Origin of the sequence: Rhizobium oryziradicis (genome assembly GCF_001939045.1) — a bacterium.
GTDB lineage: Bacteria > Pseudomonadota > Alphaproteobacteria > Rhizobiales > Rhizobiaceae > Allorhizobium > Allorhizobium oryziradicis.
In genome coordinates, this window is sequence record NZ_MKIM01000028.1 from 171,913 (window position 1) to 401,448 (window position 229,536).

Sequence of the window (229,536 nt, forward strand, 5' to 3'; positions counted from 1 at the left end):
AGGGCACGCCGCGCATGCAGGAAATTGCGGGTTATATCCGCGAGGGCGCAAAGGCCTATCTGGCGCGTCAATATCTTAACATTGCCGCCGTTGGTGCCGTGGTGTTTGTCTTGACGTGGTGGCTGTTGTCCGGTGAAGCGGCAATCGGCTTTCTGATCGGTGCTGTTCTATCGGGTGTTGCGGGCTTTATCGGCATGCATGTTTCTGTGCGGGCCAATGTGCGCACAGCTCAAGCCTGCGCCCAAAGCCTCTCAGCCGGAATGGACATTGCGTTCAAATCGGGTGCAATCACCGGCATGCTCGTGGCAGGCCTCGCCCTTCTGGGGGTTTCGCTTTATTATTTTGTTCTCACCATTGGCCTTGGCCATACCAGCGGCTCACGCGAGGTGATTGATGCGCTGGTGGCTTTGGGCTTCGGTGCTTCGCTGATTTCGATTTTTGCCCGGCTTGGCGGCGGCATTTTCACCAAGGGTGCAGACGTTGGCGGCGATCTGGTCGGCAAGGTTGAAGCCGGTATCCCGGAGGATGATCCGCGCAACCCGGCCACCATTGCCGATAACGTCGGCGACAATGTTGGCGATTGTGCTGGCATGGCAGCCGACCTGTTTGAAACCTACGCCGTCTCGGTGGTTGCCACCATGGTGCTGGCGGCAATTTTCTTTGCAGGAAGCGCTGTGCTGGAAAGCGCCATGGTTTATCCTCTGGCCATTTGCGGCACCTGCATTCTCACATCGATTGTCGGCACATTCTTCGTCAAACTCGGCACCAATGGCTCAATTATGGGTGCACTCTACAAAGGTCTGATTGTCACCGGGCTATTGTCGATCGTCGGCCTTGCTGTCGCAACCCAGCTCACCATTGGCTGGGGAGAGATCGGCACTGTGGCCGGAATGGCAATTAAAGGTGTCAATCTGTTTATCTGCGGCATTCTCGGTCTGGTGGTCACGGCGCTGATTGTGGTGATTACCGAATATTACACCGGCACCAACAAGCGCCCGGTCAATTCTATCGCCCAGGCATCGGTTACCGGCCACGGCACCAATGTCATCCAGGGTCTGGCGGTTTCCTTAGAGTCAACCGCGCTGCCTGCGCTGGTCATCGTCGGTGGCATTATCAGCACCTATCAATTGGCGGGCCTGTTTGGCACGGCCATCGCGGTGACCACCATGATCGGCCTGGCTGGTATGATTGTAGCGCTCGACGCTTTTGGCCCCGTCACCGACAATGCCGGAGGCATTGCCGAAATGTCTCATCTGCCGCCAGAGGTGCGCAAATCCACCGATGCGCTGGACGCGGTGGGCAATACCACCAAAGCCGTCACCAAGGGCTATGCCATTGGCTCTGCCGGTCTTGGCGCGCTGGTGCTGTTTGCGGCCTATTCCAATGATCTGCAATTTTTTGCCGCCAATGGCGACAAATATCCGTATTTTGCAGGCATTGGCGATATTTCCTTCAGCCTGTCCAATCCGTATGTGGTTGCCGGATTGATTTTCGGCGGCTTGATTCCCTATCTGTTTGGCGGCATTGCCATGACGGCGGTTGGCCGCGCGGCAGGCTCGATTGTTGAAGAGGTGCGCCGCCAGTTTCGCGAGAAGCCCGGCATTATGGCGGGCACCGACAAGCCGGATTATGGTCGCGCTGTCGATATTCTCACCAAGGCCGCCATTCGCGAAATGGTCATTCCATCGCTTTTGCCGGTTCTGGCCCCGCTGGTGGTCTATTTCGGCGTGCTGCTGGTGTCTGGCTCCAAGGCATCGGCCTTTGCAGCCCTTGGCGCGTCCTTGCTGGGCGTGATCGTCAACGGCTTGTTTGTAGCCATCTCCATGACGTCCGGCGGCGGTGCGTGGGACAATGCCAAAAAGAGCTTTGAGGATGGCTTTGTTGATAAGGATGGCACGCGCCACATGAAAGGCTCGGAAGCCCATAAGGCCTCGGTCACCGGCGATACTGTTGGTGATCCTTATAAGGACACTGCCGGTCCTGCGGTTAATCCGGCCATCAAGATCACCAATATTGTCGCCTTGCTGTTGCTGGCTGTACTTGCAGGCTGAGTTGGCAGGCTGAACTGGCAGGCTGATCTCGACAATAAAAAACCCGCGGTCGATAACCGCGGGTTTCTTTTTGTTGCTTGTGAAAGCTTATTGCATACCCAGCAAGTTCTTCATGCTGTTGGCACCGCCGCCGCCGCCAGACAGAATCTGCTGCAGGAAGGTCATGTCTCTGCCGCCGGTTGGCGTGGTGCTGGACACCATGTCGAAGACCTTGCCATCCTTGAGCGTGTAATTGGCGCGCCGTGTGACAACGCCGTCCTTGCTGAAATAAATGGCCAGAACCTGCTGTGACACAATCTGCTGCTTCATGAAGGCAACAGGACGCTTGCGGGTCTGGGAGATGTAATAGAACACCTCGCCGTCAAAGGTCGCCGTGGTCGATGGCGTGCCGAGGCTGAGCAGCACCTGCTCGCGGCTGGAGCCAACCGGCACCAGCTCAAGCGCCTGCGGGTCAACAATGTAACCGTTGTGATAGATTTCGCTCGTTTGGCAGCCGGAAAGCCCAGCCGTTGCGATCAGCAGGGTTATCGCAGCCATGCCCACGGTTTTAACGTGCGGCTGGAAATACCGTCTCTTCAATGATGCGTCTCCCATCATGCTCTCTTGTGCCCGCTCTCTCTTGTGCCCGCGTGTGTGCTGAAGCCGTTGAGTGTTGCCCATATCATTGTGTCCTTTCCGGGGAAACCGCAAAGGCAACTTGCAATGATATGCTTTGTCCAAATAATATCACGTTTTACGACCGCTCGCCCGGCCTGCATTCAAGGCGGGCTCAGCAAGCGGCATTGCAATTCACCACTGCTTCGGTAAACCAGCTTGCGTCATCATGCAACATCGGCCAGGCGGTTGCGCCCCTGCCAAACCAGTAAAGTAGGCTTTGTCATGATTTTTGACTTGTTCAAGACCAGAAAGAACAACCGTCAGATTGTCGATCGGCAATATGCCCTTCTGACGCAGGCCGCGCGCTTACCCCAATTCTACCTGTCGCTGGACGTGCCCGATACGGTGATGGGACGGTTTGAGATGCTGTCTCTGGTGATGATTCTCTATCTGCGACGCACCACGAAATCGCAAACCAGTGGGCAGGAAGTCGCGCAGGAAATCATCGATGCCTTTTTTCAGGATATCGACCATTCCATTCGGGAGCTTGGCATCGGGGATCAATCTGTGCCCAAGCGCATGAAAAAACTGGCAGGAATGTTCTATGGCCGGCTGGAAGCCTATGGTCAGGCTCTGGATCAAAAAGACGACCAAGGGCTTGCAGCCGCGCTGAAACGCAATATACACCCCGAAACTGCCGATGCAGCCGATATGATCGAGCTGGCCCGTTGGGCTTTGCTGACCGAGACGGAGCTGATAAACACGCCGGAAGACGTGGTTGTTACCGGATCTGTTGTGCTGCTTTCTCCAGAAGAACAGGGTCAACAATGAAATTGCAGGGTTTGGGCGATATGGACAATCCTTTTTCCTATAGCGTCAAGGTGGGGAACATCTCCGCCAACGCGGTGCGGGTGCATTTAGAAGCCAATGAGGCCGAGCTCAAGGGGCTGGCCAAGCTGTGGAATGTGCTGAATGTGCGCTTTCTCAAGGCGGATTTGCAGATTTCACGCTGGAAAAAAGATGGCGTGCGCATCAAGGGCTCTGTTGAGGGTGAGCTCAGCCAAGCCTGCGTGGTGACGCTTGAGCCGGTTCTGTGCAAGATAAATGAACAACTTGAGCAGGTCTATGTGCCGGAAGGCTCCAAGCTGGCCCGTTTGATGCTGGATGGCCATGGCGAAATGGTGGTTGACCCTGAAGGCCCGGATCTGCCGGAGCCTTTCACAGGCGATACCATTGATGCCGGGGCCTTGGTCACCGAGTTTGCGGCGATGGCAATTGAGCCTTATCCCAGAAAGCCAGGCATTGAATTTTCCGGACATGTTGAGGATTCGGGAGCCGAAATCATTCGCCCGTCACCTTTTGCTGCTTTAAAAGACTGGAAAAAAGATTAGATCGGTGTGTGTGGGAGGCCGTTTTTCTCGTTAAAAAACGCAATAAACCAACAAACTACTCAGCTGATGCATGGATCGGGTCGCGCCCGGTCCTTCAGACTGTGAACAACACCTTCGAAGTTTAACACAAATATGTTGTGTGCCGGGTCAAAAACAGTATTTTGGCCAAAATTTCGCCAGGTGGTGAAAAGAAGGGATAAAGACGCGTGGTCAAGATTTCTCTCGATGTCATGGGGGGCGATTTCGGTCCTGAAGTTGTCATTCCAGGGGCAGCGAAGGCGCTGGAGCGCCATCCAGAGATTACGTTCGTGCTGTTTGGCCAGCGCGACAAGTGCGAAGCTTTGCTTGCAAACTATCCTAAGCTCAAGGAAAAGTCGGTTTTTCATGAGTGCGACGTTGCCATTGGTATGGATGAAAAGCCAAGCCAGGCGCTGCGCCGTGGCCGCAACGTATCCACCATGTGGCGCTCCATTGCTGCTGTGAAAACGGGGGATGCCGATGTGGCAGTGTCTGCTGGCAACACGGGCGCGCTGATGGCTATGGCCAAGTTTTGCCTGCGCATGATGCCCAATGTCGAGCGGCCTGCCATTGCCGGCATCTGGCCAACCCTGAAAGGGGAAAGCATTGTGCTCGACATTGGCGCGACCATTGGTGCCGATGCCAAGCAATTGCTGGATTTTGCCGTCATGGGCGGTGCCATGGCGCGCGCACTGTTTGAGATTGAGCGCCCGACCATTGGCTTGCTCAATGTTGGCGTTGAAGAAATCAAGGGCCAGGAAGACGTGCGTGAAGCAGGACGCCTGCTGCGCGAAGCCAATATTGACAGTTTGAACTATTACGGTTTTGTCGAGGGCGATGATCTGGGCAAGGGCACGGTGGATGTTGTGGTGACCGAAGGCTTCACCGGCAATATCGCGCTCAAAGCCGCTGAAGGCACAGCCAAGCAGATTGCCGCATATTTGCGCGCGGCGATGTCGCGCAGTTTGCTGTCGCGCATCGGTTATATTTTCGCCAAAGGTGCCTTTGATGCGCTGCGCGAGAAAATGGATCCCCGCAAGGTCAATGGCGGCGTGTTTCTCGGATTAAATGGCATTGTCATAAAAAGTCATGGCGGAACGGATGCCGAAGGGTTTGCAGCAGCCATCGAGGTTGGTTACGACATGGTGCGCAATGGCCTGACGCAGAAGATCGAAAACGACTTGAAACTTTATCACGCTCTTTTGCCGTCCAGTGCGGGACCGGAAGCAGCGTGACGAACAGGATATACAGAAAATGATTCGTTCAGTTGTTCGCGGTGTTGGGGCTTCTCTTCCCAAGCGAGTGTTAAGTAACCGCGAGATGGAAACCATCGTTGATACAACCGACGAATGGATTGTTCAGCGTACAGGTATCGAGCAGCGTTATATTGCGGGTGAAGGTGAAACCACGGCATCGCTGGGTGCGGAGGCCGCCGAGGCTGCGCTGAAGGCGGCGGGTCTGACTGCGGCCGATATTGATGTGATCATCTGTGCGACCTCGACGCCGGACAACACCTTTCCCGCAACGGCTGTGAACATCCAGAACCGCTTGGGCATGAGCCATGGCTTTGCCTTTGATGTGCAGGCGGTGTGCAGCGGCTTTGTCTATGCCGTGACCACGGCAGATGCCTATATTCGGGGCGGTCTGGCCAAACGCGTGCTGGTGATTGGCGCTGAAACATTTTCGCGCATTCTCGATTGGACAGACCGCACCACCTGCGTTTTGTTTGGCGATGGCGCAGGTGCTATGATTCTGGAAGCGGCAGAAGGCGAGGGGACAACAGCCGATCGTGGCGTGTTGACCGCGCATTTGCGCTCCGATGGTGCACATCGTGAAAAGCTCTATGTTGATGGCGGTCCTTCCACCTCGGGCACTGTTGGCCAATTGCGCATGGAAGGCCGCGAGGTTTTCAAGCATGCCGTGGGCATGATTACCGATGTGATCGAGCAATCGTTTGAAGCATCCCACATGACAGCGGCTGATATTGATTGGCTGGTGCCCCATCAGGCAAACCGCCGAATCATTGATGGTTCGGCCAAAAAACTTGGCATTCCGCTGGAAAAAGTTGTGGTGACCGTTCAAAATCACGGCAATACATCTGCGGCCTCCATTCCACTGGCGCTGTCTGTTGCTGTGGCTGATGGGCGTATCAAAAAGGGCGATGTCGTGCTTTTGGAAGCCATGGGCGGCGGCTTTACCTGGGGTGCGGTGCTGCTGCGCTGGTAGTGCCGCAAAAACAAGTTGTTAACGGCGCTTGACCGATCGAGATTGGATCAATACTCTCTCGCTTCAACGGTATTAATGGATAAACGGACGGGATGCTATGACGGGCAAAACTGTGACGCGGGCGGATTTGGCTGAGTCGGTTTTCCGCAAGGTTGGTCTTTCTCGCACTGAATCTGCGGAACTGGTCGAAACGGTTATCGACGAGATCTGCAATGCGATTGTGCGCGGCGAGATGGTCAAACTCTCATCTTTTGCCACCTTTCAGGTGCGCGCGAAAAATGAGCGTATTGGCCGCAACCCCAAGACCGGCGAGGAGGTTCCTATTTCCCCTCGCAAGGTTATGACCTTCAAGGCGTCGAATGTGTTGAAGCAGCGTATTCTTCGCTCGCATCTGGCCAGAAAATCCAAGCAGAAGCCCGCCAATCCTGCTCACTGAATTTTGCCAAAACGCATTATGGATAGTGCCTGACGTTGGTTCAAAAGCGGTTGAATTTGGTGTGTGAAGCACCCACCGCTTGATCCTCAGCAGGCAAGTCATTCCAATTCGACATGATGGAGCCACCGCATTGGATAAGAGCCCTGACGCCTTCCGCACAATCAGCGAAGTGGCGGATGATCTTGATCTGCCGCAGCATGTGCTTCGTTTTTGGGAAACACGTTTTCCGCAGATAAAGCCTTTGAAGCGCGGCGGTGGACGACGGTATTATCGGCCCGATGATGTGGAATTGCTCAAGGGCATTCGCCATCTGCTTTATGACCATGGCTACACCATCAAGGGTGTGCAGAAACTTCTGAAAACCAATGGTAACAAGTTTGTTGTCGCAGTTGCCTCGGGCGATCTGGCAACCATGGAAGCGCTGGTGGCTGCAGGCCAGACCATCAGCGATGAGCCGTCTCTGGGGCTTGACGATGACCAGATGGTGGGCCAGGTAAAGCCGCGCCCGACAAGCCGGTTTTTCGGTTTTGGCGGTGGCGACGATGGCGCTCCGGAGATTTCCCTCGGCAAAGGGTCGATCAACAAAGAAGACAGGGCCCTGTTGCAGGAAACCCTGTTTGATCTTCTCGAATGCAAACGATTGCTGGATCAGGTGCGCTAACTTCGTCAGCGCCGTGAGCCTTCCTTCTTTCCACACAGATGCCGGAGTCGATTGAGATCACACCCCGATCTCAATCTTGTCTCGACGTGCGGCAACAAGCAACGCTCGTCTGGCGTAGGCAGCTGAGCGTTTACCCTCCAGCGCATCCGCACAGGCACTGAGTGCTTTGCGAAATGACGTGCTGGAAAAATCGGGCCATCGATCCGCAAGAAACCAGGCGGCCTCCCGAATCGATCCGATAACGTGGTGGGAACCCTCGATAACGAGGGAAATGGGTCGTTCAAATTGTCTGTCTACTGGCATGTTTTTTCTCCGCCCTTCAGAACGCGGATAGCAGCCATAGGTTCCCCGGCAGATGGTTAAATTTTACGCTTATTTTTGTATTTCACGACGTGTCACCCAAATTCAAATTATCGCGCTAATATATGCCTTTACCAGCAAGGCCCGCACAATTGCCGAGGCTTTCGGAAGTGCACGAAAAGCGGGGGCGATAGGGTTGGTTCGGTGCACAGCTTACCCATCGTGTGGGCGATCATCAACCTTCTGTTCAAAGCCGTATTTTTTTGGAAGAAGGTGCAATTTTAGGCTTGCGCGCGAAGGGTAAAGACTCTAAGTCAACCTTGCTCTTAGGAGCGGGTCGGGGCGTAGCGCAGCCCGGTAGCGCACTTGACTGGGGGTCAAGGGGTCGCAGGTTCAAATCCTGCCGTTCCGACCATTTAAAAAATCCTCCAGAAATTTGGATTATAGTCCGCACCGACACTTGTGTTCGTGTTGCGCAATTTATTTTTCGTTTCAATTCCGTTTTATGTGCAGGTTAAAAATGGACGAGCGTTCTGCATCAAGCCTCGCCATGGCGCAAACAAAAGCGCGGGATGCGGTAAAAACGGCGTCTGATGTCATTTCTGCCCTGAAAGCGCTCTGCGAGATTTATCAGGTTGAGCACGCGACCTACCATGTGATGCAAAACACAGTGTCGGCGGTCGATTCCCCCTTTGTCCGAACAACCTATCCTGCGGAATGGGTGGGGCATTACCTGACGAAAAACTACGTGAACATTGATCCCGTGGTTTTGAAGGTCATGGACAGTCATCGTCCGTTTGATTGGGGCGATCTGGAATGGACAGGTGCCGGGCTCGATATGCTGCGGGATGCCAGGACATTTGGCGTTGGCGAGTTCGGCTATAGCATTCCGCTGACCGATGATGGGAAGGGAAGGGCCGTGCTGTCGTTCAATACCTGTGCAACACCATCCGCCTGGGCCGCTCTGGTCGAAGCTCACGCTGCGGCGTGGCGCGACATTGCTGTTGCCATTCATCACCTTGCAAAGGCAGAGCAAAATAGCTTTGTTGACGATATGCGCCCGCTTGCCCGTCGTGAAAGAGAGTGCCTTGCTCTGGCGGCGCAAGGCAAGAGCCACAAGGAAATATCGCTCATTTTGAGCATCTCGGATTATACGGCGCGTGGGCATTTAACGTCGGCGCGATTGAAACTGAAATGCCGCAACACCGTGCACGCGGTTGCCAAAGCAACCAAGTTGAGAATCATCGATCCTGTTTAATCACGCCTGATAATTTGAAGCTGTTGACATGTTTATTTCTCCTTCAAAAACAATCAAATATTAGGCCGCGTGTGCAAGAATGGCGTTTGCGTGGTCGAACAGTCTCGCTAATGCGGCAGGTTTGCCCTATATTCGCTGCAGTGCAGCAATATAAAATTCTGCTTGTCGATAGCGACAAACAATAGTGGCCTTGCGAATCAGGTGCACGCCGTCAGGAAGGCAATAAAAATGCGAATGAATGTCTCTGAGTCTGTGGCAGCGTTGATCCGAAAACAAAGAGATTTTCAAAAAGTGCTGGGAAATCTGGTTGATCATCTCGACGCTCCTGCGTCACCTCAAGAAGATGAAGCACCAGTTGGTGCCGTTTTGAACGAGGTGGTCGGTTTTGGCAGCAATCCCGGCTCATTGCGCATGTTGGAATATATTCCACCACGGTTGAAGCCCGGCGCGCCGCTTGTTGTGGTGTTGCATGGATGCGGTCAAAGTGCTGAGGAGTTTGATTGCGGTAGCGGCTGGAGCAGCTTGGCCCGCAAGTTTGGGTTTGCCTTGCTTTATCCGGAGCAGAACAGCTCAAACAATTCTCACGGTTGTTTCAATTGGTTCCGTCCAAGCTCGATTGCGCGTGACAGGGGGGAAGTTGGTTCTGTTCAGCAGATGATGGCCTCAATGGTTGAGCGGCATGATCTGGATGCACAGGCCATATACATCATGGGCCTTTCCGCAGGCGGCGCTTTAACGGCGGCGCTTTTGGCGGCCCATCCGGAGGATTTTCGCGCCGGTGCAATTGTTGCAGGTTTGCCTTTTGGTGCTGCGCGAGACGCTATGAATGCATTTAGCGCCATGAGCAATGGCGTGGTGAAGACAGCCGATGAATGGGCCGCGCTGGTGCAGCAGGCGGCTCCCGAGAATGATGTTTGGCCGCGCATTTCCATCTGGCATGGCAGCGATGATCAGGTTGTGAACATCAAGAACGCCGATGCTTTGCGAGTGCAATGGCTGGCGGTGCATGGCCTGTCGGAAGAGAATGCAAAGACGGAGAAATTTGGCAAAGTCACGGGTCAGGTATGGCACGATGACAAGGGCGCGATCAAAGTGGAATTTGTCGTGCTGGATGATCTCGACCACGGCGTGCCGATTTTGCCGGGGCAGGGACAGGAGATGCCATTTATGCTGGCGTCCAACATTCATTTGCCACAGGTTCTGGTGGAACGCTGGGGACTTTCTTCGGCAAAACAGAAAATTTGAGTTTTTATTGTCCGTGAGCAGATTGTTCTGCTTCCCGGATAAATGATCATTAACAGATCAAAACAAAGCCGCGCGTTTGATAAACGCGCGGCTTTGTTGTTCATGCGGATTGTATGGGCCTACAGCTTTGCCCGAAAAATGGGAACCGGTTATTTTTCCTGAACGGAAACCCCGCCCTGACCGATGCTGAGCTCAACGCCCTTTGGCTTGGTCTGTTCGTGATAGGTGTATGCGCCGAGACCGACCACCGCGACAACAAGTGCGCCGATGACGAGATAAAGACCGTTTGTGCGATTCATAGTGTGCCCCGTATGTTAAGACTTTCAACGGGCTGATAACAGCCCTCAAGAATAATCAGCTTAACAACGCGGCTGTCGCGAATTTGTTCCTTCTCCACGCAAGATAAGTTGCAGTTTTGAAAACAAATGCCGGGGATCTGTTTCAATTTTGCTGCCGATTTACAGCGCTGCGTGTTGCGGTCGGGCGAGCTTGCTTTGATAGCGCATTTCAAGGGCGCGGCATCCCCAAAGGATACCAAACAACAGATAGACATGCCGCCAATGATCCAGATCGATCACATCGCCAATTGCTGCATGTCCCACCATGACAATCCAGGTGATCATCAGATAGGGCTGCCACGGCCGCTCGCGCAACAGATATTTGAAGCCGAAGCAGAGCGTCCAGATCATCATGGTGAGGTAGCAGACGAAGCCAATCCAGCCGTAGGTGGTGAGGGTCTTTAGCCAGATATTGTGCTCGTCCTCGGGGAATATCTTGTTGAAGGCAAGGGGGCCGATGCCAAGTGGTCGTTCCATTGACATCATGAAGCCAATTCTATGCCGCTCAAACCGTCCCAAATGACCACCATCGTAATCCTGCACCAGTTCGGTGCGGGCCGAAAAAATGGTTCGGACTTTTTCCGATTGAAGGGCTATTGCCAGCGTCAGCACCATCAAAACACTTGCTGTGAGTGCCAGAAGCAAGATCTTGAGCCGAAAGGCACCGCTGCGTTTTTGAATGAGCAGAATGATGACCATGGCAACGGCTGAAAACAGAAACAGCGCCCAGGCCGCGCGTGAAAACGACAGGAATATGCCAAACGAGATGATTAAAAGGCCTATAATGCGCAAGGGTGCCGCCATTAACCGTCCGGTGAGGAGGCCATGTATCAGATACAGCGATGGCGCGATGAGGAAAGGGCCAAACACATTGGGGTCTTGAAACGCCCCCATGGCGCGGTCATAACGGGTGAATATTTCTGAGCCTGGGAAGGCGTGAAAATAGCCCAGAATGCCCAGAGTTGCCGTCGCAACCGCGGCCAAGGTCCAGGCCTTGAAAATCACCAGCAACCGTTCCGGACGATCTTCAATAATGGCGGCGTAAAACACCGAGGTGATGGCGAGAAAAGTTGATACCGCCACATACATGGGGCCGGTGTCCAGATCACGCATAACGGTCAGAGAGAGGAGCCCGCCGATGTTGAAGGTGAGCATCAGGCCCAGCAAGGGCGCAATGCGCCGGGATACGCGCAGACCCAATAAAAACCACAGCGGGATTTGCGCCGCCATGAACAGTTCATAAGGGGCGGGTTCCTGGAAAACAAAACCGAGCAGGAAAATGCCGAGGCCAATCAATCCCGTACCAATCAGCCGGGCGGTGGCTATTCCCGGTTGATATACAGGGGTGGCGTGGGTTGCCAGCGCGCTCAATAGGCATTTTCCGTATTGAGCAGGCAAAACGGGGTCATGAACAGTATTTTCAGATCGAGAAGCAGAGACCAGTTTTCGATATAGTAGAGATCGCAGGCCGTTCTGCCTTTGATTTTCTCATCACTATCAATCTCACCGCGCCAGCCATTGACCTGCGCCCAACCGGTGACGCCGGGTTTGACCCGATGGCGGGCAAAATATCCTTCCACGATATCGCCATAGGGACGATCGCGCGTTTGGGCCAAAACGGCATGGGGGCGTGGCCCAACCAGAGAAAGATCGCCTCTCAACACGTTGAAAAGCTGCGGCAATTCATCCATGGACGATTTGCGAAGCCAGCGCCCGACGGGGGTGACGCGCGGATCATTCTTCGTCACGGCAAGTTTGGCCGTCGGATCGCTCATTTCGGTGTACATCGAGCGGAATTTCATGACATTCACGATCTCGTTGTTGAAACCATGGCGTTTTTGGATAAACAGCGCCGGCCCTTTTGATGTCGTGCGTACCGCAATGGCGGCAGCCAACATGATAGGCCAGACGAGCGCCAGAGCGATCAGGCTGAAGGTGATGTCAAAGATGCGTTTGGCAACCGAATCCCAGTCGCGAATGGGCTTGTCGAGCAAGTCCAGCATCGCCACATCGCCAACATGCGAATAGGCGCGGGGGCGAAACATCAGGCTGTCGGAATGGGCGGCAAGCCGAATATCGACTGGCAAAACCCATAGCATTTTCAGCAGTTGCAGAATGCGGGCCTCAGCGCTGAGCGGCAATGAGATGATCAGCATATCAATGCGCGCTTCACGGGCGAATTGCACAAGCTCGGCCACGGTTCCCAATTTGGGGTAGCCCGCGACCATATTGGGCGAGCGCTCACCTTGGCGGTCATCGAAGATACCGCAGATGCGAATGTCGTTGTCTTCCTGGCTTTCCAGTCTGCGAATCAAGCTCTTGGCTGGATCGCCGCCACCAACAATCACGGCCCGGCGCTCAATCAGGCCGTTGCGCGTCCAGCGACGAATGCCCAGTGCCAGCAAATATCGCTCAATGACAATGAAGCCGCAGCCCACAGCCCCCCAGCAGCCAAGCCAGACATAGAGCGCATGCGGTCCTTGAAAAACAAAGCAGGCCAAAGCCATCAGGAGCAGGCACAGCGCCCAGCTGACAAGCGCGCGCTTGATGGATTGCGCTGGCGTGCGAAGAACGTGGATCTGGTAGCCGTCGGCCAAAAGCAAAAACAATGTATAGGCGATCACACCAACGGCGGAAAAACCGGCGTCGAGTGCGAAGCTGATGGTGGCATTGGCCATGGTCCGCCAATAGATTGCAAAACCGATTGCCAAAATGCAGCTGAATTCAAAAAAGCCCAACTGGCCGAGAATGATGATCGGCGAGCGACTTGCCTCTCGCAATTGTTTTGCGACGAGGCTGGCTGTTGGAGACAGTTGCGCTTCATCCTGATCCTTGGCCGACGAGAGGGTGGTGACATTACCAACCTCATCACGCAATTTTCGACGGAGCTTTGAAATGTCCAACGTGTTCGGAGTCCTCATGACAGCGTCCCATTATACGACATCATGCTCTTACAGGAAATATACTAAAGAAGGTTTAGCCCATTTTGAATATCAGTCGTTGCTCGCCATCACTTTCAGTAAAACCAGCAGGATTTACTATTCGCCGATTTCCGATGGCGTTGTATTTTCAATGTGCTGATAATAGAGCGCAAGCATTTCTCTTGCCATGGTTGATGCGGAAAATGCCGCGTAAAATTGCTCTGGCTCGGGCATGGTTTTCAATTTCCACTCCGGCTCAATCAAAGCATTGACCATAATGGCCCCCAGAGCCTCCGGGTTGTCTGGCTCGACAAGGGCAGGGCTGGTTTTGCCCAAGGCTTCCGGAATGCCGCCGACGCGGCTGGCAATGACGGATTTTCCCGCAGCCACGGCTTCCAGCACAATATAGGGCATGGATTCGGCCCGCGAGGGCACCACAATGATGTCGCTCATGGCAAATGCATCGCGCACGCGCATGGCTGGAAGAAGCTTGATGCGTTGGCCAAGACCATGGCGCACGATCATTTTCTCATACGTATCACGGTCTGGCCCATCGCCGATCATGGCGGCCCTGAGCGGTCGGCCAAGCTGCCTTTCAGCGCATTGAAAAGCATTGATAAAGACGTCTGGCCCTTTTAATTCGCGCAGCATGCCGATGAACGCGAAATCAACGGCATCATCGGCAGTGGCAATGGGTTGAAACTCCTGATCGCTGATGCCGTTATAAATCAGCCGATAAGGGCAGCGTGGCTCGCCAACCTTGGTTTGATAGCTCCATTGCTCAAAACCACAGACGAAAGCAATGGCCTCCGTCTGACGTTCCAGCAATCGTTCCAGCGTGAAGATGGCTTTGCCCATCAAGGTGTTGGCACGATAATGCAGGCTACCGCCGTGGGGAGAATAGAAGCGGGCAACGGGCAGACCTTTGGAGCGCAACACAGTGCCGATGATGCGGGCAATGGCTCCCCCCTTGGCTCCATGGCCGTGCAACACATCCGGCTTGAGAGATTTGATGTGCAGGTAGCATTGCTTCACGGCCGCAAAATCCTGCGGCCCAATGGCGCGGCGAATGGGCAGACGCACCAAACCCAGCTTCAGCTTTGGCTCCAATTCGGCAAAAAGTGCTGCTTCGTGCGCACCACCTGTGGAGCTATCGCAGACAATGCCCACCTCATGCCCGGCCCGATCATGCTGCTCGACAAGATCGCGAACATGGCGGAAGATGCCGCCAACCGGCGAGCGGAAGCAATGAATGATGCGCAAAGGCCGAGGTTCATCCATCAAAACAGCCGTTCACGCACGTAGATGGTATCACCCGCCATGATAGGATCGGTCACAGGAACTCTGCCGGTGGCAATGGTGCCGTTGACTTTGCGGGTCACATCCATATCGCGCTGATTGGCACGGCTGGTGAAGCCACCTGCGACCGCGATGGCGTTTTGCAAGGTCATGCCCGGCACGTAGGAATATTGCCCCGGCTGGCCCACTTCGCCCATCACGAAGATAGAGCGGTAGCGGTCAATTTCGATGCTGACATCGGGATCGCGCAGATAGCCCTTGCGTAATTTCTGGGCGATGGACCCTTCAAGCTGGGGCAGGCTCAGGCCACGGGCGGCAACCTGACCAATCAATGGGAAGGCGATATAACCCGCCTGATCAACCGTATAGGTGTTGGTCAAGCCAGCCTGTTCGAAAACGGTAATGCGCAGCCGGTCGCCACTGTCCAGCCGGTAGGGCTCGATGGTGGAGCGATGAAAGACCTTTGACGCTGGCTGATAGGATGAGCAGCTTGCAAGGGCTGCCATTGCCACCACAGCCAAGGCCAGCAAGATTTTTTTGGCGATAACCATACGTAATCGCACTCCCGGCGAGAAATATCACAATAGAGTTCTTATCGGCCACTATAGTTAACGGTGCGTAAACCCTCGGCCGGTTCACGGCATTTGTTACCACAGTTGGGGCGTTTATGATGTAAACTTCGCAAGAATTAAGCATGGCCGAATGTGTATAATGCTTGGGCCGTGACGTGCTTGCTCATGGCCTTCGCCATGAAGTCGATCCGATTTTGGATAATATGCTGCAAGATGATCTGTGATGTGACGAAGTTCAGCGGCAGGAGCGGTGCTTGAATTAACCATTACGTTACCATGTTCATTTACAGATTGCTGATAATTCAAGGAGTGGCGCAATGACGGGTCAGCCGGGCACATCCCCTCAGGATGTGGATATTGATCTCTTGCAGCTCTTTCGCGCCGTCTGGCAGCGGAAGGGTCGTATAGCGCTTGCCACCTGCTTGATGGCGGGTGTGGCTTTTGTAGGCGCAAGCATGATCAAGCCCACGTACCGGGCCGAAACTTCGGTGCTGATCGAGCCTCGTGCCCCCAATTATGACGCCGAAAATGCGAAATCTGCGTCATCAGAGCCGGTGCTGGATGATCTTAATATCGTCAGTCAGGTGCAGCTGTTTCGCTCGGCGGACTTGATCCGTCAGGTGGTCAAAGACCTCAAACTCTACGAATTGCCGGAGTTTGATCCTGATCTGCATCCATCGGCGCTCTCCGATTTGCTGGTGATGCTGCATTTGAAAAAGAATCCGCTGGATCTGGCCCCGGAAGATCGGGTTATCCAGACGTTCCTGAGCAAATTGCAGGTCTATCAGGTTGAGAAATCGCGGGTTATTGGCATCGAGTTTTCCTCGAAAGATCCAAAGCTTGCGGCGGCCATTCCCAATGAAATGGTCAAAGTCTATCTGGACCTGCAAAGCGGTGCCAAGCTGGATAGCAATCAGGACGCCGCCAAATGGCTGGAGCCGGAAATTGCCAATCTGCGCAAAAAAGTCTCGGAAGCTGAAAAGAAGGTGGCGGATTATCGCCGACAAGCCGATCTGTTGCCAACCGGCGAAGGCTCAACCCTTGCCTCTACTGAGCTGAACAATATCGCCACTGAGCTGTCGCGGGTGAGGGCAGAGCGGGCCAGCGCCGAAGCACGGGCGCAAAATGCGCGGGCTGCGATGCGGGCTGGCAAACCCACCGACAATCTGGATATTGTCATGGCGTCGCCCGCCGTGCAGCAATTGAAGCAGAGCGAGGCCAGTGTGCAGGCGCAGATTTCGGATCTGTCCACCAGTCTTCTCGATGGTCATCCGCGCATCAAGGCGCTCAAGGCCCAATTGGCCAGTTTGCGGGCGCAGATTGCGCAAGAAACCAGCAAAGTCGTGTCCAGCCTGGAAGCGGATGCCAATGTTGCCAAAATGCGTGAAGCGGATCTGGTGAAACAGCTGAATGCCACCAAGGCCCAGAGCGCGGAAGCCGGAGATCGGCAGGTGGGTCTCAACGCGCTTGAGCGCGAAGCTGCAGCCCAACGGCAATTGCTGGAAACCTATCTGGCCCGCTATCGGGAAGCCACCAGCCGAATGGACCGCAATGCAACGCCCGCCGATGCGCGCGTCATTTCAAAGGCATCCGAGCCGGGATCGCCAAATTTTCCCAAAGTGCTGACCATCACCATTGTTGCCGGTGTTGCAACGCTGGTGTTGAGCATCATCATCACCATGTTTGCCGAGTTGTTTAGCGGCAGAGCGTTGAAGCCTGTTGGTCCGGTTGAACCCCTTGGTGGCCATGATCCATCACCGCGTGCGCGGCGTTTGGATCGTGACGAGCCGGAATTTGCACCGGTTGATCCGCAGCCAAAGCCAAAGGCGCAGTCTGTGGCGCAAGCGCGTGCTGCCTTCAGCGCCCACGAGGTTCAAACAGAGGCTTTGGAAGAAACGCATTCGCCGCTCGATGAGAGCGTTGCAGCCACGCCGGAGCAGGTTGCTGCTGACAGCGAATTTTCCATTGCATCGGTTGCCCGCTATCTCACCCGCAACGGCATTTCCAAGGCGGTTGCCATCTCGCCCTCGGGCGATGATGGCTCTACCGCCACCGTGATGCTGGCCCGCGCCATCGCCAAGGCAGGCCGCACGGTGATCTTGATTGATATGACCGGCTCAGGTTGCCCGACCGCATTGATGGCTGAAAGCAAGGATTTGCCCGGCGTGACGGATCTGGTCTGTGGCGATGTTGCCTTTGGCGAGACAATCCATGCCGATCAAAGCTCGGACGCTCACATTATGCCTAAGGGCAATGCCGATATCCGCCAGGCCCTGCGCGGTATGGATCGCTTGTCGATGGTGATTGAGGCGCTGGCCGATGTGTATGATCTGGTGATGATTGAGTGCGGACCGGCAAGCGCTGAAAATGTATCTCACCTGTGCCGGGCGCAGGAGCATGAAATCATTCTGTCTGCTCCGCAGCCGGATCGCCAGCAATTGTCCGAGATCATGGCGACCTTTGAGGCCGTGGGATACACCGACCTTGTGCTGATGAGCGAGACGGCATCACCGCCGGATGGCGAAGACCGCGACGCTGCGTGAAGGCTCGAAAGCTCAATCATCCGTGTCATTAGATTGGCTGGGCTTGATGCCCTTTGCCCGGATTTTTTGAAGGCAGGCATAGAGCCTGGGATTGGTTTTAATCACGCTTTTGGTGCGCGTCAGCAGCCTTTGGGCATTGGCGGCAATGTGGCCAATTGGGGTGATCGGCAGCACAATATCGTGGTGAACCGTTTCAACCGGGCACCAGCCCCGCTTATAGCTCTGGTCGCCAATTCCAAAATCAAACACCCGGGCTCCTTGCGCACAGCATCGTTCAATCATCAGCCAAAACAGCAATTCACCTGAGCTGGCCTCCGGCACCAAGCTCGCATCAATCGAGCCAAACTGGCAGATCACATGATCGCCTTTGCGCGATAACCCGGCAATGGCTGAAATTTTACCGCTATAGTCACCCTTGAGACGAATGGCATGGAGCTCCAGCGCAGCATTTTGACCTTCGCGCGGGCTGTGTTGCAAATGATGGAAGAAGGCTTGTGTCTCGGTTGCGTGAAACACGTCGGGGAGGCCAAGGTCTGCAAATCGCACCGCTTTTTGCTCGAAAAACAGCGCAAGCAGGCGGGTCTTCTCGTCGGTGCTTTCGGCAACAATATGGTCAAATCCGCCGTGCTCGTTGAGCTTGCGTTGCTGGTTGCGAAATTTTTTGCGCCGCCTTTTGGCATTCAACTGCGCAATCGTGGCCTGGAAATCATCAAACAGAGGCAGTTGAAAAGCGTGGTTCTGATTTTCAACCGCGGGAAGACCAGCCAAGGGGTGGCGCTGATTGCGCCATAACAAGGGAATATTGGAGAGGTGCAGCAGATCGGCATGATGGGTCAGTGCTGATGTGATCTGCTGGCGCAATGCTCTTGTGGTTTCAGCGCCGATCGAGTGGCGAAAAGCGGTATCGAACAATCCCGTGTTGATGTTGCTGAACGGGGCCGCGATAAAGCTTGCTTTGCGCACTATAGTGCGACGGGAGATTTCCAAGGGCAGAATGCACACAGTGCGCCCGCCGCTTTGGCCGCGCAGGATAGCCAGCGGGCTGTTATGGGTTTGCACCCATGCGTGGCACCAGTCATAGCTTTGGTGCAAGGAGCAATAATCGTCGCGCTCCAATGCGCGCCATTCTTGCTCAAGCGGCTCCATGCTGGAGAAGACATCCATGGATATCGCGACCGGGGAAGGGCGCGCGCCCGCAGCTGCGGTCATGGTTTCACGATGGTCGGCATTGACGCTCAAGGGTCAAGGCCTGTTTTTCTGCACCGGTCCGGCCATCCATTTGATGATCAGCATGGCAGGCACCACCCACAGCACACCAGACAGCAGGAAATAGAGAAAATGCACCCACCAAGGCGATTGTGCCAGTGTCAGCGTGGCAATGGTGGTGGCCAGCAGCGCATACAGCATCACCAGAGCGACGATTAAAACAATCCCGATGAATTTTTTCAGTCTCACTGGCATCATAACACCTTGGAAATGCTGGCCGCGACGCCATGCCGCAAACCTGTTACTCTTGTTTTGCACCGGCTGTTGTTGCAAATCAACAGGATTGCAAGAGGATTGACAAATGACAATCGCCAGTACCCTATCACCAACATCAACACCGCTTCTAACGAGGCAGCTTCGCAATCGCCGCGCCATTCGCATCTGGCTCGGGTTTGTGGTGCTGGCGCTGTTTGCGCTTGTGCTTGTGGGCGGGGCCACGCGCCTCACCAATTCCGGCCTTTCCATTACCGAGTGGAAGCCCATTCATGGCGTGATTCCACCACTGTCGGTGGATGAATGGCAAGAAGAATTCAAACTCTACCAGCAGATTCCGCAATATGAGCGCATGAACAAAGACATGACGCTGGACGGCTTCAAGGAGATCTATTGGTGGGAGTGGGCGCATCGCTTTCTGGCCCGCAGCATTGGTATGATTTTCGCGCTGCCGCTGCTGTTTTTCTGGGTGACTGGCCGCATTGAAAAGAAATTGCGGCCAAGGCTTTTGGCAATTCTGGCTTTGGGTGGATTTCAGGGTTTTGTGGGCTGGTGGATGGTGTCATCCGGGCTGACGGCGCGCACGGAGGTCAGCCAATACCGTCTGGCGACCCATCTGGTGATAGCCTGTCTGATTTTCGCGTCCTGTGTCTGGGTCATGTGCGGACTGGGAAAGCGCGATGTGGAGGCACCGCCCAAGGCCAGTTCGAAAGGTTGGGCCACGGCTTTGCTGTGTCTTGTGCTGTTTCAGATCTATCTGGGTGCGCTGGTCGCGGGTCTGCGCGCAGGCTATACCTATAACACATGGCCGCTGATGGATGGCGCTTTGGTGCCCGGTGATTTGCTGATCCAGCATCCACTCTGGGTCAATTTCTTTGAAAACCCCAAAACCGTGCAGTTCGTGCACCGTCTTGGGGCTTATGCCGTGTTTCTGGTCGCGCTTTACCACATGGTGACGTCACTTACTGCCGCGCCGAAATCGTCTCATGCGCGGCGCAGCGTTGTGCTTTTCTGGTTGATCACAGCGCAAGCGGCGCTTGGAATCTTCACGCTGCTGCATCATGTGCCGTTGCATGCCGGGCTTGCCCATCAGGGGCTGGCGCTGATTGTGCTGGGCTTTGCGGTTGCCCACCTGCGCGGGTTTTATGGGGCTTACAGGCTACCCGAAACGGTAGCCTGAGTAGGCCTTGCCCCAAATTGTACCACTGAAAACCTGCTGGCCCCGATCGGAGCCAGCAGCGCCAGCCGCCACAAACAGGGGCACCAGATGGTCATGGTCTGGCACGTGGCATGCGAGCGCATCAGGATTTTCATGCCACTTGGCCAGTTCCGATGCTCGCGCATCGGGATCTTCCAGCGCGACCGCCGCTGTCAACCAATCATCAAAGCGCTTGGCCGCAGCTTCGTGCTGTGTGTCTCGGCTACGAAACATGCGCATGTTGTGATAGCTCATGCCAGAGGCAATGATCAGCACATCCTCATCGCGCAGTTTGGCCAAGGCTTTGCCCAGCGCGATATGGCTTTCCGTATCCAAGGTGTTTTTCAGCGACATCATCACCACCGGCACGTCTGCCTCCGGATAGGCGACCATCATGGGAATGAACACGCCGTGATCAAAACCGCGTTCCGAATCCTCAGAAGACGCAATGCCCGCTTCTGACAAAACCGCGCGCACATGCTGCGCCAAGGCCGGATCGCCTTTGGCGGGATAGGACAGCTGATAGGTGTGTTCCGGAAAGCCATAATAATCAAACAGCATGCCGGGTGCTTTTGCCGTGCTGACCGTTGGAAGCGGCTCTTTTTCCCAATGGCCGGACACCATCAAGATCGCTTTTGGCGTGCTGCCAACGTTTTTCGGAAAATGCGTCAGAAACTCCGCCAACTCATCCCATGGGCCGCGGCCCGTTTCATCCTTGGGAAACTCCATGAAGGGCCAAGGTCCGCCACCGTGGGGGACGAAGTAAACGGGAAGGCGGGCTGTTTGGGTCATGGTGTCGCTCCTGCAATCAATAGCGACACAATAGCGCGTGAATGTGTGGGAGACGAGGTGCGGATCAGTCGACGAACTGTTCAGCAAGTATGGACCTTGCCATGCGCGCAAAGCCTAATCGCTCATCGAGATTGATCTGTCCTGAAGGCGTGAGGCCGCCCTGAAGCGTCCACGCAGCGGACAGTCCGGCATGGGCCGCCGCAAAGCGCAGGATCTTGGAGGCGGTGCAGTCGAGTGCTGTTGCAAAGCGCCTTGCCAACCGTATCGCCCGTTGCGGATCAAGAATCTCGTCTGTGGCGTAAAGCGGATTGCCAAACACATTGGCAACATCATAGGCCGGATCACCCAGCAAACCTTGTGGATCGATGGCAATCCAGCCACCGCGTTCGCCACCAATGATATTATCATGATGGAGATCGCCATGCAGCGGCTTGATGACGTATTGCTCGGCCAGCATGTGTCGGGCAATGCTGGCGCTCCAGTCAATCACATCGGCGATAGAGGCTTTTGCTCCGGCTTTTTCGAGTGAAAACAGAGCGCCAAAATGGGCATGCAACGGCGTCAAGGCGGCAGGAAATGGTGTGGATGACGGCGCATGCAGGCGCTGCAACACATCGACAATAATTTCGGTGGCGATCACATCGCCAACCTGACCGTGATAGGTTCTCAGTGTCAGATGGCCTGCATCTTCAAGGAGGGCGGTATCATCCTCTTGCGCTAGCACCTTGATGGCACCAAGCCCATCGCGCCAGCGCAGAAAGTCCATACCGGGGCGCTCACCCCGACCTTCAGGCTTCAATGTTTTCACAATAACCGGCAGCTCCTGCTGCGTGGCGCGAAAAACAAAACTGCTATGGGTGTCAGCGATCAGCCGAATATTCGATAGCCCCCACGCATCGACCAGAACGCTCGATACAGAGGGGGCTTGCAAAGACTGTGTCAAACGATCACGCCGACAGCATCAGATCCATGTTCTGCACCGCAGCACCCGACGCACCCTTGCCGAGATTGTCGAGAAGCGCCACGAGATTGACGTGAGCACCACCCGTGGAGCCAAACACAAACAGCTTCATCGTGTCCTTGCCCACCAACTCCTCGGCATCGACACGGCCAAGCTTGGCGCTGTCTTCGAGAGGTACGACAGTGACGATATTCTGACCAGCATAATGGGCAACCAGTGCCGCATGGATGCTTTCCAGGCTGGCACCTTCGTTCAGGTTTTCGAGATGCAGCGGAACCTGTACGATCATGCCTTGCGGGAAACGGCCAACGGAGGGTGAAAACAGCGGCGCACGATCCAGCAACCCGTGAATTTTCATTTCGGGCATATGCTTGTGCTTGAGGTTCAGGCCGTAGAGGAAGTTATTGGCAGTCATGTGCTCAGGATGGTTCACATCTTCCATCTGGGCAATCATTTGCTTGCCGCCGCCGGTGTAGCCGGAGACTGCGTTGACCGTGACCGGATAACCATCAGGCAAAATGCCAGCAGCACGCAAAGGCCGGATTAGCGAAACAGCGCCCGTTGGATAGCAGCCCGGATTGGCAACGCAACGCGCAGAGCGGATTTTATCGGCCTGATCCTTGTCCATTTCTGCAAAGCCATAGGCCCAATCAGGAGCTATGCGAAAGGCGGTCGAGGTGTCGATAATCCGCACATTGTTGTTGCCAGCCACCATGGAGACAGCCTCTTTCGAAGCATCGTCCGGCAGGCACAAAATCGCGATATCGGCGCTGTTGAGCATGTCTTCGCGCATGGCCGCATTGCGGCGCTCGGCTTCGGGAATTGACAGCCATTCGACATCGCGGCGGTCGGCGGTGCGGCTGCGGATTTGCAGGCCGGTGGTGCCGTGTTCGCCATCAATGAAGATCTTCGCTGTCATTTTAGCCTCTCTTTTCAGGGGTTTGTCCGCTTTTGCGGATTCAATCCTGCAATCTGTTGAATCAATCTGTGAACATTACGGTTTGTGAACGTTACCGGGCAAGCCGCTCGGCGCGTAGGCCCAGCATATACATGGCTACCGTTGCCCCTGCAATGGCGGTGATATCGGCATGGTCATAGGCCGGGGCCACTTCGACAACATCCGCTCCTCTTATGTCGAGCGCATGAAGGTTTTGCAAAACGGAGAGAATTTTTGAACTGGACGGCCCTCCTGCCACCGGCGTTCCCGTGCCGGGTGCAAAGGCGGGATCAAGGCAATCGATATCAAAAGTCAAATAGGCGGGTTTGCCAGCCGTATGCTCCAGAATCAGCGCAGCAATTTCGGCTGCCCGCATCTCTTCCACTTGATGGCCGTAAACGATGCGCAGTCCGCAATCATCCGGCGCGTGGGTGCGAATGCCGATCTGGATGGAATGGTTGGGATCAATCAGACCTTCACGCACCGCGCGGCCCACAAACGAACCATGGTCAATCCGCTTGCCATCATCAAACCATGTGTCCTGATGGGCATCAAACTGCACCAGCGCCAGAGGACCATGCTTGGCGACATGAGCTTTCAGCAAAGGCCATGTGATGAAATGGTCCCCGCCCAGCGTGAGCAGAAAATTGGTCTTTGAGAGAATATGCGCCGCTTCCGTCTCGATGGTTGCGGGCGTGTCCCAATGGTTGCCGTAGTCCAGACGGCAATCGCCGTAATCAATCGCGGGCATGGCCGCAAACAGATCGCGCTCAAACGGATATTGCGGATCATTGTCAAAAATCGCCGAAGCACGCCGAATCGCCTGCGGCCCAAAGCGCGTGCCGGGCCGGTTGGAGGTGGCGGCGTCAAAGGGAATGCCCCAGACGACGGTATCGACCCCATCCAGAACCTTGGTGTAGCGCCTGCGCATGAACGACAGCACGCCCGCATAGGTGGGGTCCGTGGCCGCTGATGTCAGATCCAGGGCGGTAAAGGCGTGGTCGATGGATTTCTCTGCCATAGTCACTGTTCCGTTTTATCGAAGCTGTAGGCGCGCTCAACCTTGGCAACCCGCACTTCATAATGACGATACCACTCAGTGCGACCTTGGCTTTGGGCGGCAAGGTGGTCAACCACTTTTTTCCAATTGCGGATCGATATCTCGTCTGCCCAATAGGAGTTTGTTATGCCAAAGCCATCTGCGCCCCGCGCCGATTCCACACCTAGAAAGCCCGGTTGCCGGCTGGCGAGATCCACCATGGCCTCAGCCATGTCTCCATAGCCATTGTCACCTTCGGTGCGGATCGATGAAAAACAGACGACATAATAAGGAGGTGCGGGAAGCGTGGCAAACGGCGAGGGCATGGCAAAGCCTTTTCGATATGTTCCGTAAGTGTTCTCTCTTAGGCATCACGCGCGTGATAGACCAATTCAATTGCGTGATGATTTGAGAACAAAAAAAGCGGAGCCGAGGCCCCGCTTTTCCAATTCCAAATTCCGAAAACGCGATTAGCGCTTGGAGAACTGGAAAGAACGACGGGCTTTTGCCTTGCCGTACTTCTTACGTTCAACAACGCGGCTGTCGCGGGTCAGGAAGCCACCCTTCTTCAGAACAGAGCGAAGGCCCGGCTCGAAGTAGGTGAGTGCCTTGGAAATGCCGTGACGAACAGCGCCAGCCTGGCCGGAAAGACCGCCACCGGTAACAGTTGCAACGATGTCGAACTGGTCAACGCGTGCAGCAGCAACGATTGGCTGCTTCAGAATCATCTGAAGCACAGGGCGTGCGAAGTAAACAGGGAAATCGCGACCGTTTACGGTGATCTTGCCAGTGCCTGGCTTGACCCATACGCGAGCGATAGCGTTCTTGCGCTTGCCAGTCGCATAAGAGCGGCCTTGAGCGTCAACCTTGCGCACGTGAACTGGAGCAGAAGCTTCCTGTGCAGTGCCGAGATCCTTCAGGGAAGAGAGGTCAGCCATACTTAGGCGCTCCTTGTGTTCTTGCTGTTCAGCGATGCCACGTCGAGAGCGACAGGCTGCTGGGCTTCGTGTGGGTGGTTCGAGCCTGCATAAACGCGCAGGTTCTTCATCTGGCGACGGCCAAGCGGACCACGTGGGATCATGCGCTCAACAGCCTTTTCAAGAACGCGCTCAGGGAAGCGGCCTTCAATGATCTGGCGCGCTGTGCGCTCCTTGATGCCACCCGGATAGCCGGTGTGCCAGAAGTAAGTCTTGTCAGAATATTTCTTGCCGGTCAGAACAACCTTCTCGGCATTGATAACGATGACATTGTCACCATCGTCAACGTGCTGGGTGTAGGTTGCTTTGTGCTTGCCGCGCAGGCGGGTTGCAATGATGGTGGCGAGGCGACCAACAACGAGGCCTTCGGCGTCGATGATGATCCACTTCTTCTCCACCTCGGCGGGCTTCTGAACGAAGGTAGACATAGGGTTCACTTTCTCTTGGTCCCTTCCGGCCCGACCATTGCTGATATGCGCCATTGGGAGCGTTTTTTGTTGCTTGTTTTTGTAAGGAATGTCCGCACAAAAAAACAAACGGAGCCAATGGCCCGTGTGCTGGCTGCCTTATAGTGGTGAGCGCGAAAATGGTCAAGATATGCATCTCTCGACGCTCTTTTGAATTTCCTTTATATTACAACGATTTAGTGTTGTGGTATTATTTTACCGCACATTGAGCGCCGCTTTTAGTGGGGCGGAATAGAATAAGTGGCGGTTGCTTGTGCCACGGGTTCCTCAGAGCTGCCTTGATGGATCAGCGCATCAACCACAGCCAGGCGCTTCCCCAGCTTTAAAATCCGGCAGTCGCAATCGAGAGGGGCCTGTGTTGGAAGCCGCAGAAAATTGATGTTGAGGTTGGTGGTGACCACCATCGGAATTGGCCCGACCTGCGCCATGATGGCAATCCAGCAGCCAACATCGGCCAATGTGAACAAGGCGGGGCCTGAGACCGTGCCACCCGGCCGCAAATGGCGTGTGCCAGGATCAAGTTGCATGGTGGCGGTGCCTGTCCCGATTTTTGTCACCCTGTAGTGCTGCCCATCGTTTTGAAGCTGGGGAAAATGGGTATCAAGAAAAACGCTGATTGCGTCCATTGTCATGACGGGGTGGTTCGGCATTCGCTCATCCTTATGCGTGGCTGTGCTATTCTGACCACATCACCTTCTTTGCCGCAAAGCTAATTTTTTAAAAAGGGATCTGCACGTTTAAGGCGTGATTTTACTGTCCGGTTTTTGATCAATATCGTGTATGCGCCAAATACATCTTATGGTGGGAATGTTGCGACATTCCAATCCGCAAACGGAGCAGAATTTCGGATGTTTGGCGGCAAGACGCCACAGACTTTGGTCTCATTTTACGCCAAAATATCCTGTTCACATGCCCGTGAAGAGAGGCTGGAGCCAATTGGAATTGTTTGTCTTTCTCAATTTGTTGTTGCTAAAGTACGATTGAACAAAAAGTGAACATACGCGAACAAAAAAAGAATAAAAAATTGGCGTGTGACTTGTGTCACTTTTTTAAATCGCAGCGGGTGTTTTTTGCTCTTCGTTGGTAGCGCTATCAAGAGGGTGGGATATTTCAATCGATTTAATTTATTCGTCAACCGGCCTTAAAAATCGATGACATAATATACTAATAAACCAAATGATTGCATTTTTGGATGCACTTCTGCACGGCCGGGCAAAGGTAAATGCTGGGTTGCTGCGATAAAACGTTAGGCTTTTCTTATGTAATTGAGAGGAGTATTCTGTATGTCTCTGAACAAGAGGCGTGATCGCACAGAATGCCATCCTGAATAATTGATCACAATTGACTGGGAGGACGATACCATGGATCACAACAACTACAGCGATGCCTTCTTGCGCAAGGTTCTGCAGCAAACGCGCACTGTTGCGCTGGTGGGCATATCACCGCGTGATGACCGGCCAAGTCACTGGGTGCTCGGCTTTTTGCTCGGCAAGCGCTACAAGGTTTTCCCGGTTAATCCTCATATTGCCGGCCAAACCATTCTTGGGCGTCAGGTTTATGCCCGTCTGAGCGATATTCCAGAAGCGATAGATCTGGTTGATGTTTTTCGCCAGAGCGATGCCTTTTCCGACGTGGTTGACGAGATGCTGGCACTGCCAGTTCGGCCAAAGGCAATTTGGGGCCAATTGGGTGTCAGAGATGATGCGGCTGCCGCAAGAGCAGAAGCTGCAGGCCTTGAAGTGGTGATGAACCGCGCCTTGGTGGCTGAATATCCTTTGGTGTACGAGGCAACCCATCCCTCTCACAGTGCTGCGTGATCAGGCGGTTTGCAGCTTGAAGACCTCAGCCGCGAGGTGAATGGGTCACGAGGCTCTGCGTCATAACGAGTTGTGCGGAATGAAGTTTGGCCAGTTCCCATCAAGATTGCTGATGGGCTGGCAATTCAGCACCGGGCAGCGAAGATTATCCTTGGTCGGCACAATGGCGCGCTCGGCATATTCATCATAATCGCAAGACTGGCTGTTGCGCACGTAGCGATCATAGAGCGTCATTCCGCTGACGCGCTTGGAGGGGTGGCGAAAGATAGCGGCCCCTTGATCGCGCAGGATCTGTCTTGCGTCTTCGCAGTTTAATGTTGTCACATTATATCTGTTGATCGCCAGTGCATTGCTCGTGCTGAGCGCTATTCCAAGGCAGATCATTGTCCCCATAAGCGGCTTCATCACAATTTCTCCGTTGCGTGTGCGCCATTTGCGCACGTTGTCAGTCTCATCACCTATCTCTATATATCTTGGGCGATACCAGACCACTTTCAATGTGGCCATAGTCAATAATGTGTGACGGCCAATCGTGTTGACGGGATGGTTTGAGATCACCGGGAGTGGAGGAGGCGTTGAAAATGCAGCATGATAATTATGATAGCCAATACCTGCGGGATATTTTAACGCAAGTGAAGGTGATTGCGCTGACGGGTGCCTCGCCCAATCCGCAGCGTCCCAGCCATGATGTCATGCGTTTTCTGCTCGGGCGTGGCTACAGGGTTATTCCCGTCAACCCAGGACAGGCAGGCAAGCAGATCTTGGGGCAGGTGGTCTATGCGCGACTGGCCGATATTCCCGAACCGGTGGATATGATTGATGTGTTTCGCGCCAGCGAATATCTTGATGGTGTTGTTGACGAAGCTCTGGCGCTAGACCCAAAACCATCCGTTGTCTGGTCGCAGTTGGGCGTGCGCGATGATTCCGCAGCGCTAAAGGCGGAAGCCGCTGGCATAAAAATGGTGATGAACCGCTGCCCGGCCATTGAACATCCAAGGTTGATCGGCTGGGGTGAGTAGAATGATTTTCGCCAATTGCGAAACGGCTTGAAACAAACCCATCTTATTCCTGTGTTTGCACCTGTTTGTCGCCTTGCAATTGACGATGAAGATCAAGAAAATCCCTGTTTGAAAGCCTTTACTGCGACCTCAGCGCGTTTGATAAAATGTGCGGGGCTGGGACGGCAAATTTCTCAGATCAGAGAATGAATGCTCTGATCGCTCAATTATAATTTAGGGAGGAATATCATGTCGAACAATAGTCCGGGTTTTGCAACGCTCGCGGTTCATGCTGGTGCGCAGCCAGATCCGACCACTGGTGCGCGCACCACGCCGATTTATCAAACCACGGCCTATGTGTTTGAAGATGCGGACCACGCCGCAGCCCTGTTTGGCCTCAAGCAATTCGGCAATATTTATACCCGCATCATGAATCCCACGCAGGGTGTGCTGGAAGAGCGCGTGGCAGCCCTGGAGGGCGGCACGGCGGCTTTGGCTGTTGCCTCCGGCCATGCGGCGCAAATGCTGGTGTTTCACACCTTGATGCAGTCTGGGGATAATTTTGTTGCTGCCAAAAAGCTCTATGGCGGCTCAATCAATCAATTTGGTCATGCGTTTAGCAATTTCGGCTGGCAAGTGCGCTGGGCTGATACGGATGAGCCGGAGAGCTTTGCTGCGCAAATTGATGACCGCACACGGGCTATTTTCATTGAAAGTCTGGCAAACCCTGCTGGCAAGTTTGTGGATATCGCCGCCATTGCCGAGGTTGCGCGCCGCCATGGCCTGCCGCTGATTGTTGATAACACGATGGCAAGCCCTTATCTGGTGCGCCCTTTGGAACATGGTGCAGATATTGTTGTGCACTCTGCCACGAAATTCCTCGGCGGCCATGGCAATTCCATGGGCGGTATCATTGTTGATGGTGGCACATTTGATTGGTCGGCGTCGGGCAAGTTTACCACCCTGTCGCAGCCGCGTTCGGAATATGGCGGGGTGATCCTGCATGAGGCCTTTGGCAATATGGCCTTTGCCATTGCCTGCCGCGTGTTGGGCTTGCGCGATCTTGGACCGGCCATCGCCCCCATGAATGCCTTTTTGCTGATTACCGGCATCGAAACCCTGCCGCTGCGCATGCAGCGCCATTGTGAAAACGCCTTCAAGGTTGCCAATTGGCTGAAAAATCATGAAAAAGTGGCCTGGGTTTCTTACGCAGGCTTGCCGGATGATCCGAACCACGCCTTGCAGCAGCGCTATGCGCCCAAGGGTGCAGGTGCCGTCTTCACCTTTGGCGTCAAGGGTGGCTATGCCGCTGGCAAGGCGCTGGTGGAAGGGCTACAGCTGTTTTCGCATCTGGCCAATATTGGCGATACCCGCTCTCTGGTCATTCACCCGGCATCGACCACCCATGCGCAATTGTCGCCGGAGCAACAGGTGGCAGCCGGTGCCGGGCCGGATGTGGTGCGTCTGTCGGTTGGCATCGAAGATGCTGAAGACATTATCGCTGATCTGGAACAGGCACTCGCGAAAGCGTGACGGGAGAACACTATGTCCAAGGCACTCGGCTTTGATCTCTCAACGGTTGAGCCGGAAGAGGGCGCACCGGCACCGGAAAGAGTGTTGGAGGGCGATCCGCGTTTTCTGACCTGGAATCTTGAGGATGCCGGCAACGGCCTCTATGCCGGGGTGTGGCAATCCACCCCCGGCACATGGCGTGTATCCTATGATGAATGGGAGTATTTCTCCATTCTCGAAGGGCATTCGATTCTGACGGAGGAGGGCGGTCAACCTGTGCATCTGCGCGCTGGCGATCGCATGATCATCCGGCCCGGCTTTCAGGGCATCTGGCAAGTGGTTGAAACCACCCGCAAGGATTATGTCGTGCGGTTGTAATACCTCACCAGACCAGATCGAGCCGCTCCAATCCATGAAAGTGATAGACATCTTTCACCTTGGGGCGGCTGGCAAGCTTCAGTCCGGGCAGGCGCTTGAACAGCAATGGCAGTGCGAGGTTCAACTCCAGCCGTGCCAAGGGCGCGCCAATGCAAAAATGAATGCCTGCGCCAAACGACAGGTTTGCCCCTTCATTGCGGATTGGCTTGAAGGTGAGGGGATCGGGAAATTTTCGCGGGTCCAAATTGGCCGCAGCCAGGATCAGGCTGATCTTATCGCCACGTTTCAGGCTGACGCCATCAATCTCGCAAGGCTCAAGACAGTAGCGCTGGAAAATATGCACCGGCGCACAAATGCGCAAACATTCTTCCACCGTGCGCTCAGTGCTTGCGGCGTCGGCAAAAAGCGCTGACGGGTCCAGCCCGCTTTCGAGAATAACACGCACCGAATTGCCAATCTGATGCACGGTTGCCTCGTGGCCAGCGTTGAGCAAAACAATGGTGGTGGACACCAACTCATCATCGGTCAGAAGCTGACCTTTGTGCTCTGTATGGATCATGTGGCTGAGCAGATCTTCGCGCGGTGTGGCGCGGCGCTGGGCAATGATGCTGCGGACATAATCGGAAAACTCCTTCGATGAGCGATCCGCGGCATCCTCATCCGCACGGGTTCGGTTGAACATATACATGCCGACATAGTCATGGGACCATTTCAGCAATTGCGGCCCCATCTCATCGGGAATGCCAATCATCCGGGCGATCATGGTCACCGGGATGATGTCCGCAAAGCTTGCGAGAAGCTCTGTCTTGCGCTCGCCTTCGAAGGCATCAATCAAGCCGTTGGCAAGATCGGTGATCTCCGGCGTCATTTTTTCCACATGGCGCGAGACAAAGGCGCGATTGACAAGGGTGCGCAATCTTGTGTGTTCCGGCGGCTCAAGCTCCAGCAGCGACCACGACTCCGCTGCGTCAAAATGGCGGGTGTGGGCCGAAGGCGGCGGCATATTGAGCTCTTCGCGGCTGGCGATATGCAGGATCTGACGGCCAAACCGCTTGTCGCGCAACAGCGCATTGACCAGATCATAGCTGCTGAAAAACCACTGCTTCTGCTGTTCCCAATAGAAGGTGGGAGCTTGCTCATGTAGCGCCGCATAGACGGCATTGGGATTGTCGTAAAACCGTGGATCGCTTGAATCGAGGCTGACGGAGCGATTTGTGGTGTCCACGGATAGGAAAGAGGAGAGAGTCATGAGGTGCCTGATCATCAAATGAGGTGTAAATATGCTCTATGTATCGGAATGCAGCTGACGCTGCGTAAGGCGGCGAAGGGCAGCCACCTGCAGGTCCGCATCCTGGTCAATGGCGGCGGGACTGCCAGGCTCCAGGCCCGGACCAATGCAATAGACGCTTTCTCCGCGCGCGATGGCAGTGCGATTTCGGCCATCTGCCTTTGCTTTGTAAAGGCCGTGATCAGCCTGGCTCATCAGCGTATCAAAATCAAACTGAGCGGCGTTGATGCTGGAGATGCCAATGCTCACCGTAAGGCGCACTGTGTGAGCGTGAATGACAATCGGCGTATTGGCAACCATTGTGCGGATCTGTTCGGCAAGGCCTGCTGCTTGCCGCAGGTTCTCGACGGGTATCAAGGTGCAGAATTCCTCACCGCCAGACCGCCCAAACAGTCCCTTCGGATGCGTCCCTGCATTTGCGACAACCGAGGAGGCCATTTCGGCAAAGGATGACAAGACTGCATCGCCGACCTGATGGCCGTGCGTGTCGTTGATGGTTTTGAAATGGTCGAGGTCAAACACCAGAAGCGCCAGAAGCCGATCCTTCGTTGTGTTGTGCTTTAATGTGTGTGCGGCCTCAATCAAACCTCGGCGATTCAAGGCCCCGGTCAGCGGGTCGGTCACAGACAAGAGTTTCAGGCGCGCCTCATTCCGATCCATGATTATTTTTGACAACAGCACGAAAGTTGAGAGCATGCAGGCGATAAACAAGAGGATCATGCCTCCCAGGAATGGGATGCCTGCAAAATTTTCCGGGTGTCCGAGAATTCCATAGAGTGCAAAGCTGAGTGCCATTCCGCTCTGCACCAACCATAGGCCAGCCAGCATGTGTCTGTACCTCGGCTTGCTCAACCGGGAGCTCACCAATGTTGATGCCAGAAAGGCATAGCCAAGGGCGGAGCCGAGTGCGTACACAATCAGCCTGTTGGCAAAGCTCGAATAGATCGGTGGAAACAGATTGGCAACAAGCCAGAGTGCGGCCGGAATTGCTGGCCAAGACACCCATTTGCGCCCTTCAAACAATCGCAAGCCGTTGGCCCACAGGCACAGTGACAAAAGAACCAGGCAATTGCTGAAATAGATTGTGAGGATATCGCCAGCATACCCCCGCAGATTGAAGGAGATACCTCCAAGGCTGTTGAGGGCAAACCCGATGCAGAACAACAAATAATGGCGCTGTGAGCGGTCGTGGAGCCAGACGACAAACAAAAGAAGAGACAATGTGAGCGCTTGAGCACTCCACATAAAAAAAGCAGTCTTCGCGTCAAGCAAGTTTTTTGCCCTTAATTCTCTGAATTGCGGCCGCAATATCTGTGCTAATGGAATGCACGACCGCCGCCTGAACCAGTCCGCCGATTATATTTCAAATTCAGAAATTGCCTGGATGATTTGAAAATTCAAAACGGTTTTTCGTCTCTGATGAGGCACAGCTGCGCTTCAAATTCACAAACCCTGTAACAAATCCCATACTAATCTCTTTTTTGCCGATGTTGCAAACGCTTGATTGGTTCCGTACATGGCCTTTTGACTGCATTTATGGCGGAAATCCGATGTGGCCAACCGATTGGACTTCTTTCGCTTTTGCTAAAGAATTGCCGTGAGAATGTGGATATCAGTCGCGACAGCGCCGTGCGCCCTATATGGCGCACAAAGGTTCGCTGTAGCTCTTTATTTCTGTTGCATAATTTTATCTTTAAGCCGATTCCGGTTTAAAGAGTTATGCAATAGTCGAATGCAAGCGATTAACGATATCCTTTGCTCGCGTCTTGAAGTCTGGGGGGCTAACACTCTATGTATGTCTTGACAGCATTGGAATTGATTCCCGCATACAGCGCTGAGCGCCATATAGGCGCACAAAGGTGCGCTGTAGCATTTTATATCTGATGCATAATTTTTGCCTTAAATCGATTCCGGTTTAAGGAATTATGCATTAGGGGTTTTTTATGTTGCGCCTACGGCTTTAATGGTGAGCCTAGAGCTTTATGTTGGGAATGGGTTGAAAAGGACGGACATGAGAAATCCAGTTGATACCGCCATGGCCCTCGTGCCTATGGTCGTCGAGCAGACCAATCGCGGCGAGCGGTCCTATGACATCTATTCGCGTCTGTTGAAGGAGCGCATCATTTTCTTGACCGGTCCGGTCGAAGATCACATGGCATCGCTCGTGTGTGCCCAGCTCCTGTTTCTGGAAGCGGAAAATCCGAAAAAGGAAATCGCGATCTATATCAATTCGCCGGGCGGTGTTGTGACGGCAGGCATGGCGATTTATGACACCATGCAGTTTATTCGTCCCGCCGTATCCACGCTTTGCATTGGTCAGGCCGCATCCATGGGCTCGCTGCTTCTGGCTGCTGGCGAAAAGGGCATGCGTTTTGCAACCCCGAATGCACGGATCATGGTGCACCAGCCATCCGGCGGGTTCCAGGGTCAGGCGTCTGATATTGAGCGTCATGCACGCGACATCATCAAGATGAAGCGCCGCCTCAATGAGGTTTACGTCAAGCACACGGGCCGCACCCTTGAAGAGGTTGAGCAGACACTTGACCGTGACCACTTCATGGAATCCAGTGAAGCTAAGGATTGGGGTCTGATCGACAAGATTCTGACAACGCGCGCCGAGATCGAGGGTATAACGGCATCTTGATCCGGTTTTGGTTGCTCCTTCCATGGAAAACGTAAGCTACACTCCATGGAGGGGGTTTAATCTCAGACCGAACGCGCTAATAATAGTTATTAAGGCTATGTTGAAGTTTTATGACGTAGTCTGATAATTCTCGGAGGTTTTCGTTGCCGTCGGCTCAATGATGTGACTTTTTGAGAGCTGAATAGTACCTCCGAACCGATTTCGTCCCAGCCGCCAGGGTGACGGCTCGTCCGAGAGGCGGAAAAGGGGCGATGTGAGTAGACCGCGAACCAGCAAGTGCTGGTGCGGCGTGCTGGAAGGAAAAAGTTATGAGCAAAGTCAGCGGAAGCAACGGCGGTGACTCCAAGAATACCCTGTATTGTTCGTTCTGCGGCAAGAGCCAGCACGAGGTCCGCAAGCTGATTGCTGGCCCGACAGTGTTCATCTGCGATGAATGCGTCGAACTTTGCATGGATATCATCCGCGAAGAAAACAAAAGCTCGATGGTCAAGTCCCGCGAAGGCGTTCCCACGCCGCAGGACATCATCAAGATTCTCGACGAATATGTGATTGGTCAGCAGCAGGCGAAGAAAGTTTTGTCGGTTGCCGTGCACAATCACTACAAGCGCCTTTCGCATGCCTCCAAGGGTGGCGGCGAAGTTGAGCTTGCAAAGTCGAACATTCTGCTGTGCGGACCAACCGGTTGCGGCAAGACCTATCTTGCCCAGACCTTGGCGCGCATCATTGATGTGCCATTCACCATGGCCGACGCCACAACGCTGACGGAAGCCGGCTATGTGGGCGAGGATGTGGAAAACATCATTCTCAAGCTGCTTCAGTCTGCCGATTACAACGTTGAGCGTGCACAGCGCGGCATCGTGTACATCGATGAAGTGGACAAGATCAGCCGCAAGTCTGACAATCCATCCATCACCCGCGACGTGTCGGGCGAGGGCGTGCAGCAGGCGCTGTTGAAGATCATGGAAGGAACAGTTGCATCTGTTCCGCCTCAGGGTGGCCGCAAGCATCCTCAGCAGGAATTCCTGCAGGTGGATACTACCAACATCCTGTTCATCTGCGGCGGTGCCTTTGCCGGTCTGGACAAGATCATCTCAGCCCGTGGCGAAAAGACCTCCATTGGCTTTGGCGCTTCGGTGTCATCGCCGGAAGATCGCCGCGTTGGCGAAGTGCTGCGCGAGCTGGAGCCGGAAGATCTGGTGAAGTTCGGCCTCATCCCAGAGTTCATCGGTCGTTTGCCTGTTCTGGCTACGCTGGAAGATCTGGATGAGGATGCGCTGATTCAGATCCTGTCGGAGCCAAAGAACGCTTTGGTCAAGCAGTATCAGCGCCTGTTCGAGATGGAAGATGTCGAGTTGAACTTCCATGAAGATGCCTTGCGCGAAATCGCCCGTCGGGCCATTACGCGTAAGACCGGTGCGCGTGGTTTGCGTTCCATCATGGAAAAAATCTTGCTCGACACCATGTTCGAACTGCCTGAGCTTGAAGGTGTTCGCGAAGTGGTCATCTCGGATGAGGTTGTCCGTGGTACGGCCCGTCCGCTTTACATTTACGCAGACCGCCAGGATGAGAAGGTCAACGCTTCGGCGTGATCGTTTTCATCTGTTGATGACTGCAGTGTTTTGGAGCCCGCCTCGTGCGGGCTTCATTGATTCTGGGCTGTCATTTTTGTCATCGCTGATTCCAGGGTGTTCGACGGGCGACGCTTTCGAATTTTGGCAAAAAATGCGCAGATTTTGATCTGATTTGAACTGTTCCATCGGTTTTTTTGTCTTTGCGGTTCATTCCGTGTTTCAGTCGTTTGCAGCCGCATTTTGAATGGTTTATGACTGATGCAGATGCTTCGCGTGATTTGGCGGCGCACTGGGGTATTTTTACCGCAATGCTCGTATCCATTGACCGCGCAGAAACATGGTTTGAGGTTCGGGCGTGGTTGAATAAGGCGCATCGTCACTGCCTCCTGGGCGATCTAGGGGGCGGTTAAGGTTTTTCCGCCGGCGTTTATCGGCGGTGTGTTTCGCGTCAAGGTGTCCGATCTGGTGCCGCACTCATCGGAAAAGATCGACAGACTTGAATTTTGAGGCTCGGGTCTCCACTTCAGTGTGTGAGACAACATAACCATGTCCCCCGCGGCGAGTAAGCGCGGATTTGGGTCCCGGCAACGGGACGATGAAAGGAAATGGAATGACTAAAGTGACCTCTGTCACGGGCAATGCTGATACCTATCCGGTATTGCCGTTGCGTGACATCGTGGTGTTCCCGCACATGATCGTGCCGCTCTTTGTAGGGCGCGAGAAGTCCATTCGTGCTCTTGAAGAAGTCATGGGTACCGACAAGCAGATCATGTTGGCCACCCAGATCAATGCAAGTGAAGATGATCCGTCGACAGACGCGATTTACGAAGTTGGTACAATTGCCAATGTCTTGCAGCTGCTGAAGCTTCCTGATGGCACCGTCAAGGTGCTGATCGAAGGCAAGGCGCGCGCCAAGATCGCAGGCTATACCGAGCGCGAAGATTTCTACGAGGCTCGCGCCGACGTATTGGTCGAGCCAGAGGAAGATCCGGTCGAGAACGAGGCCTTGAGCCGCTCTGTCGTGTCTGAGTTTGAAAATTACGTCAAGCTCAACAAGAAGATTTCGCCGGAAGTTGTCGGTGCTGCAAGCCAGATCGAGGATTATTCCAAGCTGGCCGACACCGTTGCGTCGCACCTGTCCATCAAGGTCACCGAGAAGCAGGAAATGCTGGAAACGGTGAGCGTGAAGACACGTCTGGAAAAGGCGCTTGGCTTCATGGAAGGCGAAATTTCGGTTCTTCAGGTGGAAAAGCGTATCCGTTCGCGCGTCAAGCGCCAGATGGAAAAGACCCAGCGCGAATACTATCTGAATGAGCAGATGAAGGCGATCCAGAAGGAGCTTGGTGACGGCGAAGACGGCCGTGACGAAATGGCCGAACTGGAAGACCGCATCTCCAAGACCAAACTGACCAAGGAAGCCAAGGACAAGGCCGATGCCGAGCTGAAAAAGCTCAAGCATATGAGCCCTATGTCGGCGGAAGCCACAGTTGTGCGCAACTACCTTGATTGGTTGTTGAGCCTGCCATGGGGCAAGAAGTCGAAGGTCCGCATTGACCTGAATGCCGCGGAAAAGCTGCTGGATGAGGACCACTTTGGCCTTGATAAGGTCAAGGAGCGCATCATCGAGTATCTGGCGGTGCAGGCGCGCCAGACCAAGATCAAAGGTCCGATCCTGTGCCTTGTTGGCCCTCCCGGCGTTGGTAAAACATCGCTTGCCCGTTCCATCGCCAAGGCTACCGGACGCGAATATGTCCGCATGGCACTGGGTGGCGTGCGCGATGAAGCCGAAATCCGCGGTCATCGCCGTACCTACATTGGCTCTATGCCCGGCAAGGTCATTCAGTCGATGAAGAAGGCGAAGAAATCCAATCCTCTGTTCTTGCTCGATGAAATCGACAAGATGGGCCAGGATTTCCGTGGTGACCCATCGTCCGCCATGCTGGAGGTGCTTGATCCGGAACAGAATGCAACATTCATGGACCATTACCTGGAGGTCGAATATGACCTGTCCAACGTGATGTTCATCACCACGGCCAATACGCTGAATATTCCCGGCCCACTCATGGACCGTATGGAAATCATCCGTATTGCTGGCTACACGGAAGATGAAAAGCTGGAAATTGCCAAGCGGCACTTGCTGCCAAAGGCAATCAAGGAACATGCCTTGCGGCCGGAAGAATTCGTTCTGGCCGATGATGCGATTGTTGCGATCATCCAGCAATACACCCGCGAGGCCGGTGTTCGTAGTCTTGAGCGCGAGTTGATGAAGGTTGCCCGTAAGGCTGTGACTGAAATCATCAAGGGCAAGAGCACCTCGGTGTCTGTCACGGCTGCCAACATCAACGATTATCTGGGCGTTCCGCGCTATCGCCATGGCGAAGCCGAGGGCGAAGACCAGGTGGGTATCGTCACAGGTTTGGCCTGGACGGAAGTGGGCGGCGAGTTGCTGACCATTGAAGGCGTGATGATGCCCGGCAAGGGCCGCATGACGGTGACCGGCAATTTGAAGGACGTGATGAAGGAATCGATTTCGGCTGCGGCGTCCTACGTTCGCTCGCGCGCGGTTGATTTCGGCATCGAGCCTCCACGGTTTGATAAGTCGGATATCCACGTTCACGTGCCGGAAGGTGCAACACCAAAGGATGGTCCGTCGGCGGGTGTTGCCATGGCAACGGCCATCGTGTCGGTGATGACCGGTATTCCGGTCAACAAGGATGTGGCAATGACGGGTGAAATCACCCTGCGTGGCCGCGTGCTTCCGATTGGTGGGTTGAAGGAAAAGCTGCTGGCTGCCCTTCGCGGCGGTATCAAGAAGGTTCTGATCCCGGAAGAAAACGCCAAGGATCTGGCGGATATTCCAGACAATGTGAAGAATGGCCTTGAGATCGTGCCGGTGTCCCGCATGGGCGAGGTGATCAAGCACGCACTTCTGCGCGTGCCTGACCCGATTGAGTGGGATGGCACCGTGGAAACGCCTGCCGTTGGCACCGTTGAGGGTGTGGACGAATCGGGCGTAACCGTGGCGCATTAAGCCCGCGCTTGCCATGATGTTGGCGTAATCTGCTCAAAACTTGAGAAAGGCTGGTGAAAACACCAGCCTTTTTTGTGTAAACATCGCTGGAACCCTTGTTTTTCAGGCGATAGCGGTGCTTTTGGCTTGCGACGGGCATGGGCATGAGTATTGTCGCCCGACTTGCAGTTTTTGACTCGTTTCATGCCATACAGAAAGGTTGGAAACATGAATAAGACCGAACTCGTATCCGCAGTCGCTGAAAAGGCTGGCCTGACCAAGGCTGATGCCGCATCGGCCGTTGATGCCGTTTTCGACACGGTTCAGGCTGAACTGAAGAACGGTGGCGATATTCGCCTTGCAGGCTTTGGTGCCTTCACCGTATCTCACCGTGAAGCTTCGAAGGGCCGTAACCCTTCAACCGGTGCTGAAGTTGATATTCCAGCCCGCAACGTGCCAAAGTTCACGGCCGGCAAGGGTTTGAAAGACGCTGTTAACAGCTAATTCCTCTTCACCGTCTTTACGGTGCGCTGGACACGAATTTAAAAAACCCGGCGGCTAGCCGGGTTTTTTTTGGCGAAATCGCCATCGCGCGATGCTGACAGGTTTTGTTGACGCTCTGTCTTGCGAAACGCCGTGTTCCGCTTTGTCACAATATGCAATATGCTGACATTATTCTCAGGGCGGGGTGAAAGTCCCCACCGGCGGTATCGGGCAATGCCCGGAGCCCGCGAGCGCTTACCGGTTGATCTTTGGGCCGCAAGATTTTGGGCTTGATGCATCACCGGCAGGTTAGCAGATCCGGTGCGATGCCGGAGCCGACGGTATAGTCCGGATGAAAGAGAATGAGAGACGGGTGCTTTTTCGACGGATCGCCAATCGCGGGCGGCCATCGGACGGGTGCCTGTTTGCATTTGCCCTGATTTATGATGTCCTTGTAATGAAGGAAGAGGCATGAGTCAGAGTTATTTTACGATATTGCGCTCCCGCGCCGTCATGGGAGCCGCCTATATGGTGCTTGCGGGTATCTCGTTTGCATTTCTCAATGTGCTAACGCAGTGGCTGGCAATGAAACTGGCCTTTCCCTCGGCCTCGACAGCTTTTTGGCAATATGGTTTTGCACTGATCTTTTCACTGCCCTTGTTGCGCAAGCTTGGTATTGCCGCGCTGAAAACCAATTTCCCCATTCGGCATCTGGTGCGGGTGTTGCTGGCAGCGCTGGGCGTGCAGGCATGGATCAGCGGTTTGGCCAGCGTGCCCATCTGGCAGGCGATTGCGCTGGTGATGACCTCTCCGTTTTTTATTATTCTGGGTGCGCGGCTGTTTTTGCGTGAAAAAGTCGGGGCCAAACGTTGGCTGGCAACAGCGGTTGGCTTTTGTGGTGCCATGCTGATCTTGGAGCCATGGTCGGAGAGTTTTACGCTGGCCGCTCTTTTGCCAATCCTGTCGGCAATTCTTTGGGGGGCATCATCCCTGATGATGAAAAACCTGACGGCGTTTGAGCGCCCGGAAACCATCACCATCTGGCTTCTGGTGTTGCTGACACCCATCAATGCCGGGCTTGCCGGGGTGTCAGGCTTTGCCGTGCCCGATGGTCTGAGCCTGATTTTGCTCATCCTTGCCGGGCTTTTGACCGCGATCGGTCAATATTGGCTGACGCTGGCTTATGATACCGCCGACGCGACCTATGTGCAGCCCTTTGATGATCTGAAACTGCCGTTAAACGTCATCGCGGGCTGGGCCGTGTTTGGCTACGCGCCAAGCGGAATGCTGTGGTTTGGCGCGCTGCTCATTCTCTCCGCCTCCCTTTACCTCATGACCAATGAAATGCGTCAGGAGCGAAAAGAGGCCATTGCCTGACCGATTGAAGAGAGGTGGACTGAGAGCATCGAGTCGATGCTCTCAGTCCACCTCGTCCTCAAGCAGAGGCGTGGTGCTTGTGCTGGTGTAGATGCGCTGGAGATAGGAAACCAATTCCGCAAGTTCGTCCGCAGAGAAGCGATCTTTGAAACGGGCCTCATGGGTTTCGCGTAGTTTTTTGGCGGTTTTGGCCAAGGCGAGGCCCTCGGTGGTGATAAACAGTTCTTGCCGGCGACGATCACTCTCGCTTTGTCGGCGCTCAATGGCGTGGCGCGCTTCGAGCTTGTTGACCAAGGCCATCATGGAGGCCTTGTCCATACGCAGGCAATGGGCCAGATCGATCTGGCTTGCACCCGGGTTCGTCTCAATCAACTCCAGCACCGCGAACTGCTTCGGTGTGAGCGAAAGCCCCGCCATGGTGACCTGATAATCCTGAAACACCGCTACATTGGCCAGCCGCAGGTGAAAGCCAAGAATGTTTTCCAATTCACCCAATGTCACGCTGGTCGCGGCGCTTGTGGAGGGAGAAGAGGTTGGGGCGTCCTGCGATGCATCAATAGTGTTCATTGCTCTGTCCGATTCGAGATGAATTTTTGTGATTTTTCTGACTATGGCAGATTTCACTTGTGTGAAGCAAAAGAAAGGATAATATGTAATACATACTAAATGGCGGTGAAGGAGTCACTGTCAGGGAGGAAATGATGATGAACAGCATTGCCGCACGATTGCGGGGTGTTGGCACGTCTGTCGGAATGGAGTCGGAAGACCCGGTCCGTTTTCGTGCCAAGGTTGGGCCCAAGCGCCCTGCCATCCTGGAGATTAAAACAGGTCAATCGCTCAACTATTGCGAGCTTGATCTCTTGGTCGGGCGTGTTGCCAGTATGCTGGCTGAAGCGACCCTGGGCGACGATCCATCACCGCGCATTGCATTTGTCGGGCGTAATTCTATTGCCCAGCTTGCCGTTTGTTTCGCCTGCCAACGGATTGGCGCTATTTTCGTGCCCATCAACTGGCGTCTCAATCTTGTCGAGATCTCGATGATTCTGGATGATTGCCAGCCAGCATTGGTGATCTTTGAAGATGAGTTTCAAGCTCAGATCAAGGTAGGCTCGTCTACCATGCTCTTATCGGTGGATGGCGAAGACGGCCTCAATAGGCGCTGTCAATCCTACACCCCTTTTGCGCCCGATTTTGGCTCTGCCGAGCGCACATGCGTGCTGCTTTATACCTCTGGCACCACCGGCGTGCCCAAGGGCGTCATGTTGAGTGCACGCAATTTATATTATTCCGCTCTCAACTTTTCATTTCTCTGCGATGTCTCCACCGACTCGGTGGTTCTGTGCGAGTTGCCGTTTTTTCACACCATTGGTCTGGTGGCTTTGGCGCGCACGGCTCTGTTGATGGGCGGGCGGCTGGTGATTTCAGACCGATTTTTACCGGAGCGCACTTTTGGTATCATGGCTGATCCGGCGATTGGCGTCACCCATTATTGCGGTGTGCCGCAAATCGCCTCTGCCTTGCGCGCAAATCAGCATTGGGACCCTTCTGCCTTGCGGCGTTTGAAAGCTATTTTCATGGGTGGCGCGCCTTTGCCGCCGGTGTTGATTGAGCGCTTTATGGATGATGGCATTGCGCTGGTGAATGGCTATGGCATGAGTGAGGCGGGCACGACCTGCCACATGCCGCTCGATAGCGAACAAATCATGCGCCACCCCGGCAGCATTGGCTATCCCGCACCATTGATTGATTTGCGCATCGTGGACGCAGATGGCCAGGACGTTGCTGAGGGCGAGGTCGGTGAGATTTTGCTGCGTGGACCCACGGTGACATCCGGCTACTGGAACAAGCCAGATTTGACCGAGGCCGCTTTTTGGGATGGCTGGTATCGCAGTGGCGATCTGGCGCGCTCTCAAGATGGGGTGATTTACCTCGCTGACCGCCTGAAGGATATGTATATCAGCGGCGGTGAAAATGTTTATCCAGCCGAGGTGGAAGCCGCACTTGTCGAGCATCCGGGCATTGCGGAAGTGGCCATCATTGGCGTTGCGCATCCCGAATGGGGCGAAGTTGGTATTGCACTGATTGTCGCCTCGGATAAATCGCTTCAGGAGGAAGAGGTGCACGCCCATTGTGTGGCGCGGCTCTCTAGCTTCAAACGACCGAAGAAAGTTGTCTTTGTGGACAGTCTGCCGCGAACAGCATCGGGCAAAGTGCTCAAGCATGTTTTGCGCAAAAATTACGATCATTCATCCATTTGAAATCAAGGCTGCGGTCCATCGCTGCAGAATAAGGAGAAACCTATGACAGAGAAACAAACAACGGCAGCCGATCCGGTTCTGGTTGAGTTTGATAACAGCATCGCATTCGTGACCTTCAATCGCCCGGAAAAGCGCAATGCAATGAACCCGGCGCTGAACCAGCGGATGATGGAAGTTCTGGATGAGTTGGAAGGTGATGACCGTTGCGGCGTTCTGGTTCTGCGCGGCGCTGGCACTTCCTGGTCGGCCGGCATGGATTTGCAGCAGTATTTTCGCGACAATGATGACAAGCCCCGCTCTGCGACACTGAAAAGCCGTCGTCAGTCTGGTGGCTGGTGGCAGCGCCTGACCTATTTTGAGAAGCCCACGATTGCCATGGTCAATGGCTGGTGTTTTGGCGGTGCCTTCAATCCTCTGGTGGCGTGCGATCTGGCAATTGCTGCCGATGAAGCAACTTTTGGTCTCTCAGAGATCAACTGGGGCATCCTGCCGGGCGGCAATGTCACACGCGCTGTGGCCGAAGTGATGAATCACCGTGATTCGCTCTATTACATCATGACGGGCGAACCCTTTGGCGGCCAAAAGGCCCGCGACATGGGCCTGGTGAACGAATCGGTGCCCTTGGAACAGCTGGAAGAGCGTGTTCGCAAACTCTGCGCAAGCCTGCTGGAAAAGAACCCGGTGACGATGAAGGCCGCTAAGGACACCTTCAAGCGGGTTCGCAACATGCCCTGGGAATTGGCGGATGATTACATCTACGCCAAGCTGGAGCAAATGCTGCTTTTGGACAAAACCCGCGGCCGCGATGAAGGCTTGAAGCAATTCCTCGATGACAAGACCTATCGCCCCGGTCTTGGCGCTTACAAAAAGAAGTAACACGACAAAAGCCTGCGCTCTTCACAGATCGCAGGCTTTATTCTGGCCGGTGGGACGGTTTCGTACGGCACTTGCCGGTACGTGTGGGGAATGAAGATTTTTTGTGTTTCTGGGAGGAAATGACATGAATATACAACGCGAAAATTTTATGGATGCCGTGCGTTGGACCGGTCGGGCTTATTTCTCCGATTGGGCCAGCACCACCACAGGTGCTATTGATGTGCAAAACCCTGCCAATGGCGAGGTTATTGCATCGGTTGGTTTTGGCAGTGCGCAGGATATTGTTCGGGCAGCAACTGAGGCACGCGCGGCGCAAAAGGCCTGGGCGGCAAAACCAGCGGCGGAGCGGGCGCAAATCCTCAACAAGGCCGCCGATATTCTGGAGGAGAATGGCCCGGAGCTGATTGACTGGATTATGCGAGAATCAGGCTCGACCGAGCCAAAGGCCGCCATTGAGATCAACCACGGTGCCCTTTTCATTCGCCAGGCAGCAACCTTGGCGACAATGCCCACGGGCCTGCTGTTACCCTCAATGGATGATCGCAGCAACTCCGCCCGCCGCGTACCGCATGGTGTGGTCGGCGTCATATCGCCCTTCAATTTTCCGCTGGTTCTCTCTCTGCGCTCCATTGCGCCCGCTTTGGTGCTGGGCAATGCTGTTGTCCACAAGCCAGATCCCCGCACGCCGATCTCGGGCGGCTTTATCATTGCCCGCATTTTTGAAGAGGCTGGCCTGCCAAAGGGCGTATTTCATGTGGTGCCGGGCGGTGCGGAGGCCGGTGAAGCCCTGTGCCAGGACCCCAATATAGCAATGATTTCTTTCACAGGTTCTGCCCGTGGCGGCTCCAAAGTGGGCGAGGTGGCGGGACGTCATCTCAAGAAAGTGCAACTGGAACTCGGCGGCAAGAATGCGCTGGTGATTCTCGATGACGCAGATCTCGATATTGCGGCCTCCAATGCGGCATGGGGGTGCTATTTGCATCAGGGGCAGATTTGCATGGCCACAGGGCTTGTGCTGGTGGATCAAAAAATCGCCAATGATATCGCCCAGCGTTTGGCTGAAAAGGCAAATCATCTGCCAGTCGGCGATCCATCTTCGCGTCAGGTCGCCCTCGGCCCGATTATCTCCGATGGACAGATTGCCGGAATCCAGAAAATTGTGGATGACGCCGTGCAAAAGGGAGCGAAATTGCTGGCTGGCGGTACGCACGATGGTCGTTTCTACAAAGCCACGGTGCTATCCGGGGTCAAACCCGGCATGTTGGCCTTCGATGAAGAGGTGTTTGGCCCGGTCGCCTGCATTGCATCGTTTGAGACCGATGAAGAGGCGGTGGAGCTTGCAAACCGCAGCGAATACGGCCTTGCCGCAGGGGTGATTTCCAAAAATCTTGCGCGTGCGATGGCCGTCGGCAACCAATTAAATGTCGGCCAACTCCACATCAACGACCAGACGGTCAATGGTGGACCTTACGCACCCTTTGGCGGTCGTGGAAAATCGGGCAATGGCTGCCGCATGGGCGGTCCCGCCGACATTGAAGAGTTCACACAGTGGCAGTGGGTGTCGGTCAAGGATCAGGCGACAGCCTATCCATTTTAAAAGACGTATCTCTCGTTCGACCTATTTCGCATCATGTTCGCCCTAGCCCGATGGGTTTAGGGCGCTCTCCCATCTTCGGGCGGCGAAGGTGCTGCTCGCACTCTTTTTACAATGAGGAGGAATAATCATGCAGATCACTGCTGCTGTTGCCCGGCAACAGAACGCCCCACTGACGATTGAAACACTGGAACTTGAAGATCCGCTCGATACCGAAATTCTGGTCAAGCTTGTGGCGACTGGCGTGTGTCACACCGATATGGTGGTAATTGCCGGTATGATGCCCACGCCTTTTCCGGTGGTGCTTGGCCATGAAGGGGCGGGCATTGTGGAAAAAGTTGGGGCCGCCGTGCGCAAAGTCAAGCCCGGTGATCGGGTTGTGATGACCTTTAACTCCTGTGGGCAATGCCCAAGCTGCCAAGCCCATCACATCAGCTATTGCCACGAATTTTTCCCGCGCAACTTTATGGCCAGCCGTGCCGATGGCACATCCGCCCTGTCAGCGAATGGCGAAAAGGTTCATGCCAACTTTTTTGGCCAATCCTCTTTTGCCTCTCACGCCATTTGCCATGAAGCCAATGTGGTGAAAGTGCCTGAAGGGGTCGAACTGGAGTTGATGGGTCCCTTGGCCTGCGGCGTGCAAACCGGGGCAGGGGCGGTGATGAATGCGCTGAAGGTGCAAGCTGGTTCATCCTTTGCGGTTTTTGGCGCGGGATCCGTCGGTCTCTCGGCGATTATGGCTGCCAAAGTGCTGGGGGCCACGACGATCATCGCGGTCGATATGAAGCCGGAACGCTTGGACATGGCCCGTGAGTTGGGTGCTACCCATGTCATCAATCCAGCAGACGGTGATTCGACCGAAGAGATTATGCGCATCACCGGCTACGGTCTCGCATTTGCACTGGATACCACCGGATTATCTAAGGTGATCAAAGGTGCTGTGCTGGCGCTCGCGCCCATGGGAACCTGCGGTGTGCTTGGCGCATCGGCCCCTGGCACAGAAATCAACCTCGACGAGGTGCATTTCATGAGTGGCGGACGGCGGCTCATGGGCATTGTGGAGGGTGATTCGAACCCGGACACCTTTATTCCGCTATTGATCGACCTCTACAGCAAGGGATTGTTCCCGTTTGATCGGCTGGTGACATTTTATCCCTTGGATAAGATCAATGAAGCCATTCACGATTCCGAGAGCGGAAAGTCAATCAAACCGATTGTTCGTATCGGGTGAGGGGGAAAAAGCGCGGTGCGTTTATTGGATTTGCAGAGCCGCGCTTTGTCGACAAAATCCAAAACACATTGGAAGGCTGCTATTGGCTTTGAGAAAGGCCAATAGCAGCCTTTCCCGTGTTGAAGGGTCAAGGCCGGATTTCATCTCGAAACCGCGCACAGCGCCATTACCGGTGAAAAATAAACTCAAATAAAATGGGGAATGGTGGGCGATGACGGACTCGAACCGCCGACATCCTCGGTGTAAACGAGGCGCTCTACCAACTGAGCTAATCGCCCTCTCGCTAGATCGGATCATGTCCGCCGCGTTCGGTGGGTGTGATCTAACTGGTTGATTGCTAAACCGCAAGAGGCATTTTCAAAAAAATCGTCATCAAAGTGAAATAAATCGCGGCATCCGCAAACGCGCGCAAAAACGCCAAAAAGGGCCCGATTAAGACCCCAAAACAACTTAAATTAACAAGGAAAAATGGTGGGCGATGACGGACTCGAACCGCCGACATCCTCGGTGTAAACGAGGCGCTCTACCAACTGAGCTAATCGCCCTCTCGCTAGATCGGATCATGTCCGCCGCGTTCGGTGGGTGTGATCTAACTGGTTGATTGCTAAACCGCAAGAGGCATTTTCAAAAAAATCGTCATCAAAGTGAAATAAATCGCGGCATCCGCAAACGCGCGCAAAAACGCCAAAAAGGGCCCGATTAAGACCCCAAAACAACTTAAATTAACAAGGAAAAATGGTGGGCGATGACGGACTCGAACCGCCGACATCCTCGGTGTAAACGAGGCGCTCTACCAACTGAGCTAATCGCCCTCTCGCTAGATCGGATCATGTCCGCCGCGTTCGGTGGGTGTGATCTAACTGGTTGATTGCTAAACCGCAAGAGGCATTTTCAAAAAAATCGTCATCAAAGTGAAATAAATCGCGGCATCCGCAAACGCGCGCAAAAACGCCAAAAAGGGCCCGATTAAGACCCCAAAACAACTTAAATTAACAAGGAAAAATGGTGGGCGATGACGGACTCGAACCGCCGACATCCTCGGTGTAAACGAGGCGCTCTACCAACTGAGCTAATCGCCCTCTCGCTAGACCGGATCAAATCCGCCGCGTTCGGTGGCTGTGATCTAGTCGTTGATTGAAAATTCCGCAAGAGCTTTTTCCAATTTTTCTGTATTTTTTTGAACCTCACGATGCAGTTTTTGGGTAAGTCTCTGCAAATGAGCACTTTTCGTCTTTTACGATAGCGTTCAAAATAAGGAAGAGTTATCAACAGGCTGGGCGGTGATAAAAGAAAAATCAATTCGTCTCGATTTTGTTTCCAATCTCGCTTGACACCTGTGAAGGAACCCCTTAGTTAGCCGCTCATCGAACGGCAAACGCTGCTCGATGAAGAGGGGAAGTTGATCTTCCTATCAGGAAAAGCGGGTGTAGCTCAGTTGGTTAGAGTGCCGGCCTGTCACGCCGGAGGTCGCGGGTTCGAGCCCCGTCACTCGCGCCATCCTGATAACTCTGATAATTGGTTGTATCAACGTTTGTTCGTTGAAAGTGCGCGGGTGTAGCTCAGTTGGTTAGAGTGCCGGCCTGTCACGCCGGAGGTCGCGGGTTCGAGCCCCGTCACTCGCGCCAAACCAATTTTATGTGACGTGTGGGAAACCACTTAAACGCTTGATGCGTTTGCAATGCGCGGGTGTAGCTCAGTCGGTTAGAGTGCCGGCCTGTCACGCCGGAGGTCGCGGGTTCGAGCCCCGTCACTCGCGCCATTTTCTTGTTCCTCTCCTCCATTAAATTTCCGCCTAAAGCGGTCATTTTAAAAATAAATGTAGATCAATTTACACCGAGTGTTAAAGTCTTCGTGTGCATGTGCGAAAAGCCGTTATCGGTCTTGCGCAACTGCTCTGGCTGCGATAACCAACGGGTCGTTGCAACAGTCTTTTTGGCTTGTCGGTTCTGGCCGTGTACGGCTCACGGCGTGATGATAAGCAAGGATGGATATGATGACTGAACTCCTCAGTTCCTACCTCCCGATCGTGGTATTTATCGCAATTGCGATGGTTATCGGGATCGCTCTTTTGGTAACCCCTTTTGCTGTGGCATTTAAGGCCCCGGATGCGGAAAAACTTTCCTCATTCGAGTGCGGCTTCAATGCCTTTGACGACGCACGCGTTAAGTTTGACATCCGATTCTATCTGGTGTCGATTCTTTTCATTATTTTCGACCTTGAAGTCGCATTCCTGTTTCCGTGGGCTGTTTCGTTCAGCTCAATCGGCTGGTTTGGTTTCTGGTCCATGATGGTTTTTCTGGCTGTGCTGACCATCGGCTTTATTTATGAGTGGAAGAAGGGAGCCCTGGAATGGGAGTGAGCCCGAACAAGAGTGAGACCCTGGTTGCGCCGCAGCCCAAGGGAATCATTGATCCGGCGACCGGCAAGCCGGTTGGTAATGACAGTAGTTTTTTTGGCGAGATCAACAATGAACTCGCCGATAAAGGTTTTATTGTCACATCAACACAGGCGTTGATCACTTGGGCCCGTACAGGCTCGCTGATGTGGATGCAGTTTGGTTTGGCCTGCTGCGCCGTTGAAGGGCTGATGCAGGCCTCCGGTCCGCGTTACGACATGGAGCGCTTTGGTGTTGCTCCGCGCGCGTCACCGCGCCAGTCGGATGTGATGATCGTGGCTGGAACGCTGACCAATAAAATGGCTCCGGCGCTTCGCAAAGTTTACGATCAGATGCCAGAGCCGCGTTACGTTATCTCTATGGGCTCCTGTGCGAATGGTGGTGGCTATTACCATTATTCCTACTCCGTTGTCCGTGGCTGCGATCGGGTTGTGCCTGTCGACATTTATGTTCCGGGCTGTCCCCCCACGGCAGAGGCATTGCTTTACGGCGTGCTTTTGCTTCAGAAAAAAATCCGCCGCACCGGCACAATCGAACGGTAGTGGCGAGGGACTGACAAGATGAGTGAAGCTCTCCAAGCGCTTGCGTCTTACATCACTGAAAAATGCGAAAATCTCGTTGTGTCGAGCAATATCGCTTTTGGTGAGCTGACACTGGCGACGACCGCGGAAAGTCTGACAGCGCTGGTGACGTTCCTGCGTGATGACCCACGGTGCGGTTTTATAAATATCATCGACGTCTGCGGTGTGGATTATCCCAGCCGCGTTGATCGGTTTGATGTCGTTTACCATTTTCTCGCCCCACGGCAGAACCAGCGTATTCGACTGAAGCTGCAGACAAATGAAGACAAGCCTGTGCCATCGCTGTGTCCCTTGTTTCCGGGTGCAGACTGGTTTGAGCGTGAAGCCTGGGATCTCTATGGCATTATGTTCACCGGCCATCCGGACCTGCGCCGTATTCTGACCGATTACGGCTTTGAAGGGCATCCTTTGCGCAAGGACTTCCCGGTCACTGGTTTTGTTGAGGTTCGTTACGACGACACAGTCAAGCGTGTGGTTTATGAGCCGGTTGAATTGAAGCAAGAATTCCGCAGTTTTGATTTTCTGTCGCCATGGGAAGGTACTGATTATGTGCTGCCCGGCGACGAGAAGTCGGCGAAGTAAGAGGGCGGGACGTTAAGACATGGCTGAACATTCCGTTCGTAATTTTACCATCAACTTTGGTCCTGAGCATCCTTCGGCCCACGGCGTTTTGCGTCTTGTGCTGGAGCTGGACGGGGAAATTGTTGAACGTGTCGATCCTCATATCGGCCTGCTGCATCGCGGCACGGAAAAGCTGATTGAAGGCAAGACCTATTTGCAGGCTTTGCCCTATTTTGACCGGCTTGATTACGTCGCGCCGATGAATCAGGAGCATTCCTACTGTCTCGCCATCGAGAAGCTGCTGGGGATTGAGGTTCCAATCCGTGGCCAGCTTATTCGCGTGCTTTACTCCGAAATCGGCCGTATCCTGTCGCATATCATGAATGTGACCACGCAGGCCATGGACGTCGGTGCAATGACGCCGCCAGTCTGGGGTTTTGAAGAACGTGAAAAGCTGATGGTGTTCTACGAGCGCGCTTGCGGCGCTCGTCTGCATGCTGCCTACTTCCGTCCCGGTGGCGTTCATCAGGATATCCCGCCAGAACTGGTGGAAGATATCGGCAAGTGGTGCGATCCTTTCTTGACGGTGCTCGACAATATTGAAGGTCTTTTGACAGGCAACCGTATTTTCAAGCAGCGTAACGTCGATATCGGCGTTGTCAGCCTTGAAGATGCCTGGCGTTGGGGCTTCTCCGGAGTCATGGTACGTGGTTCGGGCGCTGCCTGGGACTTGCGCCGTGCACAGCCTTATGAATGCTATTCCGAGCTGGATTTCGACATTCCCGTTGGCAAGAATGGCGACTGCTACGACCGCTATCTCCTTCGCATGATGGAAATGCGCGAATCGGTCAAAATTATGAAGCAGTGCGTTCAACGCCTGTTGACGACTGAGCGTGTCGGTCCTGTTTCGTCGGTAGACGGCAAGGTTGTTCCGCCGAAGCGTGGTGAAATGAAGCGGTCGATGGAAGCGCTTATTCACCACTTCAAACTTTACACCGAAGGCTTTCACGTGCCTGCCGGCGAGGTTTATGCCGCCGTCGAGGCTCCCAAGGGCGAATTTGGCGTCTATCTTGTTTCGGATGGCACAAATAAGCCGTATCGCTGCAAGATCCGCGCACCGGGTTTTGTGCACTTGCAGGCGATGGATTTCATCTCGCGTGGACATCAGCTTGCTGACGTCACGGCGGTGTTGGGATCGTTGGATATCGTGTTTGGTGAGGTGGACCGCTGATGCAGCTTGGTGTGCCAGCACTGTCGGAAGGTTTTGGCTTTGCAGCTTTGGTTGCGAAGGCAAAAGCTTTGTGGCATGTGGCACAATCAAACGGTGACTGTCCGGGCTTGGCGTCTGTTTTTAAGGCGTCAGGTTTTGAACGTGTCACGAAGCTCATCGTGTTCCCCAATTGGGGTAATTTGGTGCAATCTGATGTGTCTGCTGTGGTGGCAGATCATTCTATTGTATCCATAAATTGAGATAAGGCGTGAGGAAGTATGTCCGTTCGTCGTTTAGCCGAAGATAAATTCCAGCCAGCATCATTTGCCTTTAACGAGGAAAATGCGGCTTGGGCTGAGGCCACCATTCGAAAATATCCTGAGGGTCGTCAGCAATCGGCTGTGATACCGCTGCTGATGCGTGCGCAAGAGCAGGACGGTTGGGTGACCAAGCCGACGATCGAATTTGTCGCGGACATGCTCGACATGCCTTACATCCGCGTTTTGGAAGTCGCGACATTTTACACCCAGTTTCAATTGAAGCCGGTTGGCACAAAGGCGCATATTCAGGTTTGCGGCACAACGCCTTGTATGTTGCGCGGCTCGGAAGAGCTTATGAAGGTTTGTAAGAAGAAGATTCATGCCGAACCTTTGGAGCGCAATGAATCCGGCACTTTGTCCTGGGAAGAAGTCGAGTGTCAGGGCGCTTGCGTCAACGCTCCGATGGTGATCATCTTCAAGGATGCCTATGAGGATTTGACGCCGGAGCGGCTCGAAGAAATCATTGATGCGTTTGAAGCTGGCAAGGGCAGCGACGTGCCGACTGGTCCGCAAATTGATCGTATCTTCAGCGCACCAGAAGGTGGGCTAACCAGTTTGACGGAAGACATTACGCCCGTACGTTGGGGCGAGGGGCAATCAGCGCAAGCCGATGACGCCGAAAAGGCCAAGGGGTGAGAGATGTTACAGGATAAGGACCGCATTTTCACCAACATCTATGGCCTCAAGGATAAGTCTTTGAAGGGTGCCATGAGCCGTGGCCACTGGGATGGTACAAAGCAGATCCTCGAAAAGGGTCGTGACTGGATCATCAACGAAATGAAGGCCTCCGGCCTGCGTGGTCGTGGTGGTGCTGGCTTCCCAACGGGCTTGAAATGGTCTTTCATGCCCAAAGAAAGCGACGGTCGCCCGCATTATCTGGTGGTGAACGCTGACGAATCCGAGCCAGGCACCTGCAAAGACCGCGAAATCATGCGCCACGATCCGTTCACGCTGCTGGAAGGTTGCGTGATTGCCGGTTTCGCTATGGGCGCACACACCGCTTACATCTATCTGCGTGGCGAATACATGCGCGAGCGTGAAGCGCTGCAGACGGCGGTTGATGAGTGCTACGAAGCCGGCCTTCTGGGCAAAAACAACAAGAACGGCTGGGATTTCGACATCTATCTGCACCACGGCGCTGGTGCTTATATTTGTGGCGAAGAAACCGCGTTGCTGGAAAGCCTTGAAGGCAAAAAAGGCCAACCGCGCCTCAAGCCGCCATTCCCAGCGAATATGGGTCTTTATGGCTGCCCGACAACGGTCAACAACGTTGAATCGATTGCGGTTGCTCCGACGATTCTTCGTCGTGGCGGCAGCTGGTTTTCGTCCTTTGGCCGTCCAAACAACGTTGGTACAAAGCTGTTCATGGTATCTGGCCATGTCAACAAGCCTTGCACCTTTGAAGAAGCGATGGGCCTTTCTTTCCGCGAGTTGATTGAGCGCCATTGCGGCGGCATCCGTGGCGGTTGGGATAATCTTTTGGCTGTCATTCCGGGCGGTGCATCTTGCCCGGTTGTCAAGGGCGAGGAAATGGCTGACGCCATTATGGATTTCGACGGCATGCGCGACGTTAAGTCGTCATTTGGTACCGGCGGCATGATTGTCATGGATAAATCCACCGACATTATCAAGGCGATCTGGCGTATTGCTGCTTTCTTCAAGCATGAAAGCTGCGGTCAGTGCACGCCTTGCCGCGAAGGCACGGGTTGGATGATGCGTGTGTTGGAGCGCATGGTGCGTGGCAACGCACAGAAGCGCGAAATTGACATGCTGTTTCAGGTCACAAAGCAGATCGAAGGCCACACGATTTGTGCGCTGGGTGATGCCGCTGCTTGGCCGGTGCAGGGTCTCATTCGCAATTTCCGTCCGGAAATTGAAGCGCGTATTGATCAATATACCCAGAATGCGACCAGCGTAGGTGCTGTGATGGAAGCCGCCGAATAAGGGGATAAGATGATGGTGGAAGCTTCGAAAGAGAAGAGCAACGGATCGTCGGCAGCGCCGGACGATTCCGGCTATCTCAGTGGGGCTTCTCATCCCTTGTCACTTCATCCGGTTATTGCCAATCAGTTTGCAGCTTTCGCGGCTGTGACATCGATTGGCTTCAGCGTCGCATCGCAGATGGCCAGTTTCATGCTTGGTGGCATGCAGGATGCCATGAGCAAAGCGGCAAAGAAGGATCAGGCATCAGAGAGTTCTTCGGTTGCCAAAGCGTCTTCGCAGGAGGTTGCTGATGAAAGTGCGGTGGCTCACAATCAAGTGATTGCGGATGTCGCGCCAAAGTCGGCTAAACCGTCAGCGCGGCGGTCTGCGACACAGAGGACCCCGGTGAAAAAAGCCGTTGCTTCGAAGGTTGCGGCACCTTCCGAAGGCGTGGTTGCGAAAAAGACGAGGACAAGAACCAAGGTCAGTGATCTCAAGCGGATCTCGGGCGTTGGACCAAAGGTAGAAGAACTGCTGCATAAGGCAGGTGTTAAGACCTTTGAGGATATTGCCGGATGGACGTCTGACGATGTCGCACGTATAGATCGCGAACTTGGGCTTGAGGGACGGATTCTTCGAGACGATTGGATTGGGCAAGCGCAGACGCTGATGAAGGTCTGAGGTTGGTTTTTGGAATAGGCCGGAGCGTTGCTTTGGCTGCGGAATAAGAAGGGTAGGGCTGTTGCGCCATAGAAAACGTCAAGACGTTTTTTGCGTAACGGACATGCTGGTCTAAACAGAGACATGCGTAGCAGAAGGTCATTTGGGTCTTCTTGCCAGCTTTTGAAAAAGCGGCGGCTATGGACGTGAGACAGGAAGGCGAATATGGCAAAGCTGAAAGTCGACGGCAAGGAGATCGAGGTTCCGGATCATTTCACGCTGCTTCAGGCGTGTGAGGAAGCTGGTGCCGAGGTTCCGCGGTTTTGTTTCCACGAAAGGCTATCGGTTGCGGGCAATTGCCGCATGTGCCTGGTGGAAGTGAAGGGCGGACCTCCGAAGCCTGCCGCATCTTGCGCTATGGGCGTGCGCGACGTTCGCGGCGGACCAAACGGCGAATTGCCAGAAGTTTTCACCAATACGCCTATGGTCAAAAAGGCCCGCGAAGGCGTGATGGAATTTTTGCTGATCAACCATCCGCTGGATTGCCCGATCTGCGATCAGGGCGGTGAGTGCGATTTGCAGGATCAGGCCATGGCCTTCGGCATCGACTCGTCGCGCTATGGCGAAGACAAGCGCTCGGTTGAAGACAAGTACATTGGCCCATTGGTCAAAACGGTGATGAACCGCTGCATTCACTGCACGCGTTGTGTTCGCTTTACCACCGAAGTGGCTGGTATTGCTGAACTCGGCCTGATTGGTCGCGGTGAAGATGCTGAAATCACAACCTATCTCGAACAGGCCATGACCTCCGAATTGCAGGGCAATGTTGTTGATCTCTGCCCGGTTGGTGCGCTGACGTCTAAGCCATTCGCGTTCACGGCTCGTCCGTGGGAATTGAACAAGACCGAATCGATTGACGTGATGGATGCGCTGGGCTCGGCCATCCGGGTTGATACCCGTGGTCGTGAAGTGATGCGCATCATGCCGCGCGTGAATGAATCCATCAACGAAGAATGGATTTCGGATAAGAGCCGTTTTATCTGGGATGGTTTGAAAACCCAGCGTCTCGACCGGCCTTATGTTCGTCGTGATGGCCGTTTGCAGCCAGCAAGCTGGACAGAAGCTTTTGCGACGATTGGTGCTGCTGTGTCGGCAACAAATGGCTCCAAAATCGGCGCCATTGCTGGTGATCTCGCTTCCGTTGAAGAAATGTTTGCTCTCAAGGAGCTTCTGGTTTCGCTGGGCTCCGCGAACTACGACTGTCGCCAGGATGGTGCTGCGCTTGATCCATCGCTGGGTCGCGCCAGCTACATCTTCAACCCGACAATTGAGGGCATCGAAGAGGCAGATGCGCTTCTGGTGGTGGGGTCCAACCCACGCTTTGAAGCCTCTGTGTTGAACGCGCGCATTCGCAAGCGTTGGCGGCGCGGTGGCTTCCCGATTGCAGTGATCGGTGAAGCGTCTGAACTGCGTTACGATTACACCTATTTGGGTGCTGGCACTGAGACGCTTGCTGATCTCTCCGCTGGCAATCACAGCTTCTTTGACATTTTGAAGAATGCCAAGAAGCCAATGATTATCATTGGCCAAGGCGCTTTGGCCCGGGCTGATGGCGCAGCTGTTCTCTCAACGGCGGCAGCCATCGCCGAGTCGGTTGGTGTAGTAACTGATGAATGGAACGGTTTTGCTGTTCTGCACACTGCCGCATCGCGCGTCGGTGGTCTCGATCTCGGGTTTGTTCCGGGGCAGGGGGGCAAGACCGCAGCTGAGATGCTCACATCGATGGACGTGTTGTTCCTGCTGGGTGCAGACGAAATCGATCTGTCGGCAAAGACCGCTCAATTGACGGTCTATATTGGCTCGCATGGTGACAACGGCGCGCAAAATGCTGATGTCATTCTTCCTGCTGCTGCCTACACAGAAAAATCCGGCATCTGGGTGAACACAGAAGGCCGCGTTCAAATGGGCAACCGTGCAGGCTTTGCGCCGGGCGAAGCCCGCGAAGACTGGGCGGTGCTGCGTGCTCTTTCCGACGTGTTGGGCAAGAAGCTTCCGTTTGATTCGTTGGCACAATTGCGCCAAAAACTTTATCAGGCTCATCCTCATTTCGCTGAGGTTGATGACATTAAGGCCGGTCATTCGGCTGATATTGCTGCGGTTGCAAAAAAAGGCGGGAACATGACGCAATCTGTATTTGCGTCTGCGGTCAAAGACTTCTATTTGACAAACCCGATAGCACGCGCCTCGGCTGTCATGGCTGAATGTTCCGCGTTAGCCCGCAACAATTTCAAGGCTGCGGCAGAGTAAGGGCAAGGGATCATGGACTCGTTCTTTTTTACTTATGTTTGGCCGGCGTTGATCATGATCGGTCAGTCCCTGCTGTTGCTGGTCTGTCTTCTTCTGTTCATCGCCTATATTCTTCTGGCCGACCGCAAGATCTGGGCGGCTGTTCAGCTGCGCCGTGGTCCTAACGTTGTTGGACCTTGGGGGCTTTTGCAGTCCTTTGCTGACCTTTTGAAATTCGTGCTGAAAGAGCCGATTATTCCGGCGGGTGCGAATAAGGGCGTGTTTTTGCTCGCACCTTTGGTGGGTGTTACACTGGCGCTGGCCACTTGGGCGGTTATTCCGCTCAATCAGGGTTGGGTGATCGCCAATATCAACGTCGGTATCCTCTATGTTTTCGCGATTTCATCGCTTGAAGTGTATGGCGTGATCATGGGCGGTTGGGCATCCAACTCGAAGTATCCCTTCCTGGGTGCGCTTCGCTCTGCCGCGCAAATGGTCTCCTATGAAGTGTCGATGGGTCTGGTTATCGTCACGGTTCTGTTGTGCGTTGGCTCGTTGAACCTGACCGACATCGTGTTGTCGCAAAAGACAGGCCTTGGCACGATGATGGGATTGCCGCCGTCGATGCTCGATTGGCATTGGTTGGCGCTGTTTCCGATGTTCGTGATCTTCTTTATCTCGGCACTCGCTGAAACCAATCGTCCTCCTTTCGATCTGCCGGAAGCTGAGTCGGAACTGGTTGCGGGCTTCATGGTCGAGTATGGCTCGACCCCTTACATGATGTTCATGCTGAGTGAATATGCGGCGATCGTCTTGATGTGCGCCATGACCACAATCCTGTTCCTTGGTGGCTGGTTGCCGCCGCTGGATATCGCAGTGTTGAATTGGGTGCCGGGTATTATCTGGTTTGTTATCAAGAGCGCGCTGGTGTTTTCGATGTTCGCGATCACCAAAGCCATCGTGCCGCGTTACCGTTATGACCAGTTGATGCGTCTTGGCTGGAAAGTGTTCCTGCCGATCTCGCTTGCCATGGTGGTTATCGTCGCATTCGTTTTGAAATTGATGGGGTGGGCATGATGCGCTCGTTCCTGACGTCTAGCAGATTTGGAGTTTGAAGATGGCAAGTCTGTCCCAAGCCGTCCGTTCGCTGTTCCTGAAAGAATTCGTTGGCGCGTTTTTCCTGTCCATGCGTTTTTTCGTCAAACAGAAGGCGACCGTAAACTACCCCTTTGAGAAGGGGCCTGTGAGCCCAAGGTTTCGCGGAGAGCATGCTCTTCGCCGTTACCCGAATGGTGAAGAGCGTTGCATTGCCTGCAAGCTGTGTGAAGCAATCTGTCCCGCTCAGGCCATCACGATTGAGGCTGGCCCACGCAGAAACGACGGAACGCGCCGCACCGTGCGTTACGATATCGATATGGTGAAGTGCATTTACTGCGGTTTTTGCCAGGAGGCTTGTCCCGTGGATGCGATTGTTGAAGGTCCGAATTTCGAGTTTTCGACAGAGACTCGTGAAGAGCTTTACTTCGACAAGGCGAAACTCCTCGCCAATGGTGATCGGTGGGAGCGGGAAATTGCCCGCAACATTGCGCTGGATGCGCCCTATCGTTAATGGATTGATCGAGCAGATCGGTGGCGTGCATGCTGTAGTGGCTTGTTACGTCCCGGTTTGAAATTGAAACGAAATGTTTGTCGAACTGAAGCTCTTTTGTCGGGCGGAAGTTCTGGCGCATTTTATGGGACACGGTTCAAATCCGCGCTCCTGGGGAAGATGAATAGGCACCATCATGGGTCTTCAGGCAATCTTTTTCTACCTTTTCGCCTTCGTGGCTCTGGCTTCGGCGTTTATGGTTATCTCGTCAAGAAATCCGGTACATTCGGTTTTGTTCCTTATCTTGACCTTCGTTAATGCGGCCGGCTTGTTCATGCTAACGGGCGCAGAATTTCTGGCGATGATCCTTCTCGTGGTCTACGTGGGTGCTGTTGCGGTTCTCTTCCTGTTCGTTGTGATGATGCTCGACATCGATTTCACCGAGCTTCGCGCTGGAACCATGAAATACGCGCCGCTTGGCGCTCTGATTGGTGCTGTTGTTGCCGCCGAACTGATTTTCGTGATTGGTGGCTCAACAATTTCACCCGAGGCCTTGAAGGCGATCACCATGCCATTGCCAGCTTTGACCGAGACGCAGAACACCGCCGTTTTGGGCAACGTGCTCTACACCACGTATGTCTATTACTTCCAGATCGCAGGTCTCGTTCTGCTGGTGGCTATGATCGGTGCGATTGTGCTGACACTGCGTCATCGTCAGAATATCAAGCGCCAAAATATCTCGCATCAGGTTGCACGGACCCCAGCCACTGCCATCAAGGTGGTCAAGGTCAAGCCGGGCCAGGGCATCTGAGCTGAACGTCAGGGATCTCAAGGAAACGAACAATGGAAATCGGACTTTCCCACTATCTCACTGTCAGCGCGATCCTGTTCATGCTGGGCGTCTTCGGCATTTTTCTCAATCGGAAGAATGTCATTGTTATCCTGATGTCGGTTGAACTCATTCTTCTCGCTGTAAACCTCAATATGGTGGCATTCTCGTCGTTCCTCAACGATGTTGTCGGCCAGGTTTTCGCGCTGTTCATCTTGACCGTCGCGGCTGCTGAAGCTGCGATTGGCCTTGCTATTCTCGTCGTCTTCTACCGCAACCGCGGATCGATCGCCGTTGAAGACGTCAACATGATGAAGGGCTGATACGGCTATGCTATTGTATAAGGCTATTGTCTTTCTTCCGCTGCTTGGTGCGATCATTGCTGGCCTGTTTGGCCGACAAATCGGTGCCAAGGCCTCGGAATTCATCACCAGCGGCTTCATGATATTGGCTGCGGTGCTTTCTTGGTATGTTTTCATCAATGTTGGCTTTGGCGAGCACTCGGAGCTGATCAAGGTTCCCGTGCTGCGTTGGGTTCAGGTTGGCGGTATCGATGTTGATTGGGCTTTGCGGGTTGATACGCTGACGGCGGTTATGCTCGTGGTGGTCAACAGCGTATCGACGCTCGTTCACATCTACTCAATCGGCTATATGCATCACGATCCGCATCGTCCACGCTTCTTCAGCTATCTGTCGCTGTTTACCTTTGCGATGTTGATGTTGGTGACCTCGGACAATCTGTTGCAGATGTTCTTTGGTTGGGAAGGCGTGGGTCTTGCTTCCTACCTGCTGATCGGTTTTTGGTTCAAAAAGCCGTCTGCCAGTGCTGCAGCCATGAAAGCCTTTATCGTCAACCGTGTTGGTGACTTTGGCTTCATTCTGGGCATCGGTACTGTGTTTGTGTTGTTTGGCTCGATTAACTTCGAAACGATCTTCGCAGCAGCAAAGACCTATTTGCCAGCCGAAGGCGCTGCAAGCGGCGATGCTGTGATCACGCTTTTCGGCATGCATCTTGATAAGGCGCATGCAATTACCGGCGCATGTCTTCTGTTGTTCATGGGAGCCATGGGTAAGTCGGCGCAGTTTTTGCTCCACACCTGGCTGCCAGACGCGATGGAAGGCCCGACACCGGTTTCGGCCCTGATCCATGCGGCAACGATGGTGACCGCAGGCGTGTTCCTTGTTGCCCGCATGTCTCCCTTGTTTGAACTGTCGCCCGACGCTCTGACGGTTGTCACAATTGTGGGTGCCATTACGGCTTTCTTTGCAGCGACGGTTGGTCTGGTTCAAAACGACATCAAGCGCGTAATTGCTTACTCCACCTGTTCGCAGCTCGGATATATGTTTGTGGCTCTCGGCGTGGGTGCCTATGGTGCGGCCGTGTTCCATCTGTTCACACACGCTTTCTTCAAGGCACTTTTGTTCCTTGGTGCCGGTTCGGTCATTCACGCCGTGGATGGTGAGCAGGACATGCGCCACATGGGCGGTCTGCGCAAGCATATCCCGGTCACCTTTTGGGCAATGACGATTGGCAATCTGGCGCTGACCGGTGTTGGCATTCCCTTCACGATGGTCGGTACAGCAGGCTTCTTCTCCAAGGATGCGATTATTGAATCGTCCTTTGCGGCTGGCGGTTCTGTTGCGATGTTTGCCTTCGTGATGCTCGTGATTGCAGCGCTGTTCACCAGCTTCTACTCGTGGCGCTTGGCATTCATGACCTTCTTCGGAAAGCCGCGCGCATCGCACGAAGTGATGCATCACGTTCATGAATCACCGCAGGTTATGCTGATCCCTCTGTATGTCCTGACGGCTGGAGCGTTGTTCGCGGGCTTCATCTTCCATGATTACTTCTTCGGCGAAGCCTATGCGGAATTCTGGAAGGGTGCACTGTTCACCGGGCCTCATAACGAAGTTCTCCATGAGGTTCACCATGTGCCGGTCTGGGTTAAGCTTAGCCCATTCATCGCGATGCTGATCGGCCTTGTGACCGCCTGGTACATGTATATCAAATCGCCAGAGACCCCTGCGAAACTGGCAAAGAGCCAATGGGTTCTCTACCAATTCCTGCTCAACAAGTGGTACTTTGATGAGCTGTACGACTTCCTGTTCGTACGTTCGGCAAAGGCCTTGGGTAAGTTCCTTTGGAAGAAGGGCGATATTGCCACCATTGACGCTTACGGGCCCAATGGTGTGGCTGCGGGCATTGCCGGGTTGACCCAGCGTGTTGTTCGCTTGCAGTCGGGTTACCTCTATCACTATGCGTTTGCGATGCTTCTTGGTATCGCGGCACTTGTTACCTGGATGATGCTCGGGAGTTCGATCTGATGACCGATTGGCCTATTCTTTCAACGGTCACCTTTTTACCCTTGGTAGGCGTCGCACTCCTGCTTTTGGTAAACGGCAATACCGAATCCGGCCGCCGCAATGTGCTGAACATTGCGCTGCTGACAACAATCGCCACCTTTGTCGTGTCGCTTTTCGTTTGGATCGGGTTTGATAACAGCAACCCCGGCTTCCAAATGGTCGAAAAGGTAAGCTGGCTCGGCACTGGGATTTCCTACCACCTGGGCGTGGATGGCATTTCCATGCTGTTCGTGGTGCTGACAGCTTTCTTGATGCCCTTCTGCGTCTTGGCAAGCTGGACGTCGGTGCAAAAACGCATCAAAGAATACATGATCGCCTTCCTTATTCTGGAAGTGATGATGATCGGCGTGTTCGTTTCGCTCGATATCGTACTTTTCTATGTGTTTTTTGAGGCTGGCCTTATCCCCATGTTCATCATCATTGGTGTTTGGGGTGGTAAGGAGCGCGTATACGCATCTTACAAATTCTTCCTCTACACCTTGCTCGGCTCGGTGCTGATGATGCTTGCCATCATGGCCATGTATTGGGATGCTGGCACCACGGATATTCCTGCACTGCTTGCGCATAAATTCCCGCAGCATTTGCAGATGGTGCTTTGGCTTGCATTCTTCGCATCCTTTGCCGTGAAGATGCCAATGTGGCCGGTTCATACCTGGCTTCCTGATGCGCACGTTCAGGCACCTACGGCTGGATCAGTCATTTTGGCTGGTATCATGCTGAAGCTGGGCGGCTATGGTTTCATTCGCTTCTCTCTGGCGATGTTCCCGCTGGCTTCCGATTACTTCGCACCTTTCGTGTTTGCTCTTTCCGTCATCGCCATCATCTACACCTCGCTGGTGGCGCTGATGCAGGATGACATGAAAAAGCTGATTGCCTATTCCTCTGTTGCACATATGGGCTATGTGACGTTGGGTATCTTTGCCGCCAACACGCAAGGTTTGCAGGGCGCACTGTTCCAGATGATCAGCCACGGCTTTGTCTCTGGCGCGTTGTTTCTTTGCGTTGGCGTTATTTATGACCGCATGCACACCCGTGAAATCGCAGCTTACGGCGGTCTCGTGAACAATATGCCGAAATATGCCTTGGCATTTATGGTGTTCACAATGGCAAACGTTGGCTTGCCCGGCACCTCCGGCTTTATCGGCGAATTCTTGACGTTGATTGGTGCTTTCCGCGCCAACACCTGGGTGGCGCTGTTTGCGGCCACCGGCGTTATCCTGTCAGCGGCCTATGCGCTTTGGCTCTATCGCCGGGTGATTTTCGGCGCACTGGATAAAGACAGCCTCAAGGGTCTTCTGGATTTGTCTTTGCGCGAGAAATTCACGCTCTACCCGCTGATCGCACTGACAATCTTCTTTGGTGTGTATCCGGCTCCGATCTTTGATGTGACCACTGCCTCGGTGGACGCGTTGCTTCATAATTACACCGCTGCTCTGCAGGCTGCGCACAATGTTGCGCTCCTCGTGAACTGACGACAGGATCGATGGACATGAATGCTGAAACCCTCCTTGCAAGCCTGCATCTCGCCACGCCGGAGCTTTTGCTCGCGGTTGGTGCGCTGGTATTGCTGATGATCGGTGTGTTCACGAACCGGGCGTCACTGGTGAATGGACTGGCGGTTGCGTTACTCATCGTCGTTGGTGCCTGGCTTTTGCTGGTGCCAACGGATGGTGTTGCTTTTGGCGGTGCTTACATTGCCGATAGCTATGGTCGTTTTATGAAAGTTCTGGCTCTGATTGGCTCCATCGTCACCATGGTGATGGCGTCGGGCCAGGCGCGCGCCAACAATCTCGACAAGTTCGAGTTCCCGGTTCTGCTGGTGTTGGCAACACTGGGTATCTTGCTGATGATCTCGGCAGGCAGCCTGATTTCGCTCTATATGTCGCTTGAACTTCAATCGCTTGCCTTGTACGTCATTGCCGCTTTGAACCGTGATAGCCTGCGTTCGACCGAGGCTGGCTTGAAGTATTTCGTTCTTGGTGCCTTGTCGTCGGGCATGCTGCTGTATGGCATGTCGTTGGTTTACGGCTTCACGGGCAACGTTGAATTCGCGAAAATTGCGGCGGTGTTGACAGCAGGACATGCCAACATCGGCTTGGTGTTCGGTCTCGTGTTTGTTCTCGCCGGTCTTGCGTTCAAGATTTCCGCGGTTCCTTTTCACATGTGGACACCAGATGTGTATGAAGGTGCACCAACGCCCGTGACTGCATTTTTGGCGGCAGCGCCCAAGGTTGGCGCGATGGCAATCCTGGTGCGCGTGGTCATGGATGCGTTCCAGCCAATCACAACCGATTGGCAGCAGGTGATTGTGTTCATCTCGATCGCCTCAATGGTTCTTGGATCGGTGGCGGCCATTGGTCAGCGCAATATCAAGCGTCTGATGGCCTATTCATCGATTGGTCATATGGGATATGCGCTGGTTGGTCTGGCTGCGGGGACGCAGCAGGGTATTGAAGGCGTGTTGCTCTACATGGCGATCTATCTGGTGATGAACCTCGGCACCTTTGCCTGCATCATGGCGATGCGGACCAAAGAAGGCGAAGCGCTCGAATCGATCGATGATCTGGCCGGTCTTTCGCAGACACGCCCGGTGATGGCCTTTGTTTTGACCGCACTGATGTTCTCGCTGGCTGGTATTCCACCTTTGGCAGGCTTCTTCGGGAAGTATTTCGTCTTCCTTGCCGCGATTGAGGCGCATCTTTACGCGCTGTCCGTCATCGGCGTTCTGGCATCGGTTATCGGCGCTTATTACTATCTGCGTCTGGTCAAGGTTATGTGGTTTGACGACGCCAAGATCGAGTTTGCTGCCACATCCGGCACATTGCGCGTGGTATTTGCGCTCTCGGGCCTGTTTGTGGTGGGTTACGTGTTGATCGGCGGCCCATTGGGCAGTGCAGCGTCGGCCGCAGCGGCTTCGCTCTTCCATTGAGCGACTATTCTTCACATCGTCGGAAGGCACTCGATGCCTTCCGACATCACGCTCTGGATGAGGTTGATTCAACCAATCAAGCCTGTCTTCAACTTGCTCGATCAGGAGATCCAGGCTTGATCTGGATAACAGCAGAGCGGCAGACCGGCGGGCGTGGACGACGGGGACGGCCTTGGTCCTCTGATCGCGGCAATCTCTATGCATCTCTCTTGTTGATAGAACCAGCACCGCTTGAACATGTGGCGTCTTTGCCGTTGGCGGTTGCCTTGGCTGTGCACGATGCGATCCGTGCTGTTCTTCCCTTGGACGCGCCCCCGCTGGAAATCAAATGGCCGAACGACGTGTTGATTGGCCGCGCCAAAACCAGTGGCATATTGCTTGAATCCGAGCGTACGCCGGATGGACGTCAGGCCATCGTCATCGGCATTGGCATAAATATCGTCGCAAAACCTTCAGATACGCCCTATGCAACAGCGTGCCTGTCGCAACATGGTGCCGCTGTTGACCCCTCGCAACTGTTTGCCCATCTCTTTGCCACCATGGCAGAGGCGCTGGCGCTTTGGGATCAGGGCCGTGGTATTTCAAAAATTATCGACCGTTGGCGTCAACACGCCTGTGGTATCGGTGAAAAGATCACTGTAAATCTCCCCGATCGTTCGATTTCAGGTATATTTTCGGGAATCGATGATAAAGGACTATTATTGCTCGATAGGGGCTCTCTCGGCACCATGCCAATCGCGGCGGGTGATGTGTTTTTCGAGCCGGATGGGCCAAGGAAAGAATGACAAAAGAAGACGAACTGGTATTTTTGCCGCTGGGCGGCGTTGGCGAAATCGGCATGAACCTGGCGCTTTACGGTTTTGGGCCGAAAAAGAACCGCGAATGGATTATGGTCGATTGCGGCGTTACCTTCCCGGGTCTGGATCTGCCGGGCGTTGATCTGGTTTTGCCTGATATTCAATATGTTCTTTCGCAAAAAAAGAACCTGAAGGCGATTTTTATCACCCACGCGCATGAAGACCACTATGGCGGTTTGAACGAGCTATGGCCTGGCCTGAACGTGCCGGTCTACGCTTCCGGTTTCACAGCCGGCATGCTTGAGGCAAAGCGAAATTATGAGGGTAGCCGGGTTGATATTCCGGTGACGCCATTCAAGCCCGGTGACAAGGTGCATGTTGGCAAGTTCGTGGTCGAAGCGGTTGGTGTCAATCACTCCATCCCTGAGCCGATGTCGCTGGTTATTCGCACGCCGCTTGGCAATGTGATCCATACGGGTGACTGGAAGATTGACCACGCACCATCGCTTGGACCCTTGACGGATGAAGTGGCATTTCGCGCGCTCGGCGATGAAGGCGTGCTTGCCGTGATGTGCGACAGCACCAATTCCATGCGCGATGGTGTTTCACCGTCGGAAGTGGAGGTGTCTGAGGGGCTTCGCAATATTATTGCCAATGCTGAGGGGCGCGTTGCAATCACGACATTCTCATCCAATGTCGGGCGTATTCGCTCTATCGCGCAGGCGGCGGATGCGGCAGGGCGCGAGGTTCTGCTGCTTGGCAGTTCACTCAAGCGCGTTGTTGCTGTGGCCGACGATCTGGGTTTGATGGAAGGTATCAAACCTTTCATTGCGGAAGATGAATATGGCTATATTCCAAGAGACAAAGTTGTCGTAATTCTCACAGGCAGCCAGGGCGAGTCGCGCGCAGCACTTGCGAAACTGTCTCGTGATGAAATGCGCAATGTGGCTCTGACAAAGGGCGACACGGTGGTGTTTTCATCGCGCGCGATCCCCGGCAATGAGAAGCCAATCAACGAGATCAAAAACGGCCTGATCGAACAGGGCGTGCATATTGTCACAGACAGCGAAGCTTTGGTGCATGTGTCGGGACATCCGCGGCGCAATGAGCTTTTGCAGATGTATGCATGGACGCGGCCAGACATTCTGGTGCCGGTGCACGGTGAAGCGGCCCATTTGATGGCACAGCAGGAACTGGCCTTGCAGGCTGGCGTGGCGCAGGTTCCGAAAGTCCGCAATGGTCAAATTTTGCGGCTGGCACCGGGGCCTGCCGAGGTGATTGGCGAAGCGCCGCACGGCCGGATCTTCAAGGACGGCAAGCTTGTCGGCGACTTTGAGGCGATGGGCATCGGCGAGCGCCGGAAGCTGTCTTTTGCGGGTCAGGTTTCCGTGAATGTCATTCTCGACGAGCGCTTCGAGTTTCGCGACGATCCCGATGTTGTGGCCATTGGCCTGCCAGAGGAAGATAGAGAAGGCGATGACATGGAGGATGTCCTCTATGATGCCGTGCTCAGTGCTGTGGAGAGTATTCCGCGCGCCCGTCGCAAGGATTTGGGCGCTCTGAAAGAGAGCATTCGCCGTGCAGTTCGCTCAACAGCCAATGAATGCTGGGGTAAGAAGCCGGTTGTGACGGTGTTTGTTACCAAGGTCTAAAATCTGCCTGCGGTCGAGATGCCGCAGAAGCTAGAATAGACCGGACAAAATGGCTCAACTGTGCTGTAGTATGGATCGCGCGTCAGGTTTGGCGCGCGATTTTTTATGGGAGAGTGACAATGATTGGGCGGGTTAATCACATTGCAATCGCTGTGCCGGATCTCGACGCCGCTGAGAAAAGCTACGGTGAAACCTTGGGAGCGCAGCTCTCCAGCCGGCAGGCACTGCCGGAGCATGGTGTTACCGTCGTTTTCGTAAAACTGCCGAATACCAAAGTGGAGCTGTTGCATCCGCTTGGCGCAGAATCGCCCATTCAGAGTTTTCTCGATAAAAACCCCAGCGGTGGCATGCATCATATTTGCTATGAGGTTGACGATATTCTGGCGGCGCGAGATAAGTTGTTGGCGGGTGGCGCGCGGGTTCTTGGCGATGGTGCGCCGAAAATCGGCGCGCATGGCAAGCCTGTGCTGTTCTTGCATCCCAAGGACTTCTTTGGGACACTGATTGAACTTGAGCAAGTGTGAACGGGGGAGGAAAGCACATGTCGTGGCTCACAAGCGGCGCAATCTATTTTATCGTCTGGTGGGTTACGCTTTTTGCGGTGCTTCCCATTGGCGTTCGCACCCAAGACGATGAGAGCCAGGTCGTGCCCGGCACGGTGGCCAGCGCGCCTGCCAAGTTTCGATTCTTTCGGGTGATGGCTGTCACCACACTTGTGTCCGCCATCATTGTTGGCGGCTGGAATTTCTGCTCAAGCTATTTCGGCGTCAGTTTTGCCGATCTGCCTCACATCATGCCGGATATTCGCTAAACCTCGCAGAAGGTTCTTTTGGCGACCGAGCGAGGCGCTGCGTAGTCCACTGCAGCGTGCTTTGTACGTTTGATAAAACGAATGCGCTGCATCACACAGATTGCAGTGCATAGGCAAAAAAAAACAAGGTCCGAAGACCTTGTTCTGCAATTTTCGCGTGACCTTTAACCAATTAAGGGGCTGCGACAAAGCGCGCCTAAGATCTGATCCTCCCAAGACTTTACCGCGAGTTCGACAGAAATTTAAGCTTTCTGCCTCTTTTGTGAGCGCAAACTAGCTCAACTCCGTAAGCTTGTCATTATTTTTTTTGCATTTTTGTTACAGGTTTGGAAAAAAAAATTGAATTGTCGGTTTTGGAGAGTTTGCCACTTTTCTGACATGTTTGATAATTGAGTGGTTGCTCAGAAATGTGATTTTTGCCCTCGCTGTTCAACAGTTTCATCTGCTGATTGGGGCTTTTGGCACTTTCTCAGGTGCGGACGTTGAGCAGGAAATGCACCGTGTTAAAACGGTGCAGGGCGGGTTTTCATCTGCCGCTGAAACCGCTAGAAGATTGGCAGATAAAGGTAAAATATGGCTGATTCCGTCGATTGAACGGAGCGCCCAATTAATGGAAGTCGGTATGCGTCTCTCCCGCTATTTCATGCCCATTCTGAAGGAAACTCCTAAGGAAGCGGAAATCGTCTCTCACAGGCTCATGTTGCGCACAGGCATGGTGCGGCAGCAGTCGCAAGGCATCTACTCCTGGTTGCCGCTGGGCAAGCGCGTGCTGGATAAGGTGAATGCCATTATCCGTGATGAACAAAACCGCGCGGGGGCTGTTGAGCTTTTGATGCCAACCTTGCAATCGGCAGAGCTCTGGCAGGAAAGCGGGCGCTATGATGATTACGGCAAGGAAATGCTGCGCATCAAAGACCGGCAGGATCGCCCCATGCTCTACGGTCCGACCAATGAAGAGATGATTACGGATATTTTTCGCTCGTCGGTGAAGTCCTACAAGAGTCTGCCGCTCAACCTCTACCATATTCAGTTGAAGTTCCGCGATGAGATCCGCCCGCGCTTTGGCACGATGCGTTCGCGCGAATTCCTGATGAAGGACGCCTATTCGTTCGACTGGACGAAGGAAGCGGCCCTTCATTCTTATAACAAGATGTTCACGGCCTACTTGCGGACATTTGATCGCCTCGGTCTGCGCGCCATTCCCATGCGCGCTGATACGGGCCCAATTGGCGGCAACCACAGCCACGAATTCATCATTCTAGCCGATACGGGCGAGTCTGAAGTTTTCTGCCATAAGAGCTTTTTGAACCGGTCTATTCCGTCGGTTGATACCGATTTTGACGATGTTGATGGTTTGCAGGCGGTGTTCAACGACTGGACGTCCGATTATGCCGCAACATCAGAAATGCATGATGAAGCCGCTTATGATGGCATGCCGGAGGCAGATCGCATTTCGGCGCGCGGCATCGAGGTTGGTCACATCTTCTATTTCGGCACCAAATATTCCGAGCCAATGGGTGCGAAAGTGCAGGGTCCTGATGGCAAAGAACATCTTGTCCACATGGGATCCTATGGAATTGGGCCTACTCGCCTTGTTCCGGCCATTATCGAAGCTTCCCATGACGAAAATGGTATCATATGGCCGGCATCTGTTGCGCCATTTGATGGCATTATCATCAATATGAAGGCTGGGGACGCTGCCTGCGATGCTGCGTGTGACAAGATTTACGCAGCACTTGGCAAGGCAGGGAAGGATGTTCTTCTCGACGATACGGATGACCGTGCTGGCGCAAAATTTGCCATGGCTGACCTGATTGGTGTGCCTTGGCAGGTGATTGCCGGACCACGCGCCGTTGCCAATGGTGAGGTCGAGTTGAAGAACAGAAAAACTGGCGAACGCGAAACCATGACCATCGACGCCGCGATCAACCGTTTGGCTGGTTGAGCGCCGATAGGAGGCTAGATTGAGCAGCGAAACCGGAAGCTCGGCAGAGGTGAACACAGATGTGTTGCCAACTGCAAAGCCCTTTTCTGCATTTGAGCGTATGGTGGCCTGGCGCTACCTGCGCGCCCGGCGCAAGGAGGCGGTGATTTCGGTCATCGCCGGCTTCTCCTTTGTCGGCATCATGTTGGGTGTTGCAACTCTCATTATCGTCATGGCGGTGATGAACGGGTTTCGCACAGAGCTTATTTCTCGTATCCTCGGCATCAATGGACATATGATTGTTCAGCCTGTGGATCGCCCTTTGACGGACTATGCCGAGCTTGCAAAAAAGTTTGCAGCCGTTCCCGGCGTAACCATGGCCTTGCCGCTGGTTGAGGGTCAGACCCTGGCGTCCGGCAAAGCCGGGGCTGGAACCGGTGCGCTGGTGCGTGGTATCCGCCCTGATGACCTGATGAAGTTGAAGGAAGTCTCCTCCAATATCAAAACGGGCGATATGGTGGCCTTTACGGCTGGCCAAGGTGTTCTGATTGGCTCGCGTATGGCCAACGATCTTGGCTTGAAAGCAGGCGATTCCATCACTCTGGTATCCCCAGAGGGGGACGTAACCCCAATGGGGGTCAATCCTCGGGTCAAGTCCTACAAGATCTCGGGCACATTCGAAATCGGCATGTCAGAATATGACTCGTCGATCATTTATATGCCTTTGGAAGAGGCTCAGCTCTACTTCAATGCGGAAGGACTGGTGCAATCCATCGAGATTTTCGTCAGCAATCCCGATGACATTGATGAACTGCGTCCGAAAATCGAAGAGGCTGCCGGGCGGCAGGTGTTCATCAGTGATTGGCGTCAACGCAATCAGACGTTCTTTTCCGCGCTTCAAGTCGAGCGCAACGTGATGTTCATGATTTTGACACTGATTGTGATCGTTGCGGCGCTGAATATCATTTCTGGTCTGATCATGCTGGTGAAGGACAAAAGCCGCGACATTGCCATTCTTAAAACAATGGGCGCAACCTCGAACTCTGTGCTGCGGATCTTTTTCATGACGGGTGCCGCAATCGGGATCGCTGGCACATTTGCGGGCGTTCTTCTCGGCGTGCTGGTCTGTGTGAATATTGAGTCCATCCGGGAGTTTTTCTCCTGGGTGTCGGGCACAATTCTGTTTGATCCGCAATTGTATTTCCTCAGCAAGCTGCCTGCAGATATGAGCTTTGGCGAGACATTCTCGGTTATTCTGATGTCGCTCACGCTGTCTTTCATCGCAACCATTTTCCCGGCATGGCGGGCGGCACGTCTCGATCCCGTCCAGGCACTGCGCTACGAATGAGGAACAGTGCATCTATGGTAAAGCGGACTGTTCTTGAATTATCCAATGTGTCTCGCGGCTACGGCGAGGGGGACGCACGTCTATCCATCCTCAAAGGGGCTGGGCTTAAGCTCTATGAAGGCGAGACGGTTGCACTGGTCGCACCATCTGGCACGGGCAAGTCGACGCTTTTGCATATTGCCGGTCTGCTGGAGCAGCCGAGCGATGGCGATGTGCTGATCGGCGGGCGCAATTGTAATGACCTGTCGGACGAGGGGCGCACAGCGGTACGGCGCAGCAGTATTGGCTTCGTCTATCAGTTCCACCATCTGTTGCCAGAGTTCTCGGCCATTGAAAATATCATGATGCCACAGATGATCGCGGGTTTGAGCATCCCTGAGGCGCGCAAGCGCTCAAAGGCGATGCTGGACTATATGCGCATCGGACACCGTGGCGATCACCGTCCGGCCGAGCTTTCCGGTGGTGAGCAGCAACGCGTCGCCATTGCCCGCGCGGTGGCCAACGCACCTCTTTTGCTTCTGGCCGATGAGCCGACGGGCAATCTGGACCCTGAAACTGCGGCCTATGTGTTTTCGGCTCTGCAAGCTCTGGTGCGCCAATCTGGTCTGGCGGCGTTGATTGCCACGCATAATCATGAGCTGGCTCATCGCATGGACCGCTGCGTTACGCTGGTTGATGGCAAAGTGGTGGACTTCGAGCTGTAAAACCTGATCTGGCACCGCCAACACACATTATCAATCATCAAATGGCGTTTGTTTTTTGAAGCAAACGCCATTTTTATTGTGTGGTTCTGTCTCCTGCATAAGTCCTTAAATCGGAGTCGATTCAAGGTGAGCATTATGCAGCAGATTAAACGTGTTACAGCGCCGTCTTCTGATGACCGTGTTGGCAGATGGGTGTTGCTATAACGCAGTGCTTGTCAGCGCTGGCACTGCGCAATTCTCGCCAACCGTTCAGCGCATCTCATTATTCACCATTATAATTTTTGATTGACATAGATACAAAAAGAGAACAAAATGAATACATAAAGAGATTAGGAGAGTGTCATGACTGATATTTTGCAAGACATCGCCGCATTCGCTTCCCTGTCCGTGTTTATCGCCAGCTTGTCTTTGCTCGCCCTGGCTTTTTGAAGGAATTAGGCCGGGAAAGAAGGGCGAGGCTCTCTCTTGTCTGCTGGACAAGATGGCCTCAACGGTTAAAATAGCTGCATCATATGCAGTGCAGTCTCTGTCTGCGTTTCTACCGAGATTGATGAGAGTAGGACTGAGCCCATGAGCGACCTCAATGCCGACCAACAGGCAAAGGAAAGGGTTGCTGGCCCGGGTTTCGTGCATCTTCGGGTGCATTCTGCCTATTCGCTGTTGGAAGGCGCTTTGCCGCTCAAGAAAATTTTGGGCAAGGCTGTTGCCGACAATCAACCGGCTATTGCCATCACTGATACCAATAACCTGTTTGTCGCACTTGAGTTTTCCCAAAAAGCGCTCGGTGATGGTCTTCAGCCAATCATAGGCTGCCAGCTTTCGATTGATATGGAAGATTCTGCCGATGAAAAGCGCGGCAACGGCGGCTTGGAAAAATACCCTGCCATTGTATTATTGGCGGCAAATTCATCGGGGTATGAGCGGCTGGTGGATCTGGTTAGTCGCGCCTATTTGCAAGGTGATAGCGCCCATGCCGTGCATATTACCGCGTCGTGGCTGGATGAAATTGGCACGGATGGCTTGATTGCCCTGACAGGTGCCTCTGGTGGACCTGTCGATCTCATGGTCAAGAGTGAGCACCAGGCTCAAGCTTTGGCACGGCTTATGACGTTGAAGCGGCTGTTTGGAGATCGGCTTTACATCGAATTGCAGCGCCATCAGGGGTACGACAGGCTGCATGAGAGCCGCATGGTGTCACTGGCTTATGAGCATGATATTCCGTTGGTTGCCACCAATGAGGCGTTTTTCCCGTCTCGGGATGATTATGATGCCCATGATGCGTTGATGGCCGTGGCGCATAACGCCATTGTCTCTGATGACAGACGTTTTCGATTGACACCAGATCATTATTTGAAGAGCCGCGCGGAGATGCAGGTACTTTTCAAGGATTTGCCTGAAGCGCTTGATAACTCCGTTGAAATCGCCAACCGCTGCTCCTTCGTGCTCGATACACGCGGACCCATTCTTCCCAGGTTTACGGGTGCGAGTGACGACCCGGAAGAGGCGGAGCGCGCCGAATCGTCAGAATTGCGCCGTCAGGCCATTGAAGGATTGGACGATCGGCTGGCAAAGCTCGGCATGGCACCGGGCTATGAGGAGAAGGAATACCGCGACCGTCTGGATTTTGAACTCGGTGTTATCGAGCGCATGAAATTTCCGGGTTACTTTCTGATCGTTGCGGACTTTATCAAATGGGCGAAACAACAGGACATTCCTGTTGGTCCGGGGCGTGGCTCCGGCGCGGGTTCGCTTGTCGCCTATGCGCTGACCATTACCGACGTTGACCCGCTTCGTTTTTCGCTGCTGTTTGAGCGCTTTCTCAATCCTGAGCGCGTGTCGATGCCAGACTTTGATATCGACTTCTGTCAGGATCGGCGCGAAGAAGTGATCCGATATGTTCAGCGTAAATATGGGCGCGAGCAGGTGGCGCAGATCATTACCTTCGGGTCGCTGCAGGCGCGCGCGGCGCTGCGCGACGTGGGCCGTGTGCTGGAAATGCCTTACGGTCAGGTTGACCGGATCTGTAAGCTGGTGCCGAACAATCCTGCCAATCCGACCCCTTTGTCGAAAGCCATCGAAGAAGAGCCGAAATTTCAGGAGGAGATAGATAAAGAGCCGGTCGTTGGCCGTTTGCTCGATATTGCCCAGAAGATTGAAGGTCTTTATCGCCACGCATCTACCCACGCCGCCGGTATTGTGATCGGCGACCGTCCCTTGTCAAAACTGGTGCCGATGTATCGCGATCCGCGGTCTGACATGCCTGTGACCCAATTCAACATGAAGTGGGTTGAACAGGCGGGCTTGGTCAAATTCGACTTTTTGGGATTGAAGACCCTCACGGTTTTGAAAACGGCGGTGGATTTTTGCCGGTTGCGCGACATTGAGATCGATTTGGCCACCATCCCGCTGGATGACGAATTGACCTATCAGATGCTCTCGCGTGGCGAGACGGTGGGCGTGTTTCAGGTGGAAAGTGCCGGGATGCGCAAGGCGCTGATTGGTATGCGCCCTGACTGTATTGAGGATATTATTGCGCTGGTGGCGCTCTATCGTCCCGGTCCGATGGAGAATATTCCGGTCTATAACGCTCGTAAGCATGGCGAGGAAGAGATTGAATCGATCCATCCGACCATCGACTATCTGCTGAAAGAAACGCAGGGCGTTATCGTTTATCAGGAGCAGGTTATGCAGGTGGCGCAGGTTTTGTCGGGCTATTCGCTCGGCGAAGCCGATCTTTTGCGCCGCGCTATGGGTAAGAAGATCAAAGAGGAGATGGACAAGCAGCGCGCCCGCTTTGTTGATGGTGCCGTTAAAAATGGTGTCGGCAAACCACAGGCCGATAATATCTTTGATCTGCTGGCCAAGTTTGCCAACTACGGCTTCAACAAGTCGCACGCAGCGGCCTACGCGATTGTGTCCTACCAGACGGCCTATATGAAGGCCCATTATCCGGTTGAGTTCTTGGCCGCCTCCATGACGCTGGATATGGCCAATACCGAGAAACTGGTGGATTTCCGCCAGGATGCGGGCCGTCTTGGCATTGAAGTGGTGCCGCCTTCTGTCCAGACATCGTTTAGGCATTTTCAGACCGGGCTAAACCGGATTTATTATTCTCTGGCTGCACTCAAAGGTGTGGGGGACGCTGCCGTTGAGCATATTGTGGCGGTGCGCGGCGATGTGCCTTTTGCTGATCTGGAGGATTTCTGCGTACGCATCGATCCAAAGCAGATCAATCGCCGTGTCTTCGAAGGGTTGATTTTTGCCGGTGCCTTCGATTGCTTTGGCCGTGACCGTGCCGAACTGGTTGCGGGCATGGATCGGATTATCGGCTTTGCCCAACGCGCCCAGGAAAATGCGGTCAGCGGCCAATCCGATATGTTTGGGGCGGGCGGGGCAACGGGACCAGAGCGTATTTCTCTTCCGACCTATACGCCCTGGCTGCCCTCAGAAAAGCTGATGCGTGAGTTTCAGGTTCTGGGTTTTTACCTCTCGGCCCATCCGCTGGATACCTATAAGCCGCTGCTTGAAAAAATGCGGGTGCAGAATTTTGCCGACTTCTCGCAAGCGGTCAAACAGGGTGCGACGGCCGGTCGTCTGGCTGGAACGGTGATCTCCAAGCAGGAGCGCAAGACCCGCACGGGCAATAAAATGGGTATCGTGACCTTCTCCGATGCTACCGGCCAGTTTGAGGCGGTTCTCTTTTCTGAAGGATTGAACCAGTACCGGGATTTGCTGGAATCGGGCAAGTCGCTGGTCATTACGGTTGCGGCGGAAGAGCGGCCGGAGGGCATTGGTCTGCGCATCCAGACAGCACAGTCGCTGGAAGAGAAGTCGTTGCAAATGCAAAAGACGCTGAGAGTGTATCTCCGCGATTCAGGACCACTCAGAGCTTTGGCAGCCCATCTCAACACCAAGGGAGACGGCTTGGTATCCTTCGTGGTGATCAAGGAAGATGGCCGTCGTGAGATCGAAGTTGAGCTTAACCAACGCTATCGAATTACACCGGAAATCGCGGCCGCCATGCGCTCTGCCCCCGGCGTGGTTGATGTGGAACTGGTGTAAGCTCTCCTGCAACATTGCTTAAATCGGAATCGATTTAAGGTGAAAATTATGCAGTAAAACTGTGACAGCACCTTCCGCGATATTTGGGGGAAAGGTGCTGTAGGTTCACCATCAAAGTCTTTTCAGAGCCTGTTCGGACTTGAGAAGCCGATGGTTTAGAATTTCGAGCGATCTTTGGGCGGAATAATGGTGATAAAATCGGTTCCGTCGCTGGTCTCCGGGCCAACGCCTTGATCGGTGATGGTCAAGGACGTGCCCGCTGTCATTGCCGTTTCAATCCGTGTTCTTGTCGTGGGCTCAATTGAAATCCGATCGAGAACAGCATTGATGCTGCTTTTTTCAATGGCGGGCTTATTGCCATCGTCGGTATCAATAGTGACGATAGATGTGTCGTCGGTTTGGCGCTCAGCATCATCCAATGCCAGTGCTTGCCATGTCGCGTGTCCAGATTTTTGATCAATGGCGGTGGCAACCAGGAAATAGGTTCCAAGCGGCTGATCGGGCTGGGCAATCTTGACCGGCGCGTCAAACAGCGGCTTGAAATCCTGCCGCACATAGAGATGGCCGCGGGGCGGGGCGGGCTTGTTGGCGCTTTGATAGAGAGCGGCCATGAATTCGGGCGTGATCAAGCGGCCCTTGGGATTGAGTGACTTCCAGCGTTTAAATCCTTTGATCGCCTCGCGGGTCAGCGTTCCGGTTTGTCCGTCAATGCCACCTGTTTCGAATCCAAGCTCCTGCAGCAGGGCTTGCGCATCGCGGATGGTTTGCGGTTCATCACGATAGGTGATGAGGATGCGCAAAGGAGATGAGTTAATGGGGGCTGCCGATGGCTTGGCAGTGGGCAGATGGATCATTGCAACTTCAATAGGATTTTTACCAGGCGCAACATCTGCACCACGCAATTTGGCATCAGAGAGCAATTGCGGCTGGTCTTGCTGATGAGCCGGCGCAAACAGAAACGGATGCTGAATAGCAAATGGTGCCACCGGCGCATCGGTAATAATCACCTGTGCACCCAGCGTGGTCATGCCATAAAGTTTACGAGCAAATTCGCCAGGAAGCCGCACACAGCCGTGAGAGGCAGGGCGATTGGGCACGCTGCTTGATTCGTGCAATGCCACGCCGGACCATGTAATGCGCTGCATCCAGGGCATGGGCGCGTTCGAGTAGAGGTTCGATTCGTGATATTTGGCTTTCTGGATGATTGAAAAAATGCCGGACGGGGTGGTGTGACCCTCCTTGCCGGTGGAAACGCGCGAGGTGGCAATGACGGTGTTGCCATCATAGACGGAAAGCGTTTGTTGTTGTTTGGAAACAATGATCTGCAGGTGACTTTCGCCCTGCGCCAGAGCTGGCATCGCCAGCATGGTTGCAGAGATGAACATCAACGGAAACATGGTGCGGACCATCATGGTGCCCTCAAACGCAAAACGAGAGCTTAAATTACACCGTTAAATTTAACGGATCGTTTCATTTTGCGACTTGAAAGGACTCAAGATTTCTTGATCGTGCTGGACGATGGGCGAGGTTGGAAGGTGAAGCCGGTTTCCACCATGCCCTTGCCAAATTTATTGCGCAACAGATCCATGGCGGCTTCGGCCTTGGCCCGGCGGGTCGCGCTTTCATCCACCAGATCCGGTGGATCTGCAATCGCGGGATCAGCAAAATCACTGACGCCAATGCCGATCAGGCGAAATTTTGTCCCGTCCGTTTCCTTTTCCAGCAGTTGCAAGCCCGTGCGGAAAATTTTATCGGCCAGCATTGTCGGATCGTCGAGCCTGCGGTTCCGGGTGCGAAGCTTGAAGTCTGCGGTTTTCAGCTTCAGCACCACGGTGTAACCTGCGGTAGCTTCCTTTTTCAGTCGCCATGCCACTTTTTCTGACAGGGCGCGCAATTGGGCAATCAACTCGTCAGGACGCGATATGTCGTTTGAAAAGGTGGTTTCGGCCGAGATGCTTTTCGTGATGTCGGAGGTGTGAACTTCCCGGTCATCGATGCCGCGCGCCAAGCGGGCCAGCCGCTGGCCCATCACGCCATAACGGCGCATCAGATCACTTTCTTCCATGGTTTGAAGTTGGCCGACCGTGCGAATGCCGTCTTGTTCCAGAGTGGAAGCCAGCGCTTTGCCAACACCCCAAATGGTGGTGACGGGGCGGGGTGCCAGAAATGCCATGGCCTCTTCCTTGCCAAGCACTGAAAAGCCGCGCGGTTTTTGCAAATCAGACGCCACTTTTGCCAGAAACTTGCAATAGGAAAGACCAACCGAAATGGTAATTCCGATTTCCGCTTCAACGCGTCTGGCAAAGCGGGCAAGCACAAGAGCAGCGGGCGCATGATGGAGTTTCTCTGTGCCGCGCAGCTCCAGAAAAGCCTCATCGATAGAGATGGGCTGCACCAAGGGCGTCAACTCTTCCATCATGGCGCGAACCTGGCGGCCAACTTTGGCGTATTTTTCCATATTGGGCGGAATGACCACCGCGTGGGGGCAGGCTTCCAGCGCCTTGAACATCGGCATGGCAGAGCGCACACCGTGGATGCGGGCAATGTAACAGGCGGTGGAAACAACACCCCGCTTGCCGCCACCAATAATCAATGGTTTGTCGATCAAATCGGGATTGTCGCGCTTTTCCACCGAGGCGTAAAATGCGTCACAATCAACATGGGCCAAGGTGAGCTGGAACAGCTCTGAGTGATAAACAAGTCGCGGGCTGCCACAGGCTGCACAGCGCTTTCTATCGGCAGGCTGAACCTTCAGACAGTCGCGACAAAATCCCGAATTTGATGGCATGGTGCTGTGCATAGTGAGCGGAACATAAGTTGAACATTTGCACAGTAATACCTGCATCCATGCCGCGCAAGCTGCATTTCAGCCTTCCTCAAAGGCTTATTCCGGCATCACGAGGTTGGTGTCTTCGCACGGTTGAAATGTGCAACAATCGTGGTGCAGGCCGCACTCCAATCCTCGGCACGAATAACCTGCGGGGCGGTTTTGGGTGCGAAGCGATGGATCTCCGATTGCGGGGCGATATGCACCAGCAGACAGTCTGGAGCGTGGTCGGCCACCGAATGGAGGTTGTGCGCCATGTCATCCATAAAGGCCAGCGGCAGGGAGCGGCCACGGTGCAATGCCTTGACCACCGGTCCCTTGGGGCTTTCTGTTGCCAGAAGCGGAAAATCAAGTCCCAGTTGGTCCAACAGACGGCGGCGCTGTTGGGTGTAGGCCGGTGGCATGGCGGTGAGAAACACAACATCGGCCATGGAGCCGAGCTGTTTTAACTGGTTGACCGAGTCGCCAAAGGGGCGTTGCCAATCTTCCTGCCGATCAAAAAAATCATGTAATATCTGCTTAACCTGATGCTCTTCCAAAGCGCGCTGATCGGCAAGCGAGACAATATTGCCCGTGAGATGGAAAGACTTTGGCAGCAGATGATGGCCCAAGCTGGCCAGATAGGCTTCAAAAGGCAGCAAGAACTCCAGCACCACATCATCAACATCGCTGACCAGCAAGGGTCGATCTGATAATTGGATGTGGTTTATATCGACAATTTCGCCCATCAATATTCTCCCGAATCCAATCCCGGTTTGGTATAGTGTCTCCAGGCAGCCATGACGTCTTCTGGTTGAGACTGGGTTGCCGCACAGAAATCGAGCAGCGTTGGCTCGTGTTGAACAATAAAGTCCAGCATTCCGGCAAGGAAATCGGGGTTTTTGATGGCTTGCCGCATTTGGCCTGGTTCCACCCCTGTCAGGGAGAGGAACCGGCCCAGCATTTCGGGCTCCCCGGCCAGCCAGCTCAAGACGGCAATGGCGGTTTGCTCGGCGTGTTCACTTGAAGTCGATTTACCTGATAACTTGTCTCGCATTGTGTCACGAATTACCTTTTTCGAAACCAAATGGCGTTAATCTGCCGCCAGCAAAAGAATGAGTCTTTTTGAATGTTAATACCCTTCTTCCACTATGGACGCTGGGAAGGCAAGGATGGAAAATGCCGAAAAAGGTCATGATAGTTGAAGACAACGAGCTGAACATGAAGCTCTTTCGCGACCTTATTGAGGCCTCAGGCTATGAGACCATTCAAACGCGCAATGGAATGGAAGCGCTCGACCTCGCCCGCAAACACCAGCCAGACCTTATTTTGATGGATATTCAATTGCCTGAGGTGTCCGGGCTTGAGGTCACAAAATGGCTGAAGCAGGATAGCGAGTTGCATGTCATTCCCGTGATTGCGGTCACGGCCTTTGCGATGAAGGGTGATGAAGAGCGCATTCGCCAAGGCGGGTGTGAGGCTTACGTCTCCAAACCTATTTCTGTTCCGAAATTTCTGGAAACAATTAAAACTTATCTGGGCGACGCCTGAGGGGGCAAGGTGCATGACAGCCAGAATACTCATCGTTGATGATATACCTGCCAATGTAAAGCTGCTGGAGGTTCGGCTTCTCGCTGAATATCTTGAGGTTTTAACGGCGGTCTCTGGCTCTGAAGCGCTGGATATCTGCGAAAATACCCAGGTTGATGTCGTGCTTCTCGACGTCATGATGCCCGGCATGGACGGGTTTGAAGTGTGCGAACGGCTGAAGACCAACCCTCGCACTGCCCATATCCCGGTGGTTATGGTGACGGCACTGGATCAGCCTTCTGATCGGGTGAAGGGTTTGAAGGCAGGCGCGGATGACTTTCTCACCAAGCCAGTCAATGATCTCCAGCTGATTTCGCGGGTCAAGAGCCTTGTGCGGCTCAAGACCTTGAGCGACGAATTGCGCTTGCGGGCAGAAGCCGGTCAACGAATGGGCATCGAAGACCTGTTCTCCATGGCTGATGGCCAATTTGAAGAGGCCGGTCAGGTCTTGTTGGTTGACAGCCGCGCAAGCTCACAGGAACGGATTATCAAAACGCTGAAGCCGATTGCTGACGTTATGGCGATCTCTGATGCGCAGGCGGCATTGTTTGAGGCCGCAGAGAAAAACTTTGATCTGGTGATCGTCAATGGTGCTCTAGATGATTATGACCCGCTGCGGCTGTTCTCGCAGCTGCGCTCATTGGAGCGCACCCGCTTTATTCCATTGTTGCTGATTGCCGAACAGGGCGAGGGAAGTATGACGGCCCGAGCGCTTGATCTGGGCGTTAACGACTATATTGTCAGGCCTGTTGATCCCAACGAGCTGGTGGCACGCACACTCACACAGATCCGCCGCAAGCGTTATAATGACCGGCTGCGTGACAGTGTTCGCCAAAGCATGGAGATGGCCGTTACAGATGCCCTGACCGGCCTGAGCAACCGTCGCTATCTGGATACGCATCTGAAAATCCTGTTTGAGCGTGCGGCTGCGCGCAAGCGGCCCTTGTCTGTCTGTCTGGTGGATATTGACCGTTTCAAACTGGTCAACGACACCTATGGCCACGAGGCGGGTGACGATGTGCTGCGTGAGTTTTCAGCCCGCGTTCGTGCCATGGTGCGCGGAGCGGATCTGGCTTGCCGCTATGGCGGTGAGGAATTCATTGTGGTGATGCCCAATACATCCCTGGATATCGCAAGCAAGGTTGCAGAGCGCCTCAGGGAAATGGTGGAGAAAACCCCATTCCAGTTGACCTCAGGTCTCAAGATCACCGTCACGGCATCGATCGGCATCGCTGAAACATCGGCGGACTGCGCAACGCCAGAGCAATTGCTACGCGAAGCAGATAGAGCGCTTTATAAAGCCAAGCAGGAAGGTCGCAACCGTGTCGTCTCTGCCGCTGCTTGATCGTGTACGTTTGCCCGCACTGAAAAAACACGCGCTCTGACAGGCTTAGGTCAGGCTCAGCCTCTTATCCTATATGGCGTATGACGGTTCGCTGCAGCAGTTTTTCCTGCGCAACGGATGTTCGGCATTCAGTGCCATATTTCATTTGTTACATTGTGTTTTGCGGGCGATATAAAGTGCGCAGCAATGTAGTGCCGACCCCTATGGTAAACTTTTCGTAAGCTATGGGCCGCAGCAAAGGTTTTTTGGCAGAGTCCACTTGCGTAAAATTGTGAGTATTTCAATTTATTAAACAATAAAATTGTAAAAACCCCCAATTTGCCGGGGTTTACTGTGTAGTTTATATTGATATTGTCCGTTTTTGAAAAGCTTATAAAAATCAGCAATCACGCGACGATGAGACGTTTGTACCGATATAGAATGTAACGCTCGCTTTGAATTTGGTGGCAGTGTCGCGTTTAGGTGAGAAACTTGTTGTTTCTTTATTTTAATGTTTTTTGAGAAAAAGAAATAATATTAACTATAATGTAATTGAGATTAATCGTACGGTTAAGAAAATGTTGATTTTTTTCTTTATATGCGCAAGATTGGGTCAAGTTATAAGGAACTGTGTTTAAAGTTCACCAATACCCCATGGTGCTCAGGTCCGCCGCATCTCCTGGGTCGTGGGGTCGGTCGGCAGGTATATGATTGTTTGCGGTTCCTCGTGCCGTTATTATGTGCCCGCCGACCCCCTTTTCAAAAAAAACGCCGCCTCCGAAAGGAGCGGCGTTTTTTGTTTTGATTGTGGATTGTGCCAGGCCCGTAAAACATGCTGCGACGCTTTAAATACGCGCCATAACCCCTGAAATTGACTCGGATTTAAAGGCTGATCGAGCCGGCTGAAAAGGCGTTTCCTGTTGTCAAACGGATTTGATAGGGCAACTAACCCCGGAGCCGGCAATCTTGCTGGGCTCTGGGTGAGGATGGTCTCCTAAATGCCTTGTTGTTGCAACGTGGGCGGGGTTGGGAGGCGTTGAGCGATTGTCTTCTCATAGTGGCACCGAAGACCCATGCTGCCCACAGGAGCGGCTGCGGCACCGCTTGCATGCACTGCGAGCATTTATCAGCCCAATACGCTCTCTTGCTCAAACACCTTGGAAGAGATGAGCAACAAAAAAGCGCGCTGTTGTGCAGCGCGCTTTTTTAAAAATAACATAGGTTGCCAAGATTACTTGATCTTGGTTTCCTTGAATTCGACGTGCTTGCGTGCGATCGGGTCGTACTTGGTCTTCGTCATCTTGTCCGTCATCGTACGGCTGTTTTTTGTCGTGACGTAGAAGAAACCCGTCTCGGCTGTCGACAGCAGCTTGATCTTGATTGTTGTAGCCTTAGCCATGGTCGTCCTGCCTTACCTAAATAAAACGCGCCGTGGAGGACCGGATGGGTCCACGGCAAATGTGGGCGGAAACTACAAATCGCCACTGAAAAGTCAAGCCCGCTTGGACTTGAAAAGCAATCGAGCGGCAGAAAGTAGTACATAAAGTGCAAAGAAGCCTGCAATTGACCACGCAAAGCCCGAGGTTCCGCCCATATCAATGGCCGCACCCACAACTTGCGGGCCTGCAACAGTGCCCACCGCATAGCAGAAAATGAAGGCTGCGTTTGCCGCGGCAAGGTCCGAACCGGTGAGTCGTGAGCCAAGATGGCTGAGACCAATGGTGTAGAGACCCGAGACGCAGCCGCCCCAAAACAAAAGAATGGTCGCCATGGCCAGCCAGTTGCCAGAGATGGCTGGCAGCAAAAGCGCACCAGCCATGCCAACGGTTGCCAGAATACCAAGCAGAGGTCTGCGGTCTTTCAGGCGATCAGACAGCAATCCCAGCGGAATTTGAAACGCCATATTGCCAACCCCCATCACCGTCAGCAGCAATGCCGATTGCGCTTCGGAAAAGCCCGACCGCGTGGCAAAGATTGGCAGAAGGGAGAGGCCGCCGACTTCGACAGCACCAAAGACGAAAACGGCGGCTGTGGCAGTAGGAACCAGAAAGATATAGCGGAAAAAATGCATTTCCGGTTTTTCATGTAGGGCTGGGCTTTCCTTGCGCGCGATATAGACCGGCACGGCGGCCAGCAAAATGGCAAATGCGCCGATGGAGAATGGCAATACGCCGTCGCTACCAACCATGGAGAATAAAAATGGACCCGCTGCAAAGCCGATGGAGAGAACCGTGGCATAAATGCCCATAACAAGCCCACGGCGCGAAGGAGGGGCGGCGGCATTGATCCAGAACTCGGAGAGGATAAACAGCGTGGTGGTCGCGCCATGGAACACCAGGCGCAAGGGAAACCACATCCAGAAGTCCGTGGCATAATAAAAGCCAAGCGAACTGGCTGCTGCCAGAAAAACGGCAACAATCATGGTTTGCGCAACACCCCATGTGTGGGCGAGCTTGGTGGTGATGGGAGCGGCAATCATGGCGGCAATGCCTGCCATGGCAGAATTGAGACCGATCATGGTGGATGAAATGCCGCGCTTTTCCATGATGATGCTCAAAAGCGGCAAGCCAAGCCCAATTGCGATGCCAACGGCCGAAATGGACGCAATGGCAGCCACCAGCGATGGCCAATGAATTTCTTCACGGTGACCGATGGCACGTTTTCGGGTCTCAGACATTCATCATCCTTCAAATGGCCCTGAAACGCAGGTCGAAGGCAGCGAACACAAAAGAGCTTGCGCGCGGGTGAGGCCATTCAATCATCATGCTTCGTCAGGCGTCCTTTTCCGGTGTGCATCCGGATTTCACAGTGTTCATTCGGGTTTGCCGCGCCGCCTGTCAAGGCGGAGCCCATCAGTTTGCAGGGCCATTTCTGGTCGAAATGTGCGCAACAGACCCAGTCGATCAGTTGAGTCCGGCATCATTGAGGCGGATAGCGCTGATCATAATCTTCTGGAGGTTCCGATGGTTGGCCAAAGCCATGCATACGCAAGGCCCATTGCAATCCGATGACGCTGCCTTTGATTGGTTGGATAATCAACAAGGAGGTGATCACGGCAATGGGCACCCAGATTGCCAGGTGCACCCATGTGGACAAAACAAACACCAGATCCGTCATCATATAGCCGCCCAGCAGCACGTGGCCGACGATCATAATGACAATATAGGGTGGAAGGTCGTCAGCACACTGGTGAGAGAGGTCTTCGCCGCAGACGGAGCAGGTGGCGACTGGCTTGAGAAACGCCTTGAACAGCTTGCCAGAGCCGCAGGCGGGGCAGGTGCAGGCCAAACCCCGCATGATCGAGCGGCCAAGGGGACGCTCGATGTTCTCGCCTCCGCCAAAACGGGTCACGTCCGTTGGTGAATTGCTGGACATCGGCTTCCTCCCTATGGCCTCAATCAAATTTAGCGCTTGCCACGATGCGGTCTCGTGCCGGGTTTTCTCGGACCCGGCCTGCCGCTGCGCGTGGCCTTGTGGAACGATCGAATACCCGTTGGCATTTTCTTGCCCTCGCTCAGAATTTCAAAGCGCAAGGCACCCGCCAAAGGCACGGCTTCCACCAGCTTAACACTGACACCATCACCAAGTTGATAACCCAAGCCGGTTTTTTCGCCCGTCAGCGCCTGGTGGGCTTCATCATAGACGAAATAATCACGCCCCAAGGTCGACACCGGGATAAAGCCATCGGCCCCGAACTGCGGCAGTGAAATAAACAGGCCGGATTTGGTGACACCAGACACCTGACCATCAAATTCATCGCCAATCCGGGTGGCCAGATGATGGGCCACCAATCGGTTGATGGTATCACGCTCCGCCGCCATGGCGCGGCGCTCAAAGGTCGAGATTTCGGCGGCCACATCGGCAAGCGTTGCCTCTTCCTCCGGCGTAATACCGCCTTCGCCCAAGCCAAGCGATCCCACCAGCCCGCGATGCACGATCAAATCGGCATAACGGCGAATCGGTGAGGTGAAATGTGCATACTTCATCAGGTTGAGGCCGAAATGGCCGATGTTTTCAGGGCTATAGACCGCCTGACTTTGCGAGCGCAGCACCATTTCGTTGACGATAGTTTGGTGCGGCGTGTCTTGCGCCTTGGCCAAAATACCATTGAACGAGTTGGAGCGCAGATTGCCGCCCTTGACCAGTGAGAAGCCGATGGTGGTCAAAAACTCGCGCAGCACTTCCTGCTTGGAAAGCGATGGCGCGTCGTGGATACGATAGACCAGCGGCTGGCGTTTCTTTTCCAGCGTTTCGGCAGCTGCCACATTAGCCTGAATCATCATTTCTTCAATCAGCTTGTGGGCATCCAACCGTTCTGGCACATGCACCCGGTCCACCGTGCCATCCTCTTTCAGGATGATCTTGCGCTCTGGCATATCCAGCTCCAGCGGCTGGCGGCGGTCGCGTCCCACTTTCATAATCTCATAGGCGGCCCACAGCGGCTTCAGGATGGGTTCCAGCAATGGTCCGCTCTTATCATCCGGTTTGCCATCAATCGCGGCCTGCGCCTGCTGATAGGACAGTTTGGCGGCACTTTTCATCATGATGCGATGGAAGGTGTGACTGGCCTTGCGGCCTTCCTTGGAAAAGACCATGCGCACGGCAAGGGCAGGGCGGTCCACGCCCTCACGCAAGGAGCATAGATCGTTGGAAATCCGCTCTGGCAGCATCGGCACCACGCGGTCTGGGAAATACACCGAATTGCCGCGCTTGAGCGCTTCGCGATCCAGCGCCGATTTTGAGCGGATGTAATAGGACACATCGGCAATCGCCACCGTGACAATCACGCCGCCCGGATTGTCCGCCGATGTATCGGGCTCGGCATAAACCGCGTCGTCATGGTCTTTGGCATCATGCGGGTCAATGGTGATCAACGGCAGGTGACGCCAATCCTCCCGGTTTTTCATCGTGGCGGGCTTGGCAGCCTCTGCCTCATCCAGCACCGATTGCGGGAAGATATAAGGAATGCCATGGGCATGGATGGCAATCATCGAGATTGCCTTTTCTGACGCCACAGAGCCAACCACATTCAGCACCTTGGCACGGGCAAGACCGAGGCGGCTGGAATTGCGGCCGACTTCGACCTCAACCAGATCGCCATCCTTGGCGTCGCCAATGTCGCTGGCATCAATCACCATTTCTTCGCCGCGCCGCTCAATCGGCATCAGGCGGCCACCGCCGGTTCCCGCCATTTGGCGGTAAACGCCGAGAAGCGCGCCCTGGCGCTTATCCAGCACCTTGATGATGCGGGCGGTGTATGCCGGGCCATCGCGGTCCTTGTTGGGGAAAATTTTTGCCAGAACCCGATCACCAAGCCCGCCCACCGGCGTCTTGCCCTTGGCGCGATCAGCACTGGATTGGCGGATAGCGATGGCCGGGGCTACGCCCGCTTCTTCCGGCCACTCGGCAGGACGGCCAATCAGATCGCCATCCTTATCGCGGGTGGTGATGTCAATGACCGTGACGGGTGGGAGCGCGCCGGGGCGGGTGAGGGCTTTGCGGCTTTTGTTGACCAATCCGTCTTCTTCCAGCGCCTTCAGCTCTGCTTTCAGCTCAATGCGGGCTTCGCCCTTCAAGCCAAAGGCCTTGGCGATCTCGCGTTTGGAGCCGCGGTCGGGATTGTCGGTGATAAATTGCAACAGAATCTCACGGGGCGGAACGGCCCCGTGAATAATCTCTGTTTGCGGTTTGTTGGCCACGCCTGCCTCCTTCCGGGTCCTCAATGGTTTGCTGCCGGAGGTGGGGATTTTGGGGCGCGGTGATTTGCTCAAGGTCAGGTCTTCTTTGCTTTCGGAGCCGCTTTTGCCTTTGTCGCGGTTGCTTTGGGCTTTGCGGCAGTTTTCTTCGGTTTGGCTTCAGTCGTGCCCGTCGCATCATCAGCGTCGGTGGCAGCGGCTTTGGCTGTCTTTTTGGTCGTGGCCTTTTTCGCAGGCGCTTTTTTCGCGGGTGCAGCCTTTGCTTTTGCCTTGCCCTTGGTGCCGCCGTCCTTGGCTGCGCGCTCGGTGATCAAAAGCAAAGCCTCTTCCACGGTGACGCTCTGCGGATCCTTGCCCTTCGGCAAGGTCGCATTCACCTTACCCCAATTTACGTAAGGACCATAGCGTCCATCGCGCACCGTCATTGCGCCGCCATCTGGATGTTCACCCAGTTCTTTCAAGGCGGCAGGCGCTGCGCGGCCACGGCCACCCTTGGTCTGTTTTTCGGCCAACACGGTGACGGCGCGATTGAGACCGATGGTGAACACGTCCTCAATGCTTTCCAGGTTGGCGTAGGTGCCATCATGCAACACGAAAGGCCCATAACGACCAAGGCCCGCCGTAATCATCTTGCCCGATTCAGGATGATTGCCCACTTCGCGTGGCAGATTGATCAAGGACATCGCCTTTTCATAATCCACCTCGGCAGGAGACCAGCCCTTGGGAAGGGAAGACCGCTTGGCTTCCTTGCCTTCGCCGCGCTGAATGTAAGGCCCGAAACGGCCAGAGCGCAGGGTGATTTCCTCGCCGGTCTTGGGATCTTGACCCAGCGCCTTGTTTTCGGTTGCCATGGCTTCGGCTTCTGCACCGCCTTCTGATGAGAGCTGGCGGGTGAAGTTGCACTCCGGATAGTTGGAGCAGCCAACGAACGCACCGTATTTGCCCAGCTTCAGCGACAGATTACCGGTGCCGCACACCTGACAGATGCGCGGATCGCTGCCATCTTCGCGTTTGGGGAATACCAGCGGTGCCAAGGCTTCGTTGAGTGCGTCCAGCACGTTGGTGACGCGCAATTCTTTTGTGCCTTCGATCTGGGCAAAGAAATTTGTCCAGAATTCGCGCAGCACATCCTTCCAGTTCAACTCGCCAGCTGAAATCTTGTCGAGCTTTTCTTCAAGATCGGCAGTGAAATCATATTCCACATAGCGGGTGAAGAAGTTTTCAAGGAAGGCCGTCACCAACCGCCCCTTGGGCACTGGTGTCAGCTTGCGATTGTCAATGGTGACATATTCGCGGTCACGCAGCGTGGCCAGCGTTGCCGCATAGGTGGAAGGACGGCCAATGCCGAGTTCTTCCATTTTCTTGATCAGGCTTGCTTCCGAATAGCGCGGTGGCGGCTCGGTGAAATGCTGGCTCGAATTGATCTTGCTTTTGGCAAGCGGTTCGCGGGCGTTGATCTCTGGCAGGCGGCCATCTTCATCATCGTCCTCGCCTTTTTCACCTTCTTCCCGTTGATCGGTGTAGGCGGCTATAAAGCCATCAAAGCGGATTACGGAACCCACGGCGCGTAGGCCCGCCTTTTCATCGCCCTTCGAGGCAATGATTTCGGCAGTGGTGCGCTCAATCTCGGCGGACGCCATCTGGCTGGCAATGCCACGCTTCCAGATCAGATCGTAAAGGCGAAGCTGATCGGCATCGACATAGCGGCGCACCTGATCGGGCGTGCGGGTAAAATCCGTGGGGCGAATGGCTTCATGCGCTTCCTGCGCATTTTTGGCCTTGGTTGAATAGAAGCGTGGCTTTTCCGGGCGATAACGCGCACCGAACTGATCGACAATCGCCGCGCGGGCGGCATCAATGGCTTCAGGAGCCATCTGCACACCGTCGGTACGCATATAGGTGATCAGACCAACGGTTTCGCCACCAATATCCACGCCTTCATACAGCTTCTGCGCCACCTGCATGGTGCGCGATGCTGAAAAGCCGAGCTTGGAGGATGCGGCCTGCTGTAACGTAGAGGTTGTAAATGGCGGCGACGGGTTGCGCTTGACGGGCTTCGCCTCAACAGATTCGACGGCGTAGCTTGCGCCTTCGAGCAAATCCTTGAGGCGGCCAGCCATCTCGCCATTGGTAATGCCGCGGGCGGCAAGCTTTTTGCCATCCGCAGACACCAGACGGGCCAGAAATTCGTCGCCACGTGGCGTTTTCAAAAGTGCAGACAGGTTCCAGTATTCTTCCGAGACAAACCGCTCGATTTCATTTTCGCGATCACACACCAGACGCAGGGCAACGGATTGCACCCGGCCAGCGGAGCGCGCACCGGGGAGCTTGCGCCACAACACCGGCGAAAGATTGAAGCCCACCAAATAGTCCATGGCGCGGCGCGCAAGGTACGCATCGACCAGATCGCCATCGATGTCGCGGGGGGCTGCCATGGCATCCAGCACGGATTTTTTGGTGATGGCGTTGAAAACCACGCGCTTGACCGGCTTGTCGCCAATTACCCGCTTTTTCTTCAACAGATCCAGCACATGCCAGGAAATGGCTTCACCCTCGCGATCCGGGTCGGTTGCGAGAAAGACGCCGTCGGAGGCTTTCACCGCATCGGTGATGTCTTTCATTCGCTTTGCGGATGCGCTGTCGACTTCCCACAGCATCTCGAAATCCTGATCGGGCAGGACCGAGCCATCCTTGGCAGGAAGGTCACGGACGTGGCCGAAGGAGGCGAGCACCTTATATCCCGAGCCGAGATACTTGTTGATCGTCTTGGCCTTGGCTGGTGATTCGACAACGACTAATTTCATTGTGTTTCTCTGAACAGTGTCCCCGACGTTTCAAAATAGTGCGATTCAGGCGAGGTTCCTGAACCGTGAGTCCGACATGGACAGGGATTGCCTTGCGGTCAAGCCCCTAATTGCATTTATCTGCCACACGTCACCACAACCAAAAGGTTGTGTAAAATTCTATTGCAATCACTAGGTAATTCTGTATCTTGTGTTGTGTCTATACTTTAATGCACACTATGGTTGTAAATTGCGACGGGAACGAGCGATGAGTGGTAACAATGGATCTGAGATGCAGAGCCGAGATAGCATCGGTTATATTCGTCAGATGTTGGGCGAAATGCGCATCGTTGCGGAGAAGGAAGGCGCACATATGTTGTGCTATCTCATCGAAATGGCATTTGAGGAGGCGGGTGATTTGCAGCGGCAACGCAGCGGCCGTTCAATCCGCAAAGCTCAGTGACACCAGACCGCCGGGATGGCGCTGCAAGCGCCCGGCAATATCCAATTCCAGCATCACAAGATAGACCGACGACGGGCTAAGTTGTGTATGCCGGATAATATCATTGACCTCAACGGGCGTCGGCCCCAACGCATCAATCACCATCGACCGCTCAACGTCGCCGGGAGGCTGGTGAAAGGTTTCACTTTCTTCATAGGCGGGTTCTTCAACCTGCGGCTGAGCAAAAAGGTCAATATTGCTCAAAGGTGAAAGAGCCTCCAGCAAATCAAGTGCTTCCGTGGTCACGATCGAGCCGTTTTTCAGCAATGTATTGGTGCCGTGGCAACGGGGATCCATCGGAGATCCCGGAACGGCAAACACCAGCCGTCCAAAGTCGGCAGCAAGACGCGCGGTGATCAGCGAACCCGAGCGGCTTGCGGCCTCAATCACCGCAACGCCCAAAGATGTGCCGGCAATCAAACGATTGCGTCTTGGAAAATCGCGGGCGCGCGGCTCCCAGCCAAACGGCATTTCGCTGATGGCAACACCTCTGCCGTCCCAGATAGCTTTCAAAAGTCCAATATTCTCTGGTGGATAAGGCTGATCCAGCCCGCCCGCCATGGCGGCCATGGTGCCGGTGGCAAGGCTGGCATTATGAGCTGCCGTATCAATGCCGCGTGCAAGGCCAGAGGTGATGGTATAGCCCGCTGCTCCGCAATCGCGTGCCAGCAGCGTTGCCATTTTGACGCCGCTAATGGAGGCGTTTCTGGAGCCAACAATGCCAATAGAGGGTCTGATGGCTGTGGCACCATTGCCTTTCATAGCCAAAATGGGCGGTGCTGCATCAATCTGTCGCAGGGCAGGTGGGTAATGGGGCTCGCCAATGCCCACAAAGACAGCGCCAAATTTGGTGCAAAACTCCAACTCGCGCTCTGCTTCATCTTTGGTTGCGATGCGAATCGCACGGGTGGCACCGCCGCGCTGCGATAGCTCCGGCAGCATTTCGAGGGCGCGCTCGGCGGTGCCGAAATTATTGATCAGGTCACGAAAAGTGGCAGGCCCGACATTATCGCTGCGAATAAGCCGCAGCCACGCGATGCGTTGTTTCTCCGTCAGCGCAATTCCTGATTTCCCTGCGCTGTGACGTGACATTGCCAGATCCTTTTGGGCTTAACCCTTTTGACCAATCTTGCCTTCCGTGCCGGAGATCAGCCGCTCGATATTCTCTTTATGCTTGGCCCAGGTGATCACCGTCATTGCTGCTGTCACCAAAGCGGCCTCAGGTTGGCCAATTAGCCACAACACAACCGGAATGACAAGGGTTGCAACCAATGCGGACAGAGACGAGTAACGACTTAATTTCGCAATCGACAACCATACGAAGGCAAATACCAGCACCATGACCGGAAACACGGCCAAAAGCACACCCAGATAGGTGGCCACACCCTTGCCGCCCTTAAAACCAAGCCAGATTGGAAAAAGATGGCCAATGAAGGCCGCGAACCCAGCCAGCAGACCGGGAAGATGGACTGTTTCTGTGCCAAACAGCTTCTGCGCAATCAGGGCGGCAGCTGTCGCCTTGAAGGCATCCAGAAACAGGGTGGCGGCTGCCAGCTTTTTATTGCCGGTGCGCAACACATTGGTGGCCCCGATATTACCGGAGCCAATTTTGCGCACATCGCCAAGGCCCGCCATGCGGGTCAGGATCAGACCAAACGGAATAGAGCCAAGAAGATAGCCGATTGCCAGAGAGGCAACCAGCGCAACAACGGTAATCTGGCTATAATCAATGCTTGGCATCACGCATGTCCTTGGACAGAGAAATATTACAGAGAAAAGACCTGACGGCCTGCAACATAGGTGGCAATTGCACGACCTGAGAAGCGCGCATCTTCAAAAGGCGTATTCTTAGAGCGTGACACAATCAACTCCTTGGATACAATCCACGGCTCTTCCAGATCAATCAGCACAATGTCTGCTTTCGCGCCCGGCTTCAATGTGCCAGCCTCAAGGCCAAAAATCTCGGCGGGGCGGGTGGACATCGCATCAATCAACCGCATCAAGGGCACATGTCCGCTGTGGTGCAGACGCAGTGCTGCGGCCAGCATGGTTTCTAGGCCAATGGCACCATCGGCGGCATCGCCAAAGGGCAGACGTTTGGTGTCCACATCCTGCGGATCATGGGCGGAGACGATAATATCAATATCGCCGTTGGCCAGAGCATCCACCATGCTCATTCGATCATCTTCCGAGCGAAGAGGTGGCGAGAGCTTGAAGAAGGTGCGGTATTCACCAATGTCATTTTCGTTCAGCGACAAATGGTTGATCGAAATACCGCAAGTCACCTTGGCTCCACGCTTGCGGGCCAGCTTGATGGCTTCCACCGATTCCGGCACCGAAATCTTGGCTGCGTGATATTTTGCCCGTGTCAGGCCAGCGATGCGCAAATCACGCTCCAGCGGAATGATCTCGGCTTCTTTTGGCACGCCGGACAGACCAAGCCAGCTGGCAAACAGGCCTTCATTCATGACGCCGTTGCCAAGATATTTATCCTTGGCCACCAGTGAGACCACGGCACCGAATTCGCGGGCATAGGTCATCACCCGGCGCAGAACCAGCGTATCATTCAACCCGTGGCGGCCATTGGTAAAGCCAACGGCACCGGCCTGTTGCAACAGGCCAATTTCGGTCATTTCCTCGCCGCGCAAACCACGGGTGAGGGCGGCAGCAGGATAGATATTGACGGGCGATTTCTCGCGGGCCGCGTTTTTGATGAATTCCACCAGCGCGATGTCATCAATCACCGGATCGGTATCTGGCATCATGATGAAGGAGGTGACACCGCCAGCGGCGGCAGCCTTGCCAGCCGAGGCCAGCGTTTCGCGATGTTCACCACCGGGCTCACCCACAAACACTTGCGCATCCACCAGACCCGGTGCCGCCACAAGCCCGCTGCAATCGCGGATCGCGGCACCGTCTGGCGCGCCCTGATTGTTGGCATCGCTGCCCGCGGCGAGAATGCGACCGTCTGCACCGACAATAATGGTGCCGACTTCATCCAGCGAGCGGGATGGGTCGATAATGCGGGCATTTTTGAAAACGAGCGGCTTGTTCATGCGCCAACTCCTTCAGAACGTGGGCCGTTGTTTTCCGAGATCAAGAGCGATTCCATCACCGCCATGCGCACGGCAACGCCCATTTCCACCTGTTGTTCAATCACGCTTTGCGGACCATCGGCCACGTCTGAGGCAATTTCCACGCCACGGTTCATCGGGCCGGGGTGCATCACCAATGCGTCTTCCTTGGCGGCTTTCAGCTTTTCGGCATCAAGACCGTAGAAGTGGAAGTATTCGCGGATCGATGGCACCAACGAGCCAGACATGCGTTCACGCTGCAAGCGCAGCATCATCACCACATCGGCGTCTTTCAAGCCTTCCTTCATGTCGTGGAACACTTCCACGCTCATGTCGGCAATGCCGGAAGGCAAAAGCGTGGCCGGAGCCACAACCCGCACCCGTGCGCCCATGGCATTGAGCAGCAAAATATTGGAGCGGGCAACGCGCGAGTGCAGCACATCGCCGCAAATGGCCACGATGATTCGCGACAATTTGCCTTTGGCGCGGCGGATGGTCAGGGCGTCCAGAAGCGCTTGGGTCGGGTGTTCATGCTGGCCATCGCCTGCATTGATCACCGAGCAGGCAACTTTTTGTGACAGCAGGGCAGCAGCACCAGCGGATGCGTGACGCACCACCAGCACATCGGGGCGCATGGCGTTGAGCGTCATGGCCGTGTCGATCAGCGTTTCGCCTTTCTTGACGGATGAATTGCCAACCGACATGTTCATCACGTCGGCACCAAGCCGCTTGCCCGCCAGCTCAAAAGACGACTGGGTGCGGGTAGAGGCTTCAAAAAACAGATTTATTTGGGTCAGTCCCCGCAAAGTCGATGTTTTTTTCTCCCGCTGGCGGCTTATTTTTACCGCTTCGTCAGCTTTATCGAGGAGATATGTAATATCGGTTTGGGTTAGGCCCTTGATGCCAATCAGATGGCGATGAGGAAAGAAGACCATGCGATGTCCTCCGAAATTGGTCTCGCGGTCTATAAAGACTGAGGGCATTGGGGGCAAGCCTGCCACCATCGTAGAATGAATTGTCCCCTGTTTTGCTCAGATCAAGCATCTCTGTCTGTCGCAAAGATGGACAAACGTGTTAAAGACCAAAAAAAGCCGTAGGTTTATAGAGCCTTGGTTCACCAAAAATACGAAATTGGATAGCGCATGAGCCGAATGGACGACAAATTGCTGGAACTCAATCAGCCTCGGCTTTGGTCTGGTGTGAACGCCTTTCGGACAGATCCGCTGCTTGTTGATCTGACAAGCGCGATGAACAGAACATTGCGTGACGATTTTGATGTGATTGGTCGCTATGTCACCTCCCACGAAGCCCAAGAGCTGGCCCGCATGGCCAATCAAAGCCCGCCCATTTTGCACACCCATGGCCCGCGCGGTGAACGCCTTGATATGGTGGAATATCATCCCGCCTGGCATGCGCTCATGCGCCGCTCCATGGCCGCAGGCTTGCATTCTTCCGTGTGGGAAAACCTGCCGGATGCGCGTGGCCAAGACCATAAAGCGCGTGCTGTGCGGTTTTATCTCACCGCACAGCTTGAGTGCGGCCATCTCTGCCCGCTCACCATGACCAGCGCCTCGGTGGCGGCCCTGATGGCATCGCCACGGGTGCAAAATGAGTGGGCACCCAAAATTCTGTCGCGCAAATATGATTCGTCCAATCGCTCCGCCATGCAGAAATCTGCCGTGACGCTGGGCATGGGCATGACCGAAAAGCAGGGCGGCACCGATGTGCGCGCCAATACCAGCACGGCAACAAGAGTAGGCGAGGGTATTTACCGGCTGTCTGGCCACAAATGGTTCATGTCTGCGCCGATGAGCGATGCGTTTGTGATGCTGGCGCAAATGCCGGAGGGCATGGGCTGTTTTCTGGTGCCGCGCCTGTTGGAAGATGGCTCGGCCAATGGTCTGCAATTCCAGCGCTTGAAGGATAAGGTTGGCAATCGCTCCAACGCGTCGTCGGAAGTTGAATTTACCGATGCCTTTGGCTTTTTGCTGGGGGATCCCGGTGCCGGAATTCGCACCGTGCTGGAAATGGTGACACTGACGCGACTGGATTGCGCGCTGGCCTCCGCCGGCATGATGCGTGCTTCCATGGCAGAGGCTGTGCACCATGTGCGTGGACGCTCGGTGTTTGGCAACAAGCTGATTGACCAGCCGGTGATGACCCGTGTTCTGGCCGACATGGCCCTTGATGTGGCCGCCGCCACGGCGCTTTCCTTCCGTCTCGCTGAAGCGTTTGACCGGGCGCGGGATAATCCGGCCGATGCGGCCTATGCCCGTGTGATGACGCCGGTGGTGAAATATTGGGTGTGCAAAATGGCACCCCCACTGATTTATGAGGCGATGGAGTGTATTGGCGGCAGCGGCTATGTGGAAGAACGCGCCATTGCGCGGCACTACCGCGAAGCCCCGGTCAACGCCATCTGGGAAGGCTCCGGCAACGTCATGGCACTGGATGTGCTGCGGGTGCTGGAACGCGGCAAAGACCTGTTTGAAATGGTCTTTGCGTCGCTGGAGCGGGATCTCGGCCCATCGGGCAAGAAAACCATTGAGGTTCTGCGCGCCGCCATGGCGCTGTGTGAGCGCGATGAAGGGGCTGCCCGCCTGCTGGTCGAGCAAATGGCGCTGGCGGCAGCCGCAGCCGAGCTTTACCGCATGGGGGCGGGCAAGATCGCCGACGCGTTCCTCGAGTCGCGCCTCACAGGCGGCTGGCGCAATACCTATGGCGTGCTGGATGCGCGCTTCGATTGTCGCTACCTGATTGATTTGCTCTATCCGGCTGTGGATTAATACCAAGAGAGATTGATAATTTCACTTGGTATTCCTCTTGTAATGTCTTCAAGGCGAGGGTGGGTCTGTCGCATCCAACCTTGCTACAAGATGAGGGATTATCAATGGCTCTACCCCGTATCGACATTGTTGAAGACAACGCGACACCGCAGCAAAAGGCATCAATTCTTGATGCCCTGCAAGAGTATAACAACAAAGCAGCCCGACCAAGTTTCAGCGCTGATTTTTCCATTTTACTGCGAGATGCGACGAGTGACGATGTTGTCGGTGGTTTGTCAGGTCAATCCTTTTATGGCTGGACCTTTGTCAAGTTTCTGGTGGTGCCAGAGATCTATCGCGGCCTAGGCCTCGGTCGGCAATTGATGCTGGAGGCTGAGACGCTTGCGCGCCGCCACGGCAGCGAAGGCATCTGGCTCGACACGTTTGATTTTCAGGCCCGGCCTTTTTACGAAAAACTCGGCTTTTCGGTGTTTGGTGAATTAGAAGCGGGTGAACAAGCACACGCCCGCTACTTTCTCAAAAAGCGGTTCTAGAGTCTGTCTGCTTTTTGTTCGTCAAATGAAGCTAGAAAACCGGCAAAACTCGGGGCTTATACATTGAAGGCCGCAACATCTGATATGATGTTCCGGCCTTGTGTTTTTTTCACTGCATAATTCGGTGTTGCAGCGCCCTGCGTCATAGGTGGCGCACGGCGCTGTTATGTTGGATTAAACCGGTATTCAGGCAACCCGGCGGGCTGGCACGTTCGTGCGGCCGGTAATTTCGAAGCGCATGACCATATCGCGCAATGTATTGGCTTCATTGCTGAGGATGGAGGACGCAGCAGAGGTTTCTTCCACCATGGCCGCATTTTGCTGGGTCATTTGATCCATCTGGTTTACGGCGAGGTTGATTTCCCGAAGGCCAGACGCCTGTTCCTGAGCGGAGCGCGAGATGTGCTGAATAAGCCCGTTGATAGACTGAACTTGTTGCGCAATCCGTTCCAGTGCGGTGCCGGTTTCACCCACGAGGGATACACCTTGCTGCACCTGCTCGCCCGAAGCGCTGATCAATTGCTTGATCTCTTTGGCGGCTTGGGCTGAACGCTGTGCCAACTCGCGCACTTCCTGTGCAACCACCGCAAAACCCTTGCCTGCTTCGCCGGCACGGGCAGCCTCAACACCGGCATTCAGCGCCAGAAGGTTGGTCTGGAAGGCAATCTCGTCGATCACGCCAATAATTTGAGAGACCTTTGTTGCAGAATCTTCAATGCCTTGCATAGCCTGAACGGCACGCTGCACAATTTGGCCGGAGCGATCAGCGTCAGCGCATGTGGTGTCCACCTTGTGGGCGGCCTCACTGGCATTTTTGGCGCTGTCATTGAGCTTTTCACCAATTTCACCCAAAGCGGCGGCCGTCTCTTCAAGGCTGGCGGCTTGTTGTTCCGTCCGCTTCGAGAGTTGGTCGGCGCTGCGACTGATTTCGCCGCTGCCGTCATTGATCGTGTGAACGGTCGTATTCAAGCGGGCAATGGTTGATTCCAGACTGTCGACGGCGGAATTGAAATTGTCACGCAACTCGGCGTAGGAGCCGGGGAAGGCATCATTGATACGATAGGTCAAATTGCCGTCAGATAGTTTTGACAAGCCACGAGCGAGCGCTTCAACCACACTGCGCTGCATTTCGGCGGCGGTAGCCCGCTCGGCTTCTGTTTGGCTGCGTGCAACTTCTGCAGCCTCGCGCTGGCTTTGGCTGGTTTTTTCGAGCAAGCGTCCATCGGCCAGCTTCAGGCGGAAGGCATCAAGGGCCGTGGCCAGTGAGCCAATTTCATCGCCACGGTTCTGGCCCGAAACAGGCTCATCATAGCGACCAGATGAAAGATTGCCCACCTCAGCTAAAAGGGCTGTCATGGGACGCTGAATGAAGACACGGGCGGCCATGAACAGAGACAGGATAACGGCTGCCAAAATAACCAGCCCGCCAACCACCAAAATAACCGTCTGCTCATTCACGATAGCCGAAACCGCTGTGACAGGAACATCTTCAATGACAAACCACCGGGTGTTGAGGCCCGGCAAATCGAAGGGGTAAACAACGCGATAGACAGATTGTTGATCGACACCCACGACATTATGGATAATGGTTGTCTTGCCATCCTTGATGGCAGCTTTGATCTGTTCAGCACCTTCAGATGTATATTCTTTCATGACAAGATCATCTTGCGGCGCGGTGAGCCACTTGCCCGTTGCCGACAGCAGGTAAACCCGCCCGGTGCCAAATGGGCGCTCGTCTTTCAGCGATGCAGCCAACGTGCCCAAACCAATGTCAACACCCAAAACACCTTTGACAGCGCCATTGACAATCACAGGCTCGCCAATGCTCATCATCAACAGATTGCCGGCAGAATCCTCAACGTAAGGTTCTGTCGCAAATGCCTTTTTGGTCTTGGCTGGCATGTCATAATAGCTTTGTGTGTAATCAATGTCGTCTGGCAAAACCAGCTTGAGGCCGTTGGCGCTTCTGGTCCAATAGGGGGTGAACTGACCAGCTTTATTGGTACCTTGCTGCGGATCTCCCGCTGGTCCTTGCTTTCCATCAAAACCGTTTTTGGCTTCGAGAAGCCATGACCCAAACACCAGATCGAATTGCTCAATCAACTGGGGTAACATTCGCGTTACCATTGATCGTTCCAAAGTCCCGGCTTCCAGTCCTTTTTGAACCGCGCCATTCATCGATTTTGTCGCACCTGACAATGCCATAATTTTTGCCGTAAAACCGGCTGCGGTGGATTTGGCATCTGTCGTCGCTTGTTGCAGCGTCATGGATGTCGCGCGTTCACGCACTTGCGTAATCACAAAAGCAAATGTGACAACGAGTACGAGAGCAATTGCGATGGTGCTTGCGAGGATGAGTTTGAAGGCAAAGGATTGCTTGAAAAACGCGTGCATCTGGAGCCGAGTTCCTATCGTTAGTCACAATTGCTTCACAGCGGCGTGACAAGGGAATACATTTGATCATAATTGCTTCAAAATCATGAAAATACTCTAAATTACCATGTTGGGATATGTTTTGGTCGCGGTGCGCTGCGGCACTTTATATGTGCGGCATTATCGCTCCTTGAATCGATCCCGATTGAAGGAGCGATGCAGGCGTATGGCGCAAAGACCTGAAAGCGATACGATGTCTATTCTGAGGATGTGAGGCTGTGTAAGCGATCCAGCGCGCCTTGAAGAATGAAGCTGGCGGCGGCCGAATCAATGCGCTCGGCCCGCTTGGCGCGGGATACATCCATTTCCAAAAGTGCGCGGGTGGCTGCCACGGTGGAGAGGCGCTCATCCCAAAACACAAAGGGAATATCGGTCTTGTCGGCCATGGCACGCACAAAGGCGCGGGTAGCCTGAACACGTGGGCCGGAAGAGCCATCCATATTGGTTGGCAAACCTATAATAAAGGCGGCGACCTTTTCTTTCTCGGCAAAGGCGAGCAAAACCTCGGCATCCTTGGTGAATTTCACGCGCTTGATCACCGGGCGAGGGCTTGCAAAACGTCGGCCCAAGTCTGACATGGAAAGGCCAATGGTCTTGGTGCCAAGGTCCAATCCGGCAATGGCTTGGCTGGGCTTCAAGGTGGTGGCCAGTTCTTCAATTGTCAGCGTTGCCATTCTGTCTCTCAATTGTGAATTCAGTGTTCATCTCTTTTCTTGCCTGCCTTATGCCATATGTTCTGCCATCGGAACCATTTTTATCAGCCTACGAGGACGCCCCCATGAAAATCACCTGGCTTGGACACTCCGCTTTCCGCTTGGAAACAGCGAAAGCGACCATTCTGATCGATCCATTTTTTAACTATAATCCCAGCTTTGCGGGGCAAGACGTTAAAGATGTCACCAAGGGACTGACCCATATTTTGCTCACCCACGGTCATGGTGACCATGTGGGCGATACGGTCGCCATTGCCAAGGATACGGGCGCAACCGTGCTGGCCAATGCCGATCTGGCCGCCTGGCTTGGCGCTAAGGGCGTAGAGAAGATCGAAATGGGCAACACCGGCGGCACTATTGATCTGGGTGGCTTCACGGCCACCTTCACCAACGCGCTGCATTCCTCGGCGCAGATCACCGAGGATGGCGTCTCGCACGCACTGGGCAATGCCAACGGCCTGATGCTGCATTTTCAGGATGAGGCATCGCTTCTGCATATGGGCGATACCGATATTTTCTCGGATATGGCGCTGATCAACGAATTGCACCAACCGGACATCGGCATTGTGCCGATTGGCGACCGCTTTACCATGGGCGGTGCCGTGGCGGCTCTGGCTTGCCAGCGCTTTTTCAACTTCAAGACCGCGATTCCCGCCCACTACGGCACGTTCCCGATTATTGACCAGACACCGGACAAATTCATCGCGGGCATGGAGGGAACCAAGACCAAGGTGCAGGCTCCAAAGCCCGGCGAAACGCTGTCGATCTAAAAATATCACCACTTACCCCCGGATTTTACGATTCGGGGGTGAATTTCTGGCTCAACAAAAGTGCTCCCCGTTGCGCCTGCGCTGTTCGGCCATTATAGCGGGTCTGATAATCGATCTGGAGAATGCCGATGTCCGTTGATCTCGCTACTGTAAAGCGCGTTGCCAAACTATCCCGTATTGCTCTTGCCGATGATGAGGCAGGAAAGGTGATGGATGAACTCAATGGTATTCTGGGCTTTGTCGAGCAACTGTCGGAAGTCAATGTGGATGGCGTCGAGCCGATGACATCGGTGATGCCGATGGCCATGCGCAAGCGCGCAGATGCCGTCACCGATGGCAACAAGGCTGACGACATTGTTGCCAATGCGCCGCAAACGGACCGCAACTTCTTTATGGTGCCGAAGGTTGTTGAATAGGCCTTTGCCTTTGCCCACCTTCATCCCACAATATTCGACGCATAAACCGTAAAGCGAACAAATTCATGAGCGAACTGACCAGCCTCACCATTGCGCAAGCCCGCGAAAAGCTTGTTACCAAGGACATCACAGCCGTTGAGCTGACCGATGCCTATCTTGGCGCTATCGAGGCTGCCAATGGGGCACTCAATACCTATGTTGCGGTAACACCAGAGATTGCCCGTGATATGGCCAAGGCATCAGATGCGCGCATCGCCCGTGGCGAAGCCGGGGTGCTGGAAGGCATTCCGCTTGGTGTGAAAGACCTGTTCGCGACCCGCGATGTCCACACCCAGGCCTGCTCGCACGTTCTTGATGGTTTTAAGCCAAAATACGAATCAACCGTGACCCAGAACCTGTGGAATGCCGGTGCTGTGATGCTGGGCAAGCTCAACATGGATGAGTTCGCCATGGGCTCGTCCAACGAAAACTCTTATTATGGTCCAGCCGTCAACCCTTGGAAGGCCAAGGGCTCCGATGAAAAGCTGGTGCCCGGTGGTTCGTCCGGTGGTTCTGCGGCAGCCGTGGCAGCAGGTTTGTGCGCAGGTGCGACCGCAACCGACACCGGTGGCTCAATTCGCCAGCCAGCTGCCTTTACCGGCACGGTTGGCATCAAGCCCACTTACGGCCGTTGCTCGCGCTGGGGCATTGTTGCCTATGCGTCTTCGCTGGATCAGGCAGGCCCAATTGCACGCGATGTGCGCGATGCCGCTATTCTGTTGAAATCCATGGCGAGCATTGATGAGAAAGACACAACATCGGTTGATCTTCTTGCGCCCAATTATGAAGATGCCATTGGCCAGTCGATCAAGGGCATGAAGATCGGTATTCCCAAGGAATACCGCGTTGATGGCATGCCGGAAGAAATTGAAGCGCTGTGGCAGCAAGGCATTCAATGGCTGAAAGACGCCGGTGCCGAGATTGTTGATATTTCTCTGCCCCATACAAAATACGCTCTGCCTGCCTATTATATCGTGGCAACGGCAGAGGCCTCTTCAAACCTTGCTCGCTACGACGGTGTGCGCTTTGGCCTTCGCGTCGATGGCAAGGACATTGCCGACATGTATGAAAAGAGCCGGGCCGCAGGCTTTGGCAAGGAAGTGCAACGCCGTATCCTGATGGGCACTTATGTGCTTTCGGCGGGCTATTACGATGCTTATTACCTGCGCGCTCAGAAGGTTCGCACCCTGATCAAGCGTGACTTTGAACAGGTGTTTGCCGCCGGTGTGGATGCGATTTTGACGCCGATCACCCCATCCTCTGCCTTCGCCATTGGTGACAAGGAATTGGCCGCCGATCCGGTTAAAATGTATCTGAATGATATTTTCACCGTGACGTTGAACATGGCGGGCCTTCCCGGCATTTCTGTGCCTGCTGGTCTGGATGCCAAGGGGCTGCCGCTTGGTCTGCAATTGATTGGCAAGCCATTTGAAGAAGAAACCCTGTTCAAAACCGCCCATGTCATCGAGCAAGCCGCCGGCACATTCACCCCCGCCAAGTGGTGGTAACACGTTTACGCTGCGTTTGATGACAGCGGCTGACCACGATATGGTTGGCCGTGTCGGCTGGGAGGCCTGGCGATCGACCGGGCCTCTGGATCGCGGCTTTGCCGATCCCAAGGTCGCCCAGAGGGTAAAAGATGCCTTCTTGCGTTTTCCCTCAACCACCAATGGTCATGTCGTCGTTGCCGACATGGACGGCCAGGTGGTTGGCTGGGGTGCCCGTGAAGATGAACCCGATTATATTTCGGACATATGGATCGCGCCTGATTTTCAGCGCCGTGGTATCGGTGCCGCTCTGGTTGAGCATTTTTGCGCTGTGATGGGCAACGAGGGACTGCGGCAGGCGCGCATAGCCACCCACCAGAAAAATTATTCGGCAATTGCCCTTTATAAGCGCTGCGGTTTTGACATTGCCTGGCAGGGCATGGAGCATGATTCCATTATGGGTCTGGAGCTGCCCAAAGTGCGGCTGAGAAGGCTGTTGTTTTAGCTTGTCATAGCCGCTCTCTCCAATTTTATCGTGTGTAACGAAGTTTGCCGCTCTGGTGTATTTATGATCCGGGTGATTTACTGCGATCAAATTGCGGTGAGGGGCGAATGGCAAGGATTCGTGGTGCCCATTCTGACGAGGCCAATATCTTGGCAGACATTGGCTTGCGTGCCTGGGAGCAGGCGATGCTGTCGGTTGGCGATACAACCGCCATGATGGATAATGCCCGCAGTGCGTTTCGAAATTTCACCCGCTCGGGTTTGAGCGCCATCACCGTGGTGGAGCACGCCGGACATGCCGTTGGCTGGGGTGCTCGCGAAAATCACGATGACAAGATTACTGATTTCTGGATTGATCCCGGGCAACAGAAGCGCGGCTATAGCAAGCTCCTGCTGGATGCCATTGAGCGCGACATTGTTCATCGCGGCTTTGAGCAAGCGCATCTGGAAACCCACGCGCGCAACAAGCAGGCGGTCAGCTTTTTTCAACACCACGGCTACAGTGTCCACTGGCTATCGGTGGTCTATAACCCCAAGCTGGACCGTGATGTGGAAATGGTGGGGATGTCGCGCCGCCTGGTCGAATTGCCAAATTTGACCTATGGCCCCGGCGGCGCGTTTGAATAATACGTTCAGGTCAGACGGTTGGTCAGGCAGCTGGCTGGCACAACATAGGCTTTGATTTTTCGGCCCGCCAGATAGCCGGTGGCAGATGTCAGGTTTGCTACAGGATCGACAATCGTGCCATGGCAACTGACATTTTCTTCCGTGACAAAGATCACGGGTTCATCGCCGCTGGCTGAGGTCAGCGGAAATTCCTGCTCATAATAGTTATTGGGAAAATCACCATTGCTGCGGGCGCGAATGGTGAAGGGCTCGTCCCGGAGCGTGTAGAACAGGTCTGCCAGAATATCGCGATTGTCGGCCACAATGGTTGCGGTTCCAGAGCGGCCAGCAGCAGCGGCAATGTTCCAGCTCAGATCCGCGCGTCCAAGATAGCGGTTGAGAACCGGCTTGCCATTGGGCAGGGTTATCTGGTGGGAGTAGACCGCGAGAAATGGAAAAATAATCGAGGTAATGCCGTTAATGACCAGAGATGTGGTCAGCAACCGTTCTTTGGCCTGCAAAAGATAAAAGACGGCAAGAATAACCCCTGCGGCATAGGCTGTTGCTGCCCAATTGGCATAGGCGTGTGAGATAAGTGCTTGAACAACAATCACCAGTACAATTGGCCAAGACAGGATGAACAGGTGCTTTTCGGTGGTGTTAGCTTTGCCGCGCACCAACCGGTAAAACACCATCACCATGGCACCAAACAACACGGGACCGATCACGCCAAACTGGCTGCCAAAGAAAGCCGCCGCATCATCGAGGTGAAAGTTCAGGCCATGCCAATCGGCATTGTCTGAGGTGTGCTTCAGCGTGGCACCGCCATTGGCCATATTCCACCAGATATTCGGGGCAATCACCACAATGGTCGCAAAAATCGCCAGCGCTGTATCGCGCAGCGCCATGCGGGCTTTGGGAATAAAAATCGCAGACAGGATGGCGGTTGCTGCAAAATACAGCATGGCATATTTGGAAAGCGTGCCAAAGCCGATGCACACGCCCATGAGCAGGGCGAGGCAAACGGAGCGGCGCTCAATCAGGTAGGAGTAGCACAGCAGTGTCAGCGCCAGAAACGGAAACAGCACCGTATCGGTTGACATGAAAATGGATGACAGTGCCACGCCCGGCAATGTTGCATAGGCAATGCCCGACCAAGCGCCCACCTGGCGAGAGCCTGTGAGGCGTGTGCCAGCCGGAATGAGAATCAAAGCTGTGATCATGTGAAGAATGGGGCTTCCCACCCGCACCCAGAAGATCTCTTGCGAGCCACCCAACCACGTAAAAAAATGAATGATCCAGGCAATCATCGGCGGTTTGGAATAATAGCCAAACGCCAGATGCTGCGACCACATCCAGTATTGCGCCTCATCCACAAACAGATTGGTGGTGTCATAGCGCAACATCACAATCCGAAAAGCCGTGATGGCGAGAATGAGGATAAGGCTGATACGGAGGTTCATGCGGATCATGGATCAGGTCACTTTTTACGATTCGGACGGCAAGTCAGTCTTGCGACCTTGATGAAGCAGCATCAGATTGCGGATATAAACGACAATGCCGAGCACTTGTCCCAGAATGATGATCGGCTCGCCACGATGAATGCCGTAAGCCAGCAGCATGATGCCGCCGATGACCGAGAACCACCAGAAAGCAGCCGGAATGACCGAGCGCTTTTCTTTCTCTGAAACCAGCCACTGGATGATAAAGCGCAGAGAAAACATCAACTGCGCCACAAGGCCCAGCGCCAGCCACATGAAGTCGGCAAAGCTGTTGATTTTGAGATAGGCAAGAATGTCATTCATGCGGATGGTCCAATGTTGTGCGGGCGCACGCGCTTGCGCCGTTTGATCAACCAGCTGACGCCAATCAGGTCATGGATACCGACAAGCCCGCGCTGAAGATTGTTATAGTTTGACGAACCGGCATGGCGATGCCGATGGCTGACATCGACATGGGCAACCTGCCAGCCATAGGCTGAAAACAGCGCCGGAAGATAGCGATGCATGTGATTGAAGAACGGCAGATCCAGAAATGCGTCGCGCCGGAAGGCTTTCAATCCGCAGCCGGTGTCACGGGTATTGTCTTTCAAGATACGCTGACGAATGCCATTGGCCAGTTTGGAGGCAATTTTTTTCGACCATGTATCCTGCCGCTTTTCGCGCTGACCTGCCACAAGGCCAAGGGTGGGCGAGGCATTTGGAGCCAGCAAAGGTGCGACCAGCCTTGGAATTTCGGCAGGCGGATTTTGTCCGTCGCCATCCATGGTGCAGATAATGGCTCCGCGCGCCGCTTGCACGCCCGAATGCACGGCAGCGGATTGGCCACCCGATGAGGCATGGTGCACAACGCGCACCCACGGCTTCACCTTTGCGGCGGCCTGAAGCCTGGCAAGCGTTGCGTCGGTTGAGCCGTCGTCAATGAAGATCGCTTCGAAATCATCGCCCTGACAGGCGGCTTCGATTTCTCCAATCAGCAGATCAATATTGTCGGCCTCATTTTTCATGGGCACGACAACAGAGAAGCGGGGCGAGGTTGTAGCTGTCATTTATATGTCCAATGACTTTGAGAATTGCCGCCCCAATAGCCTGTTTTAAGAGGCGCGTCATCCGCCTTTACGGCCTGTTCACGGGGCATTGGTGCCATTTTTAAGGCGGCATCCTATTTTGTGATGAATATTGGTAAATTCAGCACGCTTGAATGGCTTGATCTTTGAGACGCTGCACGCTCTGTCTTGCACCTTGCGCCCATTTGCTCTAACCGGAAAAGTGAAAATCCACCCGCCAGAGTATTTGCGCTTCTTTACGAATCGCAGCAACACTCTAGCCCCTGTTTTACGCAATTCTCTCACAGAGCGCCGCTCTCGCGTTTTGCTGGAATTGCTCGAAGAAGAGCCTGTCATGACCCTTGTCGATACCCGCACACCCGACCCAAAACGCCTGATCCCCGGCGCCACCGGCGACTGGGAAATCGTGATCGGCATGGAAGTGCATGCGCAAGTGACCAGCAACTCCAAGTTGTTTTCCGGCGCATCCACCACATTTGGCAATGCGCCAAACTCCAACGTGTCTTTGGTGGATGCTGCCATGCCCGGCATGTTGCCGGTGATCAATGAGGAATGCGTAGCTCAGGCTGTGCGCACCGGCCTCGGTTTGAAAGCCCAGATCAACAAGCGCTCGATTTTTGACCGCAAGAACTATTTCTATCCTGACCTGCCGCAGGGCTATCAGATTTCGCAGTTCAAAGACCCGATTGTCGGCGAAGGCAAGATCATCATCTCGCTTGGGCCAGACCGTCAGGGCAATTTCGAAGACATCGAAATCGGCATTGAGCGGCTGCATCTGGAGCAGGACGCTGGCAAGTCGATGCATGACCAGCATCCTACCATGTCTTATGTGGATTTGAATCGCTCTGGCGTGGCGCTGATGGAAATCGTTTCCAAGCCCGATATGCGTTCATCCGATGAAGCCAAGGCCTATATGACCAAGCTCCGCTCGATTGTGCGCTATCTTGGCACTTGCGATGGCAATATGGACGAAGGCTCCATGCGCGCCGACGTCAACGTTTCCGTGCGCAAGCCCGGTGGCGAATTTGGCACGCGCTGCGAAATCAAGAACGTCAACTCCATTCGCTTCATCGGTCAGGCCATTGAGTATGAAGCACGGCGTCAGATTGCCATTCTGGAAGATGGCGGCGTGATTGATCAGGAAACCCGCCTGTTTGATGCGGCCAAGGGCGAAACGCGCTCCATGCGCTCCAAGGAAGATGCGCATGACTATCGCTACTTCCCTGATCCTGATCTGCTGCCTTTGGAATTTGACGACGCCTATATCGCTGAGCTGAAAAAGGGCCTTCCCGAACTGCCAGACGATAAGAAGGCCCGCTTTGTCGCAGACCTTGGCCTGTCGGTTTACGATGCCTCGATTCTTGTGTCTGAAAAGGCCATTGCCGATTATTACGAGGCTGTGGCGGCTGGTCGCGACGGCAAGACGGCAGCCAACTGGGTGATCAACGACCTCTTGGGTGCCTTGAACAAAGCCAGCAAAGGCATTGAAGAGACTCCTGTTTCGCCTGCCCAGCTCGGCGGCATTATCGACCTGATCAAGAACGAGACCATTTCGGGCAAAATCGCCAAGGATCTGTTTGAGATTGTCTGGAATGAAGGTGGTGATCCGGCTGAGATCGTCGAGAGCCGTGGCATGAAGCAGGTGACAGACACCGGCGCGATTGAAAAAGCTGTGGATGAGATCATTGCCGCCAACCCGGATCAGGTTGCCAAGGTGCTGGCAAAGCCAAGCTTGGCTGGCTGGTTTGTGGGCCAGGTCATGAAGTCCACCGGCGGCAAGGCCAATCCGCAGGCCGTGCAGGCACTTGTGAAGGCAAAGCTTGGTATTGAGGAGTAAGCCAGATGTTTTTTGTGCGCACCGCCAGCGAGCGTGATTTGCAACAGGTGCGCACGCTTCTGGTTGAAACCTGGCATGCCACCTATGACGGCATTTATGGTGCCGCCAAGGTGCAGGAAATCACCGATAGCTGGCATTCTCCAGCCGCCCTGAAAGCCAAGTTGGCCAAAAAGGGCGGTGAATTTCTGGTGGCCGATGATGGCAAGCGCATTGGCGGCATGGGATTTGCGTTCATGGCCGAGGATATGGCCAAGACAGCACTGCTGCGCCAGCTTTACGTTCATCCCGATCTTCAGCGTCAGGGAATCGGTCGCGATCTTTTTGCCGAGCTGGAAAGCTGTTTTCCTGATGCTGAGGTCATGCGGCTGGAGGTCGAGCCGAAGAATGCGGCGGCGATTGCGTTTTATGAAGCCCATGGCTTTGTTGAGGTTGATCGCATCAAGAATTGCGGTGTGGCGGACAGTGGTCTGGAAGCCATTGTGATGGAAAAGCCACTCGTATGAGCGCAAAAGACACCTCCGCACTGGTGATCCGGGTGGCACAACGGATCGATGTTCCGGCTATCGTTGCGCTTTTTGCGGCTGACGACATTGGTGGTCATGGCGACACCACGGATGCTGCCGCTCTGCCGGATTATGTTGCGGCATTCGAGCGAATCTGCGCCTCTGCCAATCAAACGCTTTACGTTGCCGAGCAAGATGGTGCGGTGGTTGGCACGTTTCAAACCATGCTTACCACCACCATGACCGGGCGCGGCTCATCTTCGATGATCATCGAGGCGGTGCAGACGAGGGCCGATTGCCGGGGGCAGGGAATTGGTGCGCAGATGATTGCTTTTTGTCTCGCAAAGGCCAAAGAACAGGGCTGTGCGAAAGCGCAATTAACCTCCAATGCCGCCCGGTTGGATGCCCACCGATTTTACGAGCGACTTGGCTTTCAAAAGAGCCATTTCGGCTTCAAGATCAAATTGAAATGAGGGGAGGTTTGTCTTGAAACTCTGGACAAGCGCATCCCAAGGCGTCATAAGCAAGTGACAATTGAAAGCCGCCGCAGTGACGGGCGGAGCCGAGGATAAGACATGAAGCAGCTTCTGTTGCAGATTTTCACCTGGTGGAATGGCCAGACAATGGGCACCCGTTTTTTCACCTGGCGCCATGGAAAGCGCGTCGGTGAAGACGAAATGGGCAATATTTACTACGAGGGCACAATGACCAGCTTTGGTCTGCCGCGCCGTTGGGTTGTGTATAAGGGCTATGCAGAAGCCTCTGCTATTCCTCCGGGCTGGCACGGCTGGATGCATTATCGCACCGATACGCCACCCACCAAGGAAACCTATGTTGCACGCGCATGGGAAAAGCCTCATCAAGCAAACTTGACAGGCACTGCGGCTGCTTATCGCCCTCAAGGGTCGATTGCTGCCAAGGGCGAACGTCCTGCTGTGACAGGCGATTATGATGCATGGACCCCCGGTTCCTGATCACATATCATTGAGTGCGCCGCTGGTGTCGTGCCAGCGGCTTTTCTCTTCCGGCTTTTGCCACAATGTTACGGTAGGCAACATGGCCTGCCACATGGCTTATCACCTTCAAAGGTAAAGCACCGGAACATGCGACAACAGATGCATGGAACCGAAACACAGTGGCTTTTTGAATGCCGGAGACCGTTAGGAATGAAGTCTGTCATGCAGGGTAAATGGTTGCTGAGAGCGGTCTTTGTTGGAGCGGCTGTATCTTTAATGGCAACAGTGCCTGCGCGGGCTGCCCGGATTGAAAATGCCGTTGCAGTGTTTTCCGGTCTCGATAAAATCACTGGGCGCATTACCGAATTTGATGTCTACATGAATGAGACTGTGCAGTTTGGTGCGCTTCAGGTCACACCTCGGGTGTGCTACTCTCGCGACGATAGCGAAGCCCAGCACGTGGATGGCTTTGTGCAGGTTGATGAGATCACCCTTGATCGTCACATCAAACGGATTTTTTCGGGTTGGATGTTTGCTGATAGCCCGGCGCTGAATGCCATCGAGCACCCGATTTATGACGTGTGGTTGAAAGACTGCAAGCAAACGTCCACCGTGCCAAAGCCGGCGAAATAAACGTACATCATCAATTGGCGCTGCCGCAGTTTGATCTGCCCCATTGTTTCAACCTGAAATCCACCAGGATTTGGGCAATCAAGCTGGTGGCGACATCACCTCGTCTGCTGTCAGAAAAGGCAGGTGCTTTGATGCCATCGCCGCTTGCAAAACAGTCTCATAAACGTCTTTTGGCATATCAATCGCCCCAAAGGTCTTGAGGTGATCTGTGGTGAATTGCGTATCCAACAGCACAAAGCCTTGAGCTTTTAATCTCTCAACCAGATAGACCAGTGAAATTTTTGAGGCGTTGCTGCGTCGGGAAAACATGCTTTCGCCAAAAAAGGCAGCCCCCAGAGATACACCATAAAGCCCGCCAACCAATTCATCGCCCTCATAGGCTTCCACACTGTGGGCGTGGCCCATATGGAACAGGGCGGTGTAAAGATCGCGGATTGTCTGGTTGATCCAGGTGCTGGGCCGATCCGGGGCGGGTTCGGCGCATTTGTCCAGAACCTGCTCAAACGCTGTATCGAAGCGGATATCAAACGGCTTTTGCCGGATCGCTTTGGCAAGGCTTTTCGAGATGTGGAAATCGTTGAGCGGGATGATGCCGCGAACTTCCGGCTCGACCCAGAAAATCTCCGGGTCGTCTGCCGATTCGGCCATGGGAAACAGACCGATAGAATAGGCCCGCAGCAGGATCTCCGGCGTGAGACTGGGGTTCCTGCTGCGTTTTCGGCCCATTTATGTCACCTTATTTTGCGCTATCGGCCAGATAATGTTCCAGCCAATGAATGTCATAGTCGCCGCTCTTGATGCTTGGATTGTCGACCAAATCCTGAAACAAGGGAAGCGTTGTTTTGATGCCGTCGATCACGAATTCATCCAGCACGCGACGCAGACGCATCATGCATTCTTCGCGGGTGCGCCCATGCACAATCAGCTTGCCGATCAAGCTGTCGTAATAGGGCGGAATTTTATAGCCCGCATACACGCCCGAATCCACCCGAACGCCAAGCCCGCCCGGCGCATGGTAATGCGTGATGGTGCCGGGAGAGGGGGTAAACGTGCGGGGATCTTCAGCATTGATGCGGCATTCGATGGCATGGCCACGAAACACCACTTCATCCTGCGTTACAGAGAGGCCAGCGCCAGAGGCAACGCGGATCTGCTCATAGACCAGATCAATGCCGGTGATGGCTTCCGTGACCGGATGCTCCACCTGCAAACGGGTGTTCATTTCAATGAAATAGAACTCGCCGTTTTCATAGAGAAACTCAATGGTGCCAGCACCACGATATTTGAGCTTGCGCATGGCATCGGCGCAGATTTCGCCAATTTTCATGCGTTGCTCATTGTCCAAAGCCGGGGAGTTTGCTTCTTCCCAAACCTTCTGGTGACGGCGCTGCAAAGAGCAATCGCGTTCGCCAAGGTGGATGGCATTGCCTTCGCCATCGCCAAACACCTGAATTTCGATATGCCGTGGCTGACCGAGGTATTTTTCCATGTAGACGGCGTCATTGCCAAAAGATGCAGCGGCTTCCTGACGTGCGGCAGCCACAGCTTCTTCGACTTCGCTCTCGTTCATCGCCAGCTTCATGCCGCGTCCGCCACCGCCTGCGGTGGCCTTGATCAGCACGGGAAAACCGATTCCCCTAGCGATTTCCAAGGCATTCTCTGGCTTCACTTCACCGTCAGAACCCGGAACGACCGGGATACCCAGCGACTTTGCGGTTTCCTTGGCAGTGATCTTGTCGCCCATCAGGCGAATGTGATCGGCGGTCGGTCCGATAAAGGTGATGCCATGGGCTTCGAGAATATCGGCAAACTTGGAGTTTTCCGACAAAAAGCCATAGCCGGGGTGAACCGCATCCGCGCCGGTGATTTCGCAGGCCGCAACAATCTGATGAATGTTCAGATAGCTGTCACGCGAGGAAGGCGGGCCAATGCACACACTTTCGTCCGCCAGGCGCACATGCATCGCATCGGCGTCAGCGGTGGAGTGCACGGCAACAGAAGCGATGCCGAGTTCTTTACAGGCGCGTAAAACGCGAAGGGCGATTTCGCCCCGATTGGCGATGAGGATTTTTGAAATGGCTGGCATGGGCTTACTCGATAATGACCATGGCTTCGCCATATTCAACCGGGCTGGCATCGCCGATCAGAATTTCAACGACTTTACCCGCGCGTGGCGAAGGGATCTGGTTCATGGTCTTCATGGCTTCGATGATCAGCAACGTCTGGCCTTCCTTCACCATTGTGCCGACTTCGATGAATGGGCGTGCACCGGGAGCCGACGCCATGTAAACGGTGCCAACCATGGGAGCCGTGACCGCCTTGGAAAGATCGCGGGCAGGGGCAGCAGCGGGCGCTGCAACGGCTGCAGGAGCCGCCGCCATGGGGGCAGGAGCCTGCGCATAGGCCTGCATCTGCGGCATCACCATCTGCTGCGGTGCTGTGCGCGACACGCGAATCTTGACATCGTCCTGCGACACTTCGATCTCGGTCAGATCGGTCTCGTTGAGAATATTTGCCAGTTCGCGAATGAGCGCCTGATCAATGCCGTTTTTCTTGTCTGCCATGGAGGTTATCCCTGAATTTCTTGTTTTATCGTGTGAGGTTATCAAGCGCTTGCAGCGCCAGGATGTAGGAATGCGGCCCAAAGCCACAAATGACACCCTTGGCGGCGGGGGCTATCATGGATGTATGCCGGAATTCTTCCCGGGCATGGACGTTCGAAATATGCAATTCGACAACCGGAACAGAGATGGCGCGAATAGCATCATGAAGGGCGATCGACGTGTGGGTGTAGGCACCCGCGTTGAGTGCCACGCCCACGGCGCTATCACCAGCTTCGTGGAGCCAATCCACCAACACGCCTTCATGATTTGTCTGGCGAAAATCCACCACAATGTCATGGGCTGCGCCGAAGCTTAAGCAATCGGCGTGAATGTCCGCCAGTGTTTTGCCACCATATATCCCAGGCTCTCGCTTGCCGAGTGCATTGAGATTGGGGCCGTTCAGCACGAAAATGGTTCTGCTCATCACTTGTTCCGTCGTGTTTTCGACCGCTCCCTATAGACTGCCACGGCTTTGAGGAAAAGCCCCCCCGCCATATGAGGGGCAAACCTTGCCCATTTATTGGCATCTATGCGCGATTATCTGGTGTTACGAGCAGGTGGTTTTGCCGCAAGCGCGCACGTTGGCAACCTTTTGTTGCAAGGCTTCTGCACCAATTGCGCCAGAAATGACCTCATCTCCGATGATATAGGCTGGCGTGCCATTGATTGCGAGTTTCTGGGCCAAAGCATAGGTCTGCTTCAAATTTGTGTCATCCGTGTTGGCCTTCATGGTCTTGCGCAAGGCGGCTTCCGTCACGCCAAATGCTGCGGCGTCGTCAATGGCGCTTTGCTCTGTTGCGCGGCTGTTGCTGCCAAGAATGGAGCGGAAATAGGCCGGGTATTTTTCCGGAGCGAGTTGCCGGAAGGCGTCAGAAACCCGGTGGGCGGCAACAGAATCCGGCCCCAAAATCGGGAATTCTTTCAGCACAAACCGAATGTTTTTGTCCTTTTTCAGCATTGTTTCCATATCGGGCAATGCGTGGCGGCAATAGCCGCAATTATAATCAAAGAACTCGACGACGGAGACGTCGCCTTGTGGATTGCCAAGCGAGACATCGTCTTTGGAGTGGAAAATTTCCTGCTTGTTCTGTGTCACGGCGGCCGTGGTTTGGGCCGCACGCGCGGCTTCCTGCTTTTGCTCCAAAGCGGCCTGTGCATCGAGAAGCACTTCCGGATGCGCGATCAGATATTCTTTGATGAAGGCTCCGAATTCTTCTTTCTGCTTGTCATCCAGCGCATAGGCGGATGAACCAAACGCTGTCGTGGCAATCAGCAAGATTGCCAGTGCTGTGCGGGAGAGAATCGTCTTCATATCAGTCCTTTTTCAAAGCGCGACATCGTCAGCAACATGATGCCATTCTGCACCTGTTTGCCAGTCGGATTGCTGGCAATCCAGCCAATTTAAAGGCTTTTCCAAGGAAAGCTGGAAAAGAGTAGGAATTCATCGCGTCATTCTTGTGAATACCGCGCACTTGCACAATGGTTTGAACCTGAATCGGGTTAAGGCACACAAGGCGTATCCGCTATAAACTGTGATAGTGTCCTGTGTGCATTTATAGAATACAGGGCACCGCAAGACACGACATGCGCATTTATAAGTCCCTCAAGTGCAGGAAAGAGTTCTGTTTTGGTCATTCTCTCCAACCGTAGTTCCGTTGATCCCTTTCACGCCATGGATATTTTGGCTGAAGCCAACCGAATGAAGGCGGCGGGCCGCCCGATTATTTCACTTGCCGTGGGCCAGCCGAGCGCGAGCGCGCCTGAGGCTGCCATTCAGGCGGCGGAAGTTGCGTTGCGCACCGGCCAGATTGGCTACACGGATGCCCTTGGCCGCGACGATCTGCGCCGGAGCTTGGCAGATTACTATCAGAGCCGCCATGGCACTGCGGTGGATAGCGCCCAAATCATGATCACCACCGGATCATCAGCCGGGTTCAATCTGGCTTTTCTGGCGTTGTTTGATGTGGGCGATGCGGTGGCTATTGCCCGGCCCGGCTATCCCGCCTACCGCAATATTTTGAAGGCCTTGGGATTGGTGGTGATTGAGGTTCCGGTGGGTCCGGAGACGCAGTACACGCTGACCCCGGAAAGTCTGGAGCGCGAAGCGCGCGCCGCTGGCGTGCGCCTGAAAGGCGTGTTGCTGGCAAGTCCTGCGAACCCGACGGGCACTGTCACGGGGCGCGAGGCGCTCGAGCGACTTGCGAGTTGGTGCGATGACAACAAGGTCACCTTTATCTCGGATGAGATTTACCACGGGCTCTCCTATGGCGTGGATGAGGCAAGTGCTGTGGAGTTTGCGCCCAATGCCATCGTCATCAATTCCTTTTCGAAATATTATCGCATGACTGGCTGGCGCATTGGCTGGATGGTGCTGCCAAAATCCGTGGTGCGTGCCGTCGAATGCGTGGCGCAAAGCCTCTATATTTCGGCACCGGAGCTGTCGCAAATTGCCGCAACCGCAGCGCTTGGCGCGGGTGAGGCGCTGGAAGGCTATAAAGCAGATTGCAAGGCCAATCGTGACTTCTTGCAAAAGCGCCTGCCGGAGATTGGCCTTTCCCTGCTGTCGCCGATGGATGGTGCTTTTTATGCCTATGTTGATGTCAGCCGATTTACCAATGACAGCATGGCATTTGCCAAAAAAATGCTGTTGGAGACCGATGTTGCCGCCACGCCGGGCCTGGATTTTGACCCGCTGGATGGCCACCGTGCCATGCGATTTTCCTATGCCGGAACATTGGCTGAGATGACGGAGGCAACCGATCGCCTTGGTCATTGGTTGGAGAAATTATAACATATCGTCAAAAGGTTATGAGGATTTTCGGATTCAAACTCTGATCAGGTTGAATCATTGTGTGAACGACTTGAATCAGTTTCAGAAGACCATGTGTCACAACGCCAGAGGTGGATATGACGGTGATGAGTCAAAGGGACATCGTGCCTGTGCTGGAAACGCAGCGTTTGCGTTTGCGCGGCCACGAAATTGAAGATTATGCGGCATCTGCCGCCATGTGGGCGGATGACCGGGTGGTGCGGTATATCAGCGGAAAGCCCTCAACGGCTGCGCAATCGTGGTCACGCATCTTGCAATATATCGGACATTGGCACGCTCTCGGGTTTGGATATTGGGTAGTTGAAGATCGCGAAACCGGCGCGTTTCTCGGCGAGGTCGGATTGGCAAATTTCAAGCGGCAGATCACACCGTCGATTGATGGTATTCCTGAAATTGGCTGGGTGCTGGTGCCGGACGTTCACGGGCGGGGCCTAGCAACAGAAGCTGTCTCTGAGGTGCTGAAATGGGCCGATCACCATTTTGAGCAGGGGAAAACGGTGTGTATTTTTGATCCCCAGCACATTGCTTCAATCCGGGTGGCGGAAAAGAACGGTTACGTCTGGATGGCAGATGCAGATTATATGGGATCAGAGGCGGTGATCATGCAGCGGTTTCGCGCACTGTAAGGGATTACGCAGCAGAGCGCACAAACAAAAACGGCCACGCAATGCGTGGCCGTTTCTTTAAAAATAAACGCTTCTTAGAGGAAGCCGCGCTTGGTCCACCAACCGCCCTTTTTGGGCTTGGGTGCTTCATCAGAACTGGCGGTGGATGTCACAACCGGCTCAGACGCAACGACATTGGACTCGCGATTGGCGCGAACCGGCTTTTCAGCCTCATTAGGCGTAGCCGCTGCAACGTCCGAAGGGACGTCTACGGCTTCAACCACAGGTGCCACCGGCTCTGGTGCAGCTTCTACTTTTACCTCAACCGGTGTTTCCACAGGTGTCGGTTCAGCAACTTCAACATTGACAGTTTCAGAAACGGCTTCTTCCACAGGTGCGGCTTTGGCTGTTGCCTTCGGCTTGCGGGCGCGGCGTGGTTTTGCCGGAGCCTTCTCGTCAGCTGCAAGCGCTTCAACCGGGGCAACGTCAGCTGCAACAGCCTCAGCAACGGTTTCAGACGCTGGCATCGCTTCGGCTTCTGTTTCAGCTTCTTCGCTTACCGCGACATCGCCTTCTTCGCTGGCACCAGCTTCCGTCGTTGCGCCATTTTCATCGCGGCCACGACGACCACCACGTTTGCCGCGACGACGACGCTTGCGGCGCTGGCTCTCGCTGTCTTCGGTGGCTTCTACACCTTCCGCACGCTCTTCAGTGCTGTCTTCAGCATCGCCTTCGGCGTCGAACTCGCCATCTTCGTCCTGAGCAGATGCATTGGCGGTTTCATCGTGGGCGCCGTTGCCGTTTTTGCCACGGCGACGACGACGGCGCTTGCGCTTGCGATTGGCACCTTCTTCGCTGTTGGTGTCAGCAGGCTGTGCAGTTTGAGACGCGACTTCAACGACGACGTCGTCTTCGTCTTCCTCGATCTCGATGATCGGATCTTCCTCTTCCGGCTCTGCAATCAGCGGCATCAGAGTTTCAATCCGCACAGGATTGGCAACCGGCTCACCCTTGTCGACCGCGAAATGCGAATGGCCCACGCTGGCGTCAGCCTCAATAACGATGGTCACGCCAAAGCGCTTTTCATAATCAATGATGGTGCTGCGCTTATGGTTCAGCAGATACAATGCCGTTTCGGGCAGGGTACGGACTGAAATGTCATGCGTTGTGCACTTGAGCAGGAATTCTTCGATACCGCGCAAAACATGCAGCGCAACAGATGACTGCGAACGGATCAGGCCGGTGCCAGAGCAGTGTGGGCAGACCTGCGTGGTGCTTTCCAGCACGCTGGCACGAATGCGCTGACGCGACATTTCCAGAAGACCGAAATGCGAAATCCGGCCGACCTGAATGCGGGCGCGATCGTCTTTGAGGCAATCTTTCAGCTTCTTCTCGACAGCGCGATTGTTGCGCTTTTCTTCCATGTCGATGAAGTCGATGACGATCAGACCGGCAAGGTCGCGCAGACGCAGCTGACGCGCCACTTCTTCTGCCGCTTCCAGATTGGTCTGCAAGGCCGTGTCTTCGATGGAATATTCACGGGTCGAGCGACCCGAGTTCACATCAATGGCCACCAGCGCTTCTGTCTGGTTGATGATGATATAGCCACCCGACTTCAATGTGACCTGCGGCTGCAACATCCGGTCCAGCTGGGCTTCAATGCCTGAACGCGCAAAGATCGGATGAATATCGCGGTAGGGCTGAACAACTTTGGCATGGCTTGGCATCAGCATTTTCATGAAGTCTTTCGCTTCACGATAGCCTTCTTCGCCAGAGACGATGATTTCGCTGATGTCCTTGTTATAAAGGTCGCGAATAGAGCGCTTGATCAGCGAGCCTTCTTCGTAAACCAGGCACGGTGCCATGGAGCTTAGCGTCAGAGTACGCACATTTTCCCAAAGGCGCATCAAATATTCAAAGTCGCGCTTTACCTCAACCTTGGTGCGGTTGGCACCAGCGGTGCGCAAAATGACGCCCATGCCCAAAGGCACATCCAGCTCACGCGCCACTTCCTTTAGACGCTTGCGGTCTGCAGGGCTGGTGATTTTGCGCGAAATGCCGCCGCCACGAGCAGTATTCGGCATCAATACCGAATAACGGCCAGCCAGCGAGAGATAGGTTGTCAGAGCAGCGCCCTTGTTGCCGCGCTCTTCCTTTGCGACCTGCACCAGCAAAATCTGCCGACGCTTGATCACTTCCTGAATGCGATATTGCTTGCGGGGTGTCCGGCGAACGCGATCAGGCACTTCTTCCATGGCGTCTTCCGCGCCAACGGATTCGATCACTTCTTTTTCTTCGCCGTCATCATCGTCGTCATCGTCATGGTCGCGACGACCTGACTCTTCGGAAATCGAGTCGGTATCGACCATGGCGGCTATGGTGCCGCCGGTTGAGCTATTGTCTTCGCCGCCTTCATCGCTTTCAACAGCAACAGGGGCGTCCGCCGTTGCATCAACAGCATCTGCCTTTTTCCGCGGCTTGCGCGGACGCCGCGCTTTTGGCTTGGATGTCTCTTCAACCTCAGCTGTAGCTTCAGCGGGTTCAACGCTTTTGGCATCCTCAGCAGCTTGCACTTCAGAGGCACCAGCTTCCGAAGTTTGAGTTTCCGATGATTGCGACCCTGATTGCTCTGCAATATCTGCCACAGTCATCGAAATCGCAGGTGCTGCGCTTTTCTCTTCCTTGGCTGCCAGACCGGCCACTTCCTCGGCCTCGTTGGCGAATTCAGCAGGGTCGGAAATATTTGGCTGTTCGGCATCAGCCGGATCAGTACCCTTGCGCGACGACGGCCGTGGTTCAAAATCGCCGTCATCGTTATTGCGACCGTGTTCTTCAGCTTCTGCTCTGAGCAGAGCCTGGCGGTCGGCGAGGGGGATCTGGTAATAATCAGGATGAATTTCTGCAAAGGCCAAAAAGCCATGGCGGTTGCCACCGTAATCAACAAAGGCGGCCTGTAGCGACGGTTCTACCCGTGTTACTTTTGCAAGATAAATATTTCCGCGGATTTGTTTCTTGTGCTGAGACTCGAAATCGAATTCTTCAATTCTGTTACCGCGTACGACAACGACGCGTGTCTCTTCTTCGTGAGACGCGTCGATAAGCATTTTGTCTGCCATGTAAGCTCTGCTCCTCGGCGCGACCGGTGGCGAGGAATGCCGCTGGCGTAAGGCCAAGCGGGTATGATCTCGTAAGCGATGCGCCGGATATCGGTGCTCTCGTCTGGTCTATTTTTCCTGGCAGCAGTCCATCAGCATTGGGGCCTGATAGGGCCCGACGGCTGAAGACATGAAACAAAGGCTGCTGCAACGACATCAAATACCAAAACAAAAGCGACAATGCCAAAGGCCCTTATGGGGCCCAATGAATGCTCAAAAGAGCGTTTGGTGGTTACCCACCCTGTATTCTGCCGGACACTCCGGCTTTCGGATTTCATGCTCGGAGAAAAATTGTCTTGGCGGTGGATGAAAAATCAGACAAATGGCGCCAGGTCCTTAATTCCGGTTGGCAGCCGTCTTGATTATCTATCCCGTCGACAATTTTACTCCTTATTTCTGTTGTATGTCGTCTGTGCCACATTGGCAAGCGGCAAAGCCCGTGCAGTCATAATATTGATAAGTCCGATACATTAGAGACAGGTGATTGTGTTTGAGGCGCAGTTTTGGTTTCAGCACGCCTTGCGTGCAATTGTTGGGGCTGGGATTGCGATTTACAATCATTGCCCAGCGACATCCTATGGTGTTGCTGGCCAAGTTTATGACATAGGATCGGAACCAGTTTGAAAACAGGATTGCAGTGACAATGTGGTTGATGACAATGAGGCGCACACGGCTTTTGGCCCTGGTTGGCATAGCGCTCCTGGTGGCAAATCCTTTGGCATTTGCTGCTTCTGGCACGGCCGAGCCCTTAGCCCCGACCCCGCTCGTCTCTTACGCTGCCCGCATCGTCGGCGATGACGCCCGAACGCGCATTGTGTTGGATTTTCGCGAGAAGCCGCAGGCGTCGGTACGCTATATTGGCAACCCGGACCGGATCGTGGTCGATTTTCCGGCGACAAACTTTACGTTTCCAGCCTCTGATCTGGCACCAACTGGCCTGTTTCGGGACATTCGATTTGGTTCAATTGATGCCAGCCATTCGCGCGTGGTGCTGACGGCCAAAAAAGCCACAAAACTGACGCTGACGGACATTCGGGAAAATGAGGGAGGCAAAGGCTATCGGCTGATTCTGGACGCTGAAATGACGGATGCTGATACGTTTGCGAAACTGGTGGCCTCGCAGGCATGGAATGCTGATGCATATAGCGCCGGCAAAGCCGCAAGCATTGCGCAGGACCCGCCGCCCTCCAGCTCGGATTTTCTGATTGCTGTTGATGCCGGCCATGGCGGTATTGATACTGGAGCGATTGGACGAACCACCCATATTGCGGAAAAAACCATCACTTTGGCCTTCGCCAAAGCATTTGCGGCAGAGCTGAACAAGCAAAAGGGAATCAAGGCATTTTTAACGCGCGATTCGGATGTCTTTCTCTCGCTCTCGCAACGGGTGACGCTGGCCCGGCAAAAGGGAGCCAATCTGTTTATTTCTCTGCACGCCGATATGCTTAGCCAGTCGGATATTCGCGGTGCCACGGTCTATACCATATCCGACAAGTCTTCTGACCGGTTGGCGGAAGCGGCGGCGGCACGCGAAAACCAGTCCGACGAGGTGGGGGGCGTGGATGCGCCGGAAGCGCCCCATGAAGTGTCGGATATTCTGCAAGACCTGACCAGAAGAGAGACGCAGGCCTTTTCCATTTCCATGGCCAAGGCTGTGGTGGAACAGTTTTCGGGGCAGGTGAAACTGATCAACAACCCGCATCGTTACGCAGGCTTTCGCGTGTTGCAGGCCCAGGATGTCCCATCAATTTTGCTTGAGATGGGCTTCTTGTCGAACAAGCAAGATGAGCATTTGCTGTCCGATCTCACCTGGCGCAAAAAGCTTGTGCATTTGCTGGTGGAGGCCGTGAAAGAATATCGCCAACCGCTGTTGGCCAATAAAGGGTAGGGCTTTGCGGCGGAAAAAGCCGGGCTGACAACAAGAGCGTCGGACCGAAAAGTGGGAACCGGTTTTCGGATAAATCCGATGCGCAAACATAAACTTAGAGTATCGTGCCAATTCCGATTTTCTGCACGATGTTTTAATAGCCAAGAACGCAGATGTGAAAACTTGGGAGTAAAGTGATTGGTAGCCCTAATTTGCGCGCATTATGATATGAAGACCCTGATTATGGGTGATATGGCGTGGAATCAGTGCCGCGCCTTGTAATTGCGGGCGTCCTGTGCAAAACGCCACACGATGTGCATTGGCGAACATGCCTTGCACTTATGACGGAAAGCGAATGCCGGTAGCGTTAAAATGATAAGACTGATTGGGTATCTTTTCGGGCTCGCATCTGTTGCGGCGCTAGGCGCGGCGGCAGCGGCAGCTATTTATTTGGGAATGATCAGCAAGGATCTTCCCGATTATGAGGTGCTTAGTCGTTACGCTCCTCCGGTGATGACCCGCATTCATGCGGGTAACGGCGCGTTGATCGCGGAATATGCCCATGAGCGGCGATTGTTTTTGCCCATTCAGGCGATACCGGATCGCGTAAAAGCAGCTTTCATTTCCGCCGAAGATAAAAATTTCTACACCCATCCCGGCATTGATGTCTGGGGTCTTGGGCGCGCCATTCTGGTGAATTTGCAGAATGTGGGTTCAGGTCGCCGTTTTGTCGGTGCATCCACCATTACGCAGCAGGTGGCGAAGAACTTCCTTTTGTCTGCCGACCAGACCATGGATCGCAAGATCAAGGAAGCCATTCTCTCCTTCAGGATTGAGCAGGCTTATTCCAAAGACAAGATCCTTGAACTGTATCTCAATGAGATTTTCTTCGGTCTCAACTCCTATGGCATCGCCAGTGCCGCTTTGACCTATTTTGATAAGCCTGTAACCGAGTTGACAATTGCCGAGACGGCCTATCTCGCCTCGCTGCCAAAGGGGCCTGCCAATTACAACCCTTTCCGGCATGCGCAGGCAGCCATTGAGCGCCGCAACTGGGTGATTGATCGCATGGTCGAAAACGGCTTTGTTGATCAGGCCGATGGTGATGCCGCGAAAAAGGAACCGTTGGGCGTGAATGTGCGTCAAAGCGGCGGCACAGTTTTTGCGGCAGATTATTTCTCCGAGGAAGTCCGCCGTCAGCTTATTGATAAATATGGCAACAAGACGCTTTACGAAGGTGGTCTTTCGGTTCGCACATCGCTTGATCCGCGCTTGCAGGCCTTTGCGCGCAAGGCGTTGCAGGATGGCTTGATCAGCTTTGATGAGCGCCGAGGCTATCGCGGGCCAATCAAGCACATTGAACTCGGCAGTGATTGGGGCACGCCGTTGGCGGACATTCCCGGCATGTCGGATGTGCCGGAGTGGGATGTGGCGGTTGTTACTGCCGTTTCCAAAACAGAAGTTGAAATCGGCCTGAAGCCCGACCGCGACGATGCTGGCAAGATTGTGCCGCAGCGGCAAAAAGGCATTATCAAAGCCAGCGATATGGAATGGGCCTACCGTTCCGGCAAAGGTGATCGCAAAACGGCAAAATCGCCTGATGGTGTGTTGCGTCCTGGCGATGTTGTCTATGTCGAAAAGATCGGCGGCGATGATTCCAAAAACTATCGTTTGCGGCAACCGCCAAAGGTTGAAGGCGGCTTTGTGGCCATGGATCCGCACACGGGCCGCGTGCTGGCACTTGTTGGCGGCTTTTCCTATGCGCTGTCAGAATTTAACCGTGCAACGCAAGCCATGCGTCAGCCGGGCTCGTCGTTCAAGCCCTTTGTCTATTCGGCAGCTTTGGACAGTGGCTATACGCCTGCATCGGTTGTGTTGGATGCGCCGGTGGAATTTGTCTCTGGCGGCCAGGTCTGGCGTCCTCAGAATGATGGCGGTTCTTCCGTTGGGCCAGCCACCTTGCGTTTCGGTATCGAGCATTCGCGCAATCTGATGACCGTTCGTCTTGCCAATGATATGGGTATGAACCTTGTTGCGGAATATGCTGAACGGTTTGGTATTTACGATCACATGCAGCCGGTTCTCTCCATGGCGTTGGGCGCTGGTGAAACAACCGTTCTGCGCATGGTCTCGGCCTATTCTGTGATTGCCAATGGCGGCAAGCAGATCAAGCCAACGCTGATCGACCGTATTCAGGACCGCTACGGCAAAACCATCTTCAAGCACGAAGAGCGGGTGTGCGAAGACTGCAATGCCGATACTTGGCATGGACAGGATGAGCCGCAGATTGCCGACAATCGTCTGCAAGTGCTTGATCCGATGACGGCTTATCAGATTACCTCGATGATGCAGGGCGTTATTCAGCGCGGAACAGCCTATGGACGGGTGAAACTCGACCGTGACGTTGCGGGCAAAACCGGCACGACCAATGACTCCAAAGACGCCTGGTTTGTTGGCTTCACACCCAATTTGGTGGCTGGTGTCTATATGGGCTATGACAACCCGGTTGGCATGGGCCGTGCGGCCACAGGCGGATCACTCTCCGCCCCAATTTTCAATGAGTTCATGCAGGCTGCCGTGAAGGGCACGCCGCCGAGCAAATTCAAGGTTCCAGATGGCATGCAGTTGATTGCCGTCAATCGCAAGACCGGCATGGCCGCAACGGAAGGTGATCCAGATACCATTGTTGAAGCCTTCAAGCCGGGCACAGGGCCAGCCGATAGCATCAACGTGATTGGTATGGATGACGCGACCGTTCCGCCGGAGGAAATTTTGAAGACTTCACCTCAGGTGAACCAGGCTGTTCAATCTGGAACACCGGGCCTGTTCTAAACCATCGTTGTCATGATTGCGCATGTCCGGCTTTACTTCCCGGTCTTGCGCGATTATGCACCGGCGGACAAAACAGTGATTATTTTGAGTTAAGGACCTATGCGCAACGAAATCGAGAATGTAGTCGACGAAATCAAGCAGGCCATAAGCCTGCTGAGGAGGCATCTTTGACTGGGATCAGGCGATAAGACGACTGGACTGGTTGAACAACAAGGCGGAAGATCCAAATCTTTGGAATGACGCGAACGAAGCCCAAAAGCTGATGCGCGAGCGCCAGCAGCTTGATGACAGCATCGCAGGCGTCAAACGTCTCGAACAGCAGATGTTGGATAACATTGAGCTGATCGAGATGGGCGAAGAAGAGGGCGATGCAAGCATTGTCAAAGAGGCCGAAGACGGTTTGAAGGCCCTCAAGGCTGAATCGGGCAAGCTTCAGGTTGAGGCTATGCTGTCTGGCGAGGCCGATGGCAACGATACTTACGTCGAAGTTCATTCTGGCGCTGGCGGCACCGAAAGTCAGGACTGGGCCAATATTCTTTTGCGCATGTATACGCGCTGGGCTGAGCGCTCCGGTTTCAAGGTTGAATTGCTTGAAGTGCATGATGGCGAAGAAGCAGGCATCAAGTCGGCAACGATTCTCATCAAGGGCCACAATGCCTATGGCTGGATGAAAACCGAATCAGGTGTGCATCGTCTTGTGCGTATTTCGCCTTACGACAGCAATGCGCGTCGCCACACGTCATTCTCATCGATCTGGGTTTATCCGGTGGTTGATGATTCGATTCAAATCGATGTGAATGAGAGCGATTGCCGTATTGATACGTTCCGCTCGTCGGGTGCCGGTGGTCAGCACGTTAACACGACCGACTCGGCCGTGCGCATCACCCATATTCCAACGGGCATCGCCGTCGCATGTCAGCAGGAGCGTTCGCAGCATAAGAATAAAGCCAAGGCTTGGGATATGCTGCGCGCACGTCTCTATGAAGTTGAGCTGAAAAAGCGCGAAGAAGCAGCCAATGCTGAAGCTGCGTCGAAAACCGATATCGGTTGGGGCCATCAGATCAGATCTTATGTTTTGCAGCCCTATCAGTTGGTCAAGGATTTGCGCACCGGTGTGGAAAGCACAGCACCCGATGATGTGTTGAATGGCGATCTGAACGAATTCATGGAGGCCGCACTGGCGCACCGCATCAGCGGTAAGGCCGATGCTGTTTCGGATATCGATTGATGAGAGATCATCCAAATCACTAGATAAAAACCGCCCGAAGCATCGCTTCCGGCGGTTTTTTTATGTTCACTTGAATGATTCCAACAAGGAGACTGCCGCAATGAAACCCTGGACCGATATTGTCTCAGACAATGTGCGTGAATTTGGAGACCTTGTGGTCGGCATTGATCCTTCGCTATCTGATATCCCGTCTTTCTTTGAGCGGAGCGGCGATGGTCACTGGATCGGGCCTTATGTCAATTTCTTGCTGGATGCCGTCGAAGGGCAGGTGGGTTTTGTCAAATTTCAATCGGCCTATTTTGAAGCCTGCGGCCTTGCAGGCCTTGAAGCGTTATCAGCGGCTATGGTGAGGGCAAGATCGGCGCGAATCGGTGTGATTCTTGATGCTAAGCGCGGAGATATTGGTGCCACGGCTGCGGCTTACGCCCGCGCTTATCTCATGCCAGCATCAGCAGGTGGCAGCGGCGATTTTGAAGCAGACTGCTTAACGGTCAATCCGCTCATGGGTCCAGATACCCTGCAGCCCTTCGTCGATTGTGCGAACACCTACGACAAGGGGCTCTTCGTTCTTTGCAGAACCTCCAACCCCGGCGCGACTTGGCTGCAAGATAAGGTCGCAGGCAATCGTCTGGTGTCAGAGCGGCTGGCCGACTTGATTGGAAACCTCTCGAATCGCGAAGAAACAAAGGGCGCACTCAGCAATATCGGCGCTGTGATTGGCGCAACCGTGCCGCAAGAGGGGCGCAGGCTGCGGCAATTTTTAAAGGGCAATATTATTCTGGCACCCGGACTTGGTGCACAAGGTGGAGATATCGCCGGAATCCATGCGCTGCGGGGAGAGATCCTAGGTGACTTGCTGGTGCCCGTGTCGCGCGGACTGACGCGCGTTGAAAATAGAGAAATATCTCCGACTGCCTACCGCGATTTGATTCGTGCCCGACTTTCGGAGTTCAAGTCTGCTCTGGCCTATACTTATCCACAGGGCGATAGCAGTGCTGACCGAATTAATGGCTCTCGCGCATGACCTGAATCTCGCCGAACTCATCAATGATCACGTTCCAGCTTTCTGACTCCGCCGATTTCGGATTGGTTTTCAGGTAAACGCTTGCAAAGAACCCAAGCTCACTGTTGCGCCCTGACGTGTCATCGGTGCGAATATCCGTGATATAGGCCTGTTTATCGGTGAATTCTCGCAGCTCGATTGTATCAATCGGCGTGCTCCCGGCGTCTGTCAACTGCATCTGCTGTAAAAATACCTTGCCGGGGCGGTTCGGCTGTTGAACGGCAATCAGCCGGTAGTGGCCGTGACGCGTATCTTTCGCCTGGATGGCCGCACCGCCACTGGCTTTTGGGCTTTTCACAATGCCACTCGCGTCCACCCCGCCCGGATCTTCCCAGCTGCCGCCGCTGATCAAAAAGGTGACATCAGAGGGAAGGCCGTCCAAAGCGTCAGCAAGCGTCAGCACAGGTGTGCTGTTGAGAAGAATCAGGGCCAAAGCTGGAATCAGTAAGCGTTTTTGCATCGGCGTCCATCAATTGGAAAATTGTTCAGCAAGGATTCTCTCCGACCATGAATGATCAGGGTCGGAAAGAATACGCGCAGTCTTATCATTTGCCTGCTCAATCAGCACACTAACGACGGATTTTACCTCGGTATTATCCGCAACAGCATTCACTGGACGCTTTTCCGCCTCGAGTATTTCGACGGATACCTTGACGCGATCGGACAGGAGTGCGCCCCGCCAGCGACGTGGACGAAAGGGGCAAACCGGCGTCAACGCCAGCAACGGTGCATCCAGCGGCAAAATAGGGCCATGGGCCGAGAGATTATAGGCGGTCGATCCGACTGGAGTCGCAACCATCAGGCCATCGCAAATCAATTCGTCCAAACGCTCTTGCCCATCGATCAACACGCGCAGCTTTGCCGCCTGATAGGATTGGCGCAATAAAGATACTTCGTTGATCGCCAGTGCGATGGTTTGGGTGCCATCCGCGCTTTGTGCGGTCATCTTTAACGGATGAAATCCATTTTCGGTGGCGGCAGCGATTCGCTCTGGCAAATGATCAATTCGAAAGTCATTCATCAAAAAGCCGATACTGCCGCGATTCATGCCATAAATCAGCCGGCTGGAATTCATGGTTTCGTGCAGCACCTGCAGCATGAAGCCATCACCGCCCAGAGCCACAAGCACGTCAGCATCTTCCGGGCGCGTGTTGCCATAAATTTGAATCAACTGCTCACGGGAAGCAAGCGCCTCAACCGTGTTGGCGGCAACAAAGGAAAGCGACCGAGGGGAGCGCACCATGCAAGAAGACCTGTTGAAAACGCCAGAAGACCTGTTGATAACGAATGCCTTGGTACATGATAAATGCCTGACGCGCCAAGGTTTTTCCTGATGCTGCGGTTAGAAAATATTGAAAATATGCAAATTGCCCCTTTACAGCCGGGGCGAATCTGTTAGTTAGGCCGCACTGCCCTTGTAGCTCAGTTGGTAGAGCACCTGATTTGTAATCAGGGGGTCGCGGGTTCGAATCCTGCCGGGGGCACCATTCATTTTCCGTTGTTTTTGCTGGATTTTTTGCTTTGTGAAACGCTGTTTTCATCTTGCATAAAAATTTGCTTCAGCGCTTCGGATAATGAATATTTTGACTTTACAGCGCGTTCGAATCTGTTAGATAGGCCGCACTGCCCTTGTAGCTCAGTTGGTAGAGCACCTGATTTGTAATCAGGGGGTCGCGGGTTCGAATCCTGCCGGGGGCACCACTCATTTTCCTTTCAGAGTTCTGTTTTTTCTCGCGCAAGCGTGCGGCTTTTGCGCTTTGTCATGCAGGCGGTGCCAGAAAGGCGAAATAGCCCCAGACAAGCGCAAAAAAAGCAACGACAGCAAGCCCCGCAAGAAGTTTGCGCAGACCGGGCCGAGGTTGCTTCGGCGGGGTGGGCTTGCGAAATTTAATAACATTGTCGTTCATGAAACCTCCTGCGTATCAGCTGCACCGGATTGCCAAACCTTTTTCAGCAATCGGCGCTGCAGTTCAGTATTTCACGGAAATCTTGCGGCTTGGTTATAAACTGTAACAGGGCATCAGTCTGTGCACAAAAAAAGCCACGAATATGATTCGCGGCCTTTTGATAGGTGATCTGGATTACAGCGTGAACACGCCATCGCCAGAATCAGTCTTTACGCCATGCCCGCCGGATCACCGATTGGCAGGAGTGCCGGATTGGGCACCGGATCATTGGGGTTTTTCGTATCACCCTCATCGGTGACGGGCGGCTTTATGGCTCCGTCCTTTGTGCGGTCAGGCACGCCAGGTGTGTGATTTGGGCCGCGTGGGCCGTCCTGCGGTTTTTCCGGGATTTGTGTTGGCATATCTCGTCCTCCTTTTTGTCACTCGTTGAACTAACGAAAGGGGGAGGGATTGGTTCCCTTAATGGGGACGAATTGACCTTGTTCAAAGATAAGCGGCAATGCCGTCGATCGGGTGTGATGCGACATGTGCCGCACCACACTGCGAAGCGAGAGGGTTGGTCAGACTTTTTTCAACAGATGTTGGCGTGAAGCGTAAAGCGCAATCGCGGCTGCATTGGACACATTGAGCGATTTAATCTCGCCCGGCATGTCGAGCCGTGCCAGTGCATTGACAGTTTCACGCGTCTTTTGACGTAAACCCTTGCCTTCGGACCCAAGCACCAGCGCTATTTTTTCGCCATTGAATCTGCTTTCCAGTGGCTGCGGTCCTTCCGAATCAAGTCCGATGGTGAAAAAGCCGAGTTTGTTCAGCTCGCTAAGGGCGTCGGAAAGATTGGTGATCTGAATATAGGGGATCAATTCCAGTGCACCTGAGGCCGATTTGGCCAGCACACCCGATTCTGTTGGGCTGTGACGCATGGTGGTAATCACGGCACCAGCGCCGAAGGCCACGGCTGTTCGCATAATAGCCCCGACATTGTGAGGATCGGTCACCTGATCCAGAACCAGCAACAGAGGGCTTTCCTTCAATGCTTCCAGCCGGCGGAGCGGCAGGGGCCGTGTTTCCAGCATCACACCCTGGTGGATGGCTTCTGGTCCCAACACCTTGTCGATATCCTGCGGGCTGACGATATCCACAGGAAAGGACAGCCCCGAGATATTTTCAATGTCCAGTCTTGCGAGGGCATTTTGGGTGGCCGAAAGTTTGATCAGCTTGCGCTGTGGATTCTCAAGCGCGGCACGCACAGTGTGCAGGCCGTAAAGGTAGACCTGATCAGCAGCCAGTTGCGGGGGCGTCCAATCAGCATTGGATTTGCGCCGTTTCTGGTGCTCAGGCGTGGGGATTTCGCCGCGTTCGCGCTTTGCATCACGCACCTGGCGGCGCAATGTTGCATAGTGGGTATCGCGGCCCGATTTGTCGTTTGGTGTATCTTTGCTCATGCATCCTTATAGCTGGCCTCTCTCGCGGGGGATAGTGAGACTGTGATTTCGGCGCAAAAGGGCGATGAAAATTTTATCGAAAAAATCCGCAAAAAGCGTGTTGACTTCTTTCGTTCAGGCCGTCATAAGGCCGCCAACGGAACGCAGCGCACCACTGCAAAGCGGCTCCGGGAAGAAAGCTTGGTAGCTTGATCCGGTCGAATAACTGGAGGGATGCCCGAGTGGTTAAAGGGGACGGACTGTAAATCCGTTGGCTCAGCCTACGTTGGTTCAAATCCAACTCCCTCCACCATTCGACTTCGGATCAATACCACCGCGGGTATAGCTCAATGGTAGAGCAGCAGCCTTCCAAGCTGAATACGCGGGTTCGATTCCCGCTACCCGCTCCAGATACGTTTCCAAATAAATTCAGCACTTTAATTTGATTTTTTGCTATAAATGTCTCAAGCCGTCGCGCTTGTGCATTTATCGCTTGCGCAATTGTCGCGAAAGCCTTAAACGGCGGCGCTAAACCGGTTCGCCGGGTCAACCATCTTTCGATCATCAGGAAGCATTCAAATGGCAAAGAGTAAGTTTGAGCGCAACAAGCCGCACGTTAACATTGGCACGATCGGCCACGTTGACCACGGCAAGACGTCTCTGACGGCAGCAATCACCAAGTACTTCGGCGAGTTCAAGGCATACGACCAAATCGATGCCGCTCCAGAAGAAAAGGCACGTGGTATCACCATCTCGACGGCTCACGTTGAGTATGAAACAGCCAACCGTCACTATGCACACGTTGACTGCCCCGGCCACGCCGACTACGTCAAGAACATGATCACCGGTGCAGCGCAGATGGACGGCGCGATTCTGGTTTGCTCGGCTGCTGACGGCCCAATGCCACAGACCCGCGAGCACATCCTGCTTGCTCGTCAGGTTGGCGTTCCTGCCATCGTTGTGTTCCTCAACAAGGTTGACCAGGTTGACGACGAAGAACTGCTGGAACTGGTAGAACTGGAAGTTCGCGAACTTCTGTCTTCTTACGACTTCCCAGGCGACGACATTCCAGTTGTTAAGGGCTCTGCTCTTGCTGCTTTGGAAGATTCGGACAAGAAGATCGGCGAAGACGCTATTCGTGCGCTGATGGCTGCTGTTGACGATTACATCCCAACACCAGAGCGTCCAGTTGACCAGCCGTTCCTGCTGCCAATCGAAGACGTGTTCTCGATCTCTGGCCGTGGTACGGTTGTAACGGGTCGTGTTGAGCGTGGTATCATCAAGGTTGGTGAAGAAGTTGAAATCGTTGGTATTCGTCCAACGACCAAGACGACTGTTACCGGCGTTGAAATGTTCCGCAAGCTGCTCGATCAGGGCCAGGCTGGCGATAACGTTGGTGCGCTGATCCGTGGCGTTACCCGTGACGGCGTTGAGCGTGGTCAGATTCTGTGCAAGCCTGGTTCGGTTAAGCCACACACCACGTTCATGGCAGAAGCCTACATTCTGACCAAGGAAGAAGGCGGCCGTCATACACCGTTCTTCACCAACTACCGCCCACAGTTCTACTTCCGCACAACGGACGTTACGGGCATTGTTGAGCTTCCAGAAGGCACAGAAATGGTTATGCCTGGTGACAACGTGACCGTTAAGGTTACGCTGATCAACCCAATCGCCATGGAAGAAAAGCTTCGCTTCGCGATCCGCGAAGGTGGCCGTACCGTTGGTGCCGGCATCGTGGCTTCCATCGTCGCTTAAGTTCAATCCATCATGGATTTGAAAGCCCCGCTGGCAACAGCGGGGCTTTTTTTGTTTTGCTGCTGCGGCAAATATAAAGAGTGGAAATTGTGTTTTGCGCGTAAGCTGCGAGCTTGGGTACTGTGATGGAGCCTAACTCTCATCAGGAGGGTTTCAGGTTGGGCTTACACAATGGTGTTTTTTACAGCATCGTTACGAAAAGCGGGAACCGGTTTTCAGGTACATCTGATGCGAGAGCAAACAACGACAGCATTGGTGCGATTTTCATTTTTGGCACGATGCTCTGGCACAGCTGCCGTATTGGTCTGCGTTGCCGCGCCGATTGCCAGTCCTGCCGCCGTCATTGTTGTTGAATGCAAACAGGGCGGCCGTTGTGAAGGGTGCGGCTGCAAAGGTGGCCCGGGTTATCGTGCACCAAACGGCAAATGCGTCGGTTTTAAGAATCTTGCTAAACTGTGCGGCACGCCGCCAGAAACACGCTGCGTGTTTGAAAACGCAACCGGCACCGGCGGAAATCGCGATTGTGTGCTTGGGAAGAATGACGGCGACGAAGAATAAGATGCCATAAAGCGTGGATTGTGTGAGCAGTCGCAAAAAAGTGATCTATCTTGCCGCTTGTGGGTCACATTTTCAGGTTAGGTTCATGTTGCCATCAAAGATGGAGACGATTGCCGTTCGTTTCGACCGTTGTGTCGAGATAGAGACAAGCCCAAACCTTTGAGGACGCCCCATGATAAAATGGACGTGCGTAGCTTTTATCGCACTCTCGTTGTCCCAACTTACCTCCATAGCTGTCGCATACGCAAGTGATGGTGACCGTCCGCTGATATGGAGTGTATCGCGCTCAGGCCAGAATGGCGTGATGCTGCGGACCGGCGTGCAGCTGCGAAACAGTTATGAGCCCAAAGTGGGAATAGATACATCCCTGATTCCAAAGAAGTCGGGTGAAGTGGACGCCAACACCATGCCGATCAAGCTCTGGGCGAAGATTCGTCTCGAAGGGTTCGATGTCGGGCCGGGTTCGCCAGTGATGGTCAATGCTGACGTGAATCCCACCCTGGGAAATGGCGGGGTCTCATTGGAGGCGAGTCGTTCATGGAATGTGTCGCCAGATGTCGAGCTTGCGTCCATGTCCGTGTTGCGCGCATCTCGGGTGCATGGCGAAGGGCAGGGGCTTTCCGCCACGCAACGCATCAATCTGTCTGTGCCGGATTGGTCAACATCGATCTATAGCGAGACCGTGATTGATTCTGTGGATAGTCAGACGACCGGATCGGTCGGCTTGAACAAGGATATTTTCAAATCCGTGAACCTTTCAGCCTCGTTGGGCGACGTTTTTGCCGCTCCAAAGCCCGCATTTCATGCGGGCTATCAACATCGATGGTAACAAAGTAAAATACGTTGAAAAAATTCAAAAAAACACTTGCCATTATCCGTTCAGTCTCTTAAACGGAGCGCCGTAGCAAGCAAACAGTTGGCGGTTTCAAAAACGGTTGCGGCACTACAACATAGGGGTATAGCTCAGTTGGTAGAGCGGCGGTCTCCAAAACCGCAGGTCGTAAGTTCGAGCCTTACTGCCCCTGCCAGTTTCCAACACCTTCGAAAGGCGATCAATGTCTTTCGGGGTGTGTGTTAATTTGTTTAAATGGCAATTTTCTTCTTGTGAAATTGGATGTTGCCGTTTATGTATGACTTCAACAGACACGCGGTGCGTGGGGCTGAGTGTTCGGCTTTACGTGCCGTAGATGCGTGGGCAATAGATGGCATCCAAGATTAATCCATTTGCGTTTTTGCAGCAGGTTCGCACTGAAACGTCGAAAGTCACTTGGCCTTCGCGCCGCGAGACTCTGATCTCTACGGCGATGGTTTTGGCTATGGTGATCTTTGCCTCGTTGTTTTTCTTTGCTTCAGATCAGGTCATTGGCTGGGTTCTCAGCCTTGTTCTTAATCTGGGTAAATAATAAAGCGGGAGACGAACATGGCTGCACGTTGGTATATCGTTCACGCTTATTCCAATTTTGAGAAGAAGGTGGCTGAATCGATTGAGGAGAAGGCTCGGCAAAAGGGTCTTGAGCATCTCTTTGAGAAGATTTTGGTGCCGACTGAAAAGGTCGTTGAAGTTCGTCGCGGTCGCAAGGTTGATGCTGAGCGCAAGTTTTTTCCCGGCTACGTGCTGGTTCGGGCAAATCTGACGGATGAAGCTTATCACTTGATCAAGAACACGCCAAAGGTGACGGGCTTCTTGGGGTCTGATAATAAGCCAGTGCCGATTCCTGATTATGAAGCCGAGCGTATTCTTGGTCAGGTTCAGGAAGGTGTTGAGCGTCCCAAGTCTTCGGTGTCCTTCGAGATTGGCGAACAGGTCCGCGTCTCTGATGGTCCGTTCGCATCGTTTAACGGTGTTGTTCAGGATGTCGATGAAGAGCGCTCGCGTCTCAAGGTGGAAGTTTCTATTTTCGGTCGGGCTACTCCGGTCGAGCTTGAATACGGTCAGGTCGAAAAGGTCTGATCGCGGAGGATTTTCCTCCATCGCGTGGGAGGATGGCAGTCTCTAAGCCGGACTGTTCAGACGTACCACGCAACCGCAGCCGCCGGATCAGTCCGGCATAGTTGAGCCGGGCAACCGGTTTGGAATGAAAGGCAGAGAGAATGGCTAAGAAAGTTGCAGGCCAGCTCAAGCTTCAGGTCAAGGCAGGGTCCGCTAACCCATCCCCGCCAATTGGTCCTGCGCTTGGTCAGCGTGGCGTAAATATCATGGAATTCTGCAAGGCGTTTAACGCTGCCACGCAGGAAATGGAAAAGGGCATGCCGATTCCGGTCGTCATTACCTATTACCAGGACAAGTCCTTCACCTTCATCATGAAGCAGCCGCCAATGACCTATTGGCTGAAGAAGGAAGCAAAGCTCACCTCTGGCTCGAAGACACCTGGTAAGGGTGCCAAGGCTGGTTCGATCACCAAGGAACAGGTTCGCACCATCGCTGCTGCGAAGATGAAGGACCTGAATGCTGCCGATATCGAAGGCGCAATGGCAATGGTTGAGGGTTCTGCCCGCTCCATGGGCCTGGAAGTGGTAGGTTGATCATGGCTAAGCTTGCAAAACGTATGCAGAAGGTCCGCGAAGGCGTGGATCCTACAAAGCTCGTAGCCCTGTCTGATGCCATTGGCATGGTCAAGGAACGTGCGATCGCAAAGTTCGATGAAACCATCGAAATTGCAATGAACTTGGGCGTTGACCCACGTCACGCTGACCAGATGGTTCGTGGCGTTGTTAACCTGCCAAACGGCACAGGCCGTGACGTTCGCGTTGCTGTTTTCGCACGTGGTGCAAAGGCTGACGAAGCCCGCGCTGCTGGTGCTGAAGTTGTTGGTGCTGAAGATCTCGTTGAGATCGTTCAGGGCGGCAAGATCGATTTCGATCGCTGCATTGCAACACCTGATATGATGCCATTGGTTGGTCGTCTTGGTAAGGTTCTCGGCCCACGCGGCATGATGCCTAACCCCAAGGTTGGCACTGTGACTATGGATGTTGCTGGAGCTGTTAAGGCTTCCAAGGGCGGCGCTGTTGAATTCCGCGTTGAGAAGGCTGGTATCATCCATGCCGGTATCGGCAAGGCTTCGTTCGACGCCAAGGCTCTGGAAGAAAACATCAAGGCTTTTGCTGACGCTGTTGTCAAGGCAAAGCCAGCTGGTGCAAAGGGCAATTACGTCAAGCGCGTTGCGATTTCCTCGACCATGGGTCCAGGCGTTCGCGTTGAGCTTTCGACGGTAACAGCTTAAAGATTTCCGGGGCTTTCGCCCCGGTTTAACGAATTTCCGCTCTTTCGGGGGCGGAAATGTCTGGTGTTAAAACCAGGCACTCCTGTCCGAGATTGTGGGTGGCCTTCGGGCCTTAATATTGACCCTCATGAGACGGGTGAGACTCGATTTTTTAAAGCGTCTGTAGACGGTTTTGGAAGTTCGGTTCGAGCCTTGTGAGCCTTGCGCCTGTTTGTTCAGTGCGAGGGGGCAGGAAACTCAAACGTCTCTAACGATCCTCTTTGAGGATATCGTAGGGGCAAAGGCAAACCCGGCGGGATTGAAGTATACCAATCCTGCCTACTGGAGACAGACAGTGGAAAGAGCGGAAAAACGCGAATTCGTCACGGAACTGAACGAAGTCTTCAAGGCTTCTGGTTCGGTTGTCGTGGCCCACTATGCTGGTGTCACAGTTGCGCAGATGAACGACTTCCGTTCAAAAATGCGTGCTGCTGGCGGCACCGTCAAAGTCGCGAAGAACCGTCTGGCCAAGATCGCTCTTCAGGGCACGGAGTCGGAAGAGATGTCAAATCTCTTCACCGGACAGACGCTGATTGCATACAGCGCCGATCCGATTACGGCTCCTAAGGTCGTCGTGGAATTCTCCAAGACCAATGACAAGCTCATTGTTCTCGGTGGTACCATGGGCGCAACATCCCTCAATGCCGAAGCAGTCAAGTCGCTTGCGACCCTGCCTTCGCTCGATGAGCTGCGTGCAAAGCTGCTGGGCATGATCCAGACGCCTGCAACGCGCATCGCAGGGGTTGTTCAAGCACCGGCAGCTCAGCTCGCCCGCGTGTTTGCGGCCTACGCCAAGAAGGACGAAGCCGCGTAAGGCGGTTTTTCGCTGTTCATATTTAAACCAGTTCGAACTGAACACTAAAGGACGAATAAAATGGCTGATCTCGCTAAGATCGTTGAAGACCTCTCTGCATTGACAGTTCTGGAAGCTGCTGAGCTTTCCAAGATGCTCGAAGAAAAGTGGGGCGTTTCTGCAGCTGCTCCTGTAGCTGTTGCCGCTGCTGCTGGCCCAGCTGCTGCTGCTGAAGAAGAAAAGACTGAATTTGACGTTATCCTGACCGATGCCGGCGCTAACAAGATCAACGTGATCAAGGAAGTTCGCGCAATCACCGGCCTGGGCCTCAAGGAAGCCAAGGACCTGGTTGAAGGCGCTCCTAAGGCTGTTAAGGAAGCTGTTTCCAAGGCTGAAGCTGCTGACCTCAAGAAGAAGCTTGAAGAAGCTGGCGCTAAGGTTGACGTTAAGTAAGTACGACTTTACGTTGGGGAGAGAGTTTCATACTCTCTCCCTTTCCGTCTTGTTTTAGGAAGTCATTACCCAAAAGTCCGTAAAACGACTTTTGGGTAATGGGTTCTCAAGAGGATGGTTCTCAAGACGTGCACCAGGCAATCCGGCCTGCGGCACCTATTTTGAACGAGATTGACGATCCATGATTGACGGAGCCCCCTGGCCAGGTGCTTCCGTCTGTTGCAGGCCCGGGTGCAAACTGACAAGGAGCGACGATGGCTCAGACCCTTACCTTTAACGGTCGCAGGCGCGTACGCAAGTTTTTCGGAAAAATTCCAGAAGTTGCTGAGATGCCGAACCTTATTGAGGTTCAGAAGGCATCTTATGACCAGTTCCTCATGGTGGATGAGCCGCAAGGTGGTCGTCCAGACGAGGGACTTCAGACTGTTTTCAAATCAGTCTTCCCGATCACCGATTTTTCCGGTGCATCGATGTTGGAATTCGTATCCTACGAATTCGAGCCGCCAAAGTTTGACGTTGATGAATGCCGTCAGCGCGATCTGACCTATGCTGCGCCGCTCAAGGTGACGCTGCGCCTCATCGTGTTTGATATTGATGAAGATACGGGCGCTCGCTCGATCAAGGACATCAAGGAACAGTCTGTCTACATGGGCGATATGCCTTTGATGACAAACAACGGTACCTTTATTGTGAACGGCACGGAACGCGTTATCGTTTCCCAGATGCACCGTTCTCCTGGCGTGTTTTTTGACCACGACAAGGGCAAGAGCCATTCGTCTGGCAAGTTGCTGTTTGCGGCTCGCGTCATTCCTTACCGTGGTTCGTGGTTGGATATCGAGTTCGATGCCAAGGACGTTGTCCATGCACGCATCGACCGCCGCCGCAAGATTCCCGTCACATCGCTGTTGATGGCCTTGGGCATGGATGGGGAAGAGATTCTTTCCACATTCTATTCCAAGTCGAATTACAAGCGTGACGGCAAGCTGTGGCGCGTTCCTTTCAACCCGGAAACGTTGAAGGGCTCCAAGACGATCGTTGATCTGATCGATGCGGACAGCGGCGAAGTTGTTGTCGAAGCTGGCAAGAAGCTCACCCCACGTTTGCTTCGTCAGTTGCAGGACAAGGGTTTGAAGGCGCTTCAGGCAAGCGACGAAGACCTCTACGGCAACTATCTGGCCGAAGACATCGTCAATTTCGCAACCGGCGAGATTTATCTCGAAGCTGGCGACGAGATCGACGAAAAGACCCTGCCGATCATCCTCGAAGCCGGATTTGAAGAAATTCCGGTTCTGGGTATCGACCATATCAACGTGGGTGCTTACATCCGCAACACGCTGGCCGTGGACAAGAACGAGAACCGTCAGGACGCTCTGTTCGATATCTACCGCGTGATGCGTCCGGGTGAGCCACCGACCATGGATTCGGCAGAAGCCATGTTCAACTCGCTGTTCTTTGATAGCGAGCGCTATGACCTGTCCGCAGTTGGCCGCGTGAAGATGAACATGCGTCTTGATCTTCAGGCCGAAGATACAGTTCGCGTGCTGCGCAAGGACGACATCCTGGCTGTGGTCAAGATGCTGGTTGAACTGCGCGACGGCAAGGGCGAGATCGACGATATCGACAACCTCGGTAACCGTCGTGTTCGTTCTGTTGGTGAATTGATGGAGAACCAGTATCGTCTGGGTCTGCTGCGCATGGAGCGCGCCATCAAGGAACGCATGTCGTCGATTGAAATCGACACTGTCATGCCGCAGGATCTGATCAACGCCAAGCCTGCTGCTGCTGCTGTTCGCGAATTCTTCGGTTCGTCTCAGCTCAGCCAGTTTATGGACCAGGTCAATCCGCTGTCGGAAATCACCCACAAGCGCCGTCTTTCGGCTCTTGGACCGGGCGGTTTGACACGCGAACGCGCTGGCTTTGAAGTGCGTGACGTGCATCCAACCCACTACGGTCGTATTTGCCCGATTGAAACACCGGAAGGTCCGAATATCGGTCTGATCAACTCTTTGGCGACCTTTGCGCGCGTCAACAAGTATGGCTTTATTGAAAGCCCATACCGTAAGATCGTTGACGGCGTTGTGACCAAGGACGTACTTTATCTTTCCGCTATGGAAGAGGCAAAGTATTACGTGGCCCAGGCGAACTCTGAGCTGACCGCGGAAGGCCATTTCGTCGAAGAATTCGTCGTTTGCCGTCATGCTGGTGAAGTTATGTTGTCGCCACGTGACACCATCAACCTCATGGACGTTTCGCCAAAGCAGCTCGTGTCTGTTGCGGCTGCGCTCATTCCGTTCCTGGAAAACGACGACGCCAACCGCGCTCTGATGGGCTCCAACATGCAGCGTCAGGCTGTGCCTTTGCTGCGCGCAGAAGCACCGTTTGTCGGTACCGGCATGGAGCCAATTGTTGCCCGTGACTCCGGTGCGGCTATTGGTGCCCGTCGTGGCGGCGTGGTCGACCTGGTTGATGCGACGCGTATCGTTATTCGCGCCACAGAAGACCTCGACCCTTCGAAGTCCGGCGTTGATATCTATCGCTTGCAGAAGTTCCAGCGCTCGAACCAGAACACCTGCGTTAACCAGCGTCCGCTGGTGTCCGTTGGCGACATTCTGAACAAGGGCGATATCATCGCTGACGGTCCATCGACCGATCTGGGTGACTTGGCTCTTGGCCGTAACGCGCTGGTCGCGTTCATGCCTTGGAACGGTTACAACTACGAAGACTCGATCCTGATGTCCGAGCGCATCGTGAGCGAAGACGTGTTCACGTCGATTCACATCGACGAGTTCGAAGTCATGGCCCGCGATACCAAGCTTGGTCCTGAAGAAATCACCCGCGATATTCCGAACGTATCGGAAGAAGCACTGCGCAACCTCGATGAAGCCGGTATTGTCTATATCGGTGCGGAAGTGCAGCCGGGCGACATTCTTGTTGGCAAGATCACACCAAAGGGCGAAAGCCCGATGACACCAGAAGAAAAGCTTCTGCGCGCCATCTTTGGTGAAAAGGCGTCTGACGTTCGCGATACATCCATGCGCATGCCTCCGGGCACGTTTGGTACCATTGTTGAAGTTCGTGTTTTCAACCGCCACGGCGTTGAAAAAGACGAGCGTGCAATGGCCATCGAGCGCGAAGAAATCGAGCGTCTCGCCAAGGACCGTGATGACGAACAGGCCATTCTCGACCGCAACGTTTACGGTCGTTTGATGGACATGCTGCGTGGTCACGTTGCTATTGCTGGTCCTAAGGGCTTCAAGAAGGGCGTCGAGCTTTCCAACGCTGTGGTGTCGGAATATCCGCGTTCGCAATGGTGGATGTTTGCTGTCGAAGACGAGAAGGCTCAGAGCGAGCTGGAAGCACTTCGCGGTCAGTACGACGAATCCAAGTCGCGCCTTGAACAGCGCTTCATGGACAAGGTCGAAAAGGTCCAGCGCGGCGACGAAATGCCTCCGGGCGTCATGAAGATGGTCAAGGTCTTTGTTGCTGTGAAGCGCAAGATCCAGCCAGGCGACAAGATGGCTGGCCGTCACGGCAACAAGGGTGTTGTGTCGCGCATCGTGCCCGTGGAAGATATGCCGTTCCTGGAAGATGGAACGCATGTTGACATCGTGCTCAACCCGCTCGGCGTTCCATCGCGTATGAACGTTGGTCAGATTCTCGAAACGCATCTTGCCTGGGCTTGCGCCGGTATGGGCAAGAAGATCGGTCAGATGCTGGAGGATTACCAAAAGCATCACGATATCACCGAGTTGCGGACAGAGCTGGTCGACCTTTATGCCAGCGAAACCCATGATGAAGTGGCAAAGTTTGACGATGAATCGCTTCTTCGTCTCGCTGATCAGTCCAAGCGTGGTCTTTCTATCGCAACACCGGTTTTCGACGGTGCGCATGAAAGCGACGTTTCGGCCATGCTGGAGCGTGCAGGCTTGAACCCTTCGGGTCAGTCGGTTCTGTATGATGGCCGTACAGGTGAGCCTTTCGACCGTAAGGTCACGGTTGGCTACATGTACATGATCAAGCTGAACCACTTGGTTGACGACAAGATCCACGCTCGTTCGATCGGTCCTTACTCGCTCGTCACACAGCAGCCGCTGGGTGGTAAGGCGCAGTTTGGTGGTCAGCGCTTTGGGGAAATGGAAGTCTGGGCGCTTGAAGCATACGGCGCGGCTTACACCTTGCAGGAAATGCTGACGGTGAAGTCGGATGACGTGGCAGGTCGTACCAAGGTCTATGAAGCTATTGTTCGTGGCGATGATACGTTTGAAGCCGGTATTCCGGAAAGCTTCAACGTTCTCGTCAAGGAAATGCGCTCTCTGGGTCTGTCGGTTGAGCTTGAGAATTCCAAGCTCGAAATCGCGGAAGGTGCTGCTCCGTTGCCGGACGCTGCTGAATAAATGTGACAATGGCGCGCGCGTCTTGACGCGCGCGCCATCTCTCGCAGCTCGATTTTTGAGCGAGCGAAGGGATTGTTGCCGCAATCAGCGGTTATTGTCGTTTTAAGGTTCGGTGCGCTATTGCGGTAAATAATCGCATCCGATGCCAAGCCGAGGGCGCAAGCCCCCACAAGGAGATAGGCATGAACCAAGAGGTCATGAACCTTTTCAACCCGCAGGTCCCTGCGCAGCACTTCGATTCCATCCGGATTTCGATTGCTTCGCCGGAGAAGATCCTGTCGTGGTCGTATGGCGAAATTAAAAAGCCGGAAACCATCAACTATCGTACGTTCAAGCCAGAACGCGATGGTCTTTTCTGCGCGCGTATCTTTGGACCAATCAAGGATTACGAATGCTTGTGCGGCAAGTACAAGCGTATGAAGTACAAGGGCATTATCTGCGAAAAGTGCGGCGTTGAAGTCACGCTGTCGCGCGTTCGCCGTGAGCGTATGGGCCATATTGAGCTGGCAGCACCTGTCGCTCACATCTGGTTCCTGAAGTCGCTTCCTTCGCGTATCTCGACATTGCTCGACATGACGCTGAAGGATGTTGAGCGCGTTCTGTATTTCGAAAACTATATCGTCACCGAGCCGGGCCTCACCGCTCTGAAGCAGAATCAATTGCTCTCCGAAGAAGAGTATATGATGGCTGTGGATGAATATGGTGAAGACCAGTTCACCGCGATGATCGGCGCTGAAGCCATTTTCGAAATGCTTGCCTCCATGAATCTGGAACGCATTGCTGGCGATCTGCGTCAGGATTTGGCCGATACCACGTCCGATCTGAAGCAGAAGAAGCTGATGAAGCGTCTCAAGATCGTTGAGAACTTCATGGAATCCGGCAATCGTCCTGAATGGATGATCATGAAGGTTGTTCCCGTGATTCCACCGGACCTGCGTCCGCTGGTGCCGCTGGATGGTGGCCGTTTTGCCACCTCCGACCTGAACGATCTTTATCGTCGCGTGATCAACCGTAACAACCGTTTGAAGCGTTTGATCGAACTGCGTGCGCCTGGCATCATCATCCGTAATGAAAAGCGCATGTTGCAGGAATCTGTCGATGCGCTGTTCGACAACGGCCGTCGTGGCCGCGTCATCACCGGTGCCAACAAGCGTCCGCTGAAGTCGCTGTCTGACATGCTCAAGGGCAAGCAGGGCCGCTTCCGTCAGAACCTTCTCGGTAAGCGCGTCGACTATTCCGGTCGTTCGGTTATCGTGACCGGTCCTGAATTGAAGCTGCACCAGTGCGGTCTGCCAAAGAAGATGGCGCTCGAACTGTTCAAGCCATTCATCTACGCCCGTCTGGACGCCAAGGGTTACTCCTCGACCGTCAAGCAGGCCAAGAAGCTTGTTGAAAAGGAAAAGCCGGAAGTTTGGGATATCCTCGACGAGGTTATCCGCGAGCATCCCGTTCTTCTGAACCGCGCGCCAACGCTGCACCGTCTGGGCATTCAGGCATTTGAGCCTATTCTGGTTGAGGGTAAGGCAATTCAACTGCATCCGCTCGTCTGCACAGCCTTCAACGCCGACTTCGACGGTGACCAGATGGCTGTTCACGTGCCGCTTTCGCTGGAAGCCCAGCTGGAAGCCCGCGTGTTGATGATGTCGACCAACAACATTCTGCATCCGGCAAACGGTCAGCCGATTATCGTTCCTTCGCAGGACATGGTTCTCGGCCTCTACTATCTGTCGATCATGAACCAGAATGAGCCGGGCGAAGGCATGGTCTTCTCCGATATCGGTGAGTTGCATCACGCTCTGGAAAACAAGGTTGTGACGCTGCACTCCAATATCCGTGGTCGCTTCAAGACTGTGGATGCCGAAGGCAAGCCTGTGTCTCATATTCATGAGACAACACCGGGCCGTATGCTCATTGGTGAATTGCTGCCAAAGAACGTGAATGTTCCTTTTGACACCTGCAATCAGGAAATGACCAAGAAGAACATCTCCAAGATGATCGACACGGTTTATCGCCATTGCGGCCAGAAGGACACGGTCATTTTCTGCGACCGGATCATGCAGCTCGGCTTCCGCCATGCCTGTAAGGCTGGTATTTCGTTTGGTAAGGATGACATGATCATTCCTGAAACCAAGGCGAAGATCGTTGGTGATACCGAGTCTTTGGTGAAGGAATACGAACAGCAGTACAATGACGGTCTGATCACTCAGGGCGAAAAGTACAACAAGGTCGTTGACGCTTGGGGTAAGGCGACTGAAAAGGTTGCGGAAGACATGATGGCCCGTATTAAGGCTGTTGAGTTTGATGCTGAAACCGGTCGCCAAAAGCCGATGAATGCGATTTACATGATGTCTCACTCCGGTGCGCGTGGTTCTCCGAACCAGATGCGTCAGCTGGGTGGTATGCGCGGTCTTATGGCCAAGCCATCAGGTGAAATCATCGAGACGCCGATCATCTCGAACTTCAAAGAAGGCCTGACCGTGAACGAGTACTTCAACTCGACCCACGGTGCCCGTAAGGGTCTCGCAGACACCGCCTTGAAGACCGCGAACTCCGGTTACCTGACCCGTCGTTTGGTTGACGTGGCGCAGGATTGCATTGTCAACATGGTCGATTGCGGTACCGATAAGGGCCTGACCATGACGGCAATCGTCGATGCCGGTCAGGTGGTTGCCTCGATTGGTGTGCGCGTTCTCGGTCGTACGGCGCTTGACAACATTGACCATCCGGTCACGGGTGAGCGCATTGTTGATGCAGGCCGCATGATCCTCGAAGCCGATGTGATCGAAATCGAGAAGGCTGGTATTCAGTCGATCCGTATTCGCTCTGCTCTGACCTGCGAAGTTCAGACCGGCGTGTGCTCGATCTGCTACGGTCGCGACCTTGCACGTGGTACACCTGTCAACATGGGCGAAGCAGTTGGCGTTATTGCCGCTCAGTCCATCGGTGAGCCAGGCACACAGCTGACCATGCGTACCTTCCACTTGGGCGGTACCGCGAACGTGGTTGACCAGTCGTTCCTGGAAGCATCGTATGAAGGTACGATCCTGATCAAGAACCGCAACATGCTGCGCAACTCTGACGGCATTTTTGTCGCCATGGGCCGTAGCATTGCCATCACCATTCTCGACGAGCGTGGTGTGGAGCGTTCTTCGCAGCGCGTTGCTTACGGCTCAAAGATCTTCGTGGACGATGGCGACAAGGTTCGTCGTGGTCAGCGCTTGGCCGAATGGGATCCATACACACGTCCGATCATGACGGAAGTGGAAGGAACTGTTCACTTCGAAGATCTGGTTGATGGTATCTCCGTTCTGGAAGCCACCGACGAGTCGACGGGTATCACCAAGCGTCAGGTTATCGATTGGCGCTCGACGCCACGCGGTACAGACCTGAAGCCTGCGATCGTCATCAAGGATGCTTCCGGCAATGTTGCCAAGCTGGCCCGTGGCAGTGATGCACGCTTCCAGCTGTCTGTGGACGCCATTCTGTCGGTAGAGCCCGGCCAGAAGGTGTCGCCAGGTGAAGTTCTGGCCCGTTCGCCAATGGAAAGCGCCAAGACCAAGGACATCACCGGTGGTCTGCCACGCGTTGCTGAATTGTTCGAAGCACGTCGTCCGAAGGATCACGCCATCATCGCTGAGATTGATGGTACGATCCGTCTGGGTCGCGACTACAAGAACAAGCGTCGCGTGATCATCGAGCCTGCGGAAGATGGTGTAGAGCCAGTCGAATACCTGATCCCGAAGGGCAAGCCCTTCCATCTTCAGGATGGCGACTATATCGAAAAGGGTGATTACATCCTCGACGGTAACCCTGCACCGCACGACATTCTGGCGATCAAGGGCGTAGAGGCTTTGGCTTCCTACCTCGTGAACGAAATCCAGGAAGTCTATCGTCTTCAGGGCGTGGGCATTAACGACAAGCACATCGAAGTGATTGTTCGTCAGATGTTGCAGAAGGTTGAAATCACCGATGCGGGCGATAGCCAGTACATCGTGGGCGACAACGTTGATCGCATCGAGATGGATGACATCAACGATGCGCTGATTGAAGAAGGCAAGAAGCCTGCCTATGGCGAACCCGTTCTGCTGGGTATCACCAAGGCATCGCTGCAGACGCCTTCCTTCATCTCGGCTGCATCCTTCCAGGAAACCACAAAGGTTCTCACGGAAGCGGCGATTGCCGGGAAGACCGATACGCTGCAGGGTCTGAAGGAAAACGTTATCGTTGGCCGTCTGATCCCAGCCGGTACGGGTGGCACCATGACGGTTATTCGCCGGATTGCATCGTCGCGTGACGAGCTGATCCTCGAAGAACGCCGCAAGGGCACTGGTGCTGACTCTGCCACGCCTATGTTGCGTGACATGGCAGGAGAGAATGCGCCCGCCGCCGAATAAGGGCAGGGACATTTTCAACAATTAACAAAGCCGCCCGGTGTGAGCCGGGCGGCTTTGTCGTGTCTTGATGGTGGTTGCTATTTTTTGCTGAGACTTTTTATCGCGTCAGTTCGCTAAAGGTCTGACGTGTGTTGCAAAAAGGGCAGGGCGGCTTGCTGCTCATATCCAAGCCGCCGTTCGGCTTGCGCCAACGACAGCCAGAAAAAACGAAAGGTAACCGGCACGTTTGAGCCGTGTGGAAACATTTCGAGATTGGTCCAGCTGTCGGAAAACGGCCCGTCGAGAGCGATGTGAAAGAAATGGCGGTTGTGCATGATATGTTCGCCGTCGCGTAAGATTGCGTAGGTCGCGGATGCCAGGAATATCGGGGGATATACCGGAGTCAGACCGCTTTCTTCTGCAAACTCCCGCTGAGCTGCCGTTATGAGCGCTTCACCCGGTTCCACAGTGCCGCCGGGCACTTGTGGCAAAATTTCAGGAAAGTCCGGCTCGTCAAAAACAAGGAGCCGATCTTTCCATGTCGCGTAGATCAAGACTTTATCAATGGGTGGCTTGCACACCGTTCAACACTCAGTCGAAGCGAATGATTGCAACTTCGCCCTCAAGCGCGCCCTGATAGGCTGAGGCGTGGGGCTCATCGACCGGAACCTCGGTAACCATGCCGATCTGGTCCAGATCCGCTTCAAGGAAGCCTTCTTCAGAAAGCGCGTTCAAGGCGCTACGCACGGCAGAATCATCATCTGGCGCGCAGAGAAGAATATGCAGGTCTATGCCGTCCGAGCCAGCTTCCTCATAAGCCTTGGCGATGATGATGAAAACCATCGGGTCTTCGGATGTGTTGTCGTTGTCGGGTGTGGAAATCATGTGGGGTCCTTTCGAACGGGAGACCTTGCTCTGATGCAACGGGCCGAAGGATGAAGTCAATGCAAAGATGGCGCTGGGTAAATATTGCGCTGGATACCCGAATTCCGGCGCTGATCCGGGGTGGAATTGAATCGGCACAATCACGTTATAGATCACGACCACCCGGTCAAGATGACAGTTTGTGCGTCAAACTGATTCTGAGACTTTCCCGGTGACAAAGTGCGATTGAATTCTTGCACGTAACCCGGATTCGGCTCATAATCGTGCATAAGAGCATCGCTCAGGGCTGCAACGCCCTGCATAGCCTAATAATTTCGGGCCAAGGCTTGACGAAACCGGGCGAAAACAGTAGTACGCCCGGCATCGGAGCCAATGTGAGGTTATGCTTTTCGGAACGCCATGTTCTGGAGTTTGCCTCAAACAAGGATCCAAAACGCACTTTGAAGACATGAATGCTGCACGCACGACGTATTCTATATGCGTCCTCTGCCTTTTGTGGTCTATCCAGAAATTGGGTATGGCCATGTTTTGCGCATGTAGAAAATTGTGCGGCCACCGCCGGTAACGGCTAAAGCGGGCCACAAGGGCTCAAGTGACAAGAATAAAAGGGATGGTTCTATGCCTACCGTAAATCAGCTGATCCGCAAGCCGCGTCAGGCACAGGTAAAGCGCAATAAGGTTCCTGCATTGCAGGAAAATCCACAGAAGCGCGGCGTTTGCACTCGCGTTTACACAACGACACCTAAGAAGCCTAACTCGGCTCTTCGTAAGGTTGCCAAGATCCGTTTGACCAATGGCTTCGAAGTCATCGGCTACATTCCAGGTGAAGGCCATAACCTGCAGGAACACTCTGTTGTCATGATCCGTGGCGGCCGCGTAAAGGACTTGCCAGGCGTTCGTTACCACGTGATCCGTGGTGTTCTCGATACGCAGGGCGTCAAGAACCGTAAGCAGCGCCGTTCCAAGTATGGTGCGAAGCGTCCGAAGTGATTTCGGCATTCCACATTTTAAATTCCAGCGCTGCGCGAGGTTCTCCGCGTTCTAAAGCGTTCCAACCGTTGAGAGACGAAAAATATGTCACGTCGCCATAAAGCAGAAAAACGCGAGATCAACCCGGACCCAAAGTTCGGCGATCTGATCGTTACCAAGTTCATGAACGCCATCATGTTGCACGGCAAGAAGTCCGTTGCTGAAACCATCGTTTACGGTGCGTTTGATGTCGTTGAGAGCAAGTCCAAGCAAGAACCGATCGCAATCTTCCATCAGGCTCTCGAAAATGTTGCGCCTCATGTCGAAGTGCGTTCGCGTCGCGTTGGCGGTGCAACGTATCAGGTGCCAGTCGATGTGCGTCCGGAGCGCCGCCAGGCGCTCGCCATTCGCTGGTTGATCAATGCCGCTCGCAAGCGCAACGAGACAACAATGGTTGATCGTTTGTCCGGCGAATTGCTGGATGCTTCTAACAACCGCGGCAGCGCTGTTAAGAAGCGTGAAGACACGCACAAGATGGCTGATGCCAACCGCGCGTTCTCGCACTATCGTTGGTAATCTTAGAAGCGATCGAATATCGAAAGGCAGTCCACTATGGCTCGCGAATATAAAATCGAAGACTACCGCAACTTCGGGATCATGGCGCATATCGACGCCGGCAAGACCACGACCACCGAGCGTATCCTGTACTACACAGGTAAGTCTCACAAGATCGGCGAAGTTCATGATGGCGCAGCCACGATGGACTGGATGGAGCAGGAGCAGGAACGTGGTATCACCATCACTTCCGCTGCGACCACGACCTACTGGAAGGGTCGCGATGGCAAGATGCGCCGCTTCAATATCATCGACACCCCCGGCCACGTTGACTTCACGATTGAAGTTGAGCGCAGCTTGCGTGTTCTCGATGGTGCTATTGCGCTGCTCGATGCCAACGCCGGTGTAGAACCACAGACCGAAACGGTTTGGCGTCAGGCTGAAAAGTACAACGTTCCGCGGATGATCTTCTGCAACAAGATGGACAAGACCGGTGCTGACTTCTACCGTTCGGTAGAAATGATCAAGACCCGTCTCGGTGCCACCGCTGTTGTTATGCAGCTGCCAATCGGCGCTGAAACAGAGTTCAAGGGCGTTGTTGACCTGATCGAGATGAACGCGCTCGTATGGCGCGATGAATCTTTGGGCGCTGCATGGGATGTTGTTGAAATCCCGGACGACCTGAAGGACAAGGCTGTTGAATATCGCGAAAAGCTGATCGAAACTGTTGTTGAGATCGACGAACAGGCGATGGAAGACTACCTGAACGGCGTTATGCCTGACAACGACAAGATCCGCGCTCTGGTTCGCCGTGGCACGATCGACGTTAAGTTCCATCCAATGTTCTGCGGCACAGCCTTTAAGAACAAGGGCGTTCAGCCTTTGCTCGACGCTGTTGTTGAATATCTGCCTTCTCCACTCGATATCCCTGCTATCAAGGGCATCGACGTGAAGACTGAAGCTGAAATCGAGCGTCACGCTGATGACAGCGAGCCATTGTCGATGCTGGCGTTCAAGATCATGAACGACCCCTTCGTTGGTTCTCTGACTTTCTGCCGTATCTATTCTGGCAAGCTCGAAAAGGGCGCGTCGGTTATGAACACGGTGAAGGAAAAGCGCGAACGCGTTGGCCGTATGCTTCAGATGCACTCCAACTCGCGTGAAGACATCGAAGAAGCTTTTGCAGGCGACATCGTTGCTCTCGCTGGCCTGAAGGAAAGCACTACGGGCGACACGCTCTGCGATCCTTTGAACCAGGTTATCCTTGAGCGCATGGAATTCCCTGAGCCGGTTATTCAGATCGCTATCGAGCCTAAGACCAAGGGCGACCAGGAAAAGATGGGCCTCGCGCTCAACCGTCTGGCTGCTGAAGATCCTTCGTTCCGCGTCAAGACTGACCATGAATCCGGTCAGACGATCATCGCAGGCATGGGCGAACTTCACCTCGACATCATCGTTGACCGTATGCGTCGCGAATTCAAGGTTGAAGCCACTGTTGGTGCTCCTCAGGTTGCTTACCGTGAAACCATCACGAAGCTGCATGAAGAAGACTACACCCACAAGAAGCAGTCTGGTGGTACTGGTCAGTTTGCGCGCGTCAAGCTCGTGTTCGAACCAAATCCAGAAGGCGAAGACTTCAAGTTCGAATCCAAGATCGTTGGTGGTGCTGTTCCGAAGGAATACATCCCAGGCGTTCAGAAGGGTATCGAAAGCGTTCTGAACTCCGGTCCTCTGGCTGGCTTCCCGATGCTGGGTGTTAAGGCAACACTCATCGACGGTGCTTACCACGATGTTGACTCGTCGGTTCTGGCGTTCGAAATCGCGTCTCGCGCCTGCTTCCGTGAAGCAGCAAAGAAGGCTGGTGCACAGCTTCTTGAGCCGATGATGAAGGTTGAAGTTGTTACACCTGAAGATTACGTCGGTGACGTGATTGGCGACCTGAACTCCCGTCGTGGGCAGATTCAGGGTCAGGAAAGCCGTGGTGTGGCAGTTGTTATCAACGCTCACGTGCCGCTTGCCAATATGTTCAAGTATGTTGACAACCTGCGCTCCATGTCTCAGGGCCGTGCGCAGTACTCAATGGTGTTCGACCACTATTCACCGGTTCCGAGCAACGTTGCAGCCGAAATTCAGGCAAAGTACTCCGGTCAGAAATGATCGGGGTAACCCGCCAGAAAAGATAACAGGAATTTCCCCCATAGCGGGGATGAGATAATGGAGAGCCGAAAATGGCAAAAAGTAAATTTGAGCGCAATAAGCCACACGTTAACATTGGCACGATCGGCCACGTTGACCACGGCAAGACGTCTCTGACGGCAGCAATCACCAAGTACTTCGGCGAGTTCAAGGCATACGACCAAATCGATGCCGCTCCAGAAGAAAAGGCACGTGGTATCACCATCTCGACGGCTCACGTTGAGTATGAAACAGCCAACCGTCACTATGCACACGTTGACTGCCCCGGTCACGCCGACTACGTCAAGAACATGATCACCGGTGCAGCGCAGATGGACGGCGCGATCCTGGTTTGCTCGGCTGCTGACGGCCCAATGCCACAGACCCGCGAGCACATCCTGCTGGCTCGTCAGGTTGGCGTTCCTGCCATCGTTGTGTTCCTCAACAAGGTTGACCAGGTTGACGACGAAGAGCTGCTGGAACTGGTAGAACTGGAAGTTCGCGAACTTCTGTCTTCATACGACTTCCCAGGCGATGACATTCCAGTTGTTAAGGGCTCTGCTCTTGCTGCTTTGGAAGATTCGGACAAGAAGATCGGCGAAGACGCAATTCGTGCGCTGATGGCTGCTGTTGACGATTACATCCCAACACCAGAGCGTCCAGTTGACCAGCCGTTCCTGCTGCCAATCGAAGACGTGTTCTCGATCTCTGGCCGTGGTACGGTTGTAACGGGTCGTGTCGAGCGTGGTATCATCAAGGTTGGTGAAGAAGTTGAAATCGTTGGTATTCGTCCAACGACCAAGACGACTGTTACCGGCGTTGAAATGTTCCGCAAGCTGCTCGACCAAGGTCAGGCTGGCGATAACGTTGGTGCGCTGATCCGTGGCGTTACCCGTGACGGCGTTGAGCGTGGTCAGATCTTGTGCAAGCCAGGTTCGGTTAAGCCACACACCACGTTCATGGCAGAAGCCTACATTCTGACCAAGGAAGAAGGCGGCCGTCATACACCGTTCTTCACCAACTACCGCCCACAGTTCTACTTCCGTACAACGGACGTAACGGGCATTGTTGAACTTCCAGAAGGCACGGAAATGGTTATGCCTGGTGACAACGTGACTGTTAAGGTTACGCTGATCAACCCAATCGCCATGGAAGAAAAGCTCCGCTTCGCGATCCGCGAAGGCGGCCGTACCGTTGGTGCCGGCATCGTGGCTTCCATCGTCGCTTAAGCGATCGATAACTTTGTTGTACGCGCGGCCAAAAGCCGCGCGTATTTCGTTTCAGCACTGCTCGTCATAGATGGCGCACGAGGGGTCGCTGTAACACTTCATATCTGCTGTATAATTTTATCCTTGAACCGATTCCGGTTTAAGGAATTATGCGCAAGAGAATCAGTTGACGAAGGGGCGGGGACGTTGTATGTCCGCGCCACGAACAAGGTACATAGCGTAGCGTTATGTGCCCTTGGCTCTGCTCAGTTTGTCGATCTGCTTAAGATCGGGTTGGCAGGGCCCCCAATGCAGATAAGTGACCGTGGCGCGAAAATGGCGCTGCAGTGATTTTTGACAATACGGGGCCGGCCAGCAATTGGTAATTCATTGTCTTCGCTTATGCGGGGCGCAAGAAAAGAAACAAGGACAAGTCCAATGACCGGCCAGAATATCCGCATCCGCCTCAAGGCGTTTGATCACCGGGTCCTCGATGCCTCGACACGCGAAATCGTATCGACCGCGAAGCGTACCGGTGCGAGCGTGCGTGGTCCAGTACCGCTCCCTACCCGTATTGAAAAATTTACCGTCAACCGTTCGCCTCACGTTGATAAGAAGAGCCGCGAACAGTTCGAAATGCGCACGCACAAGCGTCTGCTCGATATCGTTGATCCTACGCCCCAGACCGTTGATGCTTTGATGAAGCTCGACCTTGCTGCTGGCGTTGACGTAGAGATCAAGCTCTAAAAAAGAATTCCGGCGAGAGCCGTAATAACAAGGAAGGTACGTGGCAAGACCTGCCAACGACTTCTCGAAACGGGAAACCTGAAGGTCCGGAAGGGCTTGAATGGAATCCTTAAACAAAGAGGCGGGCAAGTGTCGCAAGATGCTTGTTTTACTCTCAAGAGGAATGAACCTATGCGTTCAGGTGTGATTGCACAGAAAGTAGGAATGACCCGGGTCTATAATGACGCCGGTGAGCACATTCCAGTAACAGTACTACGCTTGGATAACTGCCAGGTGGTGGCTCAGCGCACCGCCGACAAGCATGGCTATACTGCTGTTCAGCTCGGCGCAGGCCAGGCGAAAGTAAAGAATACATCCAAGGCTATGCGTGGCAATTTTGCCGCAGCAAATGTTGAACCAAAGGCGAAGCTGCTCGAGTTTCGCGTTTCTGAAGACAACATGATTGATGTTGGTGCGCAGCTTACCGCAAGCCACTTCACCTCTGGTCAGCTGGTTGACGTAACCGGCACGACAATTGGTAAGGGTTTTGCTGGTGCGATGAAGCGCCACAACTTCGGCGGTCTTCGCGCGACCCACGGTGTTTCGGTGTCTCACCGTTCGCATGGTTCGACTGGTTCCAACCAGGATCCTGGTAAGGTCTGGAAGGGCAAGCGGATGGCAGGTCATATGGGTCAGACCCGTGTGACAACTCAGAATCTTGAAGTTGTTTCGACCGATGAAGATCGTGGTCTTATCCTGGTGAAGGGCGCAGTTCCCGGCTCCAAGGGTTCCTGGATCATCGTGCGCGACGCCGTCAAGTCGGCATCGAAGTAAGGGAGCCAAGCTATGGAACTCAACGTCAAGACTATTGATGGGAAAGAAGCCGGCAAGGTTTCTCTGTCCGACGCCATTTTCGGCCTCGAGCCCCGCGAAGACATTATCGCTCGCATGATTCGTTGGCAGCTTGCCAAGAAGCAGCAGGGCACACACAAGACAAAGACCCGTGCAGAAGTTTCGCGCACTGGTGCCAAGATGTACAAGCAGAAGGGTACGGGCCGCGCTCGTCACCATTCGGCACGCGCTCCGCAGTTCCGCGGCGGTGGACGGGCTCATGGCCCGGTTGTTCGTAGCCACGAACACGACCTGCCCAAGAAGGTTCGCGCACTTGCTTTGCGTCACGCTTTGTCGGCCAAGCTCAAGTCTGAAGACCTGATCATTATCGACCAGTTCGTGTCTGCTGATCCTAAGACGAAGGGCCTTGTTGGTTCTTTCGAAGCTCTGGGTCTGACCAACGCGCTGCTGATCGGTGGTGTAGAGCTCGACGGCAACTTCAAGCTCGCAGCTGCAAACATCCCGAACATCGATGTTTTGCCAGTTCAGGGCATCAACGTTTATGACATTCTGCGTCGCGGCAAGCTGGTGCTTTCCAAGGCTGCAGTTGAAGCTCTGGAGGAGCGGTTCAAATGACTGATCTTCGCCACTACGACGTGATCGTATCTCCATCGATCACTGAAAAGTCGACCATGGTATCTGAATACAGCCAGGTTGTCTTCAATGTTGCCAAGACCGCTTCCAAGCCGCAAATCAAGGCTGCTGTTGAAGCTCTCTTCGGTGTAAAGGTGACTGCCGTGAACACGCTGCTCCGTAAGGGCAAAACAAAGCGTTTCCGCGGTTTTGCCGGGAAACAGAAGGACGTGAAGAAGGCGATCGTAACGCTCGCTGAGGGTCAGTCCATCGACGTGTCCACCGGTCTCTGAGGAACAGAAAAATGGCATTGAAAAATTTCAATCCGACGACCCCGAGCCAGCGTCAGCTGGTTATCGTAGACCGGTCCGGCCTTTACAAGGGCAAGCCAGTCAAGTCGTTGACCGAAGGTCTCCACTCTAAGGGTGGTCGTAACAACCTTGGTCGCATCACAGTTCGCTTTCAGGGCGGCGGTCACAAGCGCACCTACCGTCTGGTAGACTTCAAGCGTCGTAAGTTTGAAGTTGAAGGCACGGTTGAGCGTCTCGAGTATGACCCTAACCGTACAGCGTTTATCGCTCTGGTGACATACACCGACGGCGAACAGGCTTACATCATTGCTCCTCAGCGTCTTGCTGCTGGCGACAAGGTCATCGCGTCTGAAAAGGCTGTTGACGTTAAGCCAGGCAACACGATGCCCCTGCAGTACATTCCTGTCGGCTCGATCATCCACAATGTGGAATTGAAGCCAGGCAAGGGTGGTCAGGTTGCTCGTTCTGCTGGTGCATATGTTCAGCTGGTTGGTCGCGACAGCGGCATGGCGATCCTTCGTCTGAGCTCGGGTGAGCAGCGCTTGGTGCACGGCACTTGCCTTGCGACAATCGGCGCGGTTTCCAACTCCGACCATGGCAACACCAATGACGGTAAAGCCGGTCGTTCGCGTTGGCGCGGTAAGCGTCCGCACGTTCGCGGCGTTGTTATGAACCCGGTTGACCACCCGCACGGCGGTGGTGAAGGCCGCACCTCGGGTGGCCGTCATCCAGTGTCGCCTTGGGGCAAGCCCACCAAGGGCAAGCGCACACGTTCGAACAAGTCGACAGACAAGTTCATCATGCGCTCGCGCCACCAGAAGAAGAAGTAAGAGAGGTAGTCAGAGATGGCTCGTTCAGTATGGAAAGGCCCCTTCGTTGACGGCTACCTTCTTAAGAAGGCTGAGAAGGTTCGCGAAAGCGGTCGTAGCGAAGTGATCAAGATGTGGACCCGTCGGTCGACAATCTTGCCACAGTTTGTCGGTTTGACGTTCGGCGTCTATAACGGCAGCAAACACATCCCGGTCAGCGTCAACGAAGACATGGTTGGCCATAAGTTCGGTGAATTCGCTCCAACCCGGACCTACTACGGTCACGGTGCGGACAAGAAAGCGAAGAGGAAGTAACGATGGGCAAGGCAAAAGCCGAACGCCGGTTGCAGGATAATGAGGCGCAAGCAGTTGCGCGTACACTCCGCGTCAGCCCTCAGAAGCTCAACCTGGTTGCAGCTATGATCCGTGGCAAAAAGGTCGACCGGGCTCTGGCCGACCTCGAGTTCTCGCGCAAGCGTATTGCAGGCACCGTAAAGAAGACTCTCGAGTCCGCTATTGCGAATGCTGAGAACAACCACGACCTCGACGTCGATCAGCTGATCGTTGCAGAGGCCTATGTTGGTAAATCGATCACCATGAAGCGTTTCCACGCTCGTGGCCGCGGCCGCGCATCGCGCATTGAAAAGCCGTTCGCACACTTGACGATTGTTGTGCGCGAAGTCGAAGCCAAAGTGGAGGCTGCATAATGGGTCAGAAAATCAATCCAATCGGTTTCCGCCTGGGCATTAATCGCACCTGGGATAGCCGTTGGTTCGCCGACAACGCTGAATACGGTCAGTTGTTGCACGAAGATCTCAAGATCCGTGCCTACATCATGGCTGAATTGAAGCAGGCTGGTATTGCCAAGGTGGTTATCGAGCGTCCGCACAAGAAGTGCCGCGTCACGATCCACTCGGCTCGTCCTGGTTTGATCATCGGCAAAAAGGGTGCGGACATCGAAAAGCTTCGCAAGAAGCTTTCCGAAATGACCAATTCTGAAACGCACCTCAACATCGTTGAAGTTCGTAAGCCAGAAATCGATGCTACGCTGGTCGCTCAGTCGATCGCCCAGCAGCTCGAGCGCCGTATTGCTTTCCGTCGCGCCATGAAGCGCTCCGTTCAGTCGGCAATGCGTCTGGGTGCTGAAGGCATCAAGATCACTTGCGCCGGCCGTCTCGGTGGTGCCGAAATCGCTCGTACGGAATGGTACCGCGAAGGTCGCGTTCCACTTCACACGCTGCGTGCGGATATCGATTACGGTGTAGCAGAAGCTACAACCGCATATGGTATTTGCGGCATCAAGGTTTGGATCTTCAAGGGCGAAATCCTTGAGCACGATCCAATGGCTTCCGAGCGTCGCGCTCTGGAAGGTGACGCCCAAGGTAGCAGCACCAACAACCGCCGCCGCGAGAACGCGTAATTGGCGCCGCGTGGCAGAAAGTTTGGAGAATAGAAAATGTTGCAACCAAAGCGTACCAAGTATCGCAAGCAGTTCAAGGGACGCATCAAGGGCGTTGCCAAGGGCGGTTTCGACCTGGCGTTCGGTGAATTCGGCCTGAAGGCTCTTGAGCCTAACCGCGTCAATGCTCGTGAAATCGAAGCGGCTCGCCGCGCGATCACACGTTATATGAAGCGCGCAGGTCGCGTGTGGATCCGGGTATTCCCCGATGTTCCAGTAACAGCAAAGCCTACCGAAGTCCGTATGGGTAAAGGTAAGGGTTCTGTTGAGTACTGGGCATGCAAGGTCAAGCCCGGCCGTATGATGTTCGAGATCGACGGTGTTTCCGAGGAGATCGCCCGCGAGGCGCTTCGTCTCGGTTCGGCCAAGCTCTCGGTCAAGACGCGCTTCGTACAGCGCATTGCAGAGTGAGGGATCAAGCCATGAAAGCCGCAGATGTTCGCGCCATGAGCGCTGATCAATTGAAGGACGAGCTTGCCAATCTGAAGAAGGAGCAGTTTAACCTGCGCTTTCAAAAGGCGACTGGCCAGCTTGAAAAGTCCTCGCGTGTTAACGAAGTTCGCAAGGACATCGCTCGCGTGAAAACCATTGCCCGCCAGAAGGCGGCAGAAGCCAAGGCCTAAAGGAACAGAAAATATGCCTAAACGCATTCTGCAGGGCGTCGTCGTCAGCGACAAGAACGACAAGACTGTTGTGGTCCGGGTTGAGCGTCGATTCGCTCACCCACTGCTCCAGAAGACAGTTCGTCGTTCTAAGAAGTACAAGGCTCACGACGAGACCAACCAATACAAGACCGGTGACATGGTTTCCATTCAGGAATGTGCACCGATTTCCAAGGATAAGTGCTGGACGGTTATCTCCGCCCAGGCTTAATTTACAGAGAAATGGGAAAGGCTCTTGCGCCTTTCCCAGAAATCTGTATGAAGCACCACAACGGCGCAAGAACGCTCCACTGCGAGCGTTCTTTTGCTTTGAGCGCAGGGAAGGTCCTCTAGAGGAAACCACCTTTGCAAGATCCTCCTCCGCTCGAAAATTGAGAAAAATCCATAAGCCGGAATAGGGGGCCAGTTCGCCCAACCGTTCCGGTCTAACGAAAAGGCGACCTGACATGATTCAGATGCAGACTAACCTCGACGTTGCCGACAATTCCGGCGCACGTCGTGTCATGTGCATCAAGGTGCTGGGCGGCTCCAAGCGTAAATACGCTTCGGTGGGCGACATTATCGTCGTTTCCATCAAGGAAGCTATTCCGCGTGGCCGCGTTAAGAAGGGTGACGTGATGAAAGCGGTTGTTGTGCGTACCGCTAAAGACATCCGTCGCGCCGACGGCAGCGTCATCCGCTTCGATAACAACGCAGCAGTTCTTATCGACAATAAAAAAGAGCCTATCGGTAGCCGTATCTTCGGACCGGTTCCGCGCGAACTTCGTGCTAAGAACCACATGAAGATCATCTCGTTGGCTCCGGAAGTTCTTTAAAGGAGCGATGACGATGCAAAAGATTCGTAAGGGCGACAAGGTCGTCGTACTGACCGGTAAGGACAAGGGTCGTTCCGGTGAAGTTATTCAGGTGATGCCAAAGGAAGACCGTGCGGTCGTCAAGGGTATTAATGTTGTCAAGCGCCACCAGCGCCAGACGCAGACCCAAGAAGCTGGCATTGTTAACAAGGAAGCGTCTATGCACCTTTCCAACCTTGCTATCGTTGACAAGGACGGCAAGCCGACTCGCGTTGGTTTCGCTGTCGTTGACGGCAAGAAGGTTCGTGTTGCGAAGCGTTCGGGAGAAGTGATCGATGGCTGAGATCAAGTATGAGCCCCGGCTCAAGGTAGAATACGTATCCCGTATTCGTCAGGCCATGCAGGAGCAGTTCTCCTACGCAAACGAGATGCAGATCCCGAAGATCACCAAGGTTGTTATCAACATGGGCGTGGGTGAGGCGACTGCCGATTCCAAGAAGCCTTCTGTTGCTGCAGCTGACTTGGCAGCCATTGCCGGTCAGAAGCCTGTGATCACCAAGGCTCGTAACTCTATCGCTGGCTTTAAGGTCCGCGAAGGCATGCCGATCGGCGCAAAGGTAACACTTCGCGGCGCACGCATGTATGAATTCCTGGATCGCTTGACCAACATCGCGCTTCCGCGCGTTCGCGACTTTCGTGGTCTGAACCCGAAAAGCTTTGACGGCCGTGGTAACTTCGCCATGGGCATCAAGGAGCACATTGTGTTCCCAGAGGTCAACTACGATAAAGTTGATCAGATGTGGGGCATGGATATCATCGTTTGCACGACGGCACCAACGGACGACGAAGCACGGGCTCTTCTGAAAGAGTTCAACTTCCCGTTCCGCGCATAACCGTAACGACAAGCGTAGAAGAGGAACTTCGATATGGCGAAGACAAGCGCAGTTGAAAAGAACAAGCGCCGCCGCAAGACAGTTGCCCATCAGGCCGGCAAGCGCGCCGAACTGAAGGCAATTATCATGAACCAGTCCCTTTCGATTGAGGAACGGTTCAAGGCAACCCTCAAGCTGGCAGAAATGCCGCGCGATGGCTCCAAGACCCGCATTCGTAACCGTTGCGAAGTCACCGGCCGTCCACGGGCATTCTATCGTAAGCTCAAGATGTCGCGTATTGCGCTTCGTGAGCTTGGCAATTCCGGCAAGGTGCCGGGCATTGTTAAGTCGAGCTGGTAAGGAGACGGGCAAATGACGATGACTGATCCGTTGGGCGATATGCTCACCCGTATCCGGAATGGTGCCGCTCGCCGTAAGGCTTCTGTGGTTACTCCGGCTTCCAAGCTGCGTGCGCGCGTTCTGGATGTCCTGCAAGCTGAAGGCTACATTCGTGGCTATTCGGAAATCGATCATGGTAACGGCAAGTCCGAGATCACGATTGAATTGAAGTATTATGAAGGTGCGTCGGTGATCCGTGAGATCGGCCGTGTATCTAAGCCGGGCCGCCGAGTTTATGTATCGGTTAAGTCCATTCCGCAGGTCGCGAACGGCCTCGGCATTACGATCCTTTCGACTCCGAAGGGCGTTATGGCCGATCACCAGGCTCGTGAACAGAATGTTGGTGGCGAGGTTCTCTGCTCTGTCTTCTAAGACAGCGCGGAGATCTCCCTAGCGAACAGACAGGATATAAACATGTCTCGTATCGGTAAAAAGCCCGTTCAGGTTCCTGCAGGAATCACGGCCACTGTTGATGGCCAAAAAGTGACTGCAAAGGGCCCTAAAGGCGAACTTTTCTTCGTCGCAAATGACGAAATCTCTGTTGCTCTGGAAGACAACGCTGTTGTTGTAAAGCCAGTCAACGACTCTAAGGATGCTCGTTCAAAGTGGGGCATGTCCCGCACGATGATCGAAAACATCTTCAAGGGTGTTAAGGATGGCTTCGAGCGCAAGCTTGAAATCAACGGCGTTGGTTACCGCGCGTCGCTTCAGGGCAAGAACCTGCAGCTGGCTCTCGGTTTCTCTCATGACGTTGTGTATGAGCCACCGGTTGGTGTTACCATTGCCGTTCCTAAGCCGACGGAAATCGTGATCACGGGGATCAACAAGCAGCAGGTCGGTCAGGTCGCTGCTGAGATCCGCGAATATCGCGGTCCTGAGCCTTACAAGGGCAAGGGCGTCAAGTATGCCGAAGAGCGGATTATCCGCAAAGAAGGCAAGAAGAAGTAAGGAACGCGCGAAATGGCAAGCAGAAAAGAAGCACTTGTACGTCGTGCGAACCGTGTACGGCGTCAGATCAAAGCGGTGGCCAATGGCCGTCCGCGTCTGTCGGTACATCGCTCTTCGAAGAACATCTACGTTCAGGTTATCGACGACGTGGCTGGCCGCACTTTGGCCGCTGCATCGACGCTGGACGCAGGTTTGCGTTCTTCGCTCAAGACCGGTGCTGACACTGCGGCAGCTGCCGCTGTTGGCAAGTTGGTTGCCGAGCGTGCGGTTAACGCTGGTGTGAAGGAAGTGGTCTTCGACCGCGGTGCCTTCATTTATCACGGCCGCATCAAAGCATTGGCCGAAGCCGCTCGCGAAGGCGGTCTTTCGTTCTAATGAATTGCCGCCCGGGTTTACTCGGGCGGCTTTCCGGCTTTTTAGCCGGTCACCCGGACGTCGCCCCGGCCCGATATGGCTTACCCCAAACAGGGCAGGGCGGACATATATTGTAATCTGCCGATTGCACCCGGAAAAGAAAAAAGGAAAAGGACAATGGCACAAGAAAAGCGTGGTTCGCGGGACGACCGTCAGAACCGTGAAGAGCGCGATAGCGAATTCGTCGACAAGTTGGTCGCGATCAATCGCGTAGCGAAAGTTGTTAAGGGCGGCCGTCGTTTCGGCTTTGCTGCTCTCGTTGTTGTTGGCGACCAGAAGGGCCGCGTTGGCTTTGGTCACGGCAAGGCTCGTGAAGTTCCAGAAGCAATCCGCAAGGCAACAGAAGCTGCCAAGCGCGAATTGATTTTCGTTCCCCTGCGTGACGGCCGTACCCTTCACCACGATGTGAACGGTCGCCATGGCGCTGGTAAGGTTCTTCTGCGTTCCGCAAAGGCTGGTACCGGTATCATCGCCGGCGGTCCAATGCGCGCTGTTTTCGAAACACTCGGCATGCACGACGTTGTTGCAAAGTCGACTGGTTCCTCGAACCCATACAACATGGTTCGTGCAACATTTGACGCTTTGAAGCACCAGGTTCATCCAAAGGACGTCGCTTCTCAGCGTGGTCTGAAGTATGCGACCCTGCAGGCCCGTCGTGCCGCTTCCGGCAACGGTTCTGAAGAATAAGGAGCTGAAAAATGGCCAAGAACACTGAAGCCAAGACGATCACGATCGAACAGATCGGCTCGCCTATTCGCCGCCCGGCTGTACAGCGCCAGACGCTCGTCGGCTTGGGCCTCAACAAGATGCATCGGGTCCGCACGTTGGAAGATACTCCTTCGGTTCGTGGCATGATCCGTGCTGTCCAGCATCTCGTTCGCGTCGTCGAAGAGAAGTGAGACGGGGGAATTTGTCATGAAACTGAATGAAATTAAAGACAACGAAGGCTCCAGCAAGAACCGTATCCGCGTAGGTCGTGGTATCGGTTCCGGCAAGGGCAAGACCGGTGGTCGCGGCGTCAAGGGTCAGAAGGCTCGTTCCGGCGTTGCTGTGAACGGTTTTGAAGGCGGTCAGATGCCAATCTACCGACGTCTGCCTAAGCGCGGCTTCAACAATATCTTCGCATCTGAATTCACTACCGTGTCGGTTGGTCGTCTTCAGCAGGCGATTGATGCTGGCAAGCTTGATGCGACTGCAACGATTGATGTTGCTGCGTTGAAGGCTGCTGGTGTGATTCGTCGCATCAAGGACGGCGTTCGCATTCTTGCTGACGGCGAATTGACAGCGAAAGTGACGCTGGAAGTTGCTGGTGCCTCCAAGCCTGCGATCGAAAAGATCGAAAAGGCTGGCGGTTCGCTCAAGTTGTTGGGCGTTAAGGCTGAAGCAGCTGAATAATTGATGAATATAATCGCCCGGGGTGCTTCACACCGGGCGATTTTTCTCCCATATGTGTGCCTCGCGACCCATGGATGGAATAAGTCCGTCTTCCGGGAGATTTCGGAAAACTGAGGGTGAGGCTTTGAGTTGATTTTGAAACTCTGCATCGCTCCGTTTTCGTCAAGAAAATAAGTAATTTTACCTTCGGTGTTCCCATAAAGAATCGGGCACCTGATGGGGTGAAGCGGAGAATTTGATGGCTTCTGCAGCGGAACAATTGGCCTCGAACCTGAACTTTTCTACCTTTGCTAAGGCAGAGGATCTGAAAAAGCGTATTTGGTTCACGTTGGCCGCCCTTCTTGTCTATCGTCTCGGAACGCACATTCCGCTGCCGGGACTGAACCCGGAAGCCTATGCCGCAGCCTTTAAAGGCCAGTCTGGCGGCATTCTCGGGCTATTCAACATGTTTTCGGGTGGTGCCGTGCAGCGCATGGCGATTTTTGCGCTCGGCATCATGCCTTATATTTCTGCATCAATTATTGTTCAGTTGATGACATCTGTGGTGCCTTCGCTCGAAAACCTCAAGAAAGAGGGCGAGCAGGGCCGCAAGATTATCAATCAGTATACGCGTTACGGCACTGTGTTGCTCGGCACGCTGCAAGCCTATGGCATTTCTGTTGGCCTTGAGCATGGAGCCGGTCTCGTCAACGATCCCGGTATCTTTTTCCGCATTTCGACCGTTGTTACCCTGCTCGGTGGCACGATGTTCCTGATGTGGCTCGGTGAGCAAATTACGTCGCGCGGTATCGGCAATGGCATTTCGCTGATCATTTTCGCAGGTATTGCCGCTGGTCTGCCAACGGCGCTTGCGGGCACTCTTGAGCTTGGTCGCACCGGAGCATTGTCAACTGCCGCGATTCTGACAGTGATTGTTGTCGCGATTCTGGTCATTGCGCTGATCGTGTTTTTTGAACGCGCTCAACGACGCTTGCTCATCCAATATCCGAAGCGCCAGGTTGGCAATCGCATGTTCCAGGGCGACACATCGCATTTGCCACTGAAGCTGAACACCTCTGGCGTTATCCCGGCTATTTTTGCCAGCTCTCTGCTTTTGCTGCCTGCAACAGCGGCTGGCTTTACGGGCACATCAACTTTGCCAGCCTGGGCAACCAGCATTATCAGCGCGCTTGGTCATGGTCAGCCTGCCTATATGGTGCTTTACGCGCTGTTGATCGGCTTCTTTGCATTTTTCTACACGGCGATTGTCTTTAATCCCAAGGACACTGCCGATAATCTTAAAAAGCACGGCGGGTTCATCCCGGGTATTCGTCCCGGTGATCGTACGGCGGAATATATCGATTATGTTCTCACACGTATAACCTTGGTTGGTGCGATTTACCTTGTATTCGTCTGTATCCTTCCCGAAATTTTGGTTTCCCAGACAGGGGTTCCCTTATCCCTTGGTGGTACATCGCTTTTGATTGTTGTCAGCGTGACCCTTGATACGGTAGCACAGATACAGGGGCACTTGATTGCGCAGCAATACGAGGGGCTGATCAAGAAATCAAAGTTGCGTGGAGGGAAGAGGGGAAGATGAGGTTAATTCTGTTAGGACCACCTGGGGCCGGGAAGGGCACCCAGGCGCAGAGAATTGTTGATAAGCACGGCATTCCTCAATTATCCACGGGTGACATGCTGCGCGCCGCTGTGGCCGCGCAGACAGAGGTTGGCAAACGCGCGAAAGCGGTGATGGATTCGGGCAAGCTTGTGTCCGACGATATCGTCATTGCGATTGTTGCCGAGCGAATCGATCAGGCTGACTGCGAAAACGGTTTTATTTTGGATGGTTTTCCCCGCACGTTGATTCAGGCGGATGCGACGGAAAAAATGCTGCATGCCAAGGGCATCGAGCTTTCGGCTGTTGTCGAAATCCGAGTCGAGGACGATATTCTCGCGGACCGAATCGCAGGCCGTTACACCTGCGCCAACTGTGGCGCGGGTTACCACGATGAGAACCTGAAGACACAGGTTCCTGGTGTCTGTGATAAATGTGGATCAACGCATTTCAAGCGTCGTCCCGACGACAATCGCGACACCGTCAAAACCCGATTGCAGGCCTATTACAAGGAGACCTCTCCTTTGATTGGCTATTATTATGCAAAGGGCAAGCTGCGTTCTGTTGACGGCATGGCCGATATTGACAGCGTGACGGCAGAGATAGAAAACATTCTTTCCGGTCTTTAATTCGATCGGGTTGAATTTCTTTTGCGGAACAGTTGCTTTTTGCCCCTGATTCCGTTAAACAGCGCGCCAACTCGCGATAGTTCAGGGGTCGGCGCGTTCTTCCACTTTTGGGGACGGGGTCGGTCTTTTTGACTTGTTGAGAACCCAAATAAATCGGCGGCCTTAACATTGGCTGTCAAACGAGACACCACTTGCCGGATGGCAACTGGAACGCAAGGAGAATAGGCGTGGCACGTATCGCTGGCGTCAACATCCCAACAGCAAAGCGCGTTGTTATCGCGCTGACCTATATTCATGGGATTGGTCCAAAGTTCGCGCAGGAAATCATGGACAAGGTTGGCCTTACGGCTGATCGTCGCGTCCATCAGCTCACCGATGCTGAAGTTCTTGCAATTCGCGAAACTATCGACCGCGATTATCGCGTAGAAGGCGATCTTCGTCGCGAAACTTCAATGAACATCAAGCGTCTGATGGACCTTGGCTGCTACCGCGGTCTTCGTCATCGTCGCGGCTTGCCAGTGCGCGGTCAGCGTACGCATACGAATGCTCGTACGCGTAAGGGCCCTGCCAAGGCGATTGCTGGTAAGAAGAAGTAATTTTCGCTTACAGGCGAATTGAAGGCTGGCGCGTCAGTGCCGGCCTTGTTGCAGTTAAGGGGTTGGCTTTATTGGTCTGCCCTGGTGGAGCCGCTGGTGTTACGGCGGTGAAGAGATCAACGAAAGGAAATTGAATGGCCAAGGAAGCCACACGCATTCGCCGTCGCGAACGCAAAAATATTTCGTCGGGCGTTGCACACGTAAACTCGACTTTCAACAATACAATGATCACCATTACAGATGCACAGGGCAATGCTATTGCCTGGTCTTCTGCTGGTGCCAAGGGCTTCAAGGGTTCTCGCAAGTCCACGCCGTTTGCAGCTCAGATCGCTGCTGAAGACTGCGCCAAGAAGGCTCAGGAACACGGCATGAAGTCGCTGGAAGTAGAAGTTTGTGGCCCAGGTTCCGGTCGCGAATCTGCTCTGCGCGCGCTGCAGGCTGCTGGTTTCATGATTACGTCTATCCGTGACGTAACACCGATTCCACACAACGGTTGCCGCCCTCGCAAGAAGCGCCGCGTCTGATCATTCTTAATCCGCCGGGTGTATGTTCGCATGCTCCCGGTTCTTCTCATGCTCGGTCGTTACGATTGAATGGTGACGACGAACGGAAGGTAAACATATGATTCAGAAGAATTGGCAGGAATTGATCAAGCCGAACAAGGTTGAATTCACGTCAAGCGGTCGCACAAAGGCAACTCTGGTTGCTGAGCCGCTCGAGCGTGGATTTGGTCTGACCCTCGGTAACGCTTTGCGGCGGGTTCTGTTGTCTTCGTTGCGTGGTGCTGCCGTAACGGCTGTTCAGATTGACGGTGTTCTGCACGAATTTTCTTCTATCCCTGGCGTTCGCGAAGATGTCACCGACATCGTTCTGAACATCAAGGAAATCGCCATCAAGATGGACGGCGATGATGCAAAGCGCATGGTTGTTCGCAAGCAGGGCCCAGGTGTGGTCACTGCCGGTGATATCCAGACGGTTGGCGACATTGAGATTTTGAACCCCAACCACGTGATTTGCACGCTGGATGAGGGCGCTGAAATCCGCATGGAGTTCACGGTCAACAACGGCAAGGGCTATGTTCCTGCCGATCGTAACCGCGCCGAAGATGCTCCGATTGGTCTCATTCCAGTCGACAGCCTTTATTCGCCGGTCAAGAAAGTGTCCTACAAGGTGGAAAACACCCGCGAAGGTCAGGTTCTGGATTACGATAAGCTGATCATGACGGTCGAGACCGACGGTTCTATTTCTGTTGAAGACGCTGTGGCTTTTGCTGCTCGTATTCTTCAGGACCAGCTGTCTGTCTTCGTCAACTTCGATGAGCCACAGCGCGAGACGGAAGAAGAGTCGGTTACCGAACTGGCGTTCAACCCAGCTCTGCTGAAGAAGGTTGATGAGCTTGAACTTTCGGTGCGTTCGGCAAATTGCTTGAAGAACGACAACATCGTTTACATCGGTGATCTGATTCAGAAAACCGAAGCAGAAATGCTGCGTACGCCGAATTTTGGTCGCAAGTCGCTGAACGAGATCAAGGAAGTTTTGGCTTCCATGGGTCTGCATCTGGGCATGGAAGTTCCTGCCTGGCCGCCAGAGAACATTGAAGATCTCGCTAAGCGCTACGAAGACCAATATTAATAACAGATAAGGCAGGTTCAACTCTGCCTTTCCCAGTCAAACAGCGGGCCGAAGGAAAAACCGGGTGCCCGTATGTGTCAGGAAACGGCAGTGTCGCCACGGAATGTGAGCACCTGCACTAAAGGAGAATAGCAATGCGCCATCAGAAGGCCGGCCGCAAGCTGAATAGAACTGCAAGCCACCGTAAGGCAATGTTTGCCAATATGGCGGCTTCGCTCATCACCCATGAGCAGATCGTAACGACACTGCCAAAGGCGAAGGAAATTCGCCCGATCGTAGAAAAGCTGGTAACGCTCGGCAAGCGTGGCGACCTGCATGCACGCCGTCAGGCTGTATCGCAGATCCGTGACGAACTTGCTGTTCGCAAGCTGTTCGACGCTCTCGCGACCCGCTACGCTTCGCGTAACGGTGGCTACCTGCGTATCATGAAGGCTGGTTTCCGTCAGGGCGATAACGCGCCTTTGGCTGTTATCGAATTCGTCGAGCGCGACGTTGATGCGAAGGGCGCAGCCGACAAGGCTCGCGTGGCTGCTGAAGCAGAAGCTGCAGAAGCCGCATAAATAAAAATCAAACCGTAGGGTTTGTTGGAGCCGGATGGGAAACCATCCGGCTTTTTGCTGTTCAGGAAGATGAATGTGTTTTTTAGAGTCTGTCAGGTTTAATCTGAACCCGGCAGACTCTAAAATTCTTCGTTTTCGTTTGTCTATTCGGGAAAACCGGATTCCACTTTTCCCTGATAAACTCTGATATGTTTGCGCTGCGCAAACATGACGAATGACAGGATGGCGAGCTGTGGCCAAGCGCTCTATTTCGCCAATTGTTCAGCCAAAGGCCTGATTGGGAGAGAGCCACGCACAAAAAGGTGTTGATGTTCTCAGCGGCGAAATGGAACGTCCTGTGAGGATGAGCGAGAACTGCTGGCGTATTTTTCGAGGCCGGTCATAGGGCACTTTGCTGCAAACCGGCTGGCATCATTGCCTCGTTCGTTGCAGCATTCCTTCCACTCATCTTGCGAGTAGGGTCTCTTGTGGGCCTTCACCGAAAAGCGCCTTGTATTCCATTGAGAACCGTCCGAGGTGGAAAAATCCCCACTGTGTCGCCGTTCCCGTCACCGCATTTTTATTTTTGGAGCGAATCAGGTCTTGCCGTGCGCCATTCAGCCGCCGGATTCGGAACCAGTGTTCAACCTTGTAACCATAGGCCTTTTGCAGTGCTGACGTAATTTCAGCTGGTGTCGTTTGAAGCGAGTGTGCCAGGGCCGCGAGATTGGAAGGCTGTTCATCGTCGCTGTTGAGGCGGTGCTCAATTTTTTTGAGAAGGTCAACGAGGGCCGGGCGGGTGAGGTTCATCACGTCTGCGCTTTGAAACATTTGATGGCACTGCATGACACGGAGAAACAGAATATCTTCGAGCGTCTCCGCCATTTCAGCGGTCATCGGGGTGTTTTGGGCGAGCAGACAGTTCAACCAATCCAGCAATTGAGCATCATAAGGACTGATTGGCCGTGACTCGATAATTGGCCGTCCATAGTCAGTGCCAGCCAGCTTTAAAGGGAGTTCGATATTGATAATTTCACTTTCGCCACTCTGCTGGATCAGAAGCTCGGTTCCTCCCCGGCGCATGGCGACAACAGGGTCGTTTTCGTGATGAGCATTCACGCGCCAGCCATGTCGCGATTGGCGCGGAAAGAGCAGGCAGAGATGATCGCGTGGGCTGGTGGTGTCCTGCGTCACCGCCGTGTTGATACGTTCGCGTATAATGGTGATTTGGCCAAGCGCCAGCACTTCACGGGTCGCTTTAAATGCGCCTGCGCCAAATTGGTTTGCGTGCACGCTCCAGTCTTGCTGCGAAACCGAATAATCGCCGACATCAAGATAGGTATGGTTTCTCCGCACTGGCATGATGTCTGCCTGATTTTTAGGCGAAGGCTCGGTCTCCTGGTGGATAGCTCTATCAATTCCCATCATTTAACCTTGGTCAGTCAACAATTGGAGGAGTTGTTTATGACACTTAAAATACACGGTTCTGTGCTTTTGGCACTGGCAATTTCGACTTCGGTGGTGCACGCGGAAGAATCGAAGTGGCTGAGCCCGACTATGGTCAATGCCCGCGCTGGCATGATGGAACCAAGCCTGAATTTTCTCACTTTCCAAAATCTGGATCACATGTTTGCAACCCGCACGGTAGAGGCGGGTAAAACTGCCGCGCCTCTGCCGCGCGCGATTGGTCCGATCGGAGATAAATTTACGTTCGATGGCAAAGATGAGAGCCTGAACGGCTTTTTGGAGAGCACCGCGACAAACGCGCTGTTGGTGATTAAAGACGGCAAAATTGTCCAGGAGATCTATCGAAACGGCAGCCATGACACCACACGTTTCATGTCCTTCTCGATGGCCAAGTCATTGCTGGCTACCATGGTGGGGATCGCTGTTTCAGAAGGCAAGATCAAGAGCGTCAACGATAAGGTTGAAGATTATTTGCCCGCCTGGAAGGGCACGGCCTATGCAGGCGTAAGCATTCTTGATCTGCTGCGGATGCGATCCGGTATTGACTGGCAGGAAGTCTACAAGTTTGGCAGCGATACGCAGCTGACCGAGGTGCATAACAACTCGCTGGTGGGTTACAAATATCGCTGGTGCGATTACGCGCGCGATAAGGCAAAAACGTTGAATCCGCCTGGCAAAGTATTCAATTATTCCACACTTGATACATCCGTTTTGGGTTGTGTCCTTGAAGCCGCTGTTGGGCAGAAGGGTGCAAACTACATGAGCGAAAAGATCTGGAAGCCCGCAGGCATGGAGGCCAGCGCCTATTATCTACTGGATGGGCCTGAAGATGTCGGTCGCGAATTTTATGGCGCTGGCTACAATGCCACCTTGCGAGACTACGGCCGCTTTGGTCTGATGATGCTCAACGATGGCAAAGCGAATGGCCATCAAGTTGTGCCGAAGGATTGGGTGGCATTGTCCACCCGTGCGCCTGAGGATTCGTCGCTGGTCGATCCGGATGAAGGTGTTGGCTATGCCTACCAATGGTGGACAATTCACAATTCGTCAGCCTATTCGGCCATCGGTTTGTTCAATCAGTTCACCTACGTGGATCCAAAGAGCCATACGGTGATTGTAAAGCTGGACGCGCCAGCAAATCCTTTGGGATTTGAGAAAGAGAATCTGGCATTCTTCAAAAAGATTTCCGAAACCCTCGCCGCGAAATAACTGGGCAGGTTTGGGTAAAGCGATTCCATTGGAATATCACAAAAAAGAAGCCGGTATCCGAGAGGGTGCCGGCTTCTCCTCATGCGCAGCCCGCTATAGAAGCAGCATGTTATTTTTGAGTAGGTGAGGGCTTGAGCATATGCATGTTGACCAGAGTTCTCGGCGGATCTGGCTGGTTGTTGCAGCAATTCTAGTGATTCTGATGGGCCTGTCGCTCAGGGCTTTTGGTTATCGGCTTGGCTTATCATTCTTAATCGTGAAATACGGCGGCTCGCTGCTTTGGGGCGCTATGGTCTATCTGCTGGTGGCCGCAGCCTTACCGCGACAGAAAACCGCGATTGTGTGGCTGCTTGCAAATGGTCTGGCAATCGCGGTTGAGCTATCACGCCTTGTTCACACACCGGGATTGGATGCCTTTCGAGAAACGATGGCGGGTGCATTGTTGCTTGGCAGGGTGTTTTCCTTATTGAATATTCTGGCTTACACGCTCGGTATCGCGCTTGCGGTGCTGATCACGCAATGGCTGTACGGCAAAGTTTGCAAGGGCCATCTCAAGGATCAGTCCGGCTCATCGCAACATCAATGAATTTCATTTGTGTGCAAGCAAGCAGGCGGATATGAGCAGAATAAGCGGTGTTTTTTGCCAGATGATTTCGCGGCTGTTCCTGTTCGCCAGATCAAAGAGATGGGCCTTATGACAATGGATGTAAAGGCAGTGGGGGATGTAAAGGCATTGCGGCTACCTGCATTTTTCGCCAAACGCGGCATTCATTATAGCTGGGTTGTGGCTGCGGTCACCTTTTTAACAATGCTGGTGACGGCGGGCGCGGTTGGCGCACCGGGAGTATTGATTGGCCCGCTGGAAAAAGAATTCGGCTGGTCAACAGCGGAGATCTCAACGGCTCTTGCTGTTCGTCTTGTCCTCTATGGATTTATGGGGCCATTTGCGGCTGCGTTCATGAACCATTTTGGTGTTCGCCGCGTCGCATCAACCGCGCTGGTGCTGATCGCGGTTGGCGTTCTGGGCTCGTTGTTCATGACCTCGGTCTGGCAGCTCTTTGTGCTGTGGGGGGTGGTGGTTGGTCTTGGCACCGGGCTGACAGCCATGGTGCTGGGTGCAACCGTTGTCACGCGGTGGTTTTCATCGCGCCGCGGTCTGGTGATGGGGTTGTTGACCGCCAGCACAGCCACTGGCCAGCTGGTTTTTCTACCGTTGCTCGCCGCATTGACTGAGGCCTATGGCTGGCGTGTGGCCTTGATATTCGTGTTGTCCATGTTGCTGGTAGCGGCAGTAGGCGTTCTCTGGTTGATGCGGGATCGCCCGTCTGATCTCGGCATTGCGCCTTTTGGTGCAGACGCGGCAACGGTGCAGGTTGCGGCACCCACATCGTTTAAGGGAATGCTCGCTTCGCCATTGATTGTCTTGAAAGATGCCGCGCAGACACGCACATTCTGGGTGCTGTTTGGCACGTTTTTCGTGTGTGGTGCCAGCACCAACGGCTTGGTGCAGACGCATTTCGTGTCGCTCTGTGGCGATTTCGGCATCGTGCCGGTGACAGCCGCTGGCATTCTGGCCATGATTGGAATTTTCGACTTTTTTGGCACAATTGGTTCGGGCTGGCTTTCGGATCGGTTTGACAGTCGCATCCTGCTGTTCAGCTATTACGGGCTTCGTGGCCTGTCGCTGATCTATCTTCCCTTCACCAATTTCAGTTTCTACGAACTCTCCTTGTTTGGCATTTTTTATGGGCTGGACTGGGTGGCGACTGTGCCGCCAACTGTAAAACTGACAGCAGATCGGTTTGGTGATCGTTCCAATATGGTTTTTGGCTGGGTCTTCACCGGCCATCAGTTGGGAGCGGCCTTCGCGGCCTGGGGTGGTGGCTTTAGTCGAACAGAATATGACAGTTATCTGCCAGCCTTTTTCATCGCAGGCGTCTTGTGCCTGATGGCGGCTCTTTCCATGGTGCTGATTGGCCGACGTGGCGATGAGCAAAAGGTTGCTGTTGCGGCATAAATCGCGAGAGTTTTTCAGGGAAAAGTGGAATCCGGTTCTCCCCAAAAGACAAACGAAAATAAACAATCCTAGAGTCTGTCAGGTTCAATCTGAACCTGACAGACTCTAGGATTGATATGGTTGCCAATGCAGCACTTTGCCGCTGCATCGGCCAACACCCTTTAACCGATGTGATAATCCTTGCGCAGCAGCGCAATCAATTCGTCGTCTGATGCCGGCACCACCAGCTCTTCCCATGTCTCGACAGGCGAAAAACCAAATTGCTGGTAGAGCTGCAATGCGCGCGGATGGTCGAGCGTGTTGGTCATCACAACCACCTTTGAAGGCGCGCTTTGCCATGCGGCATACAGTGCTTGCAGCAAAAACCACTTGCCGATGCCAAGGCCAAGCGCATGCTCGAACAGGCCGAAATAGGAGAGTTCGACCACGTTGTCGGCTTGTTCGCTCAGCTCAAAAAAGCCCGCTGGAGCGCCGTTCACATAGAGCACTGAAATTGACACATCTTTGTTGTGAATGACCGCCTGCAAGGCGCTATCGCTCATCTTGAGGCGTTTATACCAATGCCAGCGCCCGCCAACCTGACGATAGAGAAACCGATAATAGGCCAGCGGCATATCGGTGGCACGAATGATCGCGGTCTGAATATTGATCGGCACCGGCAAGCTGGTCTTGGGGGCTGACGTCATCTCCAGCTTGGTGACGTGGGCGCTTAGCGGTGCTGGCAGGGTGCCGTCAATGGCGTCGGCCGGGCCGGTCACAACCGGCGTGTCTTTTTTAGAGCCCCATTCCGACCACGAGCCATCATAAAGTGTGTTGTTGCGATGACCGATGGATTCGAGCGCCAGCGTAATCACCGCCGCTGTCACGCCCGATCCGCAACTGGTCACAACCGGCTTCGTCAGATCAACACCCGCCTCCATAAAAATGGAGCGTAGCGTTGAGAGATCTTTCAAATGGCCGTTTTCGCTTAAAACAGAGGCTGGCACCGAGCGCGCACCCGGCATATGGCCAGAGCGCATGCCCGCACGCGGCTCGGCATCATCGCCGGTAAAGCGGCCAGCGGGGCGGGCATCAGTAATCTGTCTGGTGCCCTCATCAACAATTTTGCGCATATCTGCAAAGGATGTGACGCGGGCTTCATTGAACTCTGCATGGAAGGTTGCGGGTGCAGGTTCCGGCAGGTCGGTTTCCAAAGGCAGGCCCTGCTGCTTCCAGCCGTCGAGACCGCCATCCAGCACAAACACATCGCGCGCACCCATCACGCGCAGCATCCACCACACGCGAGGTGCGGAAAATAGTCCGGGCCCATCATAGACCACGATGGTATCTGTATCAGAAATTCCGAGCTTGCCGACTGCCTCGGCAAAGCTTTCGGGCGATGGCAAAGTGTGTGGCAAGGAAGACGAGTTGTCCGCAATCTGATCCTGATCGAAAAACACAGCGCCGGGAATATGGCCTTCGGAATATTCCACCGCGGCATTACGGTTATGGGCGGGCAGATACCATGAGGCGTCTACGATGCGAAACTGCGGTGCCCCCAATTGCTTGCGCACCCACTCGGCAGACACGATAAACCGGCTTCTCTCCGCGGACATGCTTTTCTCCGTTGCTATCAGGCCAAAGCATCCAGCGTGCCGAAGCGAAGTCGGAACCGCCGGTTCTCCTTGCCCTTTTTCTCGATTTTCGCGATGTGAATCGCACCGACTTCCTGGGTCTCAGAGACATGTGTGCCGCCACAGGGCTGGCTGTCAACGGTGGAGTTCTCTCCAATGCAAACAAGGCTAACGCGACCCAAACCCAGCGGTGGTCGAACATTTTTGGATTTTACGATATTCGGATTGGCACGCAACTCGTCGTCGGTGATCCAGTTGAGAAAAACCGGGTGGTTTTCATCCACCAGCCGCATCATGTCTTCGCTGACTGTGGCGCGATCGATGGTTTCACTCATATCAAAATCCACCCGGCTCTCATCTTCACCGACAGCGGCACCGGTGATGGGATAGGGGCAGACAACGGAGAGAAGGTGGCAAGCCGTGTGCATGCGCATCAGCTTGTAGCGACGGGGCCAATCAATGTGCAAAACCAGCGCTTCGCCCACCTCTGGCAATGGCGCACCGTCCAGTGGCTTGTGCAAAATGATGCTCTTATCCGCGCCATGCACGGTGACGCCGAGTTGAATCCTGGAGCCATCAGCGCGCTCCAGGAAGCCTGTGTCCCCCGGCTGACCGCCGGAGGTGGCGTAGAAGCATGTCTGGTCCAGCTCGATCGAGCCGTCTTCATGCACAGCCGTGACATTGGCCTCTGCTGTTGAAAGATAAAAATCGTCGCGAAACAGAGGCAATGTGGGCATGGGCATCCTTAAGGCGTCTCAAAGGGAATAGCAAAATCAGGCTTGGTGCTGATCCATTCGGGCTGGGGCAGACCTTTTTGCTTGAGAAAATCGGGGTTGAACAGTTTGGACTGATAGCGATTGCCGTAATCGCACAGAATGGTCACGATGGTGTGGCCGGGGCCAAGATCCCGCGCCAAGCGAATGGCACCGGCAATGTTTATGCCAGAGGAGCCACCAAGGCAAAGCCCCTCATTCTCGACCAGATCAAACACAATCGGCAGCGCTTCGGCATCGGGGATCTGATAGGCAAAATCAGGCGTGAAACCTTCGAGATTGGCGGTGATGCGCCCTTGGCCAATGCCTTCGGTGATGGAAGAGCCGGAGGATTTCAGCTCGCCATTGGTGTAGAACTCATAAAGGGCAGCGCCTTCTGGATCGGCCAGACCGATCTTGACGGAAGGCTTGAGATTGCGAAGACCCATGCCGGTGCCAGCCAGCGTGCCGCCAGAGCCAACGGCACAAATAAAACCATCAACCTCGCCAGCGGTTTGTTCGAAAATCTCGCGCGCGGTGGTTTCGATATGGGCGTCGCGGTTGACCGTGTTGTCAAACTGGTTGGCCCAGATGGCACCATTGGGTTCCGTCTTGGCAAGCTCCGCTGCCAGTCTGCCCGAGAGCTTCACGTAATTATTGGGGTTTTTATAGGGAACGGCTGGCACCTCGACAAGCTCTGCTCCCAAAAGGCGCAGCGCGTCCTTCTTTTCCTGACTTTGCGTTTCAGGAATGACGATCACGGTTCGATAGCCAAGCGCTTTGGCCACCAGCGTCAGGCCAATGCCGGTGTTGCCAGCGGTGCCTTCAACAATCACGCCGCCGGGACGCAACAGGCCGCGGCGCTCTGCATCCTTGATGATATAGAGGGCGGCGCGATCCTTGACGGACTGACCGGGGTTGAGAAATTCAGCCTTCCCGAGAATGGTGCAGCCCGTGGCCTGTGAGGCCGCCTTTAGCCGAATGAGCGGCGTGTTGCCAATCGCTTCAAGTACGGAGGGGTGAAATGCCATGATCACGCTTTCTGTTTCCCGGAAGATAGAGCATTTCCAGCAAAAATGTATAGCAGTTTTGCGTGCGAAAATGCGTAAAAACAGTGCGTGTTTTCAACCTACAGGGCTTGAATGACAAGAAACGTCATTGCGCGGCAAGGGTGAAAGACGAAAAACCTTGCCTCAATCAACATCATCCGCAGACAGCGCCTTATAGGCGGCCAGCGCCTTTTCACGGGCCAGCTTATGCTCGACAATTGGCGCAGGATAAGTTGAGCCAAGAACAACGCCCGCTTTTGCCAAAATCGGCGTGGGGGCCTCAAATGGTTTATGGATCAAGCTGTTGGGAAGCTTGGCAAGTTCCGGCAGAAACTGACGAATATAGGCACCGTCCGGGTCAAATTTTTCGCCTTGGGTGATTGGATTGAAAATACGGAAAAACGGCGAGGCATCGGCCCCCGAGCCTGCAACCCATTGCCAGCTCGCGGCATTTGAAGCCGGATCGGCATCGACCAAAGTGTCGCGGAACCAGGCTTCACCATCGCGCCAGTCGATCATCAAATCCTTGATCAGAAAGGATGCGGCAATCATCCGCACGCGGTTGTGCATCGTGCCATGCTGCCAGAGCTGGCGCATGCCAGCATCCACAATCGGATAGCCCGTGCGCCCTTGCTGCCAGGCTTGCAGCAGAGTCTGGTTCTTGACCCAAGGGAAGCCATCAAACTTGGCGTTCCAGTTTTCCTCTCGCAATGTCGGAAAGTGAAACAGCAAATGATAGGAAAAATCGCGCCAGACCAGCTCTTTTCGAAAATGCACAATGTCTTCGCTGGCTATCGCATCCGGCAGATCAAGCGTGCCATGCCAGATACGCGCGGGCGAAATTTCACCCAGCGCCAAATGGGCGGAAAGCTGCGAGGTGGAATCGGCGGCCGGAAAATCCCGCCGGCTGCGATAGCCCTTTATGCCGACCTTGAGGAAATGTTCCAGCCTCTTTTGCGCTCCATCCTCACCGGGTGTCCAAATTCCTTCGAATGATTTGGCCCAATTGGGCTTGGTCGGCAACAGCTTCCAGCTTTCAAGAGCGTCGCTGTCTGGCCAATTGGCTGGCGCTTGGAGCGCATCGGGTGCCGCGAGGGGCGGCGGTGGATCTCCGCCGCGCTCAATGGCGCGCCAAAATGGCGTGTAGACTCGGTAAGGGCCACCCGAGCCGGTCTTGACCTGTGATGGCTCGTGCAAAAGAAAGCCGCTGTGACTGCGCGCCTCCAAGCCTGCCTGTCGCAAACGGGTTTTGATTTCGGTATCTATGGCCATGCCCGCCGGATCGTAGCGACGGTTCCAATGCACAGCATTTGCTCCGGTTTCCCGGATCAGGTCTTCAAGCACGGTGGCGGCTGGCCCGCTTCGTAAAATCAACCGGCTCCCGCGCTGTTGCAAAGCGTCGGCGAGGCTTTTGAGCGAATGATGCAGCCACCAGGCTTGCGCGGCACCCAATGGTCCTGTCTCAGCATTCTGAGGCTCGCGGATATAGATGGCGATAACCGGTTGGCCGTTTTGAATGGCCGCAACCAATGCTCTGTTGTCGCCCAGCCGCAAATCCTTGCGAAACCAGACGAGTGTTGCTGATATAGGTGAGGGCATTGACGAACTCGCATAGGATTATATGGTCGCTATACGCCACCGCACATGGGATGGATCAGTGTTGGCTTTTGAAAAGAATGGCTGAGGTAAAGAGGTTGGGGTGCCGCGTCTTCATCAGGGATTGCGCGACAACATCGCCAAGCGTTCCTGTTCCTGGTTGATCATCCGCATAATTTCAGCGGCACTTTCTCGCACATACAGACGGTGCAATTTTTCGGCCACCGGGGCATTTGTCAGCAAAAATGTGTAGCGCTCCCGCTCAAACCACCGAAAATCGATAACATTGTTCATGTTCACGTAAATCGGGAGTCCGTCACCATCATGAAGTTCAAGCCACATATCATTTTCCGTTGTTTTGTCTCTATTCGCCTCTGTTAACAAACAAATGTAAAGAGGGTGTTGTGCTGCACGCCATTTGCCGCCGAAGCTGTTATTGATACCCGAGCTCTTTCAGTTTCAGGCCGGAAACGAGAAAGCTCATGGGATTGATGGGGGTGCCATTGCGGCGGATTTCATAATGCAGATGGGGCCCGGTGGAACGGCCAGTGGATCCGGCAAAGCCAATAACCTGCCCCTCATCAACCGCGTCTCCGGTTTTGACGTTGAGGCGCGACATATGGCCGTAGCGGGTGGTAACGCCTTGGCCGTGGTCGATTTCGACCATATTGCCGTAGCCATTGACCTCACCTGCCAAAAGCACCTTGCCAGCGCCGGCGCTTTTGATGGGCGCACCCGTGGCGGCGCGAAAGTCTATCCCCGGATGCAGCGCCAACCGGCCAAGAAGCGGATCGGTGCGATTGCCAAAAGGACTGGTGATCTCGTGGGTGGGGGCAGGGTTGGCGAAGGGCATATCCTTCACGGTATCACGTGCGGTCTCAAGCCGGTTCAGCGCGCCATCCAGCCCTGCCAATGTGGGGGCAAGGCCCAGTTTGGGGTCTGCTGGCATCAAGGGGCCGCCCATGGCGTCTTCGCCGGCAGCAGGGCTGTCGAGCTTGATTTTATTGCTGTCCAGAATCACCTGAATTGCGTCAGCCTTTTCGGTTGCCTGTGCGGTGAGGGCGTGGATGCGCGCCTGCTGGCTTTGCTGAATGCGCTTCAGGGACAATGTCACATTTTGAAAGACGCGGTCGGCATTGTCGGCCATGCTTTCGCTGGCTGAGCTGGTTTGCAAGCCAGCACCAAACAGCTTGCTGCGATTGTTTTTATCGCGGGTGTTCGGCGCAGGCACAGAAATATCAGCCTTTTCCACCAAAGCTTGAGATTCGTCTGGAGTTGGCAAAATGCCCGCCTCTCCGGCACGATCCAGCAATGTACCAAGCTTGCCGCTGCGGGCGGAAAGAGCCATTTGTTGTTCAAGCAGACTTTGCAATTTATCTTCAACCACCTGCTGATCGAGCAATTGGCGAGAGGTGACGCGGTCCACCTGGGCGCGAAGCGCTGAAATACGGTCTTCATAATCGTGCTGCATGCGCGCCTGCCGCGCCATGGAGGCACCAATCAAGCTGTCGCGCATGACAAGATAGGATGTTGCACCAAGATAGCCAATGCAGCCGACAGCAACGAGTGTGACGGCAGCGCCGACCATCCATGGGCGGATATTCATATGGCGGATGGTGTCGCCCGATGCCAGGATCAGCACGTGCTGCTTTTGCGCGCGCGTCCAGAAGCCGTTCAAGCCGCTTTTGCCCATCTCGCACCCCGGATAATGGCTTGTCTGCCGCGCTTCACGGCAGAATCGATCTCCGTTCATTACACTCTGTCATGGTTAACAAAGTCTTATGAGTGCTGAGGTGCGGGTGCCAATTGCCCTGCTTTTCCGTGGGGTCAAGCGTGGCTGATAGACGAAAGGCTGCGATAGAAGGAGGGCGTCAGGCCTGCTTCGGCCCTGGCGATATCATTGAAGGGGGCTTTCAACGTGCCACGGAAATTGGCTCGCACCAGATCCTGAAATGTTTTGGCCGGATCGCGCTTTTCGCGGGCGCAGAGAAAGCGAAACCACTTTGCACCCACGGCAACATGGCCTTTCTCATCGTCATAGATCGTCTTTAAAACATCGGCGCTTTCATGGTCACCGGTTTCGCGCATTTTGACTTGCAACGATGGCGTCACATCAAGGCCACGTGCTTCCAAAATCAGCGGCACCACGGCAAGCCGTGCCGTCAGGTCGTTGCGGGTCGAATGGGCGGCCTGCCAAAGACCATCATGGGCGCTCATATCGCCGTAGTCGGCACCCAAGGCTTTCAAGCGGTCGCGCACCAGACCAAAATGCTTGGCCTCTTCAAATGCCACCAGCATCCAGCCATCAAAAAAGGAATGCGGCACGGGTTCGCTGGCAAAACGCGCCACAATATCCAATGCGAGATCAACGGCATTCAACTCGATATGCGCAAGCGCATGCAGCATGGCAATGCGGCCGGGCAGGGTGTGCAGCGAGCGCTTTTCCGTGGCTTTTGGTGGCACGAGAACGGGTTTTTGCGGACGCCCCGGCCTGTCTGGCAAAGGGGGATCAAGCGGCGAGCGCAAGGAGAGATTGCGACCACGCCAACGCCGTGCCGTTTCCTGTGCAAGGCGGATCTTGTCATCAAGGTCTGACGCGACAATGGCCATTGTCGCGCCTGCGCGGAGTGTTTGAAAAGATGTGTCTGACATGGGGTGTTTCTATCGCATCGGCCGAAAAGTGGGAACCGGTTTTCTTTTCCCTATCGCCGATGCTCTATGGGGCATTTTTAGGCGAGCTCTTCGACAGCTTTCAGCACGGCTTCGGCGTGACCGGGCACTTTCACCTTGGGCCAGATGGCGGCAATTTTTCCATCGCGGTCGATCAGATAGGTGGTGCGCTCCACGCCCATGTAGGTCTTGCCATACATGCTTTTTTCCTTCCATACCTGATAGGCTTCAAGCGTGGTTTTCTCTTCGTCGGAGCCAAGGATGATGGAAAGATTATGCTTTGCCACAAATTTATCATGACTTTTGACGGAATCTGGCGAGATGCCAATCACCACGGCATTGGCCTTTTCAAATGCGCCGGCAAGCTCTGTAAAGGCCGTGGCCTCGACGGTGCAGCCACTCGTGTTGTCTTTTGGATAGAAATAAACCACCACGGGTTTCCCCCTAAAGGATGAGAGTGCCACAGTGCCGCCGCCATCGCGTGGCAAAATAAAGTCGGGAGCAAGCTGTCCAATCGCCAAATCAGCCATGCTGATACCTTTCTTTTGTCGGTTTATGGAAATACAGGTCGCTTCAAGATATAGAGGGCATGGCAATGGCGTCTAGCGACGGCCATGCGATTCTTTGGAATTTTCAGGAGATACGGACGAGGGCATGGGGGAAATCCGGGGCGAGAAGGTCCATTTTCGTAAACGCGATATTGTGTCCCTGGAGTCTATGCCATCCGCGCAGGCTGAAGACAGCCTTGTTGTGCATTGCCCGCCTCGATTTGGTTTTCGGCGCAGGTGCTATCGGTTTGTTTTATGGATCTTTGTCATTGTCGCCCTCTCGATTGGCGCAGTGAGCGCTGCCATCGAGACTGGCACTCTGGATCAAGCGCTGTCAACACTTGCGCGTACGCAGCTACAATCGGCTTTGGGTGACAGATTTAATGCCGAAATTGGCAAAACCTCGATCCGTTTTTCCAGAAGTTGGCGTCTTGCCGTAGCCACCAACGATTTGCGGCTGAGCGATCCGGCATCGGGCGCGCTTGTGGCGGAAACGGGCGTGGTCAAACTGGTGATCAACCCTCTGCAAGTTTTGATTGGCCGTATCTCGATCTCGGAAATCGAAGCCGATAATATTCATTTTGACCGTTCGCCCTTCATCGGTGGCGGCAATTTCAGCCTGGCCAATTTTCGAATCGATCAATTTCCACAGCTTTTGGAAAACCTGTTTCTCAACGTCGATGACGTGCGCGGCTTCATTGCGCGCGGTGGTTTGGATCGGCTGCGGATCGGTGGCATTTCTCTCACCGCCAGAGACAATATCGATCGTGCCGTCGCCGTTTCGATCGATGATCTGGTGTTGACCCGACGCAAAGGCGATGCACTGGCCGTTCAAGGGCAGGTTTCCATCGATGGTAAGGTCAGTCACATTTCTGCTGAAGCACTGTCTGACAAGGGGCGTGCGGTGGCTTTGACCGCCACCATGACCAGCCTTGTGGCAACGCCTTTTACCATGAAATTTTTGCCCGATGGTACGCGCCGCGAAGGTGCCGATACCAAGGTGAATGTTGATCTGGTTGCCCGCCGCGCTGTGCCAGACAGTAAACCGGCGCTCGAAATGCGCATGCGCACAGACAATGGTACGATTTACGTTGATGGCGAGCAGCAGAATCTGACGCAGGCGGATATTAATGTCGCCTATGATTTTGATCGGCTGACAGCTGAAATTCGCCGCTCCACGCTCGATTTCGGCCCCATGCATGTTCCGTTCAATGGCGGGTTTGTGGATCTTGATCGGCTGAAGCGCGATCCGGGTGATACGGCGTCTGGAATTGGCATCGATTTGCTGATTGATCGTGGCACTGCGGTGGTCCCTGCGGCAGGGGAAGATAGTTTTCCTTTTTCGATCAAGGCGTTTGGTCGGTTTGTTCCATCGACACGCGATCTGAGTTTCAGTGAGTTGACGGTTTCAACTCCCAATGGGCAGATGCATTCCACACTGAATGTGCGCTTTGGGGATAAATCACCGGAAATTCGTTTTAATGGCAAGCTGGAAGAGATGAGGACCGGCTTTGTCAAACAACTGTGGCCTTACTGGATGGCAGCCAAGCCGCGCGTTTGGGTTTTGGCCAATTTGTTTGGCGGCACCATCAGCAATGCATCGATTGATGTGTTTATCCCGGCTGGCCGCATGACGTTTATTCCCAGCCCATTGCTGCTGGGGCCGGATGAGTTGCGGATAAAGTTTGATATTGCCAATGCGCGTATGAGCACAACAGGCAATATTCCGCCCATCCGTGATCTGGTTGGCCATTTTGATCTCGAAGGCCCGAAGCTTCATGTGGCCATTGATGGCGGCACATCCTATTTCGCGTCCGGACGCAAGGTGAATGTGGATCAAGGCACATTCACGATAGATGATGTCTATCTCAAGCCACTGATGGCCAAAATTGATTTGTCGCTCAGCGGTGCCGCGGATGCCGTGGCAGAACTTTCGACCTTCAAGCCCATCGAGGGCTTGCAGAGGACCGATTTTGTGCCCGAGGACTTCAAGGGTGATATCAAGGCGCATGTGGCGTTCTTCGGCGGTCTGCTGGATGAGCAGGAGCCACCACCACCGGAGTGGCACGCCGATCTGCAGTTGAAGGGCGTTGAGTTGATGCGCCCTTATCAGGACAGAAAAATTACCGGCTTTACAGGCAGTCTGGCGATTGATGATAAAAATGCCGTGTTGGATGGCATGGGTGATATTGATGGCATTCCCATGCAGATCGATCTTACCCAGCCGATTGAGCGCAATTCCAAACGGCCACCGTCGTGGAGCGTGCAAGGAACATTGAGCGATTCGCAGCGCGATAAACTCGTGCCCGAATTGAAAGGCCTGATCGACGGGCCAATTGATCTTGAACTGTCTCGACTTGACGAGCAAAGGCAGATGGTCAAGGCGGATTTGACCAAAGCGACCGTGAATGTACCATGGATTGGCTGGAGCAAGGGGCCGGGCATTTCGGCCAAAACATCCCTGGAGCTTACCACCAAGGGCTCTTTGAACACGCTTGATAAACTTAACTTCTCCGGCGACGGCTTTGGCGTGCAGGGTAAAATGCTCATCTCCAAGACGGGTGTTGTCTCTGCCGACTTTGATCGTGTCAAACTCGCAAGTCAGGATGATTTCAGCGTCAGCCTGCGCACTAACAAGGGCGTCACCTCGGTCAAGGTGGATGGCGCGGCATTGGATGCGCGCTCGCTGTTCAAGAAGCTGAAGTCCGGCAGCGGAGGCGATTCGTCGTCCGACAAGAGCACGGAAAAGCTCAATCTCGACCTCAGTGTGGGCCTCGACAAACTCGTGGGCTTCAACAATGAAAGTCTGGGCGGGGTGAAACTGCGCTACGGCGCTCGGGATGGCGCGTTGATCACGCTCAATATGAGTGGTGTCACCAGCAGTGGTCAGGCCATTGTGGTGCAATCGGGCAAGGATGGACCGTCGGATCAGATATCCGTCATTTCCAGTGATGCGGGCGACTTGGCGCGTCTGGTGGATCTCTACAATCATATGCGCGGTGGCATGCTGGATTTGCGCATCCGTGGTGATATCGCCAAAAACTGGACCGGCAGCCTCGATCTGCGTAACTTCAGAGTGGAGAATGAGGAAAAGCTGCAGAAGATTGTCACCACGCCAACGCCCGATGACGGCAGAAGCCTCAACAGCGCCGTGAAGCAAAATATTGATGTGAGCAGCGAAAAGTTTCAGCGCGCTTTTGCCCGGCTGATTTACAAAAATGGTGTGTTGTCGACCGAAAACGGGATCGTGCGCGGCGAGCAGGTGGGAGCTTCTTTTCAGGGTGTTATCAAGGATGCGCGCGGCAATATGGAAATGACCGGCACATTCATGCCTGCCTATGGTTTGAACCGCCTGTTTGCGGAAGTGCCAATCATTGGGTTCATTCTTGGCAATGGCCGTGACCGCGGGCTGCTTGGCATCACCTTCAAATTGACGGGTGCCACCGACTCGCCCCATCTCGCCGTCAATCCGCTTTCGATTATTGCACCGGGCGTTTTCCGCCAGATATTTGAGTTCTAAGCATCGGGCCGAAAAGTGGGCACCGGTTTTCGGGTAACCCGATGCGTGAAAAAAACCATCGGGCCGAAAAGTGGGCACCGGTTTTCGGGTAAGCCGATGCGGGAAAAAACCATCGGGCCGAAAAGTTGACAGCGGCTTTCGCGGGTCAATTTTATTGCAGCGGCTGCGGGCCTTCCAGGGCTGGATGTTTGAGATCCAGGCTTTTATTGGCGGTTGGGAAAAACGTAGGCCCGACCTGACGGATATGCGCGCTATCGGGATTATAAACACGAAGTGGCGCTTTATCCTTGTCCGCATTCTTATCCGCTTGTGGCTGTTGCACGGGCGGCGATGCGATGTCTTTGGGCTTTTCAGCCGGGATGGTTCGGATGCTGATCACCGAGGGCGCATCCGTGCTCGGGGTGGATAGCGGTGGTGCTGCGACATCGCTGCAGCCACACTGGCCAGGCTTTCCCGGACGGCGATTGCGGTATGCAAATGCATTGGGCATATCCCGATAGGGCTGGCCGGTGATGGTCGAAACCATGTCTTCGGCTTCCTGGTTGAGCCGCGAATAATAAAGCTCTGTTTGCGTGCCGGGGCACATGCGTTGGCATTGCGCCGCATCGCGGCCAAAATCAGCCGGTGGTGTGCTGGGCGAAATGGGAAAAAATGCCCCGTCGCAGCTGCGAACGCACAGGGTTCTATAGCCGCTTTGGCCATAGGGTTGGCCAACCTCGCCTCGTAAAATCCCGGAAGAGAGCGTGGCCGGGCCTGAATATTCCGGATAGACCGGGGCCTCAAACGGCCTTGGCTCATCGGCTGCGTCGGCAGTGATTTCTGATGGCTGCGATTTTTCCGCGTCGCAGGCATTGGCTCTCAGGGCCGCCTGCAACTCTTTTCTGCGCGGATTAATTCCGCCCTTGCTGTTTGCAGCATCTCGTTGTTGCGACAGTTTCTGCTTGTTTGCCTGCATGGCATCAACGGTCGCTTGCATGTCCTGACACATATCATGCCCAGACGCATCCAGCACACTGACGCTGGAGGAGCAGCCGATATTTTGCATATTTTGCTGGACTTTGCGAATTTCAAAGCTCTGCCGTGTTACGGCTCCGGCAAAAAGCCGGGCATCCTCCATGCTTCCAATGGTGATTGGCGTTTGCGCAAGCTCCGCCCGTAGCGCCTCGCAGGTCTCGTTTGCCTGCGCCATCGCTCCAAGGTTCAGTGCCATCGAGCCAAAGCTCGATGCGATCATCAATTTCACCCAAGTGCGCATACACATCCAAATGGCAGTTTCACGGTGGAAATCCCGCACCGAAGTGGGATTTATAAAATGCACGGTGTTCTTGTCGGTCGCAAACGATTCCTATTCAGGCAATGTTGCTGAAGCTGTTTTGCCGCATAGGGCAGGTCGATGCAACCATGAACCCTCTATGATTTTTAGTATATCGAAAAACAGATATGTAAAAAGCCGATCCCCATGCGGACACGGCCACAGTGCCATGGTTTTTTAAACCCACAGCACTGTGGCAGTTTGGAACAGCGGCAATCGATCAAGCGGCTCTTGCCTGCTCGAGCGACATGGGGGCTGGCAGCAGACTTCCAGAAATGGTGGCAACCTGCTTCATGCGATCGAGGAGGTCGTGGTTGACCTCCCAGGCGATGGCAACAGCATGGACACTGCCGATTTTATGCGGTGCGCCAATGCGCTCACCGGGGCAGCCCATGCGCCGGAACATGCGCTCCAAAAACACATCGGTCACCGTGACGATATGGCTGAGGTTGGATGCAAGGCCAAGCTCGCCAACGCCACACATCAGCTCCGCTGCCGCAACGCTGACCTGATTGGAGGAGCGATCCAGCGAAATCTCAGGATCGATACAGAAGCGACTGGATTCCCAGATCGAAGCACTGCGAATCTCGGGTTGGCTATCGAGCAAGACAGGAAACGTATCGTCCAGCATGTTCGGGCCAAGGGTGGGCAAAAGCCGCAAGGCACCCCGCAAACGACCCGTGGTATCGTCATAGGACATCACATAGATCGGGTTCGCATCATCATAATGATCCATCTCGAAGTCGCCTTGCACCTGCACATCCCACTTCAAGAGATCATGAAACACCTTTTTGCGCAGACGAAACATGTCGGCCAGTGCCGCCTGCTGGGTCTGTTTATGCTTACCATTCAAAATTTTTATCATGCTCAACTCCTTGTCTTGGGAAGGGCTGAGCTTGCAAAAATTGCGGATTAAATGAAACTGACGGTAGAGACAGTTTATTTCTATACAATTATAGGGTAATGGTTTTGGATTGTGCGTTTTACTGTGTTGGAACCTGTGTGCGGCCCGTCTCTATGCTTGATACGGGTGTCAGTTTTGCAGTAACTCTCTGAAGAGGAAGCATAATTTTTCAATCACTCACGCAAATCCGGTGGTATCAATCCCTGCCACACGGCCTTTGCCACGGCTTGCGTGTTTGAAACCGCATCGAGCTTCAGGCGGGCATTGGCCATGAAGTAGCGCACTGTGCGCTCAGATATGCCGAGGATAATCGATGTCTCCCAATAGCTCTTGCCTGCGGCTGTCCAGCGAAGGGTTTCCTGTTCACGCCGCGTCAGTTTTCGTGCGGGATCACGCCCATCATTATCAAGGGTTTTGATGAGTCCAGCATGGTATTTTCCAGCGAGCCTGTGAAGATCGCGATCGAAATTGCGTCGAAAATCTCGCCATTCCTCCAAAGGTAAATCATGCGCAATGGCAAAAATGGCCCCTCGGCCATCATGCGACAGCAGGGGATAGCTGACCGCGCGGGCGGGCAGGTGGAGATCGCGCAATTTATTGCGCAGAACCATGCAGTCTTTATCGCGCTGCGAAAGGTCTTCCATGTCCACAGGCTCAATGGCCCGAATAAGCTGCGCCAGCACATTGCTTAATATTGGCTGGCCAAGAAGTGTGATGGACTTTTCGGCCGAGGGGGCAAAGCTGTGGTAGTGGCGATGTACAAAAAGCCCGGATGTCGAATAGGCGGCGTCAACATACAGACAGCCCGAGAGACCATAGCTCTTTTGCAAGCGCTTTAGAAAATTGAGAGGTGTGACGTGCTGGCATGTGTCCAGCCAATCCAGCAAATCGAAATAGACATCATTGTTAAACATTCAAACCCCACACATTTTATGGGGTTATTTTCTACCATTGAGTCAAAATGTCTATGGCTCAACCATGGCTATACCCTGCAATTCTGAAGGGAAAATTCGACTGGTTACAAGGCTCCTGCGCCATATTATGTTTAAATTTCAATTGTTTGGAGTGTTGTTTTGATGCTTGATGAAATGTGAAGAATTGTCACGTTCAATCGGCTGTGTGCCAATGCACAAAAATGCCCCGGAGCCTTTCGGATCCGGGGCATTTTTAAAAACCAAGCGATAAGTCAGTCGAACTGATTGGCTTCCACAACCGCAAGCGCCGCCATGTTGACAACGCCACGCGATGTCACCGACGTTGAGAGCACGTGTGCGGGCGATGCGGCCCCAAGCAGGATCGGGCCAACATGCAAGGCATCGGTGAAAGAGCGAACAATCCCCAGCGAGATATTGGCGGAGTCGAGGTTCGGGAACACCAACAGGTTGGCCTCGCCACTCAAGGTGGAGTTTGGCATGGCGCGGCGGCGCAGTGTTTCTGACAGAGCAGACCCACCTTGCATTTCGCCATCAACTTCGAGTTCCGGTGCATCGCGCTTCAGAATTTCAAGCGCTGCGCGCATCTTGCGGGCACTTTCCGAATTGCGCGAGCCAAAGTTGGAGTGCGAAAGCAACGCGGCTTTTGGCACAATACCAAAGCGCCGGATGGTTTCGGCGGCCAGAATTGTCATTTCGGCAATTTCTTCGGCCGGCGGGTTTTCGGTTACGAACGTGTCCGTCATGAAAATGGTGCCACGCTGCGAAATCAGCAAGCTGAGGCCCGAAAAATCACGGATACCGGGCTTTTTACCAAGGATATGGCCAACATCGCGCACATGCTTGTCAAAGCGGCCTTCAACGCCGCAGATCAAGGCATCCGCTTCGCCACGCCGAACAGAAAGTGCGCCAATCACCGTCGTGTTGGTTCTGACGATGGTGCGGGCTGCTTCCATATTGATACCAGCGCGGCCAACGATTGAGAAATACTCATCGACATAATCTCGGTAACGTGGATCATCTTCCGGATTGATAATCGCGAAATCCTTGTGCGGGCGGATGCGAAGACCAAAGCGTTGCAAGCGTGCCTCGACAATGCTTGGACGTCCAATCAGGATGGGTTCGCCAATGCCGTCTTCCAGCAGCACCTGGGCTGCGCGCAACACGCGCTCGTCTTCGCCTTCGGCAAAAATCACCCGCTTTTTCGCAGCTGTTTTGGCGGTGGCGAAAATTGGCTTCATGATGAAGCCGGAGCGGAACACGAACCTGCCCAACTTATCCAGATAGGCGTCGTAATCGGCGATTGGCCGGCGGGCAACGCCGCTGTCTTCTGCCGCTTTCGCAACAGCTGGCGCAATGCGCAGAATGAGACGCGGATCAAACGGCGAGGGAATCAGATATTCTGCGCCAAATGTTGGCGTGTCGCCGGTGTAGGCCTTGGCAGCCACTTCCGACACTTCTTCTCGGGCGAGGGCGGCAATGGCCTTCACCGCCGCCATTTTCATTTCTTCATTGATGGTGGTTGCGCCGCAATCCAGCGCGCCACGGAAGATGTAGGGGAAGCACAGAACGTTGTTGACCTGATTGGGGTAATCCGAACGGCCAGTGCAAATCATCGCATCGGGGCGGGCAGAGCGTGCTTCTTCCGGCATGATTTCAGGCTTGGGATTGGCCAGCGCCATGATCAGCGGGTTTGGTGCCATTTGCACCAGAAGTTCTTGTTTCAGCACACCCGCGGCAGAAAGGCCCAAGAACACATCGGCACCGCCAATGCTTTCTGCCAGAACGCGCTTGTCGCTGTCCTGTGCATAGATCTCTTTCCAGGGATCCATCAGTTCATTGCGGCCCTTGTAAACCAGACCTTCAATGTCATGCACCCAGATGTTTTCGCGCTTGACCCCAAGCGACACCAGCAGGTTAAGACAGGCAAGGGCTGCAGCACCCGCACCAGAGGTGACAACTTTAACGTCAGCAACGGATTTCCCAGCCAGTTCCAACCCGTTCAAAATCGCAGCCGCCACAATAATCGCTGTGCCGTGCTGATCGTCGTGGAAAACCGGAATATTCATGCGGTCGCGCAATTGCTGCTCAATTTCAAAGCATTCCGGTGCCTTGATATCTTCCAGATTGATGCCGCCAAACGTTGGCTCAAGGGCTGCAACGGTCGAAACCATGCTATCGACGGTCAGCGCGTCCACCTCGATATCGAACACATCGATATCTGCAAATTTCTTGAAGAGAACCGCTTTGCCTTCCATCACCGGCTTGGAGGCGAGAGGGCCGATATTGCCAAGGCCAAGCACGGCGGTGCCGTTGGATATGACAGCGACAAGATTGGCACGGGCTGTGTAATCATCAGCGGCCTGTGGGTTTTCCTTGATCGCCAGACATGGAGCAGCAACCCCCGGAGAATAGGCAAGCGCGAGGTCGCGCTGGTTGCCAAGCGGCTTGGTTGCCTGAATTTCCAACTTACCCGGACGCGGGTGGAGATGGTAAAACAGGGCCTGTTCATCCAGATCACCAGAGGTGGGCGATGTCTTTGTCTTGTCGTCAGTCATATTGTTCGCCGGTTCATCGTTCATTGATAGGCCCCCTAAATACAACAAAACGGCGTGCGGACCAGAAGATATTTGTCGTTTGACGACAGAATGCTGGGGTTCGCTGGTGGGCAGTGCACCATTGCCCCTCGCATTTCACGGGTTCGCGTTGCAAAAAATGTCACGATCGCCGTCTTTCAGGGCAGACAGATGTGCAAAACCACAACGACAATGTGCGTGTCATCTTCCTGATACACGAGTCTGTTTTTGAAAGGGAGAGAAGTCGACCGTAAAAGGATCATTCCCGTGAGCATCGAAACCGAAACGCGGCATGTGAGAACCCTCTTCATTTCGGATGTGCATCTTGGCTCTAAAGCTGCAAAGACAGATTTTCTGCTAGACTTTTTACGCTATTATGAAGCCGAAACAATTATTCTGGTCGGCGATATTGTCGATGGCTGGCGCCTTAAACGCAGCTGGTATTGGCCGCAGGGCTGCAATGACGTTGTGCAAAAGCTGTTGCGCAAGGCCCGCAAGGGAACCCGGATCATCTATATTCCCGGCAATCATGATGAATTCCTGCGTGATTTTCCCGGCATGCACTTCGGCGGCATCGAAGTGGCGGACCGGATGATTTTCGAGACGGCGGATAAGAAACGCTATCTCGTGCTGCATGGCGATCAGTTTGATGTGGTGGTGCGCAATGCGCGGCTTTTGGCCTATTTGGGCGATTGGGCCTATGACATGGCCATTGCCATCAACGTGGTGCTTTCGGCCGTGCGCCGTCGTTTGGGGTTGCGCTACTGGTCCTTTTCAGCCTGGGCTAAGCTGCAGGTCAAGCACGCTGTCAATTTCATTGGAGAATTCCAGAAAGTTGTGGCGGAAGAAGCCCGTCGCAATGATGTCGATGGCGTTATCTGTGGCCACATTCACCATGCTGTGATGGAGAATGTCGAGGGCATTCATTACATCAATACTGGCGATTGGGTGGAGAGCTGCACGGCGGTTGTGGAAAATTTCGATGGAAGTTTCGAGCTGATCGAATGGGGCAAGCGGTATGGAGCCGCAACGGAGCCGCGCTTGCTCGCCCCGATGGAACCGATTCGCGGCTTTTCGTCCGATGTAACGCTCGCCGCTGAGCGGCAAAGTGCCTGACAGACGGGCGCAATGGGGCTGAAGACCACAAAACTCTGTGAATTGAAGTGTTGGGAGCTCTCAGACGACACTTTTCAACGTGGGGATGGCTGGCATTGTGCAGCAGTCAGGATATAGTCGCCGGAACATGACCGATGGGCGGTCGGGCTGATCGGTAAGATAAGCCTCTGAAAAGTTGTAAATTTTGAGTTCCGGTTTAATGGACAATGCAGCGATTGACGTCGAGCAGTTTGAAGGTGGAGCCGGTCAAAGGCTGCGCCTTTCTGGTGTTTGGCGCAATACGACCATAGACACTGTTCTGGGTCAGCTGAATGACTTGAAAAGCGATTCCCATTCGCATGTCGAAATCGATATTTCGGGCGTATCCAAGCTCGATACATCCGGTGCCTGGCTGATCCGCCGTATGCAATTGGCAGCTGCCGAGCATGGCGATGCGAAAGTGGTCGGCGGCAGCGATGTTATGCGCGAGCTGATCGCTGCTTTGCCCGAGCAGCCGGAGGTGGTGCCGCCGCGCCATTCCAATCGCTCCTCCGTCCAAGTGGTTCTCGATCCGATTGGCCGGTTCGTTGTTGATATCTGGCATGATGTCGTGGCGATGAGCTACGTTTTGGGCTCTGCTGTGCGGGGTGCGCAATCCAAGGAAAAGCGCGGCCGTAGCTCGTCCATGGCATCGGTCGTCAACCAGATGGACCACATGGGCGTGCGCGCCGTGCCGATCATTTTGCTGATGTCCTTTCTGATCGGCGCAATTATTGCGCAGCAGGGGGCGTTTCAGCTGCGCTATTTTGGCGCTGAAGTGTTTGTGGTCGACCTTGTCGGCATTTTGCAACTGCGTGAAATTGGTGTTTTGCTGACCGCCATCATGGTGGCAGGCCGCTCCGGCAGCGCCATCACCGCCGAAATCGGCTCCATGAAAATGCGCGAAGAGGTGGATGCGCTTAAAGTCATCGGCCTTAACCCCATTGGCGTGCTGGTTTTGCCACGCATTATTGCCTTGGTGATTGTGCTGCCGCTTTTGACCGTCATTGCCAATTTTGCAGCGCTTTACGGTGCCGCTGTTGTCACCTGGGCCTATTCAGGCATTACCTTTCAGGTGTTTTTATCGCGCCTGCATGATGCGGTGGATTACACCACGCTGGCGGCTGGCTTGATAAAGGCTCCCTTTATGGCGATTGTCATCAGCATTGTGGCCGCCGTTGAGGGCATGAAGGTGGGCGGCAGTGCCGAATCGCTGGGTCATCATGTGACAGCATCTGTGGTGAAATCGATTTTCGTTGTTATCCTGATGGACGGGCTTTTTGCCATGTTCTACGCCGCGATCAATTTTTAGGGGGCGGCGTGCTGGAAAATCAAACCACACACAACAATGCAGAACGCGAGAAAGTCCTCTCGGTACGTGGGCTCACAGTTGGTTTCGGCGACAAACTGGTGCTGGACAATCTCGATCTCGATGTTTTTCGAGGTGAAATTCTTGGCTTCGTTGGCGCATCTGGTGCCGGCAAATCGGTGTTGATGCGCACTGTGTTGCGATTGCTGCCGCGTCGTGCTGGCAAAATTGAAATTCTCAATACCGATTACGATAGCTGTAGCGTGTCCGAGAGGACCAATCTCGATACGCGCCTTGGCGTGCTTTTTCAGCAGGGTGCCTTGTTCTCGTCTTTGACGGTTAAGGAAAACATCCAGCTGCCGATGCGGGAATATTTGAAGCTGCCCAAGTGGCTGATGGACGAGCTCGCCTATCTCAAGATCGAGATGGTTGGCTTGCCTGCTGATGCCGGTGACAAATACCCGTCCGAGCTTTCCGGTGGCATGATAAAAAGAGCGGCGCTTGCGCGTGCTTTGGCGCTCGACCCTGATCTCGTGTTTCTGGATGAGCCAACCTCGGGACTTGACCCAATCGGGGCTGCGGAGTTTGATGAACTGATTGCCCGGTTGCGTGATACTTTGGGGTTGACCGTCTATATGGTGACACATGACCTTGATAGCTTGTTTTCGGTTTGCGATCGAATTGCAGTGCTTGGGCAAAAGCGTGTGGCAGTCGAAGGCACCTTGGCAGATATGCTGACCTGTGACGATGCTTGGGTTAAGTCCTATTTCAGAGGAAAAAGGGCGCGCTCTATTCCTAAACAGCAGGAGGTTCGCGCCTCACTGGCCGATTGATTGAGATCTCATGGAAACCAAAGCAAATTACTCCATTGTCGGCTTTTTCACGGTTCTTGTGATTATTGCGACGTTTGGCTTCATCTACTGGATGGCAGAATATGGTCGCGGTGGGCCGATGGCACCATTGACAATTCGTATTCCCGGTTCCGCCAATGGCTTGAGCGTGGGCTCGCCTGTGCGATTTAACGGCATCCAGATCGGCTCTGTGCTGAGTTTGAGCATTGACCACGATGATCCGGCCTTTTCTGTTGCAGAAACCGAAGTGCGAGAAGATTCTCCCATCCGCACCAACACCAAGGCGGTGCTTGAAATTCAGGGCCTGACGGGGGCCGCCTATGTCGAGCTTGCTGGTGGTGTCGGTGGAGATAGCCTGTTCAAAAAAGCGCAGGAAACCGGAAAACCGGCCATGCTGGTGGCTGATCAGTCCAGTGTAACCAATCTTTTGGCGACAGCTGACAAGATCATGCAAAAGGCCGATACTGCGATTTCTGATATTCAGGGCTTTGCTGCCGACGCGCGCGGCCCCTTGACCAATACTTTGCGCAACGCCGAGAAGTTCTCAAATGCTCTGGCGGACAACGCCGATGGTATCGACACGTTCCTGAAAAGTGTGAGTGCGCTTTCGGATACGGTGACGGGCCTGTCCGGTCGTCTGGACTCAACGCTTGCGGCGGCGGAAGACCTGTTGAAGGCGGTTGATAGAAACAAGATCGACAAGATTTTGGCAAATGCCCAAACGGTGACCGGCAATCTGGCGGATGCGTCCGGCAAGTTCGGCCCGGCGATCGATAATGTATCGCAAACGGTCAAGACCTATAACGAGGTTGGCAATAAGGCCAGTGGTTCGATTGATAAGGTCAACGCTTTGATTGCCTCTGTGGACAGCCAGAAAGTGGGACGCATTGTGGATGATGTGTCCGTTGCTGTGGCCGATGCCCGCAAGGCGGCAGCAGATTTCCAATCGGTCAGCGCCAGCGTGAAGGACAGAAAGCCTGATATTGATCAGGCGATCACTGACTTCACCCAATTGTCCAATCGTTTGAACAATGCTTCGACACGCGTGGATGGAATTCTGGCCAAGGTTGATGCTTTGCTGGGATCGGACGATACCAACTCGCTGTCTGCCGAGGCAAAGCGCACACTTGAATCGATCCGCGCCGTTGCGGATAATCTCAACACCAAAATCGGGCCGATTGCCGATAATCTTTCAAAGTTCTCGTCGACGGGCCTGAACAATATTCAGTCTTTGGTGAATGATACACGCCAGACTGTGCGCAATCTGGATGACACGATTTCCAATTTCGACAGGAATCCGCAGCGGCTGTTGTTTGGCGGAGACACTGTGAAACAGTATGACGGACGGACAAGACGTTGAACGGCCTTACGGGGGAAAAGGAACTCATGATGAGTTATTCGAAAGTGTTTGAACGTCCATTTGCGGCCTTGCGAACTGTCTGTGCCCTGTCTCTGATCGGTGTCATGCTGGCTGGCTGCGGTGCTGGGACCAACAATGACACCTATGATCTCGCAAGCGTCAGGATCACGCCACCCAAGGCCGGAGTGACGAAGCGCCAGCTGCTGGTTGCCAATCCAACGGCCCTCAAGATGCTGGACAGCGACATGGTGGTTGTTCGCGTCTCTGGCACGGAGGTGCAATATCTGGCGAAATCGCAATGGGGCGACAAGCTGCCTCTGATGGTGCAGTCGAAACTGGTGGAAGCCTTTGATAGCACCCACAAACTCGCCGGCGTTGGTAAGCCGGGGCAGGGGCTTGCGATTGATTATCAGTTGATTTCGGACATCAGAACCTTTGAAATCGACACAAATGGTGGTCGCCGCGCCAATGTCGTCATTTCCGTCAAATTGCTGAATGATCGCAATGGCACCGTTGTGTCGCAACAGGTGTTCTCGGCCACAGTGCCTGCGAGAGGCGAGACCAATCAAGCCTTGATCAATGCCCTGTCTCAGGCATTTGGGAAGGTCACATCTGATATTGTCACCTGGACGCTGAGCACGATTTAAGTCGCAAACACCCCAATGCCACATCAAAATGTGGCATTGTTCCCCAGCGGTGGTTGGTCCAGCACTTGGCGAAGTGTGATAAGTCCTGCTTTCACAGTGTTGCGGTCGGGGCCTTCGCTGAAGCCCGCGCGGATATGGTGGAAGACTTTGGGCGAGCGCGCTGGCTTGAATTCATCTTCATCGTCAATCAAGATACCGGCATCAAAAGCCGCCTGCTTGAATGTGCCTGACAGCCATGGTTCTGGCAGCTTGAGCCAGAAATAGGGAAGCCTTGGGTGGGAGCGCAACTCCAGACCTGAAAACACCGTTCTGACAATTTCTTCGCGTGCTGCAAATTCCGTAATGACTTTTTCCTTGATCTCATTGGCCGCACCGGACAGCACGAGCCGTGCAGACAGTTCTGCCAGCAGAAATGGCAAGCCGCCACACACCATTTTTTGCGTCACACGCACCCGTTGGCTCATATGTTCCGGGCAGGCCACCCATCCACCGCGGACACCCGCTGCCACAGACTTGGACAAGCTGTTGAGCAGAAAGGTTCTGTCGGGGGCCAGTTGCGCCAGCAAAGGGATGCCATCCTCCACCAGCCCGCCGTAAATATAATCTTCAATCAGCCAGACATTGTATTTCCGGGCAATGGCAACAATGTCCTGCCGGCGAGAGAGCGGCAGGCATGATAAGGTGGGATTTTGCCCGGATGACATGATGAAGGCGGCCTTCGGATGTTCGCGCACGCACACGCGCTCAAAATCCTCGGGCAAAATGCCTTCGCGATCCGAATCAACCAGCACAATTTGACGCCCCATAAGTGAGGCGCTGCGGGCAATCTGGGAATAAGTCAGGTGTTCGCAAATGATTCGATCTCCGGTGCCGCTGATCGCTGCAATCACCGCATTGACACCGGCATGTACGCCCATTTGCGGCACAATATTCGCGGGCTCCGGCGACCAGTCACCATTGGATAACCACCTGCGCCCTGCCTCAAGCCAATCGGGCGAGAGGGTTCTGGTGTAAGAGGAAATCTCGCCGGGCTTGTCACGGGCGATCTCCACCATCAACCGACCAACAACATCCGCTTGTCCGACATCAACGGCCGCCGTGGTATCAAACCGCAATTTTCCCGGTGGGGGAGACAGTGTACGGGTGCCGCCATAGGTGAGGGTAACAGGGTCGCGATGCGTTTGCGCTTCGCCAGCCTCCAAACCTGACTGAATATAGGTGCCGCGGCCCACTTCGCCGGTCACAAGCCCTCGTTCGCGCAAAAGAGCATAGGCGCGGCTAATTGTCCCTATTGTCACCTTCAGATCATAGGCCAAATCGCGCTGCGGGGGCAATTTGGTTCCTGCTTGCAGGACTCCATTTTTTATGTCGTCCTCCGCTTTATCTGCAATGCGAATATAGAGTGGTCCTTGACGGTCCAGGAGGTTGGGAAGCCAATGCGTCACCATGACAATTATCCTCATTGTCATTATATCTGAGAGGATTGTATCTATTTCCATGGCGATATCAAGCGATGTGGCGTAAAATGGATACTCAAGGTGATGGTTATGGTGACAATAGATGCAATTGGCTTTGATTCAGGTTCTGAAAACACCAAACTGACACCAACCCGCCCTCGTCGCAGAGCGGTTGGCAAGTGGATGTTTAAGGCTGTGGCCAGGTGGTGGTTGAAGCGCTGCACCCGAGCGGATCTTGCTGATCTTGATGATGCCTTGCTGAAAGACATTGGCGTTACCCGCCAGGAGGCGCGACAAGAGCTACAAAAATCGATCTATCTGCTTAGAAATCTGTAGTCTTGCGGATAGCAGCATTGTTTCAGGCAGAACCATTCCACGGCTTACGTTCATCGGCACTGATGCCGCCAAGCCGTGGAAAATCAAAGGCGCAGATTATTGGCAGGAGGTGCTGCCAGCTGCCCAGCGCTTGACGTCGGTTGAGATGCGAGACGAAACCGGCTCGTTCATGAGGGGACCAAAGGCTTCGAGTTTCGCAGGCGCGCCGCTTGCCATAACCACCAGAAGCGGGCGTATGTCGCTTGAGCCTTTGCGCACCAGCAAAATGCGCGGCTGGCCTGAGAAGGATGTCAGCTCCGCATCCATTTTATAGGCCTTGAAAGCAGGGTCGCTGGATTTAAACCAGCAGCTCGACGCGCCTTTCATGACGCGATGAATCACATCATCGGCGCTGTGATTGGTCGCCCGCATGGGGGGCTTGGGCGCGCAGGACGCCAAAGCCGCCAAACCTGTTAGGCAAGCGAAGGTCAGAATTTTGCGCATGACATATCCTGTTGCGAACTTTTAAGGAGCGTTCGGCAGCGTGAAATTTTCTTACCACTGCATTTCTATCGTGGCTTCATGATGTCACGATAGAAACGGATGATGGCAGGGTTCAGGCCGCAGCTATAACATCGAGTGCGGATGCAAACAGACCACGCCCGTCATTGCCGCCATGGGCTGCTTCAATCAGGTTTTCCGGATGCGGCATCATGCCCAGCACATTGCCACCTGCGTTGACAATGCCTGCAATATCGTTGACGGAGCCGTTGGGATTGGTGCCATCGGCATAGCGAAACACCACCTGGCCATTGTCTTCAATGCGCTTCAATGTTTCTGCATCGGCAAAGTAATTGCCATCGTGATGGGCAACAGGGCAGCGGATGATCTGACCCTTGGCATAGGCACGGGAGAAATCCGTCTCATCATTGACAACTTCGAGCTTGACTTCGCGGCAGACGAACTTCAGCGATGCATTGCGCATCAAGGCACCGGGCAGCATGCCGGCTTCAACCAGAATCTGAAAGCCGTTGCAGACGCCCAGAACCTTCACGCCTTGCTCAGCCTTGGTCTTGATGGCCTGCATTACGGGCATGCGTGCGGCAATGGCACCACACCGCAGATAATCACCATAGGAGAAGCCGCCGGGGATCACGATCAGATCAACGTCGGGAATTTCTGTTTCCGTCTGCCAGACAGTGATGGGCTCGACGCCGGAAATCTTGGTCAGGGCCGCAATCATATCGCGGTCGCGGTTAAGGCCGGGGAGTTGGACAACGGCTGATTTCATGGTGGCGGCTCGAACCTTATTGTTTGCTTCTGCCTATCCTCAGTGAGGTGAGGGCGTTTGAAAAGATTAAATGCCATCATGTGAGAGGCGATGGCATTCGACCATAAAGATCAATCGATCGAAATTGCGTAATTCTCGATCACGGTGTTGGCCAGAAGCTTTTCGCACATGGCTTTCAACTGTTCTTCGGCCTGTGCCTTGTTGGATGTTTCCAGCGCCAGATCAAAAACCTTGCCCTGGCGAACCTGATTGACGCCGTCAAAGCCCAGCGCACCGAGCGCGCCTTCAATAGCTTTTCCCTGTGGGTCCAGAACGCCGTTCTTCAAAGTGACGGTGACGCGAGCCTTAATCACGAGTGTGTCTCCAAAACTTACTTGACCAGAACCGGACCAGTGCCGCGAACGGGTTCGTTTTCATTGATGATTCCGAGGCGACGCGCCACTTCCTGGTAAGCTTCCAGCAATCCGCCCATATCGTTGCGGAAGCGGTCCTTATCCAGCTTTTCGTTGGTCTCTATGTCCCAAAGGCGGCAGCTGTCGGGCGAGATTTCGTCAGCCAGCACAATGCGCATCATGTCGCCCTCATAGAGGCGGCCACACTCAATCTTGAAATCGACCAATTGGATGCCGATGCCCAGAAAAAGCCCGCTCAAAAAGTCATTGATGCGGATGGCAAGCGCCATGATGTCGTCCAGCTCGGCAGGGTTTGCCCAACCGAATGCCGTGATATGCTCTTCTGAGACGATTGGGTCTTCCAGCGCATCCGACTTATAATAAAATTCGATGATCGAGCGCGGCAGCACCACGCCTTCTTCAATGCCAAGGCGCTTTGACAGCGTGCCAGCGGCAACATTGCGCACCACGATCTGAAGCGGAATGATCTCCACTTCCTTGATCAATTGCTCGCGCATATTGAGGCGGCGAATGAAATGGGTGGGAATGCCGATTTTATTCAGGTTTGCGTAAATATATTCGCAGATGCGATTATTCAGAACGCCTTTTCCGTCAATGACATCATGTTTTTTCTTGTTGAAGGCAGTCGCGTCATCTTTGAAAAACTGGATCAGCGTGCCCGGCTCAGGACCCTCATACAGGATCTTGGCCTTGCCTTCGTAAATACGGCGGCGACGGTTCATGACGGCATGTCTCTATTGTTGGCGTCGCTTGATGGACGCTCTGTGTCAGTGTTTGAGGCGGTCCTTATCGGAAAACGCGGCTTTTCACAATCCGGCTCTTCCCCCTTTCGTGATTTTCCGCAAGGCTTCAGCGGATCGGTTGAATACGTCTTCAGAAGGGCACCTGTGAAATGCTTGTATCACAGCTGCCGGAAAGCGCGAAATGGTCGTGTCAAGAAAGGCATGGATAACTTCCATATCGCGTCATTTCCCATGGCCTCACGGCAAAATCATGCCGCTCAAAGAGATGCCAGAAATTTCGCGAACACCATGGTGCCTTCTGGCCATGGCCCGTGCCCTGATTCCGCATTGATGTGTCCAGCTTCACCAGCATCCACCAATGTTGCGCCCCAGGCTTTTGCAATATCGTCTGCATGCTCGTAAGTACCAAAAGGATCGTTCCGGCTGGCAACCATGAGTGTGGGAAATGGCAGCTCCACGCGCGGGTAGGGACCAAATGTCATCAGATGCTTAGGCCTGATGTCGCTGTTGGCAACATCTGGCGGTGCGACCAGAAAAGCGCCAGCCACGGGCTTGGTGAAGTGAGGAGCTGCGTGAATAACCGTTGGCACACCGAGCGAATGCGCAACCAGAACCACGGGTTTTTCGGCCTTATTGACCTCTTCAATCAGGCGGGCAACCCAATCGTCTCTCACAGGTTTAGACCATTCGGCCTGTTCCACGCGCCGTGCAGACGAGAGTTTGTTTTCCCAACGGGTTTGCCAATGATCCGGGCCGGAATTTGTATAGCCGGGAACCATAAGAATATCTGCGTGTGATGCTTTCATGTGCCTTATTTGTAATTAGAAGAGATCGACGTCAAGCCATTCTACCTAAAAAGTCAAAGCATCAATCTTGGGTTGTGCTTGATTTTTTCTGTGTCGCTATTTCTTGTCGGGTGCATTTCTGGTAGAAAATTCTCAATTCCATAAGGTCATTTAGATTTGGCGTCGTTTTTCAATATTCCGACATTGATGCTTTGCCTTTTGGCGGGGTGGACAATCGTTGGATTGCTTACTTTTGTAAATTGGCGACGCGAGCGTGAGCGGTCCGAACTCGGCTTTTGGAGCATGGGATTCGGTGTTGGTGCGACGGGCGTGTTGCTGCTCGGTCTTCGTGGTCTGCTGGCGGATCTATGGACCATTGGGGCCGGTAACGCCCTTGTTTTCATCGGCGTTGGCTATCTTTGGCAGGGCTTTCGAGCCTTCGACGGCAGGACCGTCCACCATTTTCCTGTTTTGGGATTGGCGACGATCTGGATGGTTGCCTATTTGGCCATTCCCGGTTTTGCGCAGGACGTGAACGCGCGTATCATTCTAAGCTCTCTGATCTTGGCTTTTGAGCTATCAATGATGGCTCTGACGATCTGGCGCGGCAACGAGACTGAGCCTTTGCCAACACGTCCAGTCCTGACGGTGATGTTGCTGATCTATTGTGCGATGACACTTGGTCGTATTCCGCCGTCTATTTTTTTTCCCGCGCATGAAGTCAATGGCGTCACGGTGTCGCTATGGTTTGGCCCTTTGACGTTCATGTTGCACATCATTTCATTGCTGTGCGGATTTGGCATATTTTCGCTTAGCCGTGAACGGCTTTTGCTGGAATACAAGCGCGCCTCCGAAACCGATATGCTCACCGGGATTCTCAATCGCCGTGCCTTTATGGAGAGGTTGAATGGCGCATTTGGGCAAGGAGGCCTCCTGGTCCTCGCCGATATCGATTATTTCAAGCGGATCAACGATACCTTTGGTCATGGTGGCGGGGATGCAGCCCTTGTTGGCTTTGTGCGGACAGTTGAGACGCAACTTTCGGACGGCATCATTTTCGGTCGGTTCGGCGGTGAGGAATTTGCGCTTTTTGTTCCGGGAAACGGCAACCAGACCGGCTTTGATTTTTGCGAAAATCTGCGCAAAACCGTCGAGCTTTCGCACTATAAGTGGCGCGACAAGACAATACAGACAACAGTCAGTATTGGCGCTCATTGTGTGCCGCCCGACAGCAACAATTTGGAAAATGCATTGGTTGCGGTGGACAGCGCCCTTTATGCTGCGAAGCATAGCGGCCGCAATCGCGTTGTACTTTTCGATGAGCGGTTGGGTGCAGGTGGTGCAGAGGCAGGCGAGCCTGCCGAGACCATGGCTTTTGGCGCAATATTGAGCCCGCAGGCGTGATCTGGTCTGGCGAATGTAATATCCGCTGGGAAGTGTGATTGACAGCGCCGCGCCCCATCTATGGCACGGCGCTTTAGCGCTTTATATGTTCTGCATGATTTTCGCTTTATGAAGCAATCATGCGGTCGGCTTCTCGATTGCGGTATTATCAATCGCTGTTGCGCGACGGAATGCATCTCGATCGGTCATCCGTGCGACATAGTCTTTGAATGCGGGGCGCTTCTCAACGCCGCACATATTCATCTCGAAAGACAGATGGGATGCGAGGTAAAGATCGGCTGCGGTAAATGTGCTGCCGGCAATGTAGGGGCCAGCCTTGATGGCAGCCTCAATGGCATCGTGCATGACAGCCATATTGCCATAACCCATCATCGCGCGCTTGTCGTCGGGCACAGAGAATCCGCAGACGTTGTTGACGACAGCGGCCTCCATTGGTCCCGATACAAAAAAGAGCCAGCGATAATAGGCACCACGATCGTTAAGCGGCGGCGCAAGGCCTGCATCTGGAAACGCATCGGCCAGATAGGCCAAAATTGCGGGCGTTTCCGTGACGACGGTGCTGCCGTGGCGAATAGCGGGAATTTTTCCAACAGGATTGATCGACAGAAACTCTGGCGACTTCATTTGCGGGCCATAGGCGACCCATTCGGTTTTGTAGGGCTGGCCAATTTCTTCCAGCATCCAACGGACCATACGCCCGCGCGACCTTGGATGGGTGTAAAGCGTGACTTCCGCGCTCATGATGATCTCCTGGAGGGCTGTAGCTCTTTATTTTTGTTGCATAATTTTATCTCTAAACCGATCCCGGTTTAAAGAATGATGCAATAGAAAAAAGCCCGGCGCTGAGGCCGGGCTTAATCTCTTGAAAATTATCGGCTTAAGCAGCCATGGCCTTCTTCAGGTTTTCATCAACCTTGTCGAGGAAGGCTGTTGTCGACAGCCATGGCTGATCAGGGCCGATCAGCAGCGCCAGATCCTTGGTCATGAAGCCGGCTTCAACCGTGTCCACGCAAACCTTTTCAAGGGTGAGGGCAAACTTGGCCAGTTCGGCATTGTCGTCCAGCTTGGCGCGGTGAGCAAGGCCACGAGTCCAGGCGAAGATCGATGCGATCGAGTTGGTCGAGGTTTCCTGACCCTTCTGGTGCTGGCGATAGTGACGGGTCACAGTGCCATGCGCAGCTTCGGCTTCAACCGTGCGGCCATCGGGCGACAGCAGAACAGAAGTCATCAGGCCGAGCGAGCCGAAGCCTTGAGCAACGGTGTCAGACTGCACGTCGCCGTCGTAGTTTTTGCAAGCCCAGACGTAGCCACCAGACCACTTCAGAGCAGAAGCCACCATGTCGTCGATCAGGCGGTGTTCATAAATGATGCCGATTTCTTCGAACTTGGCCTTGAATTCAGCCTGATAGACTTCTTCGAACAGATCCTTGAAACGGCCGTCGTAAGCCTTGAGGATGGTATTCTTGGTGGACAGGTAAACCGGCCATTTGCGCATCAAGCCGTAGTTCATCGAAGCGCGGGCGAAATCGCGGATCGAATCATCAAGGTTGTACATAGCCATGGCAACGCCTGCGGAAGGGGCGTCAAACACGTCCTTCTCAATCACCTGACCGTCTTCACCCACGAACTTGATGGTCAGCTTGCCCTTGCCGGGGAATTTGAAATCGGTTGCCTTGTACTGGTCGCCGAAAGCGTGACGGCCAACAACGATGGGCTGGGTCCAGCCTGGAACGAGGCGAGGAACGTTTTTGCAGATGATAGGCTCGCGGAAAATAACGCCGCCGAGGATGTTGCGGATTGTGCCGTTCGGGCTCTTCCACATTTCCTTCAGGTTGAATTCCTTCACGCGGGCTTCGTCTGGCGTGATGGTTGCGCATTTGATGCCAACGCCATGCTTTTTGATGGCGTGCGCAGAATCAATCGTCACCTGGTCGTTGGTGGCGTCGCGGTTTTCAACCGAGAGGTCGTAATATTCGATTTCCAGATCAAGGTAGGGCAGGATCAGCTTTTCCTTGATGAACTGCCAGATGATGCGGGTCATCTCATCGCCGTCGAGATCGACGACAGGGTTTGCAACCTTGATCTTTTGCATGTGTTTTCCTCATCATTAGCGCGGCCTTGAAATGCGCCGCATCGGAGTTTGAATAATCCGGGTTTGCCTATAGCATTCTCAAAGCTCAAGGCAAACAGGAAGCGGTGTCCGCGTCTGGAATTTCCCGCAAGTCGTTTCAAATTATGTAGCGTACCCGCAAATTCGACGGGTTTTGTCGAAGGCCGGGCAGCCTCCGCTCTTGCCTTTTGCGCCATTTATGCCCATTCAGGCGACAAAAAACCGAAACTCGGTGACATTCAGGACGAAAACCATGGCAGGCACCAACTCAGAACGCGAACTCATTGCCGAAGGTCCGGCGATCATTCTGGTCGAGCCGCAATTGGGTGAAAATATCGGCATGGTGGCCCGCGCCATGGCCAATTTCGGCCTTGGAGAACTGCGTCTGGTCAATCCGCGTGATGGCTGGCCATCGGATAAGGCCCGCTCGGCGGCATCCAAAGCCGACCATGTGATTGATGGTGCGGTGGTGTTTGATACGCTGGAAGAAGCCATTGCGGACCTGAACTTTCTCTACGCCACCACCGCCCGCCAACGGGATAATTTCAAGCCTGTGGCCTCTCCCGTCACGGCAGCCTCCACCTTGCGTACGCGTTTTAATGCTGGTCAAAAAACCGGCATTCTGTTTGGCCGCGAAAAATCCGGCCTGACCAATGAAGATGTGGCGCTGGCCGACGAAATTGTCACCTTTCCAGTCAATCCCGCTTTTGCTTCGCTCAACATTGCCCAGGCCGTGCTGCTGATGTCCTATGAATGGATGAAGTCGGGCATGGATGATGTGACCGCCACGCCGTTTCAGGAAATTGATCAATTGCCCGCCACCAAGGATGAGGTGATCGGCCTGTTTGAGCATATGGAAGATGCGCTGGATTCACGCGGATATTTCCGCCCTGTCCATAAAAAGGCACGAATGGTCGACAATCTTCGCGCCGTCTTGTCAAAGCGCGGGTTTTCGTCGCAAGAAATTAAGGTGATGCGCGGCGTGATATCGTCGCTCGATCGGTTTTCGCGCAAAAACCCTCGCGGGGCAGGCGCGCCTTTGGATGAAGCGGGTGAGGGAAGTGATGTTGATGACGGCGTTGAAAGCTGATCCGAAACCTGTTTTGTTTTTTGATTCCGGTATTGGCGGCTTGACTGTGCTGCGCGAAGCGCGGGTTTTGATGCCCGAGCGCAGTTTTATCTATGTGGCAGATGATGCCGCTTTCCCCTACGGCAATTGGGAGGAGGAGCCGCTCAAGCGCCGAATCGTCGATTTGTTCGTCACACTTTTGGCGAAATATGATCCGGAAGCGGTGATTATCGCCTGTAGCACCGCTTTCACACTGGCGGGGGCCGATCTGCGGGCCACCTTTCCTGACATGCGGTTTATTGGCACTGTTCCGGCCATCAAACCTGCTGCAGAGCGCACGCGCTCCGGCCATATTTCTGTCCTGGCCACGCCCGGCACGGTGAAGCGTGCCTATACCCGCGATCTTATTCAATCCTTTGCCGGTCAATGCCATGTGAATCTGGTCGGCTCGCAAAATCTGGCACGGCTGGCGGAAGACTATATTCGCGGTGACGTGAAGCCAGACGCCGAGTTTTTACACGAGATTGCGCCGTGCTTTGTGTCGGAGGATGGCGCGCAAACCGATATCATTGTGCTGGCCTGTACGCATTATCCCTTCTTAGCCAATGTGTTTCGCCGCCTTGCACCTTGGCCTGTGGATTGGCTTGATCCCGCAGAAGCAATCGCAAGGCAGGCCAGACGGCTGGTGCCGTTGATTGATGGACGCTCAACGCAGCCGGATTTTGCTGTTTTCACCTCTGGCGATCCGGGCTTTGCCACCCGCCGCCTGATGCAGGGCTTCGGCTTGTCCATGGATCAATCGGTATCGTCCCCTCACAACCAAGGGGACTTTTTCCTTTAAATGTACATAGGGCAGGAGATCTGTTCAAATCTCCCAAGCATGTCGCGTTCAACCGGGATCAGTTGATCGATAACCTACATGGGCGACAAAAGGATAAAGCGCGGCTCGGCTCAACCCAACAAAATGTGCCACGCTTTATGTGAAAATACACATCTGCATTTGGATTGCGCTCAGGATTTGTGCTAAAGCTTGGCCCCCGCCGCCTTTTGCGTGGCTCCTATGAGATTTTAAACAGCTTGATCGCCGAAATTGTTATTGTCGCCTTGCTCACCTTGTTGAACGGGTTGTTGTCAATGTCTGAGCTCGCGGTTGTTTCCGCCCGCTCTGCCCGCCTTAAAGTTCTGGCGGAGGCCGGGCATAAAGGGGCCGCTACGGCAATCAGACTCGGTGAAAACCCAGGTCGTTTTATTTCCACCGTGCAAATTGGCATCACCCTTGTGGGCGTTCTTTCCGGTGCTTTTTCCGGTGCCACCCTCGGCTCGCGTTTGACCCAGTGGTTAAGCGCGCAAGGAATGACTGAGCCGCTTGCCAGTGCTTTGGGCGTTGGCTCGGTGGTTGTTCTCATCACCTATCTTTCACTGATTGTCGGCGAGCTTGTGCCCAAGCAGATTGCCCTGCGCAATCCCGAGCTTGTGGCTGCGCGCATGGCTGGCACCATGGTTGTGCTGTCCCGGATTTGTGCGCCGCTGGTTTGGTTGCTGGATGGCTCGGGCCGTGCCGTTCTGGCACTGCTTGGCCAAAAGGGCAGCGGCAATGGCACGGTGACGGATGAGGAAATCAAAACCGTGCTGGCTGAAGCGCAAAGCGCTGGCGTGATTGAATCGGAAGAATCGCAAATGATCTCGGGTGTCATGCGCCTTGCCGACCGCACAGCACGCGGCCTGATGACGCCGCGCCGCGACGTTGATGCCATTGGCGTTGATGATACCGTGGACGAAATTCGCGAAAAGCTCAACGAGAGCCAGCACTCACGCATGCCGGTGCGCAATGGCAATTCCGATGAAATTATCGGCGTTATGCCGGTCAAGAGTTTCTATGATGCGCTGGCGCGTGGTGCTGATATTGATATTCGCGCCTTGACCCATGAAGTGCCGATTGTGTCTGACCTTGCCGGAGCGATTGATATTATTCAGTCCATCCGTAAAACCAGCCAGCATATGGTGCTTGTTTATGATGAGTACGGCCATTTCGAGGGTATTGTCACCTCTGGCGATATCCTTGAAGCCATTACCGGGGCCTATCAAGAGGATGGCGAAGAAGAGCCAGCGCTGTTGATGCGCGAGGACGGGTCGTATCTTGTCGCGGGCTGGACGCCGATTGATGAATTCGTTGAGCATATCCGCGTTCCGGTGGATGATGACCCTGATTTTACAACGGTTGCAGGCTATGTGCTGGATGAACTGAAGCGCATTCCATCGCTTGGCGAAAGCTTTGTCAAAAACGGCTGGAAATTCGAAGTGGTCGATCTGGACGGTCGCCGCATCGATAAAATTCTTGTTTCGCCGGTGCCGCTGTCCGATCCTGATTGATCGCTTAAGATTGCCTGTGGGTTTTGCCAACAAGACCCACGCAATCCCTTTGTTTTCTGCTAATGGATCAGGCTTGATCGGGCATGCGCCCGCTTTCCATCTATAATGAGGGTTATGACGTTGCAGGTCGGAATCGATATGGGAACAGTGTCGGGTGGCCAACCCGCCAAGCTCGATATCGAGGAACTGCTGGCAACGCGCTTGCTGGTGCAGGGCAATTCCGGTTCAGGCAAATCCCATCTTCTGCGGCGCTTGCTGGAGCAATCAGCCCAGTGGGTGCAGCAGATCATCATTGATCCTGAAGGCGATTTTGTTACTCTTTCTGATAAATACGGCCATTTGGTTGTCGATGGCGAGCGCAGCGATGCGGAGTTGATCGGCATTGCCAACCGCATTCGCCAGCATCGCGTGTCCTGCGTTTTGACGCTGGAAGGGCTTGATGTTGAGCAGCAGATGCGCGCTGCTGGCATTTTCCTCAACGGCTTGTTCGATGCCGATCGTGAGTTCTGGTATCCGGTGCTGGTGGTGGTGGATGAGGCGCAGATGTTTGCGCCCTCCGTGGGTGGCGATGTGTCGGAAGATGCCCGCAAACTGTCGCTCGGAGCCATGACCAATCTGATGTGCCGTGGCCGTAAGCGCGGCTTGGCAGGGGTGATTGCCACCCAGCGCCTGGCAAAGCTTGCCAAAAACGTGGCGGCTGAAGCCTCTAACTTCCTGATGGGCCGCACGTTCCTTGATATTGATATGGCCCGTGCTGCCGATCTTTTGGGCATGGATCGCCGTCAGGCTGAAATGTTTCGCGATTTGAAGCGCGGCAATTTTGTCGCCCTCGGCCCTGCATTGTCGCGCCGTCCGCTGCCGATTGTGATTGGTGATGTGGAAACCTCGGCGCGCTCTTCCAGCCCCAAGCTGATGCCGCTGCCTAATGCGCCGCAGGACGTGGAAGACCTGATTTTCACGCCCGATCCTGAAGAGTTTACCAGGCCATTGACCCGTCGCGTGACACCGGCACCGCGCCCGACCACGGATATTCTGGCCGAACTATCGCGCGCAACGCCGGTGATGAGCGAAGAGGTTATGCCGTCTCGCCCATCCGCGCCCGAAATTACCCCGGAGGCCCGCGAGGAAAAAATGGCGGCGGTGCTGAGTGAGATACTCGATGATCCGCAGGCCGCCTATCGCACCGATGCGGTGCTCTATCAGGAATTTCTGGTGCGCTCACGCATGCGGCGAGTGGGCGGCCCGCCGATGCCGATGGGCGAATTCCGCCGCCGTGTGGCAGTGACCCGCGCAGGCGTGGATGATGAAACCGCAGCGTCTGAAGGTTGGCAAACGGCACTGTCCCTGTCCATGCGCGTCTCCGATGATTTGCAGGGCGTGTTTTTGCTGATGGCCAAGGCAGCGCTTCGCAACGAGCCATGTCCATCGGATTTGCGCATCGCCCGCGCCTATGGCACCCATTCGGCCCGTCGCGCCCGCCGTCTGCTGGGCTATTTCGAAGAGCAGGGTTTGGTGGTCGTCCATACCGATTTCTCCGGCAAGCGCATTGTCGCTTTCCCGGATCTGGAAGCCGAGACGCAGCCAGGAGATGCAAACGGCAGCGATGATGACCTTACAGATGGTCGCAGTGCTGCGGAATAAAAGCTATGGTCACATCTCTGGTGTTGAAGAGTGTGACGGATGATGATGTTCAGGCGGCGTTTGTTTATGACACTTTTGGCCGTTAGTCCTTTTGCACAGGCTTTTGCCAATCCGTTGTCGACCGATGCTGTGCCGCTATGGCCAGCGGAGCCACCGGGCGGTGGCGGGCCACAAACGGATCAGCAAAGTGATCCTCATGGTCCTATCTCGCATGTTGCCATACCGACCTTGCACATGGTTCGGCCCGTAAAGCCAAACGGCACGGCCGTGCTGATTGCTCCGGGTGGTGGCTATCGGTTCATTGCAGCAAAGCACGAAGGCGAGGCGGCGGCCAAATGGCTCGCTGAGCGCGGCATAACTGCCTTTGTTCTCACCTATCGCTTGCCGGGTGAAGGCTGGACAGCAGGCCCGCTTGCTCCCTTGCAGGACGCGCAGCGCGCTTTGCGCTTGATCCGCTCCCAAGCTGCAAGCCTTGGTCTCAATGAGACGAAAATCGGCTGCATGGGTTTTTCAGCCGGCGGGCATTTGATGGGCATGCTCTCAACCCGGTTTGATGACACAACCTACCAGCCCGTGGATGCAACAGACCGCCTATCGGCGCGGCCGGATTTCTCGGCGTTGGTCTATCCGGTCATCACCCTCAAACCACCCTATGATCACACATGGACCCGCATGAAAATGGTGGGCAGCAAGCCAACACCGGATGCGGTGGCGGAATGGTCGGTAGAAATGCAGGTGAGGGCCAACGATCCCCCATTTTTGCTTGTGCATGCCAAGGATGATCCCGTGGCGAAATTTGCGAATTCCCTGTTGATGCAAGCGGCTTGCGAAAAGGCAGGTGTGCCGGTTGAGCTGATCACGCTGGAAACTGGAGGTCATGGCTTTGGCATGGGGCAGACACAAAAAGACCCGGTGGTCTGGACCTCGGGTCTTGAAGATTGGCTGCATCGGCGTCAGTTGCTGTGACGGTTATTGCCGCGTTGCCATGATGGCGTGCCACTCTGTCGGCAATTGGTCATAGCCAGAACCAAGCCACGTTTCATGCGTTAAACTTGCCCATTGTCCACTGCTGGACCAGAGCTGTTTGAGTTCGCTTTCGCTCAAGTAATTATAATAACGACCCAGCCCATCCAGTCCTTCGCGCTGGCCGCCTTTGAAGCTCGCCCACACACATCCACCAATCTTCAAAGCGCGATGAATCCGACTGATAATGTCGGGCAGGTCAACACGCGAGGCATGCAGAAGAGAAGCGCTGGCATAAATGCCGTCATAGGCTTGGTCTGCGTCCAATTCAGTGAACAGCATTTGGCGCACAGGTTGCCCAATCCATTTCTCGGCCTCATCGGCGAGTTCTCTGGAGCCGTCTGTGGCATCGACACAAAAACCTGCCTCCAGCATCGCTTTTGCATCGACACCACTGCCGGTGCCCAACTCTAGAATGGTTCCCCCTGCAGGCAAGTGCTGGAGAAAGCTGTCCAAACGTGGATTAACGGTACCGTGTGAAACGTATTTTACGGCATTCTCGGCATAGAAATCCAATGTCTTATTGTTCATTCTGCCTTACCTTGAATCCTTACTTGGCCAGATTTCGAGATTGGTATTGCTTTGAGTGCGAGCTTAATGTGCCCGCTCTTCCCAAACCTTGATCAGCTCAACAATCGTCTTCACCGAGGTTTCCATATCCTGCACGCTGATCCACTCCAGTGGCGAGTGATAGGCATGGCCGCCGGTGTAGATATTGGGGCAGGGCAGGCCCATGAAAGATAGGCGCGAGCCATCTGTGCCACCGCGAATACTGTGCAGCTTGGGTGTCAGGCCCACGCGGCGGACGGCTTCTTCGAGATTGCTCATCACTGCCGGGTGTTGATCCAGCACCACTTTCATGTTGCGGTACTGTTGCTTGACCTGAAATTTATAGGTCGAACCGGGGTAATCGCGCATGACATCGCGGGTAATCTCTTCCAGCAAGGCTTCTTTCTGCGCCAAGCCGTCATCGACAAAATCGCGGATGATGAATTTCAGATGGGCTTCATCCATCGAGCCGCTGATGTCTGTGGGGTGAATAAAACCCTGGCGGCCCTCGGTGGTTTCGGGCGTTTGATCTTTCGGCAGGCGGGCAATGATGGCGCTGGCGATCTTGATGGCATTTTCCATCCGACCCAAGGCGGTGCCGGGATGTATGGCAACGCCGGTGATGGTGATATCCACGCCATCAGCCGAGAAGGTTTCGTTTTCGATCTCGCCCACCGTGCTGCCATCCATGGTGTAGCCAAATTCGGCCCCGAGCTTTTTCAGGTCCACTTTATCGGCACCACGGCCAATTTCTTCATCGGTGGTGAAGAGGATTTTGATGGCACCGTGCTTGATCTGCGGGTTGTCGATGATGAACTTTGCCGCCGTCATGATTTCGGCAACGCCGGCCTTGTCATCAGCCCCCAACAGCGTTGTGCCATCGGTGGTGACAATATCATGGCCGATCTGGTTGTTCAGTTCGGGATTGTTGCTCACACGAATAATCTGGTTTTCATCGCCGGGCAAAACAATATCGCCACCCTGATAGTTCTTTACCACCTGCGGCTTGACGTTGGTGCCGGTGAAATCCGGTGCCGTGTCCACGTGCGAGCAAAAGCAAATAGCGGGAACAGGCTTATCCACATTGGCCGGAATAGTAGCATAGACATTGCCGTGCTCATCCATATGGGCATCAGACAGGCCCATGTCCAGCAACTCCCTGGCCAGAAGGCGGCTGAGGTCTTTTTGCTTTTCGGTGGATGGCTGGCTGTTGCTTTCGGGATTGGACTGAGTGTCGATTACGACATAACGCAGCAGGCGGGAGAGAACAGTATCGGTCATAGGTGCATTCCAATTGTCATCGGTCTCACCGCTATAAACCTGTTTTGCGCCGCGGTGAATGCTCACCGCGACGCAAGGTGTTATCAATTACTCGGCATCCACCTTTTTCACCTGATTGCGGGTGGCCCAGAGCGAGCCGAAAATACCCGTGGCCAAAATGCCAAGCGTGATGGTCAGCGACAGCAGTGGCGGGATTTTCGCAATGTCCAGCATGTCAGCCACAAAGATCTTGGAGCCGATGAACACCAGCACCACAGCCAGCGCATATTTCAGATAGACAAAGCGCTCAATCATCGCCGAGAGAGCAAAATACAGCGCACGAAGACCAAGGATCGCGAAGATATTCGAGGTGTAGACGATGTACGGGTCTGTGGTGATAGCAAAAATCGCCGGGATCGAATCCACCGCAAACACCAGATCGACAAATTCCACCATGATCAACGCCAGCAAAAGCGGGGTGATATAGGTTTTCAGCTTGCCGGTTTTCTCATCAAGCTTGCGCACCACAAAATGGTCGCCCTCAAGCTTATCGGTGACGGGGAAATACCGCCGCACGATTTTGAGAATGGGGTTGGAGGCCACATCATACTGGGAATCGGAGGAGAATAGCATTTTGACGCCGGTAAACACCAAAAAAGCGGCGAAGAAATACAGAACCCAATGGTAGCTTTCGACAATGGCAGCACCCATGGCAATCATGATGCCGCGCAGGATGATGACGCCGAGGATGCCAAACAGCAAAACGCGGTGTTGGTAGGCTCGGGGAATGGCGAAATATCCAAAAATCATGGCTATGACAAAAATATTGTCCATCGCCAGACTTTTCTCAATCACAAAGCCGGTGAGATATTCCACACCCGCTTGCGGGCCGGATTGCCACCAGATCCAGCCGCCAAACAGCACGCCAAGGGTGATATAGAAAGCGGAAAAAGCAAAGCTTTCCGCCATGCCGATCTCTTTGCTGTTTTTATGCAGCACACCAAGATCGAGAACGAGAAGAAAAAGAACGATTGCGATAAAGAAAAGCCACATCCATGTGGGCTTGCCCATGAAATCGACCCAAAGAAAATCCATACTAGGATCCCTTACCGGAAGGGTTTTTGATCGCAGTTCCGACATCACGGGTATCCGGCACTCGCGTCAGAGGGGCCCGGAACTGCCAATAAACACGTAAATGTGAAGGGCGTTGGTAAAGTTCAAGTGCCACCGTTTAATTTCCTCCTTAAATCGGTGGCGATTTAAGCGGTAAATTATGCCGCAGATTTACGCCTCTACAGTCTCTTTTGTGCGATTGGGAAAACGCGCGAGGCAGTAGTGCTTGACATTTATTCGCATCCTGCTTAGAGACCGCCCCAACGCCTGAGTGGAAACGCTCAGGTGTTTTCACGACATGTCCCGTGGCTGCTCCGCTAGCTTAGCGTGAGCCGCCTGTCAGGAACGCTGAAAAGCAATCCAAAGGAGGGCGTGTTTCCAAAAAAATGGGCTGAGCAATTAGCCGATAAAAACAAAGGAAATACGGATGAGCAAGCGCGCATCTTCCAAGTATAAAATTGACCGCCGTATGGGCGAAAATATCTGGGGTCGTCCTAAGTCTCCAGTAAACCGTCGCGAATACGGTCCTGGCCAGCACGGTCAGCGTCGTAAGGGCAAGCTGTCTGACTTCGGTGTTCAGCTGCGCGCCAAGCAGAAGCTCAAGGGCTACTACGGCGATCTGCGCGAAAAGCAATTCCGCGCAACTTACGACGAAGCAAACCGTCGCAAGGGCGATACATCTGAAAACCTGATTGGTCTGCTGGAATCGCGTCTGGACGCCATCGTCTACCGCGCAAAGTTCGTACCAACTGTTTTCGCTTCGCGTCAGTTCATCAACCACGGCCACGTGACTGTGAACGGCGTTAAGGTCAACATCGGTTCTTACCGTTGTAAGGCTGGCGACGTGATCGAAGTGCGTCAGAAGTCCAAGCAGCTGGCAATCGTTCTGGAATCGGTTCAGCTTGCTGAGCGCGACGTTCCTGACTACATCGAAGTTGATCACAACAAGATGGTTGCGACCTTTGTTCGCGTACCAACTCTGTCTGACGTTCCATATGCAGTTATCATGGAACCACAGCTGGTCGTCGAATTCTATTCGCGTTAATCGCGACCTGGAATTTTGGAAAAGCCGCCCCTCTGGGCGGCTTTTTCTGTTTGCAGTGCAGCAAAACTTGCCATCATATACTTGGCAAGAAGGTGAGGTGACCGGATGGATCTGCAGGCTGTTGTTGACGAAATCGTAGCTTCGATGTCCCCCCGTCTGGGCGAAGGCAAAGTGGCCGATTACATTCCTGAGCTGGCGCGGGTTGACCCGAAGCAGTTTGGCATTGCCATCACCACGGTCGATGGCCAGACCTTTATGGCGGGTGACGCCAGCACCGCCTTTTCCATTCAAAGTATTTCCAAGGTGTTCATGCTGACGCTGGCTCTGGGCAAAATGGGAGAAAGCGCCTGGAAGCGGGTCGGGCGCGAGCCGTCCGGCTCTTCGTTCAACTCCATTGTTCAGCTTGAGCATGAGCAAGGCATTCCGCGCAATCCCTTCATCAATGCCGGAGCCATTGTGGTGACGGATATGGTTTTGTCCGGTCATAAGCCACGCGAGGCGATTGGCGAGTTTTTGCGCTTCATGCGCTACTTAACTGATGATGACACGGTGATTATCGATTCCAAGGTTGCGAAATCAGAGCATTTAACCGGCTATCGCAATATTGCCCTTGCCAATTTCATGCGCGGTTTTGGCAATCTCGAACATGCGGTTGAGCTTGTTCTGGGGGTCTATTTTCACCAATGCGCTCTGGCGATGAACTGCGTGCAATTGTCGCGTGCTGGCCTTTATCTGGCCAATCGCGGCACCAATCCGCTCACGGGATTTTCTGTGGTGTCGCCTAAGCGGGCAAGACGCATCAATGCGCTGATGCTGACGTGCGGCCATTATGATGGCTCGGGCGATTTTGCCTATCATGTTGGTTTGCCCGGCAAAAGTGGTGTTGGCGGCGGCATTATGGCCATTGCACCCGGCAAGGCATCAATTGCCGTGTGGTCACCGGGCCTCAATAAGGTTGGCAATTCGGCATTGGGGTCTGAAGCGCTTGAAATGTTGGCAACCCGCACCGGCTGGTCTGTTTTCGGACATTAGCCAACACTCTTTTGTGCGCCAGTACAACGATTGATATGTCGCGGTGACCCTAAAAAAACCATATAGAACGCCGCGGAAGACGCAGATTACGCAGCGTCGAGAGGATGAATGAGAATGATGGGCATAGGAAAGCAGTTTGGCCAGCGGGCAGTGCTGCTGTTTATGGGTGCATTTGTTATTGCCTTGACGCTGCACGCCACATTGTCGCGGGTTAATCTTGATGGCTATGGCGACATGGCCGAAAATTACGCCTGGGGTGTTTTGTGGCAATGGGGTTATTTCAAGCATCCGCCCTTGTTTGGCTGGCTGGTCGCTGGCTGGTTTTCGATCTTCCCGAAATCCGATTTCTTTTATTATCTTTTTGCATCCATCAATGCGGGCGCAACCTTGCTGTTCGTTTGGCGTATCGCGGCACGGTTCGGCTCAAAAAACTATCAGATGTTCGTGGTGCTGGCGGCCGTTGTTGTGCCGGCGCTGTCGTTTCAGGCCATCAAATACAATGCCAACACCGCAATGACCCCGATTTGGGCGGCCATTTTCCTGTTTTACTTGCGGGGATTGGAAAAGCAAAGACTGCTTGATGCCGTGATTCTGGGGCTTTTGGCCACCGCAGCAATGCTGACCAAATATTATTCGGCTGTGCTGTTGGTGACATTGCTCATTCACGCCATCGCCGATGCTGAAGCGCGCAAAATCCTCATGTCAAAATTCGGCGCGGTCGCGGCTGTCGTTTCGATCCTTGCCTTTTTGCCGCATTTCATCTGGTTGGTGCACAATGACTTCATGCCGATTGTCTATGCCGATGAGCAGGGCGAGGGCGGTATCAAGACCTTCATTGTCGCGCTGTTTAAATTTCTCCTCGGCGTGGTCGGCTATATGCTGCCAGCATTGGGGCTGGCCGGATTAACCCGCAGGCCCGGCGATGGCTATCCCTTGTTCTGGTTCTCTTCGTTGACAGAGCTTCGGCAAACGGTCGAGGGCAGGGCCTTGCTGTATTTTGGCGGCTTGACAATCCCCGTCACCATCGTCTTTGCCGCTCTTGCGGGTGCGGATCTCTCGGTTGTCTGGGCCATACCGGTGTTTCTGTCGCTGGTGGTTTTGTTTGGCAAGCTTGTGCCGCCGCAGGCGTTGGAGCAGCGACTGTCCAGCGCGCTTCTGATGGCGCTTGCTTATCTTGTCATCATTGTGGCGATTGCGCCTTTGCTCAAAGGTCAGCTGACAGATCGCGGCGGTTATAGCAAAACCATGCCGCTGCAACAGATGAGTGCCGTTCTGGATGACTATTGGGATAAATATGCTGCGGGATCGGACAATTTCGTCATCGGCGGCGAACCTTTGCTGGCCAATTCCTACAATTTTTATTCGCGTTATAAAGCCATTACACTTGAAGGGAATTCCTTCGAGATTTCCAAAGGATATATTGATAGACAAGGCTTTGATCACCGGGGCTTTGTGTTGATTTGCCAGCAAGAGGACCGCAATTGCCTTGAGATGATCAATGGGCTACGTGGCAACCGTCGCGATGCTTTTGTGGTGGATTTTAAGCTGCCGGATTTCAAAGGTGTGAAAACCTGGCAGTTTCGCGCCATTCTGGCCTCCCCGCAAAAGCCATGACGGGGCCGGCTGAGCAAGAACAGATGTTGAAGGAAACGAATGTGTCACTCCTCTCGCTAGTCGTTCCATTTTTGAATGAACGCGATACCGTGCAGCAATTTGCGGCGTTTGGTGCCAAGCTGAAGGCGGAAGTCAAGCAACGCCACCAGCTTGATCTTGAGCTTGTGCTGGTGGATGACGGTAGCCGCGACGACAGCATCGAGCGCTACAGTGCCGCACTTGAGGGCGAGTGGAGGATTGTTGAGCTGTCGCGCAACTTCGGCAAGGAGATCGCGCTGTTTGCTGGCATTGAAGAAAGCCGCGGCGATTATGTCATGATGGTCGATGCCGATTTGCAGCATCCCTATGACGTCTGCCTGGAGATGATTGATGCGCTCATGGCTGATCCGCAACTGGATGTGGTGTATACCATCCGTGATGATCGGCGCGACGAATCGATGCGCAAAGCCGTGCTGGGCGAGATGTTCTATTGGCTGATCAATGCTCGGCAGCGGTTCAATATCCCGCCCAACGCCGGAGATTTTCGCATTATGCGGCGCTCGGCCGTCGATGCACTTCTCAAGGTGCGCGATAAACGCCGCTTCAACAAAGGGCTTTATGCCTGGCTGGGCTTCCGGCAAAAAGCCATACATTACACCCCTGATGAGCGCGTTGCCGGTGCGACCAAATGGTCCAAACTGGCGCTTTTGACGCTTTCGCTCGAAGGAATCACCTCGTTTACCGCCATTCCATTGCGCATCGCGTCGATTTTTGGCCTGTTGGTGGGCCTTGGCGGTATCATCTATGGTCTGCATATCATCGTGACCGCTTTGCTCTACGGTGCGGATGTGCCGGGTTATCCCAGCTTGATGTCTGCGATCACGGTGTTGGGCGGCTTCAATCTGGCATTGCTTGGCTTGCTGGGAGAATATATATGGGTTGCCGTTGGCGAAGTGAAGGATAGGCCTTTGTATCTCGTGCGACGCTTGCACCACTCAGATAAAAAAGAAAATAATGGTTGACGTGACTATGCAGGAAAAGCCCCTCCATCTCGTGGCAGATGATTATGGTTTATCGCCTGGTGTTGATAAAGCAATTCGGTCTCTGCTGTCTGAGGGTAAAATCTCCGGTACAAGTTGTATGACGTTGTTTCCAGAGTGGCCGGACGCTGCCGCTCTCTTGATGCCGGTGATTGAAAAAAGCGGCGCTGAAATTGGCCTGCACCTGACCTTGACCGATTTTATGCCCTTGAGCAGCGTGCGCGTGATGTGCTCGATGCGCAAGCGCATTGCCCAATGGATTTTGGGCAGTATCGACAAGGGCAAGCTTCATCGCGAGCTGGATGCGCAGCTGAATGCCTTTATCGATGTGGTTGGCCGTGTGCCAGATTACATCGACGGCCATCAGCACGTTCATTTTTTCCCAGTGGTGCGCGATTGGCTGATCGCCAGACGTGACTTGCTCATCAGCCCACGCGGCACAGGGCCGTGGCTGCGCGGCGCGCCCGACGCAGGTCTGGCCAGCAGTATTGCGCTGCGCGGCAAAATTTCCATTGTGGAGCGCATTGCCAGTGGCTTTACGTCAGAGATGGAGGCGGCTGGCTATCGTGTTCGCGGGCCATTGATGGGGTTTTATGATTGGCGCAAGCCCGAAACCTTTCCAGCGGCCCTGCAGCATTTTAAAGAAAATGCGCCAGAGGGTGCCATTGTCATGTGTCATCCCGGCCATGGTGATGCGCTTTTGGCGGCCCGTGACAGCCTTGTTGATGCCCGCGAGGTTGAGTTTGCCGAATTGATGCGGCAGTAACAGCCGGTACCGAACTGAAACAAGGCCCTATTGATCATGACCCTCGCGCTTCCAAACGCAGACACTGAGATTGCCGAGGACGCTGCAGAGGCTGGTGCGTCCAGCCACCCCTTGTTTGATCATGCGCCGCGCTCCGTGTCGTTCAACAAGCTGCGCAAGCGGCTGTTGCGTCAGGTGCGGCAGGCAATGGACGATTTTGACATGCTGAAGGGCCAGAAGCGCTGGCTCATTGGTCTTTCCGGCGGCAAGGACAGCTACGGTCTGCTCGCATTGCTGTTGGATCTGAAATGGCGTGGCTTGCTGCCAGTCGAGCTTTTGGCCTGCAATCTGGATCAGGGCCAGCCGAATTTTCCAAAGCATATTCTGCCGGAATATCTCACCTCAATTGGGGTTCCTCACCGGATCGAGTATCGCGACACCTATTCGGTGGTGAAGGAAAAAGTGCCGCAGGGCGGCACCTATTGCGCGCTCTGTTCCCGTCTGCGGCGGGGCAATCTCTATCGCATAGCCCGTGAAGAAGGCTGCGACGCTTTGGTGCTCGGGCATCACCGGGAAGATATTCTGGAGACATTCTTCATGAATTTCTTCCATGGCGGACGCCTGGCAACCATGCCCGCTAAATTGTTGAATGATGAAGGCGATCTTTTTGTTATGCGGCCCTTGGCCTATGCGGCAGAAGATGATTTGGCCAAATTTGCCACAGCCATGCAATTTCCCATTATTCCCTGCGATCTCTGTGGCTCGCAAGATGGCTTGCAGCGCAATGCCATGAAAGAGATGTTGGCAGGCATTGAGGCAAAAATGCCGGGCCGAAAAGACACAATGTTGCGTGCTCTCTCTCATGTGAACGCCTCGCATTTGCTGGACCCCAAGCTTTTTGATTTTTCTGCTTTGGCTGTCACACAGTCTTCATAGGTTCGAGTCAGGCAGGCATCGAGACGTTCCATAAGCAAGAAAGATTCTCTGTGTTTCATGACCATGATATCGACGCCGTCCTTGAGATTGTTAAAGAGGCTGCCCGTTTAGACATTTTGCCCCGGTTTCGCAGCCCTGATCTGGGCGATGTCCTGGAGAAGAAATCTTCCATCGATTTGGTCACCGATGCTGATCTGCTGTCGGAGCGGCGCATGACCGAGGCGTTTCGCGCCCGTTGGCCCCATGCGCTGGTGGTGGGCGAAGAGGCCTGCGAAACCAATCCGGCATTGATGGATGCGTTGAAGGACGCAGACCTTGCCTTTGTCATTGATCCTGTTGACGGCACCTTTAATTTTCAGGCGGGCCTGCCCACCTTTGGTACCAATCTGGCCGTGGTTGTGCGCGGTGAGACGGTGGCCGGGATGATTCACGAAGCGGTGTTGGGCGACACGTTGATTGCCGCCAAGGGTGCTGGTGCGCAAATGCTGCGCGCGAATGGTCATCGATCATCCATCGCGGTTGCCAGCCCTGTGCCGGTGTCATCCACTGTCGGTACAATTTCGATCAATGACATTGGCTATGAACAGCGGCGGCGCATTGCCGGAAACCTTGCCAAGACTCAGATGGCTTTCGCCTATAATTGTTCAGCCTATGAATATTGGATGGCGGCCACCGGCAAGGTTCATTTTATCGGCCATCATAAATTGATGCCGTGGGATCATCTGGCGGGAGTGTTGATTCACATCGAGGCCGGTGGTTTTACCGCGCGTTTCGACGGAACGCCGTATCTTCCGGGCCACACCACGGGTGGGATTTTGTCGGCACCCGATCGGGATAGCTGGCAGGAGATTCTACAAGAGATTGTTCTGGCGTGATTAAGTCGCCTTAATTCATTGAAAGGGAAAACCATGGCCAATGTTGATATCGCAGCCCTTGCCAATCTGTTGCAAGAAGCGGCTGTGACTGAAATTTTGCCGCGCTTTCGCAATTTGGGCGAGGGCGACGTGCGTGTCAAAACGGAAGCCATCGATCTTGTCACGGAAGCGGATGAAGCCGCAGAGCGGTTGATCAAGGCTCGTATCGAAGAGTTGATGCCGGAGGCCGTGTTTATTGGCGAGGAAGCGGTGGCCAGTGATCCGGCTTTGCTGGGCAAGCTTGCCGATGCAGAGCTTGCCGTTGTGGTGGACCCGATTGACGGCACGTTCAATTTTGCCGCAGGCCTGCCGCTGTTTGGCGTCATGCTCAGCGTGGTGCACAAGGGTGAGACCATTGCCGGTTTGATTTACGATCCCATGGGCAATGATTGGGCGATTACCGAAAAAGGCAGCGGTTCGTGGCTGTGCAAGCCCGATGGCAACCAGGAAAAGATGGAGATGGTGCCAGCACCTGCGTTATCGCAAATGGTGGGAATTGCCAACACCGGATTTTTCGATCTGGAAACCCGGCGCAAGCTGCTGGTCAATCTCGCGGAAGTCCGCATTTTCACCAGCTATCGCTGTGCCGCGCATGAATATCGCGCCCTGTGTCAGGGGCACTTGCATTTTGCGATGTATAACAAGTTGATGCCTTGGGATCATCTGGCAGGCACGCTGATGGCGCAGGAATCGGGGGGATATGCAGCTCGCTTTGATGGCTCACCCTATCTACCTCATCACACAACGGGTGGTTTGCTGATTGCCCCGGATGAAGAAACATGGCTTGAGCTGAAACAGAAGATTTTTACGGTATAAAGTCTGTCGATAAAATTTGCCGTATAGTGTCAAACTATACGGCAAATGACATGATAAATAACAGGATTTGTAAGCGCACCGTCATGCGGTTCTTAATCTTGGATCTGCATTTGTCGCATCTTTAAATTTTTTCAATCGTGAGTCGTAATTCTTTTTGACATACAGGGCATATTCATAGGTATTTCTGGGTGCCCAAACACCGACGAACATCCGTAAATTGGCGAAATCTGCCAATTTGGCACTAAGAGGATATCCAGTGCCGATGTCGATGAGATATTTGACTGTCCATGCGCAGTTTTTGCGGCATGAATTGTATCTGGGGCCATTTTTAATGATATTCTGCCATTCACGACGCATGGCTTGTTCATCAAGACCGGAAATCGTGACCGTTCCTGTTGGCTGTCCTTCGAACTTGATATCGTCTTCAAAGTGGCGAGGAACCATTGGGTCTGTGATCCACGTTATCGGATTTGTGATTTTTGTATCACTCGCTCCCGGCCACCAACTGACATATGTATCAATTCCTGAAGAAGGCCCGCCGCCGATACGCAAAGCCGCGTGACCAAAATTAGGCAAATTCACTTTCCAGTAATAAACCGTAATCATCAATTTGTTCCTTAACCGGACAATCTCAGATTATGGCATCATAAAAATTTGTTAATTTTTTGACTGATCGTATATCTGCTCTTATGCAGCAGATGAGAAGTGTTAAAGCGCCGTGTGCGGTAAAGTATGCCGCAATGTCCTGTTCACGGCGGCATACTTTCGAGTGTGTCAGGGAACAGTGGAACCCGCTTTTCCCGAATAGACAATCAACAATAAGGCAATCGAGGTCGAAACCTAAATTTTCGGATTGTGCGGCTGAAAAAGCTTGCCTTTTTCAGCGATTAACACAAACACGAGGCCGACGACGCCAAGAATGAAATATCCAAACACCAAGGGGCGCGCGCTGCCATCAAAAGCTTGGCCAATGACCGCCCCAAGCAGGGAGCCGCCGACGGTGGAAATGAAGCCCAGAATTGACGATGCGGTGCCCGCCACATGGCCCAGAGGCTCAATCGCGAGGGTTTGGAAATTGCCGCCGATCCAGCCGAATTGGAACATGGAGATCGAGAAGAACATCATGAACACCAGAAACGGCAAAGGCTGAGGCCCATAGAACTCTGCCATCAGCCAAAGGGTATTGATGGCGATGAAACCAAACAGCGAACCGTGAGACAGCTTGCGCATACCGATGCGGCCCACGAGTTTGGAATTCACAAACGATGAGAGCGCCATGAAAATGGCAACTGCGGCGAAGGCCACGGGAAACCATTCGCCGAGATTGTATATGCCTTGATAGATCTGTTGGGCCGAATTGATAAAGCCAAACAGCGCGCCAAAAACAAACGTGCTGGAAAGCGTGTAAAACAGTGCAACGCGATTGGTCAGAACAATCTTGAAACCCTGCAGAATAATCGTCGGCGTGAAGTCGCGGCGATTTGCAGGGTCCAGCGTTTCCGGCAGGCGCTTATAGGCCCAGATACTGGTCAAGGTGGCACCGACGGCGATCATCAAAAAGATCAGATGCCAATTTCCAAACAGCATGATCAACTGGCCCGTTCCGGGTGCAACCACTGGAATGATCATGAACACCATCATGATCAGCGACATGACTTCTGCCATCTGACGCCCGCCGTAGATGTCACGCACGATGGAGATTGTAATGACGCGCGTTCCCGCAGAACCTGCACCCTGAATGAACCGCAGGATCAAAAGCCCAGCAAAGCTCGGAACAACGATAATCGCCAGCGCTGCCAGAATATAGATGACAAGACCAATCAGCATCGGGGTTCGCCGACCAAACCGGTCAGACAGAGGCCCATAGATCAACTGCGCACAGCCAAAACCAATGAGGTAAGAGGTAACAACATATTGCCGGTGATTTTCATTGGCGACATTCAATGCCGTGCCAATTTGTTGCAATGCTGGCAGCATAATGTCGATTGCCAGTGCATTCATCGCCATCAATGCTGCGCAAAGAAAAACAAATTCGAACTTGCTCATCCCCTTGAGGGCGGCAGGCGAAGAACGGTTTAGGTCCGTCATGAAATATGTCCTAGAATCAGCCTAAAGGCGTCGCAGGGTGCGACGCCTTTATCAGAAAGTGATGATTCACAATAACGACACCAGCCTGGATTAACAACAGGCTTTAGGCACTGTCAGGTTTAAATTGCTGCAGACACACGCTCAACATTTGTGTTGAGGTCTCCCATTTCGCAAAAAAAACGGCTTTGCCGTTTCCCTGACAAACGTCAGACGGTATTTTAAGCGGCACCGCGGACAGTAATGCCTTTTTCCTGCAAGTGGGCCTGAAGCTCACCCGCCTGGAACATTTCGCGCACGATGTCGCAGCCGCCGATAAACTCGCCCTTCACATAGAGCTGTGGAATTGTCGGCCAGTTGGAATAGGCCTTGATACCTTCGCGGATTTCCTGGTCAGACAGGACATTGATGCCTTTGTAGTCAATGCCCAGATAATCGAGCATTTGCACCACTTGTCCGGAAAAACCACACTGCGGAAACTGAGGGGTTCCCTTCATAAAAAGCACAACGTCGTTGCTTTTCACTTCATTGTCGATGAATTCATTCACACCGCTCATGGATTTTATCCTTTCACATGCGGGTCAAGGCCGCAGTTTGATATCTACTATATAAGCACCGAGTGCCAAACTTGCAAAACCGAATGGCCGATTTTTATATCAACCGTTGTTTCGGGTTCTGCGCCGTGCCTGTCGTGCAGATTTGCTGCGATGGACAGGCTTGGCGATTTCGGTGGGCTTATCCGTCTGCACAGCGCTGGCGCGATGCAGACGTTTTTCCTTGTATTGCCGTCTATCGGCCATCTCGCCCTTGATAGAGCCGAGAAGCGATTTGATGAATGAAGAGATTGGATTGCTCATGGCTTTTTGCGATTCTATCTCAAGCGTCAGGAATGGATGTTTGCAAGGCAAGCGCATGCAGCACACCGCCCATGTTGCCCTTCAGGGCATCATAGACCATCTGATGCTGTTGCACGCGGGTTTTCCCACGAAAGGCCTCCGCCACAACTTCGGCCGCATAATGATCGCCGTCGCCCGCCAGATCGCGGATGACAACCTTGGCACCGGGAATGCCAGCTTTGATCATGTCTTCAATATCACCGGGTTTCATCGCCATGGTTTTGCTCCCAATTTTCGTTATTCTGCGGCCGCAAGGCTCGGTGCGTTGCCATCCATAAATTCAGGGAACCATGATTCATAGGCTGTGCGCAATTCATCGTTTGCGATTGTGCACACTTCGCGAATGGCAAGCGCATCGCCACCGACCTTGCCAAGGCGGCGGAATGGAATGCCAGACCCTTCCGCATTGGCGCACAGGAAATTGGCCAATTCGGCAGGCACCGTCATCACATAGCGGGCCTGATCTTCGCCAAACAGCAAGGCGTGGTTCAAACCACGGCTTTCAGAGAGGTCAATTTCCATGCCCTTGCCAGATGCAATCACCATTTCACTCAATGCGATGGCAAGGCCACCGGAGGAAATGTCGTGGCAGGCGGTCACCTGACCGTTGCGAATGGCGGAGCGCACGAAATCTCCGTTGCGACGCTCAGCATGCAGATCCACTTCTGGCGCCGGACCATCGGTGCGGCCGAGCAGATCGCGAAGGTAGATCGAGCTGCCGAGATGCGAGCCGTCCACACCAATCATCACAATATGGTCGCCTTCATTGGCGGTGCCAATCTTGGCCATACGGTTCCAATCCGGCAGAAGACCAACGCCGGCAATGGTGGGGGTTGGCAAAATGGCAACACCATTGGTTTCATTGTAGAGTGACACATTGCCCGACACAATCGGGAAGTCCAGCGCGCGGCAGGCTTCGCCGATACCCTTGATGGCTTCTACCAATTGACCCATGATTTCAGGCTTTTCTGGATTGCCAAAATTCAGGTTGTCAGTCGATGCCAAAGGCTCGGCACCCGTTGCAGTGATATTGCGCCAGCACTCGGCAACGGCTTGCTTGCCGCCTTCAAACGGATCAGCTTCAACATAGCGCGGTGTCACGTCCGAGGAGAAGGCCAGCGCCTTGGTGGGGTGGTTTTCAACTCTGACCACGCCCGCGTCGCCGCCGGGCAGTTGCAACGAGTTGCCCTGAATCAGTGTGTCATATTGCTCATAGACCCAGCGGCGGCTGGATTGATTGGCCGAGCCCACAATTGACAAAATAGCGTCGCGATAATCGCTTGGCTCTTCCACCAGATTGGCAGGCAGCGCACCGCGCTTGTCCGATTCGCGCCATGGGCGGTCATATTCCGGGGCCTGATCGCCAAGGTCCTTGATGGGCAGGTTTGCCACTTCTTCGCCCTGATGCAGAATGCGAAAGCGCAGGTCATCGGTGGTTTTGCCAACAATCGCAAAGTCCAGACCCCACTTGACGAAAATGGCTTTGGCAACCTCTTCCTTCGAAGGCTCCAGCACCATCAACATGCGCTCCTGGCTTTCAGAAAGCATCATTTCATAGGCTGTCATGTTTTCTTCGCGCACCGGCACGGTGTCGAGATCAAGCTCGATACCGAGATCGCCCTTGGCACCCATTTCAACCGCCGAACAGGTGAGGCCAGCAGCACCCATATCCTGAATGGCGATAACGGCACCGGTCTTCATCAGTTCAAGGCAGGCTTCCAGCAGGCATTTTTCGGTGAAGGGGTCGCCAACCTGCACGGTTGGGCGCTTTTCTTCGATTGATTCGTCAAATTCGGCCGATGCCATCGTGGCACCGCCTACGCCATCGCGGCCCGTTTTTGCACCGAGATACACAACAGGAAGGCCAACGCCCTTCGCTTCCGAGAGGAAGATCGCATCGGATTTGGCAAGGCCGGCTGCAAAGGCGTTGACGAGAATATTGCCGTTATAGCGCTCGTCAAATTCCACTTCGCCGCCTACCGTCGGCACGCCAAAGGCGTTGCCATAACCGCCGACACCGGCAACAACGCCAGAGACCAGATGGCGGGTCTTGGCATGGTCTGGTGCACCAAAGCGCAGCGCATTCATGGCAGCAATCGGCCGCGCACCCATGGTGAACACGTCGCGTAAGATGCCGCCAACACCGGTGGCAGCCCCTTGGTAAGGCTCAATATAAGAAGGGTGATTGTGGCTTTCCATTTTGAAAACCACGCAATCGCCATCATCAATGTCAACCACGCCCGCGTTTTCACCGGGGCCTTGAATAACCCGCGCTCCGGTGGTGGGCAGGGTGCGCAACCAGCGCTTCGATGATTTGTAAGAGCAGTGCTCGTTCCACATGGCGGAAAAGATGCCGAGTTCTGTGAAAGTCGGCTCCCGTCCGATCAGTTGCAGGATCCGGTCATATTCCTCTGGCTTCAGGCCATGGGAGGCGACCAGTTCCGGGGTGATCTGGATTGCATTCGGGATCGTCATGGTTCTCTCTTCATCCGGCAGTGGAGTTTTGCGCACCTTTTATAACAGGCAATCCAATCGCGCGACTGGAAAATGTGGCATGGGCGTGGAAAATGTAGCCTTTCCAAGGTTTGCAGCGAAATTGCTGTTTCTTTGCCACATTGAGATGTTGTGCTAGGTCTGCTAAACGCGATTTAGGTCCAATGGCGCAATCTGTTTGGGGATTGTGGATTTCTTTTCACCTTTTCGCCGAACCTTGCGTTAAACTCAGGCGATGAATGAGTTGGTTCTATTGATCCAATATAGCAAAGACATAAAACAGGTGGCCCTGTGATCGACCCTTATTCCATGCTCGGACTTGAGCGCGACGCCGATGAGACGGCCATCAAGGCGGCTTACCGTAAGAAGGTCAAGAGCGCGCACCCCGATACAGGCGGAGATCCGGATGAGTTTGGCCGGATCACGACGTCTTATGATCTGCTGAAAGATCCCGTGCGCCGCAAGGTCTATGATGACACTGGCTATGACCCACAATTGGCCGATGTGGCTGATCTGAAGGGCTTGGTGGTTCTCGAATCCCTGATCAACGATATGATTCTGGATGAGCGCGAACCCGGCAGCTTTGATCCCGTGGCGGCGCTGCGTCGCAAACTGACCGATGACGTGTTGAAATCACGTTTCAACATTCTGGAGTTGGAGCGGCATCGCGGTCGGATTCGCCAGCATGTCGATCGCCTGGGCCGGCGTCCGGAAAAAGACGTGCTGGGGTCCATGCTGCGTGCCCGCACGCAGTCCATCTCAGAGGCCATCAAAGCCGCAGAAGCGCAAATTGATGCCATAGAGCGCGCCTATTCGATGCTGGAAGGCTACTCTTATGAGTTGATGCCGTTGGAGCGTCCTGAGGACAATGATGTGTCTGAGGAGGAGGATAGCGCGGAGGACGACGCGTTTTCGGAAGCGACAATAGGGCCGCCGAAGGCCGCAGAATAACTCTCCCACCATTTGTCATTGCCGGTTTTCGAAAATGAAAACCTAAAATCTGCCTTGATGCATGACTGTCCTTGCGGGCGGTCATGCATTTTTTTGTGCCGATTGAGTAAAGCGTAGCCATTGCCTCTGCTGTGCGACAATGGGACGAATGAGATTCGTTGTTATTTTTTGTGTGTTAATGATGGAAATGTGTTTCATTTTGGTTCAAATTGATAAAAATCATTAACTCAGGTTTAATGTGTAATTGAAAAAAACACGTCCTGCGATCTACTCTTTTTGGAGGTATTTTAGAGGGTATGTCCGCACGAGTTGTTGTTGGCTTGGTTCTAAATTTCAAACCAATGTATTGATATGTAATAATATTATTCCGAGTGCGCTCGCGTGAAAACGACGTCCGCGTGCATCAGAGGTTGGTGCTTTTGGATACGGGTGATGCAATTTGGAAGTGAACAGACTGTTGCTTGCTTTCACGTCTTCTCGTAACGTTTCTGCAATGCAGCGTTTGTTTTTCAAAAGTTCGGGAACAAAAGCGTGATTGCGTCATTTTATAGCTGGTTTTTTGAGCAAGTGTCCCGTCGCGCATTTGGACTCGTGGTTCATTCTGTTGTGCTTGGACACGTTATTAAACACATGCGAGTCATGAGGATTCGTAATTTTTCTTTTGGGCGAGGGGTCGCAAAATCGAACTTAAAAGGGATCTTGGTTCATGACTCGTTTCGATATTAGGGGCCTGTTCCGGAGCAGCCATGAAACGTTTGGCGATCGTCTCAATGTAGGACGTGACCTTGCTGGTCTGGAGTTTTCGGATTTGGCTGTGGCGGCCAATGTTTCCGAGCGCACGTTGCGTGCGTGGGAGGCCGGCAAAGGCAATATTGACGGCCAAAGCCTGGAGAAAGTGGCGGCACTTCTGGATGTCTCGCCAACATGGTTGTTGACGGGTGAGGGTGTCGGGCCGCAGGCGCAGAATGAAAACTCTGATATGATAAATTTCATGCGCTGGGAGTTGGAGCGCCTGACAAGACTGCATCAGGAAACGGCAGAAATGATCGATATGCTGCACCGCCAGATTGGTGATCTGGAGCAGAACGCAAGTTTTTAAAGTGATTGCCCCGCCTGATGGCGGGGTACCGGTCAATCCGCGACGGTAGGGCCGAACACAGTTTCAAAGGCTTCTTTCAGCAAAACGTCGACGTCTGCCATGGTCACAGGCAATCCCAGATCGACCAGACTGGTCACACCATAAGCGGAAATGCCACATGGCACGATGCCGCCATAATGGGAGAGGTCTGGTTCCACATTCAGCGACAATCCATGGAAGCTGACCCAGCGGCGCAAACGAATGCCAAGCGCCGCAATTTTATCTTCAGCCATGCTGCCATCGGGCAGGGCGGGCTTTTCCGGGCGGCGCACCCAGACGCCCACGCGGTCTTCACGCCGTTCCCCACGAACGTTCATCATGTCCAGTGTGCGAATAACCACATCTTCAAGAGCGGCCACAAAGGCGCGCACGTCCTGCCGGCGGCGCTTCAGGTCCAGCATCACATAGGCAATGCGCTGGCCGGGGCCGTGATAGGTGTATTCGCCACCGCGGCCGGTGGCAAACACGGGAAACCGCTGCGCATCGATCAGGTCTTTTGAGTCCGCACTTGTTCCTGCCGTGTAGAGCGGAGGATGTTCCACCAGCCAGATAAGTTCATCTGCTTCGCCATTGGCAATCGCCGCAACCTCGCGCTCCATAGTCGCAATCGCGTCTTCATAGGGCACGGGTCGATCACTGATACGCCAGCGCACGGCGGGACAGCCGGGTTTTGCAAACATATCAGTATCAAGATCGGTACGGAGCATGGATTTCAGTCCTGATTTTTATGCAGTCGATATAAGGTGCTACATCGCCGCGTGCCAGAGATGGCGCACGGCGCTGTAGCATATAATTTCTGAAATCGAAATTGATCTTAAGTTTTGTCGGATGCGAGGTAGTCGTGCACCACTTCACCCAGACCCAAAGTCAGATCGGCAAGGATGTGCACGGCTGACAGAACCTCCCGGACGGGCAGATCCGACACAGGTGCGAGAGCGTGATTGAAGAGTTCCAAGCCAGCGGGCCCCTCCCAGGCACCCTTCACGGTGATATCGGTCATGTAATAGCGCACCAGCTCGCAAATACGCGGTGAGCAATCGACATGGGGAATAATTTTCAAAAGAAAATTGGCACCACCCAGACTTTGCTTCACGGGTTCGAGATCAAGTGCACGATACTTAAATCCCATTGAGCCAGTGGCGATGCGGATAGAGCCAACATCCAGTGTGCCGATGATCGCATTTTTCTCCACGCGCAAGCTCGGCTCCGCCAGCTTTTTGGGAAAGCCCCAGATCTCGCGGCCACCAGCGATTGGCGCGTCATCATTGAGATACATGGCGTGGACATATCCACCCTTCTGACCGTTCAGGGAGACGGGAATGACCTGCCCGGACTCGGTGTAATCGCCAAAGCCGGTGGAATCTGGCATGCGTATAAATTCAAATTTGACAACCGGCTCTTCGATTTCCAACGGTTCCGGCACAACAGCGCGAAGCGCGTCCATATCCGTCCGATAGGTTACAATCATATATTCCCGATCGATGAACCGATAAGGCCCTTTGGGATAGGACGGGGAGGTTAAAGGCATGGAAAACGCGTTTTTGCAAACATCTTCAGGTGTCATGTGTCTGAACGCTTTCTTTTGAAGGAAGGTGACGCGCTGCTACCAATGCATTCGGATTATCACATAAATATTGCGCAGCGCGCGTTGGCGTCTTTTTTTAAAGAGCTGGTGCCAAGCTTTAAAGTGGATTCGCGGACACGTCAAAATATCCCTCGTGAATCATCAAATTTCCATGTTTTGGAATAAATTTAAAATCTTATATATTTCAATTGTTTGTGTGGTAATTGACGGTGAAATCACTGGATTTCACAAAAATGTTGCATGCTACTCTTGTGCACCTGAAAGGCATTTGCTAGATGCAGCTCGTCGCCGCAAAACGGTGGACACTACCACGATGCGGTCGTGGCGGAATTGGTAGACGCGCAGCGTTGAGGTCGCTGTGGGGCAACCCGTGGAAGTTCGAGTCTTCTCGACCGCACCAAAAAAACCCGGCTTTCAAGCCGGGTTTTTTGTTGAATGCGTGACTGCATAATTCCCTAAATCGGAATCGATTAAGGTGAAAATTATTGAGCAGATGAAAAGTTTTACAGCGGGCTTTGTGCGTTTTATCAAATGCAGGGCGCTATAAAAGCGCGTCAATCATCGTCTGGCTCGTGGCTGTCGACACCAATGGTCTCGATTTCGTTGATCACGTGATGGACGTGGGGCACACTGAGAGCCAGCCGTGCTGCCATGCGTCGCTCGCCCGCGGTGTCAACCATTCCGGTCAGTGTTGCGGTGTGGCCATCGACGAAAATTTCGACATTGCTCAGCGAGACGTCAGATGCCGCCTCAAAGCGTTCCGAGATCTTGCTCTCGATGTCGTCACTTTCTTCTCGCCCGATGGTTTCTGGCAGCAGCCGATCCTTCAAGCTCTCTTCTTCACCAGCGCCGTCAACGCCAACAATGCGATAGCCGTCA

General features: G+C 54.1%; 221 protein-coding genes, 14 tRNA genes, 1 pseudogene and 1 riboswitch (2 of these 237 cut by a window edge). Of the genes and pseudogenes, 146 read left to right on the forward strand and 90 right to left on the reverse strand.

What is annotated here, in order from left to right:
- A protein-coding gene (locus BJF95_RS16250; RefSeq protein ID WP_075640520.1) for a sodium-translocating pyrophosphatase crosses the window boundary here: on the forward strand, positions 1–2,051 show its 3' portion. The gene continues 88 nt to the left of window position 1, outside the view; the window shows 2,051 of its 2,139 coding nt (coding positions 89–2,139); its start codon lies off the left edge, out of view; the stop codon is at positions 2,049–2,051.
- A gap of 87 nt (positions 2,052–2,138) precedes the next feature.
- On the opposite strand, the gene BJF95_RS16255 is transcribed toward BJF95_RS16250, so the two are convergent.
- Positions 2,139–2,588 carry an outer membrane protein assembly factor BamE gene (locus BJF95_RS16255; RefSeq protein ID WP_425348707.1) on the reverse strand — a complete coding sequence of 150 codons (450 nt, stop codon included), beginning with the start codon at positions 2,586–2,588 and terminating at the stop codon, positions 2,139–2,141.
- 354 nt (positions 2,589–2,942) lie between these two features.
- Here BJF95_RS16255 and BJF95_RS16260 point away from each other — a divergent pair, with 354 nt between their 5' ends.
- From BJF95_RS16260 to BJF95_RS16285, 6 genes are all read left to right on the forward strand, one after another.
- Entirely contained in the window at positions 2,943–3,479 is a 537-nt protein-coding gene (locus tag BJF95_RS16260; RefSeq protein ID WP_342587951.1) for a ubiquinol-cytochrome C chaperone family protein, read from the forward strand.
- The gene (locus tag BJF95_RS16265; RefSeq protein WP_075640523.1) at positions 3,476–4,039 is read left to right on the forward strand and encodes a YceD family protein; all 564 of its coding nucleotides are present in this window, start codon (positions 3,476–3,478) and stop codon (positions 4,037–4,039) included. The genes BJF95_RS16260 and BJF95_RS16265 overlap by 4 nt, the downstream gene beginning before the upstream one ends.
- Before the next feature lie 206 nt (positions 4,040–4,245).
- Positions 4,246–5,292: a phosphate acyltransferase PlsX gene (plsX, locus tag BJF95_RS16270; RefSeq protein WP_075640524.1), complete on the forward strand. Its 1,047-nt coding sequence runs from the start codon at positions 4,246–4,248 to the stop codon at positions 5,290–5,292.
- A 19-nt stretch (positions 5,293–5,311) separates the two neighbouring features.
- Positions 5,312–6,283, forward strand: a complete 972-nt coding sequence (locus BJF95_RS16275) for a beta-ketoacyl-ACP synthase III (protein WP_075640525.1) — start codon at positions 5,312–5,314, stop codon at positions 6,281–6,283.
- A 97-nt stretch (positions 6,284–6,380) separates the two neighbouring features.
- The gene (locus BJF95_RS16280; RefSeq protein ID WP_075640526.1) at positions 6,381–6,719 is read left to right on the forward strand and encodes an integration host factor subunit alpha; all 339 of its coding nucleotides are present in this window, start codon (positions 6,381–6,383) and stop codon (positions 6,717–6,719) included.
- A 130-nt stretch (positions 6,720–6,849) separates the two neighbouring features.
- On the forward strand, positions 6,850–7,380 hold the full coding sequence (locus BJF95_RS16285; RefSeq protein WP_075641085.1) for a MerR family transcriptional regulator: 531 nt from the start codon (positions 6,850–6,852) through the stop codon (positions 7,378–7,380).
- A gap of 57 nt (positions 7,381–7,437) precedes the next feature.
- Here the strand turns inward: BJF95_RS16285 and BJF95_RS16290 are convergent, their stop codons facing one another.
- Positions 7,438–7,683 carry a DUF982 domain-containing protein gene (locus BJF95_RS16290; RefSeq protein WP_075640527.1) on the reverse strand — a complete coding sequence of 82 codons (246 nt, stop codon included), beginning with the start codon at positions 7,681–7,683 and terminating at the stop codon, positions 7,438–7,440.
- A gap of 335 nt (positions 7,684–8,018) precedes the next feature.
- Between BJF95_RS16290 and BJF95_RS16295 the strand changes: the two genes are divergently transcribed.
- The 3 genes from BJF95_RS16295 (at position 8,019) to BJF95_RS16305 (ending at position 10,183) form a co-directional block, all read left to right on the forward strand.
- Positions 8,019–8,095 (forward strand) — tRNA-Pro (locus BJF95_RS16295).
- 105 nt (positions 8,096–8,200) lie between these two features.
- Complete coding sequence (locus BJF95_RS16300; protein WP_175577276.1) at positions 8,201–8,938, forward strand: helix-turn-helix transcriptional regulator; 738 nt, start codon at positions 8,201–8,203, stop codon at positions 8,936–8,938.
- Positions 8,939–9,166: 228 nt separating this feature from the next.
- On the forward strand, positions 9,167–10,183 hold the full coding sequence (locus tag BJF95_RS16305) for an extracellular catalytic domain type 1 short-chain-length polyhydroxyalkanoate depolymerase (protein WP_075640528.1): 1,017 nt from the start codon (positions 9,167–9,169) through the stop codon (positions 10,181–10,183).
- Positions 10,184–10,332: 149 nt separating this feature from the next.
- Here BJF95_RS16305 and BJF95_RS24125 read toward each other — a convergent pair whose 3' ends face one another.
- The 5 genes from BJF95_RS24125 to BJF95_RS16325 all read right to left on the reverse strand — a co-directional run bounded on the left by BJF95_RS24125 (position 10,333) and on the right by BJF95_RS16325 (position 15,292).
- The gene (locus BJF95_RS24125; protein WP_175577277.1) at positions 10,333–10,482 is read right to left on the reverse strand and encodes a hypothetical protein; all 150 of its coding nucleotides are present in this window, start codon (positions 10,480–10,482) and stop codon (positions 10,333–10,335) included.
- A gap of 159 nt (positions 10,483–10,641) precedes the next feature.
- Positions 10,642–11,892, reverse strand: a complete 1,251-nt coding sequence (locus tag BJF95_RS16310) for an O-antigen ligase family protein (RefSeq protein ID WP_075640529.1) — start codon at positions 11,890–11,892, stop codon at positions 10,642–10,644.
- Positions 11,889–13,442, reverse strand: coding sequence for an undecaprenyl-phosphate glucose phosphotransferase (locus BJF95_RS16315; RefSeq protein ID WP_075640530.1), 1,554 nt, complete (start codon positions 13,440–13,442; stop codon positions 11,889–11,891). Before BJF95_RS16315 ends, BJF95_RS16310 begins: the two co-directional genes overlap by 4 nt.
- A gap of 117 nt (positions 13,443–13,559) precedes the next feature.
- Positions 13,560–14,723 carry a glycosyltransferase family 4 protein gene (locus BJF95_RS16320; RefSeq protein WP_075640531.1) on the reverse strand — a complete coding sequence of 388 codons (1,164 nt, stop codon included), beginning with the start codon at positions 14,721–14,723 and terminating at the stop codon, positions 13,560–13,562.
- Positions 14,723–15,292, reverse strand: coding sequence for a polysaccharide biosynthesis/export family protein (locus BJF95_RS16325; protein WP_075640532.1), 570 nt, complete (start codon positions 15,290–15,292; stop codon positions 14,723–14,725). Before BJF95_RS16325 ends, BJF95_RS16320 begins: the two co-directional genes overlap by 1 nt.
- Before the next feature lie 338 nt (positions 15,293–15,630).
- Here BJF95_RS16325 and BJF95_RS16330 point away from each other — a divergent pair, with 338 nt between their 5' ends.
- A complete protein-coding gene (locus BJF95_RS16330) occupies positions 15,631–17,856 on the forward strand; it encodes a Wzz/FepE/Etk N-terminal domain-containing protein (RefSeq protein WP_075640533.1) in 2,226 nt (741 codons plus the stop codon).
- A gap of 12 nt (positions 17,857–17,868) precedes the next feature.
- Here BJF95_RS16330 and BJF95_RS16335 read toward each other — a convergent pair whose 3' ends face one another.
- The gene (locus BJF95_RS16335; protein ID WP_245297352.1) at positions 17,869–19,095 is read right to left on the reverse strand and encodes a GNAT family N-acetyltransferase; all 1,227 of its coding nucleotides are present in this window, start codon (positions 19,093–19,095) and stop codon (positions 17,869–17,871) included.
- Between the two features lie 3 nt (positions 19,096–19,098).
- Complete coding sequence (locus BJF95_RS16340; RefSeq protein ID WP_075641088.1) at positions 19,099–19,317, reverse strand: DUF2842 domain-containing protein; 219 nt, start codon at positions 19,315–19,317, stop codon at positions 19,099–19,101.
- Between the two features lie 106 nt (positions 19,318–19,423).
- Between BJF95_RS16340 and BJF95_RS16345 the strand changes: the two genes are divergently transcribed.
- Positions 19,424–20,515 carry a COX15/CtaA family protein gene (locus tag BJF95_RS16345; RefSeq protein ID WP_075640534.1) on the forward strand — a complete coding sequence of 364 codons (1,092 nt, stop codon included), beginning with the start codon at positions 19,424–19,426 and terminating at the stop codon, positions 20,513–20,515.
- Here BJF95_RS16345 and BJF95_RS16350 read toward each other — a convergent pair.
- The 8 genes from BJF95_RS16350 to BJF95_RS16385 all read right to left on the reverse strand — a co-directional run bounded on the left by BJF95_RS16350 (position 20,495) and on the right by BJF95_RS16385 (position 26,356).
- The gene (locus tag BJF95_RS16350; protein WP_075640535.1) at positions 20,495–21,325 is read right to left on the reverse strand and encodes a DODA-type extradiol aromatic ring-opening family dioxygenase; all 831 of its coding nucleotides are present in this window, start codon (positions 21,323–21,325) and stop codon (positions 20,495–20,497) included. The genes BJF95_RS16345 and BJF95_RS16350 overlap by 21 nt on opposite strands.
- Positions 21,326–21,389: 64 nt before the next feature.
- Positions 21,390–22,268, reverse strand: coding sequence for an aminoglycoside phosphotransferase family protein (locus BJF95_RS16355; RefSeq protein WP_245297353.1), 879 nt, complete (start codon positions 22,266–22,268; stop codon positions 21,390–21,392).
- 4 nt (positions 22,269–22,272) lie between these two features.
- The gene (gene argC, locus BJF95_RS16360; RefSeq protein ID WP_075640536.1) at positions 22,273–23,205 is read right to left on the reverse strand and encodes an N-acetyl-gamma-glutamyl-phosphate reductase; all 933 of its coding nucleotides are present in this window, start codon (positions 23,203–23,205) and stop codon (positions 22,273–22,275) included.
- A gap of 91 nt (positions 23,206–23,296) precedes the next feature.
- On the reverse strand, positions 23,297–24,244 hold the full coding sequence (speB, locus tag BJF95_RS16365; RefSeq protein WP_075640537.1) for an agmatinase: 948 nt from the start codon (positions 24,242–24,244) through the stop codon (positions 23,297–23,299).
- Positions 24,245–24,246: 2 nt separating this feature from the next.
- A complete protein-coding gene (locus BJF95_RS16370) occupies positions 24,247–24,588 on the reverse strand; it encodes an antibiotic biosynthesis monooxygenase family protein (protein ID WP_075640538.1) in 342 nt (113 codons plus the stop codon).
- A 144-nt stretch (positions 24,589–24,732) separates the two neighbouring features.
- A complete protein-coding gene (rpsI, locus tag BJF95_RS16375) occupies positions 24,733–25,200 on the reverse strand; it encodes a 30S ribosomal protein S9 (RefSeq protein ID WP_075640539.1) in 468 nt (155 codons plus the stop codon).
- Positions 25,201–25,202: 2 nt separating this feature from the next.
- Entirely contained in the window at positions 25,203–25,667 is a 465-nt protein-coding gene (gene rplM / locus BJF95_RS16380) for a 50S ribosomal protein L13 (protein ID WP_075640540.1), read from the reverse strand.
- A gap of 257 nt (positions 25,668–25,924) precedes the next feature.
- Complete coding sequence (locus tag BJF95_RS16385) at positions 25,925–26,356, reverse strand: PaaI family thioesterase (RefSeq protein WP_075640541.1); 432 nt, start codon at positions 26,354–26,356, stop codon at positions 25,925–25,927.
- 711 nt (positions 26,357–27,067) lie between these two features.
- Between BJF95_RS16385 and BJF95_RS16390 the strand changes: the two genes are divergently transcribed.
- The gene (locus tag BJF95_RS16390; protein ID WP_075640542.1) at positions 27,068–27,523 is read left to right on the forward strand and encodes a CoA-binding protein; all 456 of its coding nucleotides are present in this window, start codon (positions 27,068–27,070) and stop codon (positions 27,521–27,523) included.
- Between the two features lie 60 nt (positions 27,524–27,583).
- Here BJF95_RS16390 and BJF95_RS16395 read toward each other — a convergent pair whose 3' ends face one another.
- Positions 27,584–27,928 (reverse strand): hypothetical protein, encoded by a 345-nt coding sequence (locus BJF95_RS16395; RefSeq protein ID WP_175577278.1) that lies wholly within the window; start codon positions 27,926–27,928, stop codon positions 27,584–27,586.
- Positions 27,929–28,104: 176 nt separating this feature from the next.
- On the opposite strand from BJF95_RS16395, the gene BJF95_RS16400 reads away from it, so the two are divergent.
- The 3 genes from BJF95_RS16400 (at position 28,105) to BJF95_RS16410 (ending at position 30,411) form a co-directional block, all read left to right on the forward strand.
- Positions 28,105–28,542 carry a CoA-binding protein gene (locus tag BJF95_RS16400; RefSeq protein WP_075640543.1) on the forward strand — a complete coding sequence of 146 codons (438 nt, stop codon included), beginning with the start codon at positions 28,105–28,107 and terminating at the stop codon, positions 28,540–28,542.
- A gap of 228 nt (positions 28,543–28,770) precedes the next feature.
- Positions 28,771–30,054: an O-acetylhomoserine aminocarboxypropyltransferase gene (locus tag BJF95_RS16405; RefSeq protein WP_075640544.1), complete on the forward strand. Its 1,284-nt coding sequence runs from the start codon at positions 28,771–28,773 to the stop codon at positions 30,052–30,054.
- A gap of 12 nt (positions 30,055–30,066) precedes the next feature.
- Entirely contained in the window at positions 30,067–30,411 is a 345-nt protein-coding gene (locus BJF95_RS16410; protein ID WP_075640545.1) for a cupin domain-containing protein, read from the forward strand.
- Positions 30,412–30,415: 4 nt separating this feature from the next.
- Here the strand turns inward: BJF95_RS16410 and BJF95_RS16415 are convergent, their stop codons facing one another.
- Positions 30,416–31,660: a cytochrome P450 gene (locus BJF95_RS16415; protein WP_075640546.1), complete on the reverse strand. Its 1,245-nt coding sequence runs from the start codon at positions 31,658–31,660 to the stop codon at positions 30,416–30,418.
- A gap of 36 nt (positions 31,661–31,696) precedes the next feature.
- The gene (locus tag BJF95_RS16420) at positions 31,697–32,920 is read right to left on the reverse strand and encodes a GGDEF domain-containing protein (protein ID WP_175577279.1); all 1,224 of its coding nucleotides are present in this window, start codon (positions 32,918–32,920) and stop codon (positions 31,697–31,699) included.
- A 790-nt stretch (positions 32,921–33,710) separates the two neighbouring features.
- Here BJF95_RS16420 and clpP point away from each other — a divergent pair.
- Together clpP and clpX are read left to right on the forward strand one after the other, a co-directional pair.
- Positions 33,711–34,343: an ATP-dependent Clp endopeptidase proteolytic subunit ClpP gene (gene clpP, locus BJF95_RS16425; protein ID WP_075640548.1), complete on the forward strand. Its 633-nt coding sequence runs from the start codon at positions 33,711–33,713 to the stop codon at positions 34,341–34,343.
- Between the two features lie 308 nt (positions 34,344–34,651).
- A complete protein-coding gene (gene clpX, locus BJF95_RS16430; protein ID WP_075640549.1) occupies positions 34,652–35,932 on the forward strand; it encodes an ATP-dependent Clp protease ATP-binding subunit ClpX in 1,281 nt (426 codons plus the stop codon).
- Between the two features lie 53 nt (positions 35,933–35,985).
- Here the strand turns inward: clpX and BJF95_RS23885 are convergent, their stop codons facing one another.
- Positions 35,986–36,288 (reverse strand): hypothetical protein, encoded by a 303-nt coding sequence (locus BJF95_RS23885; RefSeq protein WP_139317542.1) that lies wholly within the window; start codon positions 36,286–36,288, stop codon positions 35,986–35,988.
- Positions 36,289–36,524: 236 nt separating this feature from the next.
- Here BJF95_RS23885 and lon point away from each other — a divergent pair, with 236 nt between their 5' ends.
- The 3 genes from lon (at position 36,525) to BJF95_RS16445 (ending at position 40,784) form a co-directional block, all read left to right on the forward strand.
- Positions 36,525–38,945 carry an endopeptidase La gene (lon, locus tag BJF95_RS16435; RefSeq protein WP_075640550.1) on the forward strand — a complete coding sequence of 807 codons (2,421 nt, stop codon included), beginning with the start codon at positions 36,525–36,527 and terminating at the stop codon, positions 38,943–38,945.
- A 207-nt stretch (positions 38,946–39,152) separates the two neighbouring features.
- On the forward strand, positions 39,153–39,428 hold the full coding sequence (gene hupB, locus BJF95_RS16440) for a DNA-binding protein HupB (RefSeq protein WP_075640551.1): 276 nt from the start codon (positions 39,153–39,155) through the stop codon (positions 39,426–39,428).
- Positions 39,429–39,594: 166 nt separating this feature from the next.
- Positions 39,595–39,775: riboswitch (FMN riboswitch) on the forward strand.
- Between the two features lie 103 nt (positions 39,776–39,878).
- Positions 39,879–40,784: a DMT family transporter gene (locus tag BJF95_RS16445; protein WP_075640552.1), complete on the forward strand. Its 906-nt coding sequence runs from the start codon at positions 39,879–39,881 to the stop codon at positions 40,782–40,784.
- A gap of 42 nt (positions 40,785–40,826) precedes the next feature.
- On the opposite strand, the gene BJF95_RS16450 is transcribed toward BJF95_RS16445, so the two are convergent.
- Positions 40,827–41,351, reverse strand: coding sequence for a MarR family winged helix-turn-helix transcriptional regulator (locus tag BJF95_RS16450; RefSeq protein WP_083638861.1), 525 nt, complete (start codon positions 41,349–41,351; stop codon positions 40,827–40,829).
- 137 nt (positions 41,352–41,488) lie between these two features.
- Between BJF95_RS16450 and BJF95_RS16455 the strand changes: the two genes are divergently transcribed.
- The 4 genes from BJF95_RS16455 to BJF95_RS16470 all read left to right on the forward strand — a co-directional run bounded on the left by BJF95_RS16455 (position 41,489) and on the right by BJF95_RS16470 (position 46,743).
- The gene (locus BJF95_RS16455) at positions 41,489–43,042 is read left to right on the forward strand and encodes an AMP-binding protein (protein ID WP_245297354.1); all 1,554 of its coding nucleotides are present in this window, start codon (positions 41,489–41,491) and stop codon (positions 43,040–43,042) included.
- A 42-nt stretch (positions 43,043–43,084) separates the two neighbouring features.
- Positions 43,085–43,918 carry a p-hydroxycinnamoyl CoA hydratase/lyase gene (locus BJF95_RS16460; RefSeq protein ID WP_075640553.1) on the forward strand — a complete coding sequence of 278 codons (834 nt, stop codon included), beginning with the start codon at positions 43,085–43,087 and terminating at the stop codon, positions 43,916–43,918.
- Between the two features lie 124 nt (positions 43,919–44,042).
- Positions 44,043–45,515 (forward strand): benzaldehyde dehydrogenase, encoded by a 1,473-nt coding sequence (locus tag BJF95_RS16465; RefSeq protein ID WP_075640554.1) that lies wholly within the window; start codon positions 44,043–44,045, stop codon positions 45,513–45,515.
- 127 nt (positions 45,516–45,642) lie between these two features.
- Positions 45,643–46,743 (forward strand): NAD(P)-dependent alcohol dehydrogenase, encoded by a 1,101-nt coding sequence (locus BJF95_RS16470; RefSeq protein WP_075640555.1) that lies wholly within the window; start codon positions 45,643–45,645, stop codon positions 46,741–46,743.
- Between the two features lie 202 nt (positions 46,744–46,945).
- Here BJF95_RS16470 and BJF95_RS16475 read toward each other — a convergent pair.
- From BJF95_RS16475 to BJF95_RS16490, 4 genes are all read right to left on the reverse strand, one after another.
- Positions 46,946–47,021: transfer RNA gene (locus BJF95_RS16475), tRNA-Val, on the reverse strand.
- Positions 47,022–47,212: 191 nt separating this feature from the next.
- Positions 47,213–47,288: transfer RNA gene (locus BJF95_RS16480), tRNA-Val, on the reverse strand.
- A gap of 191 nt (positions 47,289–47,479) precedes the next feature.
- Positions 47,480–47,555: transfer RNA gene (locus BJF95_RS16485), tRNA-Val, on the reverse strand.
- A gap of 191 nt (positions 47,556–47,746) precedes the next feature.
- Positions 47,747–47,822: transfer RNA gene (locus BJF95_RS16490), tRNA-Val, on the reverse strand.
- A gap of 341 nt (positions 47,823–48,163) precedes the next feature.
- On the opposite strand from BJF95_RS16490, the gene BJF95_RS16495 reads away from it, so the two are divergent.
- From BJF95_RS16495 to dnaE, 27 genes and pseudogenes are all read left to right on the forward strand, one after another.
- Positions 48,164–48,240, forward strand: a tRNA-Asp gene (locus BJF95_RS16495).
- Positions 48,241–48,291: 51 nt separating this feature from the next.
- Positions 48,292–48,368 (forward strand) — tRNA-Asp (locus BJF95_RS16500).
- A 57-nt stretch (positions 48,369–48,425) separates the two neighbouring features.
- Positions 48,426–48,502, forward strand: a tRNA-Asp gene (locus BJF95_RS16505).
- A gap of 234 nt (positions 48,503–48,736) precedes the next feature.
- Positions 48,737–49,102: an NADH-quinone oxidoreductase subunit A gene (locus tag BJF95_RS16510; RefSeq protein ID WP_075641093.1), complete on the forward strand. Its 366-nt coding sequence runs from the start codon at positions 48,737–48,739 to the stop codon at positions 49,100–49,102.
- Positions 49,093–49,680, forward strand: a complete 588-nt coding sequence (locus BJF95_RS16515) for a NuoB/complex I 20 kDa subunit family protein (RefSeq protein ID WP_075640556.1) — start codon at positions 49,093–49,095, stop codon at positions 49,678–49,680. The genes BJF95_RS16510 and BJF95_RS16515 overlap by 10 nt, the downstream gene beginning before the upstream one ends.
- An 18-nt stretch (positions 49,681–49,698) precedes the next feature.
- Complete coding sequence (locus BJF95_RS16520; RefSeq protein ID WP_075640557.1) at positions 49,699–50,301, forward strand: NADH-quinone oxidoreductase subunit C; 603 nt, start codon at positions 49,699–49,701, stop codon at positions 50,299–50,301.
- Between the two features lie 19 nt (positions 50,302–50,320).
- Entirely contained in the window at positions 50,321–51,511 is a 1,191-nt protein-coding gene (locus tag BJF95_RS16525) for an NADH-quinone oxidoreductase subunit D (RefSeq protein WP_075640558.1), read from the forward strand.
- Complete coding sequence (locus BJF95_RS16530; RefSeq protein WP_075640559.1) at positions 51,511–51,750, forward strand: hypothetical protein; 240 nt, start codon at positions 51,511–51,513, stop codon at positions 51,748–51,750. Before BJF95_RS16525 ends, BJF95_RS16530 begins: the two co-directional genes overlap by 1 nt.
- An 18-nt stretch (positions 51,751–51,768) precedes the next feature.
- Positions 51,769–52,416, forward strand: a pseudogene (nuoE, locus tag BJF95_RS16535) (NADH-quinone oxidoreductase subunit NuoE); the annotation flags it as partial.
- A gap of 33 nt (positions 52,417–52,449) precedes the next feature.
- Positions 52,450–53,754, forward strand: coding sequence for an NADH-quinone oxidoreductase subunit NuoF (gene nuoF, locus BJF95_RS16540; protein ID WP_075640560.1), 1,305 nt, complete (start codon positions 52,450–52,452; stop codon positions 53,752–53,754).
- Positions 53,755–53,763: 9 nt separating this feature from the next.
- Complete coding sequence (locus BJF95_RS16545; protein WP_075640561.1) at positions 53,764–54,414, forward strand: helix-hairpin-helix domain-containing protein; 651 nt, start codon at positions 53,764–53,766, stop codon at positions 54,412–54,414.
- 204 nt (positions 54,415–54,618) lie between these two features.
- A complete protein-coding gene (gene nuoG / locus BJF95_RS16550) occupies positions 54,619–56,700 on the forward strand; it encodes an NADH-quinone oxidoreductase subunit NuoG (RefSeq protein ID WP_075640562.1) in 2,082 nt (693 codons plus the stop codon).
- Between the two features lie 12 nt (positions 56,701–56,712).
- Positions 56,713–57,756 carry an NADH-quinone oxidoreductase subunit NuoH gene (nuoH, locus tag BJF95_RS16555; protein ID WP_075640563.1) on the forward strand — a complete coding sequence of 348 codons (1,044 nt, stop codon included), beginning with the start codon at positions 56,713–56,715 and terminating at the stop codon, positions 57,754–57,756.
- 40 nt (positions 57,757–57,796) lie between these two features.
- On the forward strand, positions 57,797–58,288 hold the full coding sequence (nuoI, locus tag BJF95_RS16560) for an NADH-quinone oxidoreductase subunit NuoI (RefSeq protein WP_075640564.1): 492 nt from the start codon (positions 57,797–57,799) through the stop codon (positions 58,286–58,288).
- 175 nt (positions 58,289–58,463) lie between these two features.
- Positions 58,464–59,078 carry an NADH-quinone oxidoreductase subunit J gene (locus tag BJF95_RS16565; protein ID WP_075640565.1) on the forward strand — a complete coding sequence of 205 codons (615 nt, stop codon included), beginning with the start codon at positions 58,464–58,466 and terminating at the stop codon, positions 59,076–59,078.
- Positions 59,079–59,110: 32 nt separating this feature from the next.
- Positions 59,111–59,419, forward strand: a complete 309-nt coding sequence (nuoK, locus tag BJF95_RS16570; protein WP_075640566.1) for an NADH-quinone oxidoreductase subunit NuoK — start codon at positions 59,111–59,113, stop codon at positions 59,417–59,419.
- 7 nt (positions 59,420–59,426) lie between these two features.
- Positions 59,427–61,421 (forward strand): NADH-quinone oxidoreductase subunit L, encoded by a 1,995-nt coding sequence (gene nuoL / locus BJF95_RS16575; RefSeq protein WP_075640567.1) that lies wholly within the window; start codon positions 59,427–59,429, stop codon positions 61,419–61,421.
- On the forward strand, positions 61,421–62,932 hold the full coding sequence (locus BJF95_RS16580; RefSeq protein WP_075640568.1) for an NADH-quinone oxidoreductase subunit M: 1,512 nt from the start codon (positions 61,421–61,423) through the stop codon (positions 62,930–62,932). The genes nuoL and BJF95_RS16580 overlap by 1 nt, the downstream gene beginning before the upstream one ends.
- 17 nt (positions 62,933–62,949) lie before the next feature.
- Entirely contained in the window at positions 62,950–64,389 is a 1,440-nt protein-coding gene (gene nuoN, locus BJF95_RS16585) for an NADH-quinone oxidoreductase subunit NuoN (RefSeq protein WP_075641094.1), read from the forward strand.
- Positions 64,386–65,174, forward strand: a complete 789-nt coding sequence (locus BJF95_RS16590) for a biotin--[acetyl-CoA-carboxylase] ligase (protein WP_075640569.1) — start codon at positions 64,386–64,388, stop codon at positions 65,172–65,174. Before nuoN ends, BJF95_RS16590 begins: the two co-directional genes overlap by 4 nt.
- The gene (locus BJF95_RS16595; protein ID WP_075640570.1) at positions 65,171–66,838 is read left to right on the forward strand and encodes a ribonuclease J; all 1,668 of its coding nucleotides are present in this window, start codon (positions 65,171–65,173) and stop codon (positions 66,836–66,838) included. The genes BJF95_RS16590 and BJF95_RS16595 overlap by 4 nt, the downstream gene beginning before the upstream one ends.
- A 119-nt stretch (positions 66,839–66,957) precedes the next feature.
- On the forward strand, positions 66,958–67,362 hold the full coding sequence (mce, locus tag BJF95_RS16600) for a methylmalonyl-CoA epimerase (protein ID WP_075640571.1): 405 nt from the start codon (positions 66,958–66,960) through the stop codon (positions 67,360–67,362).
- 17 nt (positions 67,363–67,379) lie between these two features.
- On the forward strand, positions 67,380–67,649 hold the full coding sequence (locus BJF95_RS16605; protein WP_075640572.1) for a DUF1467 family protein: 270 nt from the start codon (positions 67,380–67,382) through the stop codon (positions 67,647–67,649).
- Positions 67,650–68,271: 622 nt separating this feature from the next.
- Positions 68,272–69,594, forward strand: coding sequence for a proline--tRNA ligase (gene proS / locus BJF95_RS16610; RefSeq protein ID WP_075641095.1), 1,323 nt, complete (start codon positions 68,272–68,274; stop codon positions 69,592–69,594).
- A 19-nt stretch (positions 69,595–69,613) separates the two neighbouring features.
- On the forward strand, positions 69,614–70,921 hold the full coding sequence (locus BJF95_RS16615) for a lipoprotein-releasing ABC transporter permease subunit (protein ID WP_075640573.1): 1,308 nt from the start codon (positions 69,614–69,616) through the stop codon (positions 70,919–70,921).
- Between the two features lie 14 nt (positions 70,922–70,935).
- The gene (locus tag BJF95_RS16620) at positions 70,936–71,625 is read left to right on the forward strand and encodes an ABC transporter ATP-binding protein (RefSeq protein WP_075640574.1); all 690 of its coding nucleotides are present in this window, start codon (positions 70,936–70,938) and stop codon (positions 71,623–71,625) included.
- 570 nt (positions 71,626–72,195) lie between these two features.
- Entirely contained in the window at positions 72,196–75,687 is a 3,492-nt protein-coding gene (dnaE, locus tag BJF95_RS16625) for a DNA polymerase III subunit alpha (protein ID WP_075640575.1), read from the forward strand.
- Between the two features lie 155 nt (positions 75,688–75,842).
- On the opposite strand, the gene BJF95_RS16630 is transcribed toward dnaE, so the two are convergent.
- The 4 genes from BJF95_RS16630 to BJF95_RS16645 form a co-directional block, all read right to left on the reverse strand.
- On the reverse strand, positions 75,843–77,099 hold the full coding sequence (locus BJF95_RS16630) for a L,D-transpeptidase family protein (protein ID WP_075640576.1): 1,257 nt from the start codon (positions 77,097–77,099) through the stop codon (positions 75,843–75,845).
- Positions 77,100–77,179: 80 nt separating this feature from the next.
- The gene (locus BJF95_RS16635) at positions 77,180–78,475 is read right to left on the reverse strand and encodes a DNA polymerase IV (protein WP_425348702.1); all 1,296 of its coding nucleotides are present in this window, start codon (positions 78,473–78,475) and stop codon (positions 77,180–77,182) included.
- Between the two features lie 107 nt (positions 78,476–78,582).
- The gene (locus BJF95_RS16640) at positions 78,583–79,242 is read right to left on the reverse strand and encodes a hypothetical protein (RefSeq protein ID WP_075640578.1); all 660 of its coding nucleotides are present in this window, start codon (positions 79,240–79,242) and stop codon (positions 78,583–78,585) included.
- Complete coding sequence (locus tag BJF95_RS16645; RefSeq protein ID WP_075640579.1) at positions 79,242–79,550, reverse strand: DUF3572 domain-containing protein; 309 nt, start codon at positions 79,548–79,550, stop codon at positions 79,242–79,244. Before BJF95_RS16645 ends, BJF95_RS16640 begins: the two co-directional genes overlap by 1 nt.
- A gap of 122 nt (positions 79,551–79,672) precedes the next feature.
- Here BJF95_RS16645 and BJF95_RS16650 point away from each other — a divergent pair, with 122 nt between their 5' ends.
- Together BJF95_RS16650 and BJF95_RS16655 are read left to right on the forward strand one after the other, a co-directional pair.
- Positions 79,673–80,044, forward strand: a complete 372-nt coding sequence (locus BJF95_RS16650; RefSeq protein WP_075640580.1) for a response regulator — start codon at positions 79,673–79,675, stop codon at positions 80,042–80,044.
- A gap of 13 nt (positions 80,045–80,057) precedes the next feature.
- Complete coding sequence (locus tag BJF95_RS16655) at positions 80,058–81,428, forward strand: PleD family two-component system response regulator (protein ID WP_075640581.1); 1,371 nt, start codon at positions 80,058–80,060, stop codon at positions 81,426–81,428.
- A gap of 1,210 nt (positions 81,429–82,638) precedes the next feature.
- On the opposite strand, the gene rpmG is transcribed toward BJF95_RS16655, so the two are convergent.
- The 5 genes from rpmG to topA all read right to left on the reverse strand — a co-directional run bounded on the left by rpmG (position 82,639) and on the right by topA (position 89,907).
- Positions 82,639–82,806, reverse strand: a complete 168-nt coding sequence (gene rpmG / locus BJF95_RS16660) for a 50S ribosomal protein L33 (protein ID WP_075640582.1) — start codon at positions 82,804–82,806, stop codon at positions 82,639–82,641.
- Positions 82,807–82,899: 93 nt separating this feature from the next.
- Positions 82,900–84,084 (reverse strand): MFS transporter, encoded by a 1,185-nt coding sequence (locus BJF95_RS16665; protein WP_075640583.1) that lies wholly within the window; start codon positions 84,082–84,084, stop codon positions 82,900–82,902.
- Positions 84,085–84,326: 242 nt separating this feature from the next.
- Positions 84,327–84,782, reverse strand: a complete 456-nt coding sequence (locus tag BJF95_RS16670) for a DUF983 domain-containing protein (RefSeq protein ID WP_075640584.1) — start codon at positions 84,780–84,782, stop codon at positions 84,327–84,329.
- 29 nt (positions 84,783–84,811) lie between these two features.
- Positions 84,812–87,130, reverse strand: coding sequence for a ribonuclease R (rnr, locus tag BJF95_RS16675; protein WP_245297376.1), 2,319 nt, complete (start codon positions 87,128–87,130; stop codon positions 84,812–84,814).
- 50 nt (positions 87,131–87,180) lie between these two features.
- Positions 87,181–89,907, reverse strand: a complete 2,727-nt coding sequence (gene topA, locus BJF95_RS16680; protein ID WP_075640586.1) for a type I DNA topoisomerase — start codon at positions 89,905–89,907, stop codon at positions 87,181–87,183.
- Between the two features lie 247 nt (positions 89,908–90,154).
- Here topA and BJF95_RS16685 point away from each other — a divergent pair, with 247 nt between their 5' ends.
- Entirely contained in the window at positions 90,155–90,349 is a 195-nt protein-coding gene (locus tag BJF95_RS16685; protein WP_075640587.1) for a hypothetical protein, read from the forward strand.
- On the opposite strand, the gene BJF95_RS16690 is transcribed toward BJF95_RS16685, so the two are convergent.
- From BJF95_RS16690 to BJF95_RS16705, 4 genes are read right to left on the reverse strand one after another with little or no spacing between them, the layout of a single operon-like run.
- On the reverse strand, positions 90,329–91,480 hold the full coding sequence (locus tag BJF95_RS16690; RefSeq protein WP_075640588.1) for a DNA-processing protein DprA: 1,152 nt from the start codon (positions 91,478–91,480) through the stop codon (positions 90,329–90,331). The genes BJF95_RS16685 and BJF95_RS16690 overlap by 21 nt on opposite strands.
- Before the next feature lie 18 nt (positions 91,481–91,498).
- Positions 91,499–92,128: a glycerol-3-phosphate 1-O-acyltransferase PlsY gene (plsY, locus tag BJF95_RS16695; RefSeq protein WP_075640589.1), complete on the reverse strand. Its 630-nt coding sequence runs from the start codon at positions 92,126–92,128 to the stop codon at positions 91,499–91,501.
- A 26-nt stretch (positions 92,129–92,154) separates the two neighbouring features.
- Positions 92,155–93,444, reverse strand: a complete 1,290-nt coding sequence (locus BJF95_RS16700; protein ID WP_075640590.1) for a dihydroorotase — start codon at positions 93,442–93,444, stop codon at positions 92,155–92,157.
- Positions 93,441–94,397 (reverse strand): aspartate carbamoyltransferase catalytic subunit, encoded by a 957-nt coding sequence (locus BJF95_RS16705; RefSeq protein ID WP_075640591.1) that lies wholly within the window; start codon positions 94,395–94,397, stop codon positions 93,441–93,443. Before BJF95_RS16705 ends, BJF95_RS16700 begins: the two co-directional genes overlap by 4 nt.
- A gap of 207 nt (positions 94,398–94,604) precedes the next feature.
- On the opposite strand from BJF95_RS16705, the gene BJF95_RS16710 reads away from it, so the two are divergent.
- The gene (locus tag BJF95_RS16710; protein WP_075640592.1) at positions 94,605–96,248 is read left to right on the forward strand and encodes an acyl-CoA dehydrogenase family protein; all 1,644 of its coding nucleotides are present in this window, start codon (positions 94,605–94,607) and stop codon (positions 96,246–96,248) included.
- A gap of 104 nt (positions 96,249–96,352) precedes the next feature.
- Positions 96,353–96,781 carry a GNAT family N-acetyltransferase gene (locus BJF95_RS16715; protein ID WP_075640593.1) on the forward strand — a complete coding sequence of 143 codons (429 nt, stop codon included), beginning with the start codon at positions 96,353–96,355 and terminating at the stop codon, positions 96,779–96,781.
- 186 nt (positions 96,782–96,967) lie between these two features.
- Here BJF95_RS16715 and BJF95_RS16720 read toward each other — a convergent pair whose 3' ends face one another.
- Both BJF95_RS16720 and ruvX read right to left on the reverse strand, forming a co-directional pair.
- On the reverse strand, positions 96,968–99,175 hold the full coding sequence (locus BJF95_RS16720; RefSeq protein ID WP_139317543.1) for a methyl-accepting chemotaxis protein: 2,208 nt from the start codon (positions 99,173–99,175) through the stop codon (positions 96,968–96,970).
- Between the two features lie 236 nt (positions 99,176–99,411).
- Positions 99,412–99,888, reverse strand: a complete 477-nt coding sequence (ruvX, locus tag BJF95_RS16725) for a Holliday junction resolvase RuvX (protein WP_075640594.1) — start codon at positions 99,886–99,888, stop codon at positions 99,412–99,414.
- Between the two features lie 104 nt (positions 99,889–99,992).
- On the opposite strand from ruvX, the gene BJF95_RS16730 reads away from it, so the two are divergent.
- The 5 genes from BJF95_RS16730 to BJF95_RS16750 all read left to right on the forward strand — a co-directional run bounded on the left by BJF95_RS16730 (position 99,993) and on the right by BJF95_RS16750 (position 103,770).
- Positions 99,993–100,697, forward strand: a complete 705-nt coding sequence (locus BJF95_RS16730) for a metal-dependent hydrolase (RefSeq protein WP_075640595.1) — start codon at positions 99,993–99,995, stop codon at positions 100,695–100,697.
- 128 nt (positions 100,698–100,825) lie between these two features.
- Positions 100,826–101,113 carry an Asp-tRNA(Asn)/Glu-tRNA(Gln) amidotransferase subunit GatC gene (gatC, locus tag BJF95_RS16735; RefSeq protein WP_075640596.1) on the forward strand — a complete coding sequence of 96 codons (288 nt, stop codon included), beginning with the start codon at positions 100,826–100,828 and terminating at the stop codon, positions 101,111–101,113.
- Positions 101,114–101,178: 65 nt separating this feature from the next.
- On the forward strand, positions 101,179–102,660 hold the full coding sequence (gatA, locus tag BJF95_RS16740; protein ID WP_075640597.1) for an Asp-tRNA(Asn)/Glu-tRNA(Gln) amidotransferase subunit GatA: 1,482 nt from the start codon (positions 101,179–101,181) through the stop codon (positions 102,658–102,660).
- A gap of 19 nt (positions 102,661–102,679) precedes the next feature.
- A complete protein-coding gene (locus BJF95_RS16745; RefSeq protein WP_075640598.1) occupies positions 102,680–103,144 on the forward strand; it encodes a GNAT family N-acetyltransferase in 465 nt (154 codons plus the stop codon).
- Positions 103,145–103,251: 107 nt separating this feature from the next.
- Complete coding sequence (locus BJF95_RS16750) at positions 103,252–103,770, forward strand: GNAT family N-acetyltransferase (protein WP_075640599.1); 519 nt, start codon at positions 103,252–103,254, stop codon at positions 103,768–103,770.
- Between the two features lie 5 nt (positions 103,771–103,775).
- Here the strand turns inward: BJF95_RS16750 and BJF95_RS16755 are convergent, their stop codons facing one another.
- Genes BJF95_RS16755 through BJF95_RS16765 form a run of 3 tightly spaced genes read right to left on the reverse strand, consistent with a single transcriptional unit; the run spans position 103,776 to position 106,297 of the window.
- Positions 103,776–105,221 carry an ArnT family glycosyltransferase gene (locus BJF95_RS16755; RefSeq protein WP_245297355.1) on the reverse strand — a complete coding sequence of 482 codons (1,446 nt, stop codon included), beginning with the start codon at positions 105,219–105,221 and terminating at the stop codon, positions 103,776–103,778.
- A gap of 15 nt (positions 105,222–105,236) precedes the next feature.
- On the reverse strand, positions 105,237–105,554 hold the full coding sequence (locus BJF95_RS16760; protein ID WP_075640600.1) for a lipid-A-disaccharide synthase N-terminal domain-containing protein: 318 nt from the start codon (positions 105,552–105,554) through the stop codon (positions 105,237–105,239).
- Positions 105,551–106,297, reverse strand: a complete 747-nt coding sequence (locus tag BJF95_RS16765; RefSeq protein ID WP_075640601.1) for a glycosyltransferase family 2 protein — start codon at positions 106,295–106,297, stop codon at positions 105,551–105,553. Before BJF95_RS16765 ends, BJF95_RS16760 begins: the two co-directional genes overlap by 4 nt.
- A gap of 352 nt (positions 106,298–106,649) precedes the next feature.
- On the opposite strand from BJF95_RS16765, the gene gatB reads away from it, so the two are divergent.
- The 5 genes from gatB (at position 106,650) to BJF95_RS16790 (ending at position 110,244) form a co-directional block, all read left to right on the forward strand.
- Positions 106,650–108,152, forward strand: coding sequence for an Asp-tRNA(Asn)/Glu-tRNA(Gln) amidotransferase subunit GatB (gatB, locus tag BJF95_RS16770; protein ID WP_075641097.1), 1,503 nt, complete (start codon positions 106,650–106,652; stop codon positions 108,150–108,152).
- A gap of 5 nt (positions 108,153–108,157) precedes the next feature.
- Complete coding sequence (locus tag BJF95_RS16775; protein ID WP_075640602.1) at positions 108,158–108,655, forward strand: GNAT family N-acetyltransferase; 498 nt, start codon at positions 108,158–108,160, stop codon at positions 108,653–108,655.
- A complete protein-coding gene (locus BJF95_RS16780) occupies positions 108,652–109,128 on the forward strand; it encodes a GNAT family N-acetyltransferase (RefSeq protein WP_075640603.1) in 477 nt (158 codons plus the stop codon). Before BJF95_RS16775 ends, BJF95_RS16780 begins: the two co-directional genes overlap by 4 nt.
- A 102-nt stretch (positions 109,129–109,230) precedes the next feature.
- A complete protein-coding gene (locus tag BJF95_RS16785) occupies positions 109,231–109,629 on the forward strand; it encodes an NADH:ubiquinone oxidoreductase subunit NDUFA12 (protein WP_075640604.1) in 399 nt (132 codons plus the stop codon).
- A 204-nt stretch (positions 109,630–109,833) separates the two neighbouring features.
- Entirely contained in the window at positions 109,834–110,244 is a 411-nt protein-coding gene (locus BJF95_RS16790) for a DUF2155 domain-containing protein (protein WP_425348708.1), read from the forward strand.
- 78 nt (positions 110,245–110,322) lie between these two features.
- Here BJF95_RS16790 and aat read toward each other — a convergent pair whose 3' ends face one another.
- From aat to BJF95_RS16815, 5 genes are all read right to left on the reverse strand, one after another.
- On the reverse strand, positions 110,323–110,970 hold the full coding sequence (aat, locus tag BJF95_RS16795; protein WP_075640606.1) for a leucyl/phenylalanyl-tRNA--protein transferase: 648 nt from the start codon (positions 110,968–110,970) through the stop codon (positions 110,323–110,325).
- A gap of 10 nt (positions 110,971–110,980) precedes the next feature.
- Positions 110,981–112,330, reverse strand: coding sequence for an acetyl-CoA carboxylase biotin carboxylase subunit (gene accC, locus BJF95_RS16800; protein ID WP_075640607.1), 1,350 nt, complete (start codon positions 112,328–112,330; stop codon positions 110,981–110,983).
- A 4-nt stretch (positions 112,331–112,334) separates the two neighbouring features.
- Complete coding sequence (gene accB / locus BJF95_RS16805; RefSeq protein WP_075640608.1) at positions 112,335–112,808, reverse strand: acetyl-CoA carboxylase biotin carboxyl carrier protein; 474 nt, start codon at positions 112,806–112,808, stop codon at positions 112,335–112,337.
- A 25-nt stretch (positions 112,809–112,833) separates the two neighbouring features.
- Complete coding sequence (aroQ, locus tag BJF95_RS16810; RefSeq protein ID WP_075640609.1) at positions 112,834–113,271, reverse strand: type II 3-dehydroquinate dehydratase; 438 nt, start codon at positions 113,269–113,271, stop codon at positions 112,834–112,836.
- Positions 113,272–113,394: 123 nt separating this feature from the next.
- The gene (locus tag BJF95_RS16815; protein WP_075640610.1) at positions 113,395–114,159 is read right to left on the reverse strand and encodes a DsbA family protein; all 765 of its coding nucleotides are present in this window, start codon (positions 114,157–114,159) and stop codon (positions 113,395–113,397) included.
- Between the two features lie 315 nt (positions 114,160–114,474).
- Here BJF95_RS16815 and BJF95_RS16820 point away from each other — a divergent pair, with 315 nt between their 5' ends.
- Both BJF95_RS16820 and BJF95_RS16825 read left to right on the forward strand, forming a co-directional pair.
- Positions 114,475–115,638, forward strand: coding sequence for a pyridoxal phosphate-dependent aminotransferase (locus BJF95_RS16820; protein WP_139317544.1), 1,164 nt, complete (start codon positions 114,475–114,477; stop codon positions 115,636–115,638).
- Between the two features lie 125 nt (positions 115,639–115,763).
- Entirely contained in the window at positions 115,764–116,303 is a 540-nt protein-coding gene (locus BJF95_RS16825; RefSeq protein WP_075641099.1) for a GNAT family N-acetyltransferase, read from the forward strand.
- 74 nt (positions 116,304–116,377) lie between these two features.
- Here the strand turns inward: BJF95_RS16825 and BJF95_RS16830 are convergent, their stop codons facing one another.
- The gene (locus BJF95_RS16830; RefSeq protein WP_075640611.1) at positions 116,378–119,398 is read right to left on the reverse strand and encodes an Rne/Rng family ribonuclease; all 3,021 of its coding nucleotides are present in this window, start codon (positions 119,396–119,398) and stop codon (positions 116,378–116,380) included.
- A 691-nt stretch (positions 119,399–120,089) separates the two neighbouring features.
- On the opposite strand from BJF95_RS16830, the gene BJF95_RS16835 reads away from it, so the two are divergent.
- The 4 genes from BJF95_RS16835 (at position 120,090) to pyrF (ending at position 126,388) form a co-directional block, all read left to right on the forward strand.
- Positions 120,090–121,325: an N-acetylmuramoyl-L-alanine amidase gene (locus BJF95_RS16835; RefSeq protein ID WP_083638914.1), complete on the forward strand. Its 1,236-nt coding sequence runs from the start codon at positions 120,090–120,092 to the stop codon at positions 121,323–121,325.
- 351 nt (positions 121,326–121,676) lie between these two features.
- A complete protein-coding gene (locus tag BJF95_RS16840; RefSeq protein ID WP_075640612.1) occupies positions 121,677–124,136 on the forward strand; it encodes a penicillin-binding protein 1A in 2,460 nt (819 codons plus the stop codon).
- Positions 124,137–124,235: 99 nt separating this feature from the next.
- Positions 124,236–125,364 (forward strand): peptide chain release factor 2 gene (prfB, locus tag BJF95_RS16845; RefSeq protein ID WP_139317546.1). Its coding sequence is split into 2 segments (ribosomal slippage): positions 124,236–124,304 and positions 124,306–125,364, totalling 1,128 coding nucleotides; the frame shifts between segments, so codons are not numbered across the junction.
- Between the two features lie 100 nt (positions 125,365–125,464).
- Positions 125,465–126,388 (forward strand): orotidine-5'-phosphate decarboxylase, encoded by a 924-nt coding sequence (gene pyrF / locus BJF95_RS16850; RefSeq protein WP_075641101.1) that lies wholly within the window; start codon positions 125,465–125,467, stop codon positions 126,386–126,388.
- Here the strand turns inward: pyrF and BJF95_RS16855 are convergent.
- Positions 126,369–126,887: a hypothetical protein gene (locus BJF95_RS16855; RefSeq protein WP_075640614.1), complete on the reverse strand. Its 519-nt coding sequence runs from the start codon at positions 126,885–126,887 to the stop codon at positions 126,369–126,371. The genes pyrF and BJF95_RS16855 overlap by 20 nt on opposite strands.
- A 9-nt stretch (positions 126,888–126,896) precedes the next feature.
- Complete coding sequence (locus BJF95_RS16860; RefSeq protein ID WP_075640615.1) at positions 126,897–127,670, reverse strand: NAD kinase; 774 nt, start codon at positions 127,668–127,670, stop codon at positions 126,897–126,899.
- 168 nt (positions 127,671–127,838) lie between these two features.
- On the opposite strand from BJF95_RS16860, the gene BJF95_RS16865 reads away from it, so the two are divergent.
- Positions 127,839–127,914, forward strand: a tRNA-Thr gene (locus tag BJF95_RS16865).
- Between the two features lie 138 nt (positions 127,915–128,052).
- Positions 128,053–128,128: transfer RNA gene (locus BJF95_RS16870), tRNA-Thr, on the forward strand.
- Positions 128,129–128,187: 59 nt separating this feature from the next.
- Here the strand turns inward: BJF95_RS16870 and BJF95_RS24130 are convergent.
- The 3 genes from BJF95_RS24130 to rlmB form a co-directional block, all read right to left on the reverse strand.
- On the reverse strand, positions 128,188–128,334 hold the full coding sequence (locus BJF95_RS24130; protein ID WP_175577281.1) for a hypothetical protein: 147 nt from the start codon (positions 128,332–128,334) through the stop codon (positions 128,188–128,190).
- Between the two features lie 209 nt (positions 128,335–128,543).
- The gene (locus tag BJF95_RS16875; RefSeq protein ID WP_075640616.1) at positions 128,544–128,735 is read right to left on the reverse strand and encodes a hypothetical protein; all 192 of its coding nucleotides are present in this window, start codon (positions 128,733–128,735) and stop codon (positions 128,544–128,546) included.
- A gap of 159 nt (positions 128,736–128,894) precedes the next feature.
- Positions 128,895–129,776 carry a 23S rRNA (guanosine(2251)-2'-O)-methyltransferase RlmB gene (rlmB, locus tag BJF95_RS16880; RefSeq protein WP_075640617.1) on the reverse strand — a complete coding sequence of 294 codons (882 nt, stop codon included), beginning with the start codon at positions 129,774–129,776 and terminating at the stop codon, positions 128,895–128,897.
- Between the two features lie 207 nt (positions 129,777–129,983).
- On the opposite strand from rlmB, the gene BJF95_RS16885 reads away from it, so the two are divergent.
- The 13 genes from BJF95_RS16885 (at position 129,984) to rpoC (ending at position 145,362) form a co-directional block, all read left to right on the forward strand.
- Positions 129,984–130,068: transfer RNA gene (locus tag BJF95_RS16885), tRNA-Tyr, on the forward strand.
- Between the two features lie 23 nt (positions 130,069–130,091).
- Positions 130,092–130,165 (forward strand) — tRNA-Gly (locus BJF95_RS16890).
- A 169-nt stretch (positions 130,166–130,334) separates the two neighbouring features.
- Positions 130,335–131,510 (forward strand): elongation factor Tu, encoded by a 1,176-nt coding sequence (gene tuf / locus BJF95_RS16895; protein WP_075640618.1) that lies wholly within the window; start codon positions 130,335–130,337, stop codon positions 131,508–131,510.
- A gap of 862 nt (positions 131,511–132,372) precedes the next feature.
- Entirely contained in the window at positions 132,373–132,897 is a 525-nt protein-coding gene (locus tag BJF95_RS16905; RefSeq protein WP_075640619.1) for a hypothetical protein, read from the forward strand.
- 123 nt (positions 132,898–133,020) lie between these two features.
- A tRNA-Trp gene (locus BJF95_RS16910) sits at positions 133,021–133,096 on the forward strand.
- A 174-nt stretch (positions 133,097–133,270) separates the two neighbouring features.
- Positions 133,271–133,471, forward strand: coding sequence for a preprotein translocase subunit SecE (gene secE / locus BJF95_RS16915; protein WP_075640620.1), 201 nt, complete (start codon positions 133,271–133,273; stop codon positions 133,469–133,471).
- A gap of 17 nt (positions 133,472–133,488) precedes the next feature.
- Positions 133,489–134,019 carry a transcription termination/antitermination protein NusG gene (nusG, locus tag BJF95_RS16920; RefSeq protein WP_075640621.1) on the forward strand — a complete coding sequence of 177 codons (531 nt, stop codon included), beginning with the start codon at positions 133,489–133,491 and terminating at the stop codon, positions 134,017–134,019.
- A gap of 140 nt (positions 134,020–134,159) precedes the next feature.
- Positions 134,160–134,591 (forward strand): 50S ribosomal protein L11, encoded by a 432-nt coding sequence (gene rplK / locus BJF95_RS16925; protein WP_075640622.1) that lies wholly within the window; start codon positions 134,160–134,162, stop codon positions 134,589–134,591.
- Positions 134,592–134,593: 2 nt separating this feature from the next.
- Positions 134,594–135,289, forward strand: coding sequence for a 50S ribosomal protein L1 (gene rplA / locus BJF95_RS16930; RefSeq protein WP_075640623.1), 696 nt, complete (start codon positions 134,594–134,596; stop codon positions 135,287–135,289).
- 334 nt (positions 135,290–135,623) lie between these two features.
- The gene (rplJ, locus tag BJF95_RS16935) at positions 135,624–136,142 is read left to right on the forward strand and encodes a 50S ribosomal protein L10 (protein WP_075640624.1); all 519 of its coding nucleotides are present in this window, start codon (positions 135,624–135,626) and stop codon (positions 136,140–136,142) included.
- A 60-nt stretch (positions 136,143–136,202) separates the two neighbouring features.
- Positions 136,203–136,574, forward strand: a complete 372-nt coding sequence (gene rplL, locus BJF95_RS16940; RefSeq protein ID WP_075640625.1) for a 50S ribosomal protein L7/L12 — start codon at positions 136,203–136,205, stop codon at positions 136,572–136,574.
- 254 nt (positions 136,575–136,828) lie between these two features.
- Complete coding sequence (gene rpoB, locus BJF95_RS16945) at positions 136,829–140,968, forward strand: DNA-directed RNA polymerase subunit beta (protein WP_075640626.1); 4,140 nt, start codon at positions 136,829–136,831, stop codon at positions 140,966–140,968.
- 182 nt (positions 140,969–141,150) lie between these two features.
- Complete coding sequence (gene rpoC, locus BJF95_RS16950; RefSeq protein ID WP_075640627.1) at positions 141,151–145,362, forward strand: DNA-directed RNA polymerase subunit beta'; 4,212 nt, start codon at positions 141,151–141,153, stop codon at positions 145,360–145,362.
- A 113-nt stretch (positions 145,363–145,475) separates the two neighbouring features.
- Here the strand turns inward: rpoC and BJF95_RS16955 are convergent, their stop codons facing one another.
- Positions 145,476–145,895, reverse strand: a complete 420-nt coding sequence (locus BJF95_RS16955; protein ID WP_245297356.1) for an NUDIX hydrolase — start codon at positions 145,893–145,895, stop codon at positions 145,476–145,478.
- Positions 145,896–145,932: 37 nt separating this feature from the next.
- A complete protein-coding gene (locus BJF95_RS16960) occupies positions 145,933–146,226 on the reverse strand; it encodes a transcriptional regulator family protein (protein ID WP_075641103.1) in 294 nt (97 codons plus the stop codon).
- Between the two features lie 618 nt (positions 146,227–146,844).
- On the opposite strand from BJF95_RS16960, the gene rpsL reads away from it, so the two are divergent.
- From rpsL to rplQ, 31 genes are all read left to right on the forward strand, one after another.
- Positions 146,845–147,216, forward strand: coding sequence for a 30S ribosomal protein S12 (rpsL, locus tag BJF95_RS16965; RefSeq protein WP_042618537.1), 372 nt, complete (start codon positions 146,845–146,847; stop codon positions 147,214–147,216).
- A gap of 84 nt (positions 147,217–147,300) precedes the next feature.
- A complete protein-coding gene (gene rpsG / locus BJF95_RS16970; protein WP_075640629.1) occupies positions 147,301–147,771 on the forward strand; it encodes a 30S ribosomal protein S7 in 471 nt (156 codons plus the stop codon).
- 36 nt (positions 147,772–147,807) lie between these two features.
- On the forward strand, positions 147,808–149,907 hold the full coding sequence (gene fusA / locus BJF95_RS16975) for an elongation factor G (protein ID WP_075640630.1): 2,100 nt from the start codon (positions 147,808–147,810) through the stop codon (positions 149,905–149,907).
- 71 nt (positions 149,908–149,978) lie between these two features.
- Positions 149,979–151,154, forward strand: a complete 1,176-nt coding sequence (gene tuf / locus BJF95_RS16980) for an elongation factor Tu (RefSeq protein ID WP_075640618.1) — start codon at positions 149,979–149,981, stop codon at positions 151,152–151,154.
- 417 nt (positions 151,155–151,571) lie between these two features.
- Positions 151,572–151,880, forward strand: a complete 309-nt coding sequence (rpsJ, locus tag BJF95_RS16985) for a 30S ribosomal protein S10 (protein ID WP_075640631.1) — start codon at positions 151,572–151,574, stop codon at positions 151,878–151,880.
- Positions 151,881–152,051: 171 nt separating this feature from the next.
- Positions 152,052–152,693 carry a 50S ribosomal protein L3 gene (rplC, locus tag BJF95_RS16990; RefSeq protein ID WP_075640632.1) on the forward strand — a complete coding sequence of 214 codons (642 nt, stop codon included), beginning with the start codon at positions 152,052–152,054 and terminating at the stop codon, positions 152,691–152,693.
- 12 nt (positions 152,694–152,705) lie between these two features.
- Complete coding sequence (gene rplD, locus BJF95_RS16995) at positions 152,706–153,326, forward strand: 50S ribosomal protein L4 (protein ID WP_075640633.1); 621 nt, start codon at positions 152,706–152,708, stop codon at positions 153,324–153,326.
- On the forward strand, positions 153,323–153,616 hold the full coding sequence (locus BJF95_RS17000; protein ID WP_075640634.1) for a 50S ribosomal protein L23: 294 nt from the start codon (positions 153,323–153,325) through the stop codon (positions 153,614–153,616). The genes rplD and BJF95_RS17000 overlap by 4 nt, the downstream gene beginning before the upstream one ends.
- A gap of 11 nt (positions 153,617–153,627) precedes the next feature.
- Positions 153,628–154,464 carry a 50S ribosomal protein L2 gene (rplB, locus tag BJF95_RS17005; protein ID WP_075640635.1) on the forward strand — a complete coding sequence of 279 codons (837 nt, stop codon included), beginning with the start codon at positions 153,628–153,630 and terminating at the stop codon, positions 154,462–154,464.
- 15 nt (positions 154,465–154,479) lie between these two features.
- Positions 154,480–154,758 carry a 30S ribosomal protein S19 gene (gene rpsS / locus BJF95_RS17010; RefSeq protein ID WP_015915742.1) on the forward strand — a complete coding sequence of 93 codons (279 nt, stop codon included), beginning with the start codon at positions 154,480–154,482 and terminating at the stop codon, positions 154,756–154,758.
- A gap of 2 nt (positions 154,759–154,760) precedes the next feature.
- Entirely contained in the window at positions 154,761–155,150 is a 390-nt protein-coding gene (gene rplV, locus BJF95_RS17015; RefSeq protein WP_075640636.1) for a 50S ribosomal protein L22, read from the forward strand.
- Positions 155,150–155,863 carry a 30S ribosomal protein S3 gene (rpsC, locus tag BJF95_RS17020; protein WP_075640637.1) on the forward strand — a complete coding sequence of 238 codons (714 nt, stop codon included), beginning with the start codon at positions 155,150–155,152 and terminating at the stop codon, positions 155,861–155,863. Before rplV ends, rpsC begins: the two co-directional genes overlap by 1 nt.
- A 36-nt stretch (positions 155,864–155,899) precedes the next feature.
- A complete protein-coding gene (gene rplP, locus BJF95_RS17025; protein ID WP_015915745.1) occupies positions 155,900–156,313 on the forward strand; it encodes a 50S ribosomal protein L16 in 414 nt (137 codons plus the stop codon).
- A gap of 11 nt (positions 156,314–156,324) precedes the next feature.
- On the forward strand, positions 156,325–156,525 hold the full coding sequence (gene rpmC, locus BJF95_RS17030; protein WP_075640638.1) for a 50S ribosomal protein L29: 201 nt from the start codon (positions 156,325–156,327) through the stop codon (positions 156,523–156,525).
- Positions 156,526–156,538: 13 nt separating this feature from the next.
- Complete coding sequence (gene rpsQ, locus BJF95_RS17035) at positions 156,539–156,775, forward strand: 30S ribosomal protein S17 (RefSeq protein ID WP_075640639.1); 237 nt, start codon at positions 156,539–156,541, stop codon at positions 156,773–156,775.
- A gap of 235 nt (positions 156,776–157,010) precedes the next feature.
- Entirely contained in the window at positions 157,011–157,379 is a 369-nt protein-coding gene (gene rplN / locus BJF95_RS17040) for a 50S ribosomal protein L14 (protein WP_015915748.1), read from the forward strand.
- Between the two features lie 13 nt (positions 157,380–157,392).
- Positions 157,393–157,701, forward strand: a complete 309-nt coding sequence (gene rplX / locus BJF95_RS17045; RefSeq protein WP_075641104.1) for a 50S ribosomal protein L24 — start codon at positions 157,393–157,395, stop codon at positions 157,699–157,701.
- On the forward strand, positions 157,694–158,251 hold the full coding sequence (gene rplE, locus BJF95_RS17050; protein ID WP_075640640.1) for a 50S ribosomal protein L5: 558 nt from the start codon (positions 157,694–157,696) through the stop codon (positions 158,249–158,251). Before rplX ends, rplE begins: the two co-directional genes overlap by 8 nt.
- 33 nt (positions 158,252–158,284) lie before the next feature.
- The gene (gene rpsN / locus BJF95_RS17055; protein WP_075640641.1) at positions 158,285–158,590 is read left to right on the forward strand and encodes a 30S ribosomal protein S14; all 306 of its coding nucleotides are present in this window, start codon (positions 158,285–158,287) and stop codon (positions 158,588–158,590) included.
- A 12-nt stretch (positions 158,591–158,602) separates the two neighbouring features.
- Positions 158,603–159,001 carry a 30S ribosomal protein S8 gene (gene rpsH / locus BJF95_RS17060; RefSeq protein ID WP_075640642.1) on the forward strand — a complete coding sequence of 133 codons (399 nt, stop codon included), beginning with the start codon at positions 158,603–158,605 and terminating at the stop codon, positions 158,999–159,001.
- Between the two features lie 42 nt (positions 159,002–159,043).
- A complete protein-coding gene (gene rplF / locus BJF95_RS17065; RefSeq protein ID WP_075640643.1) occupies positions 159,044–159,577 on the forward strand; it encodes a 50S ribosomal protein L6 in 534 nt (177 codons plus the stop codon).
- A 12-nt stretch (positions 159,578–159,589) separates the two neighbouring features.
- The gene (gene rplR / locus BJF95_RS17070) at positions 159,590–159,952 is read left to right on the forward strand and encodes a 50S ribosomal protein L18 (RefSeq protein ID WP_075640644.1); all 363 of its coding nucleotides are present in this window, start codon (positions 159,590–159,592) and stop codon (positions 159,950–159,952) included.
- A 156-nt stretch (positions 159,953–160,108) separates the two neighbouring features.
- Complete coding sequence (gene rpsE / locus BJF95_RS17075) at positions 160,109–160,678, forward strand: 30S ribosomal protein S5 (protein WP_075640645.1); 570 nt, start codon at positions 160,109–160,111, stop codon at positions 160,676–160,678.
- An 11-nt stretch (positions 160,679–160,689) separates the two neighbouring features.
- On the forward strand, positions 160,690–160,890 hold the full coding sequence (rpmD, locus tag BJF95_RS17080) for a 50S ribosomal protein L30 (RefSeq protein WP_075640646.1): 201 nt from the start codon (positions 160,690–160,692) through the stop codon (positions 160,888–160,890).
- A 16-nt stretch (positions 160,891–160,906) separates the two neighbouring features.
- Positions 160,907–161,386 (forward strand): 50S ribosomal protein L15, encoded by a 480-nt coding sequence (rplO, locus tag BJF95_RS17085; protein WP_075640647.1) that lies wholly within the window; start codon positions 160,907–160,909, stop codon positions 161,384–161,386.
- Between the two features lie 238 nt (positions 161,387–161,624).
- Complete coding sequence (gene secY, locus BJF95_RS17090) at positions 161,625–162,965, forward strand: preprotein translocase subunit SecY (protein WP_075640648.1); 1,341 nt, start codon at positions 161,625–161,627, stop codon at positions 162,963–162,965.
- Positions 162,962–163,612 (forward strand): adenylate kinase, encoded by a 651-nt coding sequence (locus BJF95_RS17095; protein WP_075640649.1) that lies wholly within the window; start codon positions 162,962–162,964, stop codon positions 163,610–163,612. Before secY ends, BJF95_RS17095 begins: the two co-directional genes overlap by 4 nt.
- 227 nt (positions 163,613–163,839) lie before the next feature.
- Positions 163,840–164,208, forward strand: a complete 369-nt coding sequence (gene rpsM / locus BJF95_RS17100) for a 30S ribosomal protein S13 (protein WP_075640650.1) — start codon at positions 163,840–163,842, stop codon at positions 164,206–164,208.
- Positions 164,209–164,342: 134 nt separating this feature from the next.
- Positions 164,343–164,732 (forward strand): 30S ribosomal protein S11, encoded by a 390-nt coding sequence (gene rpsK / locus BJF95_RS17105; RefSeq protein ID WP_007598338.1) that lies wholly within the window; start codon positions 164,343–164,345, stop codon positions 164,730–164,732.
- Between the two features lie 97 nt (positions 164,733–164,829).
- A complete protein-coding gene (locus BJF95_RS17110; RefSeq protein ID WP_075640651.1) occupies positions 164,830–165,840 on the forward strand; it encodes a DNA-directed RNA polymerase subunit alpha in 1,011 nt (336 codons plus the stop codon).
- 134 nt (positions 165,841–165,974) lie between these two features.
- A complete protein-coding gene (rplQ, locus tag BJF95_RS17115; RefSeq protein ID WP_075640652.1) occupies positions 165,975–166,400 on the forward strand; it encodes a 50S ribosomal protein L17 in 426 nt (141 codons plus the stop codon).
- A 444-nt stretch (positions 166,401–166,844) separates the two neighbouring features.
- On the opposite strand, the gene BJF95_RS17120 is transcribed toward rplQ, so the two are convergent.
- Positions 166,845–167,804, reverse strand: coding sequence for a helix-turn-helix domain-containing protein (locus tag BJF95_RS17120; protein ID WP_175577282.1), 960 nt, complete (start codon positions 167,802–167,804; stop codon positions 166,845–166,847).
- 39 nt (positions 167,805–167,843) lie between these two features.
- Between BJF95_RS17120 and BJF95_RS17125 the strand changes: the two genes are divergently transcribed.
- The 3 genes from BJF95_RS17125 (at position 167,844) to BJF95_RS17135 (ending at position 171,072) form a co-directional block, all read left to right on the forward strand.
- Positions 167,844–169,055, forward strand: coding sequence for a serine hydrolase domain-containing protein (locus BJF95_RS17125; protein ID WP_075640654.1), 1,212 nt, complete (start codon positions 167,844–167,846; stop codon positions 169,053–169,055).
- 202 nt (positions 169,056–169,257) lie between these two features.
- Positions 169,258–169,641: a ribosomal maturation YjgA family protein gene (locus tag BJF95_RS17130; RefSeq protein WP_245297357.1), complete on the forward strand. Its 384-nt coding sequence runs from the start codon at positions 169,258–169,260 to the stop codon at positions 169,639–169,641.
- 108 nt (positions 169,642–169,749) lie between these two features.
- Entirely contained in the window at positions 169,750–171,072 is a 1,323-nt protein-coding gene (locus BJF95_RS17135) for an MFS transporter (RefSeq protein ID WP_425348703.1), read from the forward strand.
- A 161-nt stretch (positions 171,073–171,233) separates the two neighbouring features.
- Here BJF95_RS17135 and sseA read toward each other — a convergent pair whose 3' ends face one another.
- The 8 genes from sseA to BJF95_RS17175 all read right to left on the reverse strand — a co-directional run bounded on the left by sseA (position 171,234) and on the right by BJF95_RS17175 (position 179,282).
- Entirely contained in the window at positions 171,234–172,667 is a 1,434-nt protein-coding gene (gene sseA / locus BJF95_RS17140; protein ID WP_075640656.1) for a 3-mercaptopyruvate sulfurtransferase, read from the reverse strand.
- Between the two features lie 17 nt (positions 172,668–172,684).
- On the reverse strand, positions 172,685–173,422 hold the full coding sequence (locus tag BJF95_RS17145; protein ID WP_075641106.1) for an alanyl-tRNA editing protein: 738 nt from the start codon (positions 173,420–173,422) through the stop codon (positions 172,685–172,687).
- Between the two features lie 8 nt (positions 173,423–173,430).
- Positions 173,431–174,468 (reverse strand): cysteine synthase A, encoded by a 1,038-nt coding sequence (locus tag BJF95_RS17150; protein WP_075640657.1) that lies wholly within the window; start codon positions 174,466–174,468, stop codon positions 173,431–173,433.
- Between the two features lie 162 nt (positions 174,469–174,630).
- Complete coding sequence (locus BJF95_RS17155; protein ID WP_075640658.1) at positions 174,631–176,085, reverse strand: cryptochrome/photolyase family protein; 1,455 nt, start codon at positions 176,083–176,085, stop codon at positions 174,631–174,633.
- 114 nt (positions 176,086–176,199) lie between these two features.
- Positions 176,200–176,424: a hypothetical protein gene (locus tag BJF95_RS17160; protein ID WP_075640659.1), complete on the reverse strand. Its 225-nt coding sequence runs from the start codon at positions 176,422–176,424 to the stop codon at positions 176,200–176,202.
- Between the two features lie 91 nt (positions 176,425–176,515).
- Complete coding sequence (locus tag BJF95_RS17165; protein WP_075640660.1) at positions 176,516–177,775, reverse strand: M23 family metallopeptidase; 1,260 nt, start codon at positions 177,773–177,775, stop codon at positions 176,516–176,518.
- A gap of 134 nt (positions 177,776–177,909) precedes the next feature.
- On the reverse strand, positions 177,910–178,734 hold the full coding sequence (locus BJF95_RS17170) for a ferritin-like domain-containing protein (protein ID WP_075640661.1): 825 nt from the start codon (positions 178,732–178,734) through the stop codon (positions 177,910–177,912).
- A gap of 77 nt (positions 178,735–178,811) precedes the next feature.
- On the reverse strand, positions 178,812–179,282 hold the full coding sequence (locus BJF95_RS17175; RefSeq protein ID WP_075640662.1) for a peroxiredoxin: 471 nt from the start codon (positions 179,280–179,282) through the stop codon (positions 178,812–178,814).
- A gap of 310 nt (positions 179,283–179,592) precedes the next feature.
- Between BJF95_RS17175 and BJF95_RS17180 the strand changes: the two genes are divergently transcribed.
- A complete protein-coding gene (locus tag BJF95_RS17180; protein ID WP_139317547.1) occupies positions 179,593–182,820 on the forward strand; it encodes a DUF3971 domain-containing protein in 3,228 nt (1,075 codons plus the stop codon).
- A 151-nt stretch (positions 182,821–182,971) separates the two neighbouring features.
- Here BJF95_RS17180 and BJF95_RS17185 read toward each other — a convergent pair whose 3' ends face one another.
- The 4 genes from BJF95_RS17185 to BJF95_RS17200 form a co-directional block, all read right to left on the reverse strand.
- Positions 182,972–184,054 (reverse strand): DUF2865 domain-containing protein, encoded by a 1,083-nt coding sequence (locus BJF95_RS17185; protein WP_175577283.1) that lies wholly within the window; start codon positions 184,052–184,054, stop codon positions 182,972–182,974.
- A 298-nt stretch (positions 184,055–184,352) separates the two neighbouring features.
- Positions 184,353–184,997: an acyl-homoserine-lactone synthase gene (locus BJF95_RS17190; RefSeq protein ID WP_075640665.1), complete on the reverse strand. Its 645-nt coding sequence runs from the start codon at positions 184,995–184,997 to the stop codon at positions 184,353–184,355.
- Between the two features lie 212 nt (positions 184,998–185,209).
- On the reverse strand, positions 185,210–185,950 hold the full coding sequence (locus BJF95_RS17195) for a helix-turn-helix transcriptional regulator (protein WP_075640666.1): 741 nt from the start codon (positions 185,948–185,950) through the stop codon (positions 185,210–185,212).
- 272 nt (positions 185,951–186,222) lie between these two features.
- Complete coding sequence (locus BJF95_RS17200) at positions 186,223–188,526, reverse strand: NADP-dependent malic enzyme (protein ID WP_075640667.1); 2,304 nt, start codon at positions 188,524–188,526, stop codon at positions 186,223–186,225.
- A gap of 276 nt (positions 188,527–188,802) precedes the next feature.
- On the opposite strand from BJF95_RS17200, the gene BJF95_RS17205 reads away from it, so the two are divergent.
- The 5 genes from BJF95_RS17205 to BJF95_RS17225 all read left to right on the forward strand — a co-directional run bounded on the left by BJF95_RS17205 (position 188,803) and on the right by BJF95_RS17225 (position 193,845).
- A complete protein-coding gene (locus BJF95_RS17205; protein ID WP_425348709.1) occupies positions 188,803–189,660 on the forward strand; it encodes a UDP-2,3-diacylglucosamine diphosphatase in 858 nt (285 codons plus the stop codon).
- A gap of 199 nt (positions 189,661–189,859) precedes the next feature.
- A complete protein-coding gene (locus BJF95_RS17210) occupies positions 189,860–190,990 on the forward strand; it encodes an ABC transporter permease (RefSeq protein WP_075640669.1) in 1,131 nt (376 codons plus the stop codon).
- Between the two features lie 8 nt (positions 190,991–190,998).
- Positions 190,999–191,820 carry an ABC transporter ATP-binding protein gene (locus tag BJF95_RS17215; RefSeq protein WP_139317548.1) on the forward strand — a complete coding sequence of 274 codons (822 nt, stop codon included), beginning with the start codon at positions 190,999–191,001 and terminating at the stop codon, positions 191,818–191,820.
- Positions 191,821–191,830: 10 nt separating this feature from the next.
- On the forward strand, positions 191,831–193,198 hold the full coding sequence (locus BJF95_RS17220) for an MlaD family protein (protein ID WP_075640670.1): 1,368 nt from the start codon (positions 191,831–191,833) through the stop codon (positions 193,196–193,198).
- Positions 193,199–193,227: 29 nt separating this feature from the next.
- The gene (locus BJF95_RS17225; protein WP_075641108.1) at positions 193,228–193,845 is read left to right on the forward strand and encodes an ABC-type transport auxiliary lipoprotein family protein; all 618 of its coding nucleotides are present in this window, start codon (positions 193,228–193,230) and stop codon (positions 193,843–193,845) included.
- A 23-nt stretch (positions 193,846–193,868) separates the two neighbouring features.
- Here BJF95_RS17225 and BJF95_RS17230 read toward each other — a convergent pair whose 3' ends face one another.
- Positions 193,869–195,290, reverse strand: a complete 1,422-nt coding sequence (locus BJF95_RS17230; RefSeq protein WP_075641109.1) for an aminotransferase-like domain-containing protein — start codon at positions 195,288–195,290, stop codon at positions 193,869–193,871.
- A gap of 102 nt (positions 195,291–195,392) precedes the next feature.
- On the opposite strand from BJF95_RS17230, the gene BJF95_RS17235 reads away from it, so the two are divergent.
- Positions 195,393–195,638 (forward strand): YjiS-like domain-containing protein, encoded by a 246-nt coding sequence (locus BJF95_RS17235; RefSeq protein WP_075640671.1) that lies wholly within the window; start codon positions 195,393–195,395, stop codon positions 195,636–195,638.
- 96 nt (positions 195,639–195,734) lie between these two features.
- Here BJF95_RS17235 and BJF95_RS17240 read toward each other — a convergent pair whose 3' ends face one another.
- From BJF95_RS17240 to BJF95_RS17260, 5 genes are all read right to left on the reverse strand, one after another.
- A complete protein-coding gene (locus tag BJF95_RS17240; protein WP_425348710.1) occupies positions 195,735–196,049 on the reverse strand; it encodes a hypothetical protein in 315 nt (104 codons plus the stop codon).
- A gap of 184 nt (positions 196,050–196,233) precedes the next feature.
- Positions 196,234–196,908, reverse strand: coding sequence for a phosphoribosylformylglycinamidine synthase subunit PurQ (gene purQ, locus BJF95_RS17245; protein ID WP_075640673.1), 675 nt, complete (start codon positions 196,906–196,908; stop codon positions 196,234–196,236).
- A gap of 110 nt (positions 196,909–197,018) precedes the next feature.
- Positions 197,019–197,261 carry a phosphoribosylformylglycinamidine synthase subunit PurS gene (gene purS / locus BJF95_RS17250; protein WP_075640674.1) on the reverse strand — a complete coding sequence of 81 codons (243 nt, stop codon included), beginning with the start codon at positions 197,259–197,261 and terminating at the stop codon, positions 197,019–197,021.
- 17 nt (positions 197,262–197,278) lie between these two features.
- Positions 197,279–198,043: a phosphoribosylaminoimidazolesuccinocarboxamide synthase gene (gene purC / locus BJF95_RS17255; protein WP_075640675.1), complete on the reverse strand. Its 765-nt coding sequence runs from the start codon at positions 198,041–198,043 to the stop codon at positions 197,279–197,281.
- A 278-nt stretch (positions 198,044–198,321) separates the two neighbouring features.
- A complete protein-coding gene (locus BJF95_RS17260) occupies positions 198,322–198,870 on the reverse strand; it encodes an RBBP9/YdeN family alpha/beta hydrolase (RefSeq protein ID WP_075640676.1) in 549 nt (182 codons plus the stop codon).
- A gap of 222 nt (positions 198,871–199,092) precedes the next feature.
- Between BJF95_RS17260 and BJF95_RS17265 the strand changes: the two genes are divergently transcribed.
- Positions 199,093–200,253, forward strand: coding sequence for a GGDEF domain-containing protein (locus tag BJF95_RS17265; RefSeq protein WP_175577284.1), 1,161 nt, complete (start codon positions 199,093–199,095; stop codon positions 200,251–200,253).
- Positions 200,254–200,370: 117 nt separating this feature from the next.
- Here the strand turns inward: BJF95_RS17265 and BJF95_RS17270 are convergent, their stop codons facing one another.
- Entirely contained in the window at positions 200,371–200,994 is a 624-nt protein-coding gene (locus BJF95_RS17270) for a glutathione S-transferase family protein (protein WP_075640678.1), read from the reverse strand.
- Between the two features lie 136 nt (positions 200,995–201,130).
- Complete coding sequence (locus BJF95_RS17275) at positions 201,131–202,345, reverse strand: NADP-dependent isocitrate dehydrogenase (protein WP_075640679.1); 1,215 nt, start codon at positions 202,343–202,345, stop codon at positions 201,131–201,133.
- Between the two features lie 271 nt (positions 202,346–202,616).
- Between BJF95_RS17275 and BJF95_RS17280 the strand changes: the two genes are divergently transcribed.
- The 5 genes from BJF95_RS17280 to BJF95_RS17300 all read left to right on the forward strand — a co-directional run bounded on the left by BJF95_RS17280 (position 202,617) and on the right by BJF95_RS17300 (position 208,409).
- Positions 202,617–203,453 (forward strand): RNA methyltransferase, encoded by an 837-nt coding sequence (locus tag BJF95_RS17280; RefSeq protein ID WP_075640680.1) that lies wholly within the window; start codon positions 202,617–202,619, stop codon positions 203,451–203,453.
- Positions 203,434–204,273, forward strand: coding sequence for a glutamate racemase (gene murI / locus BJF95_RS17285; RefSeq protein WP_075641110.1), 840 nt, complete (start codon positions 203,434–203,436; stop codon positions 204,271–204,273). The genes BJF95_RS17280 and murI overlap by 20 nt, the downstream gene beginning before the upstream one ends.
- Before the next feature lie 236 nt (positions 204,274–204,509).
- Positions 204,510–205,802: a hemolysin family protein gene (locus BJF95_RS17290; protein ID WP_075641111.1), complete on the forward strand. Its 1,293-nt coding sequence runs from the start codon at positions 204,510–204,512 to the stop codon at positions 205,800–205,802.
- A 120-nt stretch (positions 205,803–205,922) separates the two neighbouring features.
- Positions 205,923–207,443, forward strand: a complete 1,521-nt coding sequence (locus BJF95_RS17295; RefSeq protein WP_075641112.1) for a helicase HerA domain-containing protein — start codon at positions 205,923–205,925, stop codon at positions 207,441–207,443.
- Between the two features lie 66 nt (positions 207,444–207,509).
- Positions 207,510–208,409: an alpha/beta hydrolase gene (locus tag BJF95_RS17300; protein WP_245297358.1), complete on the forward strand. Its 900-nt coding sequence runs from the start codon at positions 207,510–207,512 to the stop codon at positions 208,407–208,409.
- Between the two features lie 3 nt (positions 208,410–208,412).
- Here the strand turns inward: BJF95_RS17300 and BJF95_RS17305 are convergent, their stop codons facing one another.
- The 3 genes from BJF95_RS17305 to BJF95_RS17315 form a co-directional block, all read right to left on the reverse strand.
- Complete coding sequence (locus BJF95_RS17305) at positions 208,413–208,997, reverse strand: class I SAM-dependent methyltransferase (protein WP_075640682.1); 585 nt, start codon at positions 208,995–208,997, stop codon at positions 208,413–208,415.
- A gap of 63 nt (positions 208,998–209,060) precedes the next feature.
- Entirely contained in the window at positions 209,061–210,296 is a 1,236-nt protein-coding gene (gene pepT, locus BJF95_RS17310; protein ID WP_075641113.1) for a peptidase T, read from the reverse strand.
- Positions 210,297–210,383: 87 nt separating this feature from the next.
- Positions 210,384–211,370, reverse strand: coding sequence for a TerC family protein (locus BJF95_RS17315; RefSeq protein ID WP_075640683.1), 987 nt, complete (start codon positions 211,368–211,370; stop codon positions 210,384–210,386).
- A 445-nt stretch (positions 211,371–211,815) separates the two neighbouring features.
- Here BJF95_RS17315 and rpsD point away from each other — a divergent pair, with 445 nt between their 5' ends.
- The 8 genes from rpsD (at position 211,816) to BJF95_RS17355 (ending at position 219,509) form a co-directional block, all read left to right on the forward strand.
- On the forward strand, positions 211,816–212,433 hold the full coding sequence (rpsD, locus tag BJF95_RS17320; RefSeq protein WP_075640684.1) for a 30S ribosomal protein S4: 618 nt from the start codon (positions 211,816–211,818) through the stop codon (positions 212,431–212,433).
- Positions 212,434–212,538: 105 nt separating this feature from the next.
- Entirely contained in the window at positions 212,539–213,465 is a 927-nt protein-coding gene (locus BJF95_RS17325; RefSeq protein ID WP_075640685.1) for a glutaminase, read from the forward strand.
- A gap of 114 nt (positions 213,466–213,579) precedes the next feature.
- Positions 213,580–215,079, forward strand: coding sequence for a glycosyltransferase family 39 protein (locus tag BJF95_RS17330; RefSeq protein WP_175577285.1), 1,500 nt, complete (start codon positions 213,580–213,582; stop codon positions 215,077–215,079).
- Between the two features lie 23 nt (positions 215,080–215,102).
- The gene (locus BJF95_RS17335; protein ID WP_075641114.1) at positions 215,103–216,080 is read left to right on the forward strand and encodes a glycosyltransferase family 2 protein; all 978 of its coding nucleotides are present in this window, start codon (positions 215,103–215,105) and stop codon (positions 216,078–216,080) included.
- On the forward strand, positions 216,073–216,864 hold the full coding sequence (locus BJF95_RS17340) for a ChbG/HpnK family deacetylase (protein ID WP_075640687.1): 792 nt from the start codon (positions 216,073–216,075) through the stop codon (positions 216,862–216,864). The genes BJF95_RS17335 and BJF95_RS17340 overlap by 8 nt, the downstream gene beginning before the upstream one ends.
- A 36-nt stretch (positions 216,865–216,900) precedes the next feature.
- Positions 216,901–217,779: a tRNA 2-thiocytidine(32) synthetase TtcA gene (ttcA, locus tag BJF95_RS17345; protein WP_075640688.1), complete on the forward strand. Its 879-nt coding sequence runs from the start codon at positions 216,901–216,903 to the stop codon at positions 217,777–217,779.
- Between the two features lie 50 nt (positions 217,780–217,829).
- Positions 217,830–218,654 carry an inositol monophosphatase family protein gene (locus tag BJF95_RS17350; RefSeq protein ID WP_075640689.1) on the forward strand — a complete coding sequence of 275 codons (825 nt, stop codon included), beginning with the start codon at positions 217,830–217,832 and terminating at the stop codon, positions 218,652–218,654.
- Between the two features lie 33 nt (positions 218,655–218,687).
- Positions 218,688–219,509, forward strand: a complete 822-nt coding sequence (locus tag BJF95_RS17355) for an inositol monophosphatase family protein (RefSeq protein ID WP_075640690.1) — start codon at positions 218,688–218,690, stop codon at positions 219,507–219,509.
- 81 nt (positions 219,510–219,590) lie between these two features.
- Here BJF95_RS17355 and BJF95_RS17360 read toward each other — a convergent pair whose 3' ends face one another.
- The 6 genes from BJF95_RS17360 to purL form a co-directional block, all read right to left on the reverse strand.
- Complete coding sequence (locus BJF95_RS17360; protein ID WP_075640691.1) at positions 219,591–220,115, reverse strand: hypothetical protein; 525 nt, start codon at positions 220,113–220,115, stop codon at positions 219,591–219,593.
- A gap of 234 nt (positions 220,116–220,349) precedes the next feature.
- Entirely contained in the window at positions 220,350–221,555 is a 1,206-nt protein-coding gene (locus tag BJF95_RS17365) for a multidrug effflux MFS transporter (protein WP_075640692.1), read from the reverse strand.
- A 260-nt stretch (positions 221,556–221,815) separates the two neighbouring features.
- Positions 221,816–222,151 (reverse strand): Grx4 family monothiol glutaredoxin, encoded by a 336-nt coding sequence (gene grxD, locus BJF95_RS17370; RefSeq protein WP_075640693.1) that lies wholly within the window; start codon positions 222,149–222,151, stop codon positions 221,816–221,818.
- Positions 222,152–222,250: 99 nt separating this feature from the next.
- Positions 222,251–222,451, reverse strand: coding sequence for a hypothetical protein (locus tag BJF95_RS17375; RefSeq protein ID WP_075640694.1), 201 nt, complete (start codon positions 222,449–222,451; stop codon positions 222,251–222,253).
- A gap of 19 nt (positions 222,452–222,470) precedes the next feature.
- Positions 222,471–222,707 carry a BolA/IbaG family iron-sulfur metabolism protein gene (locus BJF95_RS17380; protein ID WP_075640695.1) on the reverse strand — a complete coding sequence of 79 codons (237 nt, stop codon included), beginning with the start codon at positions 222,705–222,707 and terminating at the stop codon, positions 222,471–222,473.
- Between the two features lie 20 nt (positions 222,708–222,727).
- Positions 222,728–224,965, reverse strand: coding sequence for a phosphoribosylformylglycinamidine synthase subunit PurL (purL, locus tag BJF95_RS17385; protein ID WP_075640696.1), 2,238 nt, complete (start codon positions 224,963–224,965; stop codon positions 222,728–222,730).
- A 327-nt stretch (positions 224,966–225,292) separates the two neighbouring features.
- On the opposite strand from purL, the gene BJF95_RS17390 reads away from it, so the two are divergent.
- Together BJF95_RS17390 and BJF95_RS17395 are read left to right on the forward strand one after the other, a co-directional pair.
- Entirely contained in the window at positions 225,293–225,934 is a 642-nt protein-coding gene (locus BJF95_RS17390; RefSeq protein WP_075641115.1) for a J domain-containing protein, read from the forward strand.
- 706 nt (positions 225,935–226,640) lie between these two features.
- Entirely contained in the window at positions 226,641–227,033 is a 393-nt protein-coding gene (locus BJF95_RS17395) for a helix-turn-helix domain-containing protein (protein ID WP_075640697.1), read from the forward strand.
- Positions 227,034–227,065: 32 nt separating this feature from the next.
- On the opposite strand, the gene lipB is transcribed toward BJF95_RS17395, so the two are convergent.
- Both lipB and BJF95_RS17405 read right to left on the reverse strand, forming a co-directional pair.
- Positions 227,066–227,779 carry a lipoyl(octanoyl) transferase LipB gene (gene lipB / locus BJF95_RS17400; protein WP_075640698.1) on the reverse strand — a complete coding sequence of 238 codons (714 nt, stop codon included), beginning with the start codon at positions 227,777–227,779 and terminating at the stop codon, positions 227,066–227,068.
- 107 nt (positions 227,780–227,886) lie between these two features.
- Entirely contained in the window at positions 227,887–228,636 is a 750-nt protein-coding gene (locus tag BJF95_RS17405) for an acetoacetate decarboxylase (protein ID WP_075640699.1), read from the reverse strand.
- 336 nt (positions 228,637–228,972) lie between these two features.
- Here BJF95_RS17405 and BJF95_RS17415 point away from each other — a divergent pair.
- A tRNA-Leu gene (locus BJF95_RS17415) sits at positions 228,973–229,057 on the forward strand.
- A 154-nt stretch (positions 229,058–229,211) separates the two neighbouring features.
- On the opposite strand, the gene BJF95_RS17420 is transcribed toward BJF95_RS17415, so the two are convergent.
- A protein-coding gene (locus tag BJF95_RS17420) for a BON domain-containing protein (RefSeq protein ID WP_075640701.1) crosses the window boundary here: on the reverse strand, positions 229,212–229,536 show its 3' portion. It continues 173 nt past the right edge of the window; the window shows 325 of its 498 coding nt (coding positions 174–498); its start codon lies beyond the right edge, outside the window — the gene reads right to left on this strand; the stop codon is at positions 229,212–229,214.

Coding starts and splice junctions, on each gene's coding strand:
- BJF95_RS16255 (WP_425348707.1), bottom strand. CDS start 2,588: ATGGCTGCGATAACCCTGCTGATCGCAACGGCTGGGCTTTCCGGCTGC.
- BJF95_RS16265 (WP_075640523.1), top strand. CDS start 3,476: ATGAAATTGCAGGGTTTGGGCGATATGGACAATCCTTTTTCCTATAGC.
- BJF95_RS16275 (WP_075640525.1), top strand. CDS start 5,312: ATGATTCGTTCAGTTGTTCGCGGTGTTGGGGCTTCTCTTCCCAAGCGA.
- BJF95_RS16280 (WP_075640526.1), top strand. CDS start 6,381: ATGACGGGCAAAACTGTGACGCGGGCGGATTTGGCTGAGTCGGTTTTC.
- BJF95_RS16290 (WP_075640527.1), bottom strand. CDS start 7,683: ATGCCAGTAGACAGACAATTTGAACGACCCATTTCCCTCGTTATCGAG.
- BJF95_RS16300 (WP_175577276.1), top strand. CDS start 8,201: ATGGACGAGCGTTCTGCATCAAGCCTCGCCATGGCGCAAACAAAAGCG.
- BJF95_RS16305 (WP_075640528.1), top strand. CDS start 9,167: ATGCGAATGAATGTCTCTGAGTCTGTGGCAGCGTTGATCCGAAAACAA.
- BJF95_RS24125 (WP_175577277.1), bottom strand. CDS start 10,482: ATGAATCGCACAAACGGTCTTTATCTCGTCATCGGCGCACTTGTTGTC.
- BJF95_RS16315 (WP_075640530.1), bottom strand. CDS start 13,442: ATGAGGACTCCGAACACGTTGGACATTTCAAAGCTCCGTCGAAAATTG.
- BJF95_RS16320 (WP_075640531.1), bottom strand. CDS start 14,723: ATGGATGAACCTCGGCCTTTGCGCATCATTCATTGCTTCCGCTCGCCG.
- BJF95_RS16325 (WP_075640532.1), bottom strand. CDS start 15,292: ATGGTTATCGCCAAAAAAATCTTGCTGGCCTTGGCTGTGGTGGCAATG.
- BJF95_RS16330 (WP_075640533.1), top strand. CDS start 15,631: ATGACGGGTCAGCCGGGCACATCCCCTCAGGATGTGGATATTGATCTC.
- BJF95_RS16340 (WP_075641088.1), bottom strand. CDS start 19,317: ATGCCAGTGAGACTGAAAAAATTCATCGGGATTGTTTTAATCGTCGCT.
- BJF95_RS16345 (WP_075640534.1), top strand. CDS start 19,424: ATGACAATCGCCAGTACCCTATCACCAACATCAACACCGCTTCTAACG.
- BJF95_RS16350 (WP_075640535.1), bottom strand. CDS start 21,325: ATGACCCAAACAGCCCGCCTTCCCGTTTACTTCGTCCCCCACGGTGGC.
- argC (WP_075640536.1), bottom strand. CDS start 23,205: ATGACAGCGAAGATCTTCATTGATGGCGAACACGGCACCACCGGCCTG.
- speB (WP_075640537.1), bottom strand. CDS start 24,244: ATGGCAGAGAAATCCATCGACCACGCCTTTACCGCCCTGGATCTGACA.
- BJF95_RS16370 (WP_075640538.1), bottom strand. CDS start 24,588: ATGCCCTCGCCGTTTGCCACGCTTCCCGCACCTCCTTATTATGTCGTC.
- rpsI (WP_075640539.1), bottom strand. CDS start 25,200: ATGGCTGACCTCTCTTCCCTGAAGGATCTCGGCACTGCACAGGAAGCT.
- rplM (WP_075640540.1), bottom strand. CDS start 25,667: ATGTCTACCTTCGTTCAGAAGCCCGCCGAGGTGGAGAAGAAGTGGATC.
- BJF95_RS16385 (WP_075640541.1), bottom strand. CDS start 26,356: ATGCCGAACCACCCCGTCATGACAATGGACGCAATCAGCGTTTTTCTT.
- BJF95_RS16390 (WP_075640542.1), top strand. CDS start 27,068: ATGGATCACAACAACTACAGCGATGCCTTCTTGCGCAAGGTTCTGCAG.
- BJF95_RS16395 (WP_175577278.1), bottom strand. CDS start 27,928: ATGAAGCCGCTTATGGGGACAATGATCTGCCTTGGAATAGCGCTCAGC.
- BJF95_RS16400 (WP_075640543.1), top strand. CDS start 28,105: ATGCAGCATGATAATTATGATAGCCAATACCTGCGGGATATTTTAACG.
- BJF95_RS16405 (WP_075640544.1), top strand. CDS start 28,771: ATGTCGAACAATAGTCCGGGTTTTGCAACGCTCGCGGTTCATGCTGGT.
- BJF95_RS16410 (WP_075640545.1), top strand. CDS start 30,067: ATGTCCAAGGCACTCGGCTTTGATCTCTCAACGGTTGAGCCGGAAGAG.
- BJF95_RS16415 (WP_075640546.1), bottom strand. CDS start 31,660: ATGACTCTCTCCTCTTTCCTATCCGTGGACACCACAAATCGCTCCGTC.
- clpP (WP_075640548.1), top strand. CDS start 33,711: ATGAGAAATCCAGTTGATACCGCCATGGCCCTCGTGCCTATGGTCGTC.
- clpX (WP_075640549.1), top strand. CDS start 34,652: ATGAGCAAAGTCAGCGGAAGCAACGGCGGTGACTCCAAGAATACCCTG.
- BJF95_RS23885 (WP_139317542.1), bottom strand. CDS start 36,288: ATGCGCCTTATTCAACCACGCCCGAACCTCAAACCATGTTTCTGCGCG.
- lon (WP_075640550.1), top strand. CDS start 36,525: ATGACTAAAGTGACCTCTGTCACGGGCAATGCTGATACCTATCCGGTA.
- hupB (WP_075640551.1), top strand. CDS start 39,153: ATGAATAAGACCGAACTCGTATCCGCAGTCGCTGAAAAGGCTGGCCTG.
- BJF95_RS16445 (WP_075640552.1), top strand. CDS start 39,879: ATGAGTCAGAGTTATTTTACGATATTGCGCTCCCGCGCCGTCATGGGA.
- BJF95_RS16450 (WP_083638861.1), bottom strand. CDS start 41,351: ATGAACACTATTGATGCATCGCAGGACGCCCCAACCTCTTCTCCCTCC.
- BJF95_RS16455 (WP_245297354.1), top strand. CDS start 41,489: ATGAACAGCATTGCCGCACGATTGCGGGGTGTTGGCACGTCTGTCGGA.
- BJF95_RS16460 (WP_075640553.1), top strand. CDS start 43,085: ATGACAGAGAAACAAACAACGGCAGCCGATCCGGTTCTGGTTGAGTTT.
- BJF95_RS16465 (WP_075640554.1), top strand. CDS start 44,043: ATGAATATACAACGCGAAAATTTTATGGATGCCGTGCGTTGGACCGGT.
- BJF95_RS16470 (WP_075640555.1), top strand. CDS start 45,643: ATGCAGATCACTGCTGCTGTTGCCCGGCAACAGAACGCCCCACTGACG.
- BJF95_RS16510 (WP_075641093.1), top strand. CDS start 48,737: ATGACTGAACTCCTCAGTTCCTACCTCCCGATCGTGGTATTTATCGCA.
- BJF95_RS16515 (WP_075640556.1), top strand. CDS start 49,093: ATGGGAGTGAGCCCGAACAAGAGTGAGACCCTGGTTGCGCCGCAGCCC.
- BJF95_RS16520 (WP_075640557.1), top strand. CDS start 49,699: ATGAGTGAAGCTCTCCAAGCGCTTGCGTCTTACATCACTGAAAAATGC.
- BJF95_RS16525 (WP_075640558.1), top strand. CDS start 50,321: ATGGCTGAACATTCCGTTCGTAATTTTACCATCAACTTTGGTCCTGAG.
- BJF95_RS16530 (WP_075640559.1), top strand. CDS start 51,511: ATGCAGCTTGGTGTGCCAGCACTGTCGGAAGGTTTTGGCTTTGCAGCT.
- nuoF (WP_075640560.1), top strand. CDS start 52,450: ATGTTACAGGATAAGGACCGCATTTTCACCAACATCTATGGCCTCAAG.
- BJF95_RS16545 (WP_075640561.1), top strand. CDS start 53,764: ATGATGGTGGAAGCTTCGAAAGAGAAGAGCAACGGATCGTCGGCAGCG.
- nuoG (WP_075640562.1), top strand. CDS start 54,619: ATGGCAAAGCTGAAAGTCGACGGCAAGGAGATCGAGGTTCCGGATCAT.
- nuoH (WP_075640563.1), top strand. CDS start 56,713: ATGGACTCGTTCTTTTTTACTTATGTTTGGCCGGCGTTGATCATGATC.
- nuoI (WP_075640564.1), top strand. CDS start 57,797: ATGGCAAGTCTGTCCCAAGCCGTCCGTTCGCTGTTCCTGAAAGAATTC.
- BJF95_RS16565 (WP_075640565.1), top strand. CDS start 58,464: ATGGGTCTTCAGGCAATCTTTTTCTACCTTTTCGCCTTCGTGGCTCTG.
- nuoK (WP_075640566.1), top strand. CDS start 59,111: ATGGAAATCGGACTTTCCCACTATCTCACTGTCAGCGCGATCCTGTTC.
- nuoL (WP_075640567.1), top strand. CDS start 59,427: ATGCTATTGTATAAGGCTATTGTCTTTCTTCCGCTGCTTGGTGCGATC.
- BJF95_RS16580 (WP_075640568.1), top strand. CDS start 61,421: ATGACCGATTGGCCTATTCTTTCAACGGTCACCTTTTTACCCTTGGTA.
- nuoN (WP_075641094.1), top strand. CDS start 62,950: ATGAATGCTGAAACCCTCCTTGCAAGCCTGCATCTCGCCACGCCGGAG.
- BJF95_RS16595 (WP_075640570.1), top strand. CDS start 65,171: ATGACAAAAGAAGACGAACTGGTATTTTTGCCGCTGGGCGGCGTTGGC.
- mce (WP_075640571.1), top strand. CDS start 66,958: ATGATTGGGCGGGTTAATCACATTGCAATCGCTGTGCCGGATCTCGAC.
- BJF95_RS16605 (WP_075640572.1), top strand. CDS start 67,380: ATGTCGTGGCTCACAAGCGGCGCAATCTATTTTATCGTCTGGTGGGTT.
- proS (WP_075641095.1), top strand. CDS start 68,272: ATGCGTCTCTCCCGCTATTTCATGCCCATTCTGAAGGAAACTCCTAAG.
- BJF95_RS16620 (WP_075640574.1), top strand. CDS start 70,936: ATGGTAAAGCGGACTGTTCTTGAATTATCCAATGTGTCTCGCGGCTAC.
- dnaE (WP_075640575.1), top strand. CDS start 72,196: ATGAGCGACCTCAATGCCGACCAACAGGCAAAGGAAAGGGTTGCTGGC.
- BJF95_RS16630 (WP_075640576.1), bottom strand. CDS start 77,099: ATGATGGTCCGCACCATGTTTCCGTTGATGTTCATCTCTGCAACCATG.
- BJF95_RS16635 (WP_425348702.1), bottom strand. CDS start 78,475: ATGCCATCAAATTCGGGATTTTGTCGCGACTGTCTGAAGGTTCAGCCT.
- BJF95_RS16640 (WP_075640578.1), bottom strand. CDS start 79,242: ATGGGCGAAATTGTCGATATAAACCACATCCAATTATCAGATCGACCC.
- BJF95_RS16645 (WP_075640579.1), bottom strand. CDS start 79,550: ATGCGAGACAAGTTATCAGGTAAATCGACTTCAAGTGAACACGCCGAG.
- BJF95_RS16650 (WP_075640580.1), top strand. CDS start 79,673: ATGCCGAAAAAGGTCATGATAGTTGAAGACAACGAGCTGAACATGAAG.
- BJF95_RS16655 (WP_075640581.1), top strand. CDS start 80,058: ATGACAGCCAGAATACTCATCGTTGATGATATACCTGCCAATGTAAAG.
- rpmG (WP_075640582.1), bottom strand. CDS start 82,806: ATGGCTAAGGCTACAACAATCAAGATCAAGCTGCTGTCGACAGCCGAG.
- BJF95_RS16665 (WP_075640583.1), bottom strand. CDS start 84,084: ATGTCTGAGACCCGAAAACGTGCCATCGGTCACCGTGAAGAAATTCAT.
- BJF95_RS16670 (WP_075640584.1), bottom strand. CDS start 84,782: ATGTCCAGCAATTCACCAACGGACGTGACCCGTTTTGGCGGAGGCGAG.
- topA (WP_075640586.1), bottom strand. CDS start 89,907: ATGAAATTAGTCGTTGTCGAATCACCAGCCAAGGCCAAGACGATCAAC.
- BJF95_RS16685 (WP_075640587.1), top strand. CDS start 90,155: ATGAGTGGTAACAATGGATCTGAGATGCAGAGCCGAGATAGCATCGGT.
- BJF95_RS16690 (WP_075640588.1), bottom strand. CDS start 91,480: ATGTCACGTCACAGCGCAGGGAAATCAGGAATTGCGCTGACGGAGAAA.
- plsY (WP_075640589.1), bottom strand. CDS start 92,128: ATGCCAAGCATTGATTATAGCCAGATTACCGTTGTTGCGCTGGTTGCC.
- BJF95_RS16700 (WP_075640590.1), bottom strand. CDS start 93,444: ATGAACAAGCCGCTCGTTTTCAAAAATGCCCGCATTATCGACCCATCC.
- BJF95_RS16705 (WP_075640591.1), bottom strand. CDS start 94,397: ATGGTCTTCTTTCCTCATCGCCATCTGATTGGCATCAAGGGCCTAACC.
- BJF95_RS16710 (WP_075640592.1), top strand. CDS start 94,605: ATGAGCCGAATGGACGACAAATTGCTGGAACTCAATCAGCCTCGGCTT.
- BJF95_RS16715 (WP_075640593.1), top strand. CDS start 96,353: ATGGCTCTACCCCGTATCGACATTGTTGAAGACAACGCGACACCGCAG.
- BJF95_RS16720 (WP_139317543.1), bottom strand. CDS start 99,175: ATGCACGCGTTTTTCAAGCAATCCTTTGCCTTCAAACTCATCCTCGCA.
- ruvX (WP_075640594.1), bottom strand. CDS start 99,888: ATGGCAACGCTGACAATTGAAGAACTGGCCACCACCTTGAAGCCCAGC.
- BJF95_RS16730 (WP_075640595.1), top strand. CDS start 99,993: ATGAAAATCACCTGGCTTGGACACTCCGCTTTCCGCTTGGAAACAGCG.
- gatC (WP_075640596.1), top strand. CDS start 100,826: ATGTCCGTTGATCTCGCTACTGTAAAGCGCGTTGCCAAACTATCCCGT.
- gatA (WP_075640597.1), top strand. CDS start 101,179: ATGAGCGAACTGACCAGCCTCACCATTGCGCAAGCCCGCGAAAAGCTT.
- BJF95_RS16745 (WP_075640598.1), top strand. CDS start 102,680: ATGACAGCGGCTGACCACGATATGGTTGGCCGTGTCGGCTGGGAGGCC.
- BJF95_RS16750 (WP_075640599.1), top strand. CDS start 103,252: ATGGCAAGGATTCGTGGTGCCCATTCTGACGAGGCCAATATCTTGGCA.
- BJF95_RS16755 (WP_245297355.1), bottom strand. CDS start 105,221: ATGATCCGCATGAACCTCCGTATCAGCCTTATCCTCATTCTCGCCATC.
- BJF95_RS16760 (WP_075640600.1), bottom strand. CDS start 105,554: ATGAATGACATTCTTGCCTATCTCAAAATCAACAGCTTTGCCGACTTC.
- BJF95_RS16765 (WP_075640601.1), bottom strand. CDS start 106,297: ATGACAGCTACAACCTCGCCCCGCTTCTCTGTTGTCGTGCCCATGAAA.
- gatB (WP_075641097.1), top strand. CDS start 106,650: ATGACCCTTGTCGATACCCGCACACCCGACCCAAAACGCCTGATCCCC.
- BJF95_RS16775 (WP_075640602.1), top strand. CDS start 108,158: ATGTTTTTTGTGCGCACCGCCAGCGAGCGTGATTTGCAACAGGTGCGC.
- BJF95_RS16780 (WP_075640603.1), top strand. CDS start 108,652: ATGAGCGCAAAAGACACCTCCGCACTGGTGATCCGGGTGGCACAACGG.
- BJF95_RS16785 (WP_075640604.1), top strand. CDS start 109,231: ATGAAGCAGCTTCTGTTGCAGATTTTCACCTGGTGGAATGGCCAGACA.
- BJF95_RS16790 (WP_425348708.1), top strand. CDS start 109,834: ATGCAGGGTAAATGGTTGCTGAGAGCGGTCTTTGTTGGAGCGGCTGTA.
- aat (WP_075640606.1), bottom strand. CDS start 110,970: ATGGGCCGAAAACGCAGCAGGAACCCCAGTCTCACGCCGGAGATCCTG.
- accC (WP_075640607.1), bottom strand. CDS start 112,330: ATGCCAGCCATTTCAAAAATCCTCATCGCCAATCGGGGCGAAATCGCC.
- accB (WP_075640608.1), bottom strand. CDS start 112,808: ATGGCAGACAAGAAAAACGGCATTGATCAGGCGCTCATTCGCGAACTG.
- aroQ (WP_075640609.1), bottom strand. CDS start 113,271: ATGAGCAGAACCATTTTCGTGCTGAACGGCCCCAATCTCAATGCACTC.
- BJF95_RS16815 (WP_075640610.1), bottom strand. CDS start 114,159: ATGAAGACGATTCTCTCCCGCACAGCACTGGCAATCTTGCTGATTGCC.
- BJF95_RS16825 (WP_075641099.1), top strand. CDS start 115,764: ATGAGTCAAAGGGACATCGTGCCTGTGCTGGAAACGCAGCGTTTGCGT.
- BJF95_RS16830 (WP_075640611.1), bottom strand. CDS start 119,398: ATGGCAGACAAAATGCTTATCGACGCGTCTCACGAAGAAGAGACACGC.
- BJF95_RS16835 (WP_083638914.1), top strand. CDS start 120,090: ATGACAATGAGGCGCACACGGCTTTTGGCCCTGGTTGGCATAGCGCTC.
- BJF95_RS16840 (WP_075640612.1), top strand. CDS start 121,677: ATGATAAGACTGATTGGGTATCTTTTCGGGCTCGCATCTGTTGCGGCG.
- pyrF (WP_075641101.1), top strand. CDS start 125,465: ATGAAACCCTGGACCGATATTGTCTCAGACAATGTGCGTGAATTTGGA.
- BJF95_RS16855 (WP_075640614.1), bottom strand. CDS start 126,887: ATGCAAAAACGCTTACTGATTCCAGCTTTGGCCCTGATTCTTCTCAAC.
- BJF95_RS16860 (WP_075640615.1), bottom strand. CDS start 127,670: ATGGTGCGCTCCCCTCGGTCGCTTTCCTTTGTTGCCGCCAACACGGTT.
- BJF95_RS24130 (WP_175577281.1), bottom strand. CDS start 128,334: ATGAACGACAATGTTATTAAATTTCGCAAGCCCACCCCGCCGAAGCAA.
- BJF95_RS16875 (WP_075640616.1), bottom strand. CDS start 128,735: ATGCCAACACAAATCCCGGAAAAACCGCAGGACGGCCCACGCGGCCCA.
- rlmB (WP_075640617.1), bottom strand. CDS start 129,776: ATGAGCAAAGATACACCAAACGACAAATCGGGCCGCGATACCCACTAT.
- tuf (WP_075640618.1), top strand. CDS start 130,335: ATGGCAAAGAGTAAGTTTGAGCGCAACAAGCCGCACGTTAACATTGGC.
- BJF95_RS16905 (WP_075640619.1), top strand. CDS start 132,373: ATGCTGCGGACCGGCGTGCAGCTGCGAAACAGTTATGAGCCCAAAGTG.
- secE (WP_075640620.1), top strand. CDS start 133,271: ATGGCATCCAAGATTAATCCATTTGCGTTTTTGCAGCAGGTTCGCACT.
- nusG (WP_075640621.1), top strand. CDS start 133,489: ATGGCTGCACGTTGGTATATCGTTCACGCTTATTCCAATTTTGAGAAG.
- rplK (WP_075640622.1), top strand. CDS start 134,160: ATGGCTAAGAAAGTTGCAGGCCAGCTCAAGCTTCAGGTCAAGGCAGGG.
- rplA (WP_075640623.1), top strand. CDS start 134,594: ATGGCTAAGCTTGCAAAACGTATGCAGAAGGTCCGCGAAGGCGTGGAT.
- rplL (WP_075640625.1), top strand. CDS start 136,203: ATGGCTGATCTCGCTAAGATCGTTGAAGACCTCTCTGCATTGACAGTT.
- rpoB (WP_075640626.1), top strand. CDS start 136,829: ATGGCTCAGACCCTTACCTTTAACGGTCGCAGGCGCGTACGCAAGTTT.
- rpoC (WP_075640627.1), top strand. CDS start 141,151: ATGAACCAAGAGGTCATGAACCTTTTCAACCCGCAGGTCCCTGCGCAG.
- BJF95_RS16960 (WP_075641103.1), bottom strand. CDS start 146,226: ATGATTTCCACACCCGACAACGACAACACATCCGAAGACCCGATGGTT.
- rpsL (WP_042618537.1), top strand. CDS start 146,845: ATGCCTACCGTAAATCAGCTGATCCGCAAGCCGCGTCAGGCACAGGTA.
- rpsG (WP_075640629.1), top strand. CDS start 147,301: ATGTCACGTCGCCATAAAGCAGAAAAACGCGAGATCAACCCGGACCCA.
- fusA (WP_075640630.1), top strand. CDS start 147,808: ATGGCTCGCGAATATAAAATCGAAGACTACCGCAACTTCGGGATCATG.
- tuf (WP_075640618.1), top strand. CDS start 149,979: ATGGCAAAAAGTAAATTTGAGCGCAATAAGCCACACGTTAACATTGGC.
- rpsJ (WP_075640631.1), top strand. CDS start 151,572: ATGACCGGCCAGAATATCCGCATCCGCCTCAAGGCGTTTGATCACCGG.
- rplC (WP_075640632.1), top strand. CDS start 152,052: ATGCGTTCAGGTGTGATTGCACAGAAAGTAGGAATGACCCGGGTCTAT.
- rplD (WP_075640633.1), top strand. CDS start 152,706: ATGGAACTCAACGTCAAGACTATTGATGGGAAAGAAGCCGGCAAGGTT.
- BJF95_RS17000 (WP_075640634.1), top strand. CDS start 153,323: ATGACTGATCTTCGCCACTACGACGTGATCGTATCTCCATCGATCACT.
- rplB (WP_075640635.1), top strand. CDS start 153,628: ATGGCATTGAAAAATTTCAATCCGACGACCCCGAGCCAGCGTCAGCTG.
- rpsS (WP_015915742.1), top strand. CDS start 154,480: ATGGCTCGTTCAGTATGGAAAGGCCCCTTCGTTGACGGCTACCTTCTT.
- rplV (WP_075640636.1), top strand. CDS start 154,761: ATGGGCAAGGCAAAAGCCGAACGCCGGTTGCAGGATAATGAGGCGCAA.
- rpsC (WP_075640637.1), top strand. CDS start 155,150: ATGGGTCAGAAAATCAATCCAATCGGTTTCCGCCTGGGCATTAATCGC.
- rplP (WP_015915745.1), top strand. CDS start 155,900: ATGTTGCAACCAAAGCGTACCAAGTATCGCAAGCAGTTCAAGGGACGC.
- rpmC (WP_075640638.1), top strand. CDS start 156,325: ATGAAAGCCGCAGATGTTCGCGCCATGAGCGCTGATCAATTGAAGGAC.
- rpsQ (WP_075640639.1), top strand. CDS start 156,539: ATGCCTAAACGCATTCTGCAGGGCGTCGTCGTCAGCGACAAGAACGAC.
- rplN (WP_015915748.1), top strand. CDS start 157,011: ATGATTCAGATGCAGACTAACCTCGACGTTGCCGACAATTCCGGCGCA.
- rplX (WP_075641104.1), top strand. CDS start 157,393: ATGCAAAAGATTCGTAAGGGCGACAAGGTCGTCGTACTGACCGGTAAG.
- rplE (WP_075640640.1), top strand. CDS start 157,694: ATGGCTGAGATCAAGTATGAGCCCCGGCTCAAGGTAGAATACGTATCC.
- rpsN (WP_075640641.1), top strand. CDS start 158,285: ATGGCGAAGACAAGCGCAGTTGAAAAGAACAAGCGCCGCCGCAAGACA.
- rpsH (WP_075640642.1), top strand. CDS start 158,603: ATGACGATGACTGATCCGTTGGGCGATATGCTCACCCGTATCCGGAAT.
- rplF (WP_075640643.1), top strand. CDS start 159,044: ATGTCTCGTATCGGTAAAAAGCCCGTTCAGGTTCCTGCAGGAATCACG.
- rplR (WP_075640644.1), top strand. CDS start 159,590: ATGGCAAGCAGAAAAGAAGCACTTGTACGTCGTGCGAACCGTGTACGG.
- rpsE (WP_075640645.1), top strand. CDS start 160,109: ATGGCACAAGAAAAGCGTGGTTCGCGGGACGACCGTCAGAACCGTGAA.
- rpmD (WP_075640646.1), top strand. CDS start 160,690: ATGGCCAAGAACACTGAAGCCAAGACGATCACGATCGAACAGATCGGC.
- rplO (WP_075640647.1), top strand. CDS start 160,907: ATGAAACTGAATGAAATTAAAGACAACGAAGGCTCCAGCAAGAACCGT.
- secY (WP_075640648.1), top strand. CDS start 161,625: ATGGCTTCTGCAGCGGAACAATTGGCCTCGAACCTGAACTTTTCTACC.
- BJF95_RS17095 (WP_075640649.1), top strand. CDS start 162,962: ATGAGGTTAATTCTGTTAGGACCACCTGGGGCCGGGAAGGGCACCCAG.
- rpsK (WP_007598338.1), top strand. CDS start 164,343: ATGGCCAAGGAAGCCACACGCATTCGCCGTCGCGAACGCAAAAATATT.
- BJF95_RS17110 (WP_075640651.1), top strand. CDS start 164,830: ATGATTCAGAAGAATTGGCAGGAATTGATCAAGCCGAACAAGGTTGAA.
- rplQ (WP_075640652.1), top strand. CDS start 165,975: ATGCGCCATCAGAAGGCCGGCCGCAAGCTGAATAGAACTGCAAGCCAC.
- BJF95_RS17120 (WP_175577282.1), bottom strand. CDS start 167,804: ATGGGAATTGATAGAGCTATCCACCAGGAGACCGAGCCTTCGCCTAAA.
- BJF95_RS17125 (WP_075640654.1), top strand. CDS start 167,844: ATGACACTTAAAATACACGGTTCTGTGCTTTTGGCACTGGCAATTTCG.
- BJF95_RS17130 (WP_245297357.1), top strand. CDS start 169,258: ATGGGCCTGTCGCTCAGGGCTTTTGGTTATCGGCTTGGCTTATCATTC.
- BJF95_RS17135 (WP_425348703.1), top strand. CDS start 169,750: ATGACAATGGATGTAAAGGCAGTGGGGGATGTAAAGGCATTGCGGCTA.
- sseA (WP_075640656.1), bottom strand. CDS start 172,667: ATGTCCGCGGAGAGAAGCCGGTTTATCGTGTCTGCCGAGTGGGTGCGC.
- BJF95_RS17145 (WP_075641106.1), bottom strand. CDS start 173,422: ATGCCCACATTGCCTCTGTTTCGCGACGATTTTTATCTTTCAACAGCA.
- BJF95_RS17150 (WP_075640657.1), bottom strand. CDS start 174,468: ATGGCATTTCACCCCTCCGTACTTGAAGCGATTGGCAACACGCCGCTC.
- BJF95_RS17155 (WP_075640658.1), bottom strand. CDS start 176,085: ATGCCCTCACCTATATCAGCAACACTCGTCTGGTTTCGCAAGGATTTG.
- BJF95_RS17160 (WP_075640659.1), bottom strand. CDS start 176,424: ATGTGGCTTGAACTTCATGATGGTGACGGACTCCCGATTTACGTGAAC.
- BJF95_RS17165 (WP_075640660.1), bottom strand. CDS start 177,775: ATGGGCAAAAGCGGCTTGAACGGCTTCTGGACGCGCGCGCAAAAGCAG.
- BJF95_RS17170 (WP_075640661.1), bottom strand. CDS start 178,734: ATGTCAGACACATCTTTTCAAACACTCCGCGCAGGCGCGACAATGGCC.
- BJF95_RS17175 (WP_075640662.1), bottom strand. CDS start 179,282: ATGGCTGATTTGGCGATTGGACAGCTTGCTCCCGACTTTATTTTGCCA.
- BJF95_RS17185 (WP_175577283.1), bottom strand. CDS start 184,054: ATGATCGCATCGAGCTTTGGCTCGATGGCACTGAACCTTGGAGCGATG.
- BJF95_RS17190 (WP_075640665.1), bottom strand. CDS start 184,997: ATGATAAAAATTTTGAATGGTAAGCATAAACAGACCCAGCAGGCGGCA.
- BJF95_RS17195 (WP_075640666.1), bottom strand. CDS start 185,950: ATGTTTAACAATGATGTCTATTTCGATTTGCTGGATTGGCTGGACACA.
- BJF95_RS17200 (WP_075640667.1), bottom strand. CDS start 188,526: ATGACTGACGACAAGACAAAGACATCGCCCACCTCTGGTGATCTGGAT.
- BJF95_RS17210 (WP_075640669.1), top strand. CDS start 189,860: ATGGACAATGCAGCGATTGACGTCGAGCAGTTTGAAGGTGGAGCCGGT.
- BJF95_RS17220 (WP_075640670.1), top strand. CDS start 191,831: ATGGAAACCAAAGCAAATTACTCCATTGTCGGCTTTTTCACGGTTCTT.
- BJF95_RS17225 (WP_075641108.1), top strand. CDS start 193,228: ATGAGTTATTCGAAAGTGTTTGAACGTCCATTTGCGGCCTTGCGAACT.
- BJF95_RS17235 (WP_075640671.1), top strand. CDS start 195,393: ATGGTGACAATAGATGCAATTGGCTTTGATTCAGGTTCTGAAAACACC.
- BJF95_RS17240 (WP_425348710.1), bottom strand. CDS start 196,049: ATGCGGGCGACCAATCACAGCGCCGATGATGTGATTCATCGCGTCATG.
- purQ (WP_075640673.1), bottom strand. CDS start 196,908: ATGAAATCAGCCGTTGTCCAACTCCCCGGCCTTAACCGCGACCGCGAT.
- purC (WP_075640675.1), bottom strand. CDS start 198,043: ATGAACCGTCGCCGCCGTATTTACGAAGGCAAGGCCAAGATCCTGTAT.
- BJF95_RS17260 (WP_075640676.1), bottom strand. CDS start 198,870: ATGAAAGCATCACACGCAGATATTCTTATGGTTCCCGGCTATACAAAT.
- BJF95_RS17270 (WP_075640678.1), bottom strand. CDS start 200,994: ATGAGCGCGGAAGTCACGCTTTACACCCATCCAAGGTCGCGCGGGCGT.
- BJF95_RS17275 (WP_075640679.1), bottom strand. CDS start 202,345: ATGCAAAAGATCAAGGTTGCAAACCCTGTCGTCGATCTCGACGGCGAT.
- BJF95_RS17280 (WP_075640680.1), top strand. CDS start 202,617: ATGGCAGGCACCAACTCAGAACGCGAACTCATTGCCGAAGGTCCGGCG.
- murI (WP_075641110.1), top strand. CDS start 203,434: ATGACGGCGTTGAAAGCTGATCCGAAACCTGTTTTGTTTTTTGATTCC.
- BJF95_RS17300 (WP_245297358.1), top strand. CDS start 207,510: ATGACACTTTTGGCCGTTAGTCCTTTTGCACAGGCTTTTGCCAATCCG.
- BJF95_RS17305 (WP_075640682.1), bottom strand. CDS start 208,997: ATGAACAATAAGACATTGGATTTCTATGCCGAGAATGCCGTAAAATAC.
- pepT (WP_075641113.1), bottom strand. CDS start 210,296: ATGACCGATACTGTTCTCTCCCGCCTGCTGCGTTATGTCGTAATCGAC.
- BJF95_RS17315 (WP_075640683.1), bottom strand. CDS start 211,370: ATGGATTTTCTTTGGGTCGATTTCATGGGCAAGCCCACATGGATGTGG.
- rpsD (WP_075640684.1), top strand. CDS start 211,816: ATGAGCAAGCGCGCATCTTCCAAGTATAAAATTGACCGCCGTATGGGC.
- BJF95_RS17325 (WP_075640685.1), top strand. CDS start 212,539: ATGGATCTGCAGGCTGTTGTTGACGAAATCGTAGCTTCGATGTCCCCC.
- BJF95_RS17330 (WP_175577285.1), top strand. CDS start 213,580: ATGATGGGCATAGGAAAGCAGTTTGGCCAGCGGGCAGTGCTGCTGTTT.
- BJF95_RS17335 (WP_075641114.1), top strand. CDS start 215,103: ATGTTGAAGGAAACGAATGTGTCACTCCTCTCGCTAGTCGTTCCATTT.
- BJF95_RS17340 (WP_075640687.1), top strand. CDS start 216,073: ATGGTTGACGTGACTATGCAGGAAAAGCCCCTCCATCTCGTGGCAGAT.
- ttcA (WP_075640688.1), top strand. CDS start 216,901: ATGACCCTCGCGCTTCCAAACGCAGACACTGAGATTGCCGAGGACGCT.
- BJF95_RS17355 (WP_075640690.1), top strand. CDS start 218,688: ATGGCCAATGTTGATATCGCAGCCCTTGCCAATCTGTTGCAAGAAGCG.
- BJF95_RS17360 (WP_075640691.1), bottom strand. CDS start 220,115: ATGATTACGGTTTATTACTGGAAAGTGAATTTGCCTAATTTTGGTCAC.
- BJF95_RS17365 (WP_075640692.1), bottom strand. CDS start 221,555: ATGAGCAAGTTCGAATTTGTTTTTCTTTGCGCAGCATTGATGGCGATG.
- grxD (WP_075640693.1), bottom strand. CDS start 222,151: ATGAGCGGTGTGAATGAATTCATCGACAATGAAGTGAAAAGCAACGAC.
- BJF95_RS17375 (WP_075640694.1), bottom strand. CDS start 222,451: ATGAGCAATCCAATCTCTTCATTCATCAAATCGCTTCTCGGCTCTATC.
- BJF95_RS17380 (WP_075640695.1), bottom strand. CDS start 222,707: ATGGCGATGAAACCCGGTGATATTGAAGACATGATCAAAGCTGGCATT.
- purL (WP_075640696.1), bottom strand. CDS start 224,965: ATGACGATCCCGAATGCAATCCAGATCACCCCGGAACTGGTCGCCTCC.
- BJF95_RS17390 (WP_075641115.1), top strand. CDS start 225,293: ATGCTCGGACTTGAGCGCGACGCCGATGAGACGGCCATCAAGGCGGCT.
- BJF95_RS17395 (WP_075640697.1), top strand. CDS start 226,641: ATGACTCGTTTCGATATTAGGGGCCTGTTCCGGAGCAGCCATGAAACG.
- lipB (WP_075640698.1), bottom strand. CDS start 227,779: ATGCTCCGTACCGATCTTGATACTGATATGTTTGCAAAACCCGGCTGT.
- BJF95_RS17405 (WP_075640699.1), bottom strand. CDS start 228,636: ATGACACCTGAAGATGTTTGCAAAAACGCGTTTTCCATGCCTTTAACC.